This is a genomic window from Pseudomonas sp. PDNC002, assembly GCF_016919445.1.
In the GTDB taxonomy this organism is placed as follows: Bacteria; Pseudomonadota; Gammaproteobacteria; order Pseudomonadales; family Pseudomonadaceae; genus Pseudomonas.
Genome location: NZ_CP070356.1, coordinates 3580896 through 3811581, shown reverse-complemented (window position 1 = coordinate 3811581; position 230686 = coordinate 3580896). Strand labels below are relative to the sequence as shown.

Genomic DNA, 230686 nt, shown 5'->3' with positions numbered 1-230686 from the left:
GACCGTCATCGTCACCGGCGCCTCCAGCGGCCTCGGCTTCGCCATCGCCCGCGCCTACCTGGAGCGCGGCTACAACGTGGTCGGCAACGCCCGCACCGAGGCACGCCTGCAGGAAGCCGCAGCCAAGCTGGGCAACCCGCACAACTTCCTCACCGTGGCCGGCGACATCGCCCAGGCGGAAACCGCCAAACGCCTGTTCGCCCAGGCCATCGAGGCTTTCAGCCGGGTGGACATCCTGATCAACAACGCCGGAATCTTCATTCCCAAGCCGGTCACCGATTACACCGAGGAAGAGGTGAACGCCATCGTCGGCACCAACCTGATGGGCTTCTTCTACCCGTCCCAGGCCGCCGCGCAACACATGTCGGCCAATGGCTCCGGGCACATCGTCACCATCACCGCGTCGATCGCGATGCAGCCCAATGTGAAGGTGCCGGCGCTGCTGCCGGTGCTGATCAAGGGCGGCCTGAACAGCGCGGTGCGCGGGCTGGCCCTGGAGCTGGCCGCCTCCCATGTGCAGGTCAACGCCGTGGCGCCGGGGATCATCGAGACTCCGCTGCACGGCGATGACGAAGGCACCCGCGCGTTCCTCCGTGGCCTGTCGCCCAGTGGCGAGATCGGCAGCCCGCAGGATATCGTCGATGCCGTGCTCTACCTGACCGACTCGACCTTCGTCAGCGGCACCATCCTAAACGTCGACGGTGGCTCCACCACCGGCGTCTGGTAAGCAACCCACCTCGAACAACAACGGAGAACTGCAATGCCCTACGTGAATATCCAGGTCACCGACGAAGGCGTGACCGCCGATGAACGCCGCCAGCTCATCGAAGGCGTCACCGAACTGCTGGAGCGCGTGCTGCGCAAGCCGCCGTCCACCACCTACGTGGTGATCCAGGAAATCGCCACCGATAGCTGGGGCGTGGGCGGCAAGACCGTCGCCGAGCTGAAGGCGCAGGGCAAGCACGGCAGCAGCTGACCCAGCGGGCACGCCGGGGGTTCGCCAGAGCCTCCGGCGCTTGCCATGCACCAAGCTGGTGCTGATAGCATCGAGTGCCTACCTGCTCCTTCGACAGCCGAGGCAAGGAATGCTCGTCGCGCTCAAACATTACCCGCTACAGGTCAACCTGCTGCTCTGCGGTACGTTCCTGCTGACCCTCGGAAGGGCGATCACCCTGCCCTACCTGGTCATCTACCTCTCGACGAACTTCGACCTGCCCGTCAGCCAGATCGGCCTGATCATGGGCGGCGCCCTGTTCGGTGGCTCGCTGCTCAGCCTCTACGGCGGCTTCCTGATCGACCGCATGCCCGGTTTCCGCCTGATCCTGGGCTTCGGCGCCTGCTTCGTCGCGGCCTTCGCCGGCATGCTGCTGACATCCCAGCTGTGGTTGTTCTTCCTCTTCCTGCTGGGATTCAACTTCGCCTACTCGGTCACCGACGTGGTGGTGAAGACCATTTTCGGCCGCCTGTTACCGGCGGGCGAACAGGGCCGCGCCTTTTCCATCCGCTACACCCTGATCAACCTCGCCTACGCCACCGGCCCCTTCGCCGGCGCGGCGCTGGCGCAGTGGAACCAGCACCTGCCGTTCGTGGTGTCGGCAAGCCTGGGCAGCCTGTTCCTGCTGGCCTTCCTGCGCTTCGGCGACCGCGCCATGCGCCCCGCGGAAGGCGTCGCGCCGCCGTCCTTCCTCGCGGTCATGGGCGTGCTTTCGAAGGACCACCGGCTGATGTACTTCACCATCGGCGGTGTGCTCACCGCTGTGGTGTTCGGCCAGTTCTCCGCCTACCTCTCGCAGTACCTGGTGGCCACCGGGACGGCGGAATACGCCTACCAGGTGATCCAGACGCTGCTTGGGGTGAACGCGGTGACGGTGATCGCCCTGCAGTACCTGCTGGGCAAGCGCATCGGCAACGAGCACCTGCAGCGCTGGCTGATCGTCGGCCTCGGCCTTTTCGTGCTGGGCATTGTCGGCTTCGGCCTGTCCCATAGCCTGGTGCACTGGGGGCTGGCAATGGTGGTGTTCACCCTGGGCGAAATCATCGTGATCCCCGCCGAATACATGTTCATCGACCGCATCGCCCCGCCGCACCTGCGCGGCGTGTACTACGGCACGCAGAACCTGGCTAACCTCGGCGGCGCCTTCGGGCCGATCCTGGTGGGCTACTTTCTGGCGCTGTTCGCCCCGCACTGGGTGTTCGTCATGCTCGGCGCTTTCATCGTCGGCGGCGGGGTGTTCTATGTGATCGGCTCGAATCTGAGCCGGCGCAGCGCCAGCGGGGCTTGACCTCAAGTCCACTTGAACCGGGATGCTGGGCTCCATCGACGCCATCGAGGAGCCCACCATGTCCCATTCCATCGTTACCCTCCTGCACATCGCCGCCATCGGCCTCGGCGCCACCTTGCTGATGGATGCCTGGAGCATCCTGCGCAAGCGTCTGCTGGGCATTCCTTCGCTGGACTACGCCCTGGTCGGGCGCTGGGTGGGCCACATGCCACTCGGTCAGTTCCACCACGTTGCCATCGGCAAGGCCGCCCCGATCACTGGTGAGCGCGCGCTGGGCTGGATCGTGCACTACCTGACGGGCGTCGCCTTCGCCCTGGCGTTCGTCATGTTCGATGGCCAGTGGCTGTGCCAGCCCACGCCGCTGCCCGCCCTGCTGTTCGGGCTGGTAACCGTGCTGCTGCCGTTCTTCATCATGCAGCCTGCGCTTGGCCTCGGCCTCGCCGCCGCGAAAAGCGCCAACCCCACGAAGGCGAGGCTGCACAGCCTGCTGACCCATCTGATCTTCGGCATCGGCCTGTACCTCACAGCTTTCCTGCTCGCTCCGCTCCGGTGTGCCGGCTGAGCTGGACTACCCTTCTCTGCGAGAAACCAGAGTGCAGGACTACACGGATGAGCCGCATCGTCATTGCCGATCCACACCCCTTCATCCGCGAGGCGCTACGCCAGCGCCTCGTGCAGGCCGGACATGACGTCATCGGCGAAACCGATGACGGCCGCGACGCGCTGTCCCTGGTGCAGCGCCTGCACCCGGACCTGCTGATCCTCGACCTCGACCTGCCGCGCCTGGGCGGCCTGGAGCTGCTGCGCCGCCTGCGCAGCGACAAGGCCCGGCAGAAGTCGCTGGTATTCACCCACCTGTCCGGCGCGCAATACCAGCAACTGAGCCAGCAGGCCGGCGCCCAGGGCTTCGTTCACAAGGACGACCTGCCCACCGAGCTGGACGAAGCGGTCAAGCTGGTGCTCAGCGGTCGCACGGTATTCCGCACCCGGCGGCCCGACGCATGGGGCGACGGCACGATGCCGCTTGAACACATCACGCCGCGCGAACTGACGGTCCTGCACTATCTGGCGCAGGGCTACCGGGTGAAGGACATCGCCGAGGAACTGGCGATCAGCGACCGCACGGTGAGTACCTACAAGACCCGCCTGCTGGAAAAGACCCAGAGCGACTCGCTGGTCGACCTGGTATCCGCCGCCCATGCCCGCGGCCTGCTGAGCAACCAGCAACTCAGCCATCTCGCCCAGGAGCCTTCCCCTGCGGCTGGAGGAGCGGATGATCTGATCCAGTTGATGGAGATCCTGCCCAATGCCGTGAGCCTGTGGAGCGTCGAGGGTGAGCTGCTCGCCTGCAACCAGCGCTTCGCCGATGTGCACCACAAGAACAAGACAGACCTGCCAGGCGCGCAAATTTTCGATCTGGGCATGACGGAAGCGGGGCACATTGCCCGCGCCCGGCAGGAGTTTCTCAAGGGCGCCGCCAGCGGCATGCCTTTTTCCCTGATCTCCGCCGGTAACCTGGATGCGGAGCGGCGAACCTATCGGCTGATCGGTGTGCCGATCAAGGACGGCGACGGCGCGGTGCTAGGCGTGATGTGCTCCTACGTCGACATCACCGAGCACGAGCGCTACATCGAGCACCTGCAGGAATCCAAGGCCTACCTGGAGTCGATATTCGCCAGCCGCAGCCAGTTTCTGTCATCCGCTGGCCGCGACCTGCTGCAGGAGCTGGATGCGTTGGGGACGCTGCTGTCGGCAGCCCGCACGCGCCATCCCCAGGACCCACTGCTGGGAGAAGCGCCCCCTTATCTGGAGCGGATGCGCGACAAGATCGAGGTGCTGCTCGAACTGATCGATATGGAACGCGAGACCGTGCTGACCATTCCCCACTCGAAGGAACTCAACCGTCTGACCCGCAAGACCCTGGAGGCAACCCACCCGAACCAGGCATTCGTACCGACCAGCGACGACCACTGGGCCTGGATCGATCCGAACCGTTACCAGCACTTGCTCAATGTACTGGTACGCACCTTCGAAAAAGCGGGGCTGCCTGCGCTCACCCTGCATGCCGAAGTGATCTCACAGCCCTTCGCCGAAATCACCTGGCAATTGACCTTCCAGACTGTCGATGGCGCTCCCGCAGAGTCGCTGCTCGAAGGGATCGACAAGCAGGCCAGCTACCATCTGGCCCGACGCCTGTGCCGCCTGCTCGAAGGAACCGTGCAGATCGGCAGTGACAGCCGACAAGAGGTCGTCGCCTTGATCCAGCTCAAGCTTCCCAAGGGAACACCGCGAATCTAGTGAAATCACTACAACGCTATCAGGCAGCCACGATGGGACCACCGCGCCCCTGATCCGATGCTCGCTCCATGAACTTTCCTGGAGCCGCATCATGAACGACCTCGACCGCACTCCCCCTTCTTCCACGACGCAATCCTCCCTCATGCGGCTACGCCGCTCCCACCTCGCCCAGGCCATCAGCCTGATCCTTGCCAGCGTGTTCAGCCTTCGGGTGATCGAAGCCGAAGCCGAGGACACCGTCACCGAGGCAGACACCGACGACCTCAACCTGCCGTCCGAGGCCGGCGCGGTTTTCGAGCCCAGCCATCCGAGTTATCTCGACCTCGCCCTGCAAGCCGCTCATGAAGTACCGGCGGTGTTCGCCAGCCGCGCCTTGCTCGGCGCCCCGCCGCCCATCACCGTGACCACGACCGGCGGCATCGGCATCGCCACCGCCGGCGTCCATGCCGAGCCCACCATCAGACTTGCCGCCGCCAACGCAACAGGGGTGAAGACCAGCGGCAACGCCAGCATCAGCCAGGGGCGCATCGAGAACAGCGCCACCACCGCTGCGGCTGCCAAAGGCCAGACCGGCGCACACGTCAGTGCCGGGGATACGCTGACGATCAGCGACAGCAGCATCGTCCTCGACCCGAAAACCACCGCCAGCGTGGCGATCACCACCAATGACCTTACCGGCGTGCGCGTCGACGCCAACGGCACAGCGCAACTGTCCGACACCCAGGTACTGATCGGCGGTGGCGCCAAAGGCAACAACAACCGCGGGATCGTGGTCACCCACGGCCAGTTGGACATGCACCGCGGCTCAGTGGGCACGCAATCCTGGGGCGCCGCCGGCGTCACCCTGGAGAACGGCGCACAGGCCCGGCTGGACGAAGTCGCCGTCACCACCATCGGCGCCCGCAGCACCGCCACCGGCGGTGCCCATGGCGTGCTGGTCACTGGCGCCAGCTCGCTGGCCGCTACCGGTGGCACGATCGATACCACCGGTGGATCGGCCTACGGCCTGCGCGTCGACAGCGGCTCCTCGGCCGACCTGCATGGCACAGCCATCACCACGGCGGGTGGCAACGGCCACGGCGTTCTGGTGGACGCCGCCGGCGCCACTCTCGACGGCGGCTCGGTCACTACTTCCGGCAAGGGCTCCGTCGGTGTCTGGGCGCGCAACGGCGCGACGGTGAACCTGACGGGCGATACACGGATTCACACCAGCGGCGCGGCGGTCTCCGCCGCCACCCCGGTGGATGACGAGAAAGTGCTGAGTTTGAGCCACGGCCTGCTGGCTGGCGGCGCCGGCACCGTCATCGACGCGGACGGCGTGATCCTCGACATCGCCGCCGGCAGCGCCAGCGCCGCGCGTGGCGAGGAAGGCGCGCAGATCACCCTGAACGATGCGGACATCACGGTCAGCGGCAGCGCCACGAGCACCGCCACGACCGCCGCCCTTCACGCCCTCTCCGGCAGCCATATCGACCTCTCGAACTCCACCCTCGATGTATCGGGCACCAATGTCGGCGGCGCTCGCGCCGAAGGCAGCGGCAGCCATATCCTGCTGAGCCACTCCAGCGCCAACGTCAGCGGCGCCGGCAACGTCGCCAACCCGGCCGCCGGTGCACGGGCCATGGACGGCGCCAGTGTCGCGCTGGATCATGCCACCTTGCAGGTGCACGGCCTGACTTACGGCCACGGCGTCTCTATCGAAGGCAGCGGCTCCAGCGGCGACATCCGCCACTCCACGGTGAGCGTGGACGGCAACCGTTCCATCGGCCTCAACATCACCGGTGGCGCCACGGCCACGGTCGACGCCAGCAGCCTTTCGGTCGACGCCCCGCCCGGTGCCGTCGGCCCCTGGTCGCCGGGCGTGCTGGTGGACGGTGCGGGATCGGCGCTGCGCATGACCGGCAGCGACGTGCGCACCACGCCCAAGACCAGCTATGGCGTGCAGGTGCGCGAAGGCGCCGACGCGGTCGTCAGCAACGGCAGCATCACCACCCACGGCAACTACTCCACCGCGCTGGCGGCCGGCAGCTCGTCCAGCGCCGCGCCGGCCTCGACCCTCACGGCGAGCAACCTGACCGTCACCACCCACGGCAACGACAACGCCATGGGCATCGTCGCCGACCTGGGCGCAACGGTGATCGTCCATGGTGGTTCGGTCACAACCACCGGCAACGGCTCTCCGGTGGCCAGCCACCTGACCTTTCCCCACGCACTGGCGGCGCGCAACCCCGGCGCCCTGCTGGTGGCCGACGGCACCAGCGTCCTGACGCAAGGCGCACAGGCCTACGGCGCCGCCGTCGATGATGGCGGCCGCATGCAACTGGACAACCTCAGCGTGAAGACCGAAGGCAGCTACTCCGTTGGCCTCTACGCCGGCATCGGCTCCGCCAAGCCAGGCGCGGTTGGCCTGACAGCCAGTCACGTCAGCGTGCAGACCAGCGGTGACCACGCCGCCGGCGCGATGGTCAGCCGGCACTACAAGAGCGAGACCGCAACGCTCGACCTGAGCGACAGCAGTATCGCTACCCTGGGCGCCAGCTCCCATGGCCTGCGGGCCGAATCCGGTGGCGCGCTGAGCGCGACCAACAGCACCGTCAGCACCCAGGGCGAACAGGCCGTTGGCGTGTTCGCCAACAACACCGCCACTGCCCATCTGGATGGCGTGAGCGTGAATTCCCAGGGCAGCCTCGGCCACGGCGTAGTGGCCCGGCAAGGCGGCAGTGTCGACGCCGAGTCCGTGGTAGTGGCTGCCCACGGCGCGCAATCGGCAGCACTCTATGTCCAGGGCACCGACGCACTGCCGGGCCAGGTACGCATGGATCGTGCGACGCTGTCCAACCGCGACGGCGCCACCATCGCCACCGCCGGTGTTGCCGACATCGCCCTCAGCCACTCCCTGGCGGGAGGCAGCGGCCAATGGCTGAATGTCGATCGCTCGGTGGCCAGCGACGGCAGCGCCATTCCCGACATGGGCACCGGCCAGTGGCAGGGCATCGGCACCAGCCAGGATGCCGCCGGCAACGCCCGCCTGGACCTGTCGTCCTCCCTGGTCTCCGGCACGGCGAAAACCGCCGCCGGCAGCCAATCAGACGTGACCCTGCGCGACACCAGCCTGTGGCAGCTCACCGGCGATTCGAACCTGAGCAGCCTGCGCAACGACGCCAGCCTGGTCGACTTCAGCGCCGAGGGCGGCTACAAGCGACTCACCGTCAATGAGTATCACGGCGCCAACGGCACCCTCGCGCTGAACACCTACCTCTACAAGGACGACTCGCCCTCCGACCAGTTGGTGATCGACGGCGGCCAGGCCACCGGCGAGAGCAACCTGCGGATCAAGAACGCCGGCGGACCCGGCGCGCTGACCGAAGGCAACGGCATCAAGGTGGTGGACGCGGTGAACGGCGGTACCACCGAGGCGGAGGCCTTCCGCCTGCTCAACCGGGTCAAGGCAGGCCCGTACGAATACACGCTGCACCGCGCCAGCCTTGACGACAGCAACAGTGAAGCCTGGTACCTGCGCTCGACGAAAGACACGCCGCCGGTTGATCCGGTTGATCCGGTCGATCCGAAAGACCCGAGCGATCCCGTCGATCCGGCCCCCCACATCACGCCAGATGATCCGACGCCGCCCCGGCAAGTCCCCAACTATCGCGCGGAAACCTCGCTCTACAGCGCCCTCCCCGCCATGGCGCTGAACTACAGCCGCGCCCTGGTCGACACCCTGCACGAACGCGTGGGCGAGGAGCGGCGCAATGACACCGACCCGCTGCCCAGCGAAGACACCGACACCTATGGGCCGTCACTGGGCTGGGGCCGGGTGATCCACCAGAAGGGCAAGGACAGCCTGCCCGGCGGCGCGGACTACGACTACCGTATCCAGGCCTTCCAGGTCGGCGCCGACCTCTACCGCAACGAAGACACCGATGGCAGCACCGACCAGGCCGGCCTCTCGCTGCAGGCCGGGCGCATCAAGGGCAGCGTCGACCATACCGATGGACAGGGCGCCGGTGACGACACCCTGCGTTCCTACGGCATCGGCGGCTACTGGACACACTTCGGGCCAAAAGGCTGGTACCTCGACGGCGTACTGCAATTCAACCGCTTCGACATGAAGGCCCACACCAACGACGCCGACTCGCTGAAAACCCGGGGCCACGGCATCACCGCCTCGCTGGAGGCCGGTTATCCCTTCAAGGTGAACCGCGACAAGACGCTCCACGTCGAGCCCCAGGCGCAACTGATCGCCAGCCGGCTGAAACTCGACGACGCCCATGACGACGCGGCGGACGTGCGCTTCGAGGACGTGGACTCGCTGACCGGGCGGCTTGGGGTGCGGATCGACAAGGACTGGTTCCGCGAGGACGACGAGGGTCGCCTGCACCGCACCAACGTCTGGGTACGGCCCAGCGTCTGGCACGAATTCGAAGGCAAGGCCAAGACAGAGTTCTCCTCGGCCAACGGCTACATCCCCTTCGGCACCGACATGAATGGCACCTGGGGCGAACTGAACCTGGGCGTGGACTACCAGCTCAACGACCGTACCAGCGTCACCGGCTCGCTCGGATATCAGAAGTCTTTCGATGGTGAAGGACGTAGCTACGAAGGCATTCTTGGAATCAAGGTGAAGTTCTGAATTCGACTATTGATCGGCGCGGCGCCAGTGCCGCGCCGACTTTCTACTCCAGACAGGAGATCGTCATGCTCAACCAACACGACCTCGTGCTGCGCGCTGTGCGCACGACTTCCTACAACAACGAAATCGCCGCCGAGCTGCTGCAGGAGCTGAGTTCCTGCAACGTCAGCGACGAACAGGCCCGCCGCATCCGCAGCGCTGCCCGCCAGCTACTGCTCGATGCCGATGCGCTGGAATGCGTCTGGCAGGAACTCAGTAATCGGTAGGAGTGGACGCCGGCCATGATCGCCGCCGGGCCGGACCACGGGCGGATCGGCGGGAAATCCGATCCTGCAAGGCTCAACCCTGCTGCATCCCCGCTCGCTTGAGCAGTTGCTTGCAGCGCTCCGACAGATGCACCACGCGCAGATGCTTGCCGGCCTTGGCGTAGCGCTCGCGCAGGGTCATCAGCGCGGCAATGGCCGAGTAGTCGACGAAGCTCAGGTGCGCGCAGTCCAGGGTGACCTGCGGCGGGTCATTGGCCGGGTCGAACTGGTTGAGGAAGGGCGTGGTGGAGGCGAAGAACAGCGTGCCGTGAAGGCGGTACAGCTTGCTGCCGTCCGCCTCGTCATGGATGTCCGCATACAACTCGCGGGCATGCTTCCAGGCGAAGTCCAGCGCCGCCAGGATGATGCCGCAGAACACCGCGGTGGCCAGGTCCGTCGCCACGGTGATGGCGGTTACCGCGATGATCACCAGCACATCGCTTGCCGGCACCTTGTTCAGCACCCGCAGCGAAGCCCAGGCGAAGGTCTGCTGGGACACCACGAACATCACGCCCACCAGCGCCGCCAGCGGGATGCGTTCGATCAGCGGCGAGAGGAACAGCACGAAGAGCAGGATCATCACCCCGGCCACCACGCCGGAGAGCCGCCCACGGCCACCAGAGCTGAGGTTGATCACCGTCTGGCCGATCATCGCGCAGCCACCCATGCCGCCGAACAGCCCGGAAACGATGTTGGCCCCGCCCAGCGCCACGCATTCACGGTCCGGGTAGCCGCGGGTCTCGGTGATCTCGTCGGTGAGGTTGAGGGTCAGCAGGGTTTCCAGGATGCCGACCATGGCCATGAGGAAGGCATAGGGCGCGATGATCCCGAGGGTTTCCAGGGTCCACGGAATCTGCGGCAAGGCGAACGGCGGCAGGCCACCGGCGATGTGCGCCATGTCACCGAGCGTGCGGGTCGGCAGGTTCAGCAGGTAGACCAGCAACCCCACGCCAAGGATCGCCACCAGCGCCGGGGGTACCGCTCGCGTCAGCTTCGGCAGCCCGTAGACCACCGCCATGGTCAGCGCCACCAGGCCCAGCATCACGTACAGCGGGTTACCGCTGAGCCAGTGCTCGCCGTCCTTGAAGTGTTCGAGCTGGGCCATGGCGATGACGATCGCCAGGCCGTTGACGAAGCCCAGCATCACCGGATGCGGCACCATCCGCACCAGCTTGCCCAGGCGCAGCACGCCGAACAGGATCATCACCAGACCGCCCAGCAACACCGTGGCCAGCAGGTACTGCACACCGTGCTGCACCACCAGCGCGACGATGACTACCGCCATCGATCCGGCGGCGCCGGAGACCATGCCCGGGCGGCCACCGAACAGTGCGGTGAGGGTGCAGAGGATAAAGGCGCCGTACAGGCCCATCAGCGGGTTGAGGTGGGCGACCAGGGCGAAGGCGATGCACTCGGGCACCAGCGCGAAGGACGTGGTGAGTCCGGCCAGGACATCGGCACGCAGGCGGGCGGGTTTCATTTTTCTACTCGGAACGGGGACTTCGAAGGGCCGGCAATGGTACGGAAAACCGCCCTGCCCGGCCACCCGCCGCTCCCGCTCAGGGCACGCGATGCGTGCTGTCAGGCCTGGGTCTGGACCAACGAACCGTGCAGGAACAGTTGCTCCAGCACGTGGGCGGAGCTGGAACTGGCGGCGCGGCCGTAGCGCTCGGCGTCGACCATGCCGTAGAGCATCGAGAGGAAGAGTTCGGTGAACACGGCGGCGGTGATGTCGATACGCAGCACGCCGCTTTGCTGGCCGCGCAGGAAGAAGGCGTCCACCGCCTCGGTGTAGTAGCCCCAGCGCTCGGTCGTCGCCTCCATGTCGAGGTTCTCGGCGCGGTACTGGAACAGCAGGAAGTTCAGCATGTCGCGGTGCTTGAGGTGTTCGGCGATCAGCCGGCGCAGCGCCTCCAGCGGTTCGGCCTGCTGCAGCTCGGCGGCCTCGAGGATCTGCCGGATCACCACGTGGCCATAGTCTTCCAGCATCTCCATCAGCCCGTCGCGGGTACCGCAGAAGCGATGTAGCGTGGCCTTGCTCACCCCCGCCGACTCCGCCAGCTCCTTCAGCGTCGCCCGTGGGCGGTCGACGATGGCGACGGCCAGCGCCTTGAGCAGACGTTCATCATGGGCGGAGAGAGTCATTCGGGGCCTCGTGTCAGGTGGCGGATCGTCTCATTGTGCAGAAAAGGACCTCTCTTTTGAAAGGTCATGACACATTTTATACACCATAGAAGCAAATGAGACATTCTTGACTCATTTTGACTTTGAAAGGATCATACGCACCTTTCCAGATAGACAGACCCGGGTGAATCATGGGCAGGTTGCGTGCAGTAGGGACAATCAGTGCGCTGGTAGCGGCGCTAGCGTTGGCGGGTTGCGGACAGTCCGCAGAACCGGAGGCCGCCGCCGAAACGGCGCGCCCGGTGGATGTGGTGGCGGTCGCGACCGAACCCCTCACCCTGACCTCGGAGTTGCCGGGGCGCATCGAGCCGATGCGCGTCGCCGAAGTGCGGGCGCGGGTGGCGGGCATCGTGATGCAGAAGCGCTTCGAGGAAGGTGCCGACGTCAAGGCCGGCGACCTGTTGTTCCAGATCGACCCGGCGCCGCTGAAGGCCGCTGTGTCCCGCGCCGAAGGTGAACTGGCGCGGGCCCAGGCCGCGCAGCAGGAAGCCCAGGCGCGGGTGAAACGCTACGAGCCGCTGGTGAAGATCGAAGCGGTCAGCCAGCAGGACTTCGACACCGCCACCGCCGACCTGCGCAGTGCCCAGGCCTCGGTGCGCTCGGCGCAGGCCGACCTGGAAACCGCGCGCTTGAACCTGGGCTATGCCTCGGTCAAGGCGCCGATCTCCGGGCGTATCGGCCGCGCACTGGTGACCGAAGGCGCGCTGGTCGGCCAGGGCGACGCCACGCTGATGGCGCGCATCCAGCAACTCGATCCGATCTATGCCGACTTCACCCAACCGGTGGCCGACGCCCTGCGCCTGCGGGAAGCGCTGAAGAGCGGCAACCTCCCCGCCGGCCAGAGCCAGGCCCTGAGCCTGCGCGTGGAAGGCACCCAATACGAGCGCCAGGGCGAATTGCTGTTCACCGATATCTCGGTGGACCGCGGCACCGGCCAGGTTTCGCTGCGCGGCAAGTTCGACAACGCCGACGGCTTGCTGCTGCCAGGCATGTACGTGCGCGTCACGGCCCCGCAGGGTACCGACGCCAAGGCCATCCTCGTGCCGCAACGCGCCGTGCAGCGCGCCACCGATGGCACCGCCCACGTGCTGGTGATCGGCGCAGAGAACCGTGTCGAGACGCGCCAGGTACAGACCGGCGCCATGCAGGGCGCGCGCTGGCAGATCAGCCAGGGCCTGGCCAGCGGCGACCAGGTGATCGTCGGCGGCCTCACCGGCCTGCAGCCCGGCGCCAAGGTCGAGGCCCGTCACGCCCCTGAGCAACAGCAGGCGTCGCGCCAGTAAGGCAGCGCCGAGGAATTCCCCATGTCACTGTTCTTCATCAAGCGCCCCAACTTCGCGTGGGTGGTGGCGCTGTTCATTTCCCTGGCCGGCCTGCTGGCGATTCCGCTGCTGCCAGTTGCACAGTACCCCAGCGTGGCGCCGCCGCAGATCACCGTTACCGCCACCTACCCCGGCGCCTCGGCGCAGGTGCTGGTGGACTCGGTCACCAGCGTGATCGAAGAGGAGCTCAACGGCGCCAAGGGCCTGCTCTACTTCGAATCCACCAGCAACTCCAACGGCATGGCCGAAGTGGTGGTCACCTTCCAGCCCGGCACTAATCCCGAGCTGGCCCAGGTGGACGTGCAGAACCGCCTGAAGAAGGCCGAGGCACGCATGCCCCAGGCCGTGCTCACGCAGGGCCTGGAAGTCGAGCAGACCAGCGCCGGCTTCCTGCTGATCTACGCGCTGAACTACAAGGAAGGCTCGCAGCGCACCGATACCACCGCCCTGGGCGACTACGCCGCGCGCAACATCAACAACGAGCTGCGCCGCGTACAAGGCGTCGGCAAGCTGCAGTTCTTCTCCTCCGAAGCCGCCATGCGCGTGTGGATCGACCCGCAGAAACTGGTCGGCTACGGCCTGTCCATCGATGACGTGGGCAACGCCATTCGCGGGCAGAACGTGCAGGTACCGGCCGGCAGCTTCGGCGCTTCCCCCGGCAGCACCGAGCAGGAGCTGACCGCCACCCTCGCCGTGAAGGGCACCCTGGACGACCCGGCGGAGTTCGGCCGTATCGTCCTGCGCGCCAATCCAGACGGCTCCAGCGTGAAGCTGGCCGACGTGGCGCGCCTGGAAGTCGGCAGCGAAAGCTATAACTTCACCGCCCGCCTGGACGGCAAGCCCACCGTGGCCGGCGCCATCCAGCTCTCCCCCGGCGCCAACGCCCTGCAGACCGCCGCCCTGGTGAAGGAGCGCCTGGCCGAGCTGTCGGTGAATTTCCCCGACGACGTCGAGTACTCGGTGCCCTACGACACCTCGCGCTTCGTCGACGTGGCCATCGAGAAGGTCATCCACACCCTGCTCGAAGCCATGGTGCTGGTGTTCCTGGTGATGTTCCTGTTCCTGCAGAACGTGCGCTACACCCTGATCCCGGCCATCGTCGTGCCGGTGTGCCTGCTGGGTACGCTGACGATGATGTACCTGCTGGGCTTCTCGGTGAACATGATGACCATGTTCGGCATGGTGCTGGCCATCGGCATCCTGGTGGACGACGCCATCGTGGTGGTGGAGAACGTCGAGCGGATCATGGCCGAGGAAGGCCTGTCCCCGGCGAAGGCCACGGTCAAGGCGATGGGCCAGGTGTCCGGTGCGATCATCGGCATCACCCTGGTGCTCTCGGCGGTGTTCCTGCCGCTGGCGTTCATGGCCGGTTCGGTGGGCGTGATCTACCAGCAGTTCTCCCTGTCGCTGGCGGTGTCGATCCTGTTCTCCGGCTTCCTCGCCCTGACCTTCACTCCGGCGCTATGCGCCACGCTGCTCAAGCCGATCCCGGCGGGCCATCACGAGAAACGCGGCTTCTTCGGCGCCTTCAACCGTGGCTTCACGCGCCTGACCGAGCGCTACACGCGGCTCAACAGCGCGCTGGTGAAACGCGCCGGGCGCTACATGCTGATCTACGCCGGCATCCTCGCCCTGCTCGGCTACAGCTACCTGCGCCTGCCGGAATCCTTCGTGCCGGTGGAAGATCAGGGCTACATGATCGTCGACATCCAGCTGCCGCCGGGCGCCACCCGCGCGCGGGCCGACATCACCGGCCAGGAGTTGGAGAAGTTCCTCGCTTCGCGTGAAGCCGTGGCCTCGTCCTTCCTGGTGATGGGCTTCAGCTTCTCCGGCATGGGCGAGAACGCCGCGCTGGCCTTCCCGACCCTGAAGGACTGGTCCGTGCGCGACAAGTCGCAGTCCGCCGAAGCGGAAACCGCCGCGGTGAACGAGCGTTTCGCCGGCATCAGCGACGGCGCGATCATGGCCGTGACCCCGCCGCCGATTGACGGCCTGGGCAACTCCGGTGGCTTCTCGCTGCGCCTGCAGGACCGCGCCGGCCTCGGCCGCGAGGCACTGCTCGCGGCCCGCGACCAGTTGCTCGGGCAGGCCAACGGCAACCCGAAGATCCTCTACGCGATGATGGAAGGCCTCGCCGAGGCGCCACAGCTGCGCGTCGAAATCGACCGCGAGAAGGCGCGTACCCTGGGCGTCAGTTTCGAGTCCATCAGCAGTGCGCTGTCCACCGCCTTCGGTTCGTCGGTGATCAACGACTTCGCCAACGCCGGCCGCCAGCAACGCGTGGTGGTGCAGGCCGAACAGGGTGACCGGATGACCCCGGAAGCCGTGCTCAAGCTCTATGTGCCCAACACCAGCGGCGAGCTGGTGCCGCTGTCCGCCTTCGTCAGCACCCGCTGGGAAGAAGGCCCGGTGCAGCTGGCGCGTTACAACGGTTACCCGTCGATCCGTATCGCCGGCGACGCTGCACCGGGGGTGAGTACCGGCGAAGCCATGGCCGAGATGCAGCGCCTGGCCTCAGAGCTGCCGGCCGGCATCGGTTACGAGTGGACCGGCCTGTCCTACCAGGAGAAGGTCGCCAGCGGCCAGGCGAGCCAGCTGTTCGCCCTGGCTATTCTGGTGGTGTTCCTGCTGCTGGTGGCGCTCTACGAGAGCTGGGCGATCCCGCTGTCGGTGATGCTCATCGTGCCCATCGGCGCCCTCGGCGCGGTATTGGCGGTGACGGTCACCGGGCTGCCCAACGACGTGTACTTCAAGGTCGGCCTGATCACCGTCATCGGTCTCGCGGCGAAGAACGCGATCCTCATCGTGGAGTTCGCCAAGGAGCTCTGGGAACAGGGCCACAGCCTGCGCGACGCCGCGATCCAGGCCGCGCGCCTGCGCTTCCGCCCGATCATCATGACCTCCATGGCCTTCATCCTCGGCGTGGTGCCGCTGGTGGTCGCCAGCGGCGCCGGCGCGGCGAGCCAGCGCGCCCTGGGTACCGGGGTGATCGGCGGGATGCTCAGCGCCACGCTGCTGGGGGTGATCTTCGTGCCCATCTGCTTCGTCTGGCTGCTGTCGCTGCTGCGTCGCCAACCGAAAACCACGCACCAAACTTCGGAGGTCGCGCAATGACCGCCCTGCATAAACCCGCCTGCGCCTTGCTGCTGGCGCTGAGCCTGGCCGGCTGCTCGATGGCGCCCACCTACGAACGCCCCGAGGCACCGGTGGCGTCGAGCTGGAATAGCCCGGCCGCGAAAACCGGCCAGGCCGCCAGCAACCTCGACTGGCAGACCTTCATCGTCGACAGCGAGCTGCGCAATCTGGTGGGCGTCGCCCTGGACAACAACCGCTCGCTGCGCCAGACCCTGCTGGACATCGAGCAGGCCCGCGCGCAGTACCGCATCCAGCGTTCGGAGCGCGTGCCGGGGCTGAACGCCTCGGCCAATGGCAATCGCCAGCGGTTGCCGGCTGACCTGTCCAATAGCGGCGGTTCCGCGGTGAGCAGCAGCTATCAGGTCGGCCTCGCGCTGCCCGAGTACGAGCTGGACCTGTTCGGCCGGGTGAAGAGCCTGACCGACGCCGCACTGGAGCAGTACCTCTCCACCGAGGAAGCCGGCCGCAGCGCACGCATCGCGCTGATAGCCGAAGTCAGCCAGGCCTACCTGACCTATGACGGCGCCCAGCGTCGCCTGCAACTGACCGAGCAGACCCTCGCCAGCCGCGAGGACTCGCTCAGCCTGATCAGCCAGCGGCGTAGCGCCGGCGCGGCCACCGCGCTGGATTACCAGGAGGCACTGGGGCTGGTCGAACAGTCTCGCGCGGAGCTGGAAAGCAATGCGCGGCAGAAGCAGCAGGCGTTCAACGCGCTGGTGCTACTGCTCGGCACGCCGGACGCGGCCCAACGCATTGCGCAGGTGCCGCAGGACAAGCCGATGCTGATCCAGGACATCGCTCCTGGAGCCCCATCGGAGCTGATTGAGCGGCGCCCGGACATCCTCGCCGCCGAGCACGTACTCAAGGCGCGCAACGCCGATATCGGCGCGGCCCGCGCGGCGTTCTTCCCGCGCATCAGCCTGACCGGCAGCTTCGGTACGTCCAGTGCGGAAATGTCCGGGTTGTTCGACGGTGGCTCGCGTTCGTGGAGCTTCGTGCCGACGCTTTCGCTGCCGATCTTCGATGCCGGTCGCAACAGCGCCAATCTCGACCTGGCCAAGGTGCGCAAGGACTCCGCCGTGGCCGCCTACGAAGGGACCATCCAGACGGCGTTCCGTGAAGTCGCTGACGCGCTTGCAGCGACCGATACTCTACGCCGCGAGGAAGCCGCACGTCGGGCCCTGGCCAACACCACCAACGAGACGCTGAAGCTGGCCAAGGCGCGCTACGAAGGCGGCGTGGACAGCCACCTGCGCTACCTCGATGCGCAACGCAGCAACTTCGTCAACGAGTCGGCCTACATCGAGACCAGCACCCAGCGGCAGATCGCCCTGGTGGACCTATTCCGCGCCCTCGGCGGTGGCTGGAGCGGCGAGGTGACGGTGCGGCGCTGATCCACCACCTTGGCTCCAGTACACGTAGGGCGCATAACCCGGAACGGGTTATCCGCCGCCATGGCGGATAACGCCTCCGGCGTTATGCGCCCTACGGTGCTGCTCCTCTGCCGGCGGATGACGATCGCGGACGGAGTCCGCTCCTACCGGGCTTGATGCTTGCATAGGAGCGACTGCCTTCTTTCAGGAAGTCCGTACCGATGCATTCCCCTCACCCCGGCCCTGGCTGCGCGCCCCGCTCCTCAGGGAGGGGGGCAGTTCGAGCCGACTGACGCGAAGGTTTCATCCTGCACCGGACGGCCCCCTCTCCCTGAGGGAGAGGGGGCAGTTCGAGCCGACTGACGTGAAGGTTCCATCCTGCACCGGACGGTCCCCTCTCCCCCTGGGAGAGGGTTAGGGTGAGGGCCGCCCCAAGCACAGAGGCAACTCGTGGGAGCGGGCCCGCGATCAGCCAGCCGGTTATCTCGATGCCCGCACCTGTGGAGCTTCCAGCCTTTTCGCAGGGTTCATCTGATCACGACAGCGGCCAATCAGCCGCCGAACACCGGCCGGAAGAAACTCCGCTCGTAGCTGAGGATGCAGCGGGTTTCCTCGGCGTAACGGAACGCCGCCTGGCACTCGGGATCGTCCATGGACTGCTGCCGGTAGCGTTCGTAATCGGCCAGGCTGGGGAAGGTGAACATCGCCAGGGCAATGTTGTTCGCGCCCTCCGAAGGCAGGAAGTAACCGTGGTGCTGTCCGCCGAAGCGCTCCACCAGCGGGATCCACAACCGGCCGTAATGTTCGAATTCCTTGAGCTTGTACGGGTCCAGCACGTAGCGCAGGTAACAGGTAACCATCTTGCCAACTCTCTTCCGGTGAAAGGGATGGCCACACTACCCATTCCTCGCGGCGAGTCGTTAGCTCGTCCACGTACGCTTATGGATTTGGCAGACGTGCCGGGGCCGAGCCCTCCCCGGCGGGACAGCACGTCATCAGCAGTTGCCTGCCGCGCCGGTTGCTGCGTGATGGACTTCGCGGACAAGGTCCGCTCCTACGAGTGCCAGCAAGCAGGTCCTGGCCTGTAGGAGCGGACCTTGTCCGCGAAATCCTGGCGCAGCCAGGACAACGGCCGAAACCAAGGACTCGGCCCCACCAACCGCCGAAAAAATACCCCTTGAGACATATCACCCCGATCCCACCCCTGGCCCGGTAGACTGGTCGAACTGGATCACCGGGTGCACCACACCCCTTCCCACAAGCGCCAGCGCAAGGCCAGCGCGGAGCACAAAGGCATGTACTTCGACATCATCCTCGACCTCTTCGCGGCGCTCTGCTTCGGCGCGCTGATCGGCATGGAGCGTCAATGGCGCCAGCGCTTCACGGGCGTCGCCACCCACGGCCTGGTTTCCCTCGGCGCCGCCACCTTCGCTACCCTGCCCTTCCTCATGGGCGCGGAGGACCAGGTGGTGCGTATGTCCGCCCAGGTGGTCACCGGTATCGGCTTCCTCGGCGCCGGTGTGATCATGCGCGATGGCTTGAGCGTGCGTGGCCTGAGCACCGCGGCGACGATCTGGTGTACCGGCGCGGTGGGCGTGCTGGCGGGGAGCGGATTCCTCGCGGCGGCGTTGGTCGCCACCCTGCTGATCGTGCTGTGCAACCTCACCCTGCCCTCGGTGACGCGCTGGATCCAGCGCCACGCCCCCATCGAGCCGAGCAGCGAGCGCTACTACACGGTCGAGGCGGTCACCGAAGCGCATCAGGAAGCGCTGGTGCGCTCCACCTTGCTACGTCGGCTGAGCGCGAATGGCCTGGCCCTGCAAAGCCTGGAAAGCCACGCCCGCAAGACCGGCGGCGAAGTGGAAGTGGCCGCCCTGGTGCTGGCCCCCAGCGACAAGGACAGCCTGCTGGAATCCCTGGTCGGCGAACTGGCATTGGCGCCCTATGTGTCAGCGGCGAGCTGGTCGGTCAGCGACGGCCCGCAGTAAGCGTCGCGGTACGAAAAAAGGGAGCCCGTCGGCTCCCTTTTTCGTTGCCCACGGCGATCAGGCGAAGACGAAATACTTGCGTACCGTTTCCACCACTTCCCAAGTCCCTTTCATGCCCGGCTCGATGACGAACACGTCGCCTGCGCGCAGATGGATCGGCTGCTCACCCTCGGGGTGATGACGCAGTAGCCGTCGAGGAAATGGCAGTACTCCCACTTCTCGTAGTTCACCTCGAACTTGCCAGGTGTGCAGATCCAGGTGCCCATGATCTTGCTGCCGTCCGCCGAGAGGTAGGCGTTGAGGTTGACGGTGTGCGGGTCGCCGCCGATGCGCTTCCACTTGGTGGCGTCCAGCACGGGCGTCGGGTAGGTGTTGCGCAGGACGGTGATGAAATCGGACATGACAGCTCCAGATTATTGCAGTGAAGGTCCGTCACCCTAGGCGTCGCCTGCGCGCGAGGGTTGCCTGGTTCCGACATCGGTATGCCTGGAAGCGCTGCCCCGCCCGCACAACAACAGCACATAGACGAAAACCTAAACGAACGTTAAAAATCTATGCTGTGCGACACGGCAGGAAAATTCTAAAACATGGAATTCAATAATATAACCAATACAAAAAATTGGAAAATCGGCGAATGACTGAAGAACAAAAAAACAAAACCAGACAACGACACATCAAAAAAATACGAACATCCATCATGAGTTTATTGCTGATACCGACATTAGCAATTTCGACTGAAGCTACAAAACCAGCCACAACAAGTAATATCGCGAAAAAGATAAATAAAATTTACGTACCTATTTTTGGCCGCATGGACGGATCATCATTTTACGTTCACTATTGCCTACCAGAATTCACCCCCATACAGCTAGCCAACTGCGCCATTAAAATTCCTGCAGGCAAAAAAAACCCCGACTTAATTCAGGTTCAATATTTCAATCAAGGCCTTTGGAAAGAAAAAAAATCTCAAAACCTCGAAGGCTACACCAACTTTATTTTTCCATTCGAATTAAACAGAAGCATCTCACCAAATAATCCATACAAAAAATTATACGAAGAAACAAGCTTCGCAAAAAATAGGCGCCAAACCAAACTACTTGAAAGCCAATCATCCACAACACACCCAGATCTTGAATGGTATACAGAAAAGAATGTAACCGGGGGATGGTGGGTGCCAAAAAACAAAACAGAGCTAAAGACTTTCATTGGCAACCCACCAATATTTTCGTGCTCAGATTCATTCTGCAACGTCACAATCGATTTAGAAAACGGGTGGATAGCTAAAGCGCAGTTCGATGAATCAGCGCTAAACAACTGGCGAGCTTTTTTTGAAAAATTCAAGAACTCCACAAAAACAATAATGGGGGATTAGAAATCAGTTACGCCTTTACAGAACCCCGTTAAGTCAGTATGCAAGCGAAAGCCTTAGCGAGCGGAAAATTAAAAATAACGCGGGTGATGAAAGTGATTTTGTTATTTCCAATTCTAGTGGTCGCCTATGCACTCATCGGCATGGTTGTCAGCGCATATTCTGGATTCATAGTTAAAACGCGAGGAAATAGCTATTTTTCGGCACTTACCGCTTCTGCGGTAGTGTTTGGTATATTTTTTGGAAGTGAAATCTATACCTATCTCTCTTGGAAGTCGGTCTGCAGATCCGATGCGGGCATGCACTTTGATAAGGCGATACCAGTGGAAGGTTTTTTCGACACGGGGGATGGAGCTGAGTTCAATGCAGAATCATTTCTGAAAAAAGGATACAGATTTGTTGAGGTTAACAAAATCAGGGGGGAAGGTTTTTATAGATTTTCTTATGACGGCTCGGGACTATCCAAGGTATCAATCTCCAACTTAAGCAGCGAATACTCTTATGCTATGCGCCGAGGCGTACATGGAAAATATATCTTAACTCAGACTACATCTATCCAAAATATTCAGACAGGAGATGTAGTTGGGAGATCTACTACGGCTATTCTGGAGGATTCATAATTCAATTAATCAGAAGCTTTATCGGGGCTAACAAGGAAGGAAGCGCTTCTTACTGCTATGGCAATAGCGCTGGGAAAAGCATTATCAATGAATTGATACCACCAAAAGGAAAACCGTGATGATCGGCAATATTATTGATCATTCAAATCCCTGCAAAGCGAAATCCCTCTGAAATTCACTCCTGCCCAATTCGCAAACCCGCGCGCAGTCCTGAGCTTGCCGTATTCACAGCGCGTGGCCGCCCCTACCTGACAGATTTGTCATCGCCGCCTCACCGGCCCGTTATCCGTGCTCCTACACGATGCCCGTGGCCCTCGCCACGCCTGGGCGAAAACAACAACAGCAGGCGGTAACCAAACCATCCTGCCCTTAGGAGCACATTCATGTATCGCACGCATCGAAAGTACCGACACAAATTCCCGCTGGCGGCTTCGCTGCTGGCACTGGGGGTCGCTTCGCCGGCCGCCCTGGCCGAAGGCAAGTCCGAAGAGAAGCCCGAAGGCTTCATCGAAGGCGCCAGCCTGGAAATCCTCAACCGCAACCTGTACTTCAACCGCGACGCCCGCCACGGCCAGTCCATGCCGCCACGCGGCAACGGCTACTCGGAAGTCTGGGCCCAGGGGATCATCGGCAAGTTCGAATCCGGCTTCACCCAGGGCACGGTCGGCGTCGGGGTGGACGCCTTCGCCATGCTCGGCTTCCAGCTCGATACCGGTGATGGCCGCAACGGCGCCGGCAGCTCGGTGGATGTACTGCCCACCGACAACGACGGGCGCACCGAGAGCGATTACGCCAAGGCCGGCGGCGCCGCCAAGGTGCGCCTGTGGGACACGGTGCTGAAGGTCGGTGATGTGTTCCCGGAAACCCCCGTGGTGCACTACGGCGACTCGCGCCTGCTGCCCGAATCCTTCCGTGGTTTCACCCTGCAGAACACCAGCCTCGACGGCCTGACTCTGCAAGGCGGACGGCTGCACTCCATGAGCCAGCCGCAATCACGGCAGATGGACGACGGCTTCGCCACCTTCTACGCAGGCCCCGTGGATTCGCCCTGGCTCGCCTATGGCGGCGGCGACTACAGCATCAACGACAACGCCAGTGTCAGCCTCTACAGCAGCCGCCTGAAGGATGCGTGGAACCAGTATTACTTCGGCACCGCGCTGAACTTCCCGCTCAGCGAGGCCGTGGAACTGTTCGGCGGCTTCAACTACTACAAGTCGGTGGACGACGGCCGCGAGCTGCTCGGCGAGTTCAACACCAACATCTGGAGCGCCAGCGCCGGCGTGCACTTCGGCGCCCACCGCATCGCCGTCAGCCACCAGCGCAACAATGGCAACAACGACTTCGACTACCTGCGCCAGGCCGACTCCATCTACCTGGACAACTCCATCCAGTACAGCGACTTCAACTCACCGAAGGAGCGTTCCTGGATGGTCCGCTACGACCTCGACATGGCCACCTACGGCGTGCCCGGTCTGAGCTTCATGACCCGCTACGCGCGCGGTACCGACGCCGACTACTCCAACGCCAACTCCGTCTACATGCGTCGCGATGGCAACGGCGATCCGCTCACCGACCAGAAGCGCTGGGAGCGCGACATCGAGGCGAAGTACGTGTTCCAGGAAGGCCAGCTCAAGGACCTGTCCCTGCGCGTGCGCCAGGCCACCACCCGCGCCACGGCCTTCGAATCGGACCTGGACGAAGTGCGGCTGATCGTCGAGTACCCGCTCTACATTCTGTGATCGCGCGCGCCTTGTGGGTGGATGACGGAATTGTCAGCTGCGCCTCAGCCTCCCGTTAGGCACCGTTGCGTATAACGGAAGTCATCACCGCCCCCCAAGGCCGTGGTGATGATTTCCCTGCAGTACCGTTCCCCTCCCTGGTGCTCCACGTGCCCCTTTGGAGGGAGAGGAACTCTCGGCGCCCGCATGGGCGCCTTTTTTTCGTGCATCGTCCTGGCAGGCCGGATTTAGAAGCGCTCATCGCGAATCGCCGGGAGAACGAGTTCGCGAACGTAGGAAGCACCGGAAAGCCGCAACAACGCATCGACCATCCTGGCCACATCGTGCAGTGGAACCTGACGTCCCTCCCCTCGCCGCGCGGCATCCTCCACCGGGGTGGACAACGGGTCGTCGGTATTCAGGTCGCCCAACTGCAGCACGGTCACTGCCAGGTTCCAGCCCCTGAAGCCTTCGCGCAACGCATCGGCCACGCCATTGAGGGCGAACTTGGAGGCGCCGAAGGCCACTTCCGGTCGTCCGCTCTGGCGCAAAGCCGAGGTCGATCCCGTCAGGATCAGCTGCGGCCGTGGCGAATCCAGCAACCTGGGGACCAGGCGCTTGAGCAGGAGCAGCGTAGCGGTGATGTTCACGTCCACCATCCTGCCGATGGACTCGTCGGAGTCGGCGAGGAAGGAGTATTGCTCAGTGAAGGCATGCTCTTCCCAGATGCCGACGTTGCAGATCAGCACATCGAGTTCGGCAGGCGCCTGGGCCTCGATGGCCGCCACGGCTGCCCCGGGCTCGGCCAGATCGGCTTCGATCCACTCCAGGCGAACCCCTGCCGGAATTTCCAGCGACTCGGGGCGTCTGCGCGACACCCCGACGATGGTGTCGCCCGGTCTGCCCAGGCCCTGGGCCAGAGCAGATCCCAGCCCCCTGCTCGCGCCCACGATCATGATATTCATCGTATCTCCCCCCGCCTTTCGGCCCTGTGGTGTTTGCCAGCGCCGCGCGTACTACATCCAGCGGACATTGAGGATGACGAAGCCGAGCAGCACCCAGACCACCAGCACCAGATGCGTCAATTGCAACCCTTCCTGGCGAATCCAGTAGCCGAACCAGAGCCCACCCAGGAGCATCGCGAAGAGGAACGCGAGGGCGGCGCTGGAGGCCAGGTTCAACCAGGGCCGGGCCGCCTCCGGGCCAGCGCCCAGGAGCAGGAAATAGCAGCCCGTCCAGGCCGCGAGTACAGCGATCCCCTGGAGCGCCACGATGAGGGCCAGCGCCAGGCGATGCAGGGCGGGCGACGTCAGTGCTCGCGCCAGCATCGGTGTCTCGATTGGCGGTGCCTGGCGCAATGGAACCATCGCCATGGTCGCTCCGACGGCGCCCGCCGAGCCGGCGAAGGTGTGGAGGTTGTTGATCAGCGCAATACTCAGCCAGAGGCTGAATCCCAGGGCGTGCACCGCCTGGAAAATCATCAGTGAAGTGTGGGTGTCCATGCCTGGTCCTTGTGGGGCCGTTTTCCAGGTGCGCTGGATGGCCGAAATCCCGGTCACACTCCGCGCGCGCCTGTCCTGTGTCCTTGCCGGCAAGGGCGGATTCGCCACTGCGGGAAAGTTCGGGCAGGACTCTAAAACCTCAATCTAACTTGAGGTCAAGAGAGAAAATCGCCCTGCAATAAACCGAAACCACTGCATGGAAAATTCCGCTCCGGTTGGCGCCTGGAACAGGCCGGCTGGCCCGCGATGGGGCTTGCTCCGCAATGATGGCACGCATATATTGCGAAGCATTCTCAAATGCCAATTAAAATCATGACTAGCGCTCCGCCCTCCTCGCCTCTCCTTGCGCGTGACACCGTAGATCAGCTCTACCGCGAGCACAACGGCTGGCTGAAGGGCTGGCTGCGCAAGCGCCTGGGCTGCCCGCAGAACGCCGCCGACCTGGCCCACGACACCTTCGTGCGCATCCTGGCGTCCCGCGACCTGCTTGGCCTGCAGGAGCCGCGCGCGTTCATCGGCACCATCGCCCGTCGCTTGCTCATCGACCGCGCCCGCCGGCAGGCCATCGAGCAGGCCTACCTGGAAGAATTGGCACGGGTAGCGGACGAAGGCGCCGGTTACCCTTCCGCCGAACAGGTCGCCGACGCGATCGACGCGCTGGAACAGATCGCCCAGGCGCTGCTCGGACTCAACGCCAAGGCGCGCATGGCCTTTCTGCTGCGCCATCTCGACGGCCTGCCCCACGAACAGATCGCGGAACGCCTTGGCGTCTCCACGCGCATGGTGCAGAAATACCTGGTGCAGGCGCTGCTGCACTGCCATCGCCAGCTGGGTGAGGCGTGACGGCCATGCGTGACGAAGCCCTGCTGAACGAAGCCGCCGAATGGCTGGTACGCCTGGAAGACGAGCCGCAGCGGCAAGCCGAATTCGATGCCTGGTGCGCCAGCGACCCGCGCCGTGCCGCAGCGGCGCGCAGCCTGACGAACATGCTGCAGCGTTTCGACCTGCTCAGCGCGGCGCCCGCGCACGCCGCGCTGGATGCCGCGCAGGACCTCGACCACCAGCGCCGCAGCCGCCGCTCCGGTGGCGTTGCGCTGGCCCTGGCCTTTGCGACACTACTGCCGCTGGGGATGTTCCTGCACGCCAACCCGCCGTCTTATCTGCTCGCCGACCTTCGCACCGGCACCAGCCAGTGGCAGCAAACCCGCCTGGACGATGGCAGCCAGGTCATCCTCGACGGACGCTCGGCGGCCGACCTCGACTTCGATGCCCACCGACGTACCGTGCGCCTCATCCAGGGTGACATCCTGGTGGAAGTGGCCCATGACAGCGCTCGCCCCTTCATCGTCGAGACCGCCCACGGCAGCATTCGCGCCCTGGGCACGCGCTTCATCGTCGAGCGCCGCGACGACGCCACCTGGCTGACCATGCTCGAATCCCGCGTCGAGGTGCGCAGCGTCACCGGCGCCACCGTGGAAGTGGCGGCAGGCCAGCGCCTGCGCCTGGATGACCAGGGGCTCGGCCAGCCGCAGCGGGTGGACAGCAGCACCTTCGAACACGCCTGGCGCAACCACCAGTGGGTGGTGTGGGACCGCCCCCTGCCCGAGGTGCTGAAGGAGCTGGACCGCACCTTCAACGGCTACCTGGCCTACGACGCCAAGGCCCTGGCCGACCTGCGGGTTTCCGCGGTGTTGCCGATGGACGATCCGCAACGCGCATTGCGCTTGCTGGCGCGCAGCTTCCCGCTGCAGGTGAAGTCCTACGGCCCGTGGCTGCTGCAGGTGAGTCGGGAAAATTCACGCGAATAATTATTTTTCACCGTCGGTTCCAGTTTGGCTGAGTGGCCCGTCCTGAATGATACAAGCCAACCCAACAGGAACCTTCATGAACCGTTCTTCCCGTCGCCTCTCTCCGCTGGCCCTGGCCCTGCAACTGGGGCTGGCCACATCCCTGGGCCTGCCGGCGCTGTCGCTACCGGCCCAGGCGGACAGCCGCAGCTTCGACATTCCCGCCGGCCCCTTGGGCAACGCCCTGAACCGTTATGCCAGCCAGGCGGGCGTGGCGCTGTCCTTCGATGCCGGCCAGGTTCGCGGACGCCAGGCACCAGCGCTGCACGGCAGCTATTCGCTGGAGGAAGGCTTCGCCCATCTGTTGCGCGGCAGCGGACTGCAAGCCCAGGCGGTGGCCGACGGGTACGTGCTGGCTCCGGCCGACGACGCCATGGAAATGGCGCCCACCACCATCAACGGCGCGACCCTGGAATCGGCCTGGGGACCGGTCGAGGGCTACGTGGCGACACGCACCGGCACCGCCACCAAGACCGATACGCCGATCCTGGAAGTCCCGCAGACCATCAACGTGATCACCGCCGACCAGATCCAGACCCAGGGTGCGCAGAACCTGACCCAGGCGCTGCGCTACACCCCCGGCCTGGGCGTCAACGGCTACACCGACCGCAACTCCATCGCCGACGAGATCACCAGCCGTGGCTTCGCCCCGACACCGCTGTACCTGGACGGCGCGTACCTTCCCTATGCCGGCAGCCTGGGCGGTGCCCCGCAGATCGATCCCTACACCCTGGAACGCGTCGAAGTGCTCAAGGGCCCGTCTTCGGTGCTGTATGGCCAGAACCAGCCGGGCGGGCTGGTCAACATGGTTTCCAAGCGTCCCACCACCGAGCAGCGCAGCCAGGTCAGGTTCGGCCTGGGCAGCTACCACCGTGTCAACGGCGCCTTCGATACCAGCGGCCCGCTGGATGAGCAGAAGACCTTCTCCTACCGCGTCATCGGCGTCGCCAAGAAAGGCAACGAGCAGGTCGACCACACCCACAGCGAGCGCATGCTGCTGGCCCCCAGCCTGACCTGGGCCCCCACCGAAGACACCACCCTGACCCTGCTCGCCCAGGTGCAGCGCGACGATGGACTGGAGGACTACCAGTCGCTGCCGCGCATCGGCAGCCTGGTGCGCGGGCCGACCGGCCAGCGCATCGACCGCGATTTCTTCTCCGGCGACTCGCACTACAACGACTACAAGCGCGACCAGTACATCCTCGGCTACGACTTCAGCCACCGCTTCAACGAAGACCTGCAGTACCGCTCCACCGCGCGCTACACCGACGTCGACGACCGCTACCGGGGCTTCTACCTGCGCAGTTTCGTCACCGACGCCAACGGCGTCACCGACTACACCCGCGCCAACCGGACCAAGGTCGACTGGCGCCAGCACAACAGCGCCTACACCCTCGACAACAACCTCGAATACCGCTTCAACACCGGCGCCCTGCAGCACACCACGCTGGCCGGCGTCGACTACCGGCACTTCAACCGCAAGTACGACGGCTACAACGCCTATGACGCCGAGCCGGTGAACCTCTATGGGAAGAACAATTCCGATACCAGCAGCGTGCGCCCGGAGCTGACCACCAAATGGGATAACACCGTGCGCCAGACCGGGCTCTACCTGCAGGACCAGATCAAGCTGGACCAGTGGATCCTCACCGTCGGCGGCCGCCAGGACTGGGCCGAGGTGGAGAACAAGGACCTGCTCGCGCGCACCATCACCGAACAGCGCGACAACAAGTTCACCGGCCGCATCGGCCTGACCTACGTCACCGACTTCGGCCTGGCGCCCTACATCAGCTATTCCGAGTCCTTCCTGCCAACGGTGGGCACCGCCGCGCCGGAACGCGGTGGCAATGCGTTCAAGCCCACCGAGGGCGAGCAGTACGAAGTGGGTGTGAAGTACCAGCCGTTCGACAGGACCCTGCTGACCGCCGCGGTGTTCCAGATCAAGCAGAAGAACGTACTCACCGGCGACGTCGACTATCCGCAGTACGAGAGCCAGTCCGGCGAGGTGCGTTCGCGCGGTGTCGAACTGGAGCTCAAGTCCAGCATCGACCAGTTCGATGTACTGGCCGCGGCGACCTACATCGACTCGTTCTACACCAAGGAAACCTACGGCAACGAGGACAACCGCAGCGAGGCCCAGGCGCCGGTCTCGGCCACCGCGTGGGTGGACTACCACTTCAGCCAGGCCACCATCGACGGCCTCACCTGGGGTGTCGGCACACGCTACACGGGCAGGAAGCCGGGGGACGCGGCGAACAGCTTCCACACCCCCGCCTATGTCGTCTACGACACCACGGTCAGCTATGACCTCAGCCGCTTCTCGCCCAGCATGAACGGCCTGCAGGCGCGCCTGAACGTGCAGAACATCTTCGACCGAGAGTACGTCTCCGACTGCAACTACTCCTTCGGCTGCTACTACGGCCAGGAGCGCGTGGCCTCGCTGGAAATGACCTACGACTGGTAAGCAAGCCCAGGCCGATGGATTGGCACGATGCCTGGGGCGGATGCTCGCCAAGCTCCGCAACCCAGGCATCGGCGAGGGTCAGTCGGTTGAATGCGCGCGGGTCGATTGCGTCAGTCGACCCAATCCATGAGCTTTGTCGAACTGTCCTCCAGGTCGGCGCAATTGCCACCCGCCGCGCCGTTGAACAGGGCCGTTGCGAACTCGCCGGCGTAGCCGACGCCGGCCAGCGATGGGCGACTGCCGGAGCCCCTTCCATGTGGACGCGCCAAGTCCTCGATCGCATGGGTGTATTCGAACGGCAGCACGACGTTCACGCTGAACCATTGCTTGATCCATTTGCGGTAATGGCCCATCCAGCTGTTGCAGAACTGGCAGGCGTTCTTCGAGCCGCCCAGGTAGACGGTTTCGCCGAAGAAATCATTGGGGTTCGTGAGCACCTCGCGGGCCAGGAACGACAGCAGGACCAACTCGGCATGCACGCCCTGCATGCTCTTCACGACGCCGACGTCGCCACAGGTAGCCAGGCTGCCGGCGAAGCCACTGGGACGCGCCGCCGCCTTGAGCGCCCCCGACGCCTCGGAAACCCCCAGGAAATGGCGCAGGAACCACGCCAGGTTCTGCTGCGGCGCGGTTCTCGCCGGTCCGCTCGCGCGAGGTTTCGCGACCAGATCCATTATCGTGCCGAGGTCGTCATCGTCGAACCCGCCTGCCAGGAAGATGGGCCGCGCCTCCGCGAAACCCTGGATGACCAAATTGTCCTGGCCGCTGTAGCTCGGCATGGCATGGGCATCGACCTTCACCTGCAGCAGTTTGTAGGCCGGGTCGCTCAATTCCTTGTCCTTGTTGACCCTGATCCAGCGCGGGCTGTCCAGCGCGAGCAGCTCGTGGCTGTACTGCATGCACGTGACGAAATCGTGGCCGTTGCCGACACCGAAACTCGCCAGGTACGACTTGATCGCTTCACCCTCGTCGATCTGGTCGTAGTTGCCGGCGATGAGCAGCTTGCCCTTCACCCGCATGCACTGGACTTCCTGGACCTTGCCCGCCTTCTTGCTCCCCAGCGCTGCGTTCCAGTCGCGGGTTGCGGCGGCGGCCTTGATGATGGTCGAGATGTAGGAAAGCTCGTTGGCCGGCAGCAGCCCCATGGAATACATCGCTATCGTTCCTGGACAGGATCACGGAAACCGGGTGGATTTTCTCGTCGACAATCTTCCGCGTCAGCGCAACACCCCGAGCATGACCCACACCCGACGCGCCTCGGCATCGGCGTTGACCAGTTCGTCGAGCAACGCGCTCAGCGGCATCCGCCCCCACTCCACGGCGCGACGCACGACGTAGGGCACCGGGCTGTGTGGTTCGGTCCGTGCGAGGTAGTCGGCGATCGCGGCAAGCTGCCGGTAGGCGTCCTCGCGGTCGCGGGGCACGCCGTCGAACGCCACCCGCTCGGATGTCGCCGATGGCGCGGCAGCCGCCGCGGAAGCCTGTTCGGGTTGAACGGGCGTGGCCGTTTCCTGCTCGTGCGGTGCCATGGCCTGGAACCCCCGGATGATGGTGTCGACGCTTCGAATGGATGACGCCAGTCCTTGCAGGCTCGGCGCCTCGTCCTGCAACTGGCGGTCGCACCAGGCCTCCAGGCGCTCCAGGTGCCGCGACGCCGCTTGCAGATGCGCCAGGGTGGCGCCCCAGCCGCCGACGGCGCCACTGCGGATGACCTCGTCCAGCCTCTTCTGCTCCTGGCGCGCCGCCTCGGCACTGGCCTTGTCGACCTTGTTCTCGCTGGCCAGCACTTGCCTGCGCTGCAGCTCCTGCCAGGCCGCCAGGGGCATGTCCGGCCAGTCCGCACACAGCGGCAGGCGCGTCCGCACGAGTTCGACATAGCGCCGGGAAATCCAGGCCACCGGCGCCGCCTGCCAGGCCAGGTCACCATCGGGGGCCTGGGGATGCAGGCGCTCGCCGAAGGTCTCGGCCAGGTCGGCCAGCAACCCCAGCGCGGCGGCCAGTCCGGCGGTGCCATCGAGGATCGTCCAGGCCTCGCCCAGGTAGGCGGCGACCATCAGGTCCTTGCTGCGCTGCGCCAGCATATCCTCGGCCAACATCGCGACAGCGTGCCAGTCGGCTCGCTTGGGCTCGGCCTGCCAGACACCCGCGGGCAGGCTGAGGTCATCTTCGCGGCGCAGTTCGCGCAAGCGATCCAGCATCGGATCATGGCGCAGTGATTGGCCGCAGACGTCTTCTCCGGGGAAGGGTTGCAGCAGCGCCTGGTAAGCCTCGTCGGTAATCATGGCAACTCCTGGGTGCCGGCGAAGGTGGCGATGCCGACGCCGCTGAAAGGCGTGCGCGGCGCTCGCACCGGAAGCGGCTGAAGCGACAGCGGCTGCTTGGCATCCTGGGTCATCAGCGAGACGCGGACGAACAGGCGCGCATCGGGCGCCCGGCCATTGGGCACGCGCACCGGCACCTGCAGCGCCAGCGGGAAATCGGTGTAGTCCGTGCTGGGTTGGCGCTGCAGGGTGACGTGCGAACGCAGCAGGCGCAGCAGCGCCCAGGGGCCGCCGTATTCCCAGCCGGCCTCGAGATCGGCCACGGCCATGCTCGGCTGTTGCGGATCGATGTCCGGCCGCTGCGGACTGTCCTTGGCCCAGCGCAGCATGAGTTTCACCGGCTCGCCAACGCTCCAGTGCAGGCGCTGCCCCTCGGCGCCGGGGAAACTCAGCTGGCGGTCGGCGGCATACAGGTTCCACACGATGACCTGGTCGGCGCCGCGCTCGGCCTCGCGGTCGGTCCGCCAGCGCACGTCCAGGTCCACTCCCTGCGCGCCGCCCTTATCCCGCACGAACAAGGGGCCAAGCCAGGCTCTGGCCAGTTGCAGGCGTGCGAGAAAATCCGCCGCTGCCACCCGGTCCGCCGACTGGCTGAGCTGCAGGCCCTGCTGGGCGCGCGCCAGGTGCTGGTCGAGCAGTTCGACGAAGTGCTGCACTCGCGCGGGATCGGCGTCCTCCGCCTGCAGGCTGTAGGCGAACGGGAAGCGGTTGGCGAGGTATTGATCGAAGTAATCGGCGATGGCTGCCCAGGCGGCCGCGGCGTCCTTCTGCTGCAGCTCCAGGCAGCGTTGCTGCGCCTGGTCGTGCAGGCCACGGGTGAAGCGCGCGAGGTCGCCCTGGCCGAATACCAGGGCCGACGTCTTGAGAATGCCGGCGCAGGAGCTCGCATCCATCTCGATGAAGTCGCGGCTGAGCAACTGGTCGAGCAGCATCGGCGAGCTGATCGGATTCTGCGCCTTGTACTTGGCCAGCTCGTCGCTCAGGTCGGCGAAGCGGCGCACCTTGTCCTGGTCGGCGTACCCGAGGTTGTTCCGACCGCGCAGCCAGGCCAGCGCCGGCGCGTGGGTTTCGCTCTGGGCGAGCATGGTGTCGAACTGCTGGTTCAGGGTGCGCTTGAGGTCCTGCGTATCGGCCGAGCGATACAACTGCAGGCCGAAGTTGCGCGAGCCATCCCACGCCGACACCTCGCTGCGCACGCGGAACAGCGGCAAGGCATTGACCGAGGCCAGCGCCTGGTCGACATCGGCCAGCGCACTGCGTGTCAGGTGGGCATCCAGCGCGCTGGCGAGGTCCTTGCGCTGCAGGGCGGCGAAGGCTTCGCGGACCTGCTCCGCCGGCTCCAGCGGCACGTCGAAGGCGCTGGCGGATGCCGCCACGCTCGGCGCCGCGGATTCGGTAAGGCTGCCCCACATGGCGCTCGCGGCGGCGGCAGCGGCACTCTCGGCCAGGGCATCGCGGTACTCGGCCGGCACGCGTGCCTGTTCCTGTTCACGGTACTTGCGGTAGCTGTCGTAGTAGGCCAGCGCGGTATTTAGTGCGTGGGCATCGATGTTGCCCAACCGGCGCGGGTCGGTAGCCTGGTCGTCCTGCTGGCGCAGCGCGGTACCGGCGAAATCCTGGCGCAGCAGCGAATCGATGGAAGTGCCCAGCGCCACGACATGGTCCTGCAGCATCAGCGTGCCGCCCGGCTGCAGTTGCAGCAGGTTGTCCCGCGAGCCGGCGGCGGCGATCCACTGGTCATGGAAGGCACGCTGCAGCTTGTTCGCCTGGCTGACCACCGATGCCTCGATTGTCGGGCCGAGCAGATAACTCTGGCGGGCATCGTCGAGCAAGGCGCGGTAGCCCGGCACGATTTCCTGGGCATTGCCATGGCTCCAGGCGGCATTGGTCAGCTCGACCATGTTGCGCAGGGCGTCGACCAGGGCACCGGTTTCCTCCAACTCCTCCAGCCGGTTGCCCTGCCGGGCCTTGAGCTCGTTGAGGTGCAGGCGCAGGAAACCTGCCGGGCGGACGAAGTTGTCGGCCAGGAAGAACTGGTCCAGCCACAACCCCATCAGCTCGCGGAAATTGCGCGCCAGCGGGCCGTCCTTCGGACACGGGTCCACCGGCGCCGGAGCGGCGGGAATGCCTTGGCCGAGCACCGCTTCCAGGTAGCCCGAATCGCGCAGATTGGCCGGATCCAGACTCAGCCCGTAGGCCTCGTTGCCCAGCTTGGACAGACTCTCCAGCGCGTTCTTCGCGGTGCCGGCGCGCAGCTCGGTGTACCAGCGATTGCGCTGCTCGAAGGCCAGGACGCCGGTGGCAAGGTCGCGCGCGGCGACGAAGTTCGGCCACTGCTCGGGGCTGTCGCTTTGGACATTGGCGCGGCGCTCGGTGCTGCGGATCGCCTTCAGGCGCGCCAGCTCAGCGGTCTGCGACTGCTGCAGGGGCACCAGCACCTCGCGGCGGGCAAGGTCGCGGAGCAAGCCATCCATCCGCCCATCGAAACCGGAAAACCAGGAGCTGGGAAACACCAGCGAGGAATAGTGCCAGCGCGTGGAGCCCTGCAGCAGCGACCAGTAGGCTTGCAGGCGCCGGCGCGCAATCTCGTTCGCCGCTTCGCCGCCGCTCGCGCTATCGCCGTGATCGCGCTGCATCGCCTGGATGCGCTGCCCGAGCACCTGTGCCTCCTGCGAATCCACATGCCAGACCCAGAGCATGGCCAGCAACCACACGACGCCGACCACGCCGGCCACCCCGCCCATGATCCGCTGCGAGCGTTGCCGCAGCCGCAGGATGCGCGACACGGCCTGGGCCAGCCCACGCTCGGCCAGCAGGCGTGTCTGCCAGAGTCCACGGATGAAGACCTGTTGCGCCGGCGCTTCCTCGAGGGTGGAAACCGTCCACGGATCGTTATCCGCGAGCCGGCAGGCACCGCTGAAGTACAGGCCGCGAAGGCGTGGCGCCTCGCCCAGGGCATTCCCCTGGAAGACCGGGGCGAGGCGCTGGCGCAAGCCCTCGCGCAAGGTCGCCAGCGTATTGGGAAAGCGATACAGCGCATCGCTCAACTGCCCCTTGAGCACCCCCGCTTCGAGGATGGCCGCCTGCAGGGCCTGCAGCACCTGGTCGAACCCGCGATCGAGGTTGTCATCCTGCCAGGCGGCATCGGCCTGCAAGACAGACGACCAACCCAGCGGGCGCTCGCGCGCATCCTCGGGAAGCTGGGCGCGCAGCTCGGCGAATCCCTCCAGTTCCTCCAGGCCGCTGACCACCACATAGACCGGCAGGCTCAACCCCAGGCGCAGCAGAATATCGTTGAAGCGGCGGCGCAGTTGCAGGCTCTCCTGGGCAAGGCTGGCGGGATCGAGCAAGCGCTGCACGGGCAGCACCCACACGATGGCATCCAGCGGACGCCGGGGCCGCAACCGCACCAGCAGGCTCAGCAACCGTCGCCAGGCACGCGGCGAGCCCGCCGCGCCCTCCGGCGCCAGGAACAGCGACGGTGGCACCGCCAGCAGCGCGCCGTCCTGATCGGCCCACCAACGCCCGAACCACGCCGCTCGCCCCGCCGGGGTCAGCCCCCAGTCGGCGCCGAAGCGCTCGCCCAGCAAGGGGTCGCCGAGCAGCAGGAACCACGGCACTTGATAGCGATCGGCGACATCCTGGTCCTGCTCCATCTGCCGCACGGTCAGATAGAACGCCCGCACCGCCTCGCCGCCCTTGCTGCGCCACCACAGGTAGAAACCGGCCGCCGCCAGCACCAGCAGCAGGAGGACCAGGGCCAGTACCAGCCACCCGCTCACACGAACCGTCCCGACATCAGGCCGGTGCCGGCGAGGTCCAGCACGGGCTCCAGGGCGCCCTGCACATCGCTCCACAGCCAGTGTCCGAGCACCACCAGCAATGCCGTGCCGGCCGCTATCGCCAACACCAGGCGAAAGCCGTCGGGCAAGGCGCGACGCAGCGGCAGGCGGATCGGTGCGCCGCCCGCCGGACGCGCCAGCGTTTCCAGCAGGGTCTGGCTATCGGCATCGCGCTGCCAGGCGTGGGCGAACAATGCCTGCCGCCATTTCTCGTGCAGCGCCTCACCCTTGTGTCCGCGCAGGCGCCCGTGGAAACCCAGCAGCAGGCATTGCAGGTAGACGTTGGCCAGGTCGCGAGTGCCAGGTGCACGGGTTTCCAGTAGGCGATGGATCGCTTGCGGCACGCGCTCTCCCGCGTTGCGAGTGGCGTAGAGGCGCGCCTCCAGCGGCCGCTCCTGCCAGACCGACTGGCCGGCCCATGGCTCGAAGAGCAGGTTTTCATCGAGCAGGGCGACGAAGGCGTAGACCATCGCCTTGACCTGTTCGCTCGCCGAGTCACCGACCTGGGCGAAGGCGCTGCGCCACAGTCGGCGCACCACGGCCTGGGCTTCATCGGCGACTCTCTCGCTGATCGCCGTGTCATCCCCCGCCGACTCGCGCAGCGCTTCCCAGCTCTGCCGCCATTGCACCCAGCCAAGCTGGAAGGCGCGGCTCAAAGGTGCCTCGCCGAACGTCGCGGGATAGATCGCCGAACTCCCTTCGGGCATTTCGCTTCCTGCCTCAGGCGCCGCCGGCGCCGTCCACGATGAACAGGACCACCTGCCAGGGGCCATTGCCGCCCGACTGCAGAGGTGCTCTCAGGCATAGCCGCTGGGCCGGATCGAACCAGTCGCCGTCGGCCTGCACGACGAACAGATGGGTATCCTCGCCCACGCTATAGGCGATCTGTTCGGCACGGCTCATCGACTGATGCTCCAGGCCCGACATGCGTTGCCGGCCGAGGGTGGCGAGACTCCCCTCGGAACCGACGATGCAGCCGGACAGCCACTCCTGCGCCTGCCCTTCCCCGTAGCCGGGCGGCATGCGCAGACCGATCACCAGGCGCTGGCTGGAGGAGCGCAAATCCGGCAGGAGCAGCGCGAAATCATTACCCTGCCGCTCGAAGGGCAGGCTGCGGTAACCGGCGCGAACGCGCGCCAGCGTGGCGTCGAGCCACTCGATCAGCGGCGCGAAGGTGCGCAGCAGGTCCTGGAAGTCGAACGGCGGGAAGGCCGGTACGCCACCCAACGGGTCCAGCGCACTCCAGCTGCCCGCCATCCCGCAGAGCAGGCCGTGCAGGTGCGCCGGCGTGGCGGCGCCACCGTAGAGGGCAGCCTCCAGCTCCGGCAGGCGAGCCCAGAGCGCGGCCAGTTGGCGGCGGATCTCCTGGCTGTCCTCGGTGTTTTCCGCCTGTTGCGCCTGGCGCAGGCGGCCGGAGAGGAACACGCACTTTTCCCGCGCCCGTGCGCACAGCGACACCAGCGCCTGACCCAGCGACGAGCTGGGCGTCACTCGCGGTGTCGGCGCCACGTACGGCAGGCAGACGAAGCCTCCGGCGTCCTTGCCGACGCGCAACAGCGGCAGGCAGATCGAGTCGGCCTTCTGCGCCTCGGTCACCAGGCGCAGTGCCGGGCGCCAGACCACGATGGGTTCGGGATTCTCGCCACTGGCCAGGTCCGGCACCGCCAGCGCATTGGCCGATTGCAGGCGCCCGCGCAACGGCAACACCTGCCCGGCGCGAGCCAGCGGACTGACGGCAAGGTACAGCAGGATGCTGGCATCGGAGGACTCGGCGATAGCCGTCCGCGCATCGAAGGCCAGGGTCTCGCCGGCGGCCAGGCTGACCGGCAGGCCATCGGGCAGGATCGCCTCCAGTGCCAGTAGTCGAACGGTCCCGCCACTCAGCGCGGACGGGTCCAGTTCCAGATATTCGAGTCCCCAGAACCAAGGGTTGGCCGCATGGGCCAGGCGTGCGGCGAGTACCTCCCCGCGCAACCCCTGGAGCTGAAAATGCTGGGGAAGCAGTTGCATCCCTTCGTGCCAGCACACCGCGTCAGGCAGAACTTTCACACTACTCCCCCTACGACGTCCTAGGTTGTCACGGGTCGCCCGCAGGCGCTGGCTCAGTGCGCATCGGCACGGAGCAGGCGCATTTCCCGGCTGTCGAAGCGCAGCCAGATATCCGGTTGCTGCTCCAGTCGCATGCGATGGGCGCCGGGAGTGTTATAGCCAGCAAAGACCAAAAGTCCAGCCGCCGGCTTGCCGGCCAGGGGAAAATCCCTGGCCTCCATGAACTGCCCGGGCACCAGCTCCAGGCTCCACACGCTCAGTTGCTGCTGGTAGTCGCGACGGTACTGCTCGCGGTCGCTGAACCACTGCTTGGCAGTCATCGATGACAGTAGCTTGAGCAGGTCGGCATCGCGTACCGCGATGAAATCCACGGCAATCGGCGCATCGCCGTTGGCCTTGCTCGCCACGTCCAGGGTGAGGCGATCCACGTCGACCTTGGGGCCGAACCAGGAACAGCCACCCAGAACCACCAACAGCACACCACACAGGCAGGCTTTCGTCGACTTCATGAAACGTCCTTGTGAAATGACTGTCAGGAAGAATTTCCGCATTTGCGTTTTTATAAACCTGATCTAGCGTGCTTGGGTAGCTCGTCGACTGATGAGCGCAAGATGGGATCGCCAAGGACAGGCTCGATTCATCCCCTTTCCTGTCGTGTGTGATCCAGCAAAGGAGCGCGACGACAGCGACCCCGCTGCGGCGTGCCCGTTTCATTTGCAGCGGAGTTCGCCAGCATGGCAGAGAGCACACAGCACAAGCTCGACCGGGTACGTCCTCCCCGGGTCCAGATCACCTACGACGTCGAGATCGGCAACGCCATCGAGAAGAAGGAATTGCCTCTGGTGGTCGGCATCCTCGCCGACCTCTCCGGCAAGCCGGCCACCCCGCTACCCAAGCTCGGCGAACGCCGCTTCACCGAGATCGACCGCGACAACTTCAACGCCGTACTGGCCTCCACCGCTCCCCGCGTGGCACTGCAGGTGGACAACACCCTGAGCAACGACGGCACCCGGCTCAACGTCGAGTTGAACTTCAGGCACATCGACGATTTCGACCCGGTCAGCATCGTCAACCAGGTAGTGCCGCTGCGCCGCCTTTTCGAGGCCCGCCAGCGCCTGCGCGACCTGCTCACCAAGCTCGACGGCAACGACGAACTCGACCAGTTGCTGCAGGACGTGGTGAGCAACACCGAAGGCTTGCAGGAAATCCGCGCCACCCACCCGGTGACCGCCGATGCCGGCGCCGCCAACGATGCGACCGACGCCGCCGACGGCGAAGCGCCCACCGAACCGCAAGCCTGATCCCGCCCAGGAGAGCAACGCAATGGCCAACACCAGCTCCGCTGCGGCGCAAGGCGCCGAAGGCAGCACCCAGACACTCGACCTGCTCGACCGCATCATCGCCGAAGGCCGCATGGCCCACGACGACAGCCAGCAGGAATACGCCCGCGACATGCTCGCGGAGTTCGCCACCCAGGTCCTCGACGAAGGCATGACCGTCAGCAAGGACACCGTGGCGATGATCAACGACCGCATCAGCCGGATCGACGAGCTGATCAGCGCGCAGCTCAACGAGATCCTCCATCACCCCGAGCTGCAGAAGCTCGAAGCGTCCTGGCGCGGCCTGCATCAGCTGGTGCAGAACTCCGAGACCGGCACGCGGCTGAAACTCCGGCTGCTCAACGTCGGCCAGCAGGAACTGCAGAACGATCTGGAGAAAGCCGTCGAGTTCGACCAGAGCACGCTCTTCAAGAAAATCTACGAAGAGGAGTACGGCACCTTCGGCGGGCATCCCTTCAGCCTGCTGCTGGGCGACTACCACTTCGGCCGCCACCCGCAGGACATCGCGCTGCTGGAGAAGCTCTCCAATGTCGCCGCCGCGGCCCACGCACCCTTCATCGCCGCCGCCAGCCCGCGCCTGTTCGACATGGGCAGCTTCACCGAACTGGCGGTGCCGCGAGACCTCAGCAAGGTGTTCGAGAGCCTGGAGCTGATCAAGTGGCGTTCGTTCCGCGAGAGCGAGGATTCGCGCTACGTCACCCTGGCCTTGCCGCGCTTCCTCCTGCGCCTGCCGTACGGTCCGGACACCCAGCCGGTGGAAGGCATGAACTTCATCGAGAAGGTCGACGGCACCGATCACTCCAAGTACCTCTGGGGCAACGCCGCGTGGGTCCTCGCGCAGCGCATCACCGAGGCGTTCGCGCGCTACGGCTGGTGCGCCGCGATCCGCGGGGCCGAAGGCGGCGGCGCGGTGGAAGGCCTGCCGGCGCACACCTTCCGCACCCACGCTGGCGACCTGTCGCTGAAATGCCCCACCGAAGTCGCGATCACCGACCGCCGCGAGAAGGAACTCAACGACCTGGGCTTCGTCGCCCTGTGCCACAAGAAGAACACCGACCTCGCCGTGTTCTTCGGCGGCCAGACCACCAACAAGCCCAGGCTCTACAACACCAATGAGGCCAACGCCAATGCCCGCCTCTCGGCCATGCTGCCGTATGTGCTGGCGGCCTCGCGCTTCGCCCATTACCTGAAGGTGATCATGCGCGACAAGGTGGGCAGCTTCATGACCCGCGACAACGTGCAGACCTACCTCAACAACTGGATCGCCGACTACGTGCTGATCAACGACAACGCCCCCCAGGAGATCAAGGCGCAATACCCGCTGCGCGAGGCGCGCGTGGACGTCACGGAAGTGGCCGGCAAGCCAGGCGTGTATCGCGCCACCGTGTTCCTGCGGCCGCACTTCCAGCTGGAGGAACTGACCGCGTCCATCCGCCTGGTAGCCAACCTGCCGCCGCCGGTGGCGGCCTGAGCCAGGGGGCCGACCGCATGGCCGGCCCCTCGCCTACCCCATTCTTCCCATAAGCAGCGGAGTTCCAAACCATGGATGCGATCATTCTCGACTTCGGCGACGACATCAAAGGCGATTGCCTGCTGACCGGCTACGAAAACAAGATCGAGGTCATGTCCTACAGCCATAACGTGGCCATGCAGGTGACCAACGATGTCAGCAACTCGGAGCGCACCTCCGGCAAGCCCCACGTCGGCGAGTTCACCCTGACCAAGTTCGTCGACACCTCCACCCCGACCCTCAACGAGTACTGCTGCGCCGGCAAGCCGATCGCCACCACCACCGTCACCATCGGCCGCAACGCCGCCGAGGGCGACGGCAAGATCATGCCCTTCATCGTCTACACCCTGAGCAACGTGGTGCTCTCCAACGTCAGCGTCAGTGGCGGCGCAGGCGGCAAGCCGGTGGAAACCCTTTCGCTGAACTTCACCAAGATCAAATGGGAGCTCACCGCGCAGAAGGACGATGGCAGCAAGGAAGGCACCGCCGCTTCCACCTGGGACATGGCCGCCAACAAGCTGGCCAGCTGATAGCGGCGCCGCGCGATGTCCGGCTATGGGCTGCCGCCGCTGTTCGAACGCCTCGCCGAGCAGGACGGCCGCGACGCGTTCGACCTCGAGGCACTCTGCGCCTCGGTGTCGCGGGAGCTGTCGCGCCTGCTCAACAGCCGCAGTCCGGCGCGTGGCGGCGCCGGCATCCTCGACTACGGCATCCTCGACTGGACGGCGCTGCAGGCCCGGCGCGACAGCGACCGGCGCTTGCTGGCGCGGGAAATCCGCCGCGCCATCCAGCGCTTCGAGCCCCGCCTGGAGCTCGCCGAGGTCACGGTGGAGCCCGATCCGCAGCAACCCCAGCGCCTGCGCGCGCGCCTGCACGGCACCCTGCGCCAGGACCCACGTCGCGCACCACTGCTGTTCGACCTGACACCCACCGGCGGGACACTGGAAGTACGCCATGAGCGATTCGATTGATGCCGAACTGCTGGATTACTACCAGCGCGAACTGACCTGGCTGCGCCACGCCGGCGCCGGTTTCGCCGCGCGCTACCCGAAGGTGGCCCGGCGCCTGGAACTGAGCGCGGGAGAATGCGCGGACCCCCACGTCGAACGCCTGCTGGAAGGATTCGCCCTGCTTGCCGCGCGCCTGCAACGGCGCCTGGATGACGATTACGCGCAGTTCAGCGATGCCCTGCTGGAGCAACTCTATCCCCTGGCACTGCGCCCACTCCCCTCCTGCGCCGTCGTACGGTTCGAGCCCGACCCCACCAAGGGCAGCCTCGCCGCCGGATACCGGCTGCCGCGCGGCACCCCGCTGTTCATCAGCGTGCCCGGCCAGGAACGCATCGAACTGCCGCCGGAGCTGCGTGGCCAGACGCTGCACTGGCGCACCACCGACGACGTGACGGTCTGGCCTCTGCAGATCACCGACGCCGTGCTGCTGGGTGCCGAGGAAGCCCAGGCGCTCACAGGCGTGGCCGGCGCGCGGGCGGCACTGCGCCTGGACCTGCGCTGCCTCGACGCCGATGGCTGGGCGGCGCTGGCCATCGATCACCTGCGCCTGCACCTGTGCGCCAGCGCGGTGACCAATGCCACCCTGCTCGACTTGCTGGGCGCCCATGCCAGCGCCCTGCTGGCCGGCCCTGAAGGTGCCATCCCGCAACGCCTGCGCGGCTTGCCGCGCCTGGTGGGCTTCGCCGCCGAACAGGCGCTGTTGCCGGAGGACGACCTGATTCACCCCGGCCTGCGCCTGCTCGCCGAATACTTCGCCTTCCCCGAAAAATTCGCCTTCATCGACCTGCCACTGGCCGACCTGCGCGCCAGCGGGGAAACCTTGCAGCTCTACGTGACCTTCGACCGAGCCGCACCGGGGCGCCTGCCACTGCAGGCCAGCGACCTCGCACTGGGCTGCGTGCCGGCGATCAACCTGTTCCCGCGCACCTCAGAGCCCCTGCGCCCGGACGGCACGCAGAGCGAATATCGCCTGGTCGCCGACGCCCACCGCGAGAACAGCGTGGAAATCCACAGCATCCGTTCGCTGCGCGCCAGCGGCCCGCGGGGCGTCGTGGAAGTCGCGGCCTATCACGGCGGACAACACCTGCCCGGCGACCAGGGACTGTATTGGCACGCCCGCCGCGTGGAAGGCATGACACCGAACCGGCGCGGCAGCGACCTGCTGCTCAGCCTGGTCGACACCGGCCTGCAACCGCTGCACGACGCCCCCGAATACAGCCTCACCGCCGAACTGCTGTGCACCAATCGGGGCCTGGCCGAGCGCTTGCCGGCAGGCATCGCCCTGGCGTTCGAACGCCCCGGTCCCGTCGCGCGGATCAGCCTGCTGCGCGCGCCCAGCCGACAGCTCCAGCCCCGGCTGGATGGCCCCTCACGCTGGCAACTGGTGTCGCACCTGACCCTCAATCACCTGTCGCTGGTGGAGGGACCGCAGGCACTGGACGCGCTGCGGGAAATCCTCGGCCTGCACAACTTCACCAGCGACAACGGCGCCTATCGCCAAGTGGAAGGGTTGCAGAAGCTGGATTGCGTTCGCGTGGTCGATCGCGTCGGCGAGGATGCCTGGCGCGGTTGGCGCAATGGCCTGGAGGTACGCGTGCACCTGGACCGCCAGGCGTTCGTCGGCGCCAGCGCCGTCCTGTTCAGCGCCGTGCTGGCGCAGTTCTTCTCGCTCTATGCCAATCCCAATCGCTTCGTGCGCACCGTGCTCATGCAGTCCGACCAGGAGATCCGCCGATGGCAACCCCAGGCCGGCCAACCGCTCGCCCTCTGAGCCAGCGCCTGCGTGCCGAGCCGCATGCCTTCGAATGGCTGCAGGCCCTGCTGCTGCTCGAGCGCGAATGCCCCGACGCCACGTCGCTGGGCCAGGGCAGCCTGCCGGAAGCCGAAGCGCTGCGCCTGCGCGGCCCGCTGACGCCGGTATTCGAACCCAGCCAGATCAGCGCGCTGGACGAGGTGGACGGACGACCGCAACTGAGCACCGCGATCTTCGGCCTCGGCGGAGCCGACGGCGCCCTGCCCTACGCCTACCAGGAATGGCTGCAGCAACGGGCACGGTTGAAGGATCACGCCCCTGGAGAGTTCCTCGACCTGTTCCAGCACCGCCTGCTCAGCCTGCTCTATCGGGTGCTGCGCAAGCATCGCCTGGCGCTTGGCTACCAGGCTCCCGATAGCGCACCGTTGCAGCGACCGCTGCGCGCGCTGGTCGGCCTGCTGCCCGGCGGCCTGCAGGAACGCAATGCGCTGCCTGACAGCGCGGTTCTCGCCCGTGGGGCACGCTTCTCCGGCCGCCGCCGCTCGCTGGCCGCATTCGCCGCCATGGTGCGCCAGCAGTTCGGTGTGTCCGCCCGCTGCGAAGCGTATGCCGGCGCCTGGCGCGACATCCCGCCGGCCAGCCGCAGCGTGCTCCGACGCGGCGGTAGCAACCTCGGCCTCGGGCGCGATGCCGTCGCGGGGACTCGCGTATGGGATGAACACGCCGGCTTTCACCTGCAACTCGGCCCCTTCGATGAAACCACGGCGCGACGCTTCCTCCCCGATGGAGACGCCCACCCGTTGCTGGCCAGCCTGTGCGCGCTCTACTTCGGCCCCGACCTCGATTGCCGGCTGCGCCTGCTCGTACGCGCCAGCGGCCCCTTGAGCCTGCGCGCGGGCAACGGCCCGCGACTGAACTGGAATACCGGACTGAGCCGCGACACCAACACGCTCCAGCCAATCGACCTGAATCTGCGCCACGCGGAGATGACCTGATGGATCTCGCCAGCCTGATCGGCCGCCTCAACCCCGAATCCCGTCGCGCCCTGGAGCGCGCCGCGCAACGCTGCCTGCAGCGCACCCACCACTATGTGGAAATCGAGCACCTGCTGCTGGAGCTGCTGGACATCGACGGCGGTGACCTGGCGCTGCTGCTGCCCCGTTTCGGCCTGGAACGCGACCAGCTAGTCGGCGAGATCAACACCGCGCTGGAGCTGTTCCGCATCGGCAGCACCCGCACGCCGGCGCTCTCGACGCAGACCGTCGGCCTGCTCGAAGACGCGGTATTGCAGGCCAGTGTGCTCGGCCAGCCCGCGGTCCGTTCGGGCCTGCTGCTGCTTGCCCTGCTCGACCGCGAAGAGCGCCGCACGCTGCTGCTCAACAGTGCCTCGTCGCTGTTGCGTATCCCCCACGAAGCACTGCGGGAAAACCTGCTGGAATGGACCGCCGGTTCGCGCGAGCAGCCGCCCGGCGCAGCGGCGCCGGCAAAGGCCCGGCCGGGCAAGGCGCAAGCGCCGGACAACGTGCTCGACCAATACACCCAGGACCTCACCGCCGACGCCCACGCCGGACGGATCGACCCCATCGTCGGGCGCGACGGCGAGATTCGCCAATGCGTGGACATTCTCCTGCGGCGCCGGCAGAACAACCCGATCCTGGTCGGCGCCCCGGGCGTGGGCAAGACCGCCGTGGTCGAAGGTCTCGCCCTGCGCATCGCCGCCGGGGAAGTACCGCCGCCGCTGCAGGACGTGGTGCTGCGCGTGCTCGACCTGGGCCTGTTGCAGGCCGGCGCGGGCGTCAAAGGCGAGTTCGAGCAGCGCCTGAAGGGTGTGATCGACGCGGTGCGCAGCAGCGAGCAGCCGATCATCCTGTTCATCGACGAAGCCCATACGCTGATCGGCGCCGGTGGTGCCGAGGGCGGCAGCGATGCCGCCAACCTCCTCAAGCCCGCCCTGGCCCGTGGCGAGTTGCGCACCCTGGCCGCCACCACCTGGCTGGAGTACAAGAAATACTTCGAGAAAGACCCGGCACTGGCGCGGCGCTTCCAGCTGGTGCAGGTGGAAGAACCCGACGAGGCCACCGCCGTGGACATGCTGCGCGGCGTGGCGGCGAAGCTCGAACTGCACCACGGCGTGCAGGTGCTCGACGTGGCCATCCAGGACGCGGTGAAGCTTTCCCATCGCTACATCTCCGGGCGCCAGTTGCCGGACAAGGCCATCAGCGTGCTGGACACCGCCTGCGCCCGCGTCGCCCTGGCCCAGCACGATGTGCCACCGCCGCTGGAAAACCTGCGCCACCGCGAACTGGCGGTGGAAGAAGAGCTGCAGCGCCTGCGCCGCGAGCAGGCCACCGGCCTGGACCACAGCGCGCGGATCACCGCGCTGGAGCAGGAATCCGCCGGCAACCTGGTGGCCATGCGCGCATTGGAGAAACGCTGGTCGGAGGAACGCGAAGCGGTGCGCGAGCTGCTGCAGTCGCGCCGCGAACTGCTGACCCTGAGCGAAAGCGCCGACGCCGCCAAACCCGACGAAGAACTCGACGGTCGCATCGACCACCTGGCCGCCGAACTGGCGCGCCTGGAAGCCGGGCTAGACGCCATCCGCGAAGACGATCCACTGGTGCCCGAGCAAGTGGACTCCAAGACGGTCGCCGCGGTGATCGCCGGTTGGACCGGGATTCCCGTGGGCAAGATGCTCGCCGACGAAGCCCACGCCATTCGCACCCTCGCCCAGCGCATGGGCCAGCGGGTAATGGGCCAGGACGCGGCGCTGGGCACCATCGCCCAACGCATCCAGGCCTACCGCGCGGGCCTGACCGACCCGGCCAAGCCGGTGGGCGTGTTCCTGCTGCTCGGCCCCACCGGCGTGGGCAAGACCGAGACCGCCTACGCCCTGGCCGACGCGCTGTATGGCGGCGAGCGCAACCTCATCAGCATCAACCTCTCCGAGTACCAGGAAGCCCACACCGTCAGCCAGCTCAAGGGCGCCCCGCCCGGCTACGTCGGCTATGGCACTGGCGGCGTGCTCACCGAGGCCGTGCGCCGCCGCCCCTACTCCGTGGTGCTGCTGGACGAAATCGAGAAAGCCCACCCGGATGTGCTGGAAGCCTTCTACAACGTCTTCGACAAGGGCGTGATGGAGGACGGCACCGGCCTGGTGGTGGACTTCAAGAACACCGTGATCCTCGCCACCAGCAACGTCGGCGCCGAACTGCTGCTCGACACCCCGACCGAACAGATCGCCACCCCCGTGTTCGACGAACGCCTGCGCAAGGTCCTGCTGCACGCCTTCCGCGCCGCCTTCCTCGCGCGCATGACCGTGGTGCCCTATCGGCCGCTGGAGGAAGCGACGCTGGAAGGCATCGTCATCGCCAAGCTGGAGAAGCTGCGCGAGCGCTACAAGGCGGCCACCGGCAAGCAGTTCGATTTCGATCCGGCCATCGTCAAGGCGGTGTTGGCCAAGTGCAGTTCGGCGGGAGCAAGGGATATCGAGAATGTACTGATGGCGGAAGTGACCGGGAAGTTGGCGGAATGGGTGCTTAATTAGAGGAGATGATTGATCATGCCGTTAGGAAAATGGGGGAAAACGCTGAAAAGCAAGGGATTCGATGAACCGTTCTATCTCGGAGATGAACCGATTTATATAGATTGGTGCATGAATAAACCCACCTTCGACTTTGACGCTCCTGCAAATAGACTGGAGTTCGCGAAACTCCCTGACAGCACGAAGCAGAAACTCAGAGATGTTTTTTCGGCAAAGGACCTTGGCAACTGTGGGGAACTTGCTAACTACTTCCTCAGATACGCCACTCAGCTATCCACCTCCACCGAGGCCATAGCATTCATCCAGGAGACGCTGGACAAAAACCCTAACGGGCTGTTTCGCATAACTGTCGGCAACACTCATACGTTTATTGGGATAAGAAGTACAACGAGCGGGGAGGAAGTAGAAATCATTCAGGCGTGGCAGGAGAAGTACTCGGTAAAGAGCTGGCTGAGCACCGATCAGAATATCTACACCATTCCAACGTTCATAGAGAAACTTAAGGATCTGTCCGATATCAGCAAACGCCAAGCCGCCGGTGACTTTCTGTTTTCAACATCATCGAAAAAGATTTCTCTGCCCAACCCGATGAAAGTCACCAAGTTTGCCTTCAAGCCCCAGTCTCCCTCCGAAATGGACTCCATCTTGAACAATCTTTCCCGAGTCGTGGACCCTAATCTTGACCACGGGCGCAAGGCGGATTTCTATCTGTGGCTCCCCTGAGCCACGCAATAGGCAAGTCACGGTTTCACGAATAGTTCATGAGGCAACTCTTCAGCCTCACGTCACAGCCCTTGACCATTGAGGCTGCCAATGCCCCGCGCGAACGACACCACCACCAGCCTTGCCCTCACTGCACCGGCACTGACTGACCTATATCCGCAGAGCCTGTCCGGGCTGGAGGCGTTGAACGGTTTAGCCCAGATGGGCCTGGAGGGAACCTGCGATAGCTCCCTCGCACTGCAAGGCGCGATCGCCACACACCTCACCACCACCCTCCGAAACGACTCCGAGCAACGCCCCCTCGATGCCCTGATCGCCGAAATCCGCCAGCTCCCCGCTGACGCCACCGCTGACCGTTATCAACTCATCCTCCAGCCCTGGCTCTGGTGGCTGACCCTGGCCAGCAACAACCGCGTCTTCCAGAACCTCGCCACCAGCGACATCGTCACCACGATCTTCAAGACCCACGGCTTCACCGACTTCAAGCTGTCGCTGACCGGCAGCTACGAGCCACGTGAGTATTGCGTGCAGTACGGCGAAAGCGACTTCGCCTTCGTTTCGCGGCTGCTGGAGGAGGAAGGCATCTTCTGGTTCTTCACCCATGAAGACGGCAAGCACACCCTGGTGCTGGGTGACAGCAACGATGCCTTCCCGCAGATTCCCAACGGGCCGACCGTGCCCTATCTGGGCCAGGAGATCGGCGTGCGGGAGCTGCACGGCGTGCGCTCCGGGCAGTTGTGCCTGCAGGCGGTTGCCGGGGTGTACAGCGCCACGGATTACGAATTCACCACGCCCACCACCTCGCTCTACAGCCAGGCCGAAGCGGTGGCCGGGCCGCGCGCGATGTATGAGCATCCGGGTGGTTACACCGCCAAGGCGCGCGGGGATTCGCTTTCCAAGCAGCGGGTGGACGAATTGCGCAGCCAGGAAAAGCGTTTCATTGGCGAGAGCGACTGCCGCTGGCTGGTGCCGGGGCACTGGTTCACCCTCAGTGGCCACGACGACGCATCGCTCAATATCGACTGGCTGGTGACGTCGGTGACCCATGAAGCCGACCACGAGCACTACCGCAACCGCTTCGAGGCCATTCCCAAAGCCACCAACTACCACCCGCGGCGCGCCACGCCCAAGCCGCGCATGCATACCCAGACAGCGCTGGTCGTCGGCAAGAGCGGCGAGGAAATCTGGACCGACCAGTACGGCCGCATCAAGATCCAGTTCCCCTGGGACCAGCAGGGCAAGAACGACGAGACCTCGTCCTGCTGGGTGCGCGTGGTGCTGCCCTGGAGCGGCAAGGGCTTTGGCATGCAGTTCATCCCGCGCATCGGCCAGGAAGTGATCGTCACTTTCATCGATGGCGACCCGGACCGTCCGCTGGTCACCGGCTGCGTCTACAACGGCGACAACGCCCTACCCTACGCGCTGCCGGAGAACCAGACACAGTCCGGCATCAAGACCAATTCGTCCAAGGGCGGCGGCGGCTTCAACGAGCTGCGCTTCGAGGACAAGAAGGATGCCGAGGAAGTCTTCCTGCAGGCGCAGAAGGACATGAAGGTCAACGTGCTCAACGACAGCACCGCCACCATCGGTCACGACGAGACGCTCACGGTGCAGAACGCGCGCACCCGCACCGTGAAGGAAGGCGACGAAACCATCACCCTGGAAAAGGGCAAGCGCAGCGTCACCATCCAGACCGGCAGCGACACGCTGGATGTGAAGGACAGCCGCACAGTAACGGTGGGCGCCGACCAGACCCACAGTACCGGCGGCAACTACAGCCACAAGGTCAGCGGCAACTTCGAGCTGACCGTGGACGGCAACCTCACCATCAAGGTCAGCGGCACCCTCGCCCTGCAGAGTGGCGGCAGCCTGACCCTGAAGACCGACGCCGATCTCGCCGCCCAGGCCGGGACTTCGGTGACCAGCAAGGCCGGCACATCGCTGACCAACGAGGCCGGCACGTCGCTCACCAACAAGGCCGGCACCACGCTGACCAATGATGCCGGGGTGAGCCTGACCAACAAGGCCAGCGCCGAGCAGACGGTGGACGGCGGCGGCATGCTGACCATCAAGGGCGGCCTGGTGAAGGTCAACTGAGGACGACGACATGGCCAACAGTGGCACCCTGGACCTCAAGCGCGGCGACAGCACCCTGCAGGGACGCCTGCAGGACGGCGCGCTGGAAGGCCCGTTGCGCATCGCCGAGCACGGCCGCCCGCAGGCCAATCTCTTGTATCAGGGTGGCGAGCTGCACGGTTGCAGCAGCCTCTTCCATCCCAACGGCAAGGTCGGCGCGCTCATGCCTTATGTGCGCGGACGCCTGCACGGCGAGGCACGCTTCTACGCTGCCGATGGCGCCCTGCAGCGCAAGGTGATGTACCGCGACGGACTGGTGCATGGCGAGGCCAGTACTTACTTCCCCGACGGTTCGCTGGCGGAGCAGTGCTTCTACCGTGACGGCGTGCAGGAAGGGCCTTACCGGCGCTTCCACGGCAACGGGCAGTTGGCGCACGAGGCGCACTACGCCAAGGGTGCCGCACTTGACGCGCCCTCCACCTATGCCGAGGACGGCCGCCCACTGGAGCCTGACGGCAAGCCAATGTCCCGCCTGCGTTGGTGGTTCAGCGGCAGTGATGCCTGAACCACGGCGAACGCCGGCCTTTCCTCCGCAATCCACCACGACAGCCGCTAAGGAGCACCCCGATGTTTTTCACGCTCGAAGGGGAAATTCTTATCCTGCAGAACAGCCATGGAACTTATCGGGTCAACTGCCGGGAGATCTTGAAATGGCTGCAGGCCGCGACGATCCAGCGGATAGATTTCCTGAAACTGGCGGCGGACTTTCCCGGCTATTCGAAACTCATCTCCGATGAGTCGACGATCCCCGGCTCGAACATCATCATCCCGGCCGAGCGCGCCATTCAGATCAACTCGGCCGGCGACTTCTTCGCCCTGCAGTCCCTCCTAGCAAAAGGCGTGTTCGCCAACTCGAACATCACCCTCATCGTGCCCCGCTGGAACGTGTCGTACAGCATCATGCGCACCCAGCACGGGCTGAACAACATCGACATCAAGCTGGTTTCCAGAGCCAAGTCCCTGGCGCACGGCTCCTACGAGGAAATCATCGAAACGATTCGCCTCAACATCGATTACTTCTGGGACAACGGGCAAGGTGGCCAGATCGAGATGGCGCGAGAAGTGCGCCGGCTGCTGAAAGGGAAGTTCTATGGCGACGAGCAGTCGAAATGGGATGCGCAGTTCATGGAACTCATGGGCAAGGTACTCGGCATCACGCTCGGGGCGGAGGTCATCCGCTCGTTCGTCATGCTGCCCATCGGCATCCTGGTCAATGAGCTGCTCAAGTATGGGGTGATCGATTACGCCAGTTACGCCAACCTCAACATCGAGAAAAAGCACTACAACTGGAAGGGCCAGGTCATTCCCCACTACCACGAGTGCGTGAAAAACGCCTCAGGTCTGAGAAGCGCCGCCGAATACCTATGCACCGACGCGGTGACCGGTACCAATGATCTGAGCGAAGCTCGCAAGGTCGTCAACCACATGATGAAAATCATCGAGCTGTATCTCAACGCGTACTTCAACCATGGCAGGAATGCCAACGCAAAGTACAACCTGGACGCAATCGACTCCGACGCGGCGTTGCTCCATCTCATACAAGAAGTGCTGACGCAGAAGGCACTCTTCTGCATCGCCCTGATCTTCGAAAAGTGGTGACGCGTCGGATCAGGGAATCAGCATCTGCATCTGGCCCGGCATCACGGTCTTGATCACACCCGCCCAGTTGCACATCAAGGTGCCGTTGGCGTCCAGCGCCGGCATACCGCCCAGCAGCAGGGTGGGCGGTCCGCCGGGAATCCACGGGGAGGCTGTGGCCGGTATGCACGGCATCGGCGTGAGCACGCCGAGCGCCGCGGCGGTAGCCGCCGCCACGGTGGGATTGGCCGGGCTGCTGCACATGCCGAAGGGCAGGATGTTCACCAGCGGAATGTGATCCTGGAGATTGGCCGCCGGCATGCCTGCGGTCAGTGTGCGGTTGAGCGGCAGGACGTTGAGCACCGAAGGTGCCAGGCCGAAGCTGCACTGCAGGGTGGCGCCACTGCAAACCTGAGGACATCCCATCGACCTGTCACCCCTGTTGAGTGGCCCGCACTGCCCGCCATGGCGTCCATCGCCGCGCCAGGAGCGTGCGGCTCCTGGCGCGTCAGAGGCGCGTTACTGCACGTTGCCGCTGTCGAGCTGACGCTCCTTCTCGGCCAAACCATTGGCCAGCGTTGCCAGCTTGGTATCGGCCGCGTTGGCCGGCAGCGGATCGACACCGGCCGAGGCGAACACCTGGCCATAGCTGTTGCGCAGTTCGGCATAGGCCAGGTCACGACGCAGGTCCGCCTGCAGTGCATTCAGCTCGCCCTGGATCAGATCCAGATCACCGATGCCCTGTGCCTGGCGGCGATTGCGCAGCTGGCCGACGATCTGGTTGTCCAGGCTGGCCAGCTCCTGGGTGGTGACGAACTGGCGGCGCGCCTCGTTGTAGTTGGCGTTGGCCACGTAGAGCTGTGCCAGAACAGCCATGGACATGGCCTGGCGACGCGCCACGTTGACGTTCTCGCCGGCCTTGGCAACGTCGATGGCCGCCGGAGCAGAGAGGACGTTGAACAGGTTCCAGGTGACCTTCACGCCGTAGTCGGCCCAGCGGTTGTTGACCAGGAAGCTGTTGGAGTCGTAGTGCCCACCGGCGGAGAACTCCAGGCCCGGCAGCAGGCGCAGCATAGCCTTGCGGGTTTCCGCGGCGCTGATGCGCGCCTGGTAATCCTGCTCGCGCAGCTCCGGGCGGCTGGCCAGGGCCTGCTGCTCCAGCTGCTCGATGCCCACTTTCAGCTCGGGCACGTCGTAGCCTTCCGGCGCGGCCAGGGTCAGTTCGGTGCCCAGCGGCAGGTTGATCAGCGTGGCCAGTTCGGTCTTGGCCAGGGACAGCGCGCGGCGCTGCTCTTCCAGCTGGCGGCTGGCCTCGATCAACGCACGCTGGTAGCCCAGCGCCTGGACCGGATCGCCGATGCGCTGCTGGCTCATCTGCTGGCTGTCCTTGCGCGCGCTGTCGACCCGCGCCATCAGGCTGTCGATGCGGTCCAGCAGGCGCTGCGCGGCAACCGCGCGCCAGTAGGCCGAGCGCACGTCCTGGATGATCGTCTGCACGACCTTGCGGCGGCGCTCCTGGACGATCAGGCGCTGGTCGGCCTGCTGCTTGGCGCTGACGTAGCTGACGCCGAAGTCCAGCACGTTCCACACCATGGTCAGGTCGGCGACGTCGCGGTCACGGTCCTGCGAGGTAGAGGGTTCCAGCGACTGGGTGTTGGTCAGTACGCTCTGGCTGCTGGAGGCGCTCTGGTTGTTGCGCCCGGCGTAACCCGCTTCCAGCGCCATGCGCGGCAGCATGTCGAAGGTGGCGAGGTCGAGCTGCCGGCGCGACAGCGCTTCTTCCATCACTTTCAGGCGCGACTCGAGGTTGTATTTCACTGCCCGGGCCATGGCCTCGTGCAGGGTCAGCGCTCCGCTGAGCGGCTCCTGATCCTTGAACATCGCCTGCAGGTCGTCGCGGGCGCGTTGCTCGCTGACGCTGCGATCGATCGGTTGCGTGGTCACGGCGCAGCCACTGACGGCGAGCGCCAACAAGCTGATCCCTAGCATGGTCGTGTGTTTTTTCATCCCTGGCCGTCCCCCTCGTTACGGCTTCGTTCTTCTACTTGTTCTATTTGGCAATGTGGTGTTCAGGAAGCGTCGCGGCCTTGGGCTACCTGCCCCAGCGCCCAGGCCAGCTCACGCAATGGTTGTTGCTCGGACTCGTTGATCTGCTCCAGCTGCTGCGCCAGGCTCGGCGCGCCGAAGACGCCGCGGATGCCCTGGTCGATATCGCCGCTGCGGCGGTCGAAGGCCTTGAGCGGTGTGTTCTCGTCAAAGCCGTCGCGATCGAAGATGCCCGACAGCGTGCTGCTGCCGAATACCCCCCCATCGCCACCGCCGAAACCGAGGAAACCATGGGCGCTGCCATCGCCGAACGAGGCATTGCCGAACACCTGGGCGATGAAGCTCTGCGACGGTGCGCCGTTCTGGATGAAGATGTCGCCCAGCGGCGGCAAGCCGCCCGAACCGTCAGGCTGGAACAGCGACGACGGGATCACCGGCGAGGTGCCTTGCGGCGTGACCACCACCGGCACGTTGGGCTGCAACGGTGTCTGTGACGGCATCGGCGGTACGGGCGGCGTGGTGATGCGGAACTCGGGATCGCCGTCGGAGAGCGAGCCGATCACGTAGCTGTCGCCGCGCAGGGAACTGCCCAGGGCGTTGCCGGCTGCGTCGCGGATGCCGCCGGCATTGACCGTCAGGCCGAGGCTGCCCTGCCCGCTCACGCCGCCGACGGTCACACGGTAGATGCGCGCATCCAGCTGGACCACGGAGAGGATGCTGCCGCTGGCGGAATTGCTGGTCACCAGGGAGAAATCGCCGGCGTCGACACCGCTGACGTCCTCGTCGAAGGTCACCAGGAAGCCCAGGGTATTCGCGCCGGTGGGCGACGGGTCCAGGCGCACCGCGCCAGTGGCCGTGGGAGCGCGCGTATCCACCAGCACGCCATGGCTGTCACCGACGCCATTCAGGGACGGATTCAGGGCATTGCCGGTCGCGTCGTGCAGGGATCCGCCATTGCTGGAAATCCCCACGACCTGGATGCCGTCGCCATCGTTGTCGCCGGCCTGCACGGTGTAGCGGAACACCAGACTGGTGCCGCCCGAGCCGCTGACGTAGTCGGCGAACACGGTGCGCCCGCCCATGTCGATGGCCAGTTTCGGCGAGCCATCCACCAGCACGGCCTCGCTGGTCTGCACCACGAATTCGAGGGTGTCGCCGGCCTTGTGCAGCGCGTTCGGCGGCACACTGACGGCGGTGACGGTCGGCGCATCGCGGTCGATGGCGTACACCGCGCCCGTCAGGCCCCCGCTGATGGGATTGCCCGCCCCGTCGACAATGCCGGTTGCGCTGCCGTTGAGGTTCAGGCCCAGGGTGCCGGTGCCCGACACGCCGCTGATGGTGACCTGGTAGGTACGCGCGTCGATCTGCTGCAGACCGGTCAGGCTGCCCGACGCGGTGCCGGTGCCGACCAGCGCGAAGTCACTGAGGTCGACGCCATTCACGTCTTCGCTGAAGGTCACGGTGTAGCGCACGCTGCCGGCATTGCTCGGGGAAGGGTCGAGCGTGACGATGGCGCTGGGCGTCGGTGCCACGGTATCCACGATGACGCTGCTGGTGGAGCCGACGTTGTTCAGCGTCAGGTCCATGCCGTTGCCGGCCGCATCGCGCAGGGTGGCGCCGTTGGCGGAGAGGCCGGTCACGCTGATGCCATCGGCGTCGTTATCGCCGGCCTGGATGGTGTACTGGAACACCAGCGTCGAGCTGCCGGAGCCGGCGACGTAATCGGCGAATACCGTGGTGCCGCCGATGTCCAGGGCCAGCCGCGGCACACCATTGACCACCACCGCTTCGCTGGCATTGACCACGAAGGTCAGGGTATCGCCGGCGTTGTAGGGAACGCCGACCGGCACGTTGACGCTGCTGACCGTGGGCGCCACGGCATCGACCAGCACGCCGGACGTGCTCGCCACGCTGTTCAGTTGGCCATTGATGGCGTTGCCGACGCCGTCGCGCAAGGTGCCGCCGTTGGCCTGGATGGACGAACCGAGGCCGATACCGTTGGTATCCAGATGACCATTGGCCACCACCAGTCGGAACACCAGGGCGCTGGTGCCGCTGCCACTGAGGTACTGGGCGAAGACGGTGCCGCCGCTGTCGAGGGTCACGGCGATGCGCGGCGTGCCGCCGCTGGTGTCGACGACGACGTTCTCGCTGAAGTTCACCGTGAAGTCGAGGTTCTGTCCCGCCACGTAGCTGCCGTTAGACGGCACGCCGACACTGGTAACCGTCGGCGCGACGCCGTCGATCACGATATCGCTGCGGCCACCGAGGGAGTCCGCGCTGCCCACGGCCGGCAACGTCAGGATCGCCGGGTCGCTGGCGGCGTTGGCCAGCGCCGAGCCGTTGAGCTGCAGGGCGGTCGTGCTCTGGAAATCCAGGTCGGCGCTGACGTCTCCAGCCTGCACGGTGTAGAGGAACGTCAGGGTGTTGGTGCCCGAGCCACTCACATAGATCGCATTGCGATCGACCAGGCCGGTTTCCAGCAACAGGCTGGGAACGCCACCATTGAGATTGACGAAGACCGACTGGTCGAACTGGACAAGCACCAGGATCTGGTCGCCCACCTTGTAGCTGCCATCCGGGTTGCCGGCACTGACGCCGACGATGCGCGGGTTGGGCTGCTCGATGGTAATCAGGATGACGTCGCTGTCGCTCTTTGCCCCACCCGTACCGCTTGCGCCCTGGTCGTTGCTGACGATCTGCAGCGATGCGCCGCCGTGGTAGCCAGGGGTCGGTTGGAACGTCATGCCATTGAGTGCGGCATTGATGTCGGCAAGGCTCCCCGTGAAGGTCATCAAGCCATCGGCGAAACCGCTGCCAACGGTGAACGTCAGGCCGCTGGTACTGCCCAGCGAGACAAGCCCGTTGCTGGCCGTCAGGGTCACCGACAGCGAATTGCCGCTGGCGTCCACGTCGCTGATCGAGATGAGATTGCCCTGGCCGGTGCTGAACACCAGCGTGCCGTTCTGCAGGACAGTCTGGCTGCCCGGCACGGAATTCACCGGTGCGTCGTTCACCTGCACCACATTGAGCGTCACCGTCTTGCTGTCGGTCAGCGCGCCGCCACCGGAATTGCCGTTGTCGTTGATCGTCACCGTCAGGGTGACATTGCTGGTCGCGTCACGCGCCGTCAGGAAGTGCAGGTTTCCACTGGCGATGAAGGTGTTGATATCGCTCAGGCTGCCGGACAACGTCAGTGCGGCGGTCCCGGAGTTGAGCACAGTGACGCCGCCACCGCTGCTGGCACTGAGGGTGCCGTTGGGCACCGAGAAGCTGGCAATCACCACGCCACTGCCGGCATCGACGTCGCTGAAGCTGATGCCGGTCAGGCTGCTGGCGACGTCCTCGGTGACCAGGATCGAGCCGGGCACGCTGGCAACCGGCGCATCGTTCACCGGGGTGACCACTAGGAGCATGCTGGTGCTGGCCGTGGAGACGCTCCCGCTGTCGACGCTGATATTCAGGGTCACGTCGCTCGTGGCGTTGGCCGCCGTGGTGTATGTCACCCGGTGGGCGGCGATGAAGAGGTTGATGGCGCTGAGGCTGCCGGTCAGGGTCAGCGCGGTGGAGGTTCCACCCACGGTCACGCCGCCGCCCGAGATCGCACTCAGGGTGCCGGACCCTACGCTCAGCGTCACGGTGCCGTTGTAGGAGTCGCTATCATTGATGACAATCTGGCTGATCACCGTAGCAACGTCTTCGACGACCTGGGTGCTCGGCGTCGCGGAGATGATCGGCGAGTCGTCGACCGCCGTGATGGTGACGTTGCGAGTCACCGGCGACGAACTCAGGCCGCCGCCGTCGGTAACCTGGAATTCGATACTCCGGGTCGCGGTGGTCGGGGTATCCGACAGGTTGAGGTAGGCGACCGAACTCAATGCCGCCTGCCACTGCGCCAGGGTCGCCTGGTTGCCGGCCGAGTTCAGGTAGAGCACGCCGAGGGAGGCATCCCAGCTGCCGGTGATGTTGCCCATGGTCGCGGCATTGCCGGTGAATACCAGCTGGTCCTCGCCGATATGGAAATTGGTCACGGTCACCTTGGCCCCGGCCAGGTACGGACCGTCCGCATCGGTGATGGTCAGGCCGGAGTCGATGACCACGGGCGTGGAGTCAACGTTGTTACCCTCGACCCACGACGTGCTGCCGGAGCTGCCGGTCACGCTCGGCGCGTCGTTGATGGCGGTGACGGTGACGCTGGCGGTATCGCTGGCCACGGAGAACGGCGTGGCGCCGCCGGTGCTGGAGGCGTCCACCTTGAAGCCCTGCTGGCCGGCAGTGGTACCGCTCTGGTCCCAGGCTTTGAAAGTGAAGCTGGCCGTGGTGCCATTGACGCCATCGGGCAGGAAGCGCACCCGGTCGCTGCTGCGCAGCAGCAACGCATTGGCGGCGGAGACCCCTCCCACATTCTGCCAGCTGGCGCCACCGTCCACGCTGTACTGCCAGGTGCCGAGGCCCGAGTTCAGATCGGTGAGGGCGATGCCTTGCATCGCCCCGCTGTCCACATCGCTGACATGGCCAGTGATGAAGCTGGAAACCGCCTGGCCGACGTTGTTGATGTCGCCGTCGGTGAGCCCGTTCAGGGTCGGCGCGATCGGGATCAGTACCGGCGCATCGTTGACATTGCTGACCTGAATCGACGCCTGCGCGGTCCCGGTCGAGAACGCCGTGGTGCCTCCGTTGGTGGTGGTATCGGCGGTACTGCGCGTACCAGTGGTGGACGCGTTGCCGAGGCTGGTATCCCAGGCGCGGAAGCTCAGCGTCGCGGCTTCGCCATTGCGCCCATCCGGCACGTAGCGCAACTGGGTAGTGAAAGACAGCAGCAGCGCACTGGTATTGGATACCGCACCGATGTCGGTCCAGGTCGCGCCGTCGGTGGAGTACTGCCAAGTGCCGTTGCCGCTGGTGGCCGTCAGGGCGATGCCGCTGTCGGGGCCGTCGGCATCGGCGTAGCTCAGGCCGGCCAGCAGGTTGCCGACCGTCCTTACCTGCGAGGTCAGATCTTCGCTGGTACCGGTCCAGGTGTAGGGTCCGCCCGACAGGGTCGGCGCATCGTTCACCGCGGCGATCGACACCTGGGTGCTGGCGACATTGGAATCGGCGCCGCTGCTGTCGGTGACGACGAAGGTGATTTGCCGGGAAGTGTCGGTGCCGCCCAAGGTCGGGTCGTTCGAAAGGGAAGAGAAACTCACCGAGCGCAGCGTGGCCTGGAGCGCCGCCGCATTGCCGGAACCCGTGATCGTCAGGACGCCGGTGGCGCCATTGTAGGTGGCGGAGAATCCGTTCAGATTGCCGATGTTCAGGATATCGCCGCTGCGCACGTCGCTGATCGTGACCGTGGCCTTGAGGAAGCTGTTGCCATCATCCGCCAGCATCAGGCCGGAATTGAGCACTGCGTCGGCGCCCTTCTCGGTGTAGCTGACCACGCTGTTGGCCGGCGACAGTATGGGGGCATCGTTGGTGGCGACCAGGGTGAGCGTCACGTTGGAGGACACGCTGGTGCCGCCGTCGCCGTCGGAAATGCTCACGCTGATGGTGCGCAGTGCTTCAGACGGGTTGAATCCATTGGTGTTCCGGTAGATCAGGTTGCGTACCAGCGCCTGCGCTGCTGCGGCGGTGGCGCTGGAGTTGAAGGTGACCACCAGGTCGTTGTTGTAGGTGCCGCCGGTGTAGGTACCGATGACCACGCCACCATAGAGGACGTTGGAGCCGGCCACGGCTATCTGGCCTGCACCGGTGCCTTGGTTGCGGATGCCCAGGACATCCTCCAGTGTGCTTCTGCCGGAGGAGATGGACACGAGCAACTGGCCGCCATCGAAGTTCGCCGAGTCGCTGTCGCTCACCGTGGCCGTGCCCCCCGCATCGATCAGCGTGTCGGCGCTGCCCTCGGTGTAGCTCGTGGTCTTGCCGTTGAGCCCGCCCAGCACCGGGTCGGCATTGGGCCCCTTGAGGTCAGTCAGGATGACCTGCTGCAGGTCGATGTTGGCAACCGACGTGCTGCCGGAAAGGTTGGTGACCCGCACGGTGAAGGCGCTGATGTCGTTGAACTGCGCGCTATCGATATTGATAGTCAGCGGGCCCTGCGCCCCCTGGTACTCAAAGGACTGGGTGACTGTGACGCCCCCGGAAACCGCACTGAAATCCAGCCGGTAGTGGCCGCCGAAGCTCTGGATCACCATGCCGTCCAGGTCGAACTTGCCGAGGTCGACGTTATCCGCGGTCCAGGTCAGCTGGTAGTAATAGTTGTTGTCCCCGTCGAGCGCGGGACTCGTGCTGTAGTAGATCGAGTTCGGCGAGCTTGCCCGGGTAGCCCCCGTGGATTCGCTGAGGGTGAAACCATCCACCGTGTTGCCGCCGGTGTTGTTGGTCCAGTAGGTGTTGCTCAATGACTGGGTCGCCGAGGGCAGCGCCAGCAGGTCGGCATAGTCGGGCCCGCTGTCGGAAGCCCAGGGACGCTGCGTCTCGATGCTGCCGGTGTGGGCTTCCAGCGTCCAGTTGCCGCCCAGCGCGGCGGCGCCGGTGCGGTCGGTGGATGCCGCCACGTCGGCGCGGGTGAGTGCCGACAATTGCTGCAACAGCACGTCGCCAGAGCCCTTGGCCACGTCGCAACCGTAGATGAGGATATCGCCGTCGGCGTCCAGGCTGTCGCCGATGGCGGACAGCTCCGCGGCCTTGCTGGCCAGGTTGTCGGCGCTGAGTACGGTGCTGCCCAGGTGTACCTCGCCCTCTTCGCCGTGGCTGAGGATATGGATGGCGTCGATGCCACTGCGGCCATTGAGGTATTGGGCGATCTGCTGCAGGCCGTCCTTGTTGCCGTCGAGCACCACCACTTCGGTGCCCGGTTTCAGGTTGGCGACCAGTTGCTGGTAGTTGGCGACCTTGCTGTCGACGAACACCACTTCATGGCGTTGATCGCTGGTGGCGGCGGGAGCAGCGGCAAGGCTGTCGTGGGAAGGTTGATCGGTGGGCGTGCTGTCCTTGCCGGCGGGATGATCGACGCTCTGGCTGGCGGCCGCATCGGCGACGGTGGCGGCAACCGCGCCGTCGAACATCATCCTGGCTTCGAGACTGAAGGCCAGTGGGGAGCGCAGGGCGCCGGACTGATGCTTGCGAACGGCCGACGACCTAAACCAATGCCTGAACATATGGCCTCCTCCCTGAGAGCACACGCACACAGCCGTACCGCCCCGGTACAGCGACTGCAAGCTGGCAAATTGTTATTGGATTGATCTCGCCATAATGCCTGAAGGCAAAGTGCCGTCAATGGCCAGATCGCCGGAAAGCGACGTTATTTCGCTCGATGGGCGAGCAAGAAAAAAGCCGACCGACTTCCGTGCGGATTTCGTCTATGGTTCCTGGCGGCCCGATCGCCCGGGGATTGGTCGACGGGTCGTGTCTTCCGTGATGACGCAATAACAACTCAAAATTAGGGAAATGATCATGAGTGACCAGTCTTACCTCGGCTCGATCAGCGGCTGGGCCCCGAACTTCGCACCGCGCAACTGGGCGTTCTGTCAGGGACAGACCATCAGCATCCAGCAGAACAACGCCTTGTACTCGCTGTTGGGGACTACTTACGGCGGCAACGGCCAGTCCACTTTCTGCCTGCCCAACCTGCAGGGGCGCACACCTATCGGCGCGGGCCAGTCGCCGGGCACGTCCTTCTATGCGCTGGGCGCCAGCAGCGGCTCGGAGAGCGTCATCCTGACCAACGCCCAGATGCCGGCCCACACGCACGTCGCCGTCGCTACCGTCAGCGCCTCGCTGCCGACCAGTACCGCAGCCGCCAGCTCGGCCGCGCCCGCCGCCAACCAGGTACTGGCGGCCGCCAATGGCAGCGACGGCCGCGACACGGTCGACGTGAAGATCTACGCGCCGGCACCGGGTTCGGTGGACCTGGCGCTGTCCAGTTCGGCGACGGTCAACGTCCAGGCGGCCGGTGGCAACCAGCCCATTTCCATCGTGCAGCCGTTCCAGGTGATCAACTACATCATCTGCATGAACGGGGTCTTCCCCTCCCGCAACTGACGACTCGAGGAGCACCGTATGGATTTCGAAAGCTACATGGGCGTCGTTGCACCGTTTGCCGGCAACTTCGCGCCGCGCAACTGGATGACCTGCATCGGCCAGACCCTGGGCATCACGCAGAACCAGGCGCTCTACGCGCTGCTGGGCACGACCTATGGGGGAAACGGTGTCAACACCTTCTGCCTGCCCAACCTCGGCGGGCGTGCCGGCATCGGCCAGGACTACACCAACTACCCACTGGGGGGAGTGGCCGGAACAGAGCAGATCAACCTGCTCTCCACCAACCTGCCGATCCACACCCACACCGCCACCGCCGAGGCCACCGTACTGCTACAGAAGTCCAGCGATGCCGCCAGCGCCAGCCAGGCAACGACCAGCGATACACTGGCGCAGGCGGTGGCCACCAAAGGGCGTGACACCGTCGCGGTGAAGATCTACGGCCCCGCTCCGGGTACGGTGCAGATACCGGCGCAGACACAACTTGGCGTGCAACTGGCCCTGACTGGGAACAACCTGCCGGTCAGCGTGATGCAGCCCTACCTGGCGCTGACTCAGTGCATCTGCGTGTACGGGCAGTACCCAAGCCGCAACTGATCCGTCCGGCCCGCTGCCAGGCCCTAGTTGAACAGGGCCTGGTAGTGGCGCTGGCCGTCGCCGGTTGCCGGCAGGGGCGCCAGGTACAGTTCGTAATCGCGCCCACTCGTGCTGCTCAGACGGTAGTGAGCCTCGAGCAACAGCACGCTCATCGGCGTGGTGAAGATCAGCGCGAATGGCGTACGGAAACCACCGCCCACCGCGCGCCCCTCGATCACGTTATGCAGGGTCAGCTGGACCGGGTCGGGAACGGTGTGCGCGGTGAACACCTGGCCGAGTTCGGTGCTGAATGCCTGTGCCGTGAGGCCCTGGATTTCGACGAGCATGTGGTCACTCCCTGATCGTTGGATGACAGGCATCGGCCTGCGAAGCTGAGGAAATTACAGCAGCCCATGAGCGAGATAAAGACCTGTTTCGAACCCCGTCGCCGCGCCGCCGAGGATGCCGACGGCCCCTGGCTGAAGCGACTCTTCGCGCAACTGCGTGGCCTCGACCAGACGCTGATCGACGCCTGTCCCGGCCTGCTCGAACAGCAATGGCAACTGCAACAGCGCATCTTCGCCAGCGACTACCCCGCGGCTCGCACCGAGCTGATCCTGCTCGGCGACGAACCGATCGGCGTGCTGACCCTCGACGAGAACCCAGGCCGCCTGCGCATCGTGGAGATCGGCCTGGATGCGCGGCATCGCGGACAGGGCGTGGGCGAACGTCTGCTGCGCGAGGTCGTCGCCTACGCCGACCGCCAGGGCAAGGCGCTGGAACTGGCGGTCATGCGCCACAATCCCGCGGTGCGTCTCTATCAGCGCCTTGGTTTCCAGACGCTGCAAGGCGCGCCGGATGACGCGCAATGGCACATGCGCCGCGCGCCCTCTCAGCCGACCTGAAGCCCACGCAGCGCCTCCAGCGCCCGGTACGGCGCCTCGGCCCAACGGGCAATCGAGTCGCGCAACAGCGGCGAGGCGGAATCTCGCTTGTCCTGCGAATCCGCCACGAATGCCTCGGTCGGGCGCTTGGCATTGCGCTCGCTGGCCGCCCTGGCCAGCTCGACCTGGTTCGCAGTCAACCGCAGGCACTCACGCAGCCGACCGCCGAGTACCTGCGGCAACTCCTCATAAGCCACCGCCAGCCCACCGTGCTCCTGGCATGCCTCGACCGCCAGCGCCAACAGCCGCCCCAGGCGCCGGGCGATGTACTCCTCGCGCGGAGCCACCGGCTCGTCGGCCAGGTTCAGCGGCGAAGGCCCCAACTGGCCGGGAATCATCTGCATACCCGGCATCCGCAGGTGCGACGCGGCGATTTCCAGCGGATCGCGGTAAAGGAACAGCCACGGAGTATCGGGAAAGCAGCGGCGCAACAGCGGTAGTTCGAAGAGATTCCACGCATCGAGTTTGACCACCAGATGCTCCGCTCGCGGCCCGGCGTTCTGTGCCAGCGCCGACAGCATCGCGGTAACCGCCGCCTCCTGCCTGCCCTCCTCCCACTCGTGCGAATAGTGACTGCGCAGCAGGCTATCCAGCGGGCCGGGTTCGGACAGCACCAGGTGACTGTCGAGTCCAGCGAGCATCTGCGCCAGCAGCGTGGAGCCGCAGCGCGACGCATGAAAGACCAGCAGGCTCGGCGCCAGCCCCGGGCTCACGCGCTGCCAGTCGAACAACTCCGCCAATCCCGTCTCGCGGCGAAACGCCAGGTTGAAGGGCAGGCGCAGAGCCTGCTCCACGTCGTCATGGAAGAACGGCCGGGTCAGGCGCTGCTCGCCGAACCAGCACCAGTCCAGGCGCCAGTCCCGCGCCTCGCGCCAGGCGCGGATGGGCCGCCAGCCACGGAATTCCGCTGTCTGCGTCAGGCTCGCCATTGATTGCTCCAGGCCTGCCGGGCGCGGCGCATCGCGGTACGCACCTCGGCGTCAGAAAAATGCAGATCACGGGCAGCGCCCAGTGCAACCACCCGCTCGACGAAGGCATGGGTGTCGGTGAGCGAGCGCAACGTCTGAGTCAGATCGGCGTCCTGCGCCACCAGCGCGCGAAAGCACTCGAAGGCAAGCCCGGCTCGGCCCGGACGCAGGATGGGCGTCTCCGCCAGCCCCTGTTCGACGAGCGCCAGCAGCCAGTCGTTGCGCTGGCAGTCCAGCACCAGGTGAATGCGCTCGCCGGGGCCGGGGTTGTCGACTCGGTGCGGGCGAGCGAGGTCGATGAACCAGCATTCGCCGGGGCGCATCGGCACCTGCAGCCCATCGACGAGGAACTCCACGCCCTCCGCGCTCAGCAACGGCAGGTGCAGGCGGAGGTCGCTGTCCGCCAGCCCCAGGTCCGGATCGCAATGCTCATGGATTCGCGAGCCGGCGCCCAGGCGCAGTAGTCGCGCGCTGCGTATCGACGTGCGAAAGGCGCCCAGCGCGGCCTGCCAGGCCGCGCTGCGTTCGAGCAGGCCGGTGGCCAGCGGCGCGCCCTGCCCTGGCGCCAACGGCAAGGGCGCGTCTTCGGGCGTGATCAGCGCCACGCCGCTCCAGTCGCCCTCGTAGAAACCCGTGTTGAAATGCCGCTGCCAGGCCGCCTCGTCGATGGCTGACAGTGCATCGAGCAACGGCTGCAACGGGATATCCAGCCCCAGCCGGGAACAACGTGGCAACGATGCTGCGCTCATGGAACCGTCCTTGCTCCGTGAAGAGTTACCGCTTCAGAAACCGCTTTCCCTCACACCCAACGCCGCCAGCCGACGCCATGCGAGCCCCAGGATCGACTGCCCGCTGCCGTCGAGCACCACCATGCCGCGCAGCGGTTGGGCCAGCTGCGGCGGCGCCTCGCTCAGGCTCAGGCGCACTCCGTACTGTGCCTGGACCGGCTCGGCGCGTTGCTGGGCATCTCGGCGCACGGCGATCGGGCCATGATGATCGGAGCTCAGCGCTTCCAGTTCGAGGAAGACCGCGCCGTTGGCATCCACCTCGTCCAGGCGCACCGGCAATGCCGGGCGTGCCGGGTCATCGGCGATGAAGCGGCCTTGTGCGCCGTCCTGCACGCGCCACAGGTCCGCCTCGGCCAGATAGCCGCGCAAGCGCAGGCCCGGCTCCACCACGCGCACCAGTACGTCGGCCGGTTTCAGCCAGCGACCGGGCGTCAGATCGGGCAGCAGATCGCGCACCACGCCGTCCTGCGGCGCGTGAAGTTGCAGGCGTTGGCGCTGTGCGGCAAGCCCTCGGTACTGGGCGACCGATTCGGCCAGGCGCTGTTCGAGGATTCCGACGTCGGACGCCGTCTCGCTACGCCCGGCCTGCCGGCGCAACTGCAATTGCAGCAGGTCGATCTCGCGGCGAACGATGAGCTGCTTGGCTTCCAGGTCCGGCGACGTCAGCTCCAGCAGCAACTCGCCCTGCACCACCGACTGGCCGTCTTGCACCAGCACCCGGCTGACCTGCGCGGCCACGGGCGCATGCAGCGCGGCGGCACGCGTCGCCTCCAGCATCGCCGGCACTTCGACGGAACTGCGCCAGGGCAGTACCAGCAGCGCCAGGACAGCGAGCAGCGCGCCCCCGAGCAGGACGACCTTCCCGGGCGCCGCCTGTTCGCGACGCTGCCACCATTCGCGCAGCTCCCGCCAGATCGGCAGGCCGATGAACCAGACCAGCTCCACCAGCATCAGGAAGATGCCGAGCAGCTTGAAGAACAGGTGGTAGACCGCCAGGGCGATGCCGAAAAACAGCACCGCGCGCCAGATCCACGAGCCGTAGCCCCAGACCAGCAGGCGCCGGCGCAACGTCGGTGGCCAGGGTTCGGGCATCGGCTCGCCATAGCCGAACAGCGCCTCGCGCAGCCGCCAGCGGCACAGCGCGAAGGCGCGGGCCTGGAGGTTCTCCACGCCGAGCAGATCGGTGAGCAGGAAGTAGCCGTCGAAACGCATGAAGGGATTGAGGTTCACCAGCACGGTGGTGATCCAGGTCGCGCTGGCGAGCATGAACGCCGAGGTGCGCAAGGGCCCATCGGGCAGCAGCGACCAGGCCAGCAGCGCCAGCACCGCCAGCACCAGTTCGGCGAGCACGCCGCCAGCGCCGATCAGCAGCCGCGAGCGCCGGTCGCTCACGCGCCAGGCGTCGCTGACGTCGGTGTAGAACATCGGCAACATCACCATGAACGCCAACCCCATGCTCTGCACGCGGCAGCCGGCACGCTTGGCCATGAACGCATGGCCGAACTCATGGCAGAGCTTGGCGAAGGTCAGCGCCACCCCGAAAGCCAGGGCCCCGCCCAGGCTGAACAGGTGCGGGAAGGTCGCCAGGAAGCGCTGCCAGTCGCGTGCGACGAGGAACAGGCCGAGGATGAAGACCAGCGGCAATCCGCGCCGCAGCATCCATGGGCCGTGGCGCTGCAACAGCGGCCAGGCACGGTTGAGGAAGGCGTCCGGGCGCCACAACGGAATACGGAAGAACAGGTACTGGTGCAGCACCTTCTGCCAAAGGCTCTGACGTTGCAGCGCGGCCTTCTGCCCATAGCTGGCACGCTGCTCAGCGTCCAGGGCGGCAATCAGATCGTGCCCACGCAGGAAGCGCAGGAACTCCTCCAGTTGCTCCGCACCCAACGGTTCGCCGGTTTCCGCGTTGGCCGCGCCCAGCACCCGCTGCGGATCGCCCAACGCCCAGTGGCGCAGCAATCGGACGGCGGCGGCACCGAGCTTGAAGTAGCGCCCGCGCAACGGATCGGCCAGCGTCCATTGCGGCGCCCCGTCCAGCCCCGGGGCGGCCGGCGATAACTGCAGGTCCGGGCGCAGCGCCGGCAGCATCACAGCCCCAGGCTCTGGCGCGCGGCGGCCAGTGGGCGCCGCAGCAGGTAGTAGGCCAGCGGGGCGCGATCGCCGTACAGCTTGGCGGTGCCGCGCAGGCCGATGCGCGGCGGCGCCTCGTCGAACGCCGCATCCAGCCGGTACGCCAGTTGCCCGGCAGCGGTGGACTGCGCCTCGTAGGCGGCGCGCTCCAGGCGCGCGTCGTGGCGACGCAACGGATCACTGTCGAGTAGCAGCACCACTTCGGAGCCGGGCTCCAGGGCAATGGCGTCGCCCACCGCCAGGTCGATGCGCAACTCGGCCCGGTGCGGATCAGCCAATGCCATCAGGCGCTCGCCGGTCTGCACCGGCTTGCCGGTCCAGCGTTCGGCGTCGGCGAACACCGCGATGCCATCGCGCGGTGCCCGCACCTCGGCACGGGCCAGCAGGTCGCGGGCGTAATCGCGCTCGGCGCGCTTCTGTTCGACGCGCGCGGCCAGCAGATCGACCTTGGAGCCGGACTCGGCATCGGAGAAAGCCCGTTGCGAATTAGTCTTCAGCTCGGCCTCGGCCACGCCGAGCGAGCGCTCGGCCACATCGGCCTGGGCTTGCAATGAGGTAGCGTCGAAGCGCACCAGCAGGTCGCCCGCCTTCACCGGCTGGTTGGGCTTGACCAGCACCTGCTGGATGACCCCGTCCAGTGGCGCGGCGATCACCTGGCCGTCCAGTGGCACCACCTCGGCCGGCGCCAGTACCGATTGCCGTACCGGCATGAGCAGCAACAGGCAGAGCGCGCCGGCGATCATCAGCAGCTTTTTCTTCGGCCAGCGCATCCGCCAGGGCTTGCGCGGCTGCAGGGATTTCCAGGCATGGGCGTAGGCATCGCCCAACTGCACCAGGAGTGCCTGTTCGGCGTCGCCCCAGGGCTGTTCGCGGGCCAGCCAGAGACCGCCGAACGGCGCACCCTGGCGGTCGGCCAGCGGCAACCAGAACACGTCCCCGGCGGACAACGCCTGCCAGTCCGCCTGCGCCTGCGCACCCAGCAACTGGAAGTCGATGCGCTGCGGCTTGCTCAGCGCATCGTGTTTCTGCAACTGGGCACAGGCCTGCTCGACGAAGGCCACGAAGGGCGCGTTGGGCTCCACGACACTGATGCCGGTGAGCGCCTGAACCTTGCCCGAAACCAGCAACGCCGCATGGCGATAGCCGAACAGCAATTGCCCGTCGTTGACGATGTGGTAGGCCAGCTGCTCGACCGTGCTGGCGGCGCGAGCCTGGCGCTCCAGCTCGAGGAACTGAGCGAAGACCCGCTCGGCCAGGCCTACCTGCGGCGCGTTCATGGCGTCTCCGCGAAGCGCGCGGTACCACTCATGCCCGCCAGCAGGCCCTTGGTGTCCGCCGGCAGCGAGGCGATCAGCGGCAGCATCTGGCTGCCCTCGTCGATCCGCGCTCCCAGGCGCTTGATCTCGACCTGCAAGGCCTGGCCGGTTTCATCGGGAACGAAGGAGAAGGACTGCCCCACTTTCAGGCGCGAGACCCAGCGCGAGGGCACCAGCAGGCGAATCTCCAGGCTGCGGTTGTCGACGATCTCCAGCAGAGGCGCGCCACCGGCGACGCTTTCGAACGGCTGGGCCTTGCGCTGCACGATCTGGCCATCGAAGGGCGCCACCAGCGAGCAGCGGCGCACCTGGACCTGGTAGACCTGCGCCTGCGCCTGCGCTTCGGACAGCTTGGCCTCGGCCAGCGCGACCTCGAAGCGCCCCACGGAATTGAGTGCAGCCAGTTGGCGATTGTGCGCGAGCTGCTCGCCGGCAGCCTTCGCGCCGGCCTGGGCGGCGTTCAACTGGGCCTGATAGGCGGAGCAATCGAAACGCACCAGCACATCGCCCTTGCGGAAGGACTGTCCTTCGGCGAACGGCATCTCCAGGATGCGCCCGGACAGCTCGCTGGACAGCATCGCCTGGTCCCGCGCGCGCAGGATGCCGCGCACCTCGCCGGCCGTGCCGGAGGACGGCGGACTCGACAGCAGCGGATCCTCCTGCACGGGCTCGGCGGCATGGGCCGCACCCGCCAGATACAGCGACAACCCCAGCCAAATCCCTTTATGCATTGTTTGCTCTCCCCGGCAGATCGCCGGAGTCTACGGGAGTCCAGCGCTATCGGAAATTGGCTACAGAAGATTTCCTCCGTAAGCTTGGTGACCGCCCGGTGCCGGCAACAATGCACCGGTACGCAGCAGACTTTCCCGGCCGAGCGCCATCGGACGGGCCGGATCGACGACAAGGGAATGGACCACGCCATGCTTGATCGCGAGCAACTCCATGGAAACGGTTATGCGCTGCTGCGCCAGGCGATTGCGCCCGCGCTGCTGGACGATCTGCGCGCGGCGTTCGACGCCAACGTCCTGCCGTCGGACCAATGGCCCGTTCCCCGCGGCATGGATTGGCGCCACGCGCAGTTGGACAGGGAGTCGTCCGTGCAGGCCGTTTGCCGTCTGCCATCGTTGCTGGCGGTGGCCGCAGAGTTGATCGGCGAGCGTTTCTTCCTCTCGCAGGCAGAGGGACGCGAGCCCCTGCCTGGCGGCGGACATCAGCAACTGCACCGCGACCTGTCGGCCCGCCGGCCAGGCGATATCGTGAATGCCCTTGCCTTCCTCGACGATTTCGCCCCCGACAATGGCGCCACCCGCCTCGTTCCCGGTAGCCACCGCTGCGCGCCCGGGGAGCCACCCTTCGACTTCAACGACGAGTCCCGATCCGAGCAGTTGAGTGGCTCGGCCGGCGACATCCTGGTATTCGACGTCGACCTGGTGCACGCAGGCAGCCTGAACATCAGCGGTGCGCGCCGACGCTCGATCCTGATCAGCTATCGCTCGGAGCACCTGTATGCCGCGCACCTGGAGACCACGCACCTGCGCAACATCCGGATGGAGACGAGCGACCGCTTCGACCCGTCGGACTTCCGCCTGGGCGCATGACGAAGCGGCAATACCTCGATAAACTCGCGCAAACTCGTTGGTTCAGCGCGGATCGGGCGGGTTGATCGAACGGTCCGCGACCGTCAAAAAACAAGAATCCAATTCAGACAAGCACAATCTTCCAGATTGGCTACGGGAACCGTTTCATGGTCGATGCGAGTATGCGGGCCGGTCTTTTCATCAGCCCCTGGCGACATAGGGAACTGTTGTTCTCCATGGTCCAACGGGAAGTGATTGGACGTTATCGCGGCTCGATCATGGGGTTGCTGTGGTCGCTCCTGAACCCGCTGTTCATGCTACTGGTCTACACCTTCGTATTCAGCATGATGTTCAAGCTGCGCTGGCCACAAGGCAGCGGCTCGAAGGCCGAGTTCGCGCTGCTGGTATTCGCCGGCCTGCTGGTGTTCAACGTGTTTTCCGAATGCGTTACCCGCGCGCCAAACCTGATCATCGCCAACACCAACTACGTCAAGAAGGTCGTGTTCCCCCTGGAGATCCTGCCCTGGGTCGTCCTGGGTTCGGTGTTGTTCCACACCCTGGCGAACCTGTCGATCTGGCTGGTCTTCCACCTGATCTTCTTCGGTCTTCCACCCCTGACCGCATTGCTGCTGCCGGCCATCCTCCTGCCGTTGATACTCTTCTCCATGGGGGTCTCCTGGCTCCTGGCATCACTGGGCGTGTATCTGCGCGACGTCAGCCAGGTCGTCGGTGTCGTCACTTCCGCACTGATGTTCGTCTCCGCCATCTTCTATCCGGCCAGCGCATTTCCGGATGCCTACCAGCAGCTCCTGCATCTCAACCCACTGACGCAGGTGATCGAGCAGACACGCGACGTCCTGTTCTGGGGCGTGCTGCCGGACTTGTTCGCCTGGAGCTGCAGCCTGCTCTTCGCCAGCGCGGTTGCCTGGCTGGGATTCGTGTGGTTCCAGAACACCCGCAAAGGATTTGCCGATGTACTCTGACATCGCGGTGCAGGCCAGCCACCTGAGCAAGAGCTACCAGATCTACGACAAGCCCAGGGATCGCCTGTGGCAGATGCTGTCGCGCGGAAGGAAGCATTTCTACCGCGAATTCTGGGCGCTCAAGGACGTATCGCTGGAACTCAGGAGAGGCGAAGCGGTGGGCATCATCGGCCGCAATGGCAGCGGCAAGTCGACGCTGCTGCAGTTGATCTGCGGAACGCTGCACGCGACATCCGGCAGCGTCCAGAGCAACGGCCGCATCGCTGCATTGCTGGAACTGGGCTCGGGCTTCAACCCTGACTTCACCGGTCGTGAAAACGTCTTCATGAACGGTGCGGTGCTCGGCTTGAGCCGCGCGGAAATCGACGCGCGCTTCACCGAAATCACCGATTTCGCCGGGATCGGCGACTTCATCGACCAGCCCACCAAGACCTATTCGAGCGGTATGTTGGTGCGCCTGGCGTTCGCGGTGGCGGTCTGCGTGCAGCCCGACATCCTGATCGTCGATGAAGCGCTCGCGGTGGGCGACGCCTCGTTCCAGTTCAAATGCCTGAATCGACTGGAAGCACTCACGCAGAGCGGCACGACACTCCTGTTCGTGTCCCATGACATGAGCATGGTCAAACGATTCTGCAGCAGAGCACTGTACCTGCGTGAGGGCCAGGTGCGCGCCAGCGGGTCCCCCGAGGAAATGGCCGAACTCTACCTGCTCGACATGCGTGACGAGCAACGGCGCTGGGCCAGCGGCGGCGCGATTCCCGTCGCCCTCAAGGCTCATCTGGGCGACCAGGGCGGTATTGCCTTTGGTACCGACGAAGGACATATTGCCTCCGCCTGTTTCACCAACACCGAAGGCCTGTATTCCAGCTTCGTCTATGGCGAGGCCATCGAGCTGCGGATCGAAACCCTGGTGCGCGAGTCGGTCGAGTTACCGAGTATCAGCGTGACGATCCAGGAGCCCCGGCTGCTGGTCATCGGCGGGGCGAATCTGCCCCTCCAGCCAGGCGAGGCGCAAGACGGATGGCGCAAGGCGACGATCAACGTCCGCTTCCCAGCCAGCTTCGCGCCGGGCCGATACCACATCACGCTGAAGCTGATGAACGGCCATACGGAAGAAACCGCACAGCTCATCGAGAAACAGGTGGGCCTGCTCGCGTTCGATACGTTGCCGGGCAATAAGAGCTTCCTGGGCATCGTTGACCTGGGAATAGCGCCAGTCCAGTAGCCCGTCGCTCGCCTGGACTTTTTCCAGAGCGGAATTTCTAACAAGCGGAATACCAAACGTCTGGAGCGACAATGAATCAGGATTGGCAAGTCGGGATCTTCGGAACATTCGATGTCGCCAACTATGGCGACTTGCTGTTCCCCATCATCGCCCAGGCCGAACTGACCCGGCGCCTGGGCGCGGTCACGCTGCACCGCTTCTCCTATCACGGAAAATCCGCGCCTCAGTGGCCGTACGATGTCACGTCACTGAGCCAGCTGCCGGAAATCGCCGGGCAATTGGACGCGGTACTGATCGGCGGCGGCTTCATCGTTCGTTTCGACAAGCTTGTCGCCACGGACTACTACCCTCCCACCCCCTCCATCCATCACCCGACCGGGTATTGGCTGACCCCTGCCCTGATCGCACTGCAACAGAGTATTCCGCTCATCTGGAATGCGCCGGGCATGCACTGCAACGGCGTGCCGGAATGGGCCACTCCACTGCTGCGACTGGCACTCGAAGAGAGTCCTCACGTCAAGGTGCGCGACGCGCCATCGCAAGCGACCCTGGCCCAGCTTTCGGACGCCGCGCGGGTCGAGGTGCTTCCCGACACCGCATTCGGCCTCTCGCGGTTGATCGACGCCCAGTCGCCGTCAGCCGCCTTCCTGGATGCCCTCGCCACCGCCGGCCTGACCAGACCCTATGTGGTCGTGCAATCGATCTGGGGGCTGGAGAGCTTCCTCCAGCTATGGCGAACCCATGCCGGGATCTTCGAGGATTACCAGCTCCTGCTGCTGCCCATCGGACCGGTGCTCGGGGATCACGAATCGGTGCTGGGCGACGATCTCGCGCGGGCGTGCAGCCTGCCCTTCTGGCCGGAACCGCTGCTTCTGGCGGAACTCATCGCCCATTCGGAAGCGGTGGTGGGCCACAGCTATCACCTGGCGATCAGCGCCATCGCCTTCGGCGTACCGGTGTTCAGCTCCGCTGACCTGAATACCGGCAAGTACACGGCACTGCCGGTCTATGAGCGGATCTTCCAGCTGCGCAGGGACCAGGCGATCGACCCGCAGTGGTTCCGCTCCAACCTGGGCAGGCAGCCCTGCTCCAGGGCGGCGTCCCAGGCGGTGGTGCAACTCGATGAGCACTGGGACCGGGTGGCCGAGCTTATCCGTGAAGGGCGCAGAGCAACCCAACCGGCGGTCAATCGATTCTGGCAAGACCTGCCCAACCGTCTCGAAGACCTGCATGACCAGGCCCAACGTCACGCGACAGCCCGCGAGCAGAGCCAGCGCGATGTGGCGGCGCTGCAGCAACAGGTCGCAAGCCTGGAGCGGCAGGAGCAATTGCACCAGCAAGAGCGCCAGCACTGGCAGGAACTCCAGCAGCGCGAGAGCGAGCGGCAGCAGGAGCAGTTGCAGGAGTTGCTGCAGCAGCACCAGGCGAGCGCCGCTCGCATTGACGAGCTTCTGGGCGAGCTGCAGCGCGGGACCGATATCAACGGGCAACTGCGGCAGTCCCTGGACCTGTCCGAGCGCACGTGCAGAGAGCTGCTTGATGAGCAGCAGCGCGGCGCGACGTTCACCGAGCAACTGCGCCAAGCCTTGGCTGTCGCCGAGCGCAGGCTCAACCAGCTCCAGGACTCCAACTCCTTCAAGCTGACCGCACCCCTGCGCAGCGTTCGACGCGGACTCAAGAAATTACTGGGATCTCCTACACATGATTGACCTGAGCAAACTCAGTGCCCGCCATCTGCAATCCACGCCTTTTTCGTGGGCGGAAATCGGCGCGCTCTACAGCCCCGAAGATGCCAAGGCACTGGCCGAAACCTATCCGCACGACCACTTCAAGACGGTGTCCGGTTACGGCGGGGAGAAAGACTATGAATACGAGGCGCGGCAGCTGATTGCCATGGGCACCCAGCAGGTGGTGAACCCACAAGCCTTGAGCCCTCATTGGCTGGCACTGTCGAAGAACCTCTGTTCGAGCGCCTACCGCCAGGCGATGTCCGCACTGACCGGCGTGGACCTGTCCCAGGCGCCCATGGAAGCCAACGTCTTCCATTACGGCCCCGGCGCCAACCTGGGGCCCCACCCCGATCTCGCCGACAAGCTGGTGACGCATATCCTCTACTTCAACGAGACCTGGGACCCGGCGGACGGCGGCTGCCTGCAGATACTGGCCTCCGCCGACCCCAGCCATATCGTTGCCGAAGTGGCGCCGGTCATTGGCAACTCCGCCATCCTCGTGCGCGCGAACAACTCCTGGCATGCCGTCTCCAGGGTAGTGGACGATTGCCACTCCTCACGGCGCAGCCTCACCGTCACCTTCTATCGACCGGGCGCCACCAGTTCGATGTGGCCCGCCGATGATCGCGAGCCGTTGCACAACTATGGCGAGCGGACCAGCGGAGCACTCCCCGCCGGGGATCATGCCCATGGATGAAACCAATCTGGCCACGCTCGAGCGCGACAATGCGCGTCTTGAGCGAGATGTGGCGATCCGGCAGCGGGACGCGGCGATTGCCCAGGTTGCGACCCTGAAGAACACCCGTTCATGGCGGATAACCCGGCCGCTGCGCGCCCTGCTCCACTGGTTCCGCTATGGCTCCTTCCATGAAGGGGTCCAGACCATCGATTTCCTGGCGCACGAAGGCCTTCCCCTCACAGCGCCACCGACACGTTCGGCGCCGGCGTCGCTCAAGCCCTGCCAGGCTGAACATCGCTTCGACATCGTGTGCTTCGCCAACATCAACTGGGGCGCGCGCTTCCAGCGGCCGCAACAGCTGATGCGCCAGTTCGCCCAGAACGGCCATCGGGTTTTCTACATCGTTCCTTCGCGCTGCCCGGAGCCTGGCCATGCCTACAGCAGCATCGAGGTCGACGCCGGCGTGTTCGAGATCGCGCTGCAACCCCATGAGCTCATGGACTGCTATGGCAAGCGCATTACCGAGCAGAACGTAGAGGCCTATTCGCGGGCAATCGAGACGCTGGCCACGGACTTCCGGATCAAGACCGCGGTGTCGGTCGTGCATCTATCCTTCTGGGCGCCCCTGGCCGCCCGTCTGCGTCGCGATCACGGCTGGCGAGTCCAGTACGACTGCATGGATGACTGGGTGGGTTTCCCCGGTATCGGCGACGAATTGCTGGAAGCCGAGGAAACCCTGGTCAGGAGCGCCGACCTGGTGACGGTGACCGCTGATCTGCTCCACGCGAAATGGGCGAACGCGAGCAGCAACTGCCTGCTGCTACGCAACGGCGTGGATTTCGGGTTCTTCGAACGCAACTGCGTACCGAACGGTCTGTTGTCAGAGCTCGAGCGCCCCCTGATCGGCTTCTACGGCGCCCTGGCCGAGTGGGTCGACCTGCAGTTGATCGCGGACATCGCGAAGCGGCGGCCCGACTGGAACTTCGTGCTGATCGGCGACATTTTCGTCAACGACCTGGCCGGCCTGGATGCCCTCGCCAACGTGCATCTGCTGGGCAGGAAACCCTACGAACAGATGCCGCTCTACCTGTACCGGTTCGACGTCTGCCTGATTCCCTTCCGCCTCTATAACGTGACGCATGCGGTCGACCCGGTGAAATTCTATGAATTCATCAGCGCCGGGAAACCGGTGGTATCGGTCCCACTGCAGGAAATGAAGATCTACGAAGACTTCGTCTATTTCGCCAGTGACCCGGATTCCTTCGTCGAACAGATCGAGCGCGCACTGGATGAAACCGATCTGCAACTGGCGCAACGACGCGTAGCGCTGGCCCGCACCAATGACTGGCGCAATCGCTTCGACTCCAACCTTGCGGCGCTGACTGCATTGCATCCCAAGGTGTCGATCGTGGTCGTCACCTACAACAACGTCGCGTTGACCCAAGGCTGCATCGACAGCCTCCTGCGCAATACCACCTACCCGAACTACGAGCTGATCGTGGTCGACAACGCGTCCTCGGACGATACGCGCAATTACCTGCGCTACCTGAGCCGCACCGAAGACCGCGTCAGCATCGTGCTCAATGATCGCAACCTGGGCTTCGCCGCCGCCAATAACCAGGGGCTGCGCCTGGCCACCGGGGATTACCTGGTATTGCTCAACAACGACACCGTGGTGCCCAAGGGCTGGATCGACCCGCTGCTGCGACACCTGCAGGACCCGCAGGTCGGCCTTGTCGGACCGGTGACCAATTCGGTCGGTAACGAAGCGAAGATCGACGTCGACTACACCGACATGGAACAGATGGAGGCATTCGCCGACCGCCACGTCGCACATCATCGCGGCCGTACCTTCGATATCGCGATGCTCGCCATGTTCTGCGTGGCGCTGCGCCGCGACGTGCTGGACTCGATTGGCTTCCTCGACGAGGCATTCGGAATCGGCATGTTCGAGGATGACGACTACAGCCGGCGCATCCAGGCCGCGGGCCTGCGGACCCTTTGTGCCGAGGACGCCTTCGTCCATCACTACGGGCAGGCTTCCTTCAAGAAACTGATCGCCAACGGTGAATACCAGGCGTTGTGGGACAGGAACCAGGCGTATTTCGAAAACAAATGGGGCGCCTGGACGCCCCACGTGACGCGCCAGCAGCCAGGGCCAAGGCAAGCAAGCGAGGGGACCGTTCATGATCGAGCTCAACGATAAGCCAGGGGACAACGCCGCCGAGAAGCAGGTGACGGCTGATCACTGGTCAGAAAACCTGGCGGGGTCGGACGCGTTCTCCGCGGATGTCTATTGGCTGGCCGTTCCCTCGGTGCAGCAGCGTCACCGCCACAAGGCGACCGCCGGAAGCGGCTACCCTGGCTGGGTTCAATACTGCCTGGGCGAGTTCCTGGGCAACCGGACACCCGCGGCGCGGATGCTCAGCATCGGTTGCGGTAGCGGCACCCTCGAGCGGGAGCTTTACATGCTCAAGGCGTTCGAGCACTGCGATGCCATGGATATCGCCCCTGGAGCGATCGATGTCGCCAGGGCCGAGGCGCTGGCCATCGGCGCCTCGACGATCAACTACTCACTCTGCGATATCGAACGGACGGACCTCCCCGCCAATCACTACGACGCCGTCTGGTTCAACGGCTCCCTGCACCACATCCGGGAGCTGGAACTGGTCTGCCAGCGCGTTCGCCATAGCCTGAAGCCGGGTGGCTGGTTGTTCTTCAACGAGTATGTCGGTGCCAATCACTTTGCCTTCGATGCCCAGCAGCGTGAGGCGATCACCCACGCGTTCGGCCTGATTCCCGAGCGCTTTCGCCGCTCGTTCGTGCGAGGTTCATTCGGCCAGGTGCAGCAGGTGGTGCCGTTGCCCGACCCGCTGGAAGTGGTGAAGGTCGATCCATCGGAAGCGGTGCGCTCCGCGGACATCCTGCGGGTCGTGCAGGAGCACTTCGAGATTCGCGCGCTGAACGCCTGCGGCGGTTCGATACTGCAGTTCCTGCTTCACGGAATCGCCGGCAACTTCAAGCAGGACAACCCGCAGTCTCTACGGATGCTGCAGATGCTGTTCGACATCGAAGACGGCCTGATCGAGTCCGGAACACTGAAAAGCGACTTCGTGGTCGTTGCCGCCACGCGGGGACCAGCATGACGACACTGCCCGCCGAATGCTGACGAACTCGAGGCTCTTTCGCTTGAGTCGTTGGCGCACGGCGTACCATCGGCTGCCGCTACCGGCGGGAATCAAGACGCTCCTGAGCGCCGTTCACCACAAGGTGCTGCTCAGGGGCGTGCGGGCACTGCGCCGTTCCCTGACCCGTGCCCAGGCCTTCGCCAGCCCTTCCCTCTCCCCGCAGGAGCAGGTTCCCGGCCTGCCGGACTACATCATCTGGGGCGCCATCGACTGGGACTTCCGCTACCAACGGCCGCAACAATTGGCGCAGGGGCTGAGCACCACCGGGCGCAGGGTCATCTACGTCAACGCCTCGCTGACGGATGCCGCGCACGCGGGCTTTACCCTGCAGTCGCTCGACGACGAAGGCCGGCTGTTCCAGGTCAGCCTGTTCGCCCGTGGCGCGCCGCGGATCTACGCCGGCGCCCCGGCCGCGCCCCTGGTTCGGCAGTTGTGCCGCAGCATTGGCGAAGTGCTGGTCTGGGCACGATCGGGACGGGCGATATCACTGGTGCAACACCCGTTCTGGTACGAGATCGCCCGCGAGCTGCCCAACAGCCGCCTGGTGTACGACTGCATGGACCATCACCAAGGTTTCGCAGACAACGCACCGGACATCCTGACGCTGGAACGGCGACTGGTCGAGGACGCCGACCTTCGGCTATTCACCTCCGACTGGCTGGCCCGGCAATGGGCACCACAGCGCGACAAGCCCAGCGCGATCCTCCGGAACGCCGCGGATTTCACCCCGTTTTCGACGCCGCCGGCAACGCAGTACCGTGACCGCCTGCAACGCCAGGTGATCGGTTACTTCGGCGCCATCGCCAGCTGGTTCGACCACGAACTCGTGGCCAACATCGCCGAGGCCTTCCCACAGCACGTCATCCTGCTGATCGGCGCCGACACGGTGGGCGCCGCGGCGCGATTGCGCAGGTTCGCCAATGTCGAGTTCATCGGGGAGGTTCCCTACACCGCCCTTCCCTACTACGTGCATGGCTTCGACCTCTGCATCCTGCCGTTTCGCATCAGCGCGCTGACGCTCGCTACCAATCCGGTCAAGGTCTATGAATACCTGGCGGCGGGAAAACCCGTGGTCTCAGTCGACCTGCCGGAAATCACGCAATTCGGCTCGCTGGTGCAGGTGGCCGGGAATGGCGAGGCATTCATCGCGGCGATCGAACTGGCCCTGGCTACGCCGACCCGCGAACAGATAGCTCAACGCCAGGCATTCGCTGCCCAGCAGACCTGGGCGCATCGAGTCGATGCGCTCACGAGCCTTGCGGAAGACCGCGAAGACGACGCGCTGACGAGCGTCATCATCGTGACCTACAACAACCTGGCACTGACGCGCGCCTGCCTGGGCAGCATCGAAGCCCACACCGATGGGCAGGCACTGGAGATCATCCTCGTCGACAACGCCTCCACCGACGGCACCGCCGAGTTCCTCGAACAATGGGCCGCCAGCAGTGGCCGGAAGGTCATTTTCAACACGGAAAACCGTGGCTTTGCTGCCGCCAATAACCAGGGACTGGCGATAGCGAACGGCGACTACCTGGTGCTGCTCAACAACGACACCCAGGTCACCGCGGGATGGATCGGCACACTGCAGCGGCATCTGCGGCGCGACTCCCGGCTCGGGCTGATCGGCCCGGTGACCAACAACATCGGCAACCAGGCAAAGGTCGTCCTCGACCGCCCTGGCCTGGCGGAGATGCCGCAAGCGGCCCGGCGCTACACCTGCCAGCACCTCGGCGAATGGGTCCCGCTGCCCACCCTGGCGTTTTTCTGCGTGATGATGCCACGCAGTACCTACCTGCGCGTCGGCCCGCTGGATGAAGTCTATGGACTGGGCTTCTTCGAAGACGACGACTACTGTCGACGCGTTGAACAGGCAGGCCTCCTCAGCGCCTGCGCGCACGACGTCTTCATCCATCACCACCTGTCCGCGTCCTTTGGGCAAATGAGCCACGGCGAGCGGCGGATGCTGTTCGAGAAGAACAAAGCGCTCTACGAAGCCAAGTGGGGCGAATGGCTTCCTCACTCGCATGAGTGAAACGACGCAACACGCAGTGGCCTTGGCAATCGCGCCTTGGGCGGCAAGAAAGCACCGGCGGCGCCAGAATTCGCGCCGCCGGCGAGACTCACGCCGCCCCCGCTAGGTGAAGCTGCCAGCTGGCGAAAAGAGTCCTGCCGCGTCGAAGCGAACTTCCCAGGAGTTCTGCAGCGCAAAGGCCTGCGCAACGTCCGGGTCACGCTCACATTGCAAGGCTGCCGCAACCACCGAATCGATATCGGCGATGGAGTGGCTGATGAAGACACCAGCCGCCCCCGAGCGACCTTGCATGCTGCCAAAATCGGTGGAGACCACCGGTAAGGCAAGCGCCCGATATTCGTAGTATTTGATCGGATCAACCGAGGCGGTGAGCGCATTGCGCTTGAATGGAATCAGCCCTACGTCGAACTCCGTCATGGCCTGCAAGGCAGCCTCATGAGCACAAGCGGGCAACAACACCACGTTGTCCGGCAGCGTGCTGGTCGGGGGCTCGAAGACAGGGCCGATCAGCCGGATCTCGTCGTCCGGCCTGGCCCTTGCCAAGGCAGACACCCAGTCCCAGTCGAACCACGCCGCCATGGTCCCGACGTAGCCAAAAACCTTGGTCGGGGACGACAAGGGGGCTGGACTTGCGGCAACGATCACCGATAGATCCAGGGCGTTCTCCACCAGGCGCACGTCGTTCCGGATGCGCTCCCATCGCGCGTTCAGGCCGGGACTCGACGCCCAGAGCACGTCGACGCGCTGTGCGATCGCTCGCTCGCGTCGTGCCAAGGCACAGCGCGAGAAACCCGCGTAGAAGGCCGGAAAATCATCCATCGCGTCGTACATGGACGAGCAATGGGGAAACCGCGCCAGCAAGTGCAACGCGAAGGCCGACGGCTTGCCGATGACCAGCCAGGTGGGTGAGTCGCTGACGAAGCTGTCGATTCTGCTGAAGACGCGCTGCCAAAAACATCGATTCACCCAACCCGAACCCGGTAGAGGCTCGATGGGCAGACCGCCTGTTCTCAGCACCGTGAGCCAGGGCGGTGGGCTACCGGTCTGGCTAGGCACAGGGCGTTTCTGCAATCGCCTGAAATCGCTCAGCCGGGGAAAGCGTGTGGGATAAGGGTCGACCCACAGCACCGCCGCCCCGGTCCGGCTGTGAATCCAGTTGACGAACTTGTGCGGGCGTTGGGAGAAACTCTCCCAGGGTACCGGCGACAGGAATACCAGACGCTTCAAGCTGCGCACTCGCCGGGTGTCGTTGCTGCCGGTGGGAGGAATTCATCATCCTCGACGAAGACCGCGTGGCTCGTATGGACGACGCCGAAGGCCACTGGAACGCAAACCCCGAAGTCCAGGGAACCGCGCAAGACAAAGCCCAGGCGATGCGCCGTGGCTGGGGTAGATAACGAGTCGATCACCGGGATATCCGTGAGGAAAGAAGTTGTGCCGAGGCCAACCTATGTATGTCCGGCTACCGCTCCCTTTCCAGGGGCGAAACCGCCGGGTCTATTTTTATCGCCTCCGTGCGATTCCCGAAGGCACGGAGGACTTTCTCTACCGACACGCAAGACCTGTTTCACGCTCACGGAGAAGCTGAGCTGCACCGGTTGGATTCAAGCCTGTTCCCGCCACCGGTCGCGCATTGACCGGTGGACTTGCCCAGTCCATCGAAGAGGACCCGCGGCTGAAAAAAGGCTGTGAACCTGGCGCGCGAAACTTTGCAAAAACAGCCGAACCTTGTCAATTCACCCGTGAACGCGCCAATCGCGCCGACACCCGCCGCACGCTCCCCATCCGTGACCATGCATTGAGCATAGGAGGAAGTCCGCGAGCACGCGACGACTCATCGCTGCATCCGGACCGCCTCCATTGGGCTGGTCGAAACGAACGGAAAGGTCCGGAAGTCCGCTATGGGTCGCAAACAGCTGCAGACCATGGACAGCATGTCGCCACAGCGGACACCCGCCTCTTTCAGGGCGTCTTGTCGGCCAGCGCTTCGAGCAGCTCGGCCGAAGGCACGAAGAACAGGCTGCCGGTCATCGCCCTGCTGAAGTCCAGCAGGCGGTCGTAATTGCCCGCCGGACGTCCGATGAACATGTTCTCCAGCATCTCCTCGATGGGTGCCGGAGAACGCGCGTAGCCGATGAAGTAAGTGCCGAACTCCCCTGCGCCGGGTCGGCCGAACGGCATGTTGTCGCGCAGGATCTTGATCTCCTGGCCGTCCTTTTCCAGCGTGGTCAGCGAGCTGTGCGAACAGCTCGGTTTCACGTCATCGTCCAGTTCGATGTCGGCCAGCTTGGTGCGGCCGATGATGCGTTCCTGGGCTTCGGTCGAGAGCTGGTTCCAGCCGGCCATGTCATGCAGATACTTTTGCACCAGGACGTAGCTGCCGCCCGCGAAGTCCGCGTCCTCGTCGCCAATCAGGGTGAAATGCGGCACCTCGCGACCTTCCGGGTTCTCGGTACCGTCGACGAAGCCGATGATGCTGCGCATGTCGAAGTAGCGGAATCCCTGGACTTCATCGACCACCGTGACAGCCTCGCCCAGGTGCGCCACCAGATGCGTCGCCAATTCGAAACAGAGGTCCATCTGGTCGGCACGGATATGCAGGAGCAGGTCGCCGGGCGTGGAAACGGCGACGCGTTCACCCGTGCCGATCTCGCGGAATGCATGCAGGGACGCCGGGCGCGGCGCGCCGAACAGCGCATCCCAGGCAGCCGAACCAAATCCCACCACGCAGGACAGGTTGCCCGCCGGCACGCGCTTGCCGACCGAGCGCACCAGGGCGGACACGTCCTCGCAGAGCGAACGCACCGGGCTCCAGTCCTTGCCTGGCGTCAGGGTCGCCACCAGGAAGATCGCGCTGCGTGTAACCGGGCTGTCCACGGCTTGGGGAACGGGAAATTCGTTGAGCATAGTTGCCATGCGCCGCCATCGAAGTTGGAGAGGATGAGGTTATCAAAGCAGGTCGCTGATGACGGTGACAATTCGGTTAGACAGTTGGCGCGCCTGCGCCCAGCCGGATTGCGATCCCTCAGCAGGTCCGGCCACTTGGACCATAATCATCAGGCCACGCACGTCTCGAGCGTCATCAGATCCCAAGGAAAGCGCACCATGGCCAAGTACCTGATTTCCTTCCCCAGCGCAGCGATGCGTGTGCCCGACGGCGAGTTGGAGGCAGTAGGCCGCGACGCGCATGCCGTGATCGACGAGGCGAAGGCTGCCGGCGTGTATGTCTTTGCCGGTGGCATCGACGAAGTGGTGCCGCCCGTGCTCGTCTCGGCCGATGGCGCGGTCGCCCAGGGCGGCTACCCCTGGGCCCCGCCGCTCAACGGCGGCTTCACCGTGCTCGAACTGCCTTCCACCGAGGAGGCCATCGCGTGGGCCGCGCGCATCGCGAAAGCCTGCCGGTGCCAACAAGAGCTCCGCGTCTTTGGCCTCGATCCGAGGGCCTGATGGAGTACCAGACTCCCCCACCGCCCAGTGAGCGGGCAGCGCCCAACGGCCAATGGTGGGCACGCACAACGATGCCAATAATCCCCACTCCTCCCAGCAACTGAAACGACACCCATGTCCGACCAGCCAGGCAATCTTCCACCAGAGGAAACCCCAGACACCACGCCGGCCATTGGATCGGCGCGGCGCTTTCACCACTCGCGCTGGCTACGCTGGCGGCAGCACCTGGCGTTCTGGGTTGGCGCGCTCCTGGTGGGGCTGGCCGCGTTGGCATTCGCCTGGCTGGCGGATCAGTCCTACGCGCAGTTCAAGCGTATGCTGGGTGTGGCCAGCTGGCTGCCACTGCTTGTGACCCCGGCGGGCTTTGCGCTGCTGGCCTGGGTGACCCAACGTTGGTTCGTGGAGGCCAAGGGCAGCGGTATTCCTCAGGTGATTGCCGCCCTGGAATCGCCTTCACGGCGCTTTCGGGAGCGCGTGCTGGCCCTCCCGGTGGCTATCGTGCGCATGCTCTTCACCCTCGGGGCGCTGCTGGTAGGCGGATCAGTGGGGCGCGAAGGGCCGACTGTCCATGTCGGCGCAGCGGTCATCTACGCCTTCGGCCGGCGCCTGGGTCTACACGGCAGGCGTACCTTGGCCGGGTTGATCCTCGCCGGCGGCGCGGCGGGCATAGCCGCGGCGTTCAACACGCCCCTGGCCGGGATTGTCTTCGCCATCGAGGAGCTCAGCCGCGCCTTCGAGCAACGCTTCAGTGGCCTGGTCCTGACCGCCGTACTGATCGGCGGCGCCGTCACCCTGGGGCTGATGGGCCATTACTCCTACTTCGGCGAGATTGGTGGCCATCTACCCGGCGGATGGGGATGGAGCGAAGTTCCAGCCTGCGCCCTGCTCGGGGGCGTGCTGGGAGGTTTTTACGTAAAGCTCGTGCTGCCCACCCAGCATGGCTGGATCGGGCGCATGTGCGCGTTGCGCGAGCGCTTTCCTGTGCGCTTCGCCGCCATCTGCGGATTGATCCTTGCGCTGCTTGGCGTTGCGTCGGGCAACCACGTATTCGGTACCGGCTACGAGGAAACCCGCGCGCTGCTGGACGGCCATCCGGTGACCAATGAGAGCTTCCTGTTATGGAAGTTCCTGGCCAACGTCGTGTCCTACCTGGCCGGCATTCCTGGCGGATTGTTTTCGCCATCACTGAGCATCGGCGCCGCATTCGCACCGCTGCTTTCGCTATTGCCGGACGCGAACCCGCAGACGGGCGCCCTGCTCGGCATGGGTGCCTACCTGGCGGGTGTGACGCGCTCCCCGCTGACGGCCTCAGTGATTGTCCTGGAGTTGTCGCACAGCCCCGATCTCGCTATTCCGATGCTCGCCGTCACCCTGATGGCGGCCGCGATCTCCGGTTGGATAGCGCCGGTCTCTCTCTACCACGCACTCGCTCGGCAGATTCTCGACAAAGTCGCTCCGGAAAAATCCTGACCCCTCTACCACCGCAACAGGCGCGGGCCGAGTGCCGCGCCCAAGAGGGTCGGCAGCAGCATACCGAGCAGGTACCAGACTCCCCAGAAGGGAATGCCCATCTCGGGGCAATGCAGGCAGTACGCCAGGGTCGCGGTGGCACCCGCGAGCAGCCCCCCGGCGGCGCCGGCAAGGCGCAATCGGGTCGGCGCAAGACCGCGCAACGCCCAGAACACCGCGATGAACGCCGGCACCGAGAGCAGCGCGATGTTCAGCGGGCAGGTGCGCCAGGTCTTGCCCAGAATCAGTCCGGCACGCGCTTCGGCGGACACCCCGGCCAGCTCCAGGGCACCACCGCCCCAGACCAGCAACAGGGGCAGTCCCAGCAGCACCCAGGCCACCCCACCATTAACTCCCGGCCGTGCCAAGCGGCTGCTCAGCCACAGGGCAATCGGCGCCAGGCTGCCCGGCAGCGCAACCTTGGCCCAGAACAACGGCGTGCGCGCGACGTCCGCCAGGTCAGGCCGGACGCCGAAGAGTGCAGCCATCAGCAGCAGCGCCCCCAGGGCGCCGCCCAGCAGGGCGATGGCGAAGCGCCTGCTCAGCGCGTGCCGATCCACAGCGCTCTCGCCGGCGCTCAGCAGGTCGATCAGTTCATTGGTCTTCATCGCTTCTCAACCCTCGGATCATATTCGCCAGGACCTTCAGCCCGCGGTGGATACCCACCTTCACGGCGGAACTGGAAAGCCCGGTCAGGCTGGCGGTTTCCTCTACCGACAAGCCTTCCAGCTTCACATGGACGATGGGCAGGCGCTGCTTGTCCGGTAGCTGCTGCAACAGTCTGCCGAGGTCGCGCCTGGCTTGCGCGGGCTCGTCGTCCTCGATTGCGAACAACTCCCCATCGTCATCCTCCAGCGGATCGTGCAGCGCTTCCCTGCGCGCGAAGGCACGGAAATGATCGGCCAGCTTGTAGCGCGCGATGGCCTGCACCCACACAGTCAACGGCTGATCGACACGGTAGGTGTGGCGAGCGTTGTGCACTGCCAGCAGCACTTCCTGCAGCAGGTCCTCGACCTCACTGGGGCGCTGGCTCAGGCGCCGGCGTAGGAAGGCGCGCAGATGCATGCCGAGTGCGCTGAGGAACTCGCGGTACGCCGTACCGTCGCCGTCCATGCCGCGCAACAGCAACGCTTGCAGCTGCGCCTCGCGGGCAATCAACAATTCCTGTCTGGTAGTTCGCTGCATCAGCCGTCCTGGTTACACCGCGGATGGAAATTTTCCCAAGCTCACCCCAGCCTGCTGGCGCGCCACCGACCCGCAAGGAAAACAGGCCGCCGTTCAATACGTTAGGACCGCGCCGGGAATTTCTCAAAATATTTTCGCGGCGCTGTAACCGGAACAGTCCCCCCGGCGAACTACTCATCGAGCCGCCGGAAAGTCCTCCGCTGCTCACCAACCTAACCGGAGACCACACCATGAAAACCCTGACCCTCGCCACCGCCGCCCTCGCCCTTGCCGCCATCACCGGCAGCGCCTTGGCGGACGACATGAACACCAAGGCCAGCAACGGCGCGGCCATGGAGAAGTGCTACGGCGTAGCCATGGCCGGCAAGAACGACTGCAAGGCTGGCGCCGGCACCACCTGTGCGGGCAGCGCCAAGAAGGACTACGACGGCATGCACTGGAAGAATGTCCCGGCCGGCACCTGCACCTCGATCAAGACGCCCAGTGGCATGGGCTCGCTGACTCCGAGCAAAGCCTGAGCCCAGGCCGCCGACCATGAACGCATCGATCCAATCGGGCGCCGGGCTGGGGCTGAAGGCCGAACACTATGCCGACGCTCTCGCCTGTACCGCCCAGGGGCTCTGGTTTGAAGTCCATCCGGAGAACTACATGGTCGGCGGTCCACGCCTCACCTGGCTGGAGCGGATCGCCGAACGGCATCCGCTGTCGCTGCACGGGGTTTCCTTGTCCCTCGCGGCCGACTCCGAGCCGGATACGGCACACCTGCATCGGCTGCGCGCGCTGGTCGAGCGCGTGCAACCGGAGCTGATCTCCGAACATCTGGCCTGGTCGGCCTGGCGCGGCCAGTATCTGCCGGACCTGCTGCCCTTCCCGCGCAGCCATGCGGCGCTGGCCCGTATCGCCGAAAACATCCAGCGTACCCAGGAAGCGCTGGGACGGCGCATCGCCATCGAGAACCCCAGCCACTATGTGCGCCTCGAGGGCCACGACTGGGACGAAATCGAATTCCTCACCGAACTCGCCCTGCGCACCGGGTGTGGCCTGTTGCTCGACATCAACAACGTGCACGTCAGCGCGCACAACCTCGGCCTTGATGCCGAGCGCTATCTCGACCGCTTCCCCGCCGCGGCCATCCTCGAGGTACACCTCGCCGGGCACAGCCACGACGAAGGCGGCGAGCTGCTGATCGACTCCCACGACGCGCCCATCGCGGAACCGGTCTGGGCCCTCTACCAGCACCTGATCCGCCGCACGGGGCCACGCCCGACCCTGATCGAGCGCGATGACCACCTCCCCGCCTTCGATGAACTCCTGGCGGAGCGTGAACGCGCGCAAGCGATCCTCAACCTCGCGGAGGTGAGACGATGATCACCTCGCTCGGAGACTTCCAGGACGCTTTTGTCGAAGCGCTCTACCAGCGCCCGGCGACAGCGTTGCAGTCCGTCATTGGCCAAGCCGGCTTTAGCGTCTACCGCAACACGGTGCTCAAGGGCTGCGTCGACGCGCTGTGCGCCAACTTCCCCAGCGTCGAGCGCCTGGTCGGTACCGACTGGCTTCGTGCAGCGGCGTCCATCCATGCCCGCGAGACACCGCCGAGCGATGCGCGCCTGGTGTTCTACGGTGAGGCCTTCGCCGACTTCCTCGACGCGTTCGAACCTGCGCGCGGGCTGCCCTACCTCGGCGCCGTAGCACGCCTGGACCGCTTGTGGACAGAGGCCTTCGCCGCACCCCAGGACGCGACGCTGGACCTGGCCAGCCTGTCCGGCATGACCGCCTCCGACCTTGCCGCCTGCCACCTGGAGCCGCGCGCCGGCGTGCGTTGGCGCTGGTTCGCCGGACAACCGATCTACAGCATCTGGCGCTACAACCGCGAAGCCTTGCCGATACCGGATGAACTGTCCTGGCAAGGCGAAGGCGCACTGCTGGTCGGCCATGCAGTGGGTGTCGCCTGGCAGCCCCTGGACGTTGGCGGCTGCGCCTTCCTCGATGCCTGCTCCGCCGGGTTCGACCTTGATCGGGCGTCGGCCCTGGCGCTGGAGGCACAACCAGACCTCGACTTCACCCTGTTGCTCGGTCGCCTGCTCGGCGCCGCCGCTTTCCGCCCCATAAACCTCGCGTGAGGAGACCACCATGGACATCACCCACAGCACCGTTCCCACCACGGGTTTACGCCATCGCTGGAATCGCGTCGGCGACTTCCTTCAGCGACTGCTTGGCGACTCTTTCCTGTGCCTGGTGGCACGCCTGGGCATCGCGGCGATCTTCTTCCTATCCGGTCGCACCAAGGTCGAGGGCCTCCTGACCATCACCCCGAGCACCTACGAGCTGTTCCAGACCGAGTACATGCTGCCGCTGGTACCACCGCACATCGCGGCGCACCTGGCGACCTATGCTGAACACTTCTTCCCGATCATGCTGGTGCTCGGCCTGTTCACCCGCCTCTCGGCGCTGGCGCTGCTGGGCATGACCACGGTGATCGAAGTATTCGTCTACCCCGACGCCTGGCCAACGCACCTGTCCTGGGCCGGCCTGCTCTTGTTGCTGATCGGCCGCGGCGCCGGTGCCTGGTCGCTGGATCGGGTACTGAGAATTCGCTGATGCGGCGTCGAACGCCTGACGCGATGGCGAACACCGGCCGGCGCGTCTGATCCGGAAATATCAGGGGCGCACTACACCCGATCGCTCATCCACCGGCATCGGCGCGCACCTTAATGTCTTCAAGGACACCTGCATCTCTCCTGAAGTCGCGTTCCCGCTGACCCGCTCCGTGTCGGCCAAGGAGCATGGCGATGACAACGGCAAGGCCCCGCGTTTCAATCTGAACTTCCTGAAGCTTTTCTAGCTGAATCGCCGTCGGCGCCCACCGCCGGCTTTCTGGAGGGTCTGGCGTGATGTTCGAGATTTCGCAGTGTCCGCGAGGAGGCGCTAGTTGCCTCTCGCGAGGGGCAACAATCGGCCAGAAACGGACCCTCAGTCCTTCAGAATCCCCTTCAGTGAAAGACCAGCTGTATGAGCAACTCTAGTACCGATTGACTCAATTCGAGGTCAGGAGGTCGATCACTTTCTTTCGCTTTTCAGTGGGTTCGACTTTGTACAAAAGCTGTGCGAACTCAATGCTGTTTTTTCCGTTCGCCCAAGAACGCGAGCCTGTAATTCGGGCCGAAGGGTCGCCGCCAGCTTCCAGCAGGTAATGCAGCAATTCTGGTTCAGCGGTAAGCACTGCGACATTGATAGGAGAAGCTCCCTCGCTATCGGGCGGTGCAATGGAGCAACCATGAGCACGAAACTTATCTATCAACTTCAATACTTCCCTTTTGTCCGAGCCAGGGAGGTCATAGGACGATGCGGTCAGCGCAATAGCTGGTTCCGCCTGCCCTTCATGAACGACGACACACTCCCCTTTCTCTGCGGCAACTCGGATAGCTGACAGCTCATCCGCGCGTGAGTGAGGTATGTAGAGCTGAGTAACGATGATTGGTGCAAGAGCAGGAAGGATCCATCTCATAGGCCTGTCATCCTTGTTTTCTCTGATTCTGCTGTCATCTCAGAAGCCCGAATTGATCGGGCCCGGCATTGCTACAGATACCCATGCACCCTAGGTGATACCAGTAACGACTGCTGACTCCGTGACGTTTCTCTCATCTCCCAGGAAACAGGTTGTAACCCCCGGTTACGCCCTTTGCATCATTGACCTACGGCCCAGTCCATCATGGAAAAGCAGCGGCCTCTCGTCAGGGGCAGTAAACGGCCAGAAGCAATGGGATGGACTCCCCCTCACCTCGGCACTTCGAGTGCCAGACTGAAGGTGCGAACCGCAGTCACTGATGAGAAGGAGTCCAGACATGAAGCTTATGCGCATTGGGGTCGACCTGGCCAAGAGCGTGTTCCAGATCCACGGCGTCGACTGCCAGGAGAGGCCTGTCTGGCGGCAGCGGTTATCTCGCGAGCGCTGGCTTCAAGCGATCCTGGAGAAGGCCGAGCCCGATTGTGAGATTGGCTTGGAGAGTTGCGGTGGAGCCCATCATTGGGCTCGGCAACTTGAGGCGCGTGGATTTCGGGTCAAGTTGATCGCGCCCCAGTTCGTGAAGCCCTACGTGAAGAGCAACAAGAACGACGCCAATGACGCGGAAGCAATCTGTGAGGCAATGAGCCGGCCCAGCATGCGCTTCGTGGCGATCAAGACGGTTGAACAGCAGGACATTCAGGCGGCACATCGCATTCGAGCAGGGTTGATTGAGCAACGCACCGCCAAGGCCAACCAGGTTCGTGGCCTGGTCGCAGAGTACGGCCTGATTGCACCGAAAGAACTGTGTGCACTGCGACGCGCCATTCCCTGCTGGCTGGAGGATGCAGACAACGGTTTAACGCTGCGCTTTCGGCATTTGCTGGATGGGTTATGGCGCGACTTGCGCATGCTGGATGAACGGGTCAAGGAGCTGGATTGCGAGATATCCGGGATTGCGGCCAATGAGCCGAGCGCTCAGAGCTTGCAGCAACTGCGCGGCGTCGGCCCGATGATCGCCACCGCCCTCGTCGCGGCCATCGGTGACGCCCGTCAGTTTGCCAATGGTCGACAGTTTGCTGCCTCGCTGGGATTGACGCCGAGGCAGCACAGCTCCGGTGGCAAAGATCGACTGCTGGGCATCAGCAAACGCGGCGATGCCTACCTGCGAACACTGATGATTCATGGCGCTCGATCCGTGCTGCGCACAGCTCCATCCAAGGATGACCGGCTGAGCCAATGGGCCGTCCGCTTGGCTGAACGATCGCACACCAACGTGGCCGCCATCGCGCTGGCCAACAAGACCGCGCGCATGGCCTGGGCGATGCTGCGCAATGGCACTGCCTACCAGCCGGAACGGGCTGCGGCCTGACTCACTATCAGTCAAAACGCTACGAGAGAGTGACCGTCACCCACGATTGCGAAGCAACCTGAACGATGGCAAACCGGTCGAACCGGCGCGAGCAAACCCCTCAAATGTCCATGTGCGCAGAGCACGTAGAAGCGATTGGGAGCCCGCGCGCGAATAGCCCATCATGGCCCAGCATCAGAAGATGATGCCGAAATCAGAGGCCGGATATACGTGTGCAGTCGGCACGGGCGCCAAAGTGACGGGAGCTTGCAATGAGGGGGAGTCCATATACGGACGTTGAACACAGCACATGTATAGGGCTTGTGCTTCACTCGCCAACTGGTCACCGCTTCTCGCTTGTCGGTAAAGAGATGTCCAACTTAGTCCGAATCACCTTGCTGCTTCTCGCGTGCGTCATTGGAGGCTCATTCGCACTCCTCGGCGTAACGTTCACTTTTGCTGTAGAGCCACAATCCTCACGGATCGCCATTGCTGCCTGGCTGGCGATAGGCGTCGCGTTCAGCCTTCCTGCCTGGCTTCCGGCCGTTGTCCCAGCTCGTTTGAACCGGCTGCATGTCTCGGTGCGGCGTGTTTGTGCGATCTTGCTGTGTTTCCCCGCTCAGTTGTTTGCATCCACCGTCGTCAACCAACTCGGTCGAATGCATAGTCACCAGGAAAGCAATCCAGCCATTCTCCTTGAGGGGATGTCGCTGACATCGGCCTGCCTGTTAGCACTGGCCCTACTTCTGAAAAGTGATGTCTTGCGCTTCATTTCCTGGTGGCGAAAGCCAAAGCTGACGCGCTGACTGTTGTCAGTGCGTGGGGCCACTATGGGTCGATATCTGCCGCTCAGTGGAGATGGAAAAGCCTCAAGATCAAGCGCGAGGCTTTTTCACCGTCGGCCTCGTAGATACCTCGCAATGAAGCTTGGTCGGCGAGTTTGTGCAGGTGGAAGTGGTTATAAAATGCCTGGCCAAATCGCTGGTGCTCGAAGCTCCCTTCGGCCCACAGCCGAATAAACTCCTCATAGGCGGCGCGTTCGATCTGCAACGACAGATTGCTTTCCATCATCTTCAGGCAGCCTCGTCAAAGGGACTCAAGCGTATAAAGCGCCTATCAATCCTACAAGTTCGGACGTTTCAGAAAAGGCAGGTGCTTTCTGGCTAGAGGCTGCCTGCCACCGCGAATTGTCTGGAGGCTATGCTTCTTGGGTTTTCGTTCCTACCCTGTTAGACGACTACTGACCTGGAGAGTCGATGGACTTCATCGAAGGCGTCGTAATCAACTATCTGGCGCACCGCATCGGTGTCCGCCTGCTGAGCTTTCTGAGCGGTGGACGGTTCAAAGGCGAAAGTGGATTTGCCTGGGGTTGGGCTGTCGTTGTCGGTGGCTTGATTCTGTTCTCTCCATTCGTAGCGTTCATCGCTTGGCTCATTCATCGCAGCGCCGGTTGATCGGGAGTCCGCTTCGGGTCGACAGCAAGCACTCAATCCCCCGTCGATGCCACCAGGAATGTCCCAAACCGCAACCCGACGATCAGCCCCATTGCCGCCAGCTCGAACAACCTGGCCAGGCAAGGCAGGTTGAAGTGGGCGGTCATGCGCTCGGTTGAATCCCAGTACCCGGTGAGGAGCCAGGTGTCGCCCGGCTCGCTTCCACAAGACAGGCGATAAGCCGTGCAGCCTGAGAGGCGACTGAGGTCCGCACGCAACTCTTCCAGACCCGTTCGAAGTCCCGCCACGGAACTCATGGCCGGGTCAATCTCGACGGTACTGACTGCAACGAGGCTCATGGACGTCATCTCCTGATGCTCACTGGGCAAGCAGCTTGCGCGCCAGCGTCCAACCCTCCGTTCGGGAAGCGACGACCCGCAACGGGTAGCCCCAGAACGATTCGAACTTGCCCGCGAACAGTTCGGCCTCCCTCTGCCTGGCGAGGTCTGGCTCGATGTAGATCTGCGCTTTGACGAACAACCGCAAGGCGACCTTGTGGCGCTTCATCCAGAGGGACAGCTGCTTTCTCTCCTCATGGGAGTGCTCGTGCTCTTCCTGCTGCGCGCGCTCCTCCTCCAGCAGTACGAAAGGCTCCGCGCGCGCGAGCAAGGCTTCGAAGGCCTTGAACCCCTCATCCTCGGTGTGAATGCCGGATGTGCCGACCTTCATCCAGACCAGTGGAAAGAGTGTGGAATCGATAACCATGCGAATCGTCTCCTGCATTGAATGGTGGCCGGCACCGGGAACACACCGGCGCCGTCAAGTCATCTGCAAGATACCCAGTGCAGCCGATTTGCGTCATTGCACAATCTAGCCACAATATTTCTCATTTCAGCCAAGTGCTTCGATCCGCTTCCAAGGAGCGTCCATGGACACCATTACCGCTGACGGCCGATTGCTCGCATGGGATGTCGATAGCATCGCGCGCCAGGTCACGGCGCTGAATGCATCGCAGGTCGCCAAGGACTGGGAGCATGCGCTCCACCAGCATCGCAAAGGGCAACTGATCTATTCGGTGCGCGGGATTCTCAACTGCGAGGTAGACAGCGGCGTGTGGGTCGTCCCGCCGCAGTGCGCCATCTGGATTCCCGGCAACATGCCTCATTCCACTCGCGGCTCGGGAGAAACCGAGTGCTATTGCCTGTTCGTGGAACCGGACGCCATCGAAGGCCTGCCCACCCAGTGCTGCACTCTCTCGGTCTCGCCGCTGCTGCGCGAGCTGCTGCTCAAGGCGACGGGATTCGAGCAGCTGTACGCCGAGAGCGGCCCGAAGGCGCGGTTGATCGCCGTGCTGCTGGACGAGCTGCGGGAAGCGAGCATCGAGCATCTGCATTTGCCGATGCCGCAGAACCAACGCCTGCGGCAGTTGGCGAAGATGCTGCTCGACGATCCGGCGAGCAAGGCGTCGATGGCGCAATGGGCCAAATGCATCGGCATGAGCGAACGCAGCATGAGTCGCTTGCTGATGCAGGAAGTTGGCATGAGTTTCGGCAGATGGCGGCGGCAGCTGCATATCATTCTTTCGCTGCGCCGCCTGGCCAGGGGAGAGAGCGTACAGACGGTTGCACTGGAATTGGGTTACGAAAGCGCCAGCGGTTTCGTCACCATGTTTCGCAAGACCATGGGCAAGCCGCCCGCACGTTACCTGCTCGAGCGCGCGGCGACGGGCGCAGGTGATGCCGCGCCTGGGGGCGGCATCGTGCTGGAGCCTTGACTGCGCGCTCCGCCCCCGCCACCGCGACATCAGCCGCGATAGCGTGTGGCAGGCGCACTCCGTGACAGATTGGGCATCAGCTTCTGACGCGCCGCCTCATAGTCGTTCAGGTCGGCAATCTCCGGAAGCGCCGGAATGGTCACGAACTCGCCCTGGTCGAGCCCGGACAACGCCGCGTCCACCATGTCCTCGGCCTTCATCACGATAGCCTCCGGCAGATGCTCCAGCGGGGTACCGGCCACGCCCCAGAAGTCGGTGGCCGTCGCGCCGGGCAGCACCACCTGGACTCTGACGTTCTGTTCCGCAAGCTCATGGCGCAACGATTGGCTGAAGGCCAGCACGAATGCCTTGGAGCCGCCGTACACACCGTTGAGCACCTCCGGGGCGATGGCGACGATCGATGCGATGTTGATCAGCGTGCCGCCGCCACGGGCAACGAAGCCCGGAACGGCCGCGTAGGTCAGCCGCGTCAGCGCGTTCACGTTGAGCGTCAGCAGTTCCTCCAACTGGTCGATGTTCGACTCCAGTAGCGGGCGGGTCGCTCCGACGCCAGCGTTGTTCACCAGCACGGAAATACTGGCGTCCGTCCGCAGCAGATCCTCCACGCGCGCCAGGTCGGCGCGCTCGCCCAGGTCGGCGACGACAACTTCGATGGAGCGGCCGGTGTCGTCGCTCACACGTTTGGCCAGCGCATTCAGGCGTTCACGATTGCGGGCGACGAGGATCAGGTCATGGCCGCGACGCGCCAGGCGCTCGGCATAGATGGCACCGATACCTGACGAAGCACCGGTGATCAGAGCGGTGCCGGGATGGGATTGAGTCATGTCGAGTCTCCAGGGTTGTGGGGGAACTGGAGAACAGGATGCGGCGGCTTGGCCATATCTCAAATGACGTATATGGTAGTAATTCAGGACATACGAGAGACCATCATGCACCGCATCGGCTACCTGCTCACCGACGGTTTCCAGGTACTTTCCCTGGCGAACCAGGCTGTCTTCGAGTTCGCCAACCTGGTCGCCGGCGAGCCCTTTTACAGCATCGAAAACTTCTCGCCGGCGGGTGGCCTGGTGCGCTCGTCGCTGGGGCTCGCCCTGGAAACCCGCCCACTGCAGGCCCCAGGGCTGGCCGATACCTGGATAGTGGTTGGCGTCAACGATCCCGTGGCGAGCGAGACTCCCTCGGCCGTGCTGGAGTTCGTGCGCCTGGCCGGCAGACAGGCGCGGCGTACCGTCGGCGTCTGTACCGGTGGCTTCATCCTCGCCGAAGCGGGCCTGCTGGCCGGACGCCGCGCGACAACCCACTGGGCCTATGCCCAGGCCCTGCAGAAGCGCCATCCGGAGATCACCGTCGAGGACGACCGCATCTACATCGTTGACGGTCCTTTCTGGACCTCGGCGGGCATGACCGCCGGGCTCGACCTCGCCGTCGGCATGGTGGAAAAGGACTTGGGCGCGGACGTAGCCCGCTCGGTGGCGCACAAGCTGGTGATGCACCAGCACCGCTCCGGCGGCCAGTCCCAGCACTCGGAAATGCTCGACCTGGCCCCCAAATCCGACCGCATCCAGAGCGCGCTGAACTACGCGCGCCAGCACCTGAGTCGTCCGCTGGGCGTCGAGGAGCTGGCCAGCATTGCCCACCTGAGCCCGCGCCAGTTCACCCGCGTGTTCACCGCCGAAACCGGGCAATCGCCGGCCAAGGCTATCGAAGGCCTGCGCCTGGAAGCCGCGCGATTGATGATCGAGCAGAGCCGTCATTCCCTCGATGTCGTCGCCAGGGAAACCGGCTTCCGCGATCGCCGCCACATGCGCGAAGCATTCATCCGTGGCTTCGGCGTTCCTCCGCAGGCGGTTCGTCGGGATGCCCGCCACGTGGTGGCTGATCGGCCTGGAACAGAGGTTGCCGGCCGCTGACAGGCCGGACTCGCCACGACTCGACGCTTCGCCGGCCGGCATCCTGGATGCCGACCTGCGAAGAGTCACGGCTTGGCGTTGAAGGTCAACTCATTGAGGAGTGCCGTGCCTCATGGCGACGGCGAGCGCAATCAGGCTTCCGGCCTCAGCGCTATGCCGCCGCAGTTGCCGCGGGTCAGCAGGTAGTCCACTTGCCTGGCGCGGTTGATCGCGACACGGATTTCACAGCTGGCCGAATGGACCACGTCGCCCCAGTACTCGGTATGCACGAGCTGGCCGTTCTGCGGACCGGTGTAGGTGCCGAGTGCTTCGCGCGAGACGTACGACGTGTCGCGGCGATAGATCAGCACGACCCAGTCGTTCTCCGGCGCCAGGCCGATATCGCTGGGTGCGCCGAAGTGGTCGATCGCATCGCCCGCCGGGCGACCCTTCCAGTAGCTGCGCGCCTGCGCCTCGGGCAGGGTGGGAATGGCGGAACAGCCGCCGAGCAGGATGGCGATCATCCCGAGTGCGAGTAGTCCTTTCATTGCACGCCCTCCTTGGCGGGTACGTTCTTGGCGGGCATCTGCTCGAAGCCCTTGTCGACCATCTGCAGGATCATCGCCTTGGCATGGTCGCGGTTTCTCAGCTGGAACAGGCCGGGTGCGGCCGAGACCATCTGCGAGGCAGGCATCTTGCCCAGCGGATACATCTTCTGCTCCACGTGCGCGTCCGGCTTGCAGAGGAAGTCGCGGCTCTGCGCGATCCAGGCCTCGGGCTTCTTCTGCCACTCCTTGGAGACCTTCATCGGGCGGATGTCGTTGTAGAACTTGTCGTAGTTCTGCGCGCCGTTGAGGCGCACGCGGTTCTTCGCGCAATCGACCTCGACGTCATAGGCGGTGAAAGTCGGCTTGGCGCCTTCCTCGTAGAGCCGATAGACGCCCAGCGAGCGCACGCCGTTCTTGCGGTCGTAGATGTTGGCGGGGTCGCCATCGATGATGAAGACTTCGTTCTTGTAGAGGCTGCCCTGCTGGTGAATCAACCAGAAGTCGCCGTAGGGAACGGAATCCGCGTGCGCGGCAAGAGGGCTGCAAAGCAGCACGGCAGGCAGCCAGGGCCTGAGGGACTTGAACATAACGGGACATTCCTTTGCCGTTGTTTTCGCCACGGTGCAGCGCACCGTGGTGTAGGAAGCGTAGGAATCTAGTGTCGATGGGATCGATGGTCAACCGCTGCGGCCGCATCCGGCCGAGTGCGGGAGCGGCTCTGGCGACGCGCAGGCCGTCTGTTTCGGGCGATAGCGAACAACGACGAACACTTCATTCCCCTGCCCCGCAAAAGCTCCGTCGCGCCGGCCCGGCACGTCCAAGGAGACGCGGCGAGAACCTTCGATGCCCGCGAGCGTTACAATGCCGCCCCAGCGCCGATTTCCTCAATCGGGCACGCCCGGAGCCAGCTTCAGATGTTCACCCTTGTAAACCTGGACACATCGCCACCCGAATCCCTGAAGAGTCAGGTTCTGCAGATGGTGGTGGACTACTTCAGCGACGTCAGCCCGGTGCCGCTGACGCCCAGCAATCCGCTCTTCCAGCTGTACCAGTATGTGATCGGCTACGAGGTGCACCTGTACCTGCAGGCCATGAGCAGCGAGCTGGACAGCACCGCGCGATTGATCCTCGCCCTCGATGATGAAGATCCCTCCCAGGTGCTGGGTTTCGCCCTCTACCTGCGGAGCCAGGACGATGCCGAGGCCTGCACGCTGGCCTACCTGGCCGTCCAGGCCAGCCATCGCCGTCGCGGAATCGCCCGCGCCTTGTTGCGGCAGGTGATCGCGCATCGGCCTCACGTCGAGCTGGCCTGCGCGGCGAGCAAGGCGCCGATCTTCGAAGCGATGGGGTTCCAGCTACTGGCAGCGCAGGGCCCGCACGTGCTGCTGAACACCCGTGACCACCGCTCGGACGGCATGGTGGCGGTGCAGGACCTGTCCCCGATCTACCAGTCCAAGGAAGTGCGGCAGATTCACGCCTACCTGGTGAAACAGAACGGCAGGAAGGCCATGAGCGAGGCCGAGAAGAAACGCGACCGCCTGCTCGACCAGATGGCCTATCAGGCGCAAGCCCTGGTGAAAGAGCGTTTCCCTACGATTCACTGAAGGCCGGCCACTGCCTGCGTTTGCGTGCCGAACACGCCCCGCGCCCTGGTTCGAAGGGCATGAAAAAAGGAAGCCGCACTACCACCGGCTTCCTTTTTCATTGGCTCGGGCCACACTGCGCACCGTCGAAATCGACACCGCCAATGCGCAGCGTGACAGACGCTCCCTATTTCGAGGGCGGCGTCCCTTCCGCATTGGCGACGACCGCTTCGATCTGCACCAGCGCGCCTTCCGGCAACGCGGAGACACCGACCGTCCTGCGTGCCGGAGCGCCACCGGGGAAGAACGTCGCGTAGATCTCGTCGACCGCGCCGACATCGTCGATGTTCTTCAGGTAGATGTTCACCTTCACCACGTCAGCCAGCGCGTGATCGATGCTTTCCACGATGGCCTTGATGTTTTCCAGGCACTGCCCGGCCTGCTCTTTTACGCCACCGCCCACCACTTTCCCCGTCGTCGGGTCCAGGGGCAACTGAGCGGAGAGATGATTGTAGTGAGAGAACGCCACGGTTTGCGTCGACAGCGGATTCCTCGGCGCGGCGCTGGTGTTATTGGCCTTGATGACGATGCCGTGACGGTCCTCGACCAATTGCGGCGGCGTGCCGTCACCATGGGATACGACCGCCTCGATCTGCACCAGCGCATCCAGGGGCAGCGCCGACACTTCGACCGTGGTGCGTGCGGGAACATAGGCCACGGTCCTGGCGATGGCCGAATCGGGGAAGAAGGTCGTGTAGACCTCGTTTACCGCCGCGACGTCCGCAAGCTTCCTGACGAAGAGAGTGATCTTGACGATGTCGTCGAACGGAACGTCGATGCTCTCCAGGATCGCCTTGATGTTCTTCAGGCACTGCGCAGCCTGTTCCTTCACACCGCCGGCAACCAGCTTGCCGGTGGCCGGGTCGATGGGCAGTTGGGCCGACAGGTTGTTGTAGTGCGAGAACGCCACGCTCTGGCTGGACAGCGGGCTGACGGGTGCGCGTTCGGTATTCTTGGCGACCTTGATCAGGTCACCCGCCTGCGGCGCGCCGGGAATCGTGCCCTCACCGTTGGACACCAGCGCTTCGACCTGCACCAGGGCGCCCAGCGGCAGCGCGGCCACGGCGACGGTAGTCAGGACGGGCAGATAGCTGGGGAAGTACGCGGCATACACACGGCGCACCGCATCGGCATCGGCGATGTCCTTGAGGAAAATGGAAACCCGGACGACATCGTCCATGACATGGTCGATGCTCTGGACCACCGCTTTGATGTTCCTGAAGCACTGCTCGGCCTGCTCCTTGGCGCCGCCTGCCACCAGTTTTCCAGTCGACGGATCCACCGGCAGTTGCGCCGATAGATGGTTGTAGTGCGAGAACGCCACGGTCTGTGAATAGGGGCCGAGGTTCTTCGGCGCATCATCGGTATTTCTTGCCAAAACTGCGTTATAGCCACTCATGATCGTGCTCCCCTTGGTTGCTGGGACTTCGCGGGTTGCGTGGCAATTCCACGGTCAGAAATTGCCACCGTTTATCCGGGCGACGGATATCAAGTCCACGCGGGGGCAGGCTAGTAGGGGCCCGGGGGTTACTTCATGGAGCCGGTGCAAGTGTAGTGGTCACCGCCCGACGCGCCAGCCTGGCCGGAAAGGCCGGGAGTGGCGGCGTGCGCCTGCATCGGTAACGTGATCGGTGCCGCTGGCCCCGTCGGGGCAGTGGCTTCCGTGAGGGCAGGAAAGCTATCGCCAATGGCGAGCCGATCCCTTGACTTTGAGCAGGCTTTTTCGAACCAGGCGCTTTTTTCCTGACCAGGCGGACAGTCGCGCTCATCAGCGCAACAGGGTAGGCCTGGCGGCCCACCCTTCCCTTCCATCGGGCGTCAGCGCGCCACGGCGTCAGCGTCCTGCGCATCCTCCGCCCGGCGATGCATCCAGCGATACAGCGCGGGCAGCACCAGCAACGTCAGCGTCGTCGACGACAGGATGCCGCCGATCACCACCGTGGCCAGCGGGCGTTGCACCTCGGCGCCAGTACCGGTGGCCAGGGCCATCGGCACGAAACCGAGCGACGCCACCAGCGCCGTCATCAGCACCGGGCGCAGCCGCGTCAGTGCGCCCTCGCGGATCGCCGTGTCGAGGCTGCGCCCCTCCTCCCGCAGACTGCGGATGAAGGAGATCATCACCAGACCGTTGAGCACCGCGACACCGGACAGCGCGATGAAGCCGACGCCGGCGGAGATCGACAGCGGAATGTCCCGCAACCACAGCGCCACCACGCCACCGGTCAGCGCGAAGGGAATCCCGGTGAACACCACCAGGCCGTCGCGCAGGTTGTTGAACATCATCAGCAGCAGGGTGAAGACCAGCAGCAGCGCCACCGGCACCACCACCTGCAGGCGCTGGGCGGCCGACTGCAACTGCTCGAACTGCCCGCCCCAGGTCGTCCAGTAGCCGGCCTGCAGCTTCACCTGCTGGCCGATCTGATCGCTCGCTTCGGCAACGAAAGAGCCGATGTCCCGGCCGCGCACGTTGGCGCTCACCACCACCAGGCGCTTGCCGTTCTCGCGGCTGACCTGGTTCGGGCCCTGCACCAGCTCCAGGCGCGCCACTTCGCCCAGGGTGATGAAGCCGATGCGCGCGTCCGTGGCATTGGCCGGGGCCGGCACCGGGATCAGCATGCGCGAGAGCGCATCGATATCGCTGCGCAGGCTTTCCGGCAGGCGCACGATCAGGTCGAAACGGCGGTCGCCTTCGAACAGCGTGCCAGCCTCGCGACCGCCGATGGCCACCGCCACCGTGTCCTGGATATCGCCGACATTCAGCCCGTAGCGTGCCGCGCGCTGGCGGTCGATGTTCACCGTGAGCACCGGCAGCCCGCTGGTCTGCTCGACCTTCACCTCGGACGAACCCTGCACCTGGCGCAGCACGCCGGCGATCTGTTCGGCGGTCTGGTTGAGCACGCCCATGTCGTCGCCGAAAACCTTCACCGCCACGTCGCTGCGCACCCCGGAAATCAGCTCGTTGAAGCGCAACTGGATCGGCTGCGACAGCTCGTAGGCGCTGCCCGGCACGCCGTTGGCGGCGGCCTGGATTTCCGCTTCCAGCTCCGCGCGGCTCTTCGTCGGGTCGGGCCACTGGTCCTTGGGCTTCAGCATCACGTAGGCGTCGGAGATGTTCGGCGGCATCGGGTCGGAGGCGATCTCCGCCGTGCCGGTGCGGCTGAACATGCGCTGCACCTCCGGCACCTTGTCCAGCACCTGGCGCTCCAAGGCCTCCTGCATGGCCACCGATTGCGACAGGCTGGTGCCCGGCGTGCGCAGCGATTGCAAGGCGAAGTCGCCCTCGCCCAGGCTGGGCACGAACTCGCTGCCCATGCGGCTGGCCAGCACGCCGGAGAGCAGAACCAGCACGGCGGCGCAGGCGAACACCAGCGCGCGCCGCGCCATCACCCAGTCCAGCACCGGCTCGTAGGCGCGCCGCGCACCGCGCATCAGCAGGTTTTCCTCTTCCTTCACCTTGCCGGTGATGAACAGCGCGATGGCGGCCGGCACGAAGGTCACCGAGAGGATCATCGCGCCCAGCAGCGCCAGCACCACGGTGAAGGCCATGGGGTGGAACATTTTCCCCTCGACGCCGGTGAGGGCGAAGATCGGCAGGTACACCACCATGATGATCAACTGCCCGTAGATCAGCGCGCGGCGCGCTTCTCTGGACGCGGCAAAGACCTCGTGCAGCCGCTCACTGCGAGTCAACAGGCGGCCATGGTGCTGCTGCGCGTGAGCCAGGCGGCGGATGGCGTTCTCGACGATCACCACGGCGCCGTCGACGATGATGCCGAAGTCCAGCGCGCCCAGGCTCATCAGGTTGGCGCTGATGCGATTGCTGAACATGCCGGTGAAGGTGAACAGCATCGCCAGCGGAATCACCATGGCGGTGATCAGCGCCGCGCGGATGTTGCCCAGGAACAGGAAGAGCACCGCAACCACCAGGATCGCGCCTTCGGTGAGATTGCGCTTCACCGTGGCGATGGCCTTGTCCACCAGTTGCGTGCGGTCATAGACGGTCACTGCCTTCACCCCGGCCGGCAGCGTGCGGTTGATCTCGGCAAGTTTCTCCGCCGCGGCCTTGGCGACCGTGCGGCTGTTCTCGCCGATCAGCATGAACACCGTGCCAAGCACCACCTCGCGACCATCCTCGGTGGCCGCGCCGGTGCGCAGCTCACGGCCCAGGCCCACTTCGGCGACATCGCGCAGACGGATCGGCGTGCCGTCGACATTGGCGACGACGATGCTGGCGATGTCCTGCTGGCCCTTCACCTGTCCCGGTGCGCGCACCAGCAACTGCTCGCCGTTGCGCTCGATGTAGCCCGCGCCGACGTTGGCGTTGTTGCGCTCCAGCGCGGTGATCACGTCGGCCAGCGTCAGGCGATAGGCCGCCAGGCGACGCGTATCCGGGGCGATCTGGAACTGCTTGGCGAAGCCGCCGATGGTATTCACCTCGGCCACGCCGGGAACGTTGCGAAGCTGCGGCTTGACCACCCAGTCCTGGATCACCCGCAGGTCGGTCGGCGTATAGGGCGTGCCATCCTCCTTGCGCGCGCTCTCCTCGGCCTCGATGGTCCAGAGGAAGATTTCCCCCAGACCGGTGGAGATTGGCCCCATCGCCGACTCCACGCCTTCGGGCAACTGCTCGCGCGCCTGCTGCAGGCGTTCGTTGACCAGTTGGCGGGCGAAGAACAGGTCAGTGCCGTCCTTGAAGATCACCGTCACCTGCGACAGCCCGGAGCGCGAGATCGAGCGCGTCTGCTGCAATCCCGGCAACCCCGCCATGGCGGTTTCCACCGGGTAGGTGATGCGCTGCTCGGTCTCCAGCGGCGTGAAGCCCGGCGCCGAGGTGTTGACCTGCACCTGCACGTTGGTGATATCGGGCACCGCGTCGATGGGCAGTTTCTGGTAGCTGGCGATGCCCAGGCCGGCCATGCCGAGGACGGCGAGCAGCACCAGGTAGCGCTGCTCGATGGCGAAACGAATGATGCGTTCGAACATGCTGGCGCCCCGTCAGTGTGCGTGGGACGCCGAGCTCTTGCCCAGCTCCGACTTGAGAATGAAGCTGCCCTCGCCCGCCACCTGATCACCGGCGTCAAGCCCGGCCAGCACTTCCACCTGGCCGGCGCTGCGCACGCCCAGGCTCACCGGCCGCGGGGCGAAGCCCTCGGCATTGCGCACGAACACGCTGGGCTTGCCCTCGACTTCCTGCACCGCCTGTTCCGGGACCGCGACCGGCACCTCACGCGCCGCACTGCGCACCCGCACATTGACGAACAAACCAGGCCGCCACGCACCATCGGGATTGGCCAGGGTGACGCGGGCCACGGCGCTGCGGGTCTGTTCGCCCAGCAGGCTGCCGACATAGGCCACGCGGCCCTCCACCTGCATGCCGAGGTCCGGCGCCTCGACCCGCGCGGCCTTGCCGACCTGCACCCGCGCCAGGTCCTGCGGGGCGACGCTGAAACTGGCCCAGACCCGCGACAGGTCCGACAGGGTGAAGGCAGCGCTCGCTTCGCTGACCATCTCCCCCGGCACCAGATGCTTCTCCACCACCACGCCATCGAAGGGCGCGCGCAGCTCGTAGCGATTGCCGCCAGCGCTGGCCGACACGCCACTCAAGGCGTTGGTCTTCTGCCGCGCATTGGCCAGCGCGATCTGCGCCTCCTCCAGGCTCTGCCGTGCCTGCAGGTAATCCTGCTCGGCGGAAATCTTCTCGCGCCACAGCTCGCGCTCGCGCTCGAAGGTCGTGCTCGCCAGCGCCAGGCGACGCTGCGCGGCGGCCAGCTCGCTGCGCAACTCGGAGACCTGCTGGCTGGCGATCACCGCCAGCAGATCGCCCTTCTTGACGCTTTGCCCCAGTTCCACCGCCACCGACTCCACCATGCCGGGAGTGCGCGGCACCACGTGGGCGGTGCGGTCCTCATCGAAGCCGATCTCGCCGGGCAGGCTGAACGCCTCGTCCAGCGCCTGAGGGCCGGCGCTCACCACCCGGATGCCGGCCGCTTCGATCTGCGCGGGGCTCAGGTGCAAGCCTTCATCGTCGGCGTCCTCGGGTTTCGCATCATGGTGTTCACCATCGCCGTGGTTCGAGGCTTCGGCGTGGCGGGTCGGGGCGGCGGTGCCGTGGTGCTCGCCATCGGCATGGGTCGCATCGTCCAGATGCCCACCGCCCGACTGCTCGCTGCCCAGCCAGGCGTAGGCGCTGACACCGAGCGCCGAGGCGAGCAGCGCAGCGGCCGCAAGAGGGGTTTTCTTGATCATGGAGACTCCGGGAAATAGCCCGCGACCATGCTCCACAGAGCAGACGCCGGGATGTGATTGAGGGGGCTGAACAGGTCGTGGATGCACCAATGCACCGGCACACTGACGATCGGCGCGGCGGTGGATGGCGTCAGGGTGGCGAGCAGCAGGCCGAGCAGTGCGCGGCGGCCTCTAGCGAAGCGCACCGACATCGCCGTAGACCCGTTCGATTCGTCCCCAGGCATCGCTGACCTGGGCCAGCGCCCGCAGATACTGGTCACGCGCGGTGATCAGCGTGCGCTGGGCATCGAGCACTTCGAGGAAGCCGAACTTGCCCATCTCGAAGCCGCGCGTGGCACTTTCCACGGCGGTCTGCGCGCTGGGCAGGATGGTCGAGCGGAAGTCATCGACCTCGCCCTGGGCGGTGCTCCACTGCTGCAAGGCCTGTTGGGTTTCCTGGCGCAGGCGCAGCTCGGTGGCGTTGCGCAGGTCCCGCGCCTGATCGGCGCGGCGCGACTCGGCCAGGATGTTGCCCTGGTTGCGGTCGAACAGCGGCAGCGGCAGGCTCAGGCCGATCACCGCGATACGGTCGCGGTTGCCGTCCTCGATGGCTTCCTGGCTGCCCAGGCTGACGTCGAGGTCGGGAATCCGCTGGGTCCTGGCCAGCGCCACGGCGGCCTCGCTTTCTTCGATGCGGCTGCGGGCCAGGCGCAGCGGGGCGCTATCACCCAGGCGGCGCAGCAACTCATCGCTCGCGGGCAGGCGCGGCAGCGGGTCGGCGTTGCCGCCGCGCACGGCGCTGAAGTCCGCCTGCGGCAGGCCCATCAGCACCGCCAGCGCCTGGTAGGCATCGGCCCGGTCGCGGCGCGCCCGCTGCTGTTCCAGGCGCACCTCCGCGAGCTGAACCTGCGCCCGGTTTGCCTCCAACGGCGGCGCCTTGCCGGCACGCACCCGCCCTTCGGCCGCCGCCACGCCCCGTTGCGCCAGCGTCACCGACTGCTGCGCCAGGCGCTCGCGCTCCTGGGCGCGCAGGGCGCCGTAGAAACCGGCGATCACCTCGCCGCGCAGCTGGTTGCGCCGCGCCTCCAGGCTCAGCGCCGCGGTATCCGCGCCACGTTCGGCCAGGGCCACCCGCGCGGCGCGCTTGCCGCCCAGCTCCAGCGGCTGGCTGAGGCCGATGGTGGTGGTGCGATTGCGCGATTCTGTCCCTTCCTGCTCCCAGGAAAGCGTCGGGTTGCGCAGCAATCCCGCCTGTTCGCGCATGCCCTGGGCGATACCGATCTCGCGGCTGCTGGCCGACAGTTCCGGATTGCCGGCAAGGGCACTTTGCAGGGCATCCTCGATGCCGATTTCCCGATCCTGCGCCCATGCCGGCAACTGGCAGAGCAGCAGCACGAGCAACCATGCGCGCCTCGACGACGGCCGCGACGCGAATCCAAAACGACGTGAAAGCACTGTGAACCTCGCACGATGAAGTCAACTTCGACGGCATGCCGTCCTCTTCACCGGCGAATCTAGAAGTGCCTCAGTAGCGACAAGGTGACTGGATAATTACAAACATGTAATTGGCCAATCCATGGATTCCCGTTGTATGTATTTAAAAGGGACCGAGTTGATTCCAGGTAACTTCAGGAAACAATTCACGCCATCCCGACAAACGCTTTAACTGAAATAAAAATCTTACAGATCAACCACCTGCATAACCTTTAAGTGTCAATCCAGGTCGCCTGCCGCGACACTTTCACGATTGACCCTGAAGTCACTACAGCTTCTAGACTGCGCGCGCTTTTCAGCTCGTGGCGAACTTCGCTGCGCGCCTGGAACCACTCTTCACGCAATTACCGGGTAACTGTTCATGAAAATCCTGCTCATCGAGGACGACAACAAGACCGCCGACTACCTGCACCAGGGCCTGAGCGAAAGTGGCTACGTGGTCGATCGCGCCGACAACGGCGTCGACGGCCTGCACCTCGCCCGCCAGTGCGCCTACGACCTGGTCATCCTCGATGTGAACCTGCCGCAGATGGACGGCTGGGAAGTCCTCGCCAGCCTGCGCCAGCAAAGCGACATGCGGGTGATGATGCTCACCGCGCGCAGCCGCCTCACCGAACGGGTGAAAGGCTTCGACCTGGGCGCCGACGACTACCTGCTCAAGCCCTTCGAGTTCCCCGAACTGCTGGCCCGCGTGCGCTCGCTGCTGCGTCGCAGCGAACGCATCGAGCAACCGCAGGTGCTGGAGATCGGCGGGCTGGAGCTGGACCCCGGCCGTCACCGGGCCTACCGCGACAGCCAGCGCATCGACCTGACCAGTAAGGAGTTCGCCCTGCTCCACCTGCTGATGAGCCGCAGCGGCGAAGTGCTCTCGCGCACGCAGATCATCTCGCTGGTATGGGACATGAACTTCGACTGCGACACCAACGTGGTGGAAGTCACCATCCGCCGCCTGCGCGCGAAGATCGACGATCCCTTCGCCGACAAGCTGATCCACACCCTGCGCGGGGTCGGCTACGTGCTGGAGTCACGGGCATGAAGCCGGCCAGCCTGTCGCTGCGCATCGGCCTGTGGGTCGGCGCGCTTGGTTCGGTGCTGACCGTCCTGCTGGTCAGCCTGGCCTACCTCGCCCTCGATCATCAATTGGACCGGCGTGCCCATCGCGCCCTGCAAGACAAGCTCGGACAACTGCGCCACGCCCTCGACGCCGATCCCGGCCTCGCCGCCCTGCCCTTGCGCGGCCACGCCCTGCAGGACCAGCTGATGGGCCACGAGAACCTCAGTGCCACGCTCCTCGAGCAGCAGCATGGCCAGCCCGCGCGCTTCAACAGCGGCCCGCTGGCCGACCTCGCGGTCCTCGACGATTTCTCCGGCAGCGGCCGCAGCTTCGCCTGGACCGCCAACGATGGCCGGCGCCTGCTCACCGAACGCAGCCTGGTGCGCCTGCGCGACGGCAACACCCTGCGCGTCTTCCTGACCCTGGATCGCCGCGAGGACGACGCCCTGCTCGGCGCCTTCCTGCGCTCCGCGCTGCTGGCCATGCCGCCGTTGCTGCTGCTGATCGCCCTCGGCGCGCGGCTGGTCGCCAAGCGCGGCCTGCAACCCCTGAAGCAGTTCGGCCAGGTCGCCGCGCTGGTGTCCACCGAGGATCTCAGCCACCGCATACCGGTGCAGGACCTGCCCCGTGAACTGGGCAAGGCCGCGCGGGCGCTGAACCTGATGCTGCACCGCCTGGATGGTGGTGTGCAGCAGCTCACGCAGTTCTCCGACGACCTCGCCCACGAGCTGCGTTCGCCGATCGGCAACCTGCTGGGCAAGGCGCAGGTGACGCTTTCGCGGCCACGGGATAAAGAGGAATACAAGGCCGTGCTGGCATCGGGCATCGAGGAACTGGAGCGGGTCAGCCGCATCGTCAGCGACATGCTCTTCCTCGCCCAGGTCAGCCACCCGCGCGCACTGCTGCCGCAGGAACCCGTCCAGCTGGAAAAGGAAGCGGCGAAGGTCGCCGAACTGTTCGCCTTCAGCGCAGAGGAAAAATCACTGGTCATCGACGTCGAAGGAAGAGGCTGCGTGCTCGGCGATCGCCTGATGATTCAGCGCGGCATTTCCAACCTGCTGTCCAATGCCATCCGCCATACGCCCGAGGGAGGACGCATCAGCGTGCGCGTGGACAATCACGGCGGCGCCGTCACGCTGCAGGTGGAGAACCCCGGCGCCGGCATCGCGCAATCACACCTGGAGCACCTGTTCGAGCGCTTCTACCGCGTCGACAAGGGTCGCTCGCGCGCACAGGGCGGGACGGGGCTGGGCCTGGCCATCGTGCGCTCGATCATGGAACTGCACCTGGGTGCGGCCAGCGCCGAAAGCACGGAGGAAGGCCCGACGCGCTTCCTCCTGCGATTCCCACCCATGCCGGCGTGAGATCAGCGGGTCGTGCGGCAGGCCACGCGCTCGGCGCGGTACTCGATGGCCTGCTCCTCGCCGAAGGAGTCTCGGTAGCGCATCTGCACCGGGACCACGCCGCAATCGGCGCTCATCGGCGTCACCGCCACGACTTCGGCGATGTCCAGGTTCATTCCGTAAGTGTACTGCTTCGCCTCGGCGACCTGCGTCGGCGTGGGGGCCGGCTGGCGCGCCTGCATGGCTTGCTGGCGGGCCTCCTCCATGCGGGCGAAGGTGATGTCGCCACCACCATCGGCCAGCGCCAGGGAGGAAGCGCCCAGCAGGGCAGTGATCAGGAAGATGCGGGGGAGTTTCATGGCAGTCACCTCGTGGGTGTGGGGGAATGACTCCACCTTATGAGTTCGCCCCTAACGGGAAGCTGAGGCACGGATGACGATTCGGTTATCCAGCCCATGCGCTCGTTGACCTTGCCCTATGGGAAGGTTCTAAACTGCGCGCCATGACTCGTCGCCTGCGGCTGCTTATCGTCCTGCTGCTCAGCCTTGCGCTTCCCCTCACCGGGATGGCGGGCTTCGAGGCGCCGGCCGACCCCTGCCCGATGCAGAGCCAGGGCATGAGCCAGATGGCGGGCATGGACCAGGACTGCTGCCAGGACTCGGGCAAGATGACCCAGCACGGCAAGAAATCCTGCAAGTCCGGAGAAGAGTGCAAGACCGGCAGCCTGCTCCAGATCAGCGTCCTGAAAGTCCCGCACCACCTGGTCACACCGCGGCCCCCGTCTCTCTACAACCACCTCGTTCTCAGCCAGGCTCCCGCCGACCTCTGGCGACCTCCCTGCGCCTGATTCCTCGTTCGACCTGAACCCCACTCGCGGCCTTGCTGGCTGCCGGGTGGCGTGCGCCTGTGCGCTGGTTTCCCCGAGGAATCCACACCGTGACTCACATCCGACTCCATCCCGGCTGGATGCTGCTTGCGCTGCTCTCCAGCCTGTCCGCCCAGGGTGCGTCCCTGTCGCTGGACGACGCCCTGTTGCTGGCCGAACGCAACGCCCCTTCCCTGCTCGCCCAAAGCGAAAAGATCTCAGCGGCGAAAAGTGCCGCCATCCCCGCCGGAGAACTGCCTGACCCGAAACTGAACCTGGGCCTGCAGAACGTCCCCATCGAGGGTGACGAGCGCTGGAGCACCCAACGCGACAACATGAGCATGCAGGTGGTTGGCCTGATGCAGGAAATGCCCAATAGCGACAAGCGCAAAGCCCGCATCGAGACCGCCCAGGCCGCCGTCGAACGTGCCAGTGCCGAAGCCGACGTCGAACGCCTGAAAGTCCGCGGCGCATTGGCCCAGGCCTGGATCGCTGCCTATACGCTGCAACGCAAGCTGGCCATGTTCGACGACTTCTACCGCGAGAACCGCCTGCTGGACGCCACCGTCCGTGCCCGTCTGGCCGGTGGCGGCGCGAGCACGGTCGACGCGGTGGCTCCGCGCCAGGAAGCCGCGCTGCTGGATGAGCAGAAGGACGACCTGCTGCGCCAGGCCGCCCAGGCGCGGGCGGCGCTCAAGCGCTGGATCGGCCAGGATGCACCCGACGCGCTCAGTGGTGACTTCCCGAGCTGGCCGATCGACGCCTCCCACTCGCTGCAATCCCTGCACCAGCACCCGGAACTCGCCGCCTACGGGCCGATGACCCGCGAGGCCGAAGCCCTGGTGCGCGAGGCCGTGGCGGAGAAGAAGCCGGACTGGAGCTGGGAGGTCGACTACCAGCGCCGTGGCCGCGAGTTCGGCGACATGATGTCGTTGCAGGTCAGCTTCGACCTTCCGCTATTCACGTCGACGCGCCAGGACCCGAAGATCGCCGCACGGCGCGCCCAGGTTCGCCAATTGGAAGCCGAGCGCGACGCCCTGGCCCGCGAACACGAGCAGCAACTGGCGGACGACCTGGCCGAATACCGGCGTCTGCAGCGCGCGGTCGAGCGCAGCACTGGCACTCTGCTGCCGCTGGCCGAGGAGAAGGTCCGCCTGGCCCTGGCCGGCTACCGCGCCGGCAAGCTGGGCCTCGACGAGCTGGTCAGCGCCCGCCAGCAACAGGTCGCAGCCAGGCTACGGCAGATCGACCTGCAGGGCTCCCTGGCGCTGGTCGCCGCGCGTCTCTACTTCACCTACGAGGAGGGACGCGCATGAGCGGCATTACGTGGAAGACCTCCGCCCTACTGGCCATCGCCCTCTCCGCCGGCGGCGCGGGCGGCTATTGGTATGCCCTGCGGCAGCACGCTCCCGCAGCGGAAACGGTGACCTCGACCACCCCGGAGCGCAAGCCGCTCTACTGGTACGATCCGATGGTCCCGCAGCAGCACTTCGACGCGCCGGGCAAGTCGCCGTTCATGGACATGGCGCTGGTGCCCAGGTACGCCGATGAGGGCGAAGTCGGCGTGTCGACGGTGCGCATCGCACCGGGTATCCAGCAGAACCTCGGCATGCGCCTGGCGACGGTCACCCATGGCCGGCTCGACCGCCGGTTGCGGGTCACCGGCCTGCTGACCTTCAATGATCGCGACGTGGCGCTGTTGCAGGCTCGCGCTGGCGGCTTCGTCGAGCGCACCTACGCCCTGGCGCCGGGCGACGTGGTGAAGGCCGGCGCGCCGGTCGCCGATGTCCTGGTGCCGGAGTGGGCAGCCTTGCAGGAAGAGTTCCTCGCGCTGCGCGGTGCTTCGGAACCGGCGTTGCTGGCAGCCGCACGGCAACGCTTGCTGCTGTCGGGCATGCCGGCCTCGCTGGTGGCGCAGATCACCCGCAGCGGTCGGACGCGCCCGGTGATCACCCTGACGTCGCCGATTGCCGGGGTGATCCGCGAACTGGACGTGCGCACCGGCATGACCCTGTCCGCCGGCGCGCCCCTGGCGCGGATCAATGGCCTGGGGCAGGTCTGGCTGGAGGCGGCGGTCCCGGAAACACAGGCAGGAGGCCTGAACATCGGCCAGTCGGTCGATGCCCGCCTGCCGGCATTCCCGGATCGCCCGGTGACCGGCACCCTGGCCAGCATCCTGCCGGAGAATGACCAGCAGAGCCGCACGCTACGCCTGCGCATCGAGCTGCCCAACCCGGACGGCCAGCTGCGCCCCGGTATGACGGCGGAGGTCAGCCTGGACCTTGCCGGCCAGGCTGATGTGCTGCAGATTCCCAGCGAAGCGGTGATCCGCACCGGTAAGCGCAACCTGGTGATGCTCGCCGAGGATCAGGGGCGCTTCCGCCCGGTGGAGGTGCGCCTGGGCCAGGAGAACGACGGCCTGGTGGCGGTCCTTGCGGGCCTTGCCGAAGGCCAGCGGATCGTCTCTTCCGGTCAGTTCCTGATCGATTCGGAGGCCAGCCTGAAGGGCATCGAAGCCCGCACCGAAGAGGTACCCCAAGCAACGACGACAGCGCCCACGGTGCATGAGGCCGAAGGCCGGATCGTGGCGATCGGCGCCCAAGGCCTGACCATCAGCCACGGCCCGTTCAACACCCTGGGCATGCCTGGCATGACCATGACCTTTCCCCTTGCCCGCCCCGGGCTGGCCGACGGCATGAAGGTCGGCGAGCGCATCCGCTTCGGCGTCAGCCAGGGCGATGCCGGGCTGGTGATCGAGCAGGTAAGCAAGCAGGAGGCGCAACCATGATCGCCAAGCTGATCCGCTGGTCGGTGGCCAATCGCTTCCTGGTGCTGCTGGCCACCCTGTTCATCGTCGCCTGGGGCGTGTGGTCGCTGCGCAGTACGCCGGTGGACGCCCTGCCGGACCTCTCCGATGTGCAGGTGATCATCCGCACCAGCTATCCGGGGCAGGCACCGCAGATCGTCGAGAACCAGGTCACCTACCCGCTGGCCACGACCATGCTGTCGGTGCCCGGCGCGAAGACCGTGCGTGGGTTTTCTTCCTTCGGCGACAGCTTCGTCTATGTGCTGTTCGAGGACGGCACCGACCTCTACTGGGCGCGCTCACGGGTGCTGGAGTACCTGAACCAGGTGCAGTCCCGGCTACCCGCGACGGCAAAAACCGCGCTCGGCCCGGACGCTACCGGTGTCGGCTGGATCTACCAGTACGCACTGGTCGACCGCAGCGGCCGGCATGACCTCGCACAGCTGCGTGGCCTGCAGGACTGGTTCCTCAAATACGAGCTGAAGACTGTACCCGACGTGGCCGAGGTGGCCACCGTGGGCGGCATGGTCAAGCAGTACCAGGTCGTCCTCGACCCGGTGCGGCTGGCCAGCCTGGGGATTACCCAGCGCGAGGTGATCGAGGCCATCGGCAAGGCCAACCAGGAAACCGGCGGCGGCGTCCTGGAGCTCGGCGAAGCCGAGTTCATGGTGCGCGCCTCTGGCTACCTGAAAACCCTGGCGGACTTTCGCGCCATCCTCCTGCGCCTGGCCGGCAACGGCAGCCCGGTCACCCTGGGCGATGTCGCCAGCATCCAGCTCGGCCCGGAAATGCGCCGGGGCATCGGCGAGCTGGACGGCGAAGGCGAAGCCGTGGGCGGGGTGATCGTGCTGCGCAGCGGCAAGAACGCCAGCGAGGCCATCGCACGGGTGAAGGACAGGCTGGAGGAACTGAAGAAGAGCCTGCCCGAGGGCGTGGAGATCGTCACCACCTATGACCGCAGCCAACTGATCGACCGCGCGGTGTCCAACCTCAGCCACAAGCTGATCGAGGAATTCCTCGTGGTGGCGCTGGTGTGCGGCGCCTTCCTCTGGCATTTGCGCTCGTCGCTGGTGGCCATCGTGTCCTTGCCGGTGGGCGTACTGATCGCGTTGATCGTCATGCGTCACCAGGGAATCAACGCCAACATCATGTCCTTGGGCGGCATCGCCATCGCCATTGGTGCGATGGTGGACGCGGCGGTGGTGATGATCGAGAACGCGCACAAGCGCATCGAGGCCTGGCACGAGCAACACCCCGGCAGGCCACTCAAGGGCGAGCAGCACTGGCGGGTGATGACCGAAGCGGCCGTGGAGGTCGGGCCGGCGCTGTTCTTCAGCCTGCTGATCATCACCCTGTCATTCATCCCGGTGTTCACGCTGGAGGCCCAGGAAGGCCGTCTCTTTGGCCCGTTGGCGTTTACCAAGACCTACGCCATGGCCGGGGCGGCAGCGCTTTCCGTGACGCTGGTGCCGGTGCTGATGGGCTACTGGATTCGCGGGCGCCTCCCCTCGGAACAGCGCAATCCGCTCAACCGCGGGTTGATCCGCCTTTACCGGCCGGCACTGGAAGTGGTGCTGCGCCGGCCACGTACGACGCTGGCAGCCGCCGTGGTGATCTTCCTCACCGGGCTCTGGCCACTGTCCCAGCTGGGCGGCGAATTCCTCCCGCCGCTGGACGAAGGCGACCTTCTGTACATGCCCTCGGCGCTGCCCGGTCTGTCCGCGCAGAAGGCATCGGAGTTGCTGCAGCGTACCGACCGCCTGATCCGCAGCGTGCCGGAAGTCGCCAGCGTATTCGGCAAGGCCGGGCGCGCCGAATCGGCCACCGACCCGGCACCGCTGGAGATGTTCGAGTCGATCATCCGCTTCAAGCCGAAGGAGCAATGGCGGCCAGGCATGACCAGCGAGAAGCTGGTGGAGGAACTGGATCGCGTGGTGAAGGTGCCCGGCCTGACCAACATCTGGATTCCGCCGATCCGCAATCGCATCGACATGCTTGCCACCGGCATCAAGAGCCCCATCGGAGTGAAGGTCGCCGGTACCGACCTGGCCGAGATCGACCGCGCCACCCAGGCGGTGGAGCGAGTCGCCAAGGGTGTTCCCGGGGTCACCTCGGCACTGGCCGAACGCCTCACCGGCGGACGCTACATCGACATCGACATCGACCGCCAGGCAGCGGCCCGCTACGGCATGAACATCGCCGACGTGCAGGCCATCGTCAGCAGCGCGATCGGCGGCGAGAACGTCGGTGAGACGGCGGAAGGATTGGCCCGCTACCCAATCAACGTGCGCTATCCGCGCGAGTGGCGCGACTCGGTCGACGCGTTGCAGCAACTACCGATCTACACCGCCCAGGGCGGGCAGATCACCCTGGGCAGCGTGGCGCGGGTTCGCATCAGCGAAGGGCCGCCGATGCTCAAGAGCGAGAACGCCCGTCTCTCCGGCTGGGTCTACGTCGACGTGCGCGGCCGCGACCTGGCGTCAGTGGTGGCGGACCTGCGCCAAGCCGTGGAGCGTGACGTGCGGCTCGCACCGGGCATGAGCCTGAGCTACTCAGGCCAGTTCGAGTACCTGGAGCGCGCCAACGCCCGCCTCAAGCTGGTAGTGCCGGCGACCCTGGCGATCATCTTCGTGCTGCTCTACCTGACCTTCGGGCGGTTCGACGAGGCCCTGCTGATCATGGCCACCCTGCCCTTCGCCCTCACCGGCGGAATCTGGCTGTTGTACCTGATGGGCTTCAACCTGTCGGTCGCCACCGGCGTCGGCTTCATCGCCCTGGCCGGGGTCGCGGCGGAGTTCGGGGTGATCATGCTGGTCTACCTGAAGAACGCCTGGGCCGCACGCGGCGATGCCAACGATCCCGCCGAGCTGCTGGCCGCCATACGCGAGGGCGCCGTCCAGCGCGTACGTCCCAAGGCCATGACCGTGGCGGTGATCGTCGCCGGCCTGCTGCCAATCCTCTGGAGCAGCGGCACCGGCAGCGAGGTGATGAGCCGCATCGCCGTGCCCATGGTCGGCGGCATGCTTACCGCCCCCTTGCTTTCCCTCTTCGTCATCCCCGCCGCCTACTGGCTGATGCGCCGTCATCAGCCGGCAGCGGCATCGCAGACCCAACCCGGAGAAACCCCATGAGAACCCCACTGATCACCGCAGCCCTGTTGCTTGCCCTGCCATTCGCCGTCTCCGCCGAGGAGATGTCAGGCATGGACATGAAGGGCATGAAGTTGGATGGCATGGACATGGAAAGCCACCAGGCAGCGCCCACCGCGAGTGCCCAAGGCACCATCAGGGCCATCGACACCCAGCGCAATACGATCACCCTGGCACACGGCCCGGTTGCTGCCCTGCAATGGCCGCCGATGACCATGGCGTTCAAGACCACGCCCGTGTTGTTGGAGGGGCTGAAGGTGGGAGACCCGGTGGACTTCGAGTTCCGTAACGCCAGTGACGGCGCCGCCCTGGTGAGTATCCGCAAGCGCTGAGGCTGAACCAGCCAGCGCCCTGCCAACCCGCAGGGCGCTGGCACGACCAAAGTGCACCAGGCCGATTCCCACTGGCCACGTCACCACTCATCCGTGCAATTTTCCACCGGTGAACTCTCGGCGTCCGACAACTGTCTGTGTGCTGTCGGCCCCCCGGGTGGGATTTCTGGCCATTGGCCACCCGGACAGTTCTGAATAAGTTGCCCGGCCGGCGTTTTCGCTCCCGCAAGGCGGGTTTCGTTTCAAGTCATGTGAAGATTGCCCATGTCCCTATCGCGTCGCTTCCCCGCACGAGTTTCTCCCTTCCAAACCCGCGCCCTCGGTGCCTGCCTGATTGGTGGCCTGCTGGCAGCCAGCGCCCCGGCCCAGGCCCAGGCCGAGGAGCCCGCCAGCAACGCGCGCTGGGTGAACGACAGCCTGAGCACCTACGTGCGCAGCGGCCCCACCGATGGCTACCGCATCGTCGGCACCCTGACCTCCGGGCAGAAGGTCCAATTGGTCAGCACCTCCGGCGACTACAGCCAGGTGCGCAGCGACAGCGGCAACAGCGTGTGGATCGCCAGCAAGGACCTGCAGGACAAGCCCGGCCAGGCCGAACGCCTGCCGGCGCTGGAGCAGAAGGTCACCGAGCTGACCACCCAGCTGCAGACCATCGACGACTCCTGGAAAAACCGCGTGCAGGGCATGCAGGAAACCCTGGATGCGCGCAAGAAGCTCATCGATGAACTGCAGGCCGCGCGTACAGCGCTGGATAGCGAGCTGAACGAAGCCCGCTCGCAACTGCGAGATGCCCAGGCGCAACTGGGCGACGAGAACAAGCAGGTGCTGATGCGCTACATGGCCTACGGCGGCAGCATCGCCGGCGCCGGCCTGCTGGCCGGCCTGATCCTGCCGACCATGCTGCGCGTGCGGCGCAAGCGCAGCACCGAGTGGGTCTGACACCCCTCGCACGGACCTCTGCTGCAGAAGCCCCTCTCCCAAAGGGAGAGGAGACTGCCTGCCGCAGGATCGAACCGCGCCATCAGCCGACACGAACAGCGAGCGCAGCCAGGGCTGAAGTGAGGTCCCCCACAGAGATAACCCTGTAGGAGCGGACCTTGTCCGCGATAAGCCACGCAACAGAACTTCGCGGACAAGGTCCGCTCCTACAAAAGCTCGCTATCCCTCGACCATGCTGCGCGTGCGGCGCAAGCGCAGCACCGAGTGGGTCTGACACTCCTCGCACGGACCTCTGCTGCAGAAGCCCCTCTCCCAAAGGGAGAGGAGACTGCCTGCCGCAGGATCGAACCGCGCCATCAGCCGACACGAACAGCGAGCGCAGCCAGGGCTGAAGTGAGGTCCCCCACAGAGATAACCCTGTAGGAGCGGACCTTGTCCGCGATAAGCCACGCAACAGAACTTCGCGGACAAGGTCCGCTCCTACAACAGCGCGTTATCCCTCGACCATGCTGCGCGTTCGGTGCAAGCGCAGCACCGAGTGGGTCTGACGCCCCCTCGCACGGACCTCCGCTGCAGAAGCCCTCTCCCAAAGGGAGAGGGGACTGCCTGCCGCAGGATCGAACCGCGCCATCAGCCGACACGAACAGCGAGCGCAGCCAAGGCTGAAGTGAGGGAAACAACCCTCCCCACAGAGATAACCCTGTAGGAGCGGACCTTGTCCGCGATAATCCACGCAGCAGAACTTCTGCGGACAAGGTCCGCTCCTACAAAAGCGCGCTATCCCTTCGGCGAAATCACCCCGAAGCAATGCCGCGCCTGCGGGAACTGCCGCCCCCGCACCTCGCTGGCAAAGCGTTCGACCGCCGCCGCGATCAGCTCATCCACCCGCACATACTGCTCGGCAAAACGCGGAATCTGCTCACCGGACAACCCCAGCATGTCCTCCGTCACCAGCACCTGCCCAGCGCAGGCGGGTGAGGCGCCGATGCCGATCACCGGGATGTCCAGCCGCTCGCACACCTGCCGCGCCAACGGTTCCACCACCCCCTCCAGCACCACGCTGAACGCCCCAGCGGCGGCCACCGCCTCGGCGTCGCGAAGTACCAGGGCGGCGCCGGACTCCTCCTTGCCCTGCACCTTGAACCCACCCAGCGCGTTGACCTTCTGCGGCATCAACCCAATGTGGGCCATCACCGGTATGCCGCGCTCGACGAGGAAGGCAATGGTCTCGGCCATCTCCGCCCCGCCCTCCAGCTTCACCGCCTGGGCGCTGCTTTCCGCCAGCACCCGCGCCGCGCTCTGGAAGGCCTGCTGCGGCGAAGCCTGGTAACTGGCGAACGGCAGGTCCACCACCACGCAGGCGCGCTGCGAACCCCGCACCACCGCCGCGCCATGAGCGATCATGGTGTCCAGGCTGACGGCCAGGGTGTGCGGCATGCCATACAGCACCATGCCCAGCGAATCGCCCACCAGCAGCACATCGACATGCGGATCGAGCAACCGCGCCATGGGCGCCGAATAGGCGGTCAGCACGACCAGGCTGCCGGGGTCGCGGCGTTGGCGGATTTCCAGGGTGGACAAGCGATGTTGCGGACGGTGGCTACTCATGCGTTTCTCCCAATTTTCCGGCTGGCGTTGAACGGGGAAGACGCTAACATCCGCACTTCGTGGCCCACTTCCGCAAGAGAGACAAGCTATGCCGTCGACGGGACAGGTTCCTCTGGCACTCCCCGGCTTCGCCGCCCTGCCCCGGCCCGTCTGGCTGCGCGCCTTCGACATGCCCGCCGGCCACATCGTCCCGCCGCACGCCCATCCCTGGGGCCAACTCATGTACGCCGCCAGCGGCGTGCTCGAAGCAACGACCGAGCAGCACGCCTGCATCATCCCGCCGCGCCGCGCCATGTGGCTGCCAACGGGAGTGCCGCACAGCGTGCGGGCGAGAACCGCCGTGGTATTCCGCAGCTTCTACCTCGCCCCGGAAATCGCCGCAGGGCTGGGCCCCTGCCGCGTCGTGGAAATATCGCCGCTGCTGGACAACCTGATCCGGCGGGCCAGCGAATTCGGCAACGACTACCCCGACGAGGGGCCGGAAGCGCGGCTCCTTCAGGTGCTGGTGGATGAACTGCACAACGCTCCCGATTCAGGCCTGGACCTCCCGCTGCCCCGCGACGCACGGCTGCGGCGGGTGACCGATCACCTGCAGGAACACCCCGGCGAGCGCCTGGGGATAGAAGACTGGGCGCAGCGCGTGGGCGCGTCGCGGCGCACCCTGGCGCGGCTGTTCCGCGACGAAACCGGCCTGTCCTTCCGCGAATGGCGCGAGCGCGCGCGCCTGCTGGCGGCGCTGCCGAGGCTGGAGCGCGGCGAATCGGTGACGCTGATCGCCGGCGACCTGGGCTACGAATCCACCTCGGCCTTCATCGAACTGTTCCAGCGCCAACTCCACACCTCCCCCGGCGCACTGGCGCGGCAGATGCGTGCTGGCGGATAGCGCGTTCCAGCGCGAGGGATTTCGCGGACAAGGTCCGCTCCTACAGGCCAACGTCGGAGCGGAGCTTCTCCGCGATTCCTGCCACTTCCGCAGGCAGACTCGCAGACCGCATAACGCCCCCGCGATACCCGCCGAACCCACCCCCGCCACAACCACAACCACAACCACAACCACAACATGAGGATTTCTTGTGTTCATCACGAATACATTGAGTTTGTCTCATACACCCCCACACCGGAGAATTTCCCCATCGTTGATTCAATGGAGAGATTCACATGGCGTTGGCACACAACCTCGGCTTCCCGCGCATCGGTCGCGACCGCGAGCTGAAGAAGGCCCAGGAAGCCTTCTGGAAGGGCGAACTGGACGAAGCCGGCCTGCGCGCCGTCGGTCGCGAGCTGCGTGCCGCTCACTGGCAGGTACAGAAGAATGCCGGCATCGAGCTGCTGCCCGTGGGCGACTTCGCCTGGTATGACCAGGTACTCACCCACTCCCTGACCTTCGGCGTCATCCCCGAGCGCTTCCGCGATCACGGCAACGCCAAGCCGACCCTGCGCACCCTCTTCGCCATGGCCCGCGGTGCCGTTGGGAAGGAGCACGGTGACAGCTGCTGCGGCGGCGCCCACGCACAAGAGATGACCAAGTGGTTCGACACCAACTACCACTACCTCGTCCCCGAGTTCAGCGCCGACCAGAAGTTCGAATTGAGCTGGGAACAGCTGTTCGAGGAAGTCGATGAAGCCATCGCCCTCGGCCATCAGGCCAAACCCGTGGTGATCGGCCCGCTGACCTACCTCTGGCTGGGCAAGACCAAAGGCGCCGCCGCCGACAAGGAAAGCTTCGACAAACTCGACCTCGCCGACCGCCTGCTGCCGCTCTACGGCCAGATCTTCCGCCGCCTCGCCGCCCAAGGCGTGGAATGGGTGCAGATCGACGAACCGATCCTCGCCCTCGACCTGCCGCAGGACTGGAAGAACGCCTTCGAGCGCGTCTACAACCTGCTGCAGAGCGAGCCGCTGAAGAAACTGGTGGCCACCTACTTCGGCGGCCTGGAAGACAACCTCGGCCTCGCCGCCAGCCTGCCGGTGGACGGCCTGCACATCGACCTGGTGCGCGCGCCGGAACAGTACCCGACCATCCTCGACCGCCTGCCCAGCTACAAGATTCTCTCCCTGGGCCTGGTCAACGGCCGCAACGTCTGGCGCTGCGACCTGGAGAAGGCGCTCGACGTCCTGCGCCACGCCCATGACCGCGTGGGCGAGCGCCTGTGGGTCGCGCCGTCCTGCTCGCTGCTGCACAGCCCGGTGGACCTGGAGCGCGAAGACAAGCTCGACACCGAACTCAAGAGCTGGCTCGCCTTCGCCGTGCAGAAGTGCGCCGAAGTCGCCCTGCTCACCCGCGCCCTCAATGAGCCGCAAGCGCCGGAAGTGCTCGCCGCGCTGGAGCAGAGCCGCGCCGTACAGGCCAGCCGCGCCGCCTCGCCGCGCATCCACAAGCCGCAAGTGCAGGCCCGCCTGGCCGCCGTCAAGCCCGCCGACAGCCAACGCCACTCCCCCTTCGCCGAGCGCATCGCCAAGCAGCGCGCCGGCCTCGACCTGCCCGACTTCCCCACCACCACCATCGGCTCCTTCCCGCAGACCTCCGCCATCCGCCTCGCGCGCCAGTCCTTCAAGCAGGGCAAGCTCAGCGCCGCCGACTACACCGAGGCGATGCACAGCGAGATTCGCCACGCCGTGCAGATCCAGGAACAACTGGGCCTGGACGTCCTGGTCCACGGCGAAGCCGAGCGCAACGACATGGTGGAATACTTCGCCGAACAGCTCGACGGCTACCTCTTCACCCGCTTCGGCTGGGTGCAGAGCTACGGCTCGCGCTGCGTCAAACCGGCGGTGATCTACGGCGACCTGAGCCGCCCGCAGGCCATGACCGTGGAATGGATCAAGTACGCCCAGGGCCTCACCGACAAGGTCATGAAAGGCATGCTGACCGGCCCGGTGACCATGCTGATGTGGTCCTTCCCGCGCGACGACGTGCCGCGCGAAACCCAGGCGCGCCAGCTCGCCCTGGCGATCCGCGACGAAGTGATCGACCTGGAAACCGCCGGCATCCGCATCGTGCAGATCGACGAAGCCGCCTTCCGCGAAGGCCTGCCGTTGCGCCGCAGCGCCTGGGGCCACTACCTGGACTGGGCCACCGAAGCCTTCCGTCTGTGCGCCTCCGGCGTGCGTGACGAAACCCAGATCCACACCCACATGTGCTACAGCGAGTTCAACGACGTGATCGAATCCATCGCCGCCATGGACGCCGACGTGATCACCATCGAGACCTCGCGCTCGGACATGGAGCTGCTCGACGCCTTCGAGAAATTCGAGTACCCCAACGAGATCGGCCCGGGTGTCTACGACATCCACTCGCCGCGCGTGCCGAGCAAGGAAGAAATGGTCAAGTTGCTGCGCAAGGCGGCCAGGCGCATCCCCGCAGAGCGCCTGTGGGTCAACCCCGACTGCGGCCTGAAGACCCGCGCCTGGCCGGAGACCGAAGCCGCGCTGGTGAACATGGTCGCCGCCGCCCGCGAACTGCGCAAAGACCTCGCCCTGCTCGGCTGACCGGTCGGGTCGAGCGCTGTATGCGGGAGAGCCTGGAGCGCAGCGCTACCATCGGTTCCGGTGTACGGACAACCTGGGTAGCGCACGCTCCACCCGCGCTGCGAACCACGCCGCGCTGAAGTTGGACCCTCGGTACGGCGTTGCACCCTCGCGGGCGGAGTCCGCTCCTGCGCACGCAATCGAATTCGCAGGAACGACTGTATTTCGCGGGTAGCCCGTGCCGATGCTTTTCCCTCACCCCCGCCCTCTCCCAGCGGGAGAGGGAGCCGCCCGTGCCGACTGATACCGAAGGCTCCTCCTGCACCAAACGATCCCCTCTCCCGCGTAGGGAGCGGAGCGCGCAGCCAGGGTCAGGGGCTGTTGATCGCGCGGATTCGCAGGAGCAACTGTCTTTCCGGGGTAGCCCGTGCCGATGCTTTTCCCTCACCCCCGCCCTCTCCCAGCGGGAGAGGGAGCCGCCTGTGCCGGCTGACACCGCAGTCTCCTCCTGCACCAGACGATCCCCTCTCCCGCGTAAGGAGCGGAGCGCGCAGCCAGGGGCTATTGATCGCGTAGGAGCGGACTCCGTCCGCGATTGGCATCCGCCAGCCGCGAAACGTCGGCGAACACCCGTAGGAGCGCGCCCCCCAACAGGCGTAGTCTTGAACCCTTCCGAGACACTGGCACGCAGACCCCACAATGAAGCAACTGCTCATCATCGGTATCGGCGCGGGCGACCCCGACTACCTAACCGTCCAGGCCATCAACGCGATGAACCGCAGCGACGTGTTCTTCCTCATGGACAAGGGCGTCAGCAAGGACAAGCTCATCCAGCTGCGTCGCGACATCCTCGAACGCTACGTCTCCCGTACCGATTACCGCATCGTCGAAGCCGACAGCCCCGAGCGCGTGCGCGAAGGCGACTACGCCGGCCAGGTGCACGACCTCAACCGCGCCAAGCAGGACGTCTTCGAACGCCTCATCGCCGAGGAACTGCAAGACGGCCAGTGCGGCGCCTTCCTGGTCTGGGGCGATCCCTCGCTGTACGACAGCACCCTACGCATCCTCGACGCCATCCTGCGCGCCGGCCGCGTGACCTTCGACTACCAGGTGATCCCCGGCATCACCAGCGTCCAGGCCCTGGCCGCGCGCCACAAGGTGCCGCTCAACGCCATCGGCCAATCGGTGCAGATCACCACCGGCCGCCGCCTCGCCGAAGGCTTCCCGGACAACGCCCAGAGCGTCGTGGTGATGCTCGACGCCGACGACACCTACCGTCAGTTGCACGACCCGAACCTGGAGATTTTCTGGGGCGCCTACGTCGGCACCGCGGACGAAATCCTCCGCAGCGGCCGTCTCGTCGACGTGGCCGACGACATCCAGCGCACCCGCCGCGAAGCCCGCGAGGCCAATGGCTGGATCATGGATACCTACCTCCTGCGGCACCGCCCCGCGGACGACTGAGCGGCGCCGGCAGACGCGGCTAGCGCCGCAGCCACTGCCCCAGGCTCCGGCGCGTGGGCACTTCGCGCGGCGTGCTGAAGCGCGGCATCTCGCGCAGGCGCAGCCACAGGTCGCCGCGCCAGTTCAACAGCATCAGCCGCGCGCCTTCCAGGGTCATCAAGGTGTGCAGCGGCCTCCAGGCCGTCGGCGCGCTCGCGTCACGCAGCGTGGGCACTACTTCGCGCGTGAGCCACTGGCGCATGTTGCGGTTCTCCGGGTGCATGTAGAAGTAAATGACGCGATAGGCAGCAGAGAATTCGCCGGCGACGAACCAGGGTTCGTTGTCGATCAGCACAGCGCGCAATGGATAGTTGAAGCGATTGAAAACGATGGGGGTATAGGTGGGCTGCATGGGCGGGCTTCTAGCTAGTTCCGTTAGCTAGCGCCATCCGCATTCGAAAGAAGGGAGGCGAGTCGTGCGGGGTTGACAGACCGGGGCAAAGGACCGGCAGGTCCGAAGACCTCCCCGCACGACTCACCATTGAGAATTGCAGATGGAAAACTGCATTCATGAAGGGGGCCACGAGAACATGCGCTGTTCTCGCGGGCCCACCAGGGGTGCATCGCTTTACCTATCAGGCTGTCAAACCCGGCCACGGGATTGACCGTGACCGCCGCAGGATAGGAAGCCCTCCCCGTGCGCCGCTAGAGGAAGCGGCGCTGTCGGTTGTAGGAGCGCGCTTGCTCGCAAACCCGCCCTGTGCGTCATCTCTGAAGTCCAATAAACCGCCCTCCGCGCGCAGTGCCCGGAAATAGAAAGCCCCCGCCGCCGGATGGCGACAGGGGCTCAGGAGACAGGCAGCGCGCGGGGCCGCAAGACCCCGCGCGCGCCAGGTGGGATTACCAGTTGTAGCCGACACCCGCGCCGATGGAGAAGGAGCTCTGGGAGTCGACGCTACCGCCGATCTTCGCGGTCCATTTGCCATCGTTGGTGGTGTGGGAAACACCGACCGACAGGGCCGATTGACCGTTGAAGTTACCCACGCCCACCGAGGTGGTGCTGCCACCGTTGACCATCGGTTGCGGCAGGCTGGCGATGGCGATGGCACCCGCGATACCGGCGCTCAGGCGGTCGTCCTGCTCGTGCAGGTCGTGCTTGAGGTCGTTGTACTGGGCGTTGGACTGGCTGGCGATATCGTTCAGCGCGTCGCTCAGCTGACCTACGTTGGCGGCGTCGGTACGCTCGGTACCGGCGGCTACGTGGGTGATCTGACGCTCGTTGCCTTCGCTGCCGACAGCCACGCTGTTATCACGCTCGGCCACCGAGTTGGCACCGATGGCAACCGAGTTCTTGCCCTTGGCCTTGGCGTTGGTACCCATCGCGGTGCTGTTGGCACCAGCGGATTCGGCACCCGCGCCAACGGCGACGGAGTCGGTACCGGTTGCCTTCGGCTTGGGCAGGTGCGAAGCGTTGTTCACCTGCGCCATGCCGTCGGTGCCGTTCTGCAGGCCGCTGACATCGCCTTCGACCTTGGTCACGCGCTTGTCCACATCGGCAATGGAGCCATCGAGCTGGCTGGCAATACCGTCGACCTTGCTGTCGGTGTACGCCTTGGACTGAGCCACGGCGCCATCGAGCTGGCGCAGGTTGACCGCATCGGTCGCCTGGGTGGCGTCGGCCACATTGCTGATGGTGCGGGTTTCGCCAGTAGCGGCATTACCCACGGACACGGTGCCGACGACGTTGTCGTTGTTGGCGCCGGAGTACTTGCCGACGTACGCGGCTTCCGCACCGCGGCCGCCATCGCTGGCGTCCTGGCCGAGGGCAACGCTGCCCTTGCCACTGGCCTGGGCGTTGTCACCCAGGGCAACGGCGCCGCTGGCCGAGGCGTTGGCAGCACCGCCGATGGCGATGGAGTTCGCACCGGTGGCGGTGGAGTCAGCCTTGGTCGAGTTGGTGTGGACGTACTTGATGCCACCACCGTTGACGATGTTGCTCACGCTGCCTTCGAGGTTGGTAACACGGCCGTCGATCACGGCGACCTTGTTGTTGGTGTCGAAGAGCTGCGAACCGTTCACCGCATCGGTGCTGTCCGCCGACAGCTCGCCCGCGGCGATGTTGGTCAGCTGCACAGCCTTGCCTTTGCTGCCCAGGGTCACCTTGTCGTGAGCGGCGGTGTCGTACATCACGGCATCACCCATCACGCCACTCATGGTGTTGATGGTGGTGTTGATGTTGTTGATGTCCGTGGAGTTCTGCGTCACGCGGCCGTCGATGTTGGTGATGGCGTCGCCCATGTTGTGCACGACGGTGGTCGAGCCATCGGCGTTGGTCACGTTGTAGCTCGGGCCGGAGATCGAGCCGTCGCCGTTGACGACCGAGCCGCCGCCGATGGCGTTGGCCACGGACTGGCTCACACCGAACAGCTGGCCACCGTTGACGGCATCTTTCGAGCCGGCAGCGACAGTACCGTCAGCCACGTTGATCAGCTTGCGAGCGCCAGCGGTGCCGAGGAAGTCGACGGCTTCGCCATCGGTATCCTTGCCCACGGTCAGGTTTTCGCCAGCAGCGGACTGCTGGACCAGACCGATGGTGCCGCTGTTGATCTGGGTGCTGATGTTGGTGACGTCGCCTTCCACGTTGGTCATACGGCCATCGAGGTTGGTGATGCTGCCCTCGTTGTTGGTCACGCGGTTGTCGAGATTGCTGATGTTGGTTTCGCTGGTGGTCATGCGGCCATCGAGATTGGTGATGCTGGTCTCGTTGTTGGTGACACGGCCGTCCAGGTTGCTGATGTCAGTCTCGTTGTTGGTGACACGGCCATCCAGGTTGCTGATGTCAGTGGTGTTCTGCGCAACGGCCTGGTTGGTGGTGAACAGCTGGGAGCCGTTGACGGCCTCTTTGCTGTCGGACGCAACGGTGCCATCAGCCACGTTGATCAGCTTGCGAGCGCCAGCGGTGCCCAGGAAGTCGACGGCTGCGCCATCGGTGTCCTTGCCCACGGTCAGGTTTTCGCCAGCAGCGGACTGCTGGACCAGACCGATGGTGCCGCTGTTGATCTGGGTGCTGATGTTGGTGACATCGCCTTCCACGTTGGTCATGCGGCCATCGAGGTTGGTGATGCTGGTCTCGCTGTTGGTCACACGAGCGTCGATGTTGCTGACGTTGGTGTTCAGCGTGCTGATGTCGCCTTCGTTGGTGGTCACGCGGCCATCGAGGTTGGTGATTTCGGTGGTGTTCTGCGTGACACGGCCGTCGATGTTGGTGATCGCATCGCCCATATTGGTCACGGTGGTGGTCGAACCATCGGCGTTGGTCACGTTGTAGCTCGGGCCGGAGATCGAGCCGTCGGCATTCACCGTCGAGCCGCCGCCGATGGCGTTGGCCACGGACTGGCTCACACCGAACAGCTGGCCGCCGTTGACGGCATCTTTCGAGCCGGCAGCGACAGTACCGTCAGCCACGTTGATCAGCTTGCGAGCGCCAGCGGTGCCCAGGAAGTCGACGGCTGCGCCATCGGTGTCCTTGCCCACAGTCAGGTTTTCGCCAGCAGCGGACTGCTGGACCAGACCGATGGTGCCGCTGTTGATCTGGGTGCTGATGTTGGTGACATCGCCTTCCACGTTGGTCATGCGGCCATCGAGGTTGGTGATTTCGGTGGTGTTCTGCGTGACACGACCGTCGATGTTGGTGATCGCGTCGCCCATGTTGTGCACGACGGTGGTCGAGCCATCGGCGTTATGCACGTCGTAGCTCGGGCCGGAGATGGAGCCATCCGGATTCACCACGGAGCCGCCACCGATTGCGTCAGAAACCGACTGGCTCACGCCGAACAGCTGGCCACCGTTGACGGCATCTTTCGAGCCGGCAGCGACAGTACCGTCAGCCACGTTGATCAGCTTGCGAGCACCGGCGGTGCCCAGGAAGTCGACGGCTGCGCCATCGGTATCCTTGCCCACGGTCAGGTTTTCGCCAGCAGCGGACTGCTGGACCAGACCGATGGTGCCGCTGTTGATGTTGTTGGTGATGTTGGAGACATCACCTTGCAGGTTGGTGATCGACGTGGTGTTGCCGGCGATGTCGGTGGTGTTCTGCGTCACACGAGCGTCGATGTTGCTGACGTTGGTGTTCAGCGTGCTGATGTCGCCTTCGTTGGTGGTCACACGTGCATCGAGGTTGGTGATATCGCCCTCGTTGGTGGTCACGCGGCCATCCAGGTTGCTGATGTCAGTGGTGTTCTGCGCGACAGCCTGGTTGGTGGCGAACAGCTGGGAGCCGTTGACGGCCTCTTTGCTGTCGGACGCAACGGTGCCATCAGCCACGTTGATCAGCTTGCGAGCGCCGGCGGTGCCGAGGAAGTCGACGGCTGCGCCATCGGTGTCCTTGCCCACGGTCAGGTTTGCGCCAGCAGCGGATTGCTGGACCAGACCGATGGTGCCGCTGTTGATGTTGTTGGTGATGTTCGAGACATCACCTTGCAGGTTGGTGATCGACGTGGTGTTGCCGGCGATATCGGTGGTGTTCTGCGTGGTACGGCCATCGATGTTGGTGATCGCGTCACCCATATTGGTCACGGTGGTGGTCGAACCATCGGCGTTATGCACGTCGTAGCTCGGGCCGGAGATGGAGCCATCCGGGTTCACCACGGAGCCGCCACCGATTGCGTCAGCAACCGACTGGCTCACGCCGAACAGCTGGCCACCGTTGACAGCATCTTTCGAGCCGGCAGCGACAGTACCATCAGCCACGTTGATCAGCTTGCGAGCGCCAGCGGTGCCTTTGAAATCAACAGCCGCGCCATCGGTATCCTTGCCCACGGTCAGATTTGCGCCAGCAGCGGACTGCTGGACCAGGCCGATTTCACCGGTGCTGATCTGGTTGCTGATGTTGGTGATGTCACCTTCCACATTGGTCACACGGCCGTCGAGGTTAGAGATCGACGTGGTGTTACCGGCGATGTCGGTGGTGTTCTGCGCAACCTGCTGGTTGGTGGTGAACAGCTGCGAACCGTTGACGGCATCGGTGCTGCCGGCAGCCAGGGCGCCGTCCTTCACGTTGGTCAGCTGAACCGGAGTACCGGCAGTGCCCAGGGTCACCTTGGTGTGTGCAGCCGAGTCATACATCACCGCATCGCCCATGACACCGGCCATGCTGGTGATGGCGGTATTAAGGGTGCTGATGTCGCCTTCGTTGGTGGTCGTGCGGTTGTCGAGGTTGGTGATCGACGCGGCGTTGCCGGCGATGTCGGTGGTGTTCTGCGCAACCTGCTGGTTGGTGGTGAACAGCTGGCCACCGTTGACGGCGTCCTTGCTGCCAGCCGCCACGGTGCCGTCGGCCACGTTGATCAGCTTGCGAGCGCCAGCGGTGCCGAGGAAGTCGACGGCTGCGCCATCGGTGTCCTTGCCCACGGTCAGGTTTGCGCCAGCAGCGGATTGCTGGACCAGACCGATGGTGCCGCTGTTGATGTTGTTGGTGATGTTCGAGACATCACCTTGCAGGTTGGTGATCGACGTGGTGTTGCCGGCGATATCGGTGGTGTTCTGCGTGGTACGGCCATCGATGTTGGTGATCGCGTCACCCATATTGGTCACGGTGGTGGTCGAACCATCGGCGTTATGCACGTCGTAGCTCGGGCCGGAGATGGAGCCATCCGGATTCACCACGGAGCCGCCACCGATTGCGTCAGCAACCGACTGGCTCACGCCGAACAGCTGGCCACCGTTGACGGCATCTTTCGAGCCGGCAGCGACAGTACCATCAGCCACGTTGATCAGCTTGCGAGCGCCAGCGGTGCCGAGGAAGTCGACGGCTGCGCCATCGGTGTCCTTGCCCACGGTCAGGTTTTCGCCAGCAGCGGACTGCTGGACCAGGCCGATGGTGCCGCTGTTCAGTTGGTTGGTGACGTTGGTGATGTCACCTTCGTTGGTGGTCACGCGGCTATCCAGGTCGTTGATCGACGCGGTGTTGCCGGCGATGTCGCTGGTGTTCTGAGTCACGCTGGTGTTCAGCTTGCCCAGCGCGTCATCGACCTTGCCAAAGCCCGTGCCGACATCCGTCGCCGCGCCGCTGGTACCGGCGATGGTGTTGGCGTTGGTCAGCGCGTAGCTCGGGCCGGTGACCGCACCCGTAGTGCTGTTGAAGGTTGCGCCACCACCCATCGCGATGACGAGCGGCTTGAGCTGCGACACGTTCACCGCATCAGTGTTCTGCACACCGGCCGCCATATTCACGACCTGGCGCTTGGAGCTGGAAGAACCCACCGAGACCGTCAGGTCGCGGTCAGCCACCGAGTTGGTGCCGAGCGCCACGGATTGCGCACCCGAGGCCAGGGTGCCCGCGCCCAGGGACACACCGTACTGGCCGGTGGATTTTGCACTGGTGCCCACGGCAACGCCCCACGATGTGCCGGAGGTGTCCGCGCCGTTACCCAGCGCCACCGATCGGTCGCCGGTCTTGCTGTCACCACCAATGGCGATGGCGTTGTTGGCGCCAGTTGCATTGGCATTCTGCCCCATGGCGATGTTCGCCGCCCCCGCAGCAGCTGCGCCCTGGCCAAGCGCCACCGCGCCGGCGCCCGAGGCATTCGCCTGCACGCCCACGGCGGTCGCATTTCCGGTTGCTGTTGTGGAATAGCCCAGCGCGGTAGAGCCGGCACCCGTCGTGTTTGCCAGCGCACCCACGGCCGTCGAATGGACGTCCGCTACCGTGACGCTGTCACCGATACCCACGCTGTAGCCCAGGCCGTTGGAACCGTCCGAGTTGACGTTGACCTTGGCGTTGCCGCCCAGCGCGATGGTATGGCCGTAGCCCGCCACGGCATTGGTGCCGATGGCGATCATGTTGTTAGCGTTCGGATAGAACCCGCTCACCGTGCTGGCATTGGTGCCGACGGCGATGGAGTCCTGGATGGTGGCGTGCGCACCGCTGCCGATGGTAACCGCCCGTTGCGTGACGTTGGCCGAACCGGCAACACCCGCCACCGCACCACCGCCAATGGCGACACCCTCGTAGCCAAACGCCTGCGAATCGTCAGCACCGGAGTTCGCATGGAAATACTTGATGCCAACGCCATTGGTGAGGTTGTTCACCGTGGTCTGCAGGCTGTTGATGCTGGTGGTGTTACCGGTCATGCCGGTGTTGAGCACACCCAGCGCCGCATCGACCTTGCCGAAGCCTGTGCCGACATCCGTCGCCGCGCCGCTGGTACCGCCAATGCTGTTGGCGTTGGTCAGCAGATAGCTCGGTGCGCTGATCGCACCGGTGCTGCTGCTGTAGGTAGCAGTGCCGCCCAGGGCCGAAGCCGTGGTAGCGCCCAACTGGTCCGCCTTGGCGTTTTCCGACTTCAGCTGGCTGACGTTTACCGCATCGGTATCCGCCGAGCCGGCGGCCAGGTTGGTCAGGCGGCGCTCCTTGTTGGAGGCACCGATGGAGACCTCGCCGTTCGCCGTCGAAGCGGCGCCCTTGAGGGGGCCATTGCCCGGGTTGTAACCCAACTGGGTCAGATCGGCAGTGGTGGTGGAGCTGGCGCCCAGAGCCACCGAGTTAATAGCCGAGGCATTGGCGAACAGCCCCACGGCGGCGGAGTTGTCCCCCGAAGCGATCGATTTCGCACCCAGCGCTGCCGCGCCATAGCCGGAGGCTGTCGTTTGCGAACCCAAGGCCAATGCCGCGTGATTGGAAGCCACGGCGCCAGGGCCAACGGCGGTTGTCCAGCCGTTGTTTACGCCCGTCGTGCCGGAAACGTTGGCGGAGGCATTGGTGCCGATAGCGAGGCCGTAGTACGCGTTTGTCTGGGCGTTCGGGCCGATGGCAGTGGAGTTCAAACCCGTCGCGGTCGAATCGGCTGCCGACGAATTGACGTGGTAGTACTTGATGCCAACACCGTTGCTGATGTTGTTCACCGTGGTATTGAGGTTGCCCAACGCTGTGTCGACCTTGCCGAAGCCCGAACCGACATCGGTCGCCGCACCGGTGGTGCCGCCGATGGTGTTGGCGTTGGTCAGCGCGTAGCTCGGGCCGGTGACCGCACCCGTAGTGCTGTTGAAGGTTGCACCGCCACCCATCGCGGTGACGAGCGGCGAGAGCTGCGAGACGTTCACCGCGTCGGTGCTCTGCACGCCCTTGGCCATGTTCACGATCTGACGTTCCGCGCCCGCGCTGCCCACCGAGATGGTGTTGTCGCGATCAGCCACCGAGCCTGCACCCACCGCCACAGCGTTGTTGGCGGTCGTTTTCGACTGACGGCCCAGCGCCATGCTCAGGTTGGTTCCGGCCGCGACCGACGCCTGCGAACCCAGCGCCACGGAGCGATCGCCCGCCGCATTGGCCCCGTAACCTAACGCCGTCGCAATGAGACCGCTGGCGGCAGAGGTCGAGCCCACGGACGTCGCCTGAACACCCGAGGCGTTGGCGTTGGCGCCAAAGGCCGAACTGTAGTTGGCACTGGCTTGCGACCCGGTACCGACCGCTGCGGAATCTCCCGCGCTGGCGGTGGCGTTGTAACCGAGCGCGACCGCCGCATTGGCGGCATTATTCCCCGCGCCGCCATTGTTCAGCGCACTGGCGCCTTGGCCAATGGCGACATCGCCGGCCCCGCCGGCGTGGGCCGAGGTGCCCATGGCCAGGCCATTCGCACCGTCCGCCGTGGCCGCGCCGCCCACGGCGATGGCGTTCGCGCCCGTCGCCGACGAGTCCGCCAGCGATGAGTTGGTGTGGAAGTATTTGATGCCACCGCCGTTGTTGATGTTGGTGATGGAGGTATTGAGCGTGCCCAGCGCCGAATCGACCTTGCTGAAGCCCGTGCCGACATCCGTCGCCGCACCGCTGGTGCCGCCAATGCCGTTGGCGTTGGTCAGCGCATAGCTCGGGCCTGTGACCGCCCCCGTAGTGCTGTTGAAGGCTGCGCCGCCGCCCATCGCGGTGACGAGTGGCGAGAGCTGCGAGACGTTGACCGCGTCGGTGCCCTGCGTACCGGCCGCCATGTTCACGATCTGGCGTTGCTTCGTCGCATTGCCCACGGAAACGGTGGTCGCGCGGTCAGCGAGCGACTGGTAGCCGAGAGCCACGGCATCGGACGCGGTGGCGGACGAAACACGGCCCAGCGCGATACTGGAGTCCGCATTCACATCCACGCTGGAACCAGAACCGATCGAGATCGCACGGTTACCCGCGGCGTTGCTTGTATTGCCGAGAGCCACTGCGTTGGTGCCACTAGTTTTGGCACCGGGGCCCACTGCCGTGGAGTAATCGCCCTGGGCGCTGCTGCCGCTGCCCATGGCGATCCCGGATCTACCGGAAACGGCTGCATAGGGGCCAACGGCGACAGAGCGTGAACCAGCCGCATCTGTATTCTGACCGATAGCCACGCCATCGCCATTGGCATGAGATTGAGAACCCACCGCAACAGCGGCGCCATCTCCATCGTTGGAATCGGTGGACGACGCCCTGCCGATGGCAATGGAGTTGTCCGTCGTCGCTTGCGCGGTGGAGCCAATGGCAATACTTTCCTGACCGCTCGCCTGAGAGTCAGCCGCGGCTGAGTTGACATGGAAGTACTTGATGCCGCCACCGTTGATGCTGGAGTTCACCGTGCCCAGGGCGGCATCCACCTTGCCGAAGGCAGTGGTTACATCCGTGGCTGCGCCGGTCGTGCCAACGATGGTGTTGGCGTTGCTCAGCACGAAGCTCGGCGCGCTGAGCACACCGTTGGCACCCAGGCTGCTACCCAGGGCCGATGCGACACTGTTAGCCGTGTTGAACAGCTCGCCGCCATTGACAGCATCGCCACTGCCGCTGGCAACGGACCCGGCCGACAGGTTGCTGATCTTGTGCGACTGCATGTCGACCGTGGACAGCATCTTGATGCCGTTCACGGCATAGATGGACATGGTGCCGTCCTTGTTGCCGGTAATGCTGGTCTGGTTGACCCCGCCCGCGGAACCGTCCGGCAGGGAGTCGCTGAACACACCCCAGTCGTAGCTGACTGACGAGCAGTTGGGCATGCTCGCGAACGAGCCCGACGTGCCGACCTTCGTGCCGGTGTTGTCTTCCGCGCACAGCGCCATGGCGCCACCATTTGCGGCCATCGCGTTACCGCTGACCGAGCCCAACAGAACAACGCCGGCGAGCAACGCCTTGCTGGACCCATTCTTTTTCCGGCCTTTCGTCAATTCCGACGCGGCAACATAGGTGCCAGTCTTCTCGCACCACACCGAACGATATACAAAGTTCAACTCATTTCTCCCGATATTCAATCATTTGCTAAACCGCTTCAGCTGCCGCGCGGGCGTGAAGGCGATGGTGCAAATGCTAGGGAGAGCGAGGCCTTAGCGAATTCGGGACTTACCGAAGGTGGCGTAGGAATAATCTTGGGATGTAGGAAGTATTTCTAATGAATCGAAGAACAACGATTGTTTTTTGTAGGCAATTTGATCCTTACAGTTTTATCTGTAAGTTCAATTCACAGCTCTACTAAAATATTGACGTGAACACCGCTCGAATTAGTAGGAAAAAATACCCACTAGGAAATTCTTGAGAATCGGCGTCGGAAAAGAAAAAGCATCGGCCCGCCGAAGCGGGCCGATGCTGTTGAAGTGCACAGCGTTTCGGGGCTGACGCCCCTGGGCAATCAGTGGCTGTTGGAGGCCGCCTTGTCCGCGCCGGGGAAGTAGTTCGCCGACAGGCGTATGTCCTTGCCCAGGATCTGCCCACGGCCCAGCCAGGCCTGGCCGTTGAGGGAGAGGGCCACGCCGTCGATACGGGAAGCCTTGTAGCGCACGCCGGCATCGCTGTTGAAGTCGGTTTCCAGCTCGCTGAGTTGCACCAGGTAGTAGTGGGTGGTTTCCGCGGGCAGGTACTGCTGGACCAGGCCGGTGTAGGCCGGTGCCAGGGTGACGAACAGCTCGCGCGCCTTGGCCTTGTATTGCGCCGGAGTCAGGCCGGGGATCTGCTCCAGCCGTTCGCCAATGTAGGCGAAGGTATCGGCGGTGGCGCGAGCCTGGGCAACGCGCAGGCGGAACAGTTTGTTGGCCCGATCCTGGTTGATGACGTACTGGGGCGTTTGCGCGTCGCCAGCTTTCTTCTGCGCGTCCTTGCCTTTTTCGGCGTGCTCTTCGGTGGATTCCTTCGGGGCCGGCGCCTGGCTCAGGATTTCGTTCGGGTTCAACGGCTCCAGTGCCGCCGACACCTGGTACGCGGCACAGGCAGTCGCCTGGCCGGCGCGGTCGCCATTGACCAGCAGGGCCAGGGCATCCGGGCCGTTGTGCTGCAGCTTGCTGGCGTCGATGCCCATTTTCACCAGTTGCGCGTTGCTCTGCTCCTGGGTCAGTTGCCCCTGGGCCAGGGCGCACAGTTGGTTCACCAGGACGGGAACGCTCTTGCCATTGAAAGTGGGCGCGAGGGACGTCACGGCGTCCTGGATGATCGGCAGTGCCGGAGTGCTGACTCCGCTTGCCGGGGCTTTGCCAAAGGGGATGCCCTGGCCGCAGCCGACAAGGCCGGAAGCGATCAGCAGGGAAGTTGCGAGTACCTTGAGTTTCATCGATTACACCTAACTAGCGGGTCGTCACGGTTCGCAAGCTTCAGGCCTGCGAAGTGTGGCGGCGATTCTAGTGGGCAATAAGTCGACCCTCTGTCGTCACAATCCTAGGATTGCGTCAGAAAACACTTAGGAATACGCCTGAAGTACGCAATGACGGCCCTCCATCCTCACGGCGAACCATCTCGCCGGCGAGGCGTCTGCGCCCGGCCGACGGCGGTACTCACCACGGCGGGCATTCTTTTGCGCGCCGCACGTACACGTGCGGAAAGTGGATAGAACGCACTCGCCCCTCCAGCCGACACTAGCCTCGCCTGGCAGCACCATGCTGCGTGCGCATCCCCTTATAAAATTAAGAAACCTTCCGAGGCTTGTATGACCACCCCCGCCGAGCAGTTGGAGCAACGGCTGAAGCAACAGAAAATCACCGAAGTCGAATGCGTGGTGAGCGATCTCACCGGCATCGCCCGCGGCAAGATTTCCCCCACCAACAAGTTCCTCGGCGAGGGGGGCATGCGACTCCCCGAAAGTGTGTTGCTGCAGACGGTCACCGGCGATTTCGTCGATGACGACGTCTATTACGACCTGCTCGACGAAGCGGACATCGACATGGTCTGCCGCCCCGACCCGGACGCCATCTTCCTGGTGCCCTGGGCGCTGGAGCCGACCGCGATGGTCATCCACGACACCTTCGACAAGGTCGGCAATCCCATCGAACTGTCCCCGCGCAACGTCCTGAAGCGCGTGCTCAAGCTCTACGCCGACAAGGGCTGGAGCCCGGTGGTGGCGCCGGAGATGGAGTTCTACCTGACCAAGCGCAGCAGCGACCCGGACTTCCCGCTGGAAGCCCCCGTGGGCCGCTCGGGCCGCCCGGAAAGCGGCCGCCAGAGCTTCTCCATCGACGCCGCCAACGAATTCGACCCGCTGTTCGAGGACGTCTACGACTGGTGCGAACTGCAGGGTCTGGACCTCGACACGCTGATCCACGAGGACGGTCCGGCGCAGATGGAAATCAACTTCCGTCACGGCGACGCGCTGAGCCTGGCCGACCAGATCATCGTGTTCAAGCGCACCATGCGCGAAGCCGCGCTCAAGCATGACGTCAGCGCCACCTTCATGGCCAAGCCGATCACCGACGAGCCCGGCAGCGCCATGCACATTCACCAGAGCGTGCTGGACATCGCCACCGGCAAGAACATCTTCGCCGCCGACGACGGCTCCATGAGCCAGCTGTTCCTGCACTACATTGGAGGCCTGCAGAAGTACATCCCGAAAGTGCTGCCGATGTTCGCCCCCAACGTGAACTCCTTCCGCCGCTTCCTGCCGGACACTTCCGCGCCGGTGAACGTCGAGTGGGGCGAAGAGAACCGCACCGTGGGCCTGCGCGTCCCCGCCGCCCCGCCGATCGCCATGCGCGTGGAGAACCGCCTGCCGGGCGCCGACGCCAACCCGTACCTGGCGCTGGCCGCCAGCCTGCTCTGCGGTTACCTGGGCATGATCGAACAGATCAACCCCAGCGCTGCTGTCCAGGGTCGTGCCTACGAGCGCCGCAACCTGCGCCTGCCGATCACCATCGAGGACGCGCTGCAGCAGATGGAAGACTGCGACGTGCTCAAGGAATTCCTCGGCGAGAAATTCGTGCAGGGCTACGTGGCGGTGAAGCGCACCGAGCACGAGAACTTCAAGCGGGTGATCAGCTCCTGGGAGCGTGAGTTCCTCCTGCTGAGCGTCTGATTCCTCTCAACTGACTTCACAACAACAATTCGGGAGTCCCCATGAGACTGCTGCGCACCCTTGCGCCCTTCGCCCTGGCCATGATGGCCTCGGCCGTGCACGCTGAACCGACGGTCAGCATCTACAACTGGACCGACTACATCGCCCCGGACACCCTCGCCGGCTTCCAGAAGACCACCGGGATCAAGCCGGTCTACGACGTCTTCGACTCCAACGAGACCCTGGAAGGCAAGCTGCTGGCGGGCCGTACGGGCTACGACGTGGTGGTGCCGTCCAACCACTTCCTGACCCGCCAGGTGCAGGCCGGCGTGTTCCTCGAACTCGACCGCAGCCAGCTGCCGAACTGGAAGCACCTGGACCCGACGCTGCTCAAGCTGCTGGAGCAGAACGACCCGGGCAACAAGCACTCGGTGCCCTACCTGTGGGGCACCAACGGCATCGGCTACAACGTCGCCAAGGTCAAGCAGGTGCTGGGCGTCGACAAGATCGATTCGTGGTCGGTGCTGTTCGAGCCGGAGAACATCAAGAAGCTCAGCGCGTGCGGCGTGGCCTTCATGGACTCGCCCGACGAGATGATCCCCTCGGTGCTCAACTACCTGGGCCTGGACCCGAACAGCACCAATCCTGAGGACTATCCCAAGGCCGAGGCGAAGCTGGTGGCGGTGCGTCCGTACGTCACCTACTTCCACTCCTCGAAGTACATCTCGGACCTGGCCAACGGCAACATCTGCGTGGCCTTCGGCTACTCCGGCGACGTGTTCCAGGCCGCCGCCCGAGCCAAGGAAGCCAAGAACGGCATCGAGATCGCCTACACCATTCCCAAGGAAGGCGCGAACCTGTGGTTCGACCTGATGGCGATCCCGTCGGATGCGGGCCATCCGGAGCAGGCGCTGGCGTTCATCAACTACATGCTCGATCCGAAGGTGATCGCCGGCGTCAGCGAGTACGTCGGCTACCCCAGCGCCAACGCTGACGCCAAGACCCTGCTGCCCGAGGAGATGCAGAACAACCCCGAGGTCTACCCGAGCCAGGCCGTGCTCGACAAGCTGTACATCGCCAAGGCGCCGCCGCCCAAGATCATGCGCCTGATGACCCGCAGCTGGAGCAAGATCAAGTTCAACCAATGAAACGAGAAAGTCCCATGAAGCACACCGAGGAGCACGCCGCGTCCTATTACGCCGCGACCGCCCGCGACCGTCAGCAATACCCTTCCCTCACCGGGGATGTGCGGGCGGACGTCTGCGTGATCGGCGGCGGCTTCACCGGCGTGAACGCAGCCCTGGAGCTGGCCCAGCGTGGCCACTCCGTGGTGCTGCTGGAAGCCCGGCGCATCGGCTGGGGCGCCAGCGGGCGCAATGGCGGGCAGCTGATCCGTGGCATCGGCCACGACGTCAGCGGCTTCGCCAAGTATGTCGGCGAGGATGGGGTTCGCTATCTGGAGCAGGCGGGTGTCGATTCGGTGGCCCTGGTCGCCGAGCGCATCCGCGAGCTGGATATCGAGTGCGACCTGCGCTGGGGCTTCTGCGAGCTGGCCAATACCCCGGCGCAGTATGCCGCGATGGTCCGCGAGCAGGAGTCGCTGAGCACTTCGGACTACCCGCACGAGACCCGGCTGGTACCGCCGGAGCGCATGCGCGAAGTGGTCGCCAGCGACTGCTACGCGGGCGGGCACATCGACATGGGCTCGGGCCACCTGCACCCGCTCGACCTGGTGAAGGGCGAGGCCCGCGCGGCCAAGTCCTTCGGCGCGCAGATATTCGAGCAGAGCCCGGTGCTGCGCATCGAGCATGGCACCACGGCCATCGTCCATTGCGCCCAGGGCCGCGTGCTGGCCAACACCCTGGTGCTCGGCTGCAATGCGCATCTGGAAGAGCTGGAACCCAAGCTGACCGGCAAGGTGCTACCCGCCGGCAGCTACGTGGTGGCGACCGAGCCGCTGTCCGAGGAACTGGCGGCACAGCTGATCCCGCAAAACATGGCGCTGTGCGACCAGAAAGTGGGGTTGGACTATTACCGCCTGACCGCCGACCGTCGCCTGCTGTTCGGCGGCGCCTGCCACTACTCCGGGCGCGACCCGGCGGACATCGGCGCCTATATGCGGCCGAAGGTGCTCAAGGTGTTCCCGCAGCTGGAACGGGTGAAGCTCGACTACCAGTGGGGCGGCATGATCGGCATTACCGCCAATCGCTTCCCGCAGGTGGGCCGGTTGAAGTCGCATCCGAACGTTTACTTCGCCCAGGGCTATTCCGGCCACGGGCTGAACGTCACGCACTGGTCGGCCAAGCTGCTGGCGGAAGCCATCCATCAGGGCGAAAGCAAGGGGCTGGACCTGTTCAGCGCGGTGCCTCACCTGACCTTCCCTGGCGGCAAGCTGCTGCGCTCGCCGCTGTTGGCGCTGGGCATGGCGTGGTATCGGGTGCGCGAGTTGCTGGGTTGATCGGTTGATCGGTTGATCGGTTGAATTGTTGACTGCAGAAAGCCCCCTATCGGGGGCTTTTTTTTGGATGGGCGCACGGCGGGAAGCATTGCCATCGACCGTCAGCCAGCGAGGGAGTATCCCTTGTGGGACGCAGCTGGCGGGGGGATTTCGCGGACAAGGTCCGCTCCTACAGCCAACCCCCCAGCAAGCTGCTCTTGTAGGAGCGGATCTTATCCGCGATCCCCCCAAAACACCGCCCCACCAGACACACCGCAAACCGCCCTTGTAGGAGCGGATCTTATCCGCGACCCACTTCACACCCGCGCCGACCTGAACTACCCCATCCGCGGAGCTTTTCCGCCCCGACATCCGAACGCGCCCATGCAACGCAAGGAGACGTCTGCTTCCGTAGGAGCGGACCTTGTCCGCGAAATCCGCTCATCCCACTCAAGGATGTCCGGCTATGCCCCACCCTGCATTCCTCTCCGCACCTCCCGGCCACCATGCTCTGCGCAAAGGGCGCGTGTCGGTTCCCGGCGGGGTGTATCTGATCACCGCGACCACCCTCCAGAGAACCTCGATTTTCACCGACTTCGACGCCGCCTGCGCGGCTGCATCGGCATTCACCCGCCCCACCGTGCTGGGCCGGAATACCCTGTTCGCCTGGGTACTCATGCCGGATCATGTCCATTGGTTGCTCCAGCTGGGCGAAGATGAAGACCTGGCTAAGTCCATAGGACGAATGAAGGCTGTCAGCGCACGGGAAGTCCGCCGCGCCGGCGGGTGGCAGGGAGCCGTATGGGCGCCCGCGTTCCATGATCGTGCATTGCGGCACGAGGAAGACCTGCTCGCGGTGGCGCGATACGTGGTAGCCAATCCGTTGCGTGCTCGATTGGTATCGACGCTGAGGGAGTATCCCTTCTGGAACGCAGTCTGGCTGTGAGACTTCGCGGACAAGGTCCGCTCCTACAGCCAAACACCCAGCCCCCAGCCCTCGTAGGAGCGGCCCTCACCACAAGCCGCTCTTGTAGGAGCGGATCTCATCCGCGATCAGCCTTGCACCAGACTCATCACGAACGCCGTCCGTTCCTGCGAAAAAACCCCGTCGCCTAGGCCCGGCCACCAGACTTGGCGGTGGTCTTCGGGTACTCGCCGAACAGCGCGAAATAGGACTGGGAGAATCGCCCCAGGTGCCAGAACGACCACTTCATCGCCACCTCGGCCACGGTCATGCCGGAGTCGGCGGCAGCCAGCAGGTCGCGGCGCGCGGCGTTCAGGCGACGGTTGCGCAACCAGACGATAGGCGGGATGCCGGCGTAATGCAGGAACGACTGCTGCAGCGTGCGCGGCGAAACGCCCGCCTTGGCGGCGAGATCGGCCATGCAGAACTGCTCGTCGGGGCAGTCGTTCACCACTTCCTTGACCCGCTGCACCACGCGCTTGGCCTGGACGATGGAGCGCGCGCGGCGCTCGCCATCCAGGGGCGCCTCGCACAGCAGCGAGAAGCAGTTGGAGACGATGCTCTGCGCCACACCCGGCGCATCCATCGGGTCATCGCCGGTCGAGGCGCCGGTGAGCAGGTTGCTCAGCGAGGTCGCCACCGACTGGCAGTGGCCTGAGCGCAGCGGCGTCAGCACCAGGTCGGCGAAGGCATCCGCCGGCTGGCCCCAGTGCGCGGATTCCTTGATCACCACCGCCACCTCGCGGTAGTTCTCCGGAGTCACCCAGGCGTTGCGGGTTTCCCCGTCGAGCAGGTAGAGCGCGTTGTCGGACATGTCGAAGCTGAACACCAGCGCACCGGGAGGGGCGTGGAATTCCTGCTCCACGCGCAGGTTCATCTGCTCCTCGTAGAGCTCGATCCCCTCCACTTCGGCATGCAGGATGCGCCCGGAGAATCGCCCGGCGGACATCTGCGTGTACTGCTGCTCCCAACCAGGAATGGCTATTCGCTGCTGATCTACTTCTTGTGCTTCGACAACCCGGATCGCCATACCCAGCCCTGCTGGTTTTTTCAGATGGGGAAGGCTACCAACCGGGGCAAGCCCCGTGCAAGTCAAACGCAGCGGCCATCGGCCCTGGAGCCATGTCCGGCCACTACGCCCGTCGCCTCGGTACAGGCTTGGACGCCACCCGCTTCGCCCGCCTATAGTTGGCTCCCTCCCGCCAGTTTCCCGAGTGAAGGATCACCCGCCATGCACCCGCTCATCCTGCCCATGGCCGCCCAGGTGGCGTGGGCCGCATTCCTCTATGTGCTGCTGACTGTCGCCCGCGCGCCGAAGATCTGGGGCATCGGCCAGCGGGCGGACGGCAGCAACCCCTGGGCCGGCGTGGAGCCGCGCATCAGTGCCAACCTGTCCAATCAATTCGAATGGCCGCTGTTCTTCTACGTCGCCTGCCTGCTGCTGATCCAGCACCCGGTGAACCTTGCCGCAGCGACCTGGCTCGCCTGGCTGTTCATCGCTGGCCGCATGGCACACAGCGCGGTGCAGATACTCACGAGCAACATACGGCTGCGCGGACTGGTGTTCACCATCAACTTTCTCGCCGTGCTCGGTTTGTGGGTGGTCGTCGTCCAGGCCCTTGCTGGGCTGCCCGGCACCTGACAGCACACGGAACATTGATGTGCGATCAGCAGGTCGACACTACGAGCAGGTAGGATTGCCCGGTGAAGCAACGTTCAGCCGAGCCAGAATCATGCACCCTTTCCGCCGCCTCCTGCTGCTGCTCCTCGTCATCCCCGCGCTTTCCCAGGGCGCCCCTCAGGTGCAGGTGGGCTTTTCCCCGGAGGGCTCGGCGCGGGTGCTGGTACTGCAGACCCTAGGCAGCGCGAAGCACAGCATCCAGATGCTCGCCTACGCCTTCCAGGCGCCGGACATCGCCCAGGCGCTGGTCGATGCCAGCAGACGCGGCGTGCGGGTACAGGTCGTGGTCGACAAGCAGCGCAACCTCGGCGCAACCAGCCGCGCCGCGATGGATCTGGTCACCCGCCATGGCGTCGAGTTGCGCACCAACGACCGTTATCACCTGCACCACGACAAGACCTTCATCGTCGATGGCAACACGGTGGAAACCGGGTCGTTCAACTTCGCCGTGTCGGCCGAGACCGTCAATTCCGAGAATGTGCTGGTGCTTCGCGATGCGCCGGAAGTCGCCCGCCAATACCTGGCGCACTGGCAATCGCGCTGGGATAACGGCGAGCCCTATCCGACCCGCGAGCACGCTAACCGGCCGGAATGATCCGCCGGCGGGTCGTGGCGATCAGATCGGTCGCCCGCGCGCGCAACTGGCCACAGCCGCCGTCCACGTCCTGCCCGGCGCTGTTGCGCACCTTGGTCAGCACGCCACGGCTGTGCAGGTAGCGGACCATCTCGACGATGCGATCGCTGTCCGGGCGCTGGTACTGGTCGCCTTCCAGGGCATTGAAGGGGATCAGGTTGAGCACGCCGAACTTGCCCTTGAGCAGGCGCAGGATGCCGTCGAGTTCTTCCTGGCTGTCGTTGATGCCCTTGAGCAGCGTCCATTGGTACTGGATCGGATAGTCCGTGGCGCGGGCATAGGCCTCGCCCTGCTCCACCAGTTCCTCCGGTGTGAGCTTCGGCGCGCGCGGCAACAGGTGCTCGCGCAAGGCGGCATCGGTGGTGTGCAGCGAGAGCGCCAGCGCCGGCTTGATCCGTTGCTGTGGCAGGCGCTCGAACACGCGCGGATCGCCCACCGTGGAGAACACCAGGTTCTTGTGGCCGATGCCGCCGTCGGTGCCGAGGCGGTCGATGGCTTCCAGCACGTTGTCGAGGTTATGCGCCGGCTCGCCCATGCCCATGAACACCACTTTCTTCACCGGCCGCACTCGGCGGGCCAGCACCAGCTGGGCGACGATCTCGGTGGTGGAGAGCTGGCGCAGCAGGCCGCTCTTGCCGGTCATGCAGAAGCGGCAGCCCACCGCGCAACCGACCTGGGTGGACACGCAGACGCCGCCACGTGGCAGCAGCACGCTTTCCACCATCTGCCCGTCGGCCAGACGCACCAGCAGGCGCTCGGAGTTGTCCCCACCGGGATGGCGGGACTGAACGGTCGCCAGGGCGTCCAGCTCGGCGGCGATCTGCGCCACGCCGTTGCGCACGCCCAGCGGCAGGAAATCCTCGGTGGCCTGGCGCTTGGTACCGGCGTCCAGCGCCTTGCCCTGCAGCCAGGCGCGCAGCATCCGGCCACGGTGCATGGGCAGCGCGCCAAGGTCGGCGAGGCGTTGGTCGAGGTCGGAGATTCGCATGGGGCGCGCATCCTACCACCCGGCGCGGGCGCGGCGTAGGGCTGCCGGTCGATGGCGCTGAAAGGCCCGAGATAGGCGCCTCCCTGCGGCATCCAGGCGCACCGGGCTTTGAGATTCGTCTTATTCAGCAACCGTTCATCGGGGCCCTACAGTGCCGCCGCCCCCAATCCAATGCAAAAAGGGGCATTTGCATACAAGGAGTAAGCATGAAGAAGTTCCTGAGCGCCGCCGCACTCGTCTCGGTCGCCGCCCTCGCCACCGGCTGCACCAGCTACAACGTCAGCCAGCCGATCGCCCCGATCGCAGGTGCCGTCAAGACCGACCTGAAAGCCGACGTCGCCGTTGGCGGCCCGATCAGTGGCCAGTCCCAGGTCAACATCCTGTTCGGTTTCATCAAGTTCGGTGGCGACAGCCAGTACGCCGACGGCGTGACCTACGGCGCCGAGAGCGGCTCGGGCATGAGCCTGGCTGCCTTCGACCCGGTTTCCTCGGTCAAGGCCGCCGCCGCATACAAGGCGGTGAAAAGCTCCGGTTCCGACCTGATCGTCGCACCACGCTATGAAGTCAACGTCCAGGACTACTTCATCTTCAAGAAGGTGGACGTCAAGGTCACGGGCAACAAAGGCAGCATCAACAGCATTCGTTGATGGACGCCGGGCGGGGCGCAGTGCCCCGCCTACCGCTGGAGCAACGGCGTCGGTGATGCTAGGTTCAGTCCTTTTACACCGTAACAGGACGTCGTCATGCGCCGGACCGCTCCCCTCACGCTCAGCCTCGCCACACTGGCATTCGCCAACCTCGCCCTCGCCGCCCCGCCTGACTTCGATGCCCGCGTGAACAAGCTGGCCCAGCAGCTCATGCGTGAACAGAACATCGCCGGCCTGGCCATCGGCATCACCGACCATGGCGAGCAGCGCTTCTACAATTTCGGCGTGGCGTCGAAGCAGAGCAAGCAGCCGGTGAGCAGCGACACGCTGTTCGAGATCGGCTCGGTGAGCAAGACCTTCACCGCCACCCTCGCCGGTTTCGCCCAGGCCAGCGGCAAGCTCAAGCTGGAACAGAGCCCGACCGTCTACCTGAAGGAGCTGCGCGGCAGCGCCCTGGACAAGGTGACGCTGATCCAGCTCGCCACTCACACTGCCGGCGGCTTCCCGCTGCAGCTGCCGGAGGACGTGAAGACGCCCGCGCAGCTCACCGATTACTACAAGTCCTGGCAGCCGCAATACCCCGCCGGCACCCAGCGCAGCTATGCCAACCCGAGTATCGCGCTGCTCGGCATTGTCACCGCGCGCGCCCTCGACGTGCCGTTCAAGACCGCGATGCAACGCAACGTCTTCGCCCCGCTGGGCCTGAGCAATACCCACATCGATGTGCCCGTGACGCGCCAGGGCGTGTACGCCCAGGGCTATGACAAGAACGATGCACCGGTACGGGTGAATCCCGACCAGATCGCCGACGAGGCATACGGAGTGAAATCCAGCAGCCGTGACCTGCTGCGCTTCGTCCAGGTGCAGCTCGGTGAGATCAAGCCCGGGCCCAAGCTGCAGGCGGCAGTCGACGCCACGCGCACCGGCTACTACCAGGTCGGCCCGATGACCCAGGACCTGATCTGGGAGCAGTACGCCTACCCGCCGAAACTGGCCGAGCTGCAGCAATACAACGGCAGCCAGATGGCGCTGGAAAGCCAGCCGACCACCGCGCTGCGCAAGCCGCTGCCGCCGCAGCAGGACGTCTGGGTGAACAAGACCGGCTCCACCGGAGGCTTCGGCACCTACGTGGCCTTCGTTCCGTCGAAGCAGCGCGGCATCGTCATCCTCGCCAACCGCAACTACCCCAACGAAGTGCGGGTGAAGCTGGCCTGGGACATTCTCTCGAAGCTGGATTGATGCGCTGGGCCATGCCAGTGATCGCGCCCATGGGGCGCTCCTGCAGGCAAACTCCGGCACGTGCTTTTGCGTAGGAGCGGACTGCGTCCGCGATGTCTCCCCGGCGGCTCCGCCGTAAAGGGGCTCGCGAGCAAGCTCGCTCCTACAGGGCTCCCCCGAGGCGCGCGGCTTGTATCGATGCCGGTGATGTTCTGAATCAAAATGGCGGTAATGATCCCTGGCGGCGGAGCCTGTAGCGTGTTGTCCTGACAGATTCCGCCACCAGAGGATCAGTGCCTTGCCCCGCCACCCACTGCAACGCGCGCCCATCGGCGACTACGACCACTCCCCGCAATCGCGCGGGGGCCGTTTCCACAACCTCACGCCGCGCCCGGTCGACATGCCCGAACCCAGCGCGCGGGTGCTGTGGGACGTGATCTTCAACAAACCGAAGAACACCGTGCCACGCGCTCCAGTGCCGGTGCGCACGCTCACCCGAGCCGAGCTGGACGCCGCCCCTGACCGCAGCCTGTACCGCCTCGGCCACTCCACCCTGCTGCTCAAGCTGCGCGGCGGCTGGTGGCTGACCGACCCGGTATTCTCCGAGCGCGCCTCGCCTTTCAGCTTCGCCGGGCCCAAGCGCTTCCACGCGCCGCCGATTGCCCTGCAGGACCTGCCGCCGATTCGCGGCGTGATCCTCTCCCACGACCATTACGACCACCTCGACCGCGCGACCATCGCCGTGCTGGCCGAGCGCGCGGACGTCTTCCTCACGCCGTTGGGTGTCGGTGACCGTCTGCTCGACTGGGGCGTGCCGGCGGACAAGATCCGCCAGCTGGACTGGTGGCAAAGCACCACGGTGGACGGCCTGTGCCTGACCGCCACCCCGGCGCAACACTTCTCCGGCCGCGGCGTGCGCGACGGCAACCGCACGCTGTGGTGTTCCTGGGTGATCGAGGACGACAAGCTGCGCGTCTTCTTCAGCGGCGACACCGGCTATTTCGACGGCTTCGCCGAGATCGGCCGGCGCTTCGGCGGGTTCGACCTGACACTGATGGAAACCGGCGCCTACAACGAGCACTGGCCGTACGTGCACATGCACCCGCAGCAGACCGTGCAGGCCCACCAGGACCTCAACGGACGCTGGCTGCTGCCGATCCACAACGGCACCTTCGACCTGGCCATGCACGCCTGGTACGAACCCTTCGAGCGCGTACTGGAGATCGCCGGCGAGCGCGGGCTGAGCGTGACCACGCCGATGATGGGCGAACGCATCGACATCGAGGCGCCGCACCAGGGCGAGCGCTGGTGGCGCGGCGTGGTGGCCGAGGAAGCCCGCGCGCCGGCACCGCGTTGTGGTTGCCGCACCGCGCGGGAGGGCTGAAGTCCGCCATGGCCTGAAGCCAATCGCGGACGGAGTCCGCTCCTACAGGGATAACTCTGTACTGCCCCCTCTCCCCCCGCCCTCTCCCTGAAGGGAGAGGGAGCTATCCGTACCGGCTGACACGGCGGTTTCAGCCTGCACCGAACGAGTCCCCTCTCCCTTCAGGGAGAGGGAGCTATCCGCACCGGCTGACACAGCGGTTTCAGCCTGCACCGCACGGTCCCCTCTCCCTTCAGGGAAAGGGAGCTATCCGTGCCGGCTGACGCCAAGGTTTCAACCTGCACCGAACGAGTCCCCTCTCCCTTCAGGGAGAGGGAGCTATCCGTGCCGGCTGACGCCAAGGTTTCAACCTGCACCGAACGAGTCCCCTCTCCCTTCAGGGAGAGGGAGCTATCCGTGCCGGCTGACGCCAAGGTTTCAACCTGCACCGAACGAGTCCCCTCTCCCTTCAGGGAGAGGGCTAGGGAGAGGGAAATCCCAGAACCGGACTCACCGAGCTCCTACGCTCTGTCACCGCACGGCACAGCTCGCTCCTACGAAAAGCAGTCCGGTTCAATCACTGGCCAGTTCGAACAGCTGCCAGCGCACCGAGCTGACGCCCTTCTCCAGGCTGATGCGGCTGACCATGCGTTCCAGCTGACTGGCGGCGCCATGGCCGCCGAGCAGCTCGGCGCGCACTTCCAGTTTCGCCGGGTTGGCCTGGTCCTCACTGTGCAGCGATTGCAGGCGCAGTTCACTGCTGTCCAGGCTGTGCAGCATCAGGCTGCGCACCTGGATCTCGTCCTCGGCGCGACAGATGATGGCGACGCCATAGCGCTGCTCCGCCTCGTTGGCCGGCAGCACGTCCTGATGATTCAGGCGCTGGGCGATATCGCGCAGCAGGATATTGGCGCAAAGCACCACCACGCTGCCCAGCGCGGCCTCCAGCAACAGCCCCATGCTGCACAGCACGCCGATGGCGGCCGTGCACCAGAGCGTGGCGGCGGTGTTCAGGCCGCGCACGTTCAGGCCATCGCGCATGATCACACCACCACCGAGGAAGCCGATGCCGGACACGACATAGGCGGCGATGCGCGGGGCGTCCGCCGAGAGTCCAGGCATGGCCTGGGTCATCAGCACGAACAGGCAGGCGCCGGTGCTGACCAGGGCATTGGTGCGCAGCCCGGTCAGGCGTTGGCGCAGCTGGCGTTCGGCGCCGATCAGGGCGCCCAGGATGAGAGCCGCGGCGACCCGCAGCAGGAAGATTTTCCAATCCATGTTCCACCTCGTTTCCGGCGCGCGGCCGGTCCATGCGCCGAGCGTTGCCGGCGCGCATTCGGGTGATGGATCGCGATGGAACGAAGGGCCTGGAAGGCCCCGGAGGGGAATGGGGAGGCGTCATCCCGTGGCGGGATGCGTATCGCCACTGTCCGCAACGCAGCGAGACAGCGGCAGGGCTCTGCCGGACGGTTCGCTGTTCAGACCTGTCGCAATCGACCAGGGCAAGTGTCCAAGGCAGGACTCCTATGAGATTCAAAAAAAGACGGCCGGACCCACTGTGAGCACTGCGCGGGACAGCTCCGGCCGCCAGTCGTCATGATCTCCGCGCAGCCTTAAGGTTTCCTTACGAAACAAGCGCATGGCCTTCGCCAGCGCGCGGTCATACCATGGACCGCCGACCAGCACGCCCGCCCCGAAAGACCTGCACCGGAGATACCCATGCCGCCCGCCGTCACCGCCCGCGAACACTGGATCGCCACCCCGAAGGGCACGCTCTTCGCCCAGCACTGGATGCCCGCCGAGCCACAGGGCGACGCCATCCTGCTGCTGCACGACTCCCTGGGTTGCGTGGCGCTGTGGCGGGACTTTCCAGAGCGCCTCGCGGCCAGCACCGGCCGTCAGGTCATCGCCTACGACCGCCTGGGTTTCGGCTGCTCCGAGCGCTATCCCGGCGCCCTGCCCCTGGACTTCATCGACGACGAGGCGCGCGAGAACTTCCCGCTGCTGCAACGGCACTTCGGCCTGGAGCGCTGCGTGGTGTTCGGCCATAGCGTCGGCGGCGCCATGGCCGTGGCCTGTGCGGCGCAGCACCCGCAGGCCTGTGCCGCGCTGATCACCGAATCGGCCCAGGCCTTCGTCGAACACCGCACCCGCGATGGCATCCGCGCCGCCGAGCAGGAGTTCGCCGGCGACGGTCAGTTGGAACGCCTGGCGAAATACCACGGCGACAAGGCCTTCTGGGTCCTGCGCGCGTGGGTCGATACCTGGCTTTCGGAGGATTTCAGCGACTGGAACCTCGACGCCGAACTGGCCCAGGTCCGCTGTCCGATCCTCAGCCTGCATGGCGAACAGGATGAATACGGCTCGGCGGCACATCCGGAGCGCCTGACCTCGGTGCCTGGCGTCCCGACGGTGCTCAGGCTGCTGGCTGACTGCGGGCACGTTCCCCACCGTCAGCAGCAGGCACGGGTGCTGGAGGAAGTGGAGAACTTCCTGGGGCGCTTCGCCCTGACTCCAGCGGTTTAGAGCTTCCGCTCCCGGACGAGCAGTCGGTCGTAGGAGCCTGCCCGGATCGGCAGCTCATGGCGTCGGCTCAGGAAGTATGCCACCGCACGGCTCTACGTGGCATGGCCCACTTTTTTACGCAGGAATCCGACCCGCGGGAAACGGGCAGGCCACGCGATCCGCCGCCTGCAGGGAATCGTGCGGAAAACGAAAGTTGAATCAAACCTTGCGCGGCACAGTCACATCCACCAGGCGCAGTCGCTTCGCTTCGAGGCGGCCTCAAGGGTGCTGTCGCCCCTCACGGGTAAACGCCGACAGCCGGGTTTCATCGCTGCGCAGGTAGGTTCGCTATGTGCCGCCTCATTCTCTCCCTTCTGCTGCTCACTCTGTGGGCATCTCCTTCCATCGCCGATCCAGTTGGCACGTCCACCGACGAGAAAGCCCAGGCCGCCGTGACCAAGGGCGAAGTCCTGGAACAGCAGGTCGCCCATCCCGCCACGGCGGTCACCACGGCGGCGCCGATCACGCAGTCCGAAGTGAAGGCTCTCGACCCGGTCGGCAAGGCGCCGCTGGACGACGCCATCACCTGCCTGTCGCGGACCATCTACTGGGAAGCCAAGGGTGGCGGCCGGGCCGACATGGAAGCGGTGGCCAACGTGGTGCTCAACCGCATGGGGCATGGCGGTTTCCCCGACACCGTGTGCGGTGTGGTCAAGCAGGGCCAGGAGCAGAAGCACTGCCAGTTCTCCTGGTGGTGCGACGGCCGCTCCGACCAGGTGGAAGAAAAGAATCGCTACGACATCGCCAAGGAAATCGCGCGCAAGGCACTGAACAAGCAGCTCGCCGACCGCACGCGCGGCGCCATGTATTTCCATGACCGCCACGTCTCGCCGAGTTGGGCGAAGGAGTACATCCGCACGGCGGAAACCGACGAGTTCGTCTTCTACAAGCCGCGCGGCGGCGACGCGCGCTGACCGCCGTCAGTTCGGGGCGCTGGAGCCGTCGCGCTGGGCGTCCATCCAGCGCATGACCTTTTCGCCGAACTCGGCCGGCGCCTTGCGTCCGACGCGACGCACCAGGTCGAGCACGGTGTGCTGGGCAAGGGCTTCTTCCATGCGCTTCTGCGCGGTGAGCATCACCGCATGGATGGCGCAGGTACCGCAGGTCGCCCACTCCGGCGGCGAGCCTTCGAAGACGGCGCAGCGACCACGGATGTCGCGGCACTCGAAGATCGGCTTGTCGCCGTCGATAGCCTTCACGATGTCCAGCACGCTGATCTCGTCCGCCGGCCGCGCCAGGCGGAAACCGCCGCGCACACCTTCGGTGGCCGCCACCAGGCCGGCCTTGGCCAGCTTGGTGAAGACCTTGGCCAGCAGCTCCTGGGGCACACCTTGCAGTTCGGCCAGCGCGCGTACGCTGGAGTCACGGGGATCACCCTTCTCATCGGTCAGGTAGAGCAGGCAGTGGATGCCGTACTCGACCCCTGCGCTGTATAAAGCCATCACAAACTCCGACTAACTTAGTCGCATTATTTTCTGACCACGCGGGTCGTTCGGCAAGCACTTAACCACGCCATCTGACGAGCTGTCACGCGCCCAGCCCGACCTTCCGCCCCCATAAAGACCTACAGGCATAAACAGAAGTGGCGAGAATCTGCGGGGGCAATCCGTGACGAACGGTCGGAGTTTTCGAGAGAAATGAGTTGCGCCACATAACTACGACAAATATAGTCGTAGTTATCCGAGGCAAGCCGGGAAGCGAATCGCTCCGCTATCAGCCACTCGGGCCCAACTCAAACCGCCACCACTCGAATCACCCTTTTCGTCGGAGACACCATGAAACAACGCATCCTGATCGTCGGCACCGGTTTCGCGGGTATGTGGAGCGCCCTGAGCGCCACGCGTCTGCTCGACCAGCACAACCGTGGCGACATCGAAGTCGCGGTCCTCGCGCCCCAGGCCGAGCTGCGCATCCGCCCGCGCTTCTACGAGCCGAACGTGCACCAGATGGCGGCGCCGCTTGGCGATCTGTTCGCCGCCGTGGGCGTAACCTTCATCCAGGGCGTTGCCGAACAGATCGACGTTGACGGCCGCAGCCTGGACTACCGCGACGCCAACGGCGAAATCGCCACCCTCGGCTTCGACCGCCTGATCCTCGCCAGCGGCAGCAAGGTCGCCCGCCCCGCCCTGCCGGGTATCGATCACGCCTTCGATGTCGACGACATCGACCAGGCCGTGCGCCTGGAAAGCCATATCCGTTCGCTGCACCAACTGCCGGAATCCGCAGCGCGCCACACCGTGATCGTTGCCGGCGGCGGCTTCACCGGCATCGAGACCGCCACCGAAATGCCGGCGCGCCTGCGTGAAGTGCTGGGTGCGGGCGCCAAGGTGCGGGTGATCGTGGTCGACCGCGGCAGCGAGATCGGCGGCGCGCTTGGGGAGACCTCGCAGTCCGTGGTGGCCGAAGCCTCTGCCGAACTGGGCGTGGAATGGCGCCTGAAGGCGTCGGTGGAATCCATCGACGAGAACGGCGTGATCCTCTCCAGCGGCGAGCGAATCGAAGCGAAGACCGTTATCTGGACCGCCGGCGTGCGCGCCAGCTCGCTGACCGAACAGGTTGCCGGCGAACGTGATCGCCAGGGCCGCCTGCACGTGGACCACAACCTCCAGGTGATCGGCCAGGACGCGGTGTTCGCCACCGGCGACGTGGCCTACGCCGCTGTCGACGATGCCGGCAACTACGCGCTGATGACCTGCCAGCACGCCATCGCCCTCGGCCGCTCGGCCGGCAACAACGCCGCCGCCGACCTGCTGGGCGTAGCGCCAATCCCCTACAGCCAGGAGAAGTACGTGACCTGCCTGGACCTGGGCGCCTGGGGCGCGCTGTTCACCGAAGGCTGGGACCGCCAGATCCGCTTCCAGCGCGAGGAAGGCAAGAAGATCAAGACCGAGATCAACACCGTCTGGATCTACCCGCCGGCGGCGGACCGCGCTACCGCACTGGCCGCGGCCGATCCGCTGATCCCGGTCGTCGCCTGACGCGACGCCATGAAGCCCCGGTCGGCGCCAGCCCTCCGGGGCTTTTTCGTGGCAGGCCATGGGGCGCGCGTCACCGCCGTTCCGCTCGGCAATTTCTCCGCCCGGCCCCTCGATCCGCTGCTTAACTGCTTGGGCCGACAAGAACAGGAACCCACGAGGGACGCCGATGAACCGTAACGATCTGCGCCGCGTCGACATGAACCTGCTGGTGATCTTCGAAACCCTGATGTTCGAACGAAACCTCACCCGCGCCGCCGAGAAACTCTTCCTCGGCCAGCCCGCGGTGAGCGCCGCCCTGGCGCGCCTGCGCGACCTGTTCGACGACCCGCTGCTGGTGCGCAACGGTCGCGGCTACGAGCCGACGCTGCGCGCCATGGCGATTCTCAAGGAACTGCAACCGGCGATGGACACCATTTCCAGCGCCGTCAGCCGCGCCCGGGACTTCGACCCGGCGACCAACCGCGACACCTTTCGTATCGGCCTTTCCGATGATGCCGAGTTCGGCCTGTTCCCACCGCTGCTGCGGCAACTGCGCGAGGAATCGCCGGACGTGACCCTGGTGGTGCGGCGGGTCAACTTCCTGTTGATGTCGGCGATGCTGGCCTCCGGAGAAATCTCCGTCGGCGTCAGCTACACCGCCGAGCTGCCAGCCAATGCCAAGCGCCGCAAGCTGCGCGAGATGCGGGTCAAGGTGCTGCGCGGCGATGACCGTCCCGGCGCGCTGACGCTCGACGACTTCTGCGAACGGCCTCATGCGCTGGTGTCGTTCTCCGGCGATCTGAGCGGCAACATCGACAACGACCTGGCCAAGATAGGCCGCTGCCGCCGCGTGGTGCTGGCGGTGCCACAGTTCAGCGGTTTGCGCTCGATGCTCGCCGGGACCGACCTGCTGGCCTCGGTGCCGGACTACGCGGCGGCAACGCTGATCGAGGGCACCAGCCTGCGCGCCGACGATCCACCCTTCCCCATCGAGACCTCGCCGCTGTGCATGGTCTGGGGCGAGGTGACAGACAATGATCCGGCCGAGCGCTGGTTGCGCAGCAAGATCGTCGAGCACATGGCCGAAGAGTAGGACGCCGGACTCCCGGTGGAGAGGTTTTCCGCCCGGACCGCGCCCTAGCACGCACAGGCGTGCGGCGCGACTTCGGTGAGGTAGATGGAGAGGTCGGTCATCGCCGGCATCGCGGGAATCTCGAAGCACATCTGCACCAGCCAGCCACGGTGGTAGCTGCCGTGGTTGACCACGTGCATGAGCATGGCACCGGCGGTCATGCTGCCTTGCATGCCGGACACGAACCTGAAGTCCACCGAGCGATTCAGCGAGGCGTCGGTCTGCATGGCGGCCCAGGCGACATACCAGTCGTCGCTCTCCTCCTGGGCGAGGCGGAGCTCCTCGAAGCTGGGGAACGGGATCTCCTGGCGCGACTGGAAGCCGTGCTCGCGCCCTTCCAGGTGCGCCCGCCAGATGCGGTCCACCACATAGACATGGTTGAGCGTGGCGATCATGGTCTTCATCGGCCCCGCGCGTTCACGGCTGAGCTCGCCCGCCGGCAGGCCGGCCAGCCCTTCGAGAAAGGCGTGATCGGCCCAGCGCTTGTACTGGGCGAACAGGTTCGCCGTGGCAGCGTTGATCATCTGGAAGTCCTCCCGTCAGGCAGTCGATGTGCGCCCCTGGGTACTTCTCCGGGCTGTTTTTTCGCGGGCCAGATGGATATAGACCATGCCTTGCAGTTGATCCACGACGCCGGACGCACGGCGTGGCTGGCCCGGCGCGGCGACACCCGGAGGAAAAATATTCGGCACTCAAACGGCCCTTCGGTGATCCATTTCTGGGAGGGCCGAAAGGAGCTGAAGATGAGCACACCGCCGGAGCTGCTGGACCTGCCACCCGATCTTCATTATGTCGACGACAACCTGCCGGGCATCAGCCGGCGCCGGTTGCGCGGGCGCTTCGCCTATTTCGATCCGGGCGGCGAACGTATCCGCGTGGAGGCCGAGATAGAACGCATCAATCGCCTGGCGATTCCACCGGCGTACATCGACGTGTGGATCTGTCTCGATCCGTTCGGCCACCTGCAGGCCACCGGGCGCGACGTGCGCGGGCGCAAGCAGTATCGCTACCACCCGCGCTGGACCGAAGTACGCGACACCGCCAAGTACGGACGCCTGCTGCGCTTCGGCGCCAGCCTGCCCGCGCTGCGCGCGCAGATCGAGCAGCACCTGGCGCTGCCGGGCCTGGGCGCGGACAAGGTGATGGCCACGGTGGTCGAGCTGCTCGACTGCACGCTGATCCGCATCGGCAACCAGCGCTACCGGCGGGAGAACCGCTCCTTCGGCCTGACCACCCTCGGCGCGCGCCATGTCGATGTGCAAGGCACGCGCATCCGCTTCGCCTTCCGCGGCAAGAGCGGCGTGAAGCACAGCGTGGATATCCAGCACCCACGCCTGGCGCGCATTCTCAGGCGCTGCCTGGAGCTGCCCGGCCAGCAACTGTTCCAGTACCTGGACGAGCAGCGACAGCGCCACATGATCGATTCCCGCGATATCAACGCCTACCTGCGCGAGCACGCGGGCGAAGAGTTCACCGCCAAGGACTACCGCACCTGGGCCGGCAGCACCCTGGCGCTGGAGTACTGCCGCAAGGCCCGCTGGGAGGACGAGAAGAGCGCCAACCGCCAGCTCAAGGAGATCATCCAGCAGGTCGCCGACGAGTTGGGCAACACCCCGGCGATCTGCCGAAAGTGCTACATCCACCCGCGCATCATCGAGGCCTTCCTGGCTGGCGAACTGGTCAACCTGCGCAAGGCGCGCAAGCGCAAGGGGCTCAGCGCGGAGGAGGCCACCCTGCTGGCCTTTCTCTCCACGGAATGAGCGCGCCCCTCCTGCAAGCCAGTCGGCCAGAGCGCTCCGGCGGCTACGGAAAAATGGACAAATGGCCCTCGGCCAGCAGTGCGAAAAACGCTCAAGACGGCCACACTGAGGGCCTTTCATACTGTGCAGATGGAAAATTCCTGCACCTAGAACTCCGGCTCGCGTAGTCGGTCCCAAACGGAGTGCCTTACCTTGCCCGCCGCCGAGACCGTTCTCGAACAAGCCATCGAACGCTGTGCCCAGGAGCCGATCCAGGTACCGGGCAGCATCCAGCCCCAGGGATTCCTGCTGGTACTGGATGAGTCCGATTTGCGCATTCTCCAGGCCAGCGAAAATGCCGAGCGCTGGCTCGGCCTGCCCGCCCGCGAGCTGCTCGGCCGCGACTTCGCCGCGATGGTCGCCGGGGACTTCGACCTGCGCGCCCAGCTCGCGCGCCTGCCCGACAGCGAGATCTTCCCCTTCCACATCGGCGACCTGAGCCTGCGCCTGGGGCCTACCACCGGCGAGCGCGCCACGGTCATGGTGCATCGCCATGACCAGGTGCTGATAGTCGAATTCGAACCCAGCCGTGACAGCGCCCCCGGCGTCGACTTCTACCCGCTGGTCCGCACCTTCGTCAGCGGCCTGCACACCGCCGCCAGCATCGAGGAACTGCTGCAGCGGTCCGTGGAGGAAATCAAGCGGATCATCGGCTTCGGCCGGGTCAAGGCCTACCGCTTCGACGCCGAAGGCAACGGCCTGGTCATCGCCGAGTCAGCCGATCCGGGCTATCCGCGCTACCTCGGCCTGTGTTTCCCGGCGTCGGATATCCCGCGCCAGGCCCGCGAGCTGTACCGGGTCAATCGCATCCGCGTGATCGAGGACGCGAAGTACCAGCCCTCGCCCCTGGTGCCGGCGCACAACCCGCGCACCGGCCGCCCGCTGGACATGAGCTTCGCGGCCCTGCGGAGCGTCTCCCCGGTGCACCTGCAGTACATGCGCAACATGGGCACCCTCGCCTCCATGTCCCTGTCCATCGTCGTGGATGGCCGGCTGTGGGGGCTGATCTCCTGCCATCACCGCGAGCCGCGCGCCGTGGGCTTCCAGACGCGCACCGCCTGCGAACTGCTGGCCAGCGTGCTGTCGCTGCAGATCGAATCGCGCGAATCCCACGCCAGCACCCGGCATCTGCTCGACCTGCGGCAGCGCATCGTGCAGATGCTGTCGGCCATGGCCGACCACGACAGCGTCAGTGACGGGCTGCTGGCGCTGCCACAGGTCATGCTCGATTTCGCCGGGGCGACGGGAGCGGCGATCATTTCCGCCGAGCGCTGCGACCTGATCGGTGTCACCCCGCCGGCGGCGCGGGTCAACGCGCTGGTGCACTGGTTGGCGCAACACGACGACCAGGTGGTGTTCCACACCGACAACGTGCGCCGCGATATCGAGGAGCTGCCCGAGCTGGCGGAACATTCCGCCGGTGTGCTGGCCGTCGCCATCTCGCAGATTCACTCGCACTACCTTGTGTGGTTCCGCCCCGAGCAGGCCCGCACGGTGAACTGGGCCGGCCGCCCGGAGAAGGAAATCGGCCCGCTGGGCAATCTCAACCCCCGGCACAGCTTCGAGCGCTGGCAGGAGGAAGTGCGCGGCTTCTCCGCCCCCTGGGAGCCGCTGGTCATCGACGGCGTAGTGGAGCTGCGCACCGCCGTGCTCGGCATCGTGCTGCGCAAGGCCGAGGAACTGGCGCAGATGGCCGGCGACCTGCGACGCTCGAACAAGGAGCTGGAGGCGTTCTCCTACAGCGTCTCCCACGACCTGCGCGCGCCGTTGCGGCACATCGCCGGTTACGCGGAGCTGCTCGGCGAGATCGAGGGCGAGGCGCTGACCGAGCGCGGCCGGCGCTTCCTGCAGCACATCGAGGATGCCGCGCGCTTCGCCGGCACGCTGGTGGACAACCTGCTGAGTTTCTCGCAAATGGGTCGCTCGGCGTTGCGCCTGTCGGATGTCGACCTCAACGCCCTGGTCGAAACCATTCGCGTCGAGATGCAGCCGGACTACGCCGGGCGCGCCATCGTCTGGGACGTCGAGACATTGCCCAAGGTCATCGGCGACCCCGCGTTCATCAACCTGGCGCTGCGCAACCTGATCGCCAATGCCATCAAGTACACCCGCGGCCGCGATCCGGCGCGCATCGAGATCGGCGCGCGCCAGACGCCCGGCGAGATCGAGGTGTACATCCGTGACAACGGCGTGGGCTTCGACATGGCCTACGCCAACAAACTGTTCGGTGTCTTCCAGCGCCTGCACCGCATGGAGGAATTCGAAGGTACCGGCATCGGCCTGGCCAGCGTCCGCCGCATCATCGAGCGCCACGACGGACGGGTCTGGGCCGAAGGCCGCATCGACCAGGGCGCTACCTTCCACTTCGCCCTTCCCCGCCACCCCCTGACCCAATGACGGAAGCACACGCACCATGCTCAAACCCATCCTGCTGGTCGAAGACAATCCGAGGGACCTGGAGTTGACGCTCGTCGCTCTGGAGCGCAGCCAGTTGGCCAACGAAGTCATCGTGATGCGCGATGGCGCCGACGCGCTGGACTATCTGCTGCGGCGCAATGTCTATGCCGAGCGTGACGATGGCAACCCGGCGGTCCTGCTGCTGGACCTCAAGCTGCCCAAGGTGGATGGCCTGGAAGTCCTCAAGGTGGTCCGCGATACCCCGGAGCTGCGCAGCATTCCGACCGTGATGCTGACCTCCTCGCGGGAGGAGCCCGACCTCCAGGCCGCCTACGAACTGGGCGTCAACGCGTACGTGGTCAAGCCGGTGGAGTTCAAGGAGTTCGTCACGGCGATCTCCGACCTGGGCGTGTTCTGGGCCGTTCTCAATGAACCTCCGCCGGGTTCGTTACGTCTGAATCGTAGACGCAACCCCTGACGGAGCGGTGATGCCCGAAGTTCCGCTGAAACTGCTGATCGTCGAAGACAGCGCCATGGATGCCGAGCTGACCCTGCTACGCCTGGAGCGCAGCGGGATGCGGATCGACGCCCATCAGGTCTTCGATCATATCGGCGTCGAGCACGCCCTGCGCGAGCACGCGTTCGAGCTGATTCTCTGCGACTGCGTACTCCCCGGCTCGTCCGGCACCCACGTCCTGGCCATCGCCCAGCGCCTGGCGCCGGATACGCCTTTCATCTTCCTCTCCGGCATCTATGGCGAGGAGCACGCGGTGGAGATGATCCGCCTCGGCGCCACCGACTACGTGCTGAAGAAAAACCTCTCGCTGCTGCCCAAGGCGGTGGGCCGCGCCCTGACCGAAGTGCGCGAGCGCCAGCGCCGGCGCCGCGCCGAGGAAGCCCTCGCCGACGTCGAGGCACGCGCGCGCATCGCCATCGATGCCGCCGGCATGGGCACCTGGGACTATCGCCCGCAGGACGGCGAGCTGCTCTGGGATGATCGCTGCAAGACGTTATTCGGCCTGCTGCCGGAAACCCAGATGAACATGGACGTGTTCTACGGCGGCATCTATCCCGATGACCTGGAACAGGTGCGGGAGGCGGTGGAGCGCGCCATGGAGCCGACCGGCGACGGCCGCTACCGTGTGGAATTCCGTATCGAGCAGCCCGAAGGCCACGAGCCGCGCTGGTTGCTCAGCAGCGGCCAGGCGCAATTCGTCGAGACGCGCTGCGTGCGCTTTTCCGGCGTGCTGCAGGACATCCACCAGCAACGCAAGGCGACCCAGGCGCTGGAGCAGCTCAACGAAATGCTGGGCGAGCGGGTCGAGCGCCGCACCCGCGAACGCGACCGCTCCTGGGACCTGTCCCAGGACCTGCTGGCGGTGCTCAACAGCGATCTCACCCCCGTCGCCCTCAACCCGGCCTGGGAACACGCCCTGGGCTTCAAGCGGCAGATGCTCTCGCGCATGTCGCTGCTGCAACTGCTGCCGGAGCAGGACCAGGCATTGTTTCTCACCGAGCTGGCCGCGCTCGCCCACGGCAACACCAGTGCGCGTTTCGATAGCCGCATCCGCCACTCCAGCGGCAAGCAGCGCTGGCTGTCCTGGGTGGTGGTGCCGGAAGACACCCTGCTCTACGTGGTCGCCCGCGACATCACCAGCGAGCGCGAATCGGCCCTGGACCTGGCCGAGGCCAATGCGCGCCTGCGCGAGCAGATCGCCGAACGCGAGCGCATCGAGGCGGCGCTGCAACAGATGCAGCGCCTGGAAGCGGTCGGCCAGCTCACCGCTGGCGTGGCCCACGACTTCAACAACCTGCTGACGGTGATCCTCAGCGGCTCCACCTTCCTGGAGCGCGACCTGGCCAAGGGCGATCTGGAGAAAGCCACCAAGCGCCTCCAGCACATCCGCGAAGCGGGCGAGCGTGGCGCCAAGCTGACCGCGCAGATGCTCGCGTTCTCCCGCCGCCAGCGCCTGGAACCCGTGCCGCTGAACCTCAACGACACCCTGGCGGGCCTGGAGGAGCTGCTGCAACGCTCCCTGGGAGGCAACATCGCCGTGCGCCTGGAGCTCAACGACGGCCTCTGGCAGGCGCTGACCGACCCAACCCAGACCGAGATGATCATCCTCAACCTGGCGATCAACGCCCGCGACGCCATGCCCACCGGCGGCCAGCTCACCCTGTCCACCCACAACACGCGCATCGGCCATCCGCCCAGCCGCCCGCAACACCCCGAGCCCGGCGACTACGTGGTGCTGTCGATCCGCGACACCGGCTGCGGCATGGACGAAGAGGTGCTCGGCAAGGTCTTCGAACCCTTCTTCACCACCAAGGACATCGGCAAGGGCTCCGGCCTCGGGCTGGCCCAGGTGTTCGGCTTCGTCAAGCAGACCGGTGGCGGCGTGCACATCGACAGCGAGCCGGGGCGCGGCACCCAGGTGAATGTCTACCTGCCGGCGGTGGAACGCTCGCAGGCACCCGCCGCCGGCGACCAGGAACCCGCCGGCACGCTGGCGGACAGCGGCCGCGACCGCAACATCCTGCTGGTGGACGATGACGACCTGGTGCGCGAGTTGATCGGCGATGCATTGCGACTCTACGGCTACCGGGTTCGCCAGGCCAACGGCGGGCAGCAGGCGCTGGAAATGCTGGACGAAGACGTCGACCTGCTGCTGACCGACTTCGCCATGCCCGAGCTGAATGGCGCGCAGATGGCGAAAATCGCCCGCGAGCGCTTCCCGTACCTGCCCGTGGTCTTCCTCACCGGCTATGCCGAGTTGCAGGGCCTGGAGCTGCCGGGCAGCCTGGTGATCCAGAAGCCGGTGCAGCACGAGGAGCTGGCGCGCTCGCTGGAAGAATTGCTGGGCAGCGCGGGCTGAAGGACGGCGAACAGCAAGATTGTTCAAGCCAGCGGGTGCACCGCTCTGCCAAGCTGTGGCCACGATCGACTGCAAAGAATCACCATGTCCCACGCCACGCTTCCCTCACGCGCCTTCCTCAAGGGCGCCATCGACATCATGCCGCTGTCCCTGGCGGTCCTGCCCTGGGGCCTGCTCGCGGGCTCCCTGGCCATCGACGCGGGGCTTTCGCCGCTGCACGGCCAGGGACTGTCCGCCATCGTCTTCGCCGGCGCCGCGCAACTGGTCGCGATCGGCATGCTCAAGGGCGGCGCCGGATTCTTCTCGATCATGATCACCACCCTGCTGCTGACCTCCCAGCACCTGCTCTACGGGATGACCATGCGCCCGCTGATCTCCGGCCTGCCGGGGCGCTGGCGCGCGGGGCTGGGCTTCCTGCTCACCGATGAATTCTTCGCGCTGACCAGCGGCCACGACCGCCAGACCTTCAACCGCTGGTACGCGCTGGGCGTGGGCCTGACGTTCTACATCGCCTGGAACCTCTTCACCCTCGCCGGCGTGCTGGTGGGCAGCAGCATTCCAGGACTGGAACACCTGGGCCTGGACTTCTCCATCGCCGCCACCTTCGTCGCACTGATCGCACCGGTGGTGAAGAACGTGCCCACCGTGGTCTGCGTCGCCGTCTCGCTCTTCTGCTCGGTGCTGCTGAGCTACTGGCAGGTCGGCTCGGCGCTGGTGCTGTCGGGGCTGGCGGGAATGTTCGCCGGCTTCCTCTGCCAGAAACTCGCGGGGGTGCGCGCATGATGGTCTGGGCAGTGATCGTCGGCATGGGCCTGATCGTGTTCTTCAACCGCTACGTGTTCCTCGAACCGCGCCTGCCGATCCGCCTGAGCAGCAACGTGCGGCAATTCCTCGGCTTCGCGGTGCCGGGCATGCTCACCGCGATCTGCGGGCCGATCGTCTTCCTCCCCGAGCACCAGCTCAACCTGCGCCTGGACAACCCCTACCTGCTCGGCGCGGTCGTCGCCGTGGCGCTGGTGCTGTGGACGCGCAACGTGCTGCTCAGCGTGGTGCTGAGCATGGGGGCGTTCTACCTGCTGCGCTGGTGGCTGTGACCGCTGGGGAATCCGTCTGAACCTCTTGCGCCGCGTGGCCTTCGAATGATCGAGGCCCACGCGAAGCGCAGGAGTCACCATGCACAACCTCGAAACGCCCACCCTGAAGCTGGGACTGTTCCAGCCTTTCGACAGCCTCGGCCAGGCGCTGATCGCCGGCGCCCTGCACCGCCAGCACGAAGTGACGGTGCTGCTCGATGACCTCAACGCCCTGCAGGCCCGTCCCGGCCTGCGCAGCAAGCTGGGTAGCCTGGACTCGTCGATCACGGTCAGCGAAGCGGTATCCGGACTCGATGTGATCTTCGCCTTCCTGGGCAACGAGCCTGCGGAAAACCTCCCGCCCCTGTGCGGCGCGCTACTCGATGGCGCCCTGCGTGCCGACGTGCCGCGACTGTTCCTGGTCGGGCATTGGCAATGGCTGGTTGAGCCCGCTGGCGCCGACGACGAGCAGCTCGGCGCCGGCCTCGCCCGCAGCCTGGAGGCGAGCGGCCTGGGCTGGACCCTGGTGGAAGCGCCCGGCACGCCCGAAGGGCTGCGCATCGACGACTTCACCCGCGCCGGCCTCGCATCCGACGAAGAATCCGCGCGGGCCCTGGCCTGCGCCGAAGCGCTGCTCGACGAAGTGCGCCTGGGCTTGCACCGCCACCAGTGCCTGCGCCTGCGCAGCGGCGATTGACCCTGTCCGGACCAGGGCCGCGCTCAGTCCGTCGTTCCTTCGTCGTGGCCGTGAAGGGGCTCACCCCAGGGCGCGCATGACAGCCACGGACTCACGCCCCCGCCATATCCAACGCCGCCGCCTGCTCTTCCACCAGATTCCGAAACAGCTCCAGGGACCGCGAGCGCGTGTCGCTACGCCAGATCAGCCAGGTGTTCAAGCGGGCAAAGTCGCCCGCCATCGGCCAGGCGCTGACCGAGATGCTGCCGGGCATGTTCGACAGCATGCTGCGTGGCATCACCGCCAGCCCGCCGCCGGCGCTCACGCAGGCAAGCATGCTGTGGTAGGACTCCAGCTCGCGGATGGCGCCCGGCGCGGCGCCGTCGGCGGCGAACCAGCGCTCGAAGTGGTGGCGGTAGGAACAGTTGTCGCGGAACACGTAGATCATCTCGCCATCGGCGTCCCGCCCACGCTGGATCGGCGCGTGGTGGGACGGCGCGACCACCAGCATGTCTTCGTCGAACACCGGCATGCCGTCCAGTGCCGGGTGCTTGATCGGACCGTCGACGAAGGCGGCGATCAGCTCGCCGGCGATCACGCCGTCGATCATCGTGCCGGAGGGCCCGGTGGACAGGTCCAGCTCCACCTTCGGGTACTGCTGGTGATAACGCGCCAGCAGGCGTGGAATGCGCACCGCCGCCGTGCTTTCCAGCGAGCCGATGGGGAAGCGTCCGCTGGGTTCCTTGCCGGATACCACCACCCTCGCCTCTTCCACGAGGCCAAGGATGCGTGTCGCATAGACAAGGAAGTCGTGCCCGGCCAGCGACAGGCGCAGGCGGTTGTTCTCGCGGATGAACAGGTCGGCGTCCAGGTCCGCCTCCAGTTGCTTGATCCGCGTGGTGAGGTTCGATGGCACACGGTGCATGGCCTGTGCGGCGGCGGCGATGCTTTTGTGGGCCGCCACGGCGCAGAAGATTTCCAGCTGGACCAGGTCCATTTCATTCTCCAAACGAGAGCGTAATCGTCATTATTATTCAGTTTTCATGAGCATATTTCAACGCGACACTGGCTCCACTCCGCCCACCCACCTTTCAGGAGCGAGCCATGAGCATCACCCCGCAGACCCACGCGATTTCCCGCAGCCCCGCCACCGGCGAGGTGATCGACAGCTACGCCTTCGAATCCGCGCAAGCCCTGGAACAATCCCTGGCGCGCGCCGCCCAAGGTTACGCCGGCTGGAAGCGCACCCCGCTGGAGCAGCGCGCCGCCGCGCTGGTGCGCCTCGGCCAGGCCCTGCGCGCCAATGCCGAGACCTTCGCGCAGACCATCACCGCCGAAATGGGCAAGCCGATCGCCCAGGCCCGTGGCGAAGTGGAAAAGTGCGCCGGCCTGTGCGACTGGTACGCCGCCAACGGCCCGCAGATGCTCGCTGCCGAACCCACCACCGTTGAACACGAGCGCGCCTGGATCGAGTACCGCCCGCTCGGCCCGATCCTCGCGGTGATGCCGTGGAACTTCCCGGTCTGGCAGGTGCTGCGCGGCGCCGTGCCGGCCCTGCTGGCGGGCAACACCTATGTGCTCAAGCACGCGCCCAACGTCATGGGCAGCGCCTACCTGATGCTGCAGGCTTTCCAGCAGGCCGACTTCCCGGCTGGCGTGTTCGAGGTGATCAACGTCGGCAATGACCTGGTGTCCCAGGCCATCCGCGACGACCGTATCGCCGCCGTCACCGTTACCGGCAGCGTACGCGCCGGCTCGGCCATCGGCTCCCAGGCGGGTGCCGCGCTGAAGAAATGCGTGCTGGAACTGGGCGGCTCGGACGCCTTCATCGTGCTGGCCGACGCTGACCTGGAGGTGGCCGTGAAGGCCGCCGTGGCTGGGCGCTTCCAGAACTCCGGGCAGGTCTGCGCCGCGGCCAAGCGTTTCATCATCGAGGAGAGCATCGCCGACGCCTTCACCGAGCGCTTCGTCGCCGCCACCCGTGAACTGGTGATGGGCGACCCGACCCAGGCGCAGACCTACATCGGCCCCATGGCGCGCTTCGACCTGCGCGATGAGCTGGACGACCAGGTGCAACGCACCCTGGCCGAAGGCGCCACCCTGCTGCTGGGCGGCGGCAAGGCGGAAGGTGCGGGCAACTTCTACCTGCCCACCGTGCTGGGCGACGTCACCCCGCAGATGACTTCGTTCCGCGAGGAACTGTTCGGCCCGGTGGCCTCGATCATCCGTGCCAAGGATGCGCGTCATGCGCTGGAGCTGGCTAACGACAGCGACTTCGGCCTGACCGCCACGGTGTTCACCGCCGATCTTGCCCGGGCCCGGCAAATGACCGCCGAGCTGGACGTTGGTGGCGTGTTCATCAACGGTTACAGCGCCAGCGATCCGCGCGTCGGCTTCGGCGGCGTGAAGAAGAGCGGCTTCGGTCGCGAGCTGTCGCACTTCGGCGTGCGCGAGTTCTGCAACGCGCAAACCGTCTGGGTGGACCGCCGCTGAGACGTTCTTCACCCGGACTCGCGCCGCACGGCGCCGGTCCGGGTGACTCGCCTGGCGGTACCACGCTCCGCCAGCCACCGCTCAAGGCGACTGAATCGGCGACGCCGGCAACCTGCTGTTGCAGCTTGGCGCGTAAACACATTCAAGTTGACGTCCTGGGACATGACGCAGGGCAGCTGCCTCTTTAGCGTGCGCTCTGAATGAAACAGAGGAAGTCCCACTTGGAACACCCACTCTCCCAGCGTGTCATTGCAATCACCGGCGCCTTCGGCAACCTCGGCGACACCCTCGCCGACATGGCTGCCGCCCAGGGCGCGCGCCTGGTGCTGATCGATCGCGCCTCGACGACATTGCCCTCCACACCCGAACAACTGCTGCTGCCGGGCGTGGACCTCACCTCGGCCGCCGATTGCCAGGCCGTGGCGAGCCGTATCGAAGCGCACTATGGTCGCCTCGATGCGCTGGTGAACGTGGCCGGTGGCTTCGCCTGGGAGCCGATCCAGGGCGGTGATGTCGAGACCTGGGACCGCCTCTACGCACTCAACCTGCGCACCGCGCTGAACACCTGCCAGGCGCTGCTGCCGTTGATCCGTCGCTCGGCGGCCGGGCGCATCGTCAATATCGGCGCCGGCGCGGCGGCGAAGGCCGGCATGGGGATGGGTGCCTACGCAGCGTCCAAGGCCGGCGTACTGCGCCTGACCGAGAGCCTCGCCGAGGAACTCAAGGATCAGGGCGTGACGGTGAATGCCGTGCTGCCGAGCATCATCGACACCCCGCAGAATCGCGCCGCGATGCCCGATGCGGAGTTCGACCGCTGGGTGACGCCGCAGCAACTCGCCGGGGTGATCCTGTTCCTGCTCGGCGATGCCGCGTCGGCCATCACCGGCGCCGGCATCCCGGTCACCGGCAGGGTCTGACCCAACCGACGGGCGCCGCTGGCCGCGGCGGCGTCCGCCTTGGTAGATTCGCCCCATAACAACCGGACCACCGGACCGCCTTGCCCCTATGCGCCCTGCCACCTCCAGCGCCGCTTTCGTCAACCACGTACTCGACGTCGCCGAACAATACGGCTGCGACGGCGACCTGCTGCTGCGCGAGATCGGCCTGCCGCGCGAGCGCCTGGCCGACCCGATCCTGCGCATTCCCATGCATCAGCTGCGCGCCCTGCTGGAGCTGGCAGCGCGCATGGGCGGCCTGCCGCACTTCGGCCTGCTGGTGGGCGCGGCGGTGCGCCCCGGCAGCTACGGCGTGCTGGGCGCGGTATCGATGACCAGCGCGACCCTGGGCGAGTCGATGAGCATGATCCGGCGCTTCGGCAAGATCGTCTTCGACAGCCCGTCCAGCCAGACGCAGATCACCATCGACGGTGGCCGGGTACTGCTCGAAGACCGCCGCATCACCGAGCTGGAGCCTTACAGCGGCTACCTGCAGGAGGCGGTGCTGGCCGGCTGGACCGCTTTCGGCCGCTGGCTGATCGGCAGCAGCGCGCCGTTGCTGGCAGTGCAGATGATGCATGCTGCGCCCGGCGATACCTCGCACCATGAAGCGTTCTTCGGCTGCCCGGTGCAGTTCGGTGCCGACCGCAATGCGCTGGTCTTCCCCGAGACAATGCTCGCCGCGCGCATCCAGGGCGCCGACGCACGAACCCACAGGAGCCTGCTGCTGGAGGCGGACCTGCAACTGGGCCGTTCCTACGCGCCGCTGTCGGTGATCGGACGCCTGCGCACGTTGCTGGTGGAGCGCATGCCTGGTGGCGAAGTGAGTCTGGAAGGCCTCTCAAGCGACCTCGCCATGTCGCCGCGGACCCTGCAGCGCAAGCTGGCCGCCGAGGGCGAGAGCTTCTCCCAGGTGCTGGAAACCATGCGCATGGAGTTGGCCGATCACTACCTGCGGCACACCGACTCCAGCGTCATGGAGATCGCCCTGCTGCTCGGTTTCTCCCAGGCCAGTGCGTTCAGTCACGCCTTCCGCCAGTCGCGCGGGATCTCCCCGGCAGATTTCCGCAAGACCCTGCGCGCCGGCTAGCACCAAACCCTTTGTAGGAGCGAGCTTGCTCGCGAACCGCATTCCTCCGAAATTTTCGTGCAGAACTCGACCGTGTTCGCGAGCAAGCCCGCTCCTACGTAGTTTGGGATTCCTCAGCGGAGGCTTGCCCTCTCCCTAACCCTGGCTGCGCGCCCCGCTCCGAAGGGAGAGGGGACCGTTCGGAGTAAGATGAAACTGCGGCATCAGCCGGCACGGACGGCTCCCTCGCCCTTCAGGGAGAGGGCTGGGGAGAGGGAAGAACCCCCGAGCACGGACTCGCAGAAGAAGACAGTTGCTCCTACAGGTAATGCCGCTCCTGGCGTCTATGGATCGCCATCACCCAATCGAATGCTCCGCCGATTGACGTCACCCGACATGCGCACTGGCGCCCTGCATCACGCCCGCTTCGGCGCGGCGCGTTAGCCTCCCTGCAACATAATAAGGAGGCAGAAACATGCCCAATATGATCGTCTACGCCGTGCCGGCATTCCTGGTGCTGCTGCTGGTGGAACTGCTCTGGAGCTTCTGGCGGCGGCGCCAGACCTTCGCCCTCTCCGACAGCCTGTCGAGCGCATCGCTGGGGCTCAGCGGCCAGGTCATCAACCTGTTCGTGCGCGCCCTGAACTTCGGCGTCTACCTGCTGGCCTACCAGTACCTCGCGCTGTTCGACCTCTCCACCTCGCACTGGTGGGTATGGGTCATCGGCCTGCTCGGCTACGACTTCTGCTACTACTGGCACCACCGCATGGGCCATGAGGTCAACCTGGTCTGGGCATCCCACGTGGTGCACCACTCCAGCGAGGAGTTCAACTACTCCACGGCGCTGCGCCAGACCAGCACGGGCTTTCTCACCAACTGGTTCTTCTACTGGCCGCTGGCGCTGATCGGCATTCCGCCGACCGTGTTCATCGTCGCCGGCGCGGTGATCCTCGGTTACCAGTTCTGGATTCACACCCGCCACATCGGCAGCCTTGGCTGGTTCGACTACTGCTTTGCCTCGCCCTCCAACCACCGCGTCCATCACGGCCAGAACGCCTACTGCGTGGACCGCAATTACGGCGGCGTGCTGATGCTCTGGGACCACCTGTTCGGCACCTTCGCCAAGGAGCGCCCGGCGTCGGAAGAGCCGATCATCTATGGCATCCACGGCCAGCTGAAGACCTTCGACCCGCTCAAGGCGAACTTCCACAAGTACCGCGACCTGCTCGCCGACGCCCGCCTGGCCGACAACTGGGGAGACAAAATTCGCGTGTGGTTCGCCCGTCCCGGCTGGCGTCCGGCCGCCGCCGAGCGGCTGGACCCGAAGCCGCCCCACGACATCACCGCGTTCCGCATCTATCGCCCGCGCATCTCCGCCGCCACCGCCTTCTACTGCCTGCTGCAGATGCTGCTGATGATGGTGCTGGGCATGGGCTTCCTGGCCTTCGCCTACCAGTTGCCGCTGGCCTGGAAGGTGGTCGGCGCGGTGTGGATCATCACCTCGCTCTGGGTACTCGGCCGCAGCCTGGAAGGCGCGCCCGGCAATGGCCGCTGGCAACTGCTGTGGCTGTGCTCGCTGGCGATTCCGGCGGCCATCGGCCACCTGCAATGGAACCTGCCGGTCGCCTGGGCGGTGGCGCTGTTCTTCGCCGCCACACTGACCCTGTTCGGCATGCTGCTGCGCTCGCTGCGCCAGCCGCAGCCGCTGGAGGTCTGAGATGAATTCCAGCGTGTTCTGCGAGCTGCTGCTGTGCACCGCCAGTATCTGGGCGGCGGCGGATAGCCTGAAGAACGGCCAGGGCTGGCGCGTCGCCGGGTTCACCCTGATCGCCTTCACCGCCCTGCTCGGCGCGCTGGTCTACGGCGGCCTGGAGACGGCGCGCCCCGCGCACCAGTTCATGACCGGCATCTCCGGCCGCATCAGCCTGCTGCTGATCGCTATCGGCAGCCTGCACGGCGCGGCGCGCCACCTGCTGCTGGCCGCCCTCGCCGCACTGATGCTCTGGCTGCCGGACAACCTGGCGCTGGCCGGCAACCTGCTGGCGCTGATCGCCATCGCCTGGCCGGGCCGCTCGCAACGCTGGCCGCTGGCGCTGGCCGGTGCCCTGCTGTTCGTCCTTGCCGGGCTGGGTATCGCCGGGCGCGGCGAGTGGCTGGGTATCCCGCGCGCGGACCTCTACCACCTCACGCTAGTGCTGGCGACGCTGTGCTGGACGCTGGCGCGGCTGCGCGGCACGCGCTGGCTGCTGCGCACGCCAGCTCCCCTCGCCCGCTGAACACGGGCGCCACCGACCACCGGAGAGCCACACCCGGCGTGAGCGCAACACGCCCATTTGCCTTCGCAGAGCACTATCCGAAGGGGCGCCGCCACGAGGCCCCATCTGATGACACACACAATAAGAACCAGTCGTTGGAGTAACCTCACATGACCACCAGATCCCGCAAGCGTCGCTTGCAGACCGGGTCCGCCATTGCCTGCGTTTTACCCTTCATGCTCAGCGGCCAGTCGAAGGCCGTCGAGTTCAGCTTCCTCGACAACCAGCTCAGCGGTTCGCTGGATACCACGGTGTCCTACGGCGCGCTGTGGCGCGTGCAAGGTCAGGACAAGACCAACAACGACGTCAACAGCAACGACGGCAACCGCAACTTCAGCCCGGGCCTGGCCTCGGAGGTGTACAAGATCACTTCCGACCTGGAGGCGACCTACCAGAATTACGGCCTGTTCATGCGCGGCTCGGCGTTCTACGACACGCAGATCATGGACAAGCGCAACGACTACTACGATCACAACGACCCACCGCAGCCCAGCCAGAGCTACCCGCACAACGACCATTTCACCGACGCCACCCGCGACACCGCCGGGCACCGCGCGGAAATCCTCGACGCCTATCTCTACGGCAACTGGGACATCGCCGAGCACCCGCTGAGCGCGCGCCTGGGCCGCCAGGTGTTCAACTGGGGCGAAGGCGTCTTCTACCGTGGCGGCGTCAACACCACCAATCCGGTGGACGCCGCCAAGTTCCGCCTGCCGGGCTCGGAGCTCAAGGAAGTGCTGATGCCGGTGGAAGCCGCGAGCTTCAACATCGGCCTGACCGACAACCTGTCGATGGACGCTTTCTACCAGTGGAACTGGAAAGAAACGCGCCTTGATCCGGCCGGCACCTTCTTCTCCGAGACCGACCTCTTCGCCGATGGCGGCAACACCGGCTACACGCGGGTGAAGGCGCTGTCCGATCCGAGCTTCCAGAGCCTCTACCCGATGCTCTCGGCCAGCCACTTCGCCGGCCTGCAGGGCACCGACTACCTGGACAAGAACGGCTACTTCAAGGTCTCCCACATCGGCCAGGACATCAACGCGAAGAACGACGGCCAGTTCGGCGTGGCGTTTCACTACATCGCCGAGCAGCTCAACTCCACCGAATTCGGCTTCTACTTCGTCAACTACCACGCGAAGGACCCGGTGATCTACGCCGACCTGAACAAGAACTATGCCGGGCTGGACATGGACCAGCTGGCGCGCCTGGTGGGCTCGCCCTCCTACGACGCGCTGATGCAGAGCGGCGGGCAGATGCTCGGCCTGGTCAACGCCGCCGCGGCGGTGGACATGGCCAACCAGGCCACCGCGCGCCGCGAGTACGTCGAGAACATCCGCATGTACGGCCTGAGCTTCAACACCACCCTGGGCGACGCCTCGCTGTTCGGCGAGATCGCCTACCGCCCCAACCTGCCCATCGGCATCGCCACCACCAACGACCTGCTCGGCGACATGCTGGCGCAGGCCGGGAAGATCTCCTCCGGGCAGAAGGTCAACGTCGGCGGGCAGATGGTCGGACTGGGCGGCCAGGTGCACGACTACGAGCGCGTCGAATCCTTCAACTCCTCGCTGGGCACCATCTACAACTTCGGTCCGTCGCTGTCCTTCGACTCGCTGATGGGCGTGCTGGAAGTGGCCGCCGAGCAACTGCGCGGCAGCAGCCTGCAGTACACCGCCTACGACGGCTCGACCCGCTACTACTCCGGGCGCAGCAACGGCGCGTACGTCTCCGGTTTCGACCGCAGCGACCAGGTGAACCGCAACGCCTACGGCGCCACCGTGCTGCTCAGTGGTACCTGGAACGACGTGTTCGCCGGCGTGAACCTCTCGCCCTACGCCGTCTACAAGGACGACTTCAGCGGTAACTCGCAGCAGGCCGGCAACTTCATCGCCGGGCGCAAGGCCTACACCCTGGGCCTCAAGGCGACCTACCTGAACAGCCTGGAAGCCGAGCTGCAATACACCGAGTTCTACGGCGCCGGGCAGGAAAACGCCGCCCGCGACCGCGACAACGTCGGCTTCAACGTCAAGTACTCCTTCTGACCGGAGAACCACCATGGGCAACATCCGTACCCTGACCAGCGCCGCGATCGCGCTGGCCCTTTCCGCCGGCAGCGCGCTGGCGGCGGTTTCCCCGCAGGAAGCGGCCACGCTGCAATCGACCCTGACTCCGCTGGGCGCCGAGAAGGCCGGCAATGCCGCCGGCACCATCCCGGCCTGGACCGGTGGCATCACCCAGGCGCCGGCCGGCTACAAGCCCGGCCAGCACCATATCGATCCGTTCGCGGCCGACAAACCGCTGTTCACCATCACCAAGGCCAATCTCGACCAGTACAAGGCCAACCTGACGCCGGGCCAACTCGCCCTGTTCAACAACTACCCGGACACCTTCCAGATTCCGGTCTATCCCAGCCGGCGCAGCGGCGCGGCGCCACAATGGGTGTACGACAACACCCTGAAGAACGCCACCAGCGCCAAGCTGGCGGAAAACGGCAACGGCTTCGTCGACGCCTTCGGCGGCATTCCCTTCCCGATCCCGCAGAGCGGCGTGGAAGCGGTGTGGAACCACATCGCCCGTTATCGCGGCACCTTCATCGTGCGCCGCTCCGCCGAGGCCGCCGTGCAGCGCAACGGCGACTACTCGCCGGTGGTCACCCAGCAGGAAGCGCTGTTCAAGTACTACCAGCAAGGCGGCAATTTCGCCGAGCTGGGCAACCGCATGTTCTACTTCCTCGCCTTCACCAAGAGCCCGGCGCGCCTGGCCGGCAGTGCGGCGCTGGTGCACGAGACGCTGGACCAGGTGAAGGAGCCGCGCCAGGCCTGGGCCTACAACGCCGGTCAGCGCCGGGTGCGCCGCGCGCCCAGCCTGGCCTACGACACGCCCATTGCCTCCTCCGATGGCCTGCGCACTGCCGACGACACCGACATGTACAACGGCGCGCCGGATCGCTACGACTGGAAGCTGGTGGGCAAGAAGGAGATCTACATCCCGTACAACAACTACCGGCTGTCCAGCGCCGACGTGAAGTACAAGGACCTGCTGACGCCGAACCACCTGAATCCCAAGTACACCCGCTATGAGCTGCACCGCGTGTGGGTGGTGGAAGGCACGCTGAAGCCGGGTGCGCGGCACATCTACTCCAAGCGTGTGCTGTTCCTCGACGAGGACAGCTGGGGCGCCGCCGAAGTCGACCAGTACGATGGCCGCGGCGAGCTGTGGCGCGTGTCGCTGGCCTACCTGAAGAACTACTACGAGTTGCCGACCACCTGGACCTCGCTGGACGTCTTCCATGACCTGCAGGCCCGCCGCTACGTGGCGATGAACCTGGACAACGAAGAGGCCACCGGCATCGACTTCGCCCAGCCGATTCCCGACGGCGAATACTTCAGTCCCGCCTCGCTACGCCGTCGCGGTACCCGCTGAGGGCCGCCAGTAGTAGCCCAGCACCAACTGCACCAGTGCCTCCTCGATGCCCTCGCGCCGGCCCGGCGCCAGGGTCTCGGGCTCATCCAGCATCGCCCGCAGGACACCGCTGACAGCGTGGGCAAGGACGAAGGCCTCGGCCTCGGCGAGCACGCGCGGCTGCTGGTTGGCGCCGACCAGCCCCTGGGAGATCAGGTGCGCCATGATGTTGCCACGCAGCGTCGGCAAGGGACTGCCTCCGCCACGGGTCAGCAGATACTGCATCAGCGCCTTGTGCGCGCCGGTGCGGCCGCCATAGGCGCTCACGGCCGCGTGGATCACCGCGCGGATGCGCTCGCCGGGCGTCTCCGGAGGCCGCCCGGTCAACGCCGCCATGATCCCGCCGGACAATTGCGCCAGCTCGCGCCGGGCCAGCTCGTCGAGAATGCGCTCCTTGTTCGGGAAATACTGGTACAGGGTGCCGACGCTGACGCCCGCCAGTTCCGCCACGTGATTGGTGGTGAAACCTTCCAGGCCGTGGCGATCCAGGATGCGCCGTGACGCCTCCAATATGAGTTCAACCTTCTCCAGCGCCCGCGCCTGACGCGGCAGGCGGCGACTATCCGGCTGATTTTCCTCAGATTTTCTTGGCATTTTGGTCTTCCGGGAAAGCGAGTACAGCAACGCGCGCGACCTTCCTATCATGGCAGCCACATCGAGACCGGCAAGGCGAGCGGATGAACCGCACGCCAACCGGGAAGGAGACCGTCACCATGAACATCAAGACCCGTGCCGCCCAGCTGGACGACGACATCTGCGTGCACATCTTTGCCGCTTCCGGCGCCATGGTCGGTGTGTGCCTCACAGTGGTCGGCATCCTGCGCATCATCGTCAGCCTGCACCGCGTCGACCTGATCGGCCAGGACATGCTGGCGGTGAACACGGTGATCTACCTCGCCACCACCCTGACCGCCTACTTCGGCCTGCGCACACGCAAGCTGCAACGCAACCACCGCCTGGAGCGCATCGCCGACATGCTGTTCCTGCTGGGCCTGACGCTCACCACGCTGACCACCACCTTCATCGCCTGCGCCATGTCCTGCAGCTGAGTGGCGGCCTGGCGCAAGTCGATTGGCGCCCGCCGACATGCCGCCCGGCGCACGGCGCGCTAGCCTGCCAGCCCCACCCTGAAGAGAGGCCGCCATGTCCCGTGCCGCACTGACGCTGAAGTATTTCGCCATCTACCTGATGCTGCTGGGCATCGCCCTGGTGCTGGTGCCCAACCTGCTGCTGAGCCTGTTCGGCATGGCGCCGACACCGGACGTCTGGGTACGCGTGGTCGGCGTCCTCGCCTTCAACATCGGCGTCTACTACTGGTACGCCGCCCGTAGCGAGTCCCGCGAACTCTTCCTGGCCTCGGTCTACACTCGCGCCATCGTGCTGGCGAGTTTCGCGGCGTTCGCTGCCCTGCAGCTGAGCGAGCCGGTGCTGGTGCTTTTCGGCGCCGTCGACTTCTGCGGCGGCCTCTGGACACTGCGCGCACTGCGACGCGAAAACGCCGGGTAACCGGCATACCTGCGGGTTCCGCTGGAGCCCGCGGGTCGACTCGACCGCCAACCCGAAGCTGAGGAACTGCCCATGCGCACACTGACCGCCACCCTGGCCGCCACCTTCTTCCTGCTCGGCGGCACCGTCGCGCCGTTGGCGTTGGCCGAGGGCGACATCGCCAAGGACGTCCGCCAGGATCACCGCGATATCGACAAGGACGTGAAGCACGATGCCGACGAGCTGGACAAAGGCCTCAAGCATGACGACAAGGAGCTGGACAAGGGCGCCGACCACCTGGACAAGGAACGCCACAAGGAAGACAAGCACCTGGACAAGGAGCTGAAGAAACATCTCTGAGGCGAGCCGCCGCAGTAGCGTAAGCAACGCCGGACGCGACGGCCCGCGCACAGCGCCGGGACCGTCCCGTCGTCCTGCCCCGCGCAGGCCGGGCAGGTCACGCGCCCATCCCTTCCCCCCTCCTCACGCCGTACACCCACCCAATCTCGCATGCCGCCGCAAGGAAGTATCCGCGCGTCACAGGCAGAAAATGCCTGTCGAGTTTTTTTGACGAAATATCCAATATTGAATGATTCGTCATTTTTGGTAGATTACGGACACCTGGGCGCCGCCCGGGCCCTTCCACTCGAGCCGGGTCTTCCAATGCATAACAACAACGATCTGCCCCCCGAATCGGTCGATGTCCTGGTGATCGGCAACGGTCCGGTGGGCGCGACGCTCACCGCGTTGCTCGGCCGCTACGGCGTCGACACGCTGGTCATCGACAAGAACCACGACGTGCTGTCCATGCCGCGCGCCATCGCCCTGGACAACGAGGCCCTGCGCATACTCCAGCTGGCCGGCCTCGATGAGGACGCCTTCGACACCGTGGTGATCCCCCATGTGAAGATGCACTGCCCCATCGTCGGCCAGTTCGGCCAGGCCAATACCCGCGGGCGCATCGACGGCCACCACAAGCTCGTGACCTTCTATCAACCCGATCTGGAACAGGCCATGCGCCGCCAGGCGGGGCGCTTCGCGAACCTGCGCAGCCTGGGCGGACTGGAGCTGCGCGAATTCGTGCAGGACGCCGCCGGCGTGACGGCCACGCTGCAGGACGAATCGGGATGCACGCATGTCGTGCGCTGCCGCTACCTGGTCGGCGCGGACGGCGCCAGCTCGCGGGTTCGCGGTCTGATCGGCCAGGAGTTCAACGGCCAGAGCTACTCCGAGGACTGGCTGATCGTCGACGCCGGCGCCCGCCATGGCCAGGCCATCGATCACGTCGAGTTTCTCTGCGATCACCGCCGCCCCACGCCGCACATGCCCGCGCCGGGCGGCCGCGAGCGCTGGGAGTTCATGCTCAGGCCGGGGGAATCGCGGGACCAGATGGAAGACCCGGCGCGCATCGGCGAACTGCTGGCCCCGTGGATCGACCCCGACAAACTGACCATCGAACGCAAGGCCGTCTACCGCTTCCATGCCCGCTGCTGCGACAGTTTCCAGCAGGGCCGCGTATTCCTGGTTGGCGATGCCGCGCACATCACGCCGCCCTTCGTCGGGCAAGGCCTGGTGGCGGGCCTGCGGGATGTGGCCAACCTGGCGTGGAAGCTGTCCTGGGTGCTGCGCGGCAACGCCTCGCCACGGATTCTCGACAGCTATGACGAGGAGCGACGCCCCCACGCCCAGGCGATGATCGACCTGGCCAAGCTGATGGGGCGCCTGGTCATGCCCGGCAACGCGCTGGCAGCGGCGGCGATCCACGGATTCATGAAAGTGCTGCGCAGCTTCCCGCCGGCGCGCCGGCACTTCGAGGAACTGGACATCAAACCGAAGAGCCGCTTCGACCAGGGGTTGTTCGTCCGAGGTCGGCGCCGGCGCTCCGCGGCCACTGGCGCCCTCTTTCCCCAGGCCTGGGTGCGCAGCGCGGGCCGCCTGTGCCTGAGCGACGACCTGCTGGGCGACCGTCTGCAACTGGTCGGCCTGGGCACCGACCCCCGCCGTTGGCTCGATGCGGCGCAGCAGGCCCGCTGGCAGGAACTGGGCGGCGACTTCCTGGAGATCGGTCACGGCCGTGGCAACGGCAATGGAAGCTTCGCCGAGGCGCTGGACGGCACGCTGCTGGACGCCTGGCCACAACCCACGCTGGCAGTGGTCCGCCCCGACCGCGTCATCATGCACCAGGGCGCTCCCGAACAGGCCGGCGAACTCCTGAGCCGCTGCCAGGCGCTGCTGCAGGCATGAGCAGGTACCGGTCGGCCCAAGGCTTCCCGTATCATCGCGGCAGCCCCGCAGCCAGATACGCGCCATGACCGACCCCCTCGACGACACCGCCGCCCCGCTGACCCGCGGCCACAAGAAACGCGCGCGCACCCGCCAGGGTCTGCTGGATGCCGCCCTGCGCGTGTTCGCCCGGCAGGACGTGGCGGCGACGGCATTGCAGGACCTCGCAGCGGAAGCGGACGTTTCCACCGGCACCATCTACAACTACTTCCGCACCCGTGACGAGCTGGCCGAAGCCGTCGGCATCGCCTTGGCCAGCGAGTTTTCAGAGGCCATCTCGGTGCTCAGCGAAGGGGTTCGCAGCGGTGCGACGCGGCTGGCCATCGGCGTGCGCATGTTCGTGCTGCGCGCACAGACCGACCCGCAGTGGGCCAGCGCCCTGCTGCGGGTGATCCATTTTGACCAGGCGGTGCACTCCCGCCTGGCCGACCATGTGCGCAACGACCTGCGCGACGGGCTGGCCGAAGGTGTCCTGAACTACGCGGACGAAGGCCTCGCCCTGGACCTGGTGGTCGCCTGCGCCACCGGCGCGATTCGCGCGACCCTGGAGGGCCGCGCGCCGGCCGGGCAGGACGTCCTGCTCACGGAAATGGTCCTGCGCGCACTGGGCGCGACTCCGGCCAAAGCCAGGAAGATTACCGCCCTGCCCTTGCCGCAGGACGGCTGAACCCTCAGGCCTGGGATACCCAGCGCCGATAGCGACGCGACTGCCTGCGCAGCTTCAACTGGTTGCCGATCAGCGCAAGCAGCGGCGAGGTGCGCGGGTTGGTTGGGCGCCCCTGGCTGAGCAGCGTCAGCTGTTTCTTCACCACCGACTGGGTTGCCACGGCAGCGAACGCCTTGTTCTTCCACGCCACCACGATGGGCTCGACCCGCGCACGTTCCCCTGCCTGCCAGCGCCGCGGCAACGCGGGGTCGACGGCCAGCGCGGTGGCCATGCCGACCATTGATACCCGTCCTTGCAGCGCTCGTTCGGCCACTTCGCGGCGGCGAATCCCGCCAGTCACCATCAGCGGCATGCTCGCCACCGCTGCGATGCGCTCGGCGAATTCCAGGAAGTAGGCTTCCCGCGCCAAGGTGCTGCCGTCGCGCGTCTGCCCCTGCATCGCGGGGCTCTCGTAGCTGCCGCCCGACAGCTCCACCAGGTCCACGCCCCTGTCGTTCAGCATCCGCACCACTGCCTCGGCATCCCGCGCGTCGAAACCGCCACGCTGGAAGTCGGCCGAGTTGAGCTTGACCGCCACGCAGAACGCCGGCGCCACGCGGGCACGGATCGCATCCACGGTGCGCAGCAGGATGCGCGCGCGGTTCTCCAGGCTGCCGCCCCAGTCATCCTCGCGGCGATTGCTCAATGGCGAGAGGAACTGGCTGAACAGGTAACCGTGCGCGGCGTGCACCTGCACGCCGCTGAAACCGGCGCGCTCGGCCAGCAACGCGGCGTCCAGGTAGCGCTGGATCAATCCGTCGATCTCGGTGGCGGACAGGGCGCGCGGCTGGGCAAAGACATTCTTCAGGCCGGGAATGTCCACGGCGATAGCCGACGGGCCCAGCGCTGGCTGACCGAGATCGGCCATCAGCTGGCGGCCCGGATGATTGATCTGCATCCAGGCCTGCGCGCCGTGGCTGCGACAGGCCTCCGCCCAGCGACTGAAGCGCTGCAACCGACGGTCATCCTCCAGCACCACGCCGGCGGGGCCGGTCAGCGCGCGGCGGTCGACCATCACGTTGCCGGTGATGATCAACCCCGCTCCACCCTCGGCCCACCGGCGATACAGGCGCAGCAGGGAATCGCCCGGCGCATGGTCGGCATCGGCGAGGTTCTCTTCCATCGCCGCCTTGGCGATGCGGTTGCGGATCACCTGGCCGTTGGGCAGGTGCAGCGGCTCGAACAGCGTACTCATGGCGTCAGTCCTTCAGATGCTGGGCCAGGGCGGCGAGTGGCTTGCCGGCGCTGCGTCCCATCCAGTGCAAGGTTGATTCGGGTTCATTCGACGGCGCGGCAGCCACCGTCTCGCCCGCCTGGGCGAAGCGCGGGAACAGGCTCAGGGCATGTCCCCGGCCAATGCCCACCAGCTCCGGCGCGCTCCACACGTCGCCGCCAGCGAGCGTGTCCATCTGCTCGACCACCAGCGGTTGCGGCGCGAATGGGAAGTCACTGCCGAACAGCACCTGGGAAGGGCCAACCAACTCCCGCAGCACGGCCATCGATGGCGCCGCCGGTGCCAGCGCGGTATCGAAGTAGAAGCGCTGCAGGTAGTTCATCACCCCCATCGGCGCCTGCTCCTGGAATTGCGGCAGCGCGTTGGCCAACGACACCCGCCACGCCGCGTACGGCAGGAAGCCGCCAGCGTGGGCGAGGATCCAGCGGATGCGCGGATAGCGTTCCAGCGTGCCGCTGAGGATCAGGTTCACCGCCGCCCGCGTGGTGTCGCAGACGAACTCCAGCAGAAAGCCCGGTGCCGTCAGGCCCAGCGCCTGGCTGCTCGGATGCAGGTTCGGGTGGAGGAAAACCGTCGCCCCGCGTCGGTCCAGCTCGGCCATCAATTCGTCGAAACGCGGATCGCCGAGGAACACGCCGTCATTGCTGGCCAGCAGCACGACGCCATCCGCCTTGAGCACATCCAGTGCGTGGATCGCCTCTGCGCAAGCGGCACCGGTGGCCGGCAGCGGCACACAGGCGAAGCTGCCGAAGCGCCCGGCATGCCGCTGCCCCAGCTCCGCCGCGAACTCGTTGCAGCGACGGGCCAGTTCGGCGGCAGCGCGTTCATTGCCGAACCAGACGCCCGGGGAGGATACGGACGTGATCGCGGTCTGCAGGCCTTGCGCATCGAGCAGTTCCAGTGAGCGTTGCGCCGACCACTCCGGCAGGGGCACGCCCGCCGCCCGGTCCAGCCCTTGGCGGCGCAACGCCTCGGCGTAGAACGGCGGCAGGATGTGGTGATGCACGTCGATGCGACCGGGCCTCGGCGGCGACTCCTGCGACCCAGGAGCGGCGGCGTCGGACGGATCACCTGCCGGCGGCAGGGCTGGCAGCTCACCGGCCAGCAGCGAGGCGCTGGCGAGCACGCCGGCGCCAATCACGAATTCTCGGCGTTTCATGTTTTTCTCCCCGGATCAGCGGCTGCGCACGCGTTCGACATAGGCACCCAGCGGCCGGGTCAGGCTGCGTTTCACCCGGCTGCCGAAGGATTCGCCACTGAAGATCGGCGCCGCGGCCACCTGCTCCTGCGCCTCGCGGTACTGCGGGAACAGGCTCAGCGCATGGCCGCGATTGATGCCGTAGCGCTGCTCGTCCGACCACAACGGGTTCTCCTCCAGGGTCTGGCACGTCAGGGTGGTAACCGGCGCCGGGGCGAAGGGGAAGTCGCTGCCGAAGAGAATCTGCGAGGGCGCCACCAGCTCCTTCAGCGCCGCCATGGAGTAACGCGAGGGCGACAGCGCGGTGTCGTAGTAGAAGCGCTTGAGGTAAGTCATCACGCCTTGTGGCGCCTTGTCCTGGAACTGCGGCAAGGCATTGGCCAGCGACACGCGCCAGGCCACGTAGGGCAGGAAGCCGCCGCCGTGGGCGAGGATCCAGCGGATGCGCGGGTACTTCTCCAGCGTGCCGGTGAGGATCAGGTTGACCGCCGCGCGGGTGGTGTCGCAGAGGAACTCGATGAGGAAACCCGGCGCGACCATGCCCAGTTGCTCGCTGGTCTCGTGCATGTTCGGGTGGACGAAGACGATGGCCGCCCGGCGATCCAGTTCTGCCATCAGTTCGTCGAACCGCGCATCGCCGAGGAACACACCGTCGGTGCTGCCCAGCAGGACGATGCCTTCGGCCTTGAGTTCGTCCAGCGCGCGAATCGCTTCGCGGCAGGCAGCCTCGGTGAACGGCGTGGGCAACACGGCGAAGTTGCCGAAGCGGCCGGGATGATCACTGCGCATCTGCGCGGCGAAATCATTGCAGCGCATGGCCAGCTCGCGCGCCTGCTCGACCCCGCCACCGAAGTGCACGCCGGGCGCCGACAGCGAGGTGATGGCGGTCTGGATGCCGTTGAGGTCCATCACCTCGATGGATTTCTGCGGCGTCCATTTCGGCAGCGGAGCACCGGCGACCATGTCGAGTCCCTTCTTCGCCATGGTCTCGACGAAGGCCGGCGGAATGATGTGGTGGTGTACGTCGATTCGACCTTGTTGGATCGTCATTGTTGTTGTCCTTGTCGTGATCCGGAAGCGGGCCTAGGCGGCCCGCGCGATCTTCATGGCTTCGTTGAACCACAGGGCGACCGCGAAGCGGCCCTGTAGCCGACACTCGCCCGCCTCGACGGCGCGCAGCATGTCGGTTTCATCGCGGCTGAGCATGACCCGCAGGGCATCGGCGCTGCGCTGCCACTGCTGGGTGAAATCGGGCCGGCGGTGCACGCCGCGATGCAGGCTGAGCACGCCGCCGCGCAGTTGGTAGTAACCGCCAACGCCGTCGGCGGTGCGCACCTGCAACACAAAGGATTCCTCGTGCAACAGTTCCTTGAAGCGCGCGGAGCGGCGTTCGGCGCGGCGCAGCAGCGGGACGGAGGCCAGCAACAGCAGGCGCAGTTTCAGGGAGTCGAAGAAGGCGCTCATGTCAGCGGGCTCCACGCAGGCGGTTGAACAACGAATGGCAATCCACCGGCAGGCTGTCGCCACGCCAGCAGACGTGCTGGTCCGGACGGACCAGCACGAAGCGGCGCTCGTACAGGTCGACCAGGTGGCGCTCGTGCAGCGGCAACACCGCCAGCGGTACCCGGCACTCTTCGGCGGCCGCCAGCAAGGGCTCGTACTCAGCGGCGTCAGCGTTGAGGGCAAGCAGGGTGAAGCGATCCAGCGGCAACTGGTCGAACACCGCCGTGCCATCGTCACGGAAGGCGCTGGGCAGACGTGCGCCGGACCAGGTGGTCGGCGTGTAGCGAATCTCTTCGTAGGCCGGCTCGCTGGCGTGGTCCGCCTCGATCACCGGCGAGCCGTGGTAGCGATAGCCGATCTCGATGCCGAGGGACTCGTACAGCCGCGACACCTTGCGCTCGAACTCATCACCCATGGCCCGCCGTGCCGCTTCGCCCGCCGGCCCATCGGCAAGCAGCGTGTCACTGCTCTGCATCTGCGACTCGAAGGTGGCCGCGGCGCACTTCTTCACGTGGTCACGGTTGCGCCGGGCGATGGGCAGGCGTTCGGCTTCATAGCTTTCCAGCAACTTCGGACCGCCCCAGCCGGCCAGGCAGGCGGCCAGCTTCCAGGCCAGGTTGTGCGCCTCGGCCACGCCGGTGTTCATGCCCAGGCCACCGGTGGGCATGAACTGGTGCGTGGCGTCGCCGGCAATGAACACCCGCTGCCGGCCGAACGAGCGAGCCACCAGGAATTGCGGGCGCCACGGTCCGGACTGGACGATCTCGTAGTTGAGCTTCACCCCCAGCGCGGCGTCGATCACGCTCTCCAGCGATTCGCCCGGACGCGGTGCGAAGGGCCGGTGCAGGACGTAGTCGTTGCGGCTGGCATCGGGCGAAACCAGCAGCCCGGCGAAGCCCGGACGGGTCAGCCAGGTGTGCCAGTACGGCTGGTGGTTGGGGAACAGGCCGGCGATCTCATCCGAACGCAGGTGGATGATGAACAGTTCGCCGACCAGGTCGCGGGTGCCGTCGTAGTCGATGTTGAGGAAGTTGCGCACGCGGCTGTTGGGGCCATCGCAGCCGATCAGGTACTGGGCGAAGAACTGCTGTGCCTCGCCACTGTCCACGTCATGGGCCATCGCCACCACGCCGGTGGAGCCCTGCTCGAAACCGTAGAGCCGCCAGCCCATGCGCAATTCGATGTTGGGATCGGCCTCGACTTCGGCCATCAGCACCGGTTCGAGGTGCATTTGCGCAATGCGCTGCATCGACTCCAGCGGCAGGCTGCCATCGCGGCAGGCGCGGATGATTTCCGCGGCCTGCTGCACCGGCTGGTAGATCAGGTGGCGGTCAGCCATGAGCGCATAGAAAGGCCCGCTGGCCGAGGCCGCCATGGCCGAATACTGGTTGGCTGTCAGCGGATTGCCTGCCGCGCGGATACGCTCGGCAAGACCCAGCTGGCGGAAGATTTCCATCGAGCGGCAGTTCACCACGTCCAGCTTGGGATGGCGGGTGGTCTCCTTGCGGTCGTTCAGCAACACCGAGCGCACACCCAGGCGGCTGAGCGTCAATGCCAGGGTCAGGCCGACCGGGCCGGCGCCGCTGATCAGTACGGGGATATCGATCATGCCGCCACTCCTTGCAGGGCAATGGATTGGCGAGCCAGCGCGAGCCCGGCGACGAAGCGCTCGGCAACGCGGCCCAGTTCGGCGGCGCGGCCAGCATCGAAGACATAGCGGTCGGGGCGGATCAGCACGAAGTCCATGCCGCCGTCCTCGAACCAGTCCGCCAGCGCTCCGGTGGGATCACCGACGACGGCGCCGGAGGGCTCCTCGTCGAACTCCACCACGCGCAGGTCGACCAGCCGTGCCAGGCGCTCAAGGACCGCGCCGTGGTTGGCCAGGCAACCGCGCCGGGCAAGCACGGCAAAACCATGGCCGAGCACTTCATCCAGCAAGACCCGCGCGCCCTCCTCGCCCTGGCTGACGTGCGGTTGCAGGGCCAGGTGCCCGGAAAGCGGATGGCCCCAGCCACAGAAACCGGCAGCCAGCGGCTTCTTGCGATTAGCCTTCTCGGTGAAGGCGCGATTGGCGAACGGCACCAGGCCGGCGATGCGGAACAGCAGCCAGTCGCGCAGGAAGGCCACGCCCCGGTGGCGGGTCTGGATGATGTTGCCGAGGAACATGGCGCCGTTGATGATCTCGCGCACATGGGCCGAGCGCTCGGCCACGTAGTCGTCGAACAGCTTCGGCTGTGCCGTGCCGCGCAGCACCAGGTCCAGCCGCCAGCACAGGCTATGGGCGTCGCGCACGCCCGAACACATGCCCTGGCCGAGGAACGGCGGCATCTGGTGCGCCGAATCGCCGGCGAGGATGACCCGGCCATTGCGCCATTCGCTGGCCCACAGGCCGTGGAACTTGTAGTAGGCGATGCGGGTGATCTCGATCGTGTCGAGGTCGACGAAGTCGCGCAGCTGCTCGCGCACCAGTGCCGGGTCAGTGGCTTCGCGTTCGGACTTGCCGCCGGTGACCATGAACTGCCACTCGTAGTACGGACCGGCCATGGGCACATAGGTGACCGGCTGGGCCGGGTTGCAGACCTGCGAATGGTTGGCCGGCAGTTGGGCGTCCTTCTGCCCGGAACGGGTCTTGGTGTCGACCACTACCCAGGCCTCGTCGAAATCCGCCGACTCCAGGCGCAGCCCCGCTTCGCGGCGGACGAAACTCTTGCCGCCGTCGCAACCGATCAGGTAACGGCCTTCAAATGTCCGGGTGCTGCCATCGCGCATCACCGCCGTGGCGCGCACGCGGTCGGCGTCCTGCTCCAGGCCGGTGACGCGGCAGCCATACACCGGCGTGAGGTTGGGATAGCGCTTGAGGCCGTCGTGGAAATGCCGCTCCAGGGTCGGCTGGTGGAACCACCAGGCGCCGGGGTGGCCGTAGCGGCGGTCCTGGCTGCCGATGCGTGAACGGGAGATCGGTTTACGGCCGGGCCGCTGGAGAATCTCCATGTCCGTGAAGGATTCACTGGTGCGGCCAATTTCTTCTGCCAGTCCGGCGAACTGGAAGATCCGCATGATCTCGTCGTCGAAATGCACCGCCCGCGGTGCGTAGTACAGGTCTTCGTCACGCTCCAGGCCGACCACCGACCAGCCGTAGCGCCCCAGCAGATTAGCCAGCACCGCCCCGGTGGGGCCCAGGCCGACAATGATCACGTCACAGGTTGTTGTCGTTGTTATGGACTCTTCCATCACTCGCTCCAAGGCAAGACATTGCCGAATCATTTTGAACACTCGTGTTCAAATACGTCAACCAGAGATCAACCCGGAACGATCACCTCATGGGCAACCCCCGATCTAGAGCCTTCGTGAATTGGCGCAGGGTGCAGGCAAGGACTGGAATACCGGCGCTGGCACGGGAAAAGCCGGGCGAATGGGATGGAATAGACCTTGTTGACTTATTTTGAACGCGCGTGTTCAATCGATCTCAGCTTGATTCTGGAGTCGCTGTTCATGGAAACCCTCAACCCCGTCCAACGCCGCATCCACCAGGCCGCCCTGCGCCTGTTCGCCGAGAAAGGCGCCAACCAGGTGAACATCAGTGACCTGGCCCAGGAGGCCGGCGTGGCGCGGGGCACCATCTACAACAACCTGCAGTCCATCGACGACCTGTTCCACCGCGTCGCCGGGCAGCTCGCCTCGGAAATGCACGAGCGCGTGGTGAAGAGTTTCGGTGACAACGCCGACCCCGCCCTGCGCCTGGCCAACGGCATGCGCTTCTTCATCCGCCGGGCGTTCGAGGAGCCTCATTGGGGCGCCTTCATCAATCGCTTCGCGATGAGCGACGACTCGCTGCGCGGCATGTGGTTCGGCCCGCCGATGGCCGACCTGGTCAGCGGTGTCGCCAGTGGTCGCTACAGCATCCGCGGTGAGCAGTTGCCCTCGGCCATCTCGATGATCGCCGGTACCGTGCTCGGCTCGATGTTCCTGGTGCTCGAAGGCCACCGGACCTGGCGCGATGCCGGTAGCGACGCCGCCGAACTGACGCTGCGCGCACTCGGCGTCGAAGCCGAGGAAGCCCGGAGGCTGGCCAGCGGAGAGCTGCCGCCCCTGCCCACGCTGGACTGATCCAACCGATCCTGCCAACGCCCCTGATCCAGGGGCGCGGGCGAAGCCTTGCCTGACGAAAGCCACGGAGAACAACAAACATGAGCCGTCAGCACTCCCCCGCCACCCTGGCTACTGCCCAGCCGGCACGGCATCCGCAGCCGACGGTCAAGGCATGCGCGCTGGCCTACCTGATCTTCGAACGCCCCGACCTGGAGACAGCCCAGCGCTTCCTGGACGACTTCGGCTTGCTGCTGGCGCAACGCGAACCGGACTGCCTGTACTTCCGCGGCACCGGCACGGCGCCCTACTGCTACCGGGTACAGCGGGCCGAGCAGGCGCGCTTCGTTGGTTTCGGTCTCACCCTTGCTTCTCGTGCCGACCTGCAACGCGTCGCCCGGCTGCCCGGCGCTTCGGCCATCGAGTCGCTGGGTACACCGGGCGGTGGTGAGCGTGTGTGCCTGCGCGACCCGTCCGGCTTCGTCGTCGAAGCGGTGTTCGGCCAGCAGCCGACCAAGGCGCTGGAGCACCGCTCGGCGTTGCCGCTCAACCAGGTCGACCAGAGCCCGCGGATCAACGCCACCCAACGCCCACCGGTGGCGCCGCCGGAGATCGTCAAGCTCGGCCACGTGGTCCTCGAAGTCGCCGACTACCAGGCCACCTGCGCCTGGTACACCGAGCACTTCGGCTTCATCCCCAGCGACGTCCAGGTACTGCCCGACGGCTCCCCCGCGGTGGCCTTCCTGCGCCTGGACCTGGGCGCCACGCCCGCCGACCACCACACCCTGGCACTGGCCCAGGGCTTCATGGCCGCCTACAGCCACAGCGCCTACGAGGTGGTGGACGCCGATGCGGTGGGCATGGGCCAACGGGTGCTGCGCGAGCGCGGCTGGAAGCATGCCTGGGGCATGGGCCGGCACATTCTCGGCAGCCAGATCTTCGATTACTGGCAGGACCCTTGGGGCGACAAGCACGAGCACTACTGCGACGGCGACCTGTTCACCGCCGAACGTCCCACCGGCCTGCACGCGGTCAGCCCCGAAGCCATGGCGCAGTGGGGCCAGCGCATGCCCAAGAGCTTCACCAAGCCGCCGATGAACCTGCGCAGCTTGCGCGCCCTGCTGCACAACCTGCGCCACAGCCCTGACCTGACGCTGCGCAAGCTGGTCACGCTGGCGCGGATGTTCGGCTAGGGCCCTCCGCGTGCGCCGCCGCAGCCTGCTCAGCCGTGCCGCCCTGCTTGCGGGCGGAGTGCTGCTGGCTCGCACCAGCCATACGCAACCGACAACGACAATCGCCGCGCCGACGCGGCCAACCGCTGCACCAGGAGTCGCTTCCATGCCCGTCCACAGCCCCATTCATGTAGTCCGCTTCGAACACCAGAACGACCACCACTGGGGTGTGCTCCGCCAGGGGCGCATCAGCCGTATTCCGGGTCGCTTCGCCAGCACCGGCGAGCTGATCCGCCAGACCAGCGTCGAGGAACTCGCCCAGTGGCAGGGCGGCGAACTGGCCTTGGACGAGGTGACACTGCTCTCGCCGATCACCCGCGACCAGCAGTTCGTCTGCCAGGGCGCCAACTACCGGCAGCACATGATCGAGTCGGGCATGGACCCGGACGCCAAGCACTTCAACATGATCTTCACCAAGGCGCAGAGCTGCATCGTTGCCGCCGACAGCGACCTGATCAAACCACGCAACGTGCGCTTCCTCGACTACGAGATCGAACTGGGCCTGGTGCTGCGCCGCGAGATCACCGGCAAGGTCGCGGTGACCGACGCCAACCTGCACGAGTTCATCGCCGGCGTGGTGATCGTCAACGACTACTCGGCGCGCGACATCCAGATTCCACAGATGCAGTTCTACAAGGGCAAGAGCTTCCGCACCTTCGGCCCGGTGGGGCCGTACCTGTGCCTGCTGGGCCGGGCGGACATGCACTACCTGAAGGACCTGCGCCTGCGCCTGACGGTGAACGGCGAGGTGCGTCAGAGCGACAGCACCGCCAACCTGGTGCACGGCCCGGCGGCAACCCTGAGCGAACTCTCCGGCGTGCAGGACTTCGTCGCCGGCGACCTGATCGCCACCGGCACGCCGGCTGGTTGCGCGCTGTCGATCCCCTCTCCGGCCAAGCAGCGCATCGCCGCGCTGCTGCCGGAGCGGGTCAAGTGGCAGGCCTTCATGAAAGCCCAGGAAGGCCGCAGCCAGTACCTGAAGGCGGGCGATGTGGTGGAAGCGAGCATCCGCAGCGCCGATGGCGTGATCGACCTTGGCGTGCAGCGCAACCGCGTGGTGGAGCAAGCCTGATGCCCGTGAAGAATCTCGCCGACATCGAGGCGCTGGAGAGCGTGCCGCTGGCGCGCCGCGAGCTGCCCGCCAGCACCTACGAGGCGCTGCGCCGTTGCGCCGGCGAATACGCCACGTCGACGGCGCTGAGCTTCTTTCTCGAGGCGAAGCACTTCCGTCGCACCCACGACTGGACCTACGCCCAGCTGTTCGCCGACATCACCCGCGCTGCCAACGCCTTCCACCGCCTGGGCATCGGTCCGAAGGACGTGGTCGCCTTCCTGCTGCCGAACCTGCCGGAAACCCATTTCGTCATCTGGGGCGGCGAAGCGGCAGGCGTGGTGCTGGCGATCAACCCGCTGCTGGAGGCCCCGCAGATCGCCGACCTGCTGCGCGCCGCCAACGCTCGCCTGGTGGTGACCCTGGCGCCAACACCGGGCAGCGACCTGTGGCCAAAACTCGCCAGCCAGCTCGACGGCCTGCCGAGCGTGCGCGATGTGCTGTGGGTGAGCATGGCGCCCTACGTGGGCAACCTGCCGGGGCTCGCGCTGCGCTGGATGGCCCGCCGCGAACGCAGCCGGCACAAGCACCTGCGTATCCACGACCTGCGCCAGCTGATGCGCCGTGAAAGTGGTGATCGCCTGAACAGCGGCCGGCAGATTCGCGCCGACGAGCCTTCGTCTTACTTCTGCACCGGCGGCACCACCGGCTTGCCGAAGATCGCCCGGCGCAGCCACGGCTCGGAAGTATTCAACGCCTGGGCGATGGCCGCCAACATGCAGCCGCGCCAACCCGGCCAGGTGATCTTCTGCGGCCTGCCGCTGTTCCACGTCAACGGTCAACTGGTCACCGGGCTGATGCCCTGGACCCACGGCGACCGGGTGATCATCGGCACGCCCCAGGGCTATCGTGGCGATGGGGTGATCGCGAATTTCTGGGCCATGGTGCAGCACTTCGGCATCCACTTCTTCTCCGGCGTGCCGACGGTCTATTCGGCCCTGCTGCAACAACCCACGACCGGCCACGACCTGTCCAGCCTGCAATACGCGCTGTGCGGCGCGGCGCCGATGCCGGTGGAGCTGTTCCGCGAGTTCGAGCGCAAGGTCGGTGTGCGCATCCTGGAGGGCTACGGGCTCACCGAAGGCGCCTGCGTATCGTCGAGCAACCCGCCCGAGGGCGAGCGCCCCATCGGCTCCATCGGCCTGCGCCTGGCTTACCAGGACATGCGCGCGGTGATCCTCGACGACCAGGGCGCGTACCTGCGCGACGCCGATACCGACGAGGTCGGGGTGATCGCCATCCACGGCCCGAACGTGTTTCTCGGTTATCTCGACGACAGCCACAACAAGGGCCTGTGGATCGACATCGGCGGCCGACGCTGGCTGAACACCGGCGACCTCGGCCGACAGGACGCCCAGGGTTACTTCTGGCTCACCGGGCGCAAGAAGGAGCTGATCATCCGCGGCGGTCACAACATCGATCCCAAGCAGATCGAGGAGGCCTTGCAGGCGCATCCGGCGGTGGCTTTGGTCGCGGCAGTCGGCTGCCCCGATCCGCATGCCGGCGAGATTCCCGTGGCCTACGTACAACTGGCCGCCGGCCAGCGTGCAGACAGCACCGAGCTGCTGGATTTTGCCAACCAGCGGATCAGCGAGCGCGCCGCGGTGCCCAAGCGCATCGAGATCCTCGATGCGCTGCCGGTGACACCGGTGGGCAAGATCTTCAAGCCCGCGCTGCAACAGCGGGAAATCGCCCGAGTCATCCAGCAGGAAGCGGACAACCAGGGGCTCGCCGGGATCGCCGTGGAGGTGGTGCAGGACGCCCGCCGTGGATTGGTGGCGCAGGTTCGCGCCGGCGCCGGCAGAGAGACGCTGGCCCGGGCACTGGGTCGCTACAGCTTCGTGGTGGACTGGCATAGCTGATCTTCGCAACGCCCAGAACCGCTCGCACCGAACAACAAGAATCCGAAGGAAGTGCCATGCGTTCCCGTTTGCCCTGCGTCCCTGCCCTGCTGCTTGCCCAAGGGTCTCGCACCCCGACTTTCCTCGCCCGGCGCCTCGTCGCCAGCGGCATGGCCGATGAGTATTCGGGCGAGATCACGCTCGGGGAGGACGCCCTCGACCTGAGCCTCTAGCGCAACACCTCAACCACCTTCATCAACTGGCTCGAGCCACGCGGGCCAGCGGGGAACGGCTGCGCCCGGAAAAGGCGCGGCATACGACAGAACAACAACAAGAGGTCGTGTCAGATGAACCGTAAACCACCCGCCTTGCGCCTGCTCGCACTGCCCGCCGCCATCTCCCTCGCCAGCGTCGGCGGCAACGCCCAGGCCTTCACCTTCAGCCTCGGCGAAATCGAGGGACAGTTCGATTCCAGCCTGTCGGTCGGCGCCAGCTGGGCCATGCGCAATGCCGATGCACGGCTGCTGCACAGCCACAGCTCCGACGACGGCAAACGCAACTTCCGCGAAGGCGACACCTTCTCCAAGGTGTTCAAGGGCATCCATGACCTGGAGCTGAAGTACGGCGACAGCGGCGCCTTCGTCCGGGGGAAATACTGGTACGACTTCAAGCTCAAGGACGAGCACCTGCACTTCAAGGACATCGACGACCACGGCCGCGAGGAAGGCGCCAAGTCCTCCGGCGGGGAGATTCTCGATGCCTTCCTCTACCACAACTACAGCATCGGCGAGCTGCCCGGCACCGTGCGCCTGGGCAAGCAGGTGGTGAGCTGGGGCGAGAGCACCTTCATCCAGGGCGGCATCAATGCCATCAACCCGGTGGACGTCGCCGCCTTCCGCCGGCCGGGGTCGGAGATCAAGGAAGGGCTGATCCCGGTGAACATGTTCTACGTCTCGCAGAACTTCAGCGAGCACCTGTCCGCCGAGGCCTTCTACCAGTTGGAATGGCAGAAGACGGTGATCGACAACTGCGGCACCTTCTTCTCCACCACCGACGTGATGGCCGACGGCTGCAACGGCCTGGCCGCCGGCCCGGTGATCAACCAGAACCCGCTGGCGGTGCAGGCCCTCGCGCCAGCGGGGATCAACCTGACCGACGAAGGTATCGTCATCCCCCGCGGCAAGGACCGCGAGGCGCGCGACAGCGGCCAGTGGGGCACTGCGCTGCGCTGGTTCGCCCCGGAACTGGACAGCGAATTCGCCGGTTACTTCATCAACTACCACAGCCGCCAGCCCTACCTCAGCGTACGCAGCGGGCCGCACGCCGCCGACCTGGGCTTCGCCCCGCAGCTGTGCGGCAACCTCGGCATACCCAACGCCCTGTGCGGTGCGGTGATCGGCAGCGGCGCCGGCCAGCAGCTGACCCAGGCCTATCGACTGGGCAGCGCGCAGTACTTCGCCGACTACCCCGAAGACATCCAGCTCTATGGCCTGAGTTTCAGCACCAGCCTGCCCACCGGTACCACCCTGGCCGGCGAGATCAGCTACCGGCCGAACATGCCGGTGCAGATCAACCCGGTGGACCTGGTTACCGCCACCCTGGGCATCCCGGCGCTGACACCGGTCTACGGCGATGCCCCGGCACCGGCCAACGACGCCCTGCTCAAAGGCTATCGGCGCAAGGAAGTGACCCAGGCACAGGTCACCGCCACGCACTTCTTCGACCAGGTGATGGGCGCCGACCGCCTGACCCTGATCGGTGAAATCGGCCTGACCCACGTCGGCGGCCTGGGTGGCGACGATGAGCTGCGCTACGGCCGCAGCCCGGTGTTCGGCCAGGGCGCGCTGTACCCCGACAACGACCTGTGCAGCGGCAGCAGCGTGACACCGCAGTACTGCAACGATTCCGGCTTCGTCACCAGCAACGCCTGGGGCTACCAGATGCGCGCCATCTGGGAATACGCCGATCTCATCGACGGCGCCACCGTCCGCCCCAACCTGGCCTGGTCCCATGACGTACACGGCTACGCCCCGGAGCCGGGCTTCAACCAGGGCGCGCGGGCGATCAGCGTCGGCATCGATGGCACCTACCTCAACACCTACAACATGAGCCTTTCCTACACGAACTTCTTCGGCGGCAAATACAACGTGAATACCGACCGGGACTTCGTGGCCCTGAGCCTTGGCGTGTCGTTCTAAGCGGAGACCATTAGATGAACAAGAAACTTGCGTGCGCTTCCCTGCTGCTCCTTGCCCTGCCCTTCAGCCTCCAGGCAGCCGTTCCCGAATCGGAAGCGGCCAAACTGGGCGGCGAGCTGACGCCGCTCGGCGCACTGCGGGCCGGTAACGCCGATGGCAGCATTCCCGCCTGGGACGGCGGCCTGCCGACCAACGCCGGCACCCGCGGCGCGGATGGCCGCCTGAGCGATCCCTTCGCCGCGGACAAACCGCTGTTCACCATCACCGCGCAGAACATGGCGCAGTACGCCGCCAACCTGACGCCCGGCCAGCAGGCCATGCTCAAGCGCTACGCCGACTATCACATCACCGTGTACCCGACGCACCGCTCGGCGACCTACCCCGCCAGCGTGCTGCAGGCGGTGGCCGGCAACGCCCGGCGTGCCAGCCTGGTCGAAAGCGGCAACGGCCTGAAGGACTTCCAGACCGCGATCCCCTTCCCTATCCCGCAGAGCGGCGTCGAGGCGCTGTGGAACCACATCACCCGCTATCGCGGCGGCAGCGCCCAGCGCCTGCATGTCCAGGCCACCCCGACCGCCACCGGCAGCTACACGCCGACCTACTTCCAGCAACAGTTCAGCTACCGCGACCAGTTGACCGACTACAGCGCCGACAAGGACAGCAACGTCCTCTTCTACTACAAGCAACTGGTGACCGCGCCGGCGCGCCTGGCCGGCGATGTGGTGCTGGTCCACGAGACCCTCGACCAGGTGCGCGAGCCACGCATGGCCTGGATCTACAGCGCCGGCCAACGGCGTGTCCGCCGCGCTCCCCAGATCGCCTACGACGGCCCCTACCCGGCCTCCGATGGCCTGCGAGTGGCCGACAACCTGGACATGTTCAACGGCGCGCCGGACCGCTACGACTGGAAGCTGGTGGGCAAGAAGGAAATCTACGTGCCCTACAACAGCTTCGCCCTCGATTCCACCACCCACCGCTACGACGAGCTGGTCAAGCCCGGCCATCTCAACCAGGACCTGGTGCGCTACGAGAAGCACCGCGTCTGGGAAGTCGAAGGCACCCTGCGCCCCGGCGAGCGGCACATCTATGCGCGGCGCGTGCTGTTCCTCGACGAGGACACCTGGCAGGCCGTCCTCGCCGATCACTACGACGGTCGCGGCACGCTCTGGCGGGTAGGCGAAAGCTTCATGACGCCGCTGTACGACAAGCAGATTCCCTGGCTGGGCGTTGAAGCAATCTATGACCTGATCAATGGCCGCTACCTGGTGTCGGGCATGACCAACCAGGAGAAATCCCAGGTGGAGTTCGGCTTCAAGGCCAGCAGTGTCGACTACACCCCGACCGCCTTGCGCAACCAGGGCATTCGTTAGCCACAGGACGGTGCCCGCCCCACCCGGCGGGCACCCCAGGGAGGTCGAAAACTCACCCGCAGCGACGGGCCGATGAGCCAGCTGCTCGATGGGCAAGGCGCCTGCGAGGTGGCCTGCCACGGCAAGGAAAAGCTGGACAGGAACCGTGTCGGTGGGGTTTTCTCCAGGCTGGCATTTGCCGCCGTGGACCTGGCCCCACCCCGCTTGCCCAAGGGGAATCCGCCGCCAGGTCAGCGGGCGAACCGCAACCCACTCGATTCGAGGTGAGAACCGACATGGCGAACGAAACCTACACTCCCCCGCGCGTCTGGACCTGGGACAAAAGCAATGGCGGTGCCTTCGCCAGCATCAACCGCCCCATCGCCGGCGCCACGCACGACAAGGAACTGCCGCGAGGCAAGCATCCGCTGCAGCTGTATTCGCTGGCCACGCCCAATGGCGTCAAGGTCACCATCCTCCTTGAGGAACTGGTGGAACTGGGCCTGACCGAGGCGGAATACGATGCCTGGCCGATCCGCATCAGCGACGGCGACCAGTTCGGCAGCGGCTTCGTCGAGATCAACCCGAACTCGAAGATCCCCGCCCTGCTGGACACCAGCGTCACCCCGGAAATCCGCATCTTCGAATCCGGCTCCATCCTGCTCTACCTCGCGGAGAAGTTCGGCCACTTCCTGCCCAAGGACATCGCCGGACGCACCGAAACCCTCAACTGGCTGTTCTGGCAGATGGGCAGCGCGCCCTTCCTCGGCGGTGGCTTCGGCCACTTCTATGCCTATGCGCCGGAGAAGTACGAGTACCCGATCAACCGCTATGCCATGGAAGTGAAGCGCCAACTGGATGTGCTGAACCGCCAACTGGCGAACCACCGCTATGTGGCCGGCAGCGCGTACAGCATCGCCGACATGGCGATCTGGCCCTGGTACGGCGCCTTGCTGAACAACAAGGTCTACGGCGCCGCCGAGTTCCTCGATGTCGAGAGCTATACCCACGTCCGCCGCTGGACCGACGAGGTCGCCGCGCGGCCGGCCGTGCAGCGAGGGGTCATGGTCAACCGGACCTGGGGCGAAGCCCACGAACAACTGCCCGAACGCCACGACGCCAGCGACTTCGCGCGCTGAAACGACATGGCCCCACCTCGCCGGGCGGGGCCATGCGGGACAGCCGACTCCCCTGCCGCTGGATCAGTCGAGCGCGGCCTGCTGCCGGTCCAGGAAGCACTCGAAGCCCTTCGCCCAGACCTTGAAGCGCACGCGGATACCGGCGTGCAGCCAATACAGGGTGTAGGTGGCCGGCGAGTCGTCCTTGTAGGTCGCCGTGACATCCAGCGCATCGAGGTGCCGGCGTGCGGCGTCGAGGTCGACCGCCACGTCGCCGACCGTGTAGATCTCGAAGACTTCGCGGCCCTCACCGGACACGGAGACATAGTGGCCGAAGCCATCGAAGGAGTAAGCCCGAGCCTGCTTCAGCAGGGCGAAAAGCGCCGTCAGGTCCATCTCCAGCAGCGACCCCGCGCCCATGCGCTGGATTAATGCGTCGGGTTTGCCACTCAGGTCTTGCAGGTAATGGGTAATCAGCGGGCCGAACACATCGTCCATGAATGCCTTGTTGCGACCGCTGAACCTGACGCTCTTGACCTTCGCAGGACTGATTTCGCCGAGCTGGATCCGCGTCGGCCGGCGGGCGAATGCCACGGTCTTGCCGTCGTACTCACCCAGTTCGAAGGTGGCCGAGAAGGTGCAGGTCTTCACATGGTCGTCCGCCGTCATGTCCGTCAGGCCGGCCGATCCCTTGTAGAGAAAGTGCCGGCCATCCTCGGCCTGCATGCGCATCACGCAGAAGCGCTCGAACATCGACTCCTTCCACTCATGGCTGATCAGGGTGGCTTTCACCACCACGCGGCCTTCCGGCAGGAACAGGTCCGGGCTCGCCTGCAAGGGCGGTTTGGGCATCAGCGCGGCGCTGGCCTCGAAGGCCTTTTTCGACACCTTCTTCGCCCCGATGAAGTGATAGTGCATGCCACCGTCATCGCGCGACTCGCTCAGCACGGTGCGGGTCGCTCCCAGCTCGACCAGCCCCGGGATCAGCCATAGCGGCGTCTCGATGCGCCCGGCGTAGGCCCTGATGACCAGCGCCGTGTCCTGGCGCTCCATGTGCTCGATATCGATCGTCTGCTCGGGCCCGTGGCTCCCCACCGGCGCCAGGGCGGCGAGGCTCGCCGACAGCTCGTGGCCATGGTTGCCGGCCGCTTCGGCAAGACTGCCCAGAACATGTTGCGCCCGTGCTTCATCGCGGAACTGCACACGCAGGGTGATGGCTGTCTCGGACATCGTTCGTGTTGCCTCCATGCATCGTCGGATGATTTGTCGCCGCTAAGCTAACCCATTGTCCTTCGCCGAGTCGTGCACTGTTTCCGGCAACGCGATGCGCCTTCGCCCCGAAACGCGCCGGCGAATCCGGCGAACGGAGTGAGTCAACGGGAGATTCCCGGGGGCCACCCTCAACCATCCCCCCAGGAGAGCTGCGATGTTGCTTGAAGGTTCCTGCCACTGCGGCGCCGTGACATTCAGTCTGCACAGCGCCCATCCCTATCCCTACCAGCGCTGCTATTGCTCGATCTGCCGCAAGACGCAGGGCGGCGGAGGCTATGCGATCAATCTCGGCGGCGATGCCGCCAGCCTGAAGGTGCGCGGGCGCAAGCACATCAGCATCTACCACGCGAAGATCCGTGAACCGGGCGCGCGCACGCACACCAGCGGCGCCGAACGGCATTTCTGCAGCCAGTGCGGCAGCGGCTTGTGGCTGTACGACGCGCAGTGGCCGGAGCTGATCCATCCCTTCGCCTCGGCTATCGATACCGCGCTGCCCGTGCCGCCGGAACACACGCACCTGCTGCTGCGTTCGAAGGCCGGCTGGGTGGAAGTGCAGGCCGGCCCGCACGATCTTCAGTTCGCCGGCTACCCGAAAGAGTCCATCGCCCAATGGCATCAGCGGCTGGACCTGGAGCGCTGAGCCAGGGCCGATCCGACCACCGGGAAACGGCGCCCGTTGCGAATCGACTCCGCGAAAGTGTAATATTATTACATTGCAAACAGAGGAGATTCGTCATGAAACCAGGCATCCATCCCGAATACCGCGAAGTGCTGTTCCACGACACCTCCGCCGATGTGTTCTTCCTGATCCGCTCGACCGTGCAGACGGACAAGACCCACGCCCACACCGACGGCAAGACCTACCCCTACATGACCCTGGACGTCTCCAGCGCCTCGCACCCGATCTACACCGGCGAACAGCGCAAGAGCAAATCCGAGGGCCGCGTGGCGGGCTTCAACAAGCGCTTCGCCGGCTTCGTCGGCAACAAGGGGGCGTGATGAAAGTCCTCGCCTCGCTGAAAACCGCCAAGCGGCGCCATCGCGATTGCCAGGTGGTACAGCGCCGTGGGCGGCTCTACGTGATCTGCAAGTCCAACCCGCGCTTCAAGTGCGTGCAGGGTCGGCCGAAGCCGAAGATCAAGCGCTGAAGCGAAAGCCGGCGTTGCCCGACCCGGTTCGTCCGGGCAACGCTGCACTCACTTCCCGGGACGACCAGCGTCGCCCGGGGTCTTCCCCGATCACCGCCGTCGCGAAGGGCTCGAAGGCCCTTGCGCCTCGGTGCACCCGCTATGCCGGCGACATCGCCACGCCATCATTTCCTGCCTGCGTTATTGCCCTGAGGCCGGGCCTTCGGTTATTTTGATAATAATTCGCATTTGCGCCGAACCCTCTTGCCTGGCCTTCCATGACCCACCCCATCGCCTGCGCCTACCGAGCCAAAGTGGCCGACCTGTACCTGGAGAATCACAGCTGGATCCAGCACTGGATCACGCGCCGGCTGGGCAACGCCAGCGACGCCGCGGAGCTGGCCCAGGACGTCTTCGTACGCCTGCTGGTGCAGCCACGGGAATTCGACAGCGACCTGCACGCCCGGGCCTACCTGAGCCGCGTGTCGCTGCATCTGTGCGTGGACTTCTGGCGCCGCAAGCAGCTGGAAAAGGCCTGGCTGGAAGCGCTGGCCATGGTGCCGGAAAGCCATTGGCCGTCCCAGGAACACCAGGCGATCATCCTCGAGACCCTCGGCCAGTTGCAGGACATGCTCGAACGCCTGCCACCCAAGGTCGCCGAAGCCTTCACCCTGTCCCAGCTGCAGGGCATGGGCTACGCCGAGATCGGCGAGCGCCTGGGCGTGTCCGTGCGCACGGTGACCAAGTACATCGCCCAAGGCATGTTCCAGTGCGCCCTGCTGGAAGCGGAGCTGGACGGCGTGCTGCTGTGAGCGAGCGCGCAGGTTTCGACTACGCCACCCTGGAACTGGCGGCGCAATGGTATGCCCGCCTCCAGGCCGCTCCCGGCGACCTGGAATTGCGCGCGCAATGGCGCGGCTGGATCGACCAGGGCGAGGCGCAACGCCTGGCGTGGAGCTACGTCGAGCGCATCGGCCAGCGCTTCGGCGACCTGCAGCAACAGGGAAAGGAGGCGCACCAGACACTTGCCACCCTGCGCACCGGCAAGCAGACGCGGCGGCGGCTGCTCAGCCAGTTCAGCGTGCTGGCGGGCGCGGGTGTATTCGGCTGGCTCGCCTGGCGACACGACGCCCTCGACGGCCTGTACGCCTGGCGCGCCCAATACCGCACCGCCATCGGCGAGCGCCGCAGCGAACAGCTCAGCGACGGCACGCGCCTGTGGCTGAACACCGGCAGCGCGCTGGACGTCGACTTCGATGCCTCACGCCGCGAGCTGGTGCTGTATGCCGGTGAAGTGCTGATCGAGACCGGCCACGGCGACAGCCGCCCGTTCCAGGTGCGCACCCGCGCAGGACTCCTGCAGCCACTCGGGACGCGCTTCAGCGTGCGCGAGGATGGCCCTCGCACCCAACTCAACGTGTACCAGGGCGCCGTGCGCACGACCTGCCAGGACAGTGGTCGCAGCCTTGTCGTCCAAGCGGGCCAGGCCGTGATCTTCGATGCCCGGGACAGCGATCCGCTGACCCCCGCCGAGATCCGCCGCGAGTCCTGGAGCCGGGGTCTGCTGCTGGCCGAGGACATGCCGCTGTCGCAGTTCATCGAGGAGCTGGGCGGTTACCGGCGCGGGCATCTCGGCGTCGATCCGGCCGTGGCCAATCTGCGCGTCATGGGCAGCTTCTCGCTGGCCAACACCGACCAGGCCCTGGCGCAGCTCGAAGAAGCCCTGCCGGTGCGCGTGCAGCGCCGCTTCGACTGGTGGGTGACGGTGGTCCCGCGCAGCTAGCCGACCCGGCACCTCTATTCGCGAGCAAGCTCGCTCCTACGAAGAGCGCGCAGTCAGCCTGTAGGAGCGAGCTTGCTCGCGAACCTCCAGCGGTCCGCCAGGCCAGGCGGCTTACCCTGGGAAAAAAGTTTTCGAGAATGGTTCCGATTTTCCGTCCTGCTTCGGATTACTAGGAAACACCCCTAATAACCGGACGCCAAGGAACCGGAATGTCACGCCAAGACCAGCACTTCCCGAGCAAAAAGCATCCCCTGTTTCTCGCCATCGCCCTGAGCCTCGCCGCCGTCGGCCCGCTCTCGGTGCCCTCCACCGCAATCGCCGAGCAAGCCCAGCGGCAGAACTTCGACATCCCCGCCGGCCCCCTCGCCCGCCAGCTCAACGAGCTCGCCGCGCAGACCGGCCTGCTGCTCGCCGCCGACGCCGAGCTGACCCGCGACCGCCACAGCCAGGCCGTGCGCGGCAACTACAGCGCCGAGGAAGCGCTGGACCTGATGCTGATGGGCAGCGGCCTCGCCGCGCGACTCAGCACGACGCAAGGCAACGGCGACCGCTACCAACTGGTGGTGATTCCCAAGGACGACAGCGCCCTGGAAATGAGCGAGACCACCATCATGGGCCAGGGCATGGGCCAGGCCACGGAGAACTCCGGCAGCTACACGCCGGGCCTGACCAGCGTCGGCTCGAAGACGCCGACCTCGCTGAAGGAGACTCCGCAATCGGTCTCGGTGATCACCCGCCAACTGATGGACGACCGCCAGATCGCCGACCTCAACGACGCCATGAAGGCCGTGCCGGGCATCACCGTGCAGAGCAACACCTTCCGCATCCAGGACTTCTACTCGCGCGGCTTCGCCATCCAGAACATCCAGCTCGACGGCGCCGCGCCCATGGCCCTGGGCACCACCGCCGGCTCGTTCTATTCCTCGAACGTCTACGACATGGCCGAGTTCGACCACGTCGAAGTGCTGCGCGGCAGCTCGGCGCTATTCGGCGGCACCGGCGATCCGGGCGGCATCATCAACCTCGTACGCAAGCGCCCGCTGGACACCTACCAGCTCAAGTTCAGCGCCTCCGCCGGCAGCTGGGACAACTACCGCAGCGAGTTGGACGTCACCGGCCCCATGGGCCTCGACGGCAAGCTGCGTGGGCGCATGGTAGTGGCCTACCAGGACCGCCAGTACTTCGTCGACAACCGCGCCACCGACAAGCCGCTGGTCTACGGGGTGATGGAAGCCGACCTGACCGACTCGACCCTGCTCACCGCCGGCCTGCGCTTCAACAAGGTCCACGAGACCGGCACCGCTTCCGCCCTGCCGCGCTACAGCGACGGCGCCGACCTTGGCCTGCCGCGCCACACCGGGCTGTCCACCACCTGGGCCTATGCCGACGGCTTCTCCCGCGAATACTTCGCCAAGGTCGACCAGCGCCTGAACGACGACTGGAAGCTCAACCTCAGCTACACCAACATCTACGACACCATCGAGACCAACAACGCCACCACCCTGGGCTCGGTGAACCCGGTGACCGGCACCGGCGTCACCCGCTACGGCACCTGGATCACCCAGTGGAGCGAGCAGAACCTCTGGGACGCCAACGTCTCGGGCAACTTCAGCCTGTTCGGCCTGAACCACCAGCTCACCGTCGGCGGCGACTACCAGGACATCGATAGCCGCTGGCAAGGCACCCCCCGCTTTGCCAGCGCCGGCGGCGCGGTGGACGTGTTCGACCCGAACTCCACGCCCTGGACCGACCCCGGCGTGCGCCCGGACATTACCCGCGACTACAGCCCCAACAGCCAGACCCAGTACGGCCTCTACTCCAGCCTGCGCCTGCAGCTGGCCGAGCCGCTGCACCTGATCCTCGGCGCGCGGGTGCAGCGCTACAAGTTCGACCAGACGTATCAGAGCCTGGCCAATGGCACCTGGAACGTGCAGTCGCGCGTCGACATGCGCGAGCCGACCAAGACCACCCCGTTCGGCGGCATCGTCTACGACCTCACCGATGAATGGGCCGCCTACGCCAGCTACGCGGAAATCTTCAAGCCGCAGCAGAACTACATGGCCGGCCCCCTGGGCAGCGGCAGCACCCTCGACCCCATGACCGGCAAGACCTACGAAACCGGTCTGAAGGGCGAGCTGTTCGGCGGCGCAGTGAATACCAGCGTGGCGCTCTACTACACCAAGCGCGAAGACCAGGCCGTGCTGGACCCGAACTACGACGCCACATCAGTGCTGTTCGGCGGCAACTGCTGCTACGTCAACGGCGGCGAAGTGACCAGCAAGGGCATCGACATGGAAATCTCCGGCGAGCTGCTGCCGGACTGGATGCTGATGGCCAGCTACACCCTGAACCTCAACAAGAACCGCACCGACGGTGGCGAGCTGAGCACCATCACACCCAAGCACATGGCCAAGCTGTTCAGCACCTACCGCCTGCCCGGCGACTGGTCGAAGTTCAGGGTCGGCGGTGGGGTCGATATCCAGAGCGCAACCAAGGTCAGTGGCACCGCCTCCACCTACGACAGCAACGGCAACGTGGTGCAGAGCAACGTACCGTTCGACTACCAGCAAAGCGGCTATGCGATCTGGAACGCCCTGGTGGACTACCAGGTGGACGAGCACTGGAATGTCGCGCTCAACGGCAACAACCTGTTCGACAAGAAGTACTACCAGACCGTCGGCACTTCCACCTACGGCAACGTCTACGGCGACCCACGCAACGTCATGCTGACAGTGCGCGCCACCTACTGAGGACCGCGCCGGCAACCGCTCCCGGTTGTCGGCGCCCCAGGATCCGCGCGTTCAGCCGGCCGCCGGCAGACGCTGCAGATCCGGGTGTCCTGCCGAGCGCCTCACTTGGCGGCCGTGTCCGCGCTCTTGGTGCGGTACAGCGCGAGATGGTTGGCGATGCACATGTCGAGCGCTTCCACCAGGTAGAGATTTGGCTTGCCAGCCACGGGCGGAACCAGGCAACGGCTGGCCACGCGCTTGCCGAGCATTTGGGTGTCGATGTAGATGAGATTCACCGGCGCCTTCGCCGGGTTTTCCTCGGCCGTGAAATACGCGCGGGTGTACTCCTCGTCGCCGGCGGTCTGCTCGAACAGCGCGCTGTCGACCTGAGTGGTGCGCACGTCGCTGGCCGGCAGATCCTTGCTCATCAGCGCGACGCCGATAGGACCGGTAAGGCCGGCCAGGACCGCACTGGTACGCAGCCGCGACTGCATGTTCGCGTAGGTCACGAAGTGCTCCACTTCGATCGTCGGCTGGCTGCCCAGCTCCGGGAAGGCCTCGTAGGCGCGATGGGCCAGCAGGCGCATGCCGGTCGGTTTGGTGGCTGCGTCCGGCACGCGATAGATGCCGTAGGCATCGCTGGTGAGCAGCAGGCTGAAGATTTCCTTCTCGCTTTCGGTCTTGGGTCGCAGATCGTGAATGGCGATCTTGTCCGACACCTCGAGCCCCGGGTATTCCGGCGGCGGCACGGCGGGCTGGCTCGCGCAGCCAGCGAGGGAAACCACACCGAGGAGGAACAGGCTTTTCAATGCGTGCATGGGACGTCCTTTGTCTGGGAAAGCCGCCGATGCTCGCCGAACCCGCAGTAATATTCAATCGCCATCATCCACTCTGATGGCGATTGTTCCGTCAGCGCAATAGACCGCCTACCGGCAGCTATCCGGCTCCGCCGGAACGCCTTCAGCGCGCCGCCCGGCCATAGCCCTGGGTCACCCGGTCGATCACCACAGCCAGGGCGACGATCGCCAGACCGGCTTCCACGCCGCGGCCCACGTCCAGGGTCTGGATGCCGACCAGCACATCCTCGCCCAGGCCGCGCGCGCCGATCATCGAGGCAACCACCACCATCGACAACGCCATCATCACCGTCTGGTTGAGGCCGGCCATGAGGCTGGGCAGCGCCAACGGCAACTCGACGTGGCGCAGGCGCTGCCAACGGCTGGCCCCCAGGCAGCGGGCCGCCTCGCGCACCGACGGATCGACCTGGCGCAGGCCGAGGTCGGTGAGCCGCACCAGTGGCGGCAAGGCGTAGATCAGCGTGGCGAAGATCGCCGGCACCTTGCCCAGGCCGAACAGCATCAGCACCGGGATCAGGTAGACGAAACTGGGCAGCGTCTGCATGACGTCCAGCAGCGGCATCAGTACGCGCCGGGGCGTGGGCCGGAAGGCCAGCAGCACGCCGAGGGGAACGCCGATCAGCACGCACAACGCGGTGGCGACCAGCACCAGCGCGCAGGTTTGCAGCAGCTTGTCCCACAGACCGACCACGCCAATCAGGAACAGCAGCCCCACCAGTACCAGCGCCCTCTTCCAGCTGCGCCCGGCGTGCCAGGCGAGCAGGCCGAGCGCCGCCAGCAGCAACCACCAGGGCGGCAGGCGCAGGAGGTTTTCCAGCAACGTGACCAGTTGCAGCAGGCTCTCCGAGAACTGTCGCAACTGGTCGCCATAGTTCAGCACCAGGCTATCCACCCGGTGGTTGACCGGTTCCGCGATGGAATGGTGCAGGCCCTGCGGGAAGCTCGAACTCACAGCGCCGCCTCGATCCGGGCGCGCGCCGGGTCCGCCACCCAGCCCTGCCAGACCTGCGGATTGGCCCGCAGGAAGTCGCGGGCGGCATCGCGGGGCGGCTGGCGCGATTCGCTCATCTTCGCCAGCGAGGCATTGAGCAGACCGATGGGAATGTCGACCTTCTCGAACAGGGCCACCAGCTCCGGATAGTCGCGGTGGAACGCCGCCGACACGCCCACCGACAGGCGCGCCGGCATCGAGCGGGTGCCGCGCGGGTTGGGATTCTTCGCATCGGCCAGCGTCTTCCAGGCCTCGGCGTCGAACGCCGGTTCCTCCAGGCGCACCAGCTGATAGCGGCCCATCAGCGGGGTCGGCGACCAGTAGTAGAACAGCACCGGCTTGCCACGGCGGATCGACGAGGCGATCTCGGCATCCAGCGCCGCGCCCGAGCCGGTGCGGAAGTTGGTGAAGCTGTCGGTCAGCCCATAGGCCTTGAGCTTCTGCGAGTTGACGATCTCGGAGGTCCAGCCGGTGGGGCTGTTGAGGAAACGGCCCTTGTCCGGCGATTCGGGATCGCGGAACACCTCGCGGTAACGCGGCAGATCGGCGACCGAGCGCAGCTGCGGCGCCAGGGGCTCGATCCCGCGCGCGGCATCGCCGTGGATCACGTACGCCGGCACCCACCAGCCTTCGTCGGCGTTCTTCACGATGTCGCCCAGACCGAAGACCTTGCCCTCGGCCTGCGCCTTCACCCAGGCCGGACTGCGCCCGGCCCATTCCTCGCCGATGACCTGGATGTCGTTGCGCGCCAGCGCCGCCTCCAGGCTCACCGTGCTGCCGGGCAGCGTGTCGGTGGGATAGCCATAGCCCGCTTCCACCAGCAGGCGCAGCACCTCGGTGATCAGGTTGCCGCTTTCCCAGGTCAGTTCGCCGAAATGAATCGGCGCGCGCTCATCGGCCGCCTGCACGCCCGTGGCGAGCAGACCGAGGGCGACAGCGGCGCCTCCCAGCCAGCGTTTGATCGGATGCATCGAAGGTTCCTCGTGGTGTGATCAGGTCGCGGGCGCGCCAGCAGGCGCGCCCCTCCCGGTCAGAAGTCGTAGGTGAGCTTGGTGTAGTAGAAGGTGCCCTCGGGAGCGGCCGGCGAGAGGAAGCTGTATTGCTGCGCCGGGGTCTGGCGCAGTTGCTCGTTGTACTTGTCCGGGTGGCTGTCGAAGAGGTTGTTGGCGCCGACCGACAGCTTCAGGCTGCGGTTGAACGCGTAGTTGATGTCCAGGTCGGTGATCCACTGCGCGGAGAAGGTCTGGTCGTACTGCGCGGCGCTCGCGTCCGAGGCGTACTTGCGGTAGCGGCCGAAGCGCGTCTCGTAGAGGCTGAAGGTCCAGGGGCCGTAGCTGTGCACGGCGCCGAGCACCAGCTTGTCCTCGGGATAGCCATGCTCCAGGTAGCCCTCGGATTCGCGGGTGACGGTGACGAAGCCGTTGGGGTTCTCGTGGATCTTCTCCACCCGCGTGCGGGTCTTGGTGTAGCCGGCGGACAGCGCGAGATTGCCGTAGGCGCCCAGCTCCAGGTTGTACTTGCCCACCACGTCCACGCCACGGGTGCGGGTGTCGGCGGCGTTGGTCATGAACTGCGCCCAGCTGTACTGGCCATAGCCCGCTTCGGTGAGGATGCGCTCGGCCTCCGGCCCGTAGATGCCGCCGCTGTAGAGGATGCGGTCGCGGATATCGATCTGGTAGGCGTCCACGGTCAGCGAGGCCTGCTCGCTCGGGCGCCAGACCAGGCCCAGGGAGTAGTTGTCGGACTTCTCCGGCTTAAGCTTCTGCGCCCCCAGCGCGCGGGCGGCCGGGTTGTCGACCGGCAGCATGCGGGTCAGCACCGGGTTGCCGTCGGCGCCGACGTTGGTGGTGGTGGTCCAGGAGGTGCCGATCTGTCCCAGGGTCGGAGCGCGGTAGGCGTTGTTGATGGTCGCGCGCAGGCCCAGTTGCGGGGTCAGCTCGTAGCGTGCGGAGACCTTGCCGGTGGTGGTGGTGCCGAAGTCCGAATAGTGCTCGGTGCGCCCGGCGAGGCCGAATTGGAAGCGTTCGGTGAGCTGGTTTTCCAGCCCCAGGTAAAGCCCGCGAACCTGGCGGGTGTAGGTGGCCGCGTCGTCCGGCATCAGGCCCGAAGCCTGCACCGCGCCGACCTGCACGCCATCGATGCCGCCGAAGGAATAGGAGGCGAAGTCGCCCTCTTCCAGGCGATAGCGCTCGTCGCGCCAGGCCAGGCCGGCGGACAGCGTCACCGGCTTGAAGGCCCAGTCCACGTCCACGTCGCGGCTGTAGTCGGCGTTGAGGTTGGTCTGCTCGTTGATCAGGGTGGCGACGTCGAAGCTGGTCGGGCTGGCCACGCCGTAGCTCGGGTTGACCGTGTCCGAGGCGCGCTCGGTGTGCTTGTCGCGGCCATAGGTGGCGGACAGGTCGAAGCGCCCGAGGGACTCGTCCTCGTAGCGCGAACCGAAGGTCAGCGAGGCGTCCTCGTAGTGGTAGCGGTACTGCGGAATGGTGCCTTCGGGGTAGATCTGCGGCACGTTGTTCGGGCTGCCGGCCAGCAGCGGCGGCGTGTTGTTGTACGAAGTGTCGCGGCCGAAGGTGCCGAAGCTGTACAGGCGCCAGGCATCGCTCAGGCCGATCTCGCCGTTGGCCGCGAGGTTGAATTTCTCCCGGCTCGCGCCGCCCCAGCGCGGGTCCTGCAACTCGCCGTCGGCGTAGTATTTCTCGCCGATATCGTCGGGCTTGTTGTTCAGCCCGTTGAAGCTCAGCGTGAGGAAGCCATCCCCCGGCAACGCAAGGCCAGCCCAACCATCGGCGGACTTGCTGAAGCCGTCACCCTGGCTGAACTTGCCCAGTTGCGTGGTGGCCTGGCCGCCGCTGTCGCGCTCCTTGAGAACGATGTTGATCACCCCGGCGATGGCGTCCGAGCCGTACTGTGCCGAGGCGCCATCGCGCAGCACTTCGACGTGGTCGATGGCGCTGATCGGGATCATATCCAGGTCCACCGACTGCGCGCCGATGAAGGGCACGCCGCCGGAGATGTTCACCACCGCCGAGGCGTGCCGGCGCTTGCCGTTGACCAGCACCAGCGTCTGGTCCGGCGACAGGCCGCGCAGCGACGCGCCTTTCGGGTCTTGGCCGCGCGTGGCGCTCTGGTTCTGCGGGAAGTTGAACGAGGGCAGCAGCTGGAACAGCGCCTGGTTGAGACTGGTGGCGCCGGTCTGCACCAGCTCCTTGGCATCGATCACGTCAACCGGCGCGCTGCTGGTGAGCGCGGTGGCGTCTTGCCGGCGGGTGCCGATGGCGACCACGCGATCCAGGGTCGGCGTGCTCGAATCCACTGCTGCGCCGGAGGCGCGCTGGGGCTTGCCGGACTTGCGCACGACGAAGGCGCCATCCTCGCTTACCTGCAACTGCAGGCCGGTGCCGCGCAGCGCGGCGTCCACCGCCTGCTGCGCCGAATAGGTGCCATCCACGGCCGCCGACGAGTAATGGCCCAGCTCCGGGGTGAAGGAAATCACCTGGCCGCTCTGCCGGCTGATCGACAGCAGCACCTCATCCAGCGGACCGGGCGCGATGTGATAGGCCTGCGCAGGACCGGCGGCGAGCGCCGAGCCCAGGTACAGCGCAGCGAGAGAACCCAGGGCGAAGGCCCCGGCCTTGCGAACGAAAACGGAATGACGCGACATGACTCCCCCAAACAATGCGCCGCAAGGGGCGGCGCTCACGTCATGGATGTGCAGCGGCGAACGGGAAACTTGCAGATCGTTTGGTTATGTCCTTAGAACCGCCGGCGGAAGGCGGCGCCTCTCAGGCAGGCCCCACACTCACCCACAGCGCCGTGCGGCGCGCGATGCGGATCGGCAAGGTGCGCGCCAGCACATCCAGGGCCTGGTCGCTGTCGTCGAGACGGAACAGGCCGCTGACGCGCAGCTCCGCCACCGCCGGATCGACGCGCAGCACGCCACTGCGGTATGGCCGCAACGCGTCGAGCACTTCGCCCAGGCGCTGGTTGCGCACCTCCAGCAGCCCGTCCACCCAGGCGCCCTCGCCGCCTTGCAACGGCGCTGGCATGGCGAAGGCAAAGCGGTCGAAGCTGACCTGCTGGCGGCGCGGCAGTTGCAGGCGTTCGCCGGCCAGCGTCACCAGCTCCAGCGAGGCGTCCAGCGCGGTGACGGCGCAGCGGTCGGTCTCCAGCCGCAGTTGCAGGCGGCCACCCTGACTGGCCAGTTGGCCGAAGGGGCTGACCACCAGGAGCGGCCGCCGGTCGGCGGCCACCCTCAGCTGGATTTCTCCGCGCCGCAGCCGCAGCACCCGGCGTTGCGCGGAGAAGTCGAGATCGACCGCGCTGCGGGCGTTGAGCACCAGCTCGCTGCCATCGTCCAGGTTGATTCGCTGGCGCTGGCCGGTGGCGGTGTGCAGGTCCGCCGTCAGCTCATCCAACGGCAGTTGCCGGTTGGCCAGCAGCCCGGCGCCGAGCATGACGCCCGCGCCTACCAGCGCCCCCCGCATCACACGACGGCGGCTGGCCCCGGCGGCGCTCAGGGTGCGCTGCAGCTGTTCGCCGCGCACGCCCTGCTCCTGGGCAACGCGGAATACCCCGAGGGTGCGTTCGAGCTGGTCGCATAGCTGCTGATGGCGAGCATCCCGCGCACGCCACTGCGCGAAGGCACGCAGATCCTCGTGGCTGGCGTGACCGGAACGCAGCAGCACCAACCAGCGGGTGGCCTGCTCGATGAGCAGCGCCTGTTCCTGTTCGCCGCTCATGACAGGCTCGCCTTCAGGCAGCGTTGCAGCGCCCGGGTCATGTAGTCGCTTACCGAGCGCTGGGAAATGCCGAGGGTGCGGGCAATCTCCGGATAGGTCAGGCCGTCGATCTGCGACAGCAGGAAGGTCGCCTTGACCTTGCCCGGCAGACCGTCGAGCAACTGGTCGATGCGCTGCAATGCCTCCAGCAGCTCGGCCAGTTGTTCCGGGGAACGCTCATCCGCCGCATCGGGATCGAGGCTGTCGAAATAGGCGCGCTCCAGGTCGCGCCGCCGCCACAGCTGGAACAGCAACCGGCGGGCAATGGTGGTGAGCAGCGCGCGCGGCTCGCGGATGGGCGCCAGCGCGGGGCTGGCGAGGAGCTGGACGAAGGTTTCGGCGGCCAGGTCTTCGGCGCTGGCGCCGGACTCCAGGTGCCGGCGCAGCCGGCCCTGGAGCCAGTCGTAGTGCTGGCGGAACAGCAGGCCCACCACGTGGCCATGGGAATTGTCGGCACCGGACATGTCGGCTCCAGGAACAGGAATGATGCAGGGGAGTCCGGTGATCCGGTGGAGGCATCCTAGCAAGGCGTCTTATTCTTTAAAAATAGCTTTGTAGCAGCTTATTATATCCAAATATCAGCTTCGCTATGCACCAGCGCGAAACCTTCAGGCGCCGGGATGCAGCGCCGCGAAGCCCCGGGCCGTGGCCTCGCTCTGGTACTCCAGCAAGGGCTCGTAGTCGCTTTCGCTGGCCGGCAGGACCCGGCGGATACGCAGCGTGGCGGCCACCTCGGGCAGCGCTTCCAACGCGGCGTTGAGCGCATCGCGAATCCTCGCCGCCTGCGCGGCATCAGCGGCGCTGATGTAGGGCAGCGCGGCACTTGGCGCGCTGCGCTGCAGCAGGCGCACACCGGTGGTTTCCTCCGTGGCGTGGAGCTGCAGGTAGGCGAAGGTCACGCTGTCCACGGCGATCAGGTCCGCCCTGCCCTCGCGCAGCCAGCGCAAGCTCTGGCGATGGCTGCCACTCCAGGCGAACTCGCCGAAGAAGCGTCCATCACGCTGCCAGGGCGCCAGGGCATGGCGCAGCAGATTCATGCCGGTATTCGAGTCGCTGTTGTTGGCTGCCCCGCGGCAGCCGCGTAGTGCATCAAGGTCGGCCCGTGGATCATCGGCGCGCACCAGCAGCAGGCTGCAATGCTCGCCGCCGCCACTGTGGGGAAGGTTGAAATCCGGCCGGCCCACCAGTTGCACCTGCCCACGCAGCGCGGTCATCAGCGGGTAGCCGCAGGTCTGGGTGAACAGCAGGTCCGGCGCGCGGAACAACGCATGAAGATCGTCGCCCCGCCAGGGCTTGCGCTGTGCATCGAGCAATTCCAGGGTCCGCGCGATCCACCGTTCGCTGGCGGCGTGGATCGCCTCGGGCGCCGGGTACATCGGCAGTTCGGCCACACCTGTGATCATGCCGAGCGCTCCAGTCCGGCGAAGGGATGTTGCGGGTTGTCCACCGGGCGCAGCGCGTGCCGGCGGATCAATTCACCGTAGCCCCGCACGAGGAAGCCGCCGCTACGCGCCAGCCAGAATCCCCGGCGCTCGCGATACACCGCCGGCAAACGGTACCAGGGCAGCCACGGCAGGTCGTGGTGGACCAAGTGCAGGTTGAGATTGAGGAACAGCCAGCGCCACGGCCAGCCGGCTTCGTTGAGCACACTGCGCTGCTGCGGTGCGGCAGCCGGGCGGTGCTCGTAGAAGGAACGCAGCATCGCCAGCGCCAGCGCCGGGACGCTGACCCACACCACGTACTGCATCGCCGACAACGTGCTGAAGTGCTCGACGAACGCCAGCAGCGCCACGCACAACAGACCGTGGGTGCCCCACATCAGCCAGGCCTGCCGCTCGCCGCGCAGCAAGCGCCGGCCCTCTTCCCCGGCCATGCCCAGCAACGCCAGCGGCGCGCCGATCAGCAGACGGCCAGGCACAGTCTTGTCCACCCAGCGCAGCGTACGGGACAACGACGACAGGCGCGCCCAGCGCGCGAGGGCGACATAACGGCTTTCCGGATCGACACCGGGCAGGGTCAGCGCCTCGTCGTCGTGGTGGGCGAGATGGCTGTCGCGGTACAGCGTGTAGGGATACCAGAGTGCGTAGGGTGCATAACCCAGCAGCTTGTTCAGCCAGTTCAACCGGGTGGGATGGCCATGCAGCAACTCGTGCTGCACCGACATCCACAAGGTCACCACCGGCACCAGCAGCACGGTGGTCGGCCAGCGACCCAGCCATGCGCTGGCCCAGAGCAAGCCGAACCAGGCCAGTTGCACTCCCACCAGCAGCACCCATGTCGGCCATTCGGCGCGGCCGAAACGGTCCCGTTCCAGTTGCTGACGCAGCGCGTCCCAACCCGCTGAAGATTCTTCCATCCACTCCACTCCCAGACATTCAGGCAGGTGTGCCTGCTGAATCCCTGTGGAGCGAGCGAGGAAAATCTTGCAGAACATTCGCGCATAACCTTATGCCCCGCCGCGGCAGGTCAGGCTGTCCGACGCCTGACGTTGCATCCTCCCGCGTCATTCAATACGATTAATATATATTCTGTTATGAATCATATAGGACATCGCTCGATGGGCATCATCAATCTCGACGACGAACTCCACGACCAGCTCCGCCGCGCCAGCACGGTGGGCTGCCGCTCGATCAACGCGCAGGCGGCTTTCTGGATAAAGATCGGCATGCTGTGCGAGCTCAACCCGACGCTGAGCTTCAATGAAATCGTCACCCGCGAACTCCAGGAAGCCGGGGTGACGTATCCCCTCGCGGGCGCTGCAAAATGATCAAGACGCCGCAGGAGCTGGCCCTCCTGGCGCAGTCGGGGAAACTGCTCGCCAAAGTCTTCGAGCTCGTGGACTCCCTGGCGCTGGAAGGCATGACGACACTGGAAGTGAATGACCGGGTCGAGCACTTCATCACCCACGACCTCGCGTCCAGGCCCGCCAGCAAGGGCCAGTACGGCTTCGCCTATGTACTCAACTCCTCGGCCAACCAGGTCGTGTGCCATGGTGTGCCGTCCGCCGACCAGCGCATCCGCAACGGCGACATCATCAACTTCGACATCACGCTGGAGAAGAACGGCTACATCGCCGATTCGAGCAAGACCTACCTGGTGGGCGCCGTCGAGCCGTCGGCCCGGCGCCTGGTCCGCGTCACCTGCGAAGCCATGTGGAAAGGCATCCATGCGGTGAAGCCCGGCGCAACGCTCGGCGATGTCGGCCATGCGATCGAGCGGCATGCCCGCCAGCACGGCTATTCGGTCGTGCGCGACTATTGCGGGCACGGCATCGGCCGCGAGATGCACGAGCCGCCGCAGGTCCTGCACTTCGGCAGGCCGGGCAGCGGGCTGGTGCTCAAGGAGGGCATGGTCTTCACCATCGAGCCCATGCTCAACGAAGGGCGCGCGGGCGTGAAAACACTGGCGGATGAGTGGACCGTGGTGACCCTCGACGGCAAGCTGTCCGCCCAGTTCGAACATACCGTGGCGGTAACCGCCGACGGCGTCGAGGTCCTGACACTCAGGGCGGAAGAGCGCGGCACCGCGCTGCTCAACCAGTAGTTCAAGCGACTGTTCGGCCGTGCGCCACCCGCCGAAGCAAGGCGGATTCGGTAGAGCTTCGCGACTCCCCCGGTCCATGAAAAGTCGGGTTGCGTATCGTCGCGCCAGGCCTGCCGGGAAGATGCCGCAAAGGCATGAAAAGTATTCCTCGAAGGCACTGGCCGGCGGGCTGAGGCGCGCCCTTTAATGGACGCCCTTATCGCCTGAAGGCATCGATAGCGACGTTGATATATCGGCCCGGCGATTCACACCCGAATACCGATGCAACGGCTCGTGGCGCGGCACTGCGCCCGGCCTGCGCCGGTGGCCGCCATTCCCTTCGCGAGATGCACATGAGCAAACGCCCGAACTTCCTGCTGATCGTCGCCGACGACCTGGGTTTCTCCGACCTCGGCGCCTTCGGCGGCGAGATCGATACACCGCACCTCGATGCCCTGGCCACCGCCGGACTGCGCCTCACCGATTTCCATGCCGCCTCGGCCTGCTCGCCAACCCGCGCGATGCTGCTGACCGGCACCGACCATCATCTCGCCGGCATTGGTGCGATGGCCGAGTTCAGCGACGAAACCATCCGCCGCAACCCCGGCTATGAAGGCCACATCAACCAGCGTGTGGTGAGCCTCGCCGAGCTGCTCCGCGATGCCGGCTACCACACGCTGATCTCCGGCAAGTGGCACCTGGGCCGCACGGCGGAAACCTCGGCGGCGGCGCGCGGCTTCGAGCGCTCGTTCACCCTCGAAGGAGCGGCGCACAATCATTACGGCTGGTCGCCCGACGTTCCTCCACACCAGATGCCACGCTTGCTGCACGCGGTCGAAGGCACCTACCGCGACGGCCTCGAATCGGTGAGCGAACTGCCGGAAGACTTCTACTCCTCCGATGCCTTCACCGACCGCCTGCTCGACTACCTGAACCAACGCCCGGCGGACGACGACCGGCCCTTCTTCGCCTACCTGCCGTTCTCCGCCCCGCACTTTCCCTTGCAGGCGCCGGACGAACTGATCGCCAAGTACAAGGGCCGCTACGACGGCGGCCCCGACGTGCTGCGCGAGCAACGTCTGGCCCGGCTCAAGGAACTGGGGCTGATCGCGGAGGACGTGGAGGCCCACCCGGTGGTGGCCGACACGCCGAACTGGCACGAGCTGGATGAAGCCGGCCGGCAGCAGTCGGCTCGCGCCATGGAGGTCTACGCCGCCATGGTCGATCGCCTGGACTGGAACGTCGGCCGCGTGGTGGAACACCTGCGCGCCAGCGGCGAGCTGGAGGACACGGTAATCCTGTTCCTCTCCGACAACGGTGCCGAAGGTGCCGCGCTGGAGGCCCTGCCCATCGTCGGCAAGCGCGCCCAGCGCTTCATCGGCAAGCACTATGACAACAGCCTGGAAAACGTCGGTCGCGCCAACTCCTATGTCTGGTACGGCCCGCGCTGGGCCCAGGCGGCGACGGCGCCGTCGCGCCAGTTCAAGCTCTTCACCAGCCAGGGCGGCATCCGCGTGCCGGCCTTCATCACCTGGCCGGGCCTGCGCCTGCAAGGCACCATCAGCCATGCCTTCGCCACGGTGATGGACATCGTGCCGACCCTGCTGGAACTGGCCGGCACCCGTCATCCGGGCAGCCACTACCAGGGCCGCGAAGTGCTGCCGCTGCGCGGCCGCTCGCTGCTGGCCTACCTGCAGGGCGAAGAGGCCGAGCCGCATGCACAGGATGAAACCACCGGCTGGGAGCTGTTCCGCGCCCGCGCCGTTCGCCAGGGTCGCTGGAAGGCGCTGTACATTCCCAAGCCGGACGGTCCCGGCCGCTGGCAGCTCTATGACCTGACCCGCGACCCCGGCGAGATCCACGACCTGGCCGAGAAGGAACCGGAACGGCTGCGGGCGCTGACGGAGCAATGGCAGCGCTATGTCGACGAAACCGGCGTGCTCGACTTCAGCTTCGCCGGCCGCCTGTTCCGCGAGCTGGCGCGCGGCCTGCTGCGCATCTTCACGCGCCAGCCACGGACGCTGTGAGCGAGGCCGATTCGGCCAGCGCTGGGCGGGTACCGCACCGCCCTGCCCTGCGGGCATATTTCCCATGCCGGGAAAGCATCGCAGCGACAGCCTCTGGAGGCAGCCCGCGCGCCGTCGCAGCCAGCACAAAGTGCGTTACTTTTTAGTCATTCCAGTTATTTAAATAATAAAAACAATTCCTTCATGAGCTAAGCGAAACTCGCCATGATGGCGCTCCGAACGCCGCAAACGACCGTCGCAGACCGGCGCCGGGCCGTTCCAGCCGAGTAGCGCACATGCACGCCGACACCATCGCCACCTGGGCCCAGGTCATTGCCCGCGCCCTGCAGGCCCACGGGCACGATCCCAGACCGCTGCTGCGGACCGCCGGCATCGATCCGGGGCAACTGCAGGACGCCAACCTGCGCATTCCGCTGGAGCGCATGAGCGCGCTCTGGCGCGCCGTCGAACGCACCACGGGCGATCCCGGATTCGGCCTGGAGGTCGCCGCGCACAGCCTGCCCACGGACTTCCATGGCCTGCTGTTCGCCCTGCAAAGCAGTGCGACCGTGGGCGAGGCATTGGAGCGCGTGGTGCGCTTCTCCCCCGTGGTCAGTACCTCCGGGCAGGTCAGCCTGGAGCGCGGTCCCGGTGTCTGCCGGCTGGTCTATCGGCGCATTCCCCGCGCCCAGGTCGAACAGATGGCCACCGAGGCGCTGCTTGCCTCCGGGCTGCGCCACGCCACCTCGATCTGGGGATTGGGCGTGGTGCGTTGCGTCCACCTGGCGCGGCCCCGCCCGCTCGACGCCGAGGCCTGGGAGTCGCGCTTCGGCCAGCGCCTGATCTTCGATGCCGCGCACAACGCCGTGGACTACGACGCGGCCCTGCTCGATGTGCCCCTGCGCAGCGGCAACCGTGAGCTGGCGCTGATCCTCGACGGTAGCCTCAACAGCTACCTCAAGCGCCTGTCCGGCTACGACCTGCCCGAGCAGGTGCGCCAGTCGATCGTGCGCCAGCTGCCCAGCGGCGAAGTCCAGCAGGCGCTGGTGGCCGGGGAACTGGGCATGAGCACGCGCAACCTGCATCGCCACTTGCTGCGTCATGCCACCAGCTTCACCGAACTGCTGGAGGAAACGCGGCGTGAGCTGGCGTTCGCGCACCTGCGCCAGCCTCACTGCTCAGTCAACGAAGTCTGCTACCGACTGGGCTTCAACGAGCCCAGCAGCTTCAACCGCGCCTTCCGCCGCTGGACCGGCCAGAGCCCCGGCCAATGGCGCCAGGGCGAACTGGGCCTGGCCGTGCAACCGGCTGCCGTCCGGCCAGTCGCCGGCTTCGCCCTGGCCCTGTGAGAGCGGCCTCTGTCTGCGGCGGACCATGGATTGTCCGCCAAAGCCCATCGTACTCGAACGCGCTTGCCTAGCATCAGCGACCAGAGGGGTGACCAGCCCCCGTTCCGCCGACTTCCAGCCGTGCGTGCCACGGCCCCGCTGCAAGGACAAGCCATGCATAGACTTCCTTCGCGCACCAGCCGTACCGGCTTGGCGCTGCATCCACTGACCCTGGCGCTGCTGCTGGCCGCTGGCAACGCCGTCGCCGATGAGCAGGGCGCCGCCAGCTCCGACGGCCAAGCCAGCGCCGATGCTCTGCAGACGGTCACGGTGACCGCTCGCCGCCGCGAAGAGAACGCCCAGGACGTGCCGACACCGATCACCACGCTCAGCGGCGACACCCTCGACAAGCAGCGCATCTACAAGATCCAGGACCTGCAGCAGGCGCTGCCCAGCGTCAACGTCGCCTATATCCACGCGCGCCAGTCGAGCCTGGCCGTGCGCGGCATCGGCAACAACCCGGCCAGCGACGGCCTGGAAGGCTCCGCCGGCATCTACCTGGACAACGTCTACCTCGGCCGCCCCGGCATGGCCGTGTTCGACCTGATGGACATCGAGCAACTCGACCTGCTGCGTGGCCCGCAGGGCACCCTGTTCGGCAAGAACACCACCGCCGGCGTGCTGAACATCACCACGCGCAAACCGACCTTCACCCCCGAGAGCAGCATCGAAACCTCCGGTGGCGAGAACGGCTACTTCCAGGGCAAGGGCAGTTTCTCCGGCCCGCTGACCGACACCCTCGCCGGGCGCCTGTCGCTCTATCGCACCCGCGACGACGGCTACCTGAACAACCTCTCCGACGGCCGCACCCTGCTCGGCGGCGAGCGCGAGGGAGTGCGCGGCCAATTGCTGTTCCAGCCCAACGACGATTTCAGCCTGCGCTGGATCAACGAGTACAACAGCGAGAACTCCAGCCAGGGCAGCGGCGTGATCTATGGCGCCTCCAGCCAGTTCTGGCGCCGCGCCGCGCTGGTCGGCGCCAACCCGGTGCTGGGCAAGTCGAATATCGACGGCCGGCAGAACGTCAGCGTCCACCAGAACGCCAGCTCCGTGGAGGCCAACTGGAACCTCGATGGCGGCTACACGCTGACGTCCATCAGTGCCTACCGCTATTGGCACTTCAACCCGGCCAACGATTCGGACGAACTGGACGTACCGGTGATCCGCGACCTGGGCTACGAGATCCACGACCGCCAATTCTCCCAGGAAATCCGCCTGGCCTCGCCCACCGGTGGCGCCTTCGACTACGTCGTGGGCGCCTACGCCTTCCGCCAGAGCCTGAACAACCGCTACTTCGTCGACCTCGGCCCGCTGGCCGACCTCAACCTGATCGGCGCCAACTTCAACGCGCTGAACAACGTCAGCAGCACCAGCAAGGGCTGGATCGACACCAACAGCTTCGCCCTGTTCTCCCAGGGCACCTGGCACCTGAGCGACAAGCTGGACTTCACCGTCGGCCTGCGCGGCACCTATGAAGAAAAGCAGGCGCAGGTCGAGCGCTACGCACCGCAAGGCGGCGCCGCGGTCGGCGGCATCCCGGCGGCGATCCGCGCCAGCCAGGCCGGCGCCTACGACTCCGGCGACCTCAGCCTGCACAATGCCGCGCCCTCGGCGCTGCTCAGCCTGAGCTACACCTTCGACGATAACCTGCTCGGCTATGCCTCGTTGTCCCACGGCGAGAAATCCGGCGGGGTGAACCTCAGCGTCGGCAGCGCGCCCAGTGCCGGTGCCGACTCCCTGCTGGTCGGCCCCGAGCGCGCCAACGACGCCGAACTGGGGATCAAGAGCACCCTCTTCGACCGTCGCCTGCAGCTCAACGCCAACCTGTTCTGGACTGGCATCACCGGCTACCAGGCCACGACCTACTACCAGCCCGCTGGCTCGGTGACCGGCTACCAGGTGCTGGCCAACGCCGGCGACCTGCGCTCGCGCGGCCTGGAGTTCGAGGCCACCGCGCTGCCGCTGCGCGGCCTGACGCTGAACGTCAACGGCTCGTTCAACGACGTCACCTACCTGTCGTTCAAGGACGCACCCTGCCCGGCCGAAGTCAGCAGCCAGCCCGGCGCACCGAGCACCTGCGACCTCTCCGGCGACCGGGTGATGGGCGCCTCGCGCTGGATCGCCAACCTCAACGGCGAATACAAGTGGCAACTGGACAACCGCTTCGAACCCTACGTCACCGCGAGCTACGCCTACCGCTCCGAGGCCGAGGGCACGCTGGACAATTCCAGCCTGTCGAAGATCCCCGGCTACGGCCTGGCCAACTTCTCCGTGGGCCTGCGCCACGAGGTCGGCGACGGCTTGCTGGACGCCTCCCTGTGGGTGAAGAACGCCTTCGACAAGGAGTACTACCAGGCGGTCATCGCCTCCTCCAACGGCCTGTACGTGGGCTATCCGGGCCAGCCGCGCGTGACCGGCGTGACCCTGCGCTACGACTTCTGAGGTGAACATGAGCCAGACACAGATCAGCCTCGGCGCCTTCCTGATGGGCAGCGGCCACCACCTCGCCGCCTGGCGCCACCCACTGGCGCCCACCGCGGCGCTGGACTTCGCACACTTCCGCCGCCTGGCGCAGACCGCCGAGCGCGGCCTGTTCGACGCGATCTTCTTCGCCGACAACCTCGCCCTGCTGGGGAGCAACGAGCTCGCCGCGCACACCACCCACGGCGAGGTATTCGACCCATTGATGCTGCTCGCCTCGCTGGCCTCGGTCACCGAGCGCATCGGCCTGATTTCCACGGTCTCCACCAGCTACAACGATCCCTACCTGCTGGCGCGCCGCTTCGCCTCGCTCGATCACCTGTCCGGCGGCCGCGCCGGCTGGAACCTGGTGACCTCCGCCACCGACCAGGAAGCGCAGAACTTCGGCCTCGACCAGCACTTCGAGCACGCCGACCGCTATGCCCGCGCCGAGGAGTTCATCGACGTCGCCCGCGGCCTGTGGGACAGCTTCGCCGACGACGCCTTCCGCCGCGACAAGCTCAGCGGCAGCTACTTCGACCCGGCAAAACTACGGACCCTCGCCCATCATGGCGACTACTACCGGGTGCGCGGTCCGCTGAACCAGCCGCGTGCGCCGCAGGGCCACCCGGTGCTGGTGCAGGCGGGGTCGTCGGAGCCAGGCAAGGCCCTGGCCGCGCGCACCGCCGAAGTGGTGTTCACCGCGCAGCAGACGCTGGAGGATGCACGCGCCTTCTACAGCGACCTGAAGGGGCGCCTGGCTGGCTATGGACGTGAACCCCACGAGCTGAAGATCATGCCGGGCATCTCCCCGGTGATCGGTCGGACCCAGAGCGAAGCCGAGGACCTTCACGCCGAGCTGCAAGGGCTGATCGAACCGGAACTCGGCCTCGCCCTGCTGTCGGGCATGGCCGGCGGCCTGGACCTGTCGCGCTTCCCGCTGGACGGGCCGCTGCCGGAACTGCCGCCCAGCAATGCCATGAAGAGTCGCCAGGCGCTGTTCATCGAGTTGGCCCGCCGCGAGAACCTGACCCTGCGCCAACTCTACCTGCGGGTCGCTGGCGCGCGCGGGCACTGCACGCTGGTCGGCGACCCGAAGCAGATCGCCGATCACCTGGAAGCCTGGTTCAGCGCCGGCGCCGCCGATGGTTTCAACATCATGCCGCCGCTGCTGCCCCATGGCCTGGACAGCTTCGTCGACCTCGTCGTGCCGGAGTTGCAGAAGCGCGGGCTGTACCGCCGCGAATACCGGGGCAGCACGCTGCGCGAGCACCTAGGACTGCGCCGCCCCGAGCGGGCGTAGGCGCGACGCGGCCGATCCCCACGGCGCCCGGGCGGGGCCCCGCGTGGATTACCGGCCGCGGCCTAGCGCTTGACGCAGACGAACAACGCATTCCCCGACGTACCGCCCCACGGCGTGATCCGCTCGTAGTCATGCTCGAAGACGTGCACGTCGAACTGCGGCGCCAACAGCTGCTGCAGCTCGGTGAAGCTCAGCGCGACCATGGTGTGTTCGTCCTGCCAGGACTCGATCATGCCCGCCGTGTTCTTCTCGATGCTCAGGCGCAGCGCCTGCCGCTCGCCCGCGCCGCTGTAGTACCAGCCGGAGCCGAAGGTGAAGCGGCTGCCCTCGTGCTCCACCGCGTGGCGCACGAACGAGCGGTTGTCGATCTGCCCCTTGTCCACCGTGTTGAAGCAGAACACGCCGTTCTCCGCGAGGGCGCCGTGGACGCTGTCCAGGCATCTGCGCAAAGGCTCGATGCCGGCGTTGTAGTGGATCGAGTAGAGAAAGCAGGTGATCAGGTCCAGCGGCTCGGCCACGCGGAAATCCGCCATGTCCTGCCGGCTGAACTGCGCCTCCGGACAACGCGACTGGGCGATATCCAGCATGGGCTGGTTGATGTCCAGGCCGGCGCTGCGGTAGCCGAAGTCGAGGAAGTGGCGCACGTGCGGCCCGGTTCCGCAGGCGAGATCCAGGTGCCGATCGCCCTGGTTGCCGAACAACTGGTGCAGCCGGCGCACGCAGTGGCTCTGCGCGTGGTAGTCGATGTCGGCGCACATCAGGTCGTAGTAGGCGGAAAGATCGGTGTACAGCGCGTTGGAGGACATAAGCGACCGGCGGGTTGGGCGGAGGTTTCGGCGCGGCATGGTACCTCAGACGCGAGCGTTTCCTGACGAAAACAGACCACCCGCCTGCAACGGCCGTCACTGCTCCGGCGCAGATCGCTCGTAGCGCGCGTTGAAGGCCTGGATGAAGGCATTGCGCAGAATGCCGAGAAAGGCCTGGAAGCCGTTGATGTCCTGCCGGTGGACGCTGCCGCTGAGCTCCACGCGCGTGGCGAACTGGTCCTTGCGCTGGTTCTTCAGAGCAGTCTCTCCGCCGCCCACCAGCGCTTCCCAGATCGAACGGAACAGGCTCTTGTCCTTGTTCTCGACGTCCTGCTGCCAGTTGAAGACATCCACGTCGCGCAGCAATGGCTTGATGTACCCGCTCAGTTGGCCCTTCTCGGCCTGGGCCTCGATCACCAGCGTGCCGTGGCCCTGGTTGAAATCGAACTTGCCATAGGCCGAGGCGAAATCGTTGAGGCGGCGCAGTTCGACATCGTTGACGCGCAGGCGCAACTCGAAGTCTTCGAAGTTGGAAAACGGATCGAAGCTCGCCTGCACGGTCATCGGCGCATGCCCGAAGAGCTGCGCACGGCCATCGAAGCGCGCCACCCGCTCGCCCTTGGCATCGGCAACGTTGGTGAGGTTGTAGAGGCTCGCCTGCACGTCGCTGGCGACGAGATGCACCGGCGGTCTGGAGTGGAAGTTGCGGAAGTTGAAGCGGCCATCCTGCACGCGCACTTCGTTCAAGGTGATCGGCAACAGCTTCTCCAGCTGCTCCCGCCAATCGGTGCCGGCGCCGGACTGCGAGTCCTGGCGGCTGCCACCGTCGACGAAGTTCAGTTCCGGCCGCAGAAATACGACCCGCGCCACCACGGCGTGGTCGTACCACAGCGAGTGCCAGCTCACCGAGAGGTCGATCACCGGCGCATCGAGCAGCGGCACCGGCACCTTGCCGTTGACCTTGACGATCCGCAGACCGTTGATGCGATACGCGCCGCGCCACAGCGCCAGGTCCACGTCGAGGACCTGGCCGTGGTAATCGCCCATGCGGTCGAGTTTCTCGTTGAGGTAATTGCGGATCACGTAGGGCAACGCGATATGCGCGGCCACCAGCAGGACGACGATCACCGCCAGGCTCACCAGTGGCACGGTGTAGCGCTTCTTCATGTCGACCTCCCGGACACCGGCTGCGGCGGACGCCGGGCGCTGCGGGCAAACTCATCCGCTACCAATCCACTACAAAGGGGCTCGCTCCGCGCTGGCGGCGCACAGAGGCCCGGGACGGCGCCCTCCAGGGCCTCGATCCCAGGCGCCGGCAGTGGCTCACCGCCGATCGTTCGAATCGTCCTGCGCGGGGTCGTCTTCCTCGTGGGGCTCTTCGATCACCGGCCCTGGACGGGCTGGATCGGGCTCCTCCTGGCGGACCGGCGTCTTCGGCGGCCGCTCGCCGTCCTTGTCATGTTCGGCGATCGGCCCCGGACGGGGCTCGGGCACAATTTCCTCTTTCATCCTGCATCTCCCGGGGCAGCGGTGCCCCTGCGCATCGAGGATTCGCGGCGCCAGCAACGGGCCGGCGCTGTCGTCACCCCACGGTTCGGCGAAACGCCAGAGTGGCGGACGCTCCCTCGGTGGAATCATCCCCGCCGCGATAGTTCAGAGGATTTGCCGACCGTACATCCGCCGGGCTCGAAGGTCGCTGCGCCGATTGCGTCCGAGGCCACTCGCGAAAGCCATGGAGCGCCATAAAAAAACCCGCCGAAGCGGGTCAATGGTGGAGCAGCACTGGAGTGAGACGGTAAGTGCTCTTGCCTAGGCCAGGATGGCGCCGCTTGCCAGGGCCGCGGCGATCAGTACCAGCGAGCTGGCAAGCGCCCATTTCAGGGAGAACCGCTGGAGCGCGCCGACCTCGACCTTCAGCAACCCGCTCATCAGGTACCCCGCCGCCACCAGCGGGCTGAGCGCATGGACCGGCAGGCCGAGGACCGATGCGCGGGCCACCAGCACCGGGTCGACGCCATATTGCGCAGCGCTTTTCGCCAGCACCGGCAGGATGCCGAAGTAGAAGGCGTCGTTGGACATGAAGAAGGTGAACGGAACGCTGGCAAAGGCCGTGATGACGCTCAGGTACGGGCCCGCGCTTTCGGGAACCACGGCCAGGAACTTGCCCGACATGGCGTCCACCATCCCGGTGCCTGCCAGGATGCCGGTGAAGGCGCCCGCGGCGAATATCAGCGCCAGCACGTTGAGGACATTGTCGGCATGCGCGGCAATCCGCGCCTTTTGCTGATCCAGCCTCGGGTAATTGATCAGCAATGCCAGGGCGAAGGCGACCATCATCAGCACCGGCAGCGGCCCCAGCCCGAGCGCCATGGACAACACCAGGCCGATGGTCAGCGCCAGGTTGACCCAGAACAGCTTCGGGCGATGGGTTTCGCGGACCTCGGCGAGGATCTCCTCGGAAAGATTCGCCTCCCCTGACTGCGGCGTCCATCCCAGGCGCCGGCGCTCCCGGAGGCCGAACCAGACCGCCGCCAGGAAGGCGAAAGCGATGCCGGCGATCATGGTCGGAACCAGTCCCTGGAAGACCTGCATGGCATCCACGTGCAGCGCGCTCGCCGCGCGTGCCGTGGGCCCGCCCCAGGGCACCAGGTTGATGGATGTATTGGTCAGCAACACCAGCGTCGCGATAATCAGCGGGTTCATGCCCAGGCGCCGATAGACCGGCAGCATGGACGTGACGACCACCAGGACCGTGGTCGAGCCGTCGCCATCCAGGGAGATGAGTGCCGACAAGGCCGCGGTTCCCACGCTGACCCGCAGCGGATCGTTGCCCACGGCCCGCACGATCCGGCGCACCGCCGGCTCGAATAACCCGGCGTCATACATGATCGAGAAGAACAGGATGGCAAACATCAGCATCAGCGCCGTGGGCGCGAGCTGACGCACGCCGTCCAGCACCATGCCTCCGGTTTGCGGCCCGAAGCCGCAGGCAACCGCAAAGCAGACCGGTACCAGGATGAGCGCCACGACCGCGGACAGCCGCTGGCTCATGATCAGGTACATGAAGGTCAACACCATGGCAAAACCGACCCAGGCCATGTTCATTCCTTATTCTTGTTGTGCGAATCGAAGGTGATCATTCGGCGACCGTGATGCCCATCAGCGGCACGTATTGCTGACCGCCGTAGCAATCGCTGTCGTGCAGCTCGCCCTGGAAGACCGGCCTGGGAAAGGAGATTTTTATCGCCTGTGCCGCGTCGTGGTAAACCAGCGTGATGTCGTCCTCCGGCTGGCGATAAATGCGCGAGATCAGCTCACGGGTGATGGGCTGGGTCCGCTTGGCGCGCTGGTAACTCTCCGCCGATGCGAACATCAGGTCGAAGGTGAGCATGAACGGGCCGGCGTTCTTGGAGCGGATCAGGCTGCAGAGTTCGAAGAGTTGAGTCATGGATTACACCTCGATCATCTTGCGACGGAACATTTCGCTGGGCGAGTCGGGGAACAGCACGTGGTTGAGACTGAACCGGTAGACGGCGCCTCGTTCCAGGTACGGCGGCGAGAACGGATAGGCGATGGTGCTGATGATGCCTTCGTAGCCGGGCACCGGCAGGTGCGCGCTGACATGGCTGACGAAGGTGGCGATCTTACTCGCCAGCTCCTGCGTCGGTGCCGTGACGGTGATCAGCACCCCGACTTCGATCGGCACGCTGTCGCGCTCGACCTCCAGTTCACCCATCACCGCGCCGCGACCATAACTGCGGAAGCTGATGTCGTAGTCCTCGGGGCCAAGCCGGCCTCCGAACAACTGGGCGACGCGCTGCTGGAAATACTGCTTCGCCATCGGGATCAACCGATCCAGGCCCAGGAAGATTTTCGGGTCGCGGATACCGCCGATGATCACCGACTGGAAGCCCACCGGCTCGGAACCTTCCAGCTTGATGCTGTAGCGTTGTGCCGGATGGAACTTCGAACCGCTCACCCGCACGCTGCGCTCGCTCGTCGCGGTATATACCGCGTGCTCGGTGTCCACGATGCCGGCCGGCTCGGTGAGCAGGAAGGGGTTGGCGTTCTCGTAGAGGGTGTGCGCGGCGATGGACAAGGGCGTCACGCGCGCCTGCGGGTCCAGCGGCTCGATCTCGAAATGGTCCTCGCGGATATACGCGATCAGGCCATCGGCAGCCGGCGTGACACAGCAGGCCGCGCCGCACTCGATGGTCTTCGCCGCGTGCCAGACCAACCCGCGATCGGCGCCGAGGCGCTCGGGCACCACGGCGAACAGCGCCGAGTCGCTGGCACGGCCCGCCAGGATCACCTCGGCGCCCTGATCCAGTGCTTCGGACAGCGCCTCGGTTCCCATCATGCCGACCACATGGCTGCGTTCGATGACCTGCTCGTCGAGCGGCGGCGCCGGGTGCAACGCCTGAATGCGTCCATCGGCCAGGCGCTGCTTCAGGTACTCGCCGTCCTGATCGGAGTAGATCAGCGCGAGGCGGAAGTTGAGCCCCTCCTCGTCCGCGATCTCCAGCGCGATCTCCGCCATCCAGTTGACCCCTGCGTCCCTCCCGCTGGTGCCGCAGGACCCGACGATCAGCGGAACGCCCAAGCGGTCACGCGCCAGCAGGAGCAGGCGCAGGTCGCGCTTGCAAGCTTCGCGGGAAAGCCGCGCCTTGCCGCTGCCCAGGTAAGCCGGGCCCGAATCGGTCGAACCGGCGTCACAGGCAATCACATGGGGGGCAAGCGACACCCCGCGCTCGAACGAACTTTCCTTGAAGCCGGTGCCTATGGCGCCATTGGGCGCCAGAACACGAATTTCCATGCGTGTCTCCGTCTGGCGAACACATACATTGATCAATATATGTATTCTGTTGATGTTGACAGCAAGATATATAGGCCCCCATAAATAGTAAATCTGTACGAAATTCATCAATCCGAGGCCGCCATGTCCACCCCAGAAGACGATCTCTACCTCAGCGCGGACGAGGCCGCCAGCGCGCTCGGCATCAGCCTTCCGACGCTTTATGCCTACGTCAGCCGGAAGAACATCCGCTCGCTCAAGGTCGAGGGCTCGCGCAGCCGTAAGTACTGGGCGGCGGATATCGAACGCCTGCGCAAGCTCAAGCCAACAGCAGGATCCGGAACCGACGCTCCCCGCGTTGGCGCGCAGAGCTCGATCACGCTGCTGACCGACAAGGGGCTGTACTACCGGGGGCACGACGTGACGCAACTGGCCGCGAGCGCCAGCGTCGAGGCGGTAGCGGAACTGATGTGGCAGGCGGAAGGCGTCTTCGACGCGCCGCTGCCGCGTCGTCCGAAAGGCACCGGCGCCCTGCTCAAGGCGCTGGGCGACCTGGCCGTGGGAGAAAAACTGATCGCTCTGTTCCCGCTGCTGGAGCGTGAGAACCCGCGCGCCCACGACCTCTCGGTGGAAGGCTATGCCCGCACCGGCGTCGATGTGGTTCGCTGGTTCGCTGCGTTGCTGGTCGGCGCAGCTGTGCCCGATGACCGTCCCCTGCATCGGTTCATCGCCGAATCGCTGGGGGTGAACGAGGCGCTGGCCGACCTGATCCGCCAGGTGTTGATCCTGTCCATCGACCATGAACTCGACCCCACCACCTACAGCGTGAGGGCGGCCGCGAACACCGGCATAACGCCCTACTACGCCGCGATTGTGGGCATCGCCACGTCACGGGGCCGGCACCTGGCCTACGGCAGGAACGAGTCGGTGGCACGCCTGCTGGACGACATTTGCACCGCCCGCCATCCGGCGGACCCGATCGTCCAGCGCTTCCGCGAGGATGGCGCCATCCTGGGCTTTGGCTCCAATCAGCACGGCGAAAGCGATCCCCGCGCGACCTGCCTGCTGCAGAGCCTGCATCGGCTGTTCGCCAAGGATGCGGAGTTCCGCAGCCTGCTGGAGGCAGCCACGGTCGCCGAGGAGCTGACCGGGCAGCCCATGGACTTCATCCTCCTGCTGACCTTCGTCGGCCGCAAACTGGGCCTGCAGGGCCAGGAGATCGCCCTCGCCGGCGTCGGCCGTGCCATTGGCTGGATTGCCCATGCCAGCGAGCAGTATCACCAGTACCCGCTGCTGCGTCCGCGCGCCCGCTACACCGGCACCCTGCCGGACTGAAACGACAAGGCCCGCCTCTCACGAGGCGGGCCTGCTTCCCTGCCGCTGCTTTCCTGGCTTCAGCGAATGCCGATGGTGCGCAGGGCGGCGGGCGTGAAGTCGGAAGTCTTGGCCTTGAGGCCGAAGCGGTAAGCATCCTTGATCTGGTTGAACATGCCGTTGGCGAGATAGCGCCCGGAGGTCAGGTCGTAGGTCATCTCCCCTGCGCTGATCACCACTTTCTGGTCGTAGAAAGGCAGCGTGTGGTTCTCGGAAACGCGCCACAGCGTCCCGCGATTGTCGTAGTGATCGGCTTCGAGAATGGTCCAGGTATCCTCGTCGATGTACAGGTGCCGCTTGGCATAGACGTGGCGCTGGCCCGGCTTCAGGGTGGCGATCACCTCCCAGACGCGGTGCAGTTCGTAGCGCGTCAGGTTCTGGTTGATGTGCCCCTTCTGCACCAGTTTATCCGGGCTGTTGGCCGGGTCGGCAAGGCGGAAGCTGTTGTAGGGAACGTAGAGCTCGCGCTTGCCCACCAGCTGCCAGTCGTAGCGATCGGGCGAGCCGTTGAACATGTCCAGTTGGTCGTTGGTGCGCAGGTTGCCGGGGCCGGGGCTGTCATAGGCCACCTGGGGTGCGCGACGCACCCGGCGCTGGCCGGCGTTGTACTGCCAGGCCATTCTCGGCTCGGCGACCTGGTCCAGGGTCTCGTGGACCAGCAGCACATCGCCCACATCCCGCGCCGGTGCGATATTCAGCGAGGTGAAGTAGTAGAGGATGTTCTTCGAGCGCTCCGGGTCGTAGTCGGTGAGCTGGTTGCTGTAGGCCAGGCGGTCACGCTCGGTCTTCCAGGAGTAGTCGCCGTTGGGCGTCACCAGGTAGCTGCTGGTCTCGCGATCGAAGCTGCCACCCCGGTAACGGGTAATGTGGTTCCAGATCACTTCCAGGCCGTTGCGCGGAATCGGGAATGCCAGCGGCGCCTGGTAGTCCTTCAGGCCATTACCACCGGCGACCAGCTCTGTGCTGGTGGCGTTGCGCTTGGCGGCGGCATACGCGCTGTCCGGCCAGGCCGCCGTGCGATGGCTGGCGTACACCGGGATGCGGTAGGTGTCCGGGTAACGCTGGAACAGCGCGAGCTGGCCGGGACTCAGGCGCTCCTTGTAGCGCTCGAGGGTAGCCGGGGTAATGACGAACAGCGGCTTCTCGCCGGCGAAAGGATCGCCGTGTGTACCGTCCCTGACCTGCCCCGCGTCAGGCGCCAACCCGCCCGTCCAGGCCGGGATCGTTCCCGCCTCGTTGCCCGCACGCTCGGCGCCGACCGGCGTCAGTATGGAGCCCAGCTCTGCCGCCTTGGCCGCATCGACCGCGGCCAGGGAAACAGGGCTGATGAAAGACAGGCAGAAAGACAGCAGGCCCGCTGCCGGAATCGTATTTCTCATTGTTTGTTCCTCAGAAGCTGACGCCGAAACTGACGCTCAGGAAGTCGCGATCGGTGTTGGTGGTGTATTTGCCACCGAAGAAATCGGTGTAACTGATGCTGGCGTTGTACTTGGACAGGTAAACGGCGTTCAGCCCGACGCTGACGGCCTTGCCGCCCTCGGTGAAGTTCGTCCCGTAACCCTGGACGTCATGGGACCAGGCCAGGTTCGGCGTGAGGTCGAGTCCGCCGATGACGCCGTTGTAGGTGAGCGCCGAGCGCAGGCGGTATCCCCAGGAATTGCGGGTGTAGAAGCCGTCGTTGTTGCAGTACTCGGGGCGACCGCTGAGCAGCGTGGTGCAGAGGTCATTGCCGTTGGCGCCGTAATACTCGCCGGGCCCGAAAGGACTGGCTCGGCCATAGCGCAGGTGGCCGTAGGTGCCGTCGTCGATCCCGGAGATGTGGTTGTAGCCAACCTCGCCAACCAGCGTCAGGCGGCTCGCGCCCATGACCTGGTCGAAGGTCTTGGTGACGGTGGTCTGGACCTGGGTGAACGGCACCCGCTTGTAGCCATGGATGGTGTCGCCGGGGATACCGGAGTTCTCGATGGGCGTCGGCACGACGGGCGACAGGCGCAGCGTGGCGTAGATCAGGTCGTCGAAGCCCAGCGGCATATTCGGTCGGTGACTGATCTCGCCTTCCACAGCCGCGCCGGCGATGTTGGTGCTGAAGCTCAGGCCATAGAGGCGGATGTCCTCGGGGTACTCCAGGAAATAGGTCGCCGACGCGGCACCGAAACGCGGCGCGGTAAACGGGTTGGCGGTGGTCATCGTCGAACTGCCGATCGGCATGCGGCTGTGATAATTCATCCAGTAGAGGCTCAACTCGGTGTCGTTGAGCTCCGGCACGAACCACCGCAGCGCCAGGCCGTACTGCCCGCCATCGCGCGGTTCGCGGTCCGGTCCGCGCGGCAGGAAAATGGTGTTGCCGTTCTGCCCGCTGTTGTCCGAGGCGCCGGGCTTGATGTCCTTGCCCTGGAGCACGTAGCGGTCGTCGCAGCCCTTGGCTGGAAGATCGGAGCTGGCGAAGAAGGTCCCGCAGTTATCGGCCACGGTGCCCTGCCATTTCAGCTGGTAGAAACCTTCCACGCTGACGGCATCGCTGAGGCTCTGTTGCAGATAGATCATCTGCACCGGGATCAGCCCCTCCTTCAACTCGGAACCCGGACGCCGCAGCGCGTTGGCATCCAGCGGGTTGATGCTGTTGATGCCACCCTGGATGAAGGTACTGCCCCCCCAGCTCACGACCTGCTTGCCCAGCCTGACCGAGCCGGGCTGCCCGGCCAGGTCGTAGTTGCGGTAGACGAAGGCGTCGAGGAACTGCGCACCCGAGGAGCGCGCCGCCTGATCACGGCCGTTGTCCTGGATGTCGTAGAGGTGCTGGTGCCCGTCCTTCAGCTCGAAGTCATACCAGTACTTCCCTCGCAGGAAGGCCCCCCAGTCGCCGTACTTCAATTCCAGGTCGTGCGTCCCCTTGAAGATCTTCGAGAATGTCTCGCCCTTCCTGAAATTCAAGCGGCCGTCGTCGGTGGTCTGGGAGTCACCGCGTCCGCCATTGGCCTTGCTGATGAAGTTCGGGTTCGGATCATTCATCGCCCAGCTCTGGCCAACGGAGAGGGACGAGTCGAACTGCCCCTGGATCTCCCCGACCTCGAACGTCACCGCCTGGACGCTGGATGCGAGAAGAGCAGGAACGAGGCTGCCGAGCGCGACGGGCAGGCGCCGGCGGTAGAAGGTTCTTTCCACGTATTCCACCTTGTTATTGTGCTTATGGGAGCAGAATCCGGTTCTCGATGACCGGCACAGCACAGCAGCCCTGGGCGAAGTCGCCGATCAACACATTGATTATCCATCAATATATTGATCAACTGCGGTACAAGGCGAACCTAATCAATCAACCAAGGGATGTAAATCTGTATGGATTTCGTCAACCTGAGCGCCGTGTAGAAAGCCCATGCTGAGCGAGTGGGAACGGCAAGTATCACAGCGGTTTGAGCAAGGCATGCGCCACTGCGCGACCCGCAGGCAAAGCGGGCCCTGAACAACTCGGCGTGACATCGCGAATCGCCGCCCCAGGCGCATCGAACGGCCCAGGCGGCGCGGATGGGCGAAACCCGGCCTGTCGCCGGATTTTCAGGTAGGCAGCGGAGGTTCTTCGTGTATCCGGAGAGGGCTCGCACTCGGGAGGGCTCTCGGGTGCGAGGTGTCTGGAGCGCTCTCCGGGGCGCGGCGTGGCAGGGTCAGTTGCGTCGCTCGACGAAAATACGAATTGGGGGGGGGTGGGGGGGGTATATATATTTATATAGGGGGGGGGGGGGGGGGGGGATATATATATATAGGGTATAATTGTATATATATATAAAAATTTAATTTGAAAATATTTATTTATATTTTTTTTTTTTTTTGGGGGTGTTTTTTTTTTTTGGGGAGGTTTTTTTTTGGTTTTATTTTTTTGGGTGGGGTTATTATGAATAAAAGAATAATGAGTATGTATTTATGAAATGTTAATTTTGATGAGGGATGAAATTGGATATGAGTATAATTTGAATAATGTAGATATTGTAAAAGTTATTATATAAATAATTGGGGAATTAATATATAGTTATTAAATGAAATTGTGTTATGAAATATAGATGTTAAAGAAAAATAGGTTTAGAGAGTAGGAATATAAATATATAATCTTTAAATAGAATATATTGGGAGAATGATGGATTATAAGGTAGAGGTGTTGTATGGTTGAGATGATGATTTTATAAATATATATTTAAATGATGAGAATATAGATGGATGTAAATGGAATTAGGATGGAAAAATAAAAATAAGAAAGACAATAATTAAAATGAAGTTAAAAATTATTTATAGAGTCGATAGTTATGAAATTTAATTGATAATTTTGAGGAAAAGATTGACCGGCGCCACGGCCAGCTGCAGCGCCTTCTGACCACCGTGACCAAGGCCGACGCGATAGCGCATCCGCAACCTGGAAACATTCACGGACAGACCAGTCAGCGCAATCGCAGACACGGCTGCCACACACGACGTTATCGGTATCTCGATCATCTTTCCCCCTTCATACTTACACCGTAAGTAAACTTACGATGTAAGCTGGCAGAAGTTGATTTACACTGCAAGTCTTTTATTCGAGGGGTGCCACGTGCCACGCAAGAAGCCAATCACCGAGGAGTCGCAGTCACCCGCTCGCGAACCCCTGACACACGAGCGCATCGAGACCGAGGCGCTACGCCTCATCGAGCAGGAGGGCCTGGAAGGCTTCAGCACGCGCCGCCTGGGCACGGCCCTGGGATGCGAGGCGATGAGCATCTACAACTACTTCCCGAGCAAGGCCCACATCCTCGACGCGCTGGTGGACCGGGTGCTCTCCACCGTGCAGTTCCCCTCCCGCGACGAAACAGCGGGCGCTCGCCTCAGGGAACTGGTCGCCCAATGGCGGCAACTGGCGCGGCAACACGCGCGCCTGTACACCTGGCTGGCACTGCATCGCTGGAACTCACGGACCGGGGTGGCGTTCCTCGGCGAGATCCTCGATTGCTTCGTGGCGGCCGGTCTGGACGACGAGGCGGCCGCGCGAGGCTTCCGCGTGCTCGGCTACTACGTGCTGGGCGCCACGCTGGACGAGATCAATGGCTACGCCGAGGGCACCTCGTCGCTCAGCCCCATCACCGATGAAGAACTCGCGGAAGACTTCCCCCTGGTGTCCCGCGCGGGCGAATACTTCCAGCCGGAGCACTTCGACCGGACCTTCGAACTGGGCCTGGACGTCCTGCTGGCGGGGCTGGGGATTCGGTAATCGGTCCACTCGGGAGCGGGCGCGTTCCAGCGAGTCGCCGCGCAGGGAGCTCGCGCGCCTACCTGACGGCGCTACAGGCAAACATCCCGGCCACCTGAGGGCGGCGGTGCATCGCCGCGCATGGACAACGCGCCGAACAGCAGGAAGCCGATCCGCCAAGTCCCTCGCTCAGCGCACACCACCGTGAAGGCTCAGGACTTTCAGCTCGCATTCGAAGAGGAATTCGAAGGCTTCGATCTGGCGCAGCGCATCACTCATCCGCGCGCCCCAGGTGTACAGGCCGTGGCCACGAATCAGGTAACCGGGGCAGTCCGGGTGGGCGTCCAGCCAAGGCTGCACCTTGGCCGCCAGGCGGGCGATGTCCTGGTCATTGTCGAAGATCGGCACGGTGACGCGGCCTTCGTGGGTGGTGACGCCGGAAAAAGCCTTCTGCAGTTCGTAGTCTTCCAGCTCCAGCCGGTCGCCAACGGTCAGGCGCGAGAGCACCGTGGCATTCACCGAATGGGTATGCAGCACCGCGCCGATCTCCGGGCGCCAGGCGTACAACTGGGTATGCAGCAGGGTTTCCGCCGAGGGTTTCTTGCCCGGCTCCAGGCTATTGCCGGCGAGGTCCGTTTCCAGCACATCGTCGATGCCAAGCTGGCCCTTGTGCTTGCCGGACACGGTGAGCAGCGCACGATCGGCCGCCAGGCGCGTCGAGTAATTGCTGCTGGTGGCCGGCGACCAGCCGCGGCTGTAAAGGAAGCGCCCGGCCTCGATGATCTGTTGGGTGAGTTGTTGGCGAATGTCGGTCATGGATAACCACGGAGGTTGAGGTCGGAAAGGATCGCCACTCTATCCACGGCCGGTCGCAGCCCTAAATACCTTAATCGCATGAGGTCATAACCCGCCGCACCCCGAGCCAGAGCGATTCATCCAGATTCCGGGCTTGCATCATGTGCGCCTCGTGTCACCCTGCCGCCGGAATTTTTTATGCCTTCAGATTATAAAAACCAGTGAAAATCATATTGGTATATACCAATTATTCTCCCGTGGAATACGCCCCATCGCAGTCATCGGCCGCCGGCCGTTTTGGAGATAGGTTTCATGTTCGCCCTGAGGGTCATGCTCGAATACTTCCACCCCTGGCCCAATTCGGCCGGTTTCTACCTCGCCCGTGAACGCGGCTGGTACCGCGAGGCGGGGCTGGAGGTCGAACTGGTGGTGCACGACCCCTACCACGGCGACACTCTGGAGCACCTGCTGCGCGGCGACGCTGCCTTCGGCGTGTTCCCCAGCAACCGCCTGCTGGTACGCCGAGAACTGGGCCAGCCGCTGATCGGCGTGGCCGCCATCAACCATCGCGGCCTGGAATCGATCCAGACCCTCACCGACAGCGGCATCCGCCGGCCCCGCGACCTGCAGGGCAAGCGCCTGGCGCTCAACCCGACCCCGCGCGGCCTGGCCATGGTGCGGCATCTGGTGAGCCAGGATGGCGGCGATCCCGATGCGGTGGAACTGGTGGATGCCGGCTTCCGCGAGCTGCGCCCCGAAGACCTGGCCGCCGGCCTGGCCGACGCCAGCTTCGGCGGCTACTGGGCCTGGGAAGCGCTGCTGCCCAGCTCGATCCCCAACGAACGGCGCGTGGTGCTGCCGGTGGACGAGATCGGCGCGCCGCCCTACCACAGCTATCTGCTGGGTGCCCGCGAAGACTGGCTCGACGCCAACACCGAGATCGCCCGGCGCTTCCTCGCCGTCACCGCGCAGGGGTTCCTCGCGGCGGCAGCCGATCCGGAAGCCGCACTGCCGGTCTATGAACGCACCATTCCCTACTTTCCCCACGAGATGCTGGCAGAATCGCTGCGGCGCATCGCGCCCAGCTGGCTGCACGACGGCCGCTGGGGCGAACAGCGCGAAGAACTGTTGCAGCCCTATGCCCAGTGGCTGCATGAACATGGTGTGC

General features: G+C 65.5%; 190 protein-coding genes and 1 pseudogene (2 of these 191 only partly in view). 117 read left to right on the top strand and 74 right to left on the bottom strand.

Going from position 1 to position 230686, the window contains the following annotated elements:
• The 7 genes from JVX91_RS17450 to JVX91_RS17420 form a co-directional block, all read left to right on the top strand.
• On the top strand, window positions 1-727 hold the 3' portion of the coding sequence (locus JVX91_RS17450) for an SDR family oxidoreductase (RefSeq protein WP_205335451.1). Its footprint begins 8 nt before the window's first position; the window shows 727 of its 735 coding nt (coding positions 9-735); its start codon lies off the left edge, out of view; the stop codon is at window positions 725-727.
• A gap of 33 nt (window positions 728-760) precedes the next feature.
• Window positions 761-976 carry a 4-oxalocrotonate tautomerase family protein gene (locus JVX91_RS17445; RefSeq protein WP_045207268.1) on the top strand — a complete coding sequence of 72 codons (216 nt, stop codon included), beginning with the start codon at window positions 761-763 and terminating at the stop codon, window positions 974-976.
• 109 nt (window positions 977-1085) lie between these two features.
• A complete protein-coding gene (locus tag JVX91_RS17440) occupies window positions 1086-2282 on the top strand; it encodes an MFS transporter (RefSeq protein ID WP_205335450.1) in 1197 nt (398 codons plus the stop codon).
• Between the two features lie 58 nt (window positions 2283-2340).
• On the top strand, window positions 2341-2844 hold the full coding sequence (locus JVX91_RS17435) for a DUF2938 domain-containing protein (RefSeq protein ID WP_205335449.1): 504 nt from the start codon (window positions 2341-2343) through the stop codon (window positions 2842-2844).
• A gap of 47 nt (window positions 2845-2891) precedes the next feature.
• Window positions 2892-4580, top strand: a complete 1689-nt coding sequence (locus JVX91_RS17430) for a response regulator (protein ID WP_205335448.1) — start codon at window positions 2892-2894, stop codon at window positions 4578-4580.
• Between the two features lie 91 nt (window positions 4581-4671).
• A complete protein-coding gene (locus JVX91_RS17425; protein ID WP_205335447.1) occupies window positions 4672-9213 on the top strand; it encodes an autotransporter outer membrane beta-barrel domain-containing protein in 4542 nt (1513 codons plus the stop codon).
• Window positions 9214-9278: 65 nt separating this feature from the next.
• Window positions 9279-9479, top strand: coding sequence for a hypothetical protein (locus tag JVX91_RS17420; RefSeq protein WP_205335446.1), 201 nt, complete (start codon window positions 9279-9281; stop codon window positions 9477-9479).
• 73 nt (window positions 9480-9552) lie between these two features.
• On the opposite strand, the gene JVX91_RS17415 is transcribed toward JVX91_RS17420, so the two are convergent.
• Together JVX91_RS17415 and JVX91_RS17410 are read right to left on the bottom strand one after the other, a co-directional pair.
• Window positions 9553-10998, bottom strand: a complete 1446-nt coding sequence (locus JVX91_RS17415; RefSeq protein WP_205335445.1) for a SulP family inorganic anion transporter — start codon at window positions 10996-10998, stop codon at window positions 9553-9555.
• 101 nt (window positions 10999-11099) lie between these two features.
• The gene (locus tag JVX91_RS17410; protein ID WP_205335444.1) at window positions 11100-11663 is read right to left on the bottom strand and encodes a TetR/AcrR family transcriptional regulator; all 564 of its coding nucleotides are present in this window, start codon (window positions 11661-11663) and stop codon (window positions 11100-11102) included.
• Window positions 11664-11833: 170 nt separating this feature from the next.
• Here JVX91_RS17410 and JVX91_RS17405 point away from each other — a divergent pair, with 170 nt between their 5' ends.
• The 3 genes from JVX91_RS17405 to JVX91_RS17395 are packed head-to-tail and all read left to right on the top strand — an operon-like array spanning window position 11834 to window position 17553.
• Complete coding sequence (locus tag JVX91_RS17405) at window positions 11834-12985, top strand: MexC family multidrug efflux RND transporter periplasmic adaptor subunit (protein ID WP_205335443.1); 1152 nt, start codon at window positions 11834-11836, stop codon at window positions 12983-12985.
• Between the two features lie 21 nt (window positions 12986-13006).
• Window positions 13007-16138: an efflux RND transporter permease subunit gene (locus JVX91_RS17400; protein WP_205335442.1), complete on the top strand. Its 3132-nt coding sequence runs from the start codon at window positions 13007-13009 to the stop codon at window positions 16136-16138.
• Window positions 16135-17553 carry an efflux transporter outer membrane subunit gene (locus tag JVX91_RS17395; RefSeq protein WP_205335441.1) on the top strand — a complete coding sequence of 473 codons (1419 nt, stop codon included), beginning with the start codon at window positions 16135-16137 and terminating at the stop codon, window positions 17551-17553. The genes JVX91_RS17400 and JVX91_RS17395 overlap by 4 nt, the downstream gene beginning before the upstream one ends.
• A 530-nt stretch (window positions 17554-18083) precedes the next feature.
• Here JVX91_RS17395 and JVX91_RS17390 read toward each other — a convergent pair.
• Window positions 18084-18392, bottom strand: a complete 309-nt coding sequence (locus JVX91_RS17390) for an NIPSNAP family protein (protein ID WP_205335440.1) — start codon at window positions 18390-18392, stop codon at window positions 18084-18086.
• A gap of 435 nt (window positions 18393-18827) precedes the next feature.
• Here JVX91_RS17390 and JVX91_RS17385 point away from each other — a divergent pair, with 435 nt between their 5' ends.
• On the top strand, window positions 18828-19520 hold the full coding sequence (locus tag JVX91_RS17385) for an MgtC/SapB family protein (protein WP_205340033.1): 693 nt from the start codon (window positions 18828-18830) through the stop codon (window positions 19518-19520).
• A gap of 57 nt (window positions 19521-19577) precedes the next feature.
• Here JVX91_RS17385 and JVX91_RS17380 read toward each other — a convergent pair.
• A pseudogene (locus JVX91_RS17380) lies at window positions 19578-19921 on the bottom strand (cupin domain-containing protein).
• A gap of 233 nt (window positions 19922-20154) precedes the next feature.
• Between JVX91_RS17380 and JVX91_RS17375 the strand changes: the two are divergent.
• The 3 genes from JVX91_RS17375 (at window position 20155) to JVX91_RS17365 (ending at window position 23248) form a co-directional block, all read left to right on the top strand.
• A complete protein-coding gene (locus JVX91_RS17375) occupies window positions 20155-20892 on the top strand; it encodes a hypothetical protein (RefSeq protein WP_205335439.1) in 738 nt (245 codons plus the stop codon).
• Window positions 20893-20930: 38 nt separating this feature from the next.
• On the top strand, window positions 20931-21509 hold the full coding sequence (locus tag JVX91_RS17370; RefSeq protein ID WP_205335438.1) for a hypothetical protein: 579 nt from the start codon (window positions 20931-20933) through the stop codon (window positions 21507-21509).
• A 383-nt stretch (window positions 21510-21892) separates the two neighbouring features.
• The gene (locus JVX91_RS17365) at window positions 21893-23248 is read left to right on the top strand and encodes an OprD family porin (protein ID WP_205335437.1); all 1356 of its coding nucleotides are present in this window, start codon (window positions 21893-21895) and stop codon (window positions 23246-23248) included.
• Window positions 23249-23475: 227 nt separating this feature from the next.
• Here JVX91_RS17365 and JVX91_RS17360 read toward each other — a convergent pair whose 3' ends face one another.
• Together JVX91_RS17360 and JVX91_RS17355 are read right to left on the bottom strand one after the other, a co-directional pair.
• Window positions 23476-24192, bottom strand: coding sequence for an SDR family oxidoreductase (locus JVX91_RS17360; RefSeq protein WP_205335436.1), 717 nt, complete (start codon window positions 24190-24192; stop codon window positions 23476-23478).
• A 51-nt stretch (window positions 24193-24243) separates the two neighbouring features.
• Window positions 24244-24729, bottom strand: coding sequence for a DUF2165 family protein (locus JVX91_RS17355; RefSeq protein ID WP_205335435.1), 486 nt, complete (start codon window positions 24727-24729; stop codon window positions 24244-24246).
• Between the two features lie 312 nt (window positions 24730-25041).
• On the opposite strand from JVX91_RS17355, the gene JVX91_RS17350 reads away from it, so the two are divergent.
• The 3 genes from JVX91_RS17350 (at window position 25042) to JVX91_RS17340 (ending at window position 29040) form a co-directional block, all read left to right on the top strand.
• On the top strand, window positions 25042-25572 hold the full coding sequence (locus JVX91_RS17350) for a sigma-70 family RNA polymerase sigma factor (RefSeq protein ID WP_205335434.1): 531 nt from the start codon (window positions 25042-25044) through the stop codon (window positions 25570-25572).
• Between the two features lie 5 nt (window positions 25573-25577).
• Window positions 25578-26537, top strand: coding sequence for a FecR domain-containing protein (locus tag JVX91_RS17345; RefSeq protein WP_205335433.1), 960 nt, complete (start codon window positions 25578-25580; stop codon window positions 26535-26537).
• Between the two features lie 76 nt (window positions 26538-26613).
• Window positions 26614-29040 (top strand): TonB-dependent siderophore receptor, encoded by a 2427-nt coding sequence (locus JVX91_RS17340; protein ID WP_205335432.1) that lies wholly within the window; start codon window positions 26614-26616, stop codon window positions 29038-29040.
• Window positions 29041-29150: 110 nt separating this feature from the next.
• Here the strand turns inward: JVX91_RS17340 and JVX91_RS17335 are convergent, their stop codons facing one another.
• The 6 genes from JVX91_RS17335 to JVX91_RS17310 all read right to left on the bottom strand — a co-directional run bounded on the left by JVX91_RS17335 (window position 29151) and on the right by JVX91_RS17310 (window position 37761).
• The gene (locus tag JVX91_RS17335; protein ID WP_205335431.1) at window positions 29151-30185 is read right to left on the bottom strand and encodes a hypothetical protein; all 1035 of its coding nucleotides are present in this window, start codon (window positions 30183-30185) and stop codon (window positions 29151-29153) included.
• A gap of 72 nt (window positions 30186-30257) precedes the next feature.
• Complete coding sequence (gene tssA, locus JVX91_RS17330) at window positions 30258-31322, bottom strand: type VI secretion system protein TssA (protein WP_205335430.1); 1065 nt, start codon at window positions 31320-31322, stop codon at window positions 30258-30260.
• Window positions 31319-35143, bottom strand: coding sequence for a type VI secretion protein IcmF/TssM N-terminal domain-containing protein (locus JVX91_RS17325; RefSeq protein ID WP_205335429.1), 3825 nt, complete (start codon window positions 35141-35143; stop codon window positions 31319-31321). The genes tssA and JVX91_RS17325 overlap by 4 nt, the downstream gene beginning before the upstream one ends.
• A complete protein-coding gene (locus JVX91_RS17320) occupies window positions 35140-35910 on the bottom strand; it encodes a DotU/TssL family secretion system protein (RefSeq protein ID WP_205335428.1) in 771 nt (256 codons plus the stop codon). Before JVX91_RS17320 ends, JVX91_RS17325 begins: the two co-directional genes overlap by 4 nt.
• Window positions 35911-35923: 13 nt before the next feature.
• A complete protein-coding gene (gene tssK / locus JVX91_RS17315; RefSeq protein ID WP_205335427.1) occupies window positions 35924-37252 on the bottom strand; it encodes a type VI secretion system baseplate subunit TssK in 1329 nt (442 codons plus the stop codon).
• Between the two features lie 53 nt (window positions 37253-37305).
• Complete coding sequence (locus JVX91_RS17310; RefSeq protein WP_205335426.1) at window positions 37306-37761, bottom strand: type VI secretion protein; 456 nt, start codon at window positions 37759-37761, stop codon at window positions 37306-37308.
• A gap of 225 nt (window positions 37762-37986) precedes the next feature.
• On the opposite strand from JVX91_RS17310, the gene tssB reads away from it, so the two are divergent.
• The 11 genes from tssB (at window position 37987) to JVX91_RS17255 (ending at window position 50864) form a co-directional block, all read left to right on the top strand.
• On the top strand, window positions 37987-38553 hold the full coding sequence (gene tssB, locus JVX91_RS17305) for a type VI secretion system contractile sheath small subunit (RefSeq protein WP_205335425.1): 567 nt from the start codon (window positions 37987-37989) through the stop codon (window positions 38551-38553).
• A gap of 22 nt (window positions 38554-38575) precedes the next feature.
• Complete coding sequence (gene tssC, locus JVX91_RS17300) at window positions 38576-40063, top strand: type VI secretion system contractile sheath large subunit (RefSeq protein ID WP_205335424.1); 1488 nt, start codon at window positions 38576-38578, stop codon at window positions 40061-40063.
• 71 nt (window positions 40064-40134) lie between these two features.
• Window positions 40135-40632, top strand: coding sequence for an Hcp family type VI secretion system effector (locus JVX91_RS17295; protein WP_205335423.1), 498 nt, complete (start codon window positions 40135-40137; stop codon window positions 40630-40632).
• A 15-nt stretch (window positions 40633-40647) separates the two neighbouring features.
• Entirely contained in the window at window positions 40648-41073 is a 426-nt protein-coding gene (tssE, locus tag JVX91_RS17290; RefSeq protein ID WP_205335422.1) for a type VI secretion system baseplate subunit TssE, read from the top strand.
• Window positions 41057-42883: a type VI secretion system baseplate subunit TssF gene (gene tssF / locus JVX91_RS17285; RefSeq protein WP_205335421.1), complete on the top strand. Its 1827-nt coding sequence runs from the start codon at window positions 41057-41059 to the stop codon at window positions 42881-42883. The genes tssE and tssF overlap by 17 nt, the downstream gene beginning before the upstream one ends.
• Entirely contained in the window at window positions 42847-43860 is a 1014-nt protein-coding gene (gene tssG, locus JVX91_RS17280) for a type VI secretion system baseplate subunit TssG (protein WP_205335420.1), read from the top strand. Before tssF ends, tssG begins: the two co-directional genes overlap by 37 nt.
• Window positions 43860-46409 (top strand): type VI secretion system ATPase TssH, encoded by a 2550-nt coding sequence (tssH, locus tag JVX91_RS17275; protein WP_205335419.1) that lies wholly within the window; start codon window positions 43860-43862, stop codon window positions 46407-46409. Before tssG ends, tssH begins: the two co-directional genes overlap by 1 nt.
• 15 nt (window positions 46410-46424) lie before the next feature.
• A complete protein-coding gene (locus tag JVX91_RS17270; RefSeq protein ID WP_205335418.1) occupies window positions 46425-47129 on the top strand; it encodes a hypothetical protein in 705 nt (234 codons plus the stop codon).
• Window positions 47130-47219: 90 nt separating this feature from the next.
• A complete protein-coding gene (gene tssI, locus JVX91_RS17265; RefSeq protein WP_205335417.1) occupies window positions 47220-49226 on the top strand; it encodes a type VI secretion system tip protein VgrG in 2007 nt (668 codons plus the stop codon).
• A gap of 10 nt (window positions 49227-49236) precedes the next feature.
• Window positions 49237-49770, top strand: a complete 534-nt coding sequence (locus JVX91_RS17260) for a toxin-antitoxin system YwqK family antitoxin (RefSeq protein ID WP_205335416.1) — start codon at window positions 49237-49239, stop codon at window positions 49768-49770.
• Window positions 49771-49832: 62 nt separating this feature from the next.
• Window positions 49833-50864 (top strand): hypothetical protein, encoded by a 1032-nt coding sequence (locus tag JVX91_RS17255; protein ID WP_205335415.1) that lies wholly within the window; start codon window positions 49833-49835, stop codon window positions 50862-50864.
• 9 nt (window positions 50865-50873) lie between these two features.
• On the opposite strand, the gene JVX91_RS17250 is transcribed toward JVX91_RS17255, so the two are convergent.
• From JVX91_RS17250 to JVX91_RS17240, 3 genes are all read right to left on the bottom strand, one after another.
• Window positions 50874-51269: a DUF4280 domain-containing protein gene (locus JVX91_RS17250; protein WP_205335414.1), complete on the bottom strand. Its 396-nt coding sequence runs from the start codon at window positions 51267-51269 to the stop codon at window positions 50874-50876.
• Between the two features lie 93 nt (window positions 51270-51362).
• The gene (locus JVX91_RS17245; RefSeq protein ID WP_205335413.1) at window positions 51363-52850 is read right to left on the bottom strand and encodes a TolC family protein; all 1488 of its coding nucleotides are present in this window, start codon (window positions 52848-52850) and stop codon (window positions 51363-51365) included.
• Window positions 52851-52912: 62 nt separating this feature from the next.
• Complete coding sequence (locus tag JVX91_RS17240) at window positions 52913-59941, bottom strand: DUF4347 domain-containing protein (RefSeq protein WP_240201610.1); 7029 nt, start codon at window positions 59939-59941, stop codon at window positions 52913-52915.
• A 385-nt stretch (window positions 59942-60326) separates the two neighbouring features.
• Here JVX91_RS17240 and JVX91_RS17235 point away from each other — a divergent pair, with 385 nt between their 5' ends.
• Together JVX91_RS17235 and JVX91_RS17230 are read left to right on the top strand one after the other, a co-directional pair.
• Window positions 60327-60914 (top strand): tail fiber protein, encoded by a 588-nt coding sequence (locus tag JVX91_RS17235; protein WP_205335411.1) that lies wholly within the window; start codon window positions 60327-60329, stop codon window positions 60912-60914.
• 18 nt (window positions 60915-60932) lie between these two features.
• Complete coding sequence (locus JVX91_RS17230; RefSeq protein ID WP_205335410.1) at window positions 60933-61508, top strand: tail fiber protein; 576 nt, start codon at window positions 60933-60935, stop codon at window positions 61506-61508.
• Window positions 61509-61531: 23 nt separating this feature from the next.
• Here the strand turns inward: JVX91_RS17230 and JVX91_RS17225 are convergent, their stop codons facing one another.
• Complete coding sequence (locus JVX91_RS17225; protein ID WP_205335409.1) at window positions 61532-61834, bottom strand: hypothetical protein; 303 nt, start codon at window positions 61832-61834, stop codon at window positions 61532-61534.
• A 66-nt stretch (window positions 61835-61900) separates the two neighbouring features.
• Here JVX91_RS17225 and JVX91_RS17220 point away from each other — a divergent pair, with 66 nt between their 5' ends.
• Window positions 61901-62392: a GNAT family N-acetyltransferase gene (locus JVX91_RS17220; protein WP_205335408.1), complete on the top strand. Its 492-nt coding sequence runs from the start codon at window positions 61901-61903 to the stop codon at window positions 62390-62392.
• Here JVX91_RS17220 and JVX91_RS17215 read toward each other — a convergent pair.
• Genes JVX91_RS17215 through JVX91_RS17195 form a run of 5 tightly spaced genes read right to left on the bottom strand, consistent with a single transcriptional unit; the run spans window position 62380 to window position 68364 of the window.
• Window positions 62380-63360, bottom strand: coding sequence for a sulfotransferase family protein (locus tag JVX91_RS17215; RefSeq protein ID WP_205335407.1), 981 nt, complete (start codon window positions 63358-63360; stop codon window positions 62380-62382). The two genes, JVX91_RS17220 and JVX91_RS17215, sit on opposite strands and share 13 nt — an antisense overlap.
• Window positions 63348-64148, bottom strand: coding sequence for an aspartyl/asparaginyl beta-hydroxylase domain-containing protein (locus JVX91_RS17210; protein WP_205335406.1), 801 nt, complete (start codon window positions 64146-64148; stop codon window positions 63348-63350). Before JVX91_RS17210 ends, JVX91_RS17215 begins: the two co-directional genes overlap by 13 nt.
• A gap of 33 nt (window positions 64149-64181) precedes the next feature.
• Entirely contained in the window at window positions 64182-66278 is a 2097-nt protein-coding gene (locus JVX91_RS17205) for an HlyD family efflux transporter periplasmic adaptor subunit (protein WP_205335405.1), read from the bottom strand.
• Window positions 66275-67594 carry an HlyD family efflux transporter periplasmic adaptor subunit gene (locus JVX91_RS17200; protein ID WP_205335404.1) on the bottom strand — a complete coding sequence of 440 codons (1320 nt, stop codon included), beginning with the start codon at window positions 67592-67594 and terminating at the stop codon, window positions 66275-66277. The genes JVX91_RS17205 and JVX91_RS17200 overlap by 4 nt, the downstream gene beginning before the upstream one ends.
• Window positions 67591-68364: an efflux RND transporter periplasmic adaptor subunit gene (locus JVX91_RS17195; protein WP_205335403.1), complete on the bottom strand. Its 774-nt coding sequence runs from the start codon at window positions 68362-68364 to the stop codon at window positions 67591-67593. Before JVX91_RS17195 ends, JVX91_RS17200 begins: the two co-directional genes overlap by 4 nt.
• A 189-nt stretch (window positions 68365-68553) precedes the next feature.
• Here JVX91_RS17195 and JVX91_RS17190 point away from each other — a divergent pair, with 189 nt between their 5' ends.
• The 8 genes from JVX91_RS17190 to JVX91_RS17155 all read left to right on the top strand — a co-directional run bounded on the left by JVX91_RS17190 (window position 68554) and on the right by JVX91_RS17155 (window position 79047).
• Window positions 68554-69231, top strand: coding sequence for a phytanoyl-CoA dioxygenase family protein (locus JVX91_RS17190; protein WP_205335402.1), 678 nt, complete (start codon window positions 68554-68556; stop codon window positions 69229-69231).
• Window positions 69232-69377: 146 nt separating this feature from the next.
• Window positions 69378-70193 carry an ABC transporter permease gene (locus JVX91_RS17185; RefSeq protein ID WP_205335401.1) on the top strand — a complete coding sequence of 272 codons (816 nt, stop codon included), beginning with the start codon at window positions 69378-69380 and terminating at the stop codon, window positions 70191-70193.
• Window positions 70183-71418 (top strand): ABC transporter ATP-binding protein, encoded by a 1236-nt coding sequence (locus tag JVX91_RS17180; RefSeq protein WP_205335400.1) that lies wholly within the window; start codon window positions 70183-70185, stop codon window positions 71416-71418. The genes JVX91_RS17185 and JVX91_RS17180 overlap by 11 nt, the downstream gene beginning before the upstream one ends.
• 71 nt (window positions 71419-71489) lie before the next feature.
• Complete coding sequence (locus JVX91_RS17175) at window positions 71490-73127, top strand: polysaccharide pyruvyl transferase family protein (protein ID WP_205335399.1); 1638 nt, start codon at window positions 71490-71492, stop codon at window positions 73125-73127.
• Window positions 73120-73845 (top strand): 2OG-Fe(II) oxygenase family protein, encoded by a 726-nt coding sequence (locus JVX91_RS17170; protein WP_205335398.1) that lies wholly within the window; start codon window positions 73120-73122, stop codon window positions 73843-73845. The genes JVX91_RS17175 and JVX91_RS17170 overlap by 8 nt, the downstream gene beginning before the upstream one ends.
• Window positions 73838-76033: a glycosyltransferase gene (locus JVX91_RS17165; RefSeq protein ID WP_205335397.1), complete on the top strand. Its 2196-nt coding sequence runs from the start codon at window positions 73838-73840 to the stop codon at window positions 76031-76033. Before JVX91_RS17170 ends, JVX91_RS17165 begins: the two co-directional genes overlap by 8 nt.
• The gene (locus tag JVX91_RS17160) at window positions 76014-76973 is read left to right on the top strand and encodes a class I SAM-dependent methyltransferase (protein WP_205335396.1); all 960 of its coding nucleotides are present in this window, start codon (window positions 76014-76016) and stop codon (window positions 76971-76973) included. The genes JVX91_RS17165 and JVX91_RS17160 overlap by 20 nt, the downstream gene beginning before the upstream one ends.
• Before the next feature lie 43 nt (window positions 76974-77016).
• On the top strand, window positions 77017-79047 hold the full coding sequence (locus tag JVX91_RS17155) for a glycosyltransferase (protein WP_240201609.1): 2031 nt from the start codon (window positions 77017-77019) through the stop codon (window positions 79045-79047).
• A 102-nt stretch (window positions 79048-79149) separates the two neighbouring features.
• On the opposite strand, the gene JVX91_RS17150 is transcribed toward JVX91_RS17155, so the two are convergent.
• Window positions 79150-80274 carry a glycosyl transferase gene (locus JVX91_RS17150; protein ID WP_240201608.1) on the bottom strand — a complete coding sequence of 375 codons (1125 nt, stop codon included), beginning with the start codon at window positions 80272-80274 and terminating at the stop codon, window positions 79150-79152.
• Window positions 80275-81009: 735 nt separating this feature from the next.
• Complete coding sequence (locus JVX91_RS17145) at window positions 81010-81954, bottom strand: Dyp-type peroxidase (protein ID WP_205340031.1); 945 nt, start codon at window positions 81952-81954, stop codon at window positions 81010-81012.
• Window positions 81955-82152: 198 nt separating this feature from the next.
• Between JVX91_RS17145 and JVX91_RS17140 the strand changes: the two genes are divergently transcribed.
• Both JVX91_RS17140 and JVX91_RS17135 read left to right on the top strand, forming a co-directional pair.
• Window positions 82153-82494: a transcription initiation protein gene (locus JVX91_RS17140; protein WP_205335394.1), complete on the top strand. Its 342-nt coding sequence runs from the start codon at window positions 82153-82155 to the stop codon at window positions 82492-82494.
• 114 nt (window positions 82495-82608) lie between these two features.
• Window positions 82609-83964: a chloride channel protein gene (locus tag JVX91_RS17135; protein WP_205335393.1), complete on the top strand. Its 1356-nt coding sequence runs from the start codon at window positions 82609-82611 to the stop codon at window positions 83962-83964.
• 5 nt (window positions 83965-83969) lie between these two features.
• On the opposite strand, the gene JVX91_RS17130 is transcribed toward JVX91_RS17135, so the two are convergent.
• A complete protein-coding gene (locus tag JVX91_RS17130) occupies window positions 83970-84611 on the bottom strand; it encodes a DUF1109 domain-containing protein (protein ID WP_205335392.1) in 642 nt (213 codons plus the stop codon).
• Entirely contained in the window at window positions 84598-85188 is a 591-nt protein-coding gene (locus JVX91_RS17125; RefSeq protein WP_205335391.1) for a sigma-70 family RNA polymerase sigma factor, read from the bottom strand. Before JVX91_RS17125 ends, JVX91_RS17130 begins: the two co-directional genes overlap by 14 nt.
• Before the next feature lie 230 nt (window positions 85189-85418).
• Between JVX91_RS17125 and JVX91_RS17120 the strand changes: the two genes are divergently transcribed.
• Genes JVX91_RS17120 through JVX91_RS17105 form a run of 4 tightly spaced genes read left to right on the top strand, consistent with a single transcriptional unit; the run spans window position 85419 to window position 87786 of the window.
• Complete coding sequence (locus JVX91_RS17120) at window positions 85419-85706, top strand: DUF2282 domain-containing protein (protein ID WP_205335390.1); 288 nt, start codon at window positions 85419-85421, stop codon at window positions 85704-85706.
• Between the two features lie 16 nt (window positions 85707-85722).
• Complete coding sequence (locus JVX91_RS17115) at window positions 85723-86556, top strand: DUF692 domain-containing protein (RefSeq protein WP_205335389.1); 834 nt, start codon at window positions 85723-85725, stop codon at window positions 86554-86556.
• Window positions 86553-87308, top strand: coding sequence for a DNA-binding domain-containing protein (locus tag JVX91_RS17110; RefSeq protein ID WP_205335388.1), 756 nt, complete (start codon window positions 86553-86555; stop codon window positions 87306-87308). The genes JVX91_RS17115 and JVX91_RS17110 overlap by 4 nt, the downstream gene beginning before the upstream one ends.
• 10 nt (window positions 87309-87318) lie before the next feature.
• Window positions 87319-87786 carry a DoxX family protein gene (locus tag JVX91_RS17105; RefSeq protein WP_205335387.1) on the top strand — a complete coding sequence of 156 codons (468 nt, stop codon included), beginning with the start codon at window positions 87319-87321 and terminating at the stop codon, window positions 87784-87786.
• A gap of 436 nt (window positions 87787-88222) precedes the next feature.
• Here JVX91_RS17105 and JVX91_RS17100 read toward each other — a convergent pair whose 3' ends face one another.
• Window positions 88223-88693, bottom strand: a complete 471-nt coding sequence (locus tag JVX91_RS17100; RefSeq protein WP_205335386.1) for a hypothetical protein — start codon at window positions 88691-88693, stop codon at window positions 88223-88225.
• A gap of 337 nt (window positions 88694-89030) precedes the next feature.
• Between JVX91_RS17100 and JVX91_RS17095 the strand changes: the two genes are divergently transcribed.
• Together JVX91_RS17095 and JVX91_RS17090 are read left to right on the top strand one after the other, a co-directional pair.
• Window positions 89031-90062 (top strand): IS110 family transposase, encoded by a 1032-nt coding sequence (locus JVX91_RS17095; protein ID WP_205335385.1) that lies wholly within the window; start codon window positions 89031-89033, stop codon window positions 90060-90062.
• A 350-nt stretch (window positions 90063-90412) separates the two neighbouring features.
• On the top strand, window positions 90413-90847 hold the full coding sequence (locus JVX91_RS17090; protein WP_205335384.1) for a hypothetical protein: 435 nt from the start codon (window positions 90413-90415) through the stop codon (window positions 90845-90847).
• A 43-nt stretch (window positions 90848-90890) separates the two neighbouring features.
• Here the strand turns inward: JVX91_RS17090 and JVX91_RS17085 are convergent, their stop codons facing one another.
• Window positions 90891-91109 (bottom strand): hypothetical protein, encoded by a 219-nt coding sequence (locus JVX91_RS17085; protein WP_205340030.1) that lies wholly within the window; start codon window positions 91107-91109, stop codon window positions 90891-90893.
• Between the two features lie 188 nt (window positions 91110-91297).
• Here JVX91_RS17085 and JVX91_RS17080 point away from each other — a divergent pair, with 188 nt between their 5' ends.
• A complete protein-coding gene (locus JVX91_RS17080; RefSeq protein WP_205335383.1) occupies window positions 91298-91495 on the top strand; it encodes a hypothetical protein in 198 nt (65 codons plus the stop codon).
• A 32-nt stretch (window positions 91496-91527) separates the two neighbouring features.
• Here JVX91_RS17080 and JVX91_RS17075 read toward each other — a convergent pair whose 3' ends face one another.
• Together JVX91_RS17075 and JVX91_RS17070 are read right to left on the bottom strand one after the other, a co-directional pair.
• The gene (locus JVX91_RS17075; RefSeq protein WP_205335382.1) at window positions 91528-91833 is read right to left on the bottom strand and encodes an antibiotic biosynthesis monooxygenase; all 306 of its coding nucleotides are present in this window, start codon (window positions 91831-91833) and stop codon (window positions 91528-91530) included.
• Between the two features lie 19 nt (window positions 91834-91852).
• Window positions 91853-92239 carry a hypothetical protein gene (locus JVX91_RS17070; RefSeq protein ID WP_205335381.1) on the bottom strand — a complete coding sequence of 129 codons (387 nt, stop codon included), beginning with the start codon at window positions 92237-92239 and terminating at the stop codon, window positions 91853-91855.
• Window positions 92240-92402: 163 nt separating this feature from the next.
• Between JVX91_RS17070 and JVX91_RS17065 the strand changes: the two genes are divergently transcribed.
• A complete protein-coding gene (locus tag JVX91_RS17065; RefSeq protein ID WP_205335380.1) occupies window positions 92403-93248 on the top strand; it encodes a helix-turn-helix transcriptional regulator in 846 nt (281 codons plus the stop codon).
• Window positions 93249-93277: 29 nt separating this feature from the next.
• On the opposite strand, the gene JVX91_RS17060 is transcribed toward JVX91_RS17065, so the two are convergent.
• Entirely contained in the window at window positions 93278-94072 is a 795-nt protein-coding gene (locus JVX91_RS17060) for an SDR family oxidoreductase (RefSeq protein ID WP_205335379.1), read from the bottom strand.
• Between the two features lie 105 nt (window positions 94073-94177).
• Here JVX91_RS17060 and JVX91_RS17055 point away from each other — a divergent pair, with 105 nt between their 5' ends.
• Complete coding sequence (locus JVX91_RS17055; protein WP_205335378.1) at window positions 94178-95158, top strand: GlxA family transcriptional regulator; 981 nt, start codon at window positions 94178-94180, stop codon at window positions 95156-95158.
• A gap of 131 nt (window positions 95159-95289) precedes the next feature.
• On the opposite strand, the gene JVX91_RS17050 is transcribed toward JVX91_RS17055, so the two are convergent.
• Together JVX91_RS17050 and JVX91_RS17045 are read right to left on the bottom strand one after the other, a co-directional pair.
• Window positions 95290-95685, bottom strand: coding sequence for a hypothetical protein (locus JVX91_RS17050; RefSeq protein ID WP_024763794.1), 396 nt, complete (start codon window positions 95683-95685; stop codon window positions 95290-95292).
• Window positions 95682-96272, bottom strand: a complete 591-nt coding sequence (locus JVX91_RS17045) for a hypothetical protein (RefSeq protein ID WP_205335377.1) — start codon at window positions 96270-96272, stop codon at window positions 95682-95684. The genes JVX91_RS17050 and JVX91_RS17045 overlap by 4 nt, the downstream gene beginning before the upstream one ends.
• 327 nt (window positions 96273-96599) lie before the next feature.
• Here JVX91_RS17045 and JVX91_RS17040 point away from each other — a divergent pair, with 327 nt between their 5' ends.
• Window positions 96600-97289: a GNAT family N-acetyltransferase gene (locus tag JVX91_RS17040; protein ID WP_205335376.1), complete on the top strand. Its 690-nt coding sequence runs from the start codon at window positions 96600-96602 to the stop codon at window positions 97287-97289.
• Between the two features lie 166 nt (window positions 97290-97455).
• On the opposite strand, the gene JVX91_RS17035 is transcribed toward JVX91_RS17040, so the two are convergent.
• The 5 genes from JVX91_RS17035 to JVX91_RS17015 form a co-directional block, all read right to left on the bottom strand.
• Window positions 97456-98727, bottom strand: coding sequence for a Rid family detoxifying hydrolase (locus JVX91_RS17035; RefSeq protein WP_205335375.1), 1272 nt, complete (start codon window positions 98725-98727; stop codon window positions 97456-97458).
• A gap of 419 nt (window positions 98728-99146) precedes the next feature.
• Window positions 99147-102311, bottom strand: a complete 3165-nt coding sequence (locus tag JVX91_RS17030) for a CusA/CzcA family heavy metal efflux RND transporter (RefSeq protein WP_205335374.1) — start codon at window positions 102309-102311, stop codon at window positions 99147-99149.
• Window positions 102312-102323: 12 nt separating this feature from the next.
• Entirely contained in the window at window positions 102324-103574 is a 1251-nt protein-coding gene (locus JVX91_RS17025; protein ID WP_205335373.1) for an efflux RND transporter periplasmic adaptor subunit, read from the bottom strand.
• Window positions 103571-103759 carry a hypothetical protein gene (locus tag JVX91_RS17020; RefSeq protein ID WP_205335372.1) on the bottom strand — a complete coding sequence of 63 codons (189 nt, stop codon included), beginning with the start codon at window positions 103757-103759 and terminating at the stop codon, window positions 103571-103573. Before JVX91_RS17020 ends, JVX91_RS17025 begins: the two co-directional genes overlap by 4 nt.
• A complete protein-coding gene (locus JVX91_RS17015; RefSeq protein WP_240201607.1) occupies window positions 103746-104954 on the bottom strand; it encodes a TolC family protein in 1209 nt (402 codons plus the stop codon). The genes JVX91_RS17020 and JVX91_RS17015 overlap by 14 nt, the downstream gene beginning before the upstream one ends.
• A 454-nt stretch (window positions 104955-105408) precedes the next feature.
• Between JVX91_RS17015 and JVX91_RS17010 the strand changes: the two genes are divergently transcribed.
• The gene (locus tag JVX91_RS17010; protein WP_205335371.1) at window positions 105409-106083 is read left to right on the top strand and encodes a heavy metal response regulator transcription factor; all 675 of its coding nucleotides are present in this window, start codon (window positions 105409-105411) and stop codon (window positions 106081-106083) included.
• On the top strand, window positions 106080-107465 hold the full coding sequence (locus JVX91_RS17005) for a heavy metal sensor histidine kinase (RefSeq protein WP_205335370.1): 1386 nt from the start codon (window positions 106080-106082) through the stop codon (window positions 107463-107465). Before JVX91_RS17010 ends, JVX91_RS17005 begins: the two co-directional genes overlap by 4 nt.
• Window positions 107466-107467: 2 nt before the next feature.
• Here JVX91_RS17005 and JVX91_RS17000 read toward each other — a convergent pair whose 3' ends face one another.
• Window positions 107468-107803, bottom strand: a complete 336-nt coding sequence (locus tag JVX91_RS17000) for a DUF2790 domain-containing protein (RefSeq protein WP_205335369.1) — start codon at window positions 107801-107803, stop codon at window positions 107468-107470.
• A gap of 143 nt (window positions 107804-107946) precedes the next feature.
• Between JVX91_RS17000 and JVX91_RS16995 the strand changes: the two genes are divergently transcribed.
• The 6 genes from JVX91_RS16995 to JVX91_RS16970 all read left to right on the top strand — a co-directional run bounded on the left by JVX91_RS16995 (window position 107947) and on the right by JVX91_RS16970 (window position 115535).
• Window positions 107947-108291 carry a hypothetical protein gene (locus JVX91_RS16995; protein WP_205335368.1) on the top strand — a complete coding sequence of 115 codons (345 nt, stop codon included), beginning with the start codon at window positions 107947-107949 and terminating at the stop codon, window positions 108289-108291.
• A gap of 119 nt (window positions 108292-108410) precedes the next feature.
• Window positions 108411-109625 carry a TolC family protein gene (locus tag JVX91_RS16990; RefSeq protein ID WP_345890296.1) on the top strand — a complete coding sequence of 405 codons (1215 nt, stop codon included), beginning with the start codon at window positions 108411-108413 and terminating at the stop codon, window positions 109623-109625.
• Window positions 109622-111097, top strand: a complete 1476-nt coding sequence (locus tag JVX91_RS16985; RefSeq protein ID WP_205335366.1) for an efflux RND transporter periplasmic adaptor subunit — start codon at window positions 109622-109624, stop codon at window positions 111095-111097. Before JVX91_RS16990 ends, JVX91_RS16985 begins: the two co-directional genes overlap by 4 nt.
• Window positions 111094-114246, top strand: coding sequence for an efflux RND transporter permease subunit (locus JVX91_RS16980; protein WP_205335365.1), 3153 nt, complete (start codon window positions 111094-111096; stop codon window positions 114244-114246). The genes JVX91_RS16985 and JVX91_RS16980 overlap by 4 nt, the downstream gene beginning before the upstream one ends.
• Complete coding sequence (locus JVX91_RS16975; RefSeq protein ID WP_205335364.1) at window positions 114243-114596, top strand: copper-binding protein; 354 nt, start codon at window positions 114243-114245, stop codon at window positions 114594-114596. The genes JVX91_RS16980 and JVX91_RS16975 overlap by 4 nt, the downstream gene beginning before the upstream one ends.
• A gap of 264 nt (window positions 114597-114860) precedes the next feature.
• Window positions 114861-115535 (top strand): TIGR04211 family SH3 domain-containing protein, encoded by a 675-nt coding sequence (locus tag JVX91_RS16970; protein WP_205335363.1) that lies wholly within the window; start codon window positions 114861-114863, stop codon window positions 115533-115535.
• Between the two features lie 777 nt (window positions 115536-116312).
• Here the strand turns inward: JVX91_RS16970 and panB are convergent.
• Window positions 116313-117143: a 3-methyl-2-oxobutanoate hydroxymethyltransferase gene (gene panB, locus JVX91_RS16965; RefSeq protein ID WP_205335362.1), complete on the bottom strand. Its 831-nt coding sequence runs from the start codon at window positions 117141-117143 to the stop codon at window positions 116313-116315.
• Window positions 117144-117231: 88 nt separating this feature from the next.
• Between panB and JVX91_RS16960 the strand changes: the two genes are divergently transcribed.
• The 3 genes from JVX91_RS16960 to cobF all read left to right on the top strand — a co-directional run bounded on the left by JVX91_RS16960 (window position 117232) and on the right by cobF (window position 122075).
• Entirely contained in the window at window positions 117232-118026 is a 795-nt protein-coding gene (locus JVX91_RS16960; protein ID WP_205335361.1) for a helix-turn-helix transcriptional regulator, read from the top strand.
• A gap of 275 nt (window positions 118027-118301) precedes the next feature.
• Entirely contained in the window at window positions 118302-120632 is a 2331-nt protein-coding gene (gene metE, locus JVX91_RS16955; RefSeq protein WP_205335360.1) for a 5-methyltetrahydropteroyltriglutamate--homocysteine S-methyltransferase, read from the top strand.
• 678 nt (window positions 120633-121310) lie between these two features.
• Window positions 121311-122075: a precorrin-6A synthase (deacetylating) gene (gene cobF, locus JVX91_RS16950; protein ID WP_205335359.1), complete on the top strand. Its 765-nt coding sequence runs from the start codon at window positions 121311-121313 to the stop codon at window positions 122073-122075.
• Between the two features lie 19 nt (window positions 122076-122094).
• Here cobF and JVX91_RS16945 read toward each other — a convergent pair whose 3' ends face one another.
• The 3 genes from JVX91_RS16945 to JVX91_RS16935 all read right to left on the bottom strand — a co-directional run bounded on the left by JVX91_RS16945 (window position 122095) and on the right by JVX91_RS16935 (window position 133594).
• A complete protein-coding gene (locus JVX91_RS16945) occupies window positions 122095-122466 on the bottom strand; it encodes a hypothetical protein (RefSeq protein ID WP_205335358.1) in 372 nt (123 codons plus the stop codon).
• 488 nt (window positions 122467-122954) lie between these two features.
• Complete coding sequence (locus JVX91_RS16940) at window positions 122955-132140, bottom strand: YadA-like family protein (RefSeq protein WP_240201606.1); 9186 nt, start codon at window positions 132138-132140, stop codon at window positions 122955-122957.
• A gap of 542 nt (window positions 132141-132682) precedes the next feature.
• Window positions 132683-133594 (bottom strand): hypothetical protein, encoded by a 912-nt coding sequence (locus tag JVX91_RS16935; protein ID WP_205335356.1) that lies wholly within the window; start codon window positions 133592-133594, stop codon window positions 132683-132685.
• A gap of 372 nt (window positions 133595-133966) precedes the next feature.
• On the opposite strand from JVX91_RS16935, the gene JVX91_RS16930 reads away from it, so the two are divergent.
• From JVX91_RS16930 to JVX91_RS16915, 4 genes are all read left to right on the top strand, one after another.
• Entirely contained in the window at window positions 133967-135325 is a 1359-nt protein-coding gene (locus JVX91_RS16930; RefSeq protein WP_205335355.1) for a glutamine synthetase family protein, read from the top strand.
• 41 nt (window positions 135326-135366) lie between these two features.
• Entirely contained in the window at window positions 135367-136452 is a 1086-nt protein-coding gene (locus tag JVX91_RS16925) for a polyamine ABC transporter substrate-binding protein (protein WP_205335354.1), read from the top strand.
• Window positions 136453-136466: 14 nt separating this feature from the next.
• A complete protein-coding gene (locus tag JVX91_RS16920; protein WP_205335353.1) occupies window positions 136467-137762 on the top strand; it encodes an FAD-binding oxidoreductase in 1296 nt (431 codons plus the stop codon).
• Window positions 137763-138207: 445 nt separating this feature from the next.
• A complete protein-coding gene (locus tag JVX91_RS16915; RefSeq protein WP_205335352.1) occupies window positions 138208-138687 on the top strand; it encodes a transposase in 480 nt (159 codons plus the stop codon).
• 166 nt (window positions 138688-138853) lie between these two features.
• Here the strand turns inward: JVX91_RS16915 and JVX91_RS16910 are convergent, their stop codons facing one another.
• Window positions 138854-139654 carry a helix-turn-helix domain-containing protein gene (locus JVX91_RS16910; protein ID WP_240201605.1) on the bottom strand — a complete coding sequence of 267 codons (801 nt, stop codon included), beginning with the start codon at window positions 139652-139654 and terminating at the stop codon, window positions 138854-138856.
• Between the two features lie 282 nt (window positions 139655-139936).
• Here JVX91_RS16910 and JVX91_RS16905 point away from each other — a divergent pair, with 282 nt between their 5' ends.
• Together JVX91_RS16905 and JVX91_RS16900 are read left to right on the top strand one after the other, a co-directional pair.
• The gene (locus JVX91_RS16905; RefSeq protein ID WP_205335350.1) at window positions 139937-140347 is read left to right on the top strand and encodes an MAPEG family protein; all 411 of its coding nucleotides are present in this window, start codon (window positions 139937-139939) and stop codon (window positions 140345-140347) included.
• Between the two features lie 91 nt (window positions 140348-140438).
• Complete coding sequence (locus JVX91_RS16900) at window positions 140439-140981, top strand: phospholipase D family protein (RefSeq protein ID WP_205335349.1); 543 nt, start codon at window positions 140439-140441, stop codon at window positions 140979-140981.
• Here the strand turns inward: JVX91_RS16900 and JVX91_RS16895 are convergent.
• A complete protein-coding gene (locus JVX91_RS16895) occupies window positions 140965-142008 on the bottom strand; it encodes an RNA methyltransferase (RefSeq protein WP_205335348.1) in 1044 nt (347 codons plus the stop codon). The two genes, JVX91_RS16900 and JVX91_RS16895, sit on opposite strands and share 17 nt — an antisense overlap.
• Window positions 142009-142214: 206 nt before the next feature.
• Between JVX91_RS16895 and JVX91_RS16890 the strand changes: the two genes are divergently transcribed.
• From JVX91_RS16890 to JVX91_RS16880, 3 genes are all read left to right on the top strand, one after another.
• Entirely contained in the window at window positions 142215-142655 is a 441-nt protein-coding gene (locus JVX91_RS16890) for a hypothetical protein (protein ID WP_205335347.1), read from the top strand.
• A 96-nt stretch (window positions 142656-142751) separates the two neighbouring features.
• A complete protein-coding gene (gene ampC / locus JVX91_RS16885) occupies window positions 142752-143894 on the top strand; it encodes a class C beta-lactamase (protein ID WP_205335346.1) in 1143 nt (380 codons plus the stop codon).
• Window positions 143895-144171: 277 nt separating this feature from the next.
• On the top strand, window positions 144172-145257 hold the full coding sequence (locus JVX91_RS16880; RefSeq protein ID WP_205335345.1) for an MBL fold metallo-hydrolase: 1086 nt from the start codon (window positions 144172-144174) through the stop codon (window positions 145255-145257).
• Window positions 145258-145809: 552 nt separating this feature from the next.
• On the opposite strand, the gene JVX91_RS16875 is transcribed toward JVX91_RS16880, so the two are convergent.
• Window positions 145810-146514, bottom strand: a complete 705-nt coding sequence (locus JVX91_RS16875) for an MgtC/SapB family protein (protein ID WP_205335344.1) — start codon at window positions 146512-146514, stop codon at window positions 145810-145812.
• Window positions 146515-146955: 441 nt separating this feature from the next.
• On the opposite strand from JVX91_RS16875, the gene JVX91_RS16870 reads away from it, so the two are divergent.
• On the top strand, window positions 146956-147762 hold the full coding sequence (locus tag JVX91_RS16870; RefSeq protein WP_205335343.1) for an alpha/beta hydrolase: 807 nt from the start codon (window positions 146956-146958) through the stop codon (window positions 147760-147762).
• A 329-nt stretch (window positions 147763-148091) separates the two neighbouring features.
• Window positions 148092-148715 carry a cell wall hydrolase gene (locus tag JVX91_RS16865; RefSeq protein WP_205335342.1) on the top strand — a complete coding sequence of 208 codons (624 nt, stop codon included), beginning with the start codon at window positions 148092-148094 and terminating at the stop codon, window positions 148713-148715.
• A 6-nt stretch (window positions 148716-148721) separates the two neighbouring features.
• Here JVX91_RS16865 and JVX91_RS16860 read toward each other — a convergent pair whose 3' ends face one another.
• A complete protein-coding gene (locus JVX91_RS16860) occupies window positions 148722-149243 on the bottom strand; it encodes an Rrf2 family transcriptional regulator (RefSeq protein ID WP_205335341.1) in 522 nt (173 codons plus the stop codon).
• Window positions 149244-149576: 333 nt separating this feature from the next.
• Here JVX91_RS16860 and JVX91_RS16855 point away from each other — a divergent pair, with 333 nt between their 5' ends.
• Both JVX91_RS16855 and JVX91_RS16850 read left to right on the top strand, forming a co-directional pair.
• Window positions 149577-150779 (top strand): NAD(P)/FAD-dependent oxidoreductase, encoded by a 1203-nt coding sequence (locus JVX91_RS16855; protein WP_205335340.1) that lies wholly within the window; start codon window positions 149577-149579, stop codon window positions 150777-150779.
• Window positions 150780-150945: 166 nt separating this feature from the next.
• Window positions 150946-151851, top strand: a complete 906-nt coding sequence (locus tag JVX91_RS16850; protein WP_205335339.1) for a LysR family transcriptional regulator — start codon at window positions 150946-150948, stop codon at window positions 151849-151851.
• Between the two features lie 44 nt (window positions 151852-151895).
• Here JVX91_RS16850 and JVX91_RS16845 read toward each other — a convergent pair whose 3' ends face one another.
• A complete protein-coding gene (locus tag JVX91_RS16845) occupies window positions 151896-152414 on the bottom strand; it encodes a DinB family protein (protein WP_205335338.1) in 519 nt (172 codons plus the stop codon).
• A 219-nt stretch (window positions 152415-152633) separates the two neighbouring features.
• On the opposite strand from JVX91_RS16845, the gene JVX91_RS16840 reads away from it, so the two are divergent.
• The 7 genes from JVX91_RS16840 (at window position 152634) to JVX91_RS16810 (ending at window position 160732) form a co-directional block, all read left to right on the top strand.
• Window positions 152634-153650: a DNA topoisomerase IB gene (locus JVX91_RS16840; RefSeq protein ID WP_205335337.1), complete on the top strand. Its 1017-nt coding sequence runs from the start codon at window positions 152634-152636 to the stop codon at window positions 153648-153650.
• A 192-nt stretch (window positions 153651-153842) separates the two neighbouring features.
• A complete protein-coding gene (locus JVX91_RS16835; protein WP_205335336.1) occupies window positions 153843-156086 on the top strand; it encodes an ATP-binding protein in 2244 nt (747 codons plus the stop codon).
• Between the two features lie 16 nt (window positions 156087-156102).
• Entirely contained in the window at window positions 156103-156564 is a 462-nt protein-coding gene (locus JVX91_RS16830) for a response regulator (protein WP_205335335.1), read from the top strand.
• Window positions 156565-156574: 10 nt separating this feature from the next.
• Window positions 156575-158962: a hybrid sensor histidine kinase/response regulator gene (locus JVX91_RS16825; RefSeq protein WP_205335334.1), complete on the top strand. Its 2388-nt coding sequence runs from the start codon at window positions 156575-156577 to the stop codon at window positions 158960-158962.
• A gap of 84 nt (window positions 158963-159046) precedes the next feature.
• Complete coding sequence (locus JVX91_RS16820; RefSeq protein WP_205335333.1) at window positions 159047-159745, top strand: AzlC family ABC transporter permease; 699 nt, start codon at window positions 159047-159049, stop codon at window positions 159743-159745.
• Entirely contained in the window at window positions 159742-160056 is a 315-nt protein-coding gene (locus tag JVX91_RS16815; protein WP_205335332.1) for an AzlD domain-containing protein, read from the top strand. The genes JVX91_RS16820 and JVX91_RS16815 overlap by 4 nt, the downstream gene beginning before the upstream one ends.
• A 79-nt stretch (window positions 160057-160135) precedes the next feature.
• Window positions 160136-160732 carry an NAD(P)H-binding protein gene (locus JVX91_RS16810; RefSeq protein ID WP_205335331.1) on the top strand — a complete coding sequence of 199 codons (597 nt, stop codon included), beginning with the start codon at window positions 160136-160138 and terminating at the stop codon, window positions 160730-160732.
• Between the two features lie 91 nt (window positions 160733-160823).
• On the opposite strand, the gene JVX91_RS16805 is transcribed toward JVX91_RS16810, so the two are convergent.
• The gene (locus JVX91_RS16805; protein WP_205335330.1) at window positions 160824-161708 is read right to left on the bottom strand and encodes a LysR family transcriptional regulator; all 885 of its coding nucleotides are present in this window, start codon (window positions 161706-161708) and stop codon (window positions 160824-160826) included.
• Window positions 161709-161815: 107 nt separating this feature from the next.
• Here JVX91_RS16805 and JVX91_RS16800 point away from each other — a divergent pair, with 107 nt between their 5' ends.
• The 7 genes from JVX91_RS16800 to JVX91_RS16770 all read left to right on the top strand — a co-directional run bounded on the left by JVX91_RS16800 (window position 161816) and on the right by JVX91_RS16770 (window position 170946).
• Window positions 161816-163204, top strand: coding sequence for an aldehyde dehydrogenase family protein (locus JVX91_RS16800; RefSeq protein ID WP_205335329.1), 1389 nt, complete (start codon window positions 161816-161818; stop codon window positions 163202-163204).
• A 221-nt stretch (window positions 163205-163425) separates the two neighbouring features.
• Window positions 163426-164121 carry an SDR family NAD(P)-dependent oxidoreductase gene (locus JVX91_RS16795; RefSeq protein ID WP_240201604.1) on the top strand — a complete coding sequence of 232 codons (696 nt, stop codon included), beginning with the start codon at window positions 163426-163428 and terminating at the stop codon, window positions 164119-164121.
• Window positions 164122-164209: 88 nt separating this feature from the next.
• Window positions 164210-165229, top strand: coding sequence for an AraC family transcriptional regulator (locus JVX91_RS16790; RefSeq protein ID WP_205335327.1), 1020 nt, complete (start codon window positions 164210-164212; stop codon window positions 165227-165229).
• A 454-nt stretch (window positions 165230-165683) separates the two neighbouring features.
• On the top strand, window positions 165684-166925 hold the full coding sequence (locus tag JVX91_RS16785; protein WP_205335326.1) for a sterol desaturase family protein: 1242 nt from the start codon (window positions 165684-165686) through the stop codon (window positions 166923-166925).
• 1 nt (window position 166926) lies between these two features.
• Window positions 166927-167484, top strand: coding sequence for a hypothetical protein (locus tag JVX91_RS16780; protein ID WP_205335325.1), 558 nt, complete (start codon window positions 166927-166929; stop codon window positions 167482-167484).
• Between the two features lie 149 nt (window positions 167485-167633).
• A complete protein-coding gene (locus JVX91_RS16775) occupies window positions 167634-169565 on the top strand; it encodes a DUF1302 domain-containing protein (RefSeq protein ID WP_205335324.1) in 1932 nt (643 codons plus the stop codon).
• Between the two features lie 13 nt (window positions 169566-169578).
• Window positions 169579-170946, top strand: a complete 1368-nt coding sequence (locus JVX91_RS16770) for a DUF1329 domain-containing protein (RefSeq protein WP_205335323.1) — start codon at window positions 169579-169581, stop codon at window positions 170944-170946.
• Here JVX91_RS16770 and JVX91_RS16765 read toward each other — a convergent pair.
• Window positions 170923-171579, bottom strand: a complete 657-nt coding sequence (locus tag JVX91_RS16765) for a TetR/AcrR family transcriptional regulator (protein ID WP_205335322.1) — start codon at window positions 171577-171579, stop codon at window positions 170923-170925. The genes JVX91_RS16770 and JVX91_RS16765 overlap by 24 nt on opposite strands.
• Window positions 171580-171698: 119 nt before the next feature.
• Here JVX91_RS16765 and JVX91_RS16760 point away from each other — a divergent pair, with 119 nt between their 5' ends.
• The 5 genes from JVX91_RS16760 (at window position 171699) to JVX91_RS16740 (ending at window position 175420) form a co-directional block, all read left to right on the top strand.
• Window positions 171699-172034, top strand: a complete 336-nt coding sequence (locus JVX91_RS16760) for a hypothetical protein (protein ID WP_205335321.1) — start codon at window positions 171699-171701, stop codon at window positions 172032-172034.
• Window positions 172035-172128: 94 nt separating this feature from the next.
• A complete protein-coding gene (locus JVX91_RS16755; RefSeq protein ID WP_205335320.1) occupies window positions 172129-172491 on the top strand; it encodes a hypothetical protein in 363 nt (120 codons plus the stop codon).
• A 72-nt stretch (window positions 172492-172563) separates the two neighbouring features.
• The gene (locus tag JVX91_RS16750) at window positions 172564-172830 is read left to right on the top strand and encodes a hypothetical protein (RefSeq protein ID WP_205335319.1); all 267 of its coding nucleotides are present in this window, start codon (window positions 172564-172566) and stop codon (window positions 172828-172830) included.
• Window positions 172831-173133: 303 nt separating this feature from the next.
• The gene (locus JVX91_RS16745) at window positions 173134-174714 is read left to right on the top strand and encodes a bifunctional 3-(3-hydroxy-phenyl)propionate/3-hydroxycinnamic acid hydroxylase (protein WP_205335318.1); all 1581 of its coding nucleotides are present in this window, start codon (window positions 173134-173136) and stop codon (window positions 174712-174714) included.
• A gap of 55 nt (window positions 174715-174769) precedes the next feature.
• Window positions 174770-175420, top strand: coding sequence for a TetR/AcrR family transcriptional regulator (locus tag JVX91_RS16740; RefSeq protein ID WP_205340028.1), 651 nt, complete (start codon window positions 174770-174772; stop codon window positions 175418-175420).
• A 4-nt stretch (window positions 175421-175424) separates the two neighbouring features.
• Here JVX91_RS16740 and JVX91_RS16735 read toward each other — a convergent pair whose 3' ends face one another.
• Genes JVX91_RS16735 through JVX91_RS16710 form a run of 6 tightly spaced genes read right to left on the bottom strand, consistent with a single transcriptional unit; the run spans window position 175425 to window position 182625 of the window.
• The gene (locus tag JVX91_RS16735) at window positions 175425-176654 is read right to left on the bottom strand and encodes an NADH:flavin oxidoreductase/NADH oxidase family protein (protein WP_205335317.1); all 1230 of its coding nucleotides are present in this window, start codon (window positions 176652-176654) and stop codon (window positions 175425-175427) included.
• A 4-nt stretch (window positions 176655-176658) separates the two neighbouring features.
• Entirely contained in the window at window positions 176659-177852 is a 1194-nt protein-coding gene (locus JVX91_RS16730; RefSeq protein ID WP_205335316.1) for an amidohydrolase family protein, read from the bottom strand.
• A gap of 15 nt (window positions 177853-177867) precedes the next feature.
• Window positions 177868-178941: an amidohydrolase family protein gene (locus tag JVX91_RS16725; protein WP_205335315.1), complete on the bottom strand. Its 1074-nt coding sequence runs from the start codon at window positions 178939-178941 to the stop codon at window positions 177868-177870.
• A gap of 33 nt (window positions 178942-178974) precedes the next feature.
• A complete protein-coding gene (locus JVX91_RS16720; RefSeq protein ID WP_205335314.1) occupies window positions 178975-179355 on the bottom strand; it encodes a hypothetical protein in 381 nt (126 codons plus the stop codon).
• 1 nt (window position 179356) lies between these two features.
• Window positions 179357-181003: an FAD-dependent monooxygenase gene (locus JVX91_RS16715; protein ID WP_205335313.1), complete on the bottom strand. Its 1647-nt coding sequence runs from the start codon at window positions 181001-181003 to the stop codon at window positions 179357-179359.
• Window positions 181000-182625 (bottom strand): bifunctional 3-(3-hydroxy-phenyl)propionate/3-hydroxycinnamic acid hydroxylase, encoded by a 1626-nt coding sequence (locus tag JVX91_RS16710; protein ID WP_205335312.1) that lies wholly within the window; start codon window positions 182623-182625, stop codon window positions 181000-181002. Before JVX91_RS16710 ends, JVX91_RS16715 begins: the two co-directional genes overlap by 4 nt.
• A 261-nt stretch (window positions 182626-182886) precedes the next feature.
• On the opposite strand from JVX91_RS16710, the gene JVX91_RS16705 reads away from it, so the two are divergent.
• From JVX91_RS16705 to yghU, 8 genes are all read left to right on the top strand, one after another.
• The gene (locus tag JVX91_RS16705; RefSeq protein ID WP_205335311.1) at window positions 182887-183501 is read left to right on the top strand and encodes a TetR/AcrR family transcriptional regulator; all 615 of its coding nucleotides are present in this window, start codon (window positions 182887-182889) and stop codon (window positions 183499-183501) included.
• An 80-nt stretch (window positions 183502-183581) separates the two neighbouring features.
• A complete protein-coding gene (locus tag JVX91_RS16700) occupies window positions 183582-184673 on the top strand; it encodes a VOC family protein (protein ID WP_205335310.1) in 1092 nt (363 codons plus the stop codon).
• Window positions 184674-184818: 145 nt separating this feature from the next.
• Window positions 184819-185784 carry a fumarylacetoacetate hydrolase family protein gene (locus JVX91_RS16695; RefSeq protein ID WP_205335309.1) on the top strand — a complete coding sequence of 322 codons (966 nt, stop codon included), beginning with the start codon at window positions 184819-184821 and terminating at the stop codon, window positions 185782-185784.
• Window positions 185784-187685 carry an acyl-CoA synthetase gene (locus tag JVX91_RS16690; RefSeq protein WP_205335308.1) on the top strand — a complete coding sequence of 634 codons (1902 nt, stop codon included), beginning with the start codon at window positions 185784-185786 and terminating at the stop codon, window positions 187683-187685. Before JVX91_RS16695 ends, JVX91_RS16690 begins: the two co-directional genes overlap by 1 nt.
• A 56-nt stretch (window positions 187686-187741) precedes the next feature.
• Entirely contained in the window at window positions 187742-187897 is a 156-nt protein-coding gene (locus JVX91_RS16685; protein WP_205335307.1) for a hypothetical protein, read from the top strand.
• Window positions 187898-188011: 114 nt separating this feature from the next.
• On the top strand, window positions 188012-189862 hold the full coding sequence (locus JVX91_RS16680) for a DUF1302 domain-containing protein (RefSeq protein ID WP_205335306.1): 1851 nt from the start codon (window positions 188012-188014) through the stop codon (window positions 189860-189862).
• Between the two features lie 14 nt (window positions 189863-189876).
• Entirely contained in the window at window positions 189877-191232 is a 1356-nt protein-coding gene (locus JVX91_RS16675; protein ID WP_205335305.1) for a DUF1329 domain-containing protein, read from the top strand.
• Window positions 191233-191507: 275 nt separating this feature from the next.
• A complete protein-coding gene (gene yghU, locus JVX91_RS16670) occupies window positions 191508-192350 on the top strand; it encodes a glutathione-dependent disulfide-bond oxidoreductase (protein ID WP_205335304.1) in 843 nt (280 codons plus the stop codon).
• Between the two features lie 63 nt (window positions 192351-192413).
• Here yghU and JVX91_RS16665 read toward each other — a convergent pair whose 3' ends face one another.
• Complete coding sequence (locus tag JVX91_RS16665) at window positions 192414-193559, bottom strand: hypothetical protein (protein WP_205335303.1); 1146 nt, start codon at window positions 193557-193559, stop codon at window positions 192414-192416.
• Window positions 193560-193755: 196 nt separating this feature from the next.
• On the opposite strand from JVX91_RS16665, the gene JVX91_RS16660 reads away from it, so the two are divergent.
• The 6 genes from JVX91_RS16660 (at window position 193756) to JVX91_RS16635 (ending at window position 199261) form a co-directional block, all read left to right on the top strand.
• Window positions 193756-194241: a GFA family protein gene (locus JVX91_RS16660; protein WP_205335302.1), complete on the top strand. Its 486-nt coding sequence runs from the start codon at window positions 193756-193758 to the stop codon at window positions 194239-194241.
• 95 nt (window positions 194242-194336) lie between these two features.
• Window positions 194337-194600: a type B 50S ribosomal protein L31 gene (locus JVX91_RS16655; RefSeq protein WP_205335301.1), complete on the top strand. Its 264-nt coding sequence runs from the start codon at window positions 194337-194339 to the stop codon at window positions 194598-194600.
• Window positions 194600-194749 carry a type B 50S ribosomal protein L36 gene (gene ykgO, locus JVX91_RS16650; RefSeq protein WP_205335300.1) on the top strand — a complete coding sequence of 50 codons (150 nt, stop codon included), beginning with the start codon at window positions 194600-194602 and terminating at the stop codon, window positions 194747-194749. The genes JVX91_RS16655 and ykgO overlap by 1 nt, the downstream gene beginning before the upstream one ends.
• A 257-nt stretch (window positions 194750-195006) precedes the next feature.
• On the top strand, window positions 195007-195540 hold the full coding sequence (locus tag JVX91_RS16645; protein ID WP_205335299.1) for a sigma-70 family RNA polymerase sigma factor: 534 nt from the start codon (window positions 195007-195009) through the stop codon (window positions 195538-195540).
• Window positions 195537-196511, top strand: coding sequence for a FecR domain-containing protein (locus JVX91_RS16640; RefSeq protein ID WP_205335298.1), 975 nt, complete (start codon window positions 195537-195539; stop codon window positions 196509-196511). Before JVX91_RS16645 ends, JVX91_RS16640 begins: the two co-directional genes overlap by 4 nt.
• Window positions 196512-196720: 209 nt before the next feature.
• Window positions 196721-199261 carry a TonB-dependent siderophore receptor gene (locus JVX91_RS16635; RefSeq protein WP_205335297.1) on the top strand — a complete coding sequence of 847 codons (2541 nt, stop codon included), beginning with the start codon at window positions 196721-196723 and terminating at the stop codon, window positions 199259-199261.
• Window positions 199262-199362: 101 nt separating this feature from the next.
• Here the strand turns inward: JVX91_RS16635 and JVX91_RS16630 are convergent, their stop codons facing one another.
• From JVX91_RS16630 to JVX91_RS16595, 8 genes are all read right to left on the bottom strand, one after another.
• Entirely contained in the window at window positions 199363-200058 is a 696-nt protein-coding gene (locus tag JVX91_RS16630) for a hypothetical protein (protein ID WP_205335296.1), read from the bottom strand.
• 142 nt (window positions 200059-200200) lie between these two features.
• Window positions 200201-201049, bottom strand: coding sequence for an ABC transporter permease subunit (locus JVX91_RS16625; RefSeq protein WP_205335295.1), 849 nt, complete (start codon window positions 201047-201049; stop codon window positions 200201-200203).
• Window positions 201046-202059: an ABC transporter substrate-binding protein gene (locus JVX91_RS16620; RefSeq protein WP_205335294.1), complete on the bottom strand. Its 1014-nt coding sequence runs from the start codon at window positions 202057-202059 to the stop codon at window positions 201046-201048. Before JVX91_RS16620 ends, JVX91_RS16625 begins: the two co-directional genes overlap by 4 nt.
• A 59-nt stretch (window positions 202060-202118) precedes the next feature.
• A complete protein-coding gene (locus JVX91_RS16615; RefSeq protein WP_205335293.1) occupies window positions 202119-204749 on the bottom strand; it encodes a TonB-dependent receptor in 2631 nt (876 codons plus the stop codon).
• 121 nt (window positions 204750-204870) lie between these two features.
• Entirely contained in the window at window positions 204871-205827 is a 957-nt protein-coding gene (locus JVX91_RS16610) for a FecR domain-containing protein (protein WP_205335292.1), read from the bottom strand.
• Window positions 205824-206330, bottom strand: coding sequence for a sigma-70 family RNA polymerase sigma factor (locus JVX91_RS16605; protein WP_205335291.1), 507 nt, complete (start codon window positions 206328-206330; stop codon window positions 205824-205826). The genes JVX91_RS16610 and JVX91_RS16605 overlap by 4 nt, the downstream gene beginning before the upstream one ends.
• 144 nt (window positions 206331-206474) lie before the next feature.
• Window positions 206475-207269, bottom strand: a complete 795-nt coding sequence (locus JVX91_RS16600; RefSeq protein WP_205335290.1) for a PhnD/SsuA/transferrin family substrate-binding protein — start codon at window positions 207267-207269, stop codon at window positions 206475-206477.
• A complete protein-coding gene (locus JVX91_RS16595; RefSeq protein ID WP_205335289.1) occupies window positions 207266-208222 on the bottom strand; it encodes a fatty acid desaturase in 957 nt (318 codons plus the stop codon). The genes JVX91_RS16600 and JVX91_RS16595 overlap by 4 nt, the downstream gene beginning before the upstream one ends.
• Before the next feature lie 201 nt (window positions 208223-208423).
• Here JVX91_RS16595 and JVX91_RS16590 point away from each other — a divergent pair, with 201 nt between their 5' ends.
• From JVX91_RS16590 to JVX91_RS16565, 6 genes are all read left to right on the top strand, one after another.
• Entirely contained in the window at window positions 208424-208633 is a 210-nt protein-coding gene (locus tag JVX91_RS16590) for a ParD-like family protein (RefSeq protein WP_205335288.1), read from the top strand.
• The gene (gene map, locus JVX91_RS16585) at window positions 208630-209409 is read left to right on the top strand and encodes a type I methionyl aminopeptidase (protein WP_205335287.1); all 780 of its coding nucleotides are present in this window, start codon (window positions 208630-208632) and stop codon (window positions 209407-209409) included. The genes JVX91_RS16590 and map overlap by 4 nt, the downstream gene beginning before the upstream one ends.
• 332 nt (window positions 209410-209741) lie before the next feature.
• Window positions 209742-211415: an arylsulfatase gene (locus tag JVX91_RS16580; RefSeq protein WP_205335286.1), complete on the top strand. Its 1674-nt coding sequence runs from the start codon at window positions 209742-209744 to the stop codon at window positions 211413-211415.
• 275 nt (window positions 211416-211690) lie between these two features.
• Window positions 211691-212743, top strand: coding sequence for an AraC family transcriptional regulator (locus JVX91_RS16575; protein ID WP_205335285.1), 1053 nt, complete (start codon window positions 211691-211693; stop codon window positions 212741-212743).
• A 153-nt stretch (window positions 212744-212896) separates the two neighbouring features.
• Window positions 212897-215224, top strand: a complete 2328-nt coding sequence (locus JVX91_RS16570) for a TonB-dependent receptor (RefSeq protein ID WP_205335284.1) — start codon at window positions 212897-212899, stop codon at window positions 215222-215224.
• 7 nt (window positions 215225-215231) lie between these two features.
• A complete protein-coding gene (locus tag JVX91_RS16565) occupies window positions 215232-216545 on the top strand; it encodes an LLM class flavin-dependent oxidoreductase (protein WP_205335283.1) in 1314 nt (437 codons plus the stop codon).
• Window positions 216546-216607: 62 nt separating this feature from the next.
• Here the strand turns inward: JVX91_RS16565 and JVX91_RS16560 are convergent, their stop codons facing one another.
• The 6 genes from JVX91_RS16560 to JVX91_RS16535 form a co-directional block, all read right to left on the bottom strand.
• On the bottom strand, window positions 216608-217351 hold the full coding sequence (locus JVX91_RS16560; protein ID WP_205335282.1) for a class I SAM-dependent methyltransferase: 744 nt from the start codon (window positions 217349-217351) through the stop codon (window positions 216608-216610).
• Between the two features lie 96 nt (window positions 217352-217447).
• Complete coding sequence (locus tag JVX91_RS16555; protein ID WP_205335281.1) at window positions 217448-218518, bottom strand: DUF748 domain-containing protein; 1071 nt, start codon at window positions 218516-218518, stop codon at window positions 217448-217450.
• A gap of 156 nt (window positions 218519-218674) precedes the next feature.
• The gene (locus JVX91_RS16550) at window positions 218675-218860 is read right to left on the bottom strand and encodes a hypothetical protein (RefSeq protein ID WP_205335280.1); all 186 of its coding nucleotides are present in this window, start codon (window positions 218858-218860) and stop codon (window positions 218675-218677) included.
• 300 nt (window positions 218861-219160) lie between these two features.
• Entirely contained in the window at window positions 219161-220450 is a 1290-nt protein-coding gene (locus tag JVX91_RS16545) for a citrate:proton symporter (protein ID WP_205340027.1), read from the bottom strand.
• A 37-nt stretch (window positions 220451-220487) separates the two neighbouring features.
• Entirely contained in the window at window positions 220488-220799 is a 312-nt protein-coding gene (locus tag JVX91_RS16540) for a DUF4387 domain-containing protein (RefSeq protein WP_205335279.1), read from the bottom strand.
• 3 nt (window positions 220800-220802) lie between these two features.
• Window positions 220803-222167 carry an acyclic terpene utilization AtuA family protein gene (locus JVX91_RS16535; RefSeq protein ID WP_205335278.1) on the bottom strand — a complete coding sequence of 455 codons (1365 nt, stop codon included), beginning with the start codon at window positions 222165-222167 and terminating at the stop codon, window positions 220803-220805.
• A gap of 123 nt (window positions 222168-222290) precedes the next feature.
• Here JVX91_RS16535 and JVX91_RS16530 point away from each other — a divergent pair, with 123 nt between their 5' ends.
• The gene (locus JVX91_RS16530) at window positions 222291-223481 is read left to right on the top strand and encodes a citrate synthase (protein WP_205335277.1); all 1191 of its coding nucleotides are present in this window, start codon (window positions 222291-222293) and stop codon (window positions 223479-223481) included.
• Between the two features lie 59 nt (window positions 223482-223540).
• On the opposite strand, the gene JVX91_RS16525 is transcribed toward JVX91_RS16530, so the two are convergent.
• From JVX91_RS16525 to JVX91_RS16515, 3 genes are all read right to left on the bottom strand, one after another.
• Window positions 223541-224899, bottom strand: coding sequence for a DUF1329 domain-containing protein (locus JVX91_RS16525; protein WP_205335276.1), 1359 nt, complete (start codon window positions 224897-224899; stop codon window positions 223541-223543).
• A gap of 10 nt (window positions 224900-224909) precedes the next feature.
• Entirely contained in the window at window positions 224910-226655 is a 1746-nt protein-coding gene (locus JVX91_RS16520; protein ID WP_240201777.1) for a DUF1302 domain-containing protein, read from the bottom strand.
• A 1161-nt stretch (window positions 226656-227816) separates the two neighbouring features.
• Window positions 227817-227996: a hypothetical protein gene (locus JVX91_RS16515; RefSeq protein ID WP_205335275.1), complete on the bottom strand. Its 180-nt coding sequence runs from the start codon at window positions 227994-227996 to the stop codon at window positions 227817-227819.
• A 94-nt stretch (window positions 227997-228090) separates the two neighbouring features.
• On the opposite strand from JVX91_RS16515, the gene JVX91_RS16510 reads away from it, so the two are divergent.
• A complete protein-coding gene (locus tag JVX91_RS16510; RefSeq protein WP_205335274.1) occupies window positions 228091-228744 on the top strand; it encodes a TetR/AcrR family transcriptional regulator C-terminal domain-containing protein in 654 nt (217 codons plus the stop codon).
• Window positions 228745-228912: 168 nt separating this feature from the next.
• Here the strand turns inward: JVX91_RS16510 and JVX91_RS16505 are convergent, their stop codons facing one another.
• The gene (locus JVX91_RS16505; protein ID WP_205335273.1) at window positions 228913-229539 is read right to left on the bottom strand and encodes a methylthioribulose 1-phosphate dehydratase; all 627 of its coding nucleotides are present in this window, start codon (window positions 229537-229539) and stop codon (window positions 228913-228915) included.
• Window positions 229540-229830: 291 nt separating this feature from the next.
• On the opposite strand from JVX91_RS16505, the gene JVX91_RS16500 reads away from it, so the two are divergent.
• Window positions 229831-230686, top strand: the 5' portion of a protein-coding gene (locus tag JVX91_RS16500; RefSeq protein WP_205335272.1) for an ABC transporter substrate-binding protein. 65 nt of this gene lie beyond the right edge of the window; the window shows 856 of its 921 coding nt (coding positions 1-856); it begins with the start codon at window positions 229831-229833; the stop codon falls past the right edge of the window.

Bases quoted from the DNA above. Each gene is read 5' to 3' on its own strand.
- JVX91_RS16840 (WP_205335337.1), top strand. From the start codon at position 152,634: ATGAGCACACCGCCGGAGCTGCTGGACCTGCCACCCGATCTTCATTAT.
- JVX91_RS17250 (WP_205335414.1), bottom strand. From the start codon at position 51,269: ATGGGATGTCCTCAGGTTTGCAGTGGCGCCACCCTGCAGTGCAGCTTC.
- JVX91_RS16820 (WP_205335333.1), top strand. From the start codon at position 159,047: ATGTCCCACGCCACGCTTCCCTCACGCGCCTTCCTCAAGGGCGCCATC.
- JVX91_RS17160 (WP_205335396.1), top strand. From the start codon at position 76,014: ATGATCGAGCTCAACGATAAGCCAGGGGACAACGCCGCCGAGAAGCAG.
- JVX91_RS16945 (WP_205335358.1), bottom strand. From the start codon at position 122,466: ATGCAGCCCACCTATACCCCCATCGTTTTCAATCGCTTCAACTATCCA.
- JVX91_RS16960 (WP_205335361.1), top strand. From the start codon at position 117,232: ATGCCGTCGACGGGACAGGTTCCTCTGGCACTCCCCGGCTTCGCCGCC.
- JVX91_RS16895 (WP_205335348.1), bottom strand. From the start codon at position 142,008: ATGCGAATCTCCGACCTCGACCAACGCCTCGCCGACCTTGGCGCGCTG.
- JVX91_RS16760 (WP_205335321.1), top strand. From the start codon at position 171,699: ATGAACATCAAGACCCGTGCCGCCCAGCTGGACGACGACATCTGCGTG.
- JVX91_RS16925 (WP_205335354.1), top strand. From the start codon at position 135,367: ATGAGACTGCTGCGCACCCTTGCGCCCTTCGCCCTGGCCATGATGGCC.
- JVX91_RS17230 (WP_205335410.1), top strand. From the start codon at position 60,933: ATGGATTTCGAAAGCTACATGGGCGTCGTTGCACCGTTTGCCGGCAAC.
- JVX91_RS16620 (WP_205335294.1), bottom strand. From the start codon at position 202,059: ATGCATCCGATCAAACGCTGGCTGGGAGGCGCCGCTGTCGCCCTCGGT.
- JVX91_RS16710 (WP_205335312.1), bottom strand. From the start codon at position 182,625: ATGGAAGAGTCCATAACAACGACAACAACCTGTGACGTGATCATTGTC.
- JVX91_RS16675 (WP_205335305.1), top strand. From the start codon at position 189,877: ATGAACAAGAAACTTGCGTGCGCTTCCCTGCTGCTCCTTGCCCTGCCC.
- JVX91_RS16695 (WP_205335309.1), top strand. From the start codon at position 184,819: ATGCCCGTCCACAGCCCCATTCATGTAGTCCGCTTCGAACACCAGAAC.
- JVX91_RS16705 (WP_205335311.1), top strand. From the start codon at position 182,887: ATGGAAACCCTCAACCCCGTCCAACGCCGCATCCACCAGGCCGCCCTG.
- tssG (WP_205335420.1), top strand. From the start codon at position 42,847: ATGGCAACCCCAGGCCGGCCAACCGCTCGCCCTCTGAGCCAGCGCCTG.
- JVX91_RS16565 (WP_205335283.1), top strand. From the start codon at position 215,232: ATGAGCCAGACACAGATCAGCCTCGGCGCCTTCCTGATGGGCAGCGGC.
- JVX91_RS16555 (WP_205335281.1), bottom strand. From the start codon at position 218,518: ATGAAGAAGCGCTACACCGTGCCACTGGTGAGCCTGGCGGTGATCGTC.
- JVX91_RS17100 (WP_205335386.1), bottom strand. From the start codon at position 88,693: ATGAGATGGATCCTTCCTGCTCTTGCACCAATCATCGTTACTCAGCTC.
- JVX91_RS17440 (WP_205335450.1), top strand. From the start codon at position 1,086: ATGCTCGTCGCGCTCAAACATTACCCGCTACAGGTCAACCTGCTGCTC.
- JVX91_RS16850 (WP_205335339.1), top strand. From the start codon at position 150,946: ATGAACCGTAACGATCTGCGCCGCGTCGACATGAACCTGCTGGTGATC.
- JVX91_RS17050 (WP_024763794.1), bottom strand. From the start codon at position 95,685: ATGAAAGGACTACTCGCACTCGGGATGATCGCCATCCTGCTCGGCGGC.
- JVX91_RS17065 (WP_205335380.1), top strand. From the start codon at position 92,403: ATGGACACCATTACCGCTGACGGCCGATTGCTCGCATGGGATGTCGAT.
- JVX91_RS17165 (WP_205335397.1), top strand. From the start codon at position 73,838: ATGGATGAAACCAATCTGGCCACGCTCGAGCGCGACAATGCGCGTCTT.
- JVX91_RS16575 (WP_205335285.1), top strand. From the start codon at position 211,691: ATGCACGCCGACACCATCGCCACCTGGGCCCAGGTCATTGCCCGCGCC.
- JVX91_RS17405 (WP_205335443.1), top strand. From the start codon at position 11,834: ATGGGCAGGTTGCGTGCAGTAGGGACAATCAGTGCGCTGGTAGCGGCG.
- JVX91_RS17135 (WP_205335393.1), top strand. From the start codon at position 82,609: ATGTCCGACCAGCCAGGCAATCTTCCACCAGAGGAAACCCCAGACACC.
- JVX91_RS17095 (WP_205335385.1), top strand. From the start codon at position 89,031: ATGAAGCTTATGCGCATTGGGGTCGACCTGGCCAAGAGCGTGTTCCAG.
- JVX91_RS16985 (WP_205335366.1), top strand. From the start codon at position 109,622: ATGAGCGGCATTACGTGGAAGACCTCCGCCCTACTGGCCATCGCCCTC.
- JVX91_RS16630 (WP_205335296.1), bottom strand. From the start codon at position 200,058: ATGCACGCATTGAAAAGCCTGTTCCTCCTCGGTGTGGTTTCCCTCGCT.
- JVX91_RS16975 (WP_205335364.1), top strand. From the start codon at position 114,243: ATGAGAACCCCACTGATCACCGCAGCCCTGTTGCTTGCCCTGCCATTC.
- JVX91_RS17270 (WP_205335418.1), top strand. From the start codon at position 46,425: ATGCCGTTAGGAAAATGGGGGAAAACGCTGAAAAGCAAGGGATTCGAT.
- JVX91_RS16725 (WP_205335315.1), bottom strand. From the start codon at position 178,941: ATGACGATCCAACAAGGTCGAATCGACGTACACCACCACATCATTCCG.
- JVX91_RS16680 (WP_205335306.1), top strand. From the start codon at position 188,012: ATGAACCGTAAACCACCCGCCTTGCGCCTGCTCGCACTGCCCGCCGCC.
- JVX91_RS17195 (WP_205335403.1), bottom strand. From the start codon at position 68,364: ATGCATAAAGGGATTTGGCTGGGGTTGTCGCTGTATCTGGCGGGTGCG.
- JVX91_RS17070 (WP_205335381.1), bottom strand. From the start codon at position 92,239: ATGGTTATCGATTCCACACTCTTTCCACTGGTCTGGATGAAGGTCGGC.
- JVX91_RS17090 (WP_205335384.1), top strand. From the start codon at position 90,413: ATGTCCAACTTAGTCCGAATCACCTTGCTGCTTCTCGCGTGCGTCATT.
- JVX91_RS16765 (WP_205335322.1), bottom strand. From the start codon at position 171,579: ATGCCAAGAAAATCTGAGGAAAATCAGCCGGATAGTCGCCGCCTGCCG.
- JVX91_RS16905 (WP_205335350.1), top strand. From the start codon at position 139,937: ATGCACCCGCTCATCCTGCCCATGGCCGCCCAGGTGGCGTGGGCCGCA.
- tssC (WP_205335424.1), top strand. From the start codon at position 38,576: ATGGCCAACACCAGCTCCGCTGCGGCGCAAGGCGCCGAAGGCAGCACC.
- JVX91_RS17145 (WP_205340031.1), bottom strand. From the start codon at position 81,954: ATGCTCAACGAATTTCCCGTTCCCCAAGCCGTGGACAGCCCGGTTACA.
- JVX91_RS16515 (WP_205335275.1), bottom strand. From the start codon at position 227,996: ATGATCGAGATACCGATAACGTCGTGTGTGGCAGCCGTGTCTGCGATT.
- JVX91_RS16970 (WP_205335363.1), top strand. From the start codon at position 114,861: ATGTCCCTATCGCGTCGCTTCCCCGCACGAGTTTCTCCCTTCCAAACC.
- tssB (WP_205335425.1), top strand. From the start codon at position 37,987: ATGGCAGAGAGCACACAGCACAAGCTCGACCGGGTACGTCCTCCCCGG.
- yghU (WP_205335304.1), top strand. From the start codon at position 191,508: ATGGCGAACGAAACCTACACTCCCCCGCGCGTCTGGACCTGGGACAAA.
- JVX91_RS16535 (WP_205335278.1), bottom strand. From the start codon at position 222,167: ATGGAAATTCGTGTTCTGGCGCCCAATGGCGCCATAGGCACCGGCTTC.
- JVX91_RS17170 (WP_205335398.1), top strand. From the start codon at position 73,120: ATGATTGACCTGAGCAAACTCAGTGCCCGCCATCTGCAATCCACGCCT.
- JVX91_RS16865 (WP_205335342.1), top strand. From the start codon at position 148,092: ATGTGCCGCCTCATTCTCTCCCTTCTGCTGCTCACTCTGTGGGCATCT.
- JVX91_RS17395 (WP_205335441.1), top strand. From the start codon at position 16,135: ATGACCGCCCTGCATAAACCCGCCTGCGCCTTGCTGCTGGCGCTGAGC.
- JVX91_RS17385 (WP_205340033.1), top strand. From the start codon at position 18,828: ATGTACTTCGACATCATCCTCGACCTCTTCGCGGCGCTCTGCTTCGGC.
- JVX91_RS16800 (WP_205335329.1), top strand. From the start codon at position 161,816: ATGAGCATCACCCCGCAGACCCACGCGATTTCCCGCAGCCCCGCCACC.
- tssI (WP_205335417.1), top strand. From the start codon at position 47,220: ATGCCCCGCGCGAACGACACCACCACCAGCCTTGCCCTCACTGCACCG.
- JVX91_RS16655 (WP_205335301.1), top strand. From the start codon at position 194,337: ATGAAACCAGGCATCCATCCCGAATACCGCGAAGTGCTGTTCCACGAC.
- JVX91_RS17175 (WP_205335399.1), top strand. From the start codon at position 71,490: ATGAATCAGGATTGGCAAGTCGGGATCTTCGGAACATTCGATGTCGCC.
- JVX91_RS17245 (WP_205335413.1), bottom strand. From the start codon at position 52,850: ATGAAAAAACACACGACCATGCTAGGGATCAGCTTGTTGGCGCTCGCC.
- JVX91_RS16750 (WP_205335319.1), top strand. From the start codon at position 172,564: ATGCGCACACTGACCGCCACCCTGGCCGCCACCTTCTTCCTGCTCGGC.
- JVX91_RS17240 (WP_240201610.1), bottom strand. From the start codon at position 59,941: ATGATGTTCGACGGCGCGGTTGCCGCCACCGTCGCCGATGCGGCCGCC.
- tssH (WP_205335419.1), top strand. From the start codon at position 43,860: ATGGATCTCGCCAGCCTGATCGGCCGCCTCAACCCCGAATCCCGTCGC.
- JVX91_RS17140 (WP_205335394.1), top strand. From the start codon at position 82,153: ATGGCCAAGTACCTGATTTCCTTCCCCAGCGCAGCGATGCGTGTGCCC.
- JVX91_RS17370 (WP_205335438.1), top strand. From the start codon at position 20,931: ATGCAAGCGAAAGCCTTAGCGAGCGGAAAATTAAAAATAACGCGGGTG.
- JVX91_RS16845 (WP_205335338.1), bottom strand. From the start codon at position 152,414: ATGATCAACGCTGCCACGGCGAACCTGTTCGCCCAGTACAAGCGCTGG.
- JVX91_RS16540 (WP_205335279.1), bottom strand. From the start codon at position 220,799: ATGACTCAACTCTTCGAACTCTGCAGCCTGATCCGCTCCAAGAACGCC.
- JVX91_RS16645 (WP_205335299.1), top strand. From the start codon at position 195,007: ATGACCCACCCCATCGCCTGCGCCTACCGAGCCAAAGTGGCCGACCTG.
- JVX91_RS17180 (WP_205335400.1), top strand. From the start codon at position 70,183: ATGTACTCTGACATCGCGGTGCAGGCCAGCCACCTGAGCAAGAGCTAC.
- JVX91_RS17260 (WP_205335416.1), top strand. From the start codon at position 49,237: ATGGCCAACAGTGGCACCCTGGACCTCAAGCGCGGCGACAGCACCCTG.
- JVX91_RS16830 (WP_205335335.1), top strand. From the start codon at position 156,103: ATGCTCAAACCCATCCTGCTGGTCGAAGACAATCCGAGGGACCTGGAG.
- JVX91_RS16785 (WP_205335326.1), top strand. From the start codon at position 165,684: ATGCCCAATATGATCGTCTACGCCGTGCCGGCATTCCTGGTGCTGCTG.
- JVX91_RS17335 (WP_205335431.1), bottom strand. From the start codon at position 30,185: ATGGGGCTGCTGCCGGCCAACGAGCTTTCCTACATCTCGACCATCATC.
- JVX91_RS16940 (WP_240201606.1), bottom strand. From the start codon at position 132,140: ATGGCCGCAAATGGTGGCGCCATGGCGCTGTGCGCGGAAGACAACACC.
- JVX91_RS17130 (WP_205335392.1), bottom strand. From the start codon at position 84,611: ATGAAGACCAATGAACTGATCGACCTGCTGAGCGCCGGCGAGAGCGCT.
- JVX91_RS17005 (WP_205335370.1), top strand. From the start codon at position 106,080: ATGAAGCCGGCCAGCCTGTCGCTGCGCATCGGCCTGTGGGTCGGCGCG.
- JVX91_RS16730 (WP_205335316.1), bottom strand. From the start codon at position 177,852: ATGAAACGCCGAGAATTCGTGATTGGCGCCGGCGTGCTCGCCAGCGCC.
- JVX91_RS17185 (WP_205335401.1), top strand. From the start codon at position 69,378: ATGGTCGATGCGAGTATGCGGGCCGGTCTTTTCATCAGCCCCTGGCGA.
- JVX91_RS16990 (WP_345890296.1), top strand. From the start codon at position 108,411: ATGCTGCTTGCGCTGCTCTCCAGCCTGTCCGCCCAGGGTGCGTCCCTG.
- JVX91_RS16815 (WP_205335332.1), top strand. From the start codon at position 159,742: ATGATGGTCTGGGCAGTGATCGTCGGCATGGGCCTGATCGTGTTCTTC.
- JVX91_RS17295 (WP_205335423.1), top strand. From the start codon at position 40,135: ATGGATGCGATCATTCTCGACTTCGGCGACGACATCAAAGGCGATTGC.
- JVX91_RS17025 (WP_205335373.1), bottom strand. From the start codon at position 103,574: ATGATCAAGAAAACCCCTCTTGCGGCCGCTGCGCTGCTCGCCTCGGCG.
- JVX91_RS16810 (WP_205335331.1), top strand. From the start codon at position 160,136: ATGCACAACCTCGAAACGCCCACCCTGAAGCTGGGACTGTTCCAGCCT.
- cobF (WP_205335359.1), top strand. From the start codon at position 121,311: ATGAAGCAACTGCTCATCATCGGTATCGGCGCGGGCGACCCCGACTAC.
- JVX91_RS17035 (WP_205335375.1), bottom strand. From the start codon at position 98,727: ATGAGTGGCTATAACGCAGTTTTGGCAAGAAATACCGATGATGCGCCG.
- JVX91_RS17220 (WP_205335408.1), top strand. From the start codon at position 61,901: ATGAGCGAGATAAAGACCTGTTTCGAACCCCGTCGCCGCGCCGCCGAG.
- JVX91_RS17115 (WP_205335389.1), top strand. From the start codon at position 85,723: ATGAACGCATCGATCCAATCGGGCGCCGGGCTGGGGCTGAAGGCCGAA.
- JVX91_RS17040 (WP_205335376.1), top strand. From the start codon at position 96,600: ATGTTCACCCTTGTAAACCTGGACACATCGCCACCCGAATCCCTGAAG.
- JVX91_RS16745 (WP_205335318.1), top strand. From the start codon at position 173,134: ATGCATAACAACAACGATCTGCCCCCCGAATCGGTCGATGTCCTGGTG.
- JVX91_RS16855 (WP_205335340.1), top strand. From the start codon at position 149,577: ATGAAACAACGCATCCTGATCGTCGGCACCGGTTTCGCGGGTATGTGG.
- JVX91_RS17125 (WP_205335391.1), bottom strand. From the start codon at position 85,188: ATGCAGCGAACTACCAGACAGGAATTGTTGATTGCCCGCGAGGCGCAG.
- JVX91_RS17055 (WP_205335378.1), top strand. From the start codon at position 94,178: ATGCACCGCATCGGCTACCTGCTCACCGACGGTTTCCAGGTACTTTCC.
- JVX91_RS16915 (WP_205335352.1), top strand. From the start codon at position 138,208: ATGCCCCACCCTGCATTCCTCTCCGCACCTCCCGGCCACCATGCTCTG.
- metE (WP_205335360.1), top strand. From the start codon at position 118,302: ATGGCGTTGGCACACAACCTCGGCTTCCCGCGCATCGGTCGCGACCGC.
- JVX91_RS17105 (WP_205335387.1), top strand. From the start codon at position 87,319: ATGGACATCACCCACAGCACCGTTCCCACCACGGGTTTACGCCATCGC.
- JVX91_RS17200 (WP_205335404.1), bottom strand. From the start codon at position 67,594: ATGAACGCGCCGCAGGTAGGCCTGGCCGAGCGGGTCTTCGCTCAGTTC.
- JVX91_RS16605 (WP_205335291.1), bottom strand. From the start codon at position 206,330: ATGTCCGGTGCCGACAATTCCCATGGCCACGTGGTGGGCCTGCTGTTC.
- JVX91_RS16545 (WP_205340027.1), bottom strand. From the start codon at position 220,450: ATGGCCTGGGTCGGTTTTGCCATGGTGTTGACCTTCATGTACCTGATC.
- JVX91_RS16720 (WP_205335314.1), bottom strand. From the start codon at position 179,355: ATGAGCGCCTTCTTCGACTCCCTGAAACTGCGCCTGCTGTTGCTGGCC.
- JVX91_RS16930 (WP_205335355.1), top strand. From the start codon at position 133,967: ATGACCACCCCCGCCGAGCAGTTGGAGCAACGGCTGAAGCAACAGAAA.
- JVX91_RS17320 (WP_205335428.1), bottom strand. From the start codon at position 35,910: ATGCCCGAAGGGAGTTCGGCGATCTATCCCGCGACGTTCGGCGAGGCA.
- JVX91_RS16805 (WP_205335330.1), bottom strand. From the start codon at position 161,708: ATGGACCTGGTCCAGCTGGAAATCTTCTGCGCCGTGGCGGCCCACAAA.
- JVX91_RS17445 (WP_045207268.1), top strand. From the start codon at position 761: ATGCCCTACGTGAATATCCAGGTCACCGACGAAGGCGTGACCGCCGAT.
- JVX91_RS16665 (WP_205335303.1), bottom strand. From the start codon at position 193,559: ATGTCCGAGACAGCCATCACCCTGCGTGTGCAGTTCCGCGATGAAGCA.
- JVX91_RS16660 (WP_205335302.1), top strand. From the start codon at position 193,756: ATGTTGCTTGAAGGTTCCTGCCACTGCGGCGCCGTGACATTCAGTCTG.
- JVX91_RS16685 (WP_205335307.1), top strand. From the start codon at position 187,742: ATGCGTTCCCGTTTGCCCTGCGTCCCTGCCCTGCTGCTTGCCCAAGGG.
- JVX91_RS16580 (WP_205335286.1), top strand. From the start codon at position 209,742: ATGAGCAAACGCCCGAACTTCCTGCTGATCGTCGCCGACGACCTGGGT.
- JVX91_RS17390 (WP_205335440.1), bottom strand. From the start codon at position 18,392: ATGGTTACCTGTTACCTGCGCTACGTGCTGGACCCGTACAAGCTCAAG.
- JVX91_RS16635 (WP_205335297.1), top strand. From the start codon at position 196,721: ATGTCACGCCAAGACCAGCACTTCCCGAGCAAAAAGCATCCCCTGTTT.
- JVX91_RS17030 (WP_205335374.1), bottom strand. From the start codon at position 102,311: ATGTTCGAACGCATCATTCGTTTCGCCATCGAGCAGCGCTACCTGGTG.
- JVX91_RS16780 (WP_205335325.1), top strand. From the start codon at position 166,927: ATGAATTCCAGCGTGTTCTGCGAGCTGCTGCTGTGCACCGCCAGTATC.
- JVX91_RS17425 (WP_205335447.1), top strand. From the start codon at position 4,672: ATGAACGACCTCGACCGCACTCCCCCTTCTTCCACGACGCAATCCTCC.
- JVX91_RS17120 (WP_205335390.1), top strand. From the start codon at position 85,419: ATGAAAACCCTGACCCTCGCCACCGCCGCCCTCGCCCTTGCCGCCATC.
- JVX91_RS16700 (WP_205335310.1), top strand. From the start codon at position 183,582: ATGAGCCGTCAGCACTCCCCCGCCACCCTGGCTACTGCCCAGCCGGCA.
- JVX91_RS16595 (WP_205335289.1), bottom strand. From the start codon at position 208,222: ATGGAAGAATCTTCAGCGGGTTGGGACGCGCTGCGTCAGCAACTGGAA.
- JVX91_RS17310 (WP_205335426.1), bottom strand. From the start codon at position 37,761: ATGAAGTCGACGAAAGCCTGCCTGTGTGGTGTGCTGTTGGTGGTTCTG.
- JVX91_RS16560 (WP_205335282.1), bottom strand. From the start codon at position 217,351: ATGTCCTCCAACGCGCTGTACACCGATCTTTCCGCCTACTACGACCTG.
- JVX91_RS17255 (WP_205335415.1), top strand. From the start codon at position 49,833: ATGTTTTTCACGCTCGAAGGGGAAATTCTTATCCTGCAGAACAGCCAT.
- map (WP_205335287.1), top strand. From the start codon at position 208,630: ATGATCAAGACGCCGCAGGAGCTGGCCCTCCTGGCGCAGTCGGGGAAA.
- JVX91_RS17210 (WP_205335406.1), bottom strand. From the start codon at position 64,148: ATGAGCGCAGCATCGTTGCCACGTTGTTCCCGGCTGGGGCTGGATATC.
- JVX91_RS16550 (WP_205335280.1), bottom strand. From the start codon at position 218,860: ATGAAAGAGGAAATTGTGCCCGAGCCCCGTCCGGGGCCGATCGCCGAA.
- JVX91_RS16600 (WP_205335290.1), bottom strand. From the start codon at position 207,269: ATGATCACAGGTGTGGCCGAACTGCCGATGTACCCGGCGCCCGAGGCG.
- JVX91_RS16590 (WP_205335288.1), top strand. From the start codon at position 208,424: ATGGGCATCATCAATCTCGACGACGAACTCCACGACCAGCTCCGCCGC.
- JVX91_RS17190 (WP_205335402.1), top strand. From the start codon at position 68,554: ATGCTTGATCGCGAGCAACTCCATGGAAACGGTTATGCGCTGCTGCGC.
- JVX91_RS17355 (WP_205335435.1), bottom strand. From the start codon at position 24,729: ATGGACACCCACACTTCACTGATGATTTTCCAGGCGGTGCACGCCCTG.
- JVX91_RS17060 (WP_205335379.1), bottom strand. From the start codon at position 94,072: ATGACTCAATCCCATCCCGGCACCGCTCTGATCACCGGTGCTTCGTCA.
- JVX91_RS17360 (WP_205335436.1), bottom strand. From the start codon at position 24,192: ATGAATATCATGATCGTGGGCGCGAGCAGGGGGCTGGGATCTGCTCTG.
- JVX91_RS17085 (WP_205340030.1), bottom strand. From the start codon at position 91,109: ATGGAAAGCAATCTGTCGTTGCAGATCGAACGCGCCGCCTATGAGGAG.
- JVX91_RS16570 (WP_205335284.1), top strand. From the start codon at position 212,897: ATGCATAGACTTCCTTCGCGCACCAGCCGTACCGGCTTGGCGCTGCAT.
- JVX91_RS17340 (WP_205335432.1), top strand. From the start codon at position 26,614: ATGAACCGTTCTTCCCGTCGCCTCTCTCCGCTGGCCCTGGCCCTGCAA.
- JVX91_RS17235 (WP_205335411.1), top strand. From the start codon at position 60,327: ATGAGTGACCAGTCTTACCTCGGCTCGATCAGCGGCTGGGCCCCGAAC.
- panB (WP_205335362.1), bottom strand. From the start codon at position 117,143: ATGAGTAGCCACCGTCCGCAACATCGCTTGTCCACCCTGGAAATCCGC.
- JVX91_RS16775 (WP_205335324.1), top strand. From the start codon at position 167,634: ATGACCACCAGATCCCGCAAGCGTCGCTTGCAGACCGGGTCCGCCATT.
- JVX91_RS17225 (WP_205335409.1), bottom strand. From the start codon at position 61,834: ATGCTCGTCGAAATCCAGGGCCTCACGGCACAGGCATTCAGCACCGAA.
- JVX91_RS16525 (WP_205335276.1), bottom strand. From the start codon at position 224,899: ATGAGAAATACGATTCCGGCAGCGGGCCTGCTGTCTTTCTGCCTGTCT.
- JVX91_RS17375 (WP_205335439.1), top strand. From the start codon at position 20,155: ATGACTGAAGAACAAAAAAACAAAACCAGACAACGACACATCAAAAAA.
- JVX91_RS17415 (WP_205335445.1), bottom strand. From the start codon at position 10,998: ATGAAACCCGCCCGCCTGCGTGCCGATGTCCTGGCCGGACTCACCACG.
- JVX91_RS16505 (WP_205335273.1), bottom strand. From the start codon at position 229,539: ATGACCGACATTCGCCAACAACTCACCCAACAGATCATCGAGGCCGGG.
- JVX91_RS17345 (WP_205335433.1), top strand. From the start codon at position 25,578: ATGCGTGACGAAGCCCTGCTGAACGAAGCCGCCGAATGGCTGGTACGC.
- JVX91_RS16610 (WP_205335292.1), bottom strand. From the start codon at position 205,827: ATGAGCGGCGAACAGGAACAGGCGCTGCTCATCGAGCAGGCCACCCGC.
- JVX91_RS17350 (WP_205335434.1), top strand. From the start codon at position 25,042: ATGACTAGCGCTCCGCCCTCCTCGCCTCTCCTTGCGCGTGACACCGTA.
- JVX91_RS17365 (WP_205335437.1), top strand. From the start codon at position 21,893: ATGTATCGCACGCATCGAAAGTACCGACACAAATTCCCGCTGGCGGCT.
- JVX91_RS17435 (WP_205335449.1), top strand. From the start codon at position 2,341: ATGTCCCATTCCATCGTTACCCTCCTGCACATCGCCGCCATCGGCCTC.
- JVX91_RS17400 (WP_205335442.1), top strand. From the start codon at position 13,007: ATGTCACTGTTCTTCATCAAGCGCCCCAACTTCGCGTGGGTGGTGGCG.
- JVX91_RS16920 (WP_205335353.1), top strand. From the start codon at position 136,467: ATGAAGCACACCGAGGAGCACGCCGCGTCCTATTACGCCGCGACCGCC.
- JVX91_RS16860 (WP_205335341.1), bottom strand. From the start codon at position 149,243: ATGGCTTTATACAGCGCAGGGGTCGAGTACGGCATCCACTGCCTGCTC.
- JVX91_RS16875 (WP_205335344.1), bottom strand. From the start codon at position 146,514: ATGGATTGGAAAATCTTCCTGCTGCGGGTCGCCGCGGCTCTCATCCTG.
- JVX91_RS17430 (WP_205335448.1), top strand. From the start codon at position 2,892: ATGAGCCGCATCGTCATTGCCGATCCACACCCCTTCATCCGCGAGGCG.
- JVX91_RS17010 (WP_205335371.1), top strand. From the start codon at position 105,409: ATGAAAATCCTGCTCATCGAGGACGACAACAAGACCGCCGACTACCTG.
- JVX91_RS16615 (WP_205335293.1), bottom strand. From the start codon at position 204,749: ATGTCGCGTCATTCCGTTTTCGTTCGCAAGGCCGGGGCCTTCGCCCTG.
- tssE (WP_205335422.1), top strand. From the start codon at position 40,648: ATGTCCGGCTATGGGCTGCCGCCGCTGTTCGAACGCCTCGCCGAGCAG.
- JVX91_RS16735 (WP_205335317.1), bottom strand. From the start codon at position 176,654: ATGAGTACGCTGTTCGAGCCGCTGCACCTGCCCAACGGCCAGGTGATC.
- JVX91_RS16910 (WP_240201605.1), bottom strand. From the start codon at position 139,654: ATGTCCGCCGGGCGATTCTCCGGGCGCATCCTGCATGCCGAAGTGGAG.
- tssF (WP_205335421.1), top strand. From the start codon at position 41,057: ATGAGCGATTCGATTGATGCCGAACTGCTGGATTACTACCAGCGCGAA.
- JVX91_RS17045 (WP_205335377.1), bottom strand. From the start codon at position 96,272: ATGTTCAAGTCCCTCAGGCCCTGGCTGCCTGCCGTGCTGCTTTGCAGC.
- JVX91_RS16995 (WP_205335368.1), top strand. From the start codon at position 107,947: ATGACTCGTCGCCTGCGGCTGCTTATCGTCCTGCTGCTCAGCCTTGCG.
- ykgO (WP_205335300.1), top strand. From the start codon at position 194,600: ATGAAAGTCCTCGCCTCGCTGAAAACCGCCAAGCGGCGCCATCGCGAT.
- JVX91_RS17215 (WP_205335407.1), bottom strand. From the start codon at position 63,360: ATGGCGAGCCTGACGCAGACAGCGGAATTCCGTGGCTGGCGGCCCATC.
- JVX91_RS16890 (WP_205335347.1), top strand. From the start codon at position 142,215: ATGAAGAAGTTCCTGAGCGCCGCCGCACTCGTCTCGGTCGCCGCCCTC.
- JVX91_RS16690 (WP_205335308.1), top strand. From the start codon at position 185,784: ATGCCCGTGAAGAATCTCGCCGACATCGAGGCGCTGGAGAGCGTGCCG.
- JVX91_RS16755 (WP_205335320.1), top strand. From the start codon at position 172,129: ATGTCCCGTGCCGCACTGACGCTGAAGTATTTCGCCATCTACCTGATG.
- JVX91_RS16715 (WP_205335313.1), bottom strand. From the start codon at position 181,003: ATGATCGATATCCCCGTACTGATCAGCGGCGCCGGCCCGGTCGGCCTG.
- JVX91_RS16870 (WP_205335343.1), top strand. From the start codon at position 146,956: ATGCCGCCCGCCGTCACCGCCCGCGAACACTGGATCGCCACCCCGAAG.
- JVX91_RS17410 (WP_205335444.1), bottom strand. From the start codon at position 11,663: ATGACTCTCTCCGCCCATGATGAACGTCTGCTCAAGGCGCTGGCCGTC.
- JVX91_RS16980 (WP_205335365.1), top strand. From the start codon at position 111,094: ATGATCGCCAAGCTGATCCGCTGGTCGGTGGCCAATCGCTTCCTGGTG.
- tssA (WP_205335430.1), bottom strand. From the start codon at position 31,322: ATGATTACCGACGAGGCTTACCAGGCGCTGCTGCAACCCTTCCCCGGA.
- JVX91_RS17000 (WP_205335369.1), bottom strand. From the start codon at position 107,803: ATGAAACTCCCCCGCATCTTCCTGATCACTGCCCTGCTGGGCGCTTCC.
- JVX91_RS16935 (WP_205335356.1), bottom strand. From the start codon at position 133,594: ATGAAACTCAAGGTACTCGCAACTTCCCTGCTGATCGCTTCCGGCCTT.
- JVX91_RS16790 (WP_205335327.1), top strand. From the start codon at position 164,210: ATGCGCCCTGCCACCTCCAGCGCCGCTTTCGTCAACCACGTACTCGAC.
- JVX91_RS17080 (WP_205335383.1), top strand. From the start codon at position 91,298: ATGGACTTCATCGAAGGCGTCGTAATCAACTATCTGGCGCACCGCATC.
- JVX91_RS16825 (WP_205335334.1), top strand. From the start codon at position 156,575: ATGCCCGAAGTTCCGCTGAAACTGCTGATCGTCGAAGACAGCGCCATG.
- JVX91_RS16770 (WP_205335323.1), top strand. From the start codon at position 169,579: ATGGGCAACATCCGTACCCTGACCAGCGCCGCGATCGCGCTGGCCCTT.
- JVX91_RS16530 (WP_205335277.1), top strand. From the start codon at position 222,291: ATGTCCACCCCAGAAGACGATCTCTACCTCAGCGCGGACGAGGCCGCC.
- JVX91_RS17075 (WP_205335382.1), bottom strand. From the start codon at position 91,833: ATGAGCCTCGTTGCAGTCAGTACCGTCGAGATTGACCCGGCCATGAGT.
- JVX91_RS16900 (WP_205335349.1), top strand. From the start codon at position 140,439: ATGCACCCTTTCCGCCGCCTCCTGCTGCTGCTCCTCGTCATCCCCGCG.
- JVX91_RS17110 (WP_205335388.1), top strand. From the start codon at position 86,553: ATGATCACCTCGCTCGGAGACTTCCAGGACGCTTTTGTCGAAGCGCTC.
- ampC (WP_205335346.1), top strand. From the start codon at position 142,752: ATGCGCCGGACCGCTCCCCTCACGCTCAGCCTCGCCACACTGGCATTC.
- JVX91_RS17420 (WP_205335446.1), top strand. From the start codon at position 9,279: ATGCTCAACCAACACGACCTCGTGCTGCGCGCTGTGCGCACGACTTCC.